This is a genomic window from Acinetobacter sp. YH12064 (assembly GCF_013419735.1).
Lineage (GTDB): Bacteria > Pseudomonadota > Gammaproteobacteria > Pseudomonadales > Moraxellaceae > Acinetobacter > Acinetobacter amyesii.
In genome coordinates, this window is record NZ_VOZP01000001.1 from 115,343 (window position 1) to 320,941 (window position 205,599).

At 40.3% G+C, this 205,599-nt stretch carries 215 protein-coding genes, 4 tRNA genes and 3 pseudogenes (1 of these 222 running past the window's edge); 100 read left to right on the top strand and 122 right to left on the bottom strand.

The window, feature by feature from the left end; translation table 11 throughout:
• The 34 genes from FTU13_RS00535 to FTU13_RS00695 all read right to left on the bottom strand — a co-directional run.
• On the bottom strand, positions 1-368 hold the 5' portion of the coding sequence (locus FTU13_RS00535; protein ID WP_180161056.1) for a hypothetical protein. It extends 295 nt beyond the left edge of the window; only the first 368 of its 663 coding nucleotides appear in the window; the start codon lies at positions 366-368; its stop codon lies off the left edge, out of view.
• Positions 369-428: 60 nt separating this feature from the next.
• Positions 429-608 carry a hypothetical protein gene (locus FTU13_RS00540; protein WP_218955865.1) on the bottom strand — a complete coding sequence of 60 codons (180 nt, stop codon included), beginning with the start codon at positions 606-608 and terminating at the stop codon, positions 429-431.
• 50 nt (positions 609-658) lie between these two features.
• Positions 659-1,096, bottom strand: coding sequence for a hypothetical protein (locus FTU13_RS00545; protein WP_180161057.1), 438 nt, complete (start codon positions 1,094-1,096; stop codon positions 659-661).
• The gene (locus FTU13_RS00550; protein ID WP_180161058.1) at positions 1,096-1,581 is read right to left on the bottom strand and encodes a phage tail tube protein; all 486 of its coding nucleotides are present in this window, start codon (positions 1,579-1,581) and stop codon (positions 1,096-1,098) included. The genes FTU13_RS00545 and FTU13_RS00550 overlap by 1 nt, the downstream gene beginning before the upstream one ends.
• A 75-nt stretch (positions 1,582-1,656) precedes the next feature.
• Positions 1,657-1,938 carry a hypothetical protein gene (locus tag FTU13_RS00555; protein ID WP_180161059.1) on the bottom strand — a complete coding sequence of 94 codons (282 nt, stop codon included), beginning with the start codon at positions 1,936-1,938 and terminating at the stop codon, positions 1,657-1,659.
• A 32-nt stretch (positions 1,939-1,970) separates the two neighbouring features.
• Positions 1,971-2,327 (bottom strand): DUF3168 domain-containing protein, encoded by a 357-nt coding sequence (locus FTU13_RS00560; protein ID WP_180161060.1) that lies wholly within the window; start codon positions 2,325-2,327, stop codon positions 1,971-1,973.
• A complete protein-coding gene (locus FTU13_RS00565; RefSeq protein ID WP_180161061.1) occupies positions 2,324-2,779 on the bottom strand; it encodes an HK97-gp10 family putative phage morphogenesis protein in 456 nt (151 codons plus the stop codon). Before FTU13_RS00565 ends, FTU13_RS00560 begins: the two co-directional genes overlap by 4 nt.
• A gap of 7 nt (positions 2,780-2,786) precedes the next feature.
• The gene (locus FTU13_RS00570; RefSeq protein ID WP_180161062.1) at positions 2,787-3,116 is read right to left on the bottom strand and encodes a phage head closure protein; all 330 of its coding nucleotides are present in this window, start codon (positions 3,114-3,116) and stop codon (positions 2,787-2,789) included.
• A gap of 148 nt (positions 3,117-3,264) precedes the next feature.
• Positions 3,265-3,555 (bottom strand): head-tail connector protein, encoded by a 291-nt coding sequence (locus FTU13_RS00575; RefSeq protein WP_180082657.1) that lies wholly within the window; start codon positions 3,553-3,555, stop codon positions 3,265-3,267.
• On the bottom strand, positions 3,552-4,988 hold the full coding sequence (locus FTU13_RS00580) for a phage portal protein (RefSeq protein ID WP_180161063.1): 1,437 nt from the start codon (positions 4,986-4,988) through the stop codon (positions 3,552-3,554). Before FTU13_RS00580 ends, FTU13_RS00575 begins: the two co-directional genes overlap by 4 nt.
• Before the next feature lie 10 nt (positions 4,989-4,998).
• Positions 4,999-5,166, bottom strand: a complete 168-nt coding sequence (locus FTU13_RS00585) for a hypothetical protein (protein WP_180161064.1) — start codon at positions 5,164-5,166, stop codon at positions 4,999-5,001.
• A 76-nt stretch (positions 5,167-5,242) separates the two neighbouring features.
• On the bottom strand, positions 5,243-6,571 hold the full coding sequence (locus FTU13_RS00590; RefSeq protein ID WP_180161065.1) for a phage major capsid protein: 1,329 nt from the start codon (positions 6,569-6,571) through the stop codon (positions 5,243-5,245).
• The gene (locus FTU13_RS00595) at positions 6,568-7,164 is read right to left on the bottom strand and encodes an HK97 family phage prohead protease (protein WP_180161066.1); all 597 of its coding nucleotides are present in this window, start codon (positions 7,162-7,164) and stop codon (positions 6,568-6,570) included. Before FTU13_RS00595 ends, FTU13_RS00590 begins: the two co-directional genes overlap by 4 nt.
• Positions 7,165-7,219: 55 nt before the next feature.
• Positions 7,220-8,185 carry a hypothetical protein gene (locus FTU13_RS00600; protein ID WP_180161067.1) on the bottom strand — a complete coding sequence of 322 codons (966 nt, stop codon included), beginning with the start codon at positions 8,183-8,185 and terminating at the stop codon, positions 7,220-7,222.
• Positions 8,186-8,350: 165 nt separating this feature from the next.
• Positions 8,351-10,024, bottom strand: coding sequence for a terminase large subunit (locus FTU13_RS00605; protein WP_180161068.1), 1,674 nt, complete (start codon positions 10,022-10,024; stop codon positions 8,351-8,353).
• Positions 10,025-10,244: 220 nt separating this feature from the next.
• Positions 10,245-10,727 (bottom strand): terminase small subunit, encoded by a 483-nt coding sequence (locus tag FTU13_RS00610; RefSeq protein WP_180161069.1) that lies wholly within the window; start codon positions 10,725-10,727, stop codon positions 10,245-10,247.
• 270 nt (positions 10,728-10,997) lie between these two features.
• The gene (locus FTU13_RS00615; RefSeq protein WP_180161070.1) at positions 10,998-11,291 is read right to left on the bottom strand and encodes an HNH endonuclease; all 294 of its coding nucleotides are present in this window, start codon (positions 11,289-11,291) and stop codon (positions 10,998-11,000) included.
• Complete coding sequence (locus FTU13_RS00620; protein ID WP_180161071.1) at positions 11,288-11,488, bottom strand: hypothetical protein; 201 nt, start codon at positions 11,486-11,488, stop codon at positions 11,288-11,290. Before FTU13_RS00620 ends, FTU13_RS00615 begins: the two co-directional genes overlap by 4 nt.
• A gap of 51 nt (positions 11,489-11,539) precedes the next feature.
• Complete coding sequence (locus FTU13_RS00625) at positions 11,540-12,079, bottom strand: hypothetical protein (protein ID WP_180161072.1); 540 nt, start codon at positions 12,077-12,079, stop codon at positions 11,540-11,542.
• The gene (locus FTU13_RS17385) at positions 12,063-12,338 is read right to left on the bottom strand and encodes a hypothetical protein (RefSeq protein WP_257227195.1); all 276 of its coding nucleotides are present in this window, start codon (positions 12,336-12,338) and stop codon (positions 12,063-12,065) included. Before FTU13_RS17385 ends, FTU13_RS00625 begins: the two co-directional genes overlap by 17 nt.
• Positions 12,313-12,504, bottom strand: coding sequence for a hypothetical protein (locus FTU13_RS00630; protein ID WP_180161073.1), 192 nt, complete (start codon positions 12,502-12,504; stop codon positions 12,313-12,315). The genes FTU13_RS17385 and FTU13_RS00630 overlap by 26 nt, the downstream gene beginning before the upstream one ends.
• 6 nt (positions 12,505-12,510) lie before the next feature.
• Positions 12,511-12,798 carry a hypothetical protein gene (locus FTU13_RS17390; protein WP_257226783.1) on the bottom strand — a complete coding sequence of 96 codons (288 nt, stop codon included), beginning with the start codon at positions 12,796-12,798 and terminating at the stop codon, positions 12,511-12,513.
• Between the two features lie 359 nt (positions 12,799-13,157).
• A complete protein-coding gene (locus FTU13_RS00640; protein ID WP_180128969.1) occupies positions 13,158-13,658 on the bottom strand; it encodes a hypothetical protein in 501 nt (166 codons plus the stop codon).
• A gap of 13 nt (positions 13,659-13,671) precedes the next feature.
• Positions 13,672-13,842, bottom strand: coding sequence for a DUF1653 domain-containing protein (locus FTU13_RS00645; RefSeq protein WP_180005156.1), 171 nt, complete (start codon positions 13,840-13,842; stop codon positions 13,672-13,674).
• Between the two features lie 10 nt (positions 13,843-13,852).
• On the bottom strand, positions 13,853-14,191 hold the full coding sequence (locus FTU13_RS00650) for a DUF1064 domain-containing protein (RefSeq protein WP_180128971.1): 339 nt from the start codon (positions 14,189-14,191) through the stop codon (positions 13,853-13,855).
• A gap of 94 nt (positions 14,192-14,285) precedes the next feature.
• Positions 14,286-14,561, bottom strand: coding sequence for a DUF6378 domain-containing protein (locus FTU13_RS00655; RefSeq protein ID WP_180128972.1), 276 nt, complete (start codon positions 14,559-14,561; stop codon positions 14,286-14,288).
• Positions 14,558-14,749: a hypothetical protein gene (locus FTU13_RS00660; RefSeq protein WP_180128974.1), complete on the bottom strand. Its 192-nt coding sequence runs from the start codon at positions 14,747-14,749 to the stop codon at positions 14,558-14,560. Before FTU13_RS00660 ends, FTU13_RS00655 begins: the two co-directional genes overlap by 4 nt.
• A complete protein-coding gene (locus tag FTU13_RS00665) occupies positions 14,746-15,336 on the bottom strand; it encodes a hypothetical protein (RefSeq protein WP_180128976.1) in 591 nt (196 codons plus the stop codon). The genes FTU13_RS00660 and FTU13_RS00665 overlap by 4 nt, the downstream gene beginning before the upstream one ends.
• A complete protein-coding gene (locus tag FTU13_RS00670; protein ID WP_373423924.1) occupies positions 15,333-15,623 on the bottom strand; it encodes a hypothetical protein in 291 nt (96 codons plus the stop codon). The genes FTU13_RS00665 and FTU13_RS00670 overlap by 4 nt, the downstream gene beginning before the upstream one ends.
• A complete protein-coding gene (locus tag FTU13_RS00675; protein ID WP_180128977.1) occupies positions 15,620-15,847 on the bottom strand; it encodes a hypothetical protein in 228 nt (75 codons plus the stop codon). The genes FTU13_RS00670 and FTU13_RS00675 overlap by 4 nt, the downstream gene beginning before the upstream one ends.
• Entirely contained in the window at positions 15,844-17,223 is a 1,380-nt protein-coding gene (locus FTU13_RS00680) for a replicative DNA helicase (protein ID WP_180161074.1), read from the bottom strand. The genes FTU13_RS00675 and FTU13_RS00680 overlap by 4 nt, the downstream gene beginning before the upstream one ends.
• Entirely contained in the window at positions 17,216-18,094 is an 879-nt protein-coding gene (locus tag FTU13_RS00685) for a DNA-binding protein (protein WP_180161075.1), read from the bottom strand. The genes FTU13_RS00680 and FTU13_RS00685 overlap by 8 nt, the downstream gene beginning before the upstream one ends.
• 172 nt (positions 18,095-18,266) lie before the next feature.
• Positions 18,267-18,566, bottom strand: coding sequence for a hypothetical protein (locus tag FTU13_RS00690; protein WP_180161090.1), 300 nt, complete (start codon positions 18,564-18,566; stop codon positions 18,267-18,269).
• Entirely contained in the window at positions 18,566-18,766 is a 201-nt protein-coding gene (locus tag FTU13_RS00695) for a hypothetical protein (protein ID WP_180161076.1), read from the bottom strand. Before FTU13_RS00695 ends, FTU13_RS00690 begins: the two co-directional genes overlap by 1 nt.
• Before the next feature lie 124 nt (positions 18,767-18,890).
• Between FTU13_RS00695 and FTU13_RS00700 the strand changes: the two genes are divergently transcribed.
• From FTU13_RS00700 to FTU13_RS00805, 22 genes are all read left to right on the top strand, one after another.
• On the top strand, positions 18,891-19,574 hold the full coding sequence (locus FTU13_RS00700) for a helix-turn-helix transcriptional regulator (RefSeq protein ID WP_180161077.1): 684 nt from the start codon (positions 18,891-18,893) through the stop codon (positions 19,572-19,574).
• Between the two features lie 202 nt (positions 19,575-19,776).
• Positions 19,777-20,133 carry a hypothetical protein gene (locus FTU13_RS00705; RefSeq protein WP_180161078.1) on the top strand — a complete coding sequence of 119 codons (357 nt, stop codon included), beginning with the start codon at positions 19,777-19,779 and terminating at the stop codon, positions 20,131-20,133.
• Positions 20,130-20,633 (top strand): hypothetical protein, encoded by a 504-nt coding sequence (locus FTU13_RS00710; protein WP_180161079.1) that lies wholly within the window; start codon positions 20,130-20,132, stop codon positions 20,631-20,633. The genes FTU13_RS00705 and FTU13_RS00710 overlap by 4 nt, the downstream gene beginning before the upstream one ends.
• Positions 20,630-21,064, top strand: a complete 435-nt coding sequence (locus tag FTU13_RS00715; RefSeq protein ID WP_180161080.1) for a hypothetical protein — start codon at positions 20,630-20,632, stop codon at positions 21,062-21,064. The genes FTU13_RS00710 and FTU13_RS00715 overlap by 4 nt, the downstream gene beginning before the upstream one ends.
• Positions 21,061-22,089, top strand: a complete 1,029-nt coding sequence (locus FTU13_RS00720; RefSeq protein ID WP_180129006.1) for a hypothetical protein — start codon at positions 21,061-21,063, stop codon at positions 22,087-22,089. Before FTU13_RS00715 ends, FTU13_RS00720 begins: the two co-directional genes overlap by 4 nt.
• Positions 22,090-22,145: 56 nt before the next feature.
• On the top strand, positions 22,146-22,958 hold the full coding sequence (gene bet / locus FTU13_RS00725) for a phage recombination protein Bet (RefSeq protein WP_257226786.1): 813 nt from the start codon (positions 22,146-22,148) through the stop codon (positions 22,956-22,958).
• A complete protein-coding gene (locus FTU13_RS00730) occupies positions 22,939-23,559 on the top strand; it encodes a lambda exonuclease family protein (RefSeq protein WP_180129009.1) in 621 nt (206 codons plus the stop codon). Before bet ends, FTU13_RS00730 begins: the two co-directional genes overlap by 20 nt.
• Complete coding sequence (locus FTU13_RS00735) at positions 23,556-23,840, top strand: hypothetical protein (protein WP_228144731.1); 285 nt, start codon at positions 23,556-23,558, stop codon at positions 23,838-23,840. The genes FTU13_RS00730 and FTU13_RS00735 overlap by 4 nt, the downstream gene beginning before the upstream one ends.
• Entirely contained in the window at positions 23,837-24,043 is a 207-nt protein-coding gene (locus FTU13_RS00740; RefSeq protein WP_373423927.1) for a hypothetical protein, read from the top strand. Before FTU13_RS00735 ends, FTU13_RS00740 begins: the two co-directional genes overlap by 4 nt.
• Entirely contained in the window at positions 24,043-24,612 is a 570-nt protein-coding gene (locus tag FTU13_RS00745) for a hypothetical protein (protein WP_180161081.1), read from the top strand. The genes FTU13_RS00740 and FTU13_RS00745 overlap by 1 nt, the downstream gene beginning before the upstream one ends.
• On the top strand, positions 24,609-25,019 hold the full coding sequence (locus FTU13_RS00750) for a hypothetical protein (protein ID WP_180161082.1): 411 nt from the start codon (positions 24,609-24,611) through the stop codon (positions 25,017-25,019). Before FTU13_RS00745 ends, FTU13_RS00750 begins: the two co-directional genes overlap by 4 nt.
• Positions 25,012-25,326: a hypothetical protein gene (locus FTU13_RS00755; protein WP_180128892.1), complete on the top strand. Its 315-nt coding sequence runs from the start codon at positions 25,012-25,014 to the stop codon at positions 25,324-25,326. Before FTU13_RS00750 ends, FTU13_RS00755 begins: the two co-directional genes overlap by 8 nt.
• Positions 25,326-25,595, top strand: coding sequence for a hypothetical protein (locus tag FTU13_RS00760; protein ID WP_078191966.1), 270 nt, complete (start codon positions 25,326-25,328; stop codon positions 25,593-25,595). Before FTU13_RS00755 ends, FTU13_RS00760 begins: the two co-directional genes overlap by 1 nt.
• A 119-nt stretch (positions 25,596-25,714) precedes the next feature.
• Positions 25,715-26,299: an aminodeoxychorismate/anthranilate synthase component II gene (locus tag FTU13_RS00765; RefSeq protein ID WP_218955164.1), complete on the top strand. Its 585-nt coding sequence runs from the start codon at positions 25,715-25,717 to the stop codon at positions 26,297-26,299.
• A gap of 18 nt (positions 26,300-26,317) precedes the next feature.
• Positions 26,318-27,364: an anthranilate phosphoribosyltransferase gene (gene trpD / locus FTU13_RS00770; protein ID WP_168379163.1), complete on the top strand. Its 1,047-nt coding sequence runs from the start codon at positions 26,318-26,320 to the stop codon at positions 27,362-27,364.
• A gap of 16 nt (positions 27,365-27,380) precedes the next feature.
• Complete coding sequence (gene trpC / locus FTU13_RS00775) at positions 27,381-28,187, top strand: indole-3-glycerol phosphate synthase TrpC (protein WP_180128894.1); 807 nt, start codon at positions 27,381-27,383, stop codon at positions 28,185-28,187.
• A gap of 106 nt (positions 28,188-28,293) precedes the next feature.
• Entirely contained in the window at positions 28,294-29,277 is a 984-nt protein-coding gene (locus FTU13_RS00780) for a hypothetical protein (RefSeq protein ID WP_180128895.1), read from the top strand.
• A gap of 111 nt (positions 29,278-29,388) precedes the next feature.
• Positions 29,389-30,078: a Smr/MutS family protein gene (locus FTU13_RS00785; protein WP_078191970.1), complete on the top strand. Its 690-nt coding sequence runs from the start codon at positions 29,389-29,391 to the stop codon at positions 30,076-30,078.
• 95 nt (positions 30,079-30,173) lie between these two features.
• Positions 30,174-30,722, top strand: coding sequence for a GTP cyclohydrolase I FolE (gene folE, locus FTU13_RS00790; protein ID WP_171262632.1), 549 nt, complete (start codon positions 30,174-30,176; stop codon positions 30,720-30,722).
• Between the two features lie 119 nt (positions 30,723-30,841).
• A complete protein-coding gene (locus FTU13_RS00795; protein WP_180035550.1) occupies positions 30,842-31,198 on the top strand; it encodes a cupin domain-containing protein in 357 nt (118 codons plus the stop codon).
• A gap of 249 nt (positions 31,199-31,447) precedes the next feature.
• Positions 31,448-31,897, top strand: a complete 450-nt coding sequence (locus FTU13_RS00800) for a hypothetical protein (RefSeq protein WP_180095037.1) — start codon at positions 31,448-31,450, stop codon at positions 31,895-31,897.
• A 70-nt stretch (positions 31,898-31,967) separates the two neighbouring features.
• Positions 31,968-32,519, top strand: a complete 552-nt coding sequence (locus FTU13_RS00805) for a DUF4385 domain-containing protein (protein WP_180023378.1) — start codon at positions 31,968-31,970, stop codon at positions 32,517-32,519.
• Between the two features lie 8 nt (positions 32,520-32,527).
• On the opposite strand, the gene FTU13_RS00810 is transcribed toward FTU13_RS00805, so the two are convergent.
• The 5 genes from FTU13_RS00810 to hemE all read right to left on the bottom strand — a co-directional run bounded on the left by FTU13_RS00810 (position 32,528) and on the right by hemE (position 38,533).
• A complete protein-coding gene (locus tag FTU13_RS00810) occupies positions 32,528-33,919 on the bottom strand; it encodes a diguanylate cyclase (RefSeq protein ID WP_180128897.1) in 1,392 nt (463 codons plus the stop codon).
• A gap of 106 nt (positions 33,920-34,025) precedes the next feature.
• Positions 34,026-35,930, bottom strand: coding sequence for a DUF4105 domain-containing protein (locus FTU13_RS00815; RefSeq protein WP_180128898.1), 1,905 nt, complete (start codon positions 35,928-35,930; stop codon positions 34,026-34,028).
• Positions 35,931-36,009: 79 nt separating this feature from the next.
• On the bottom strand, positions 36,010-36,480 hold the full coding sequence (locus tag FTU13_RS00820) for a DUF3015 family protein (RefSeq protein ID WP_078190276.1): 471 nt from the start codon (positions 36,478-36,480) through the stop codon (positions 36,010-36,012).
• 150 nt (positions 36,481-36,630) lie between these two features.
• Positions 36,631-37,422, bottom strand: a complete 792-nt coding sequence (locus FTU13_RS00825) for a DUF817 family protein (RefSeq protein ID WP_373423921.1) — start codon at positions 37,420-37,422, stop codon at positions 36,631-36,633.
• A 40-nt stretch (positions 37,423-37,462) separates the two neighbouring features.
• Positions 37,463-38,533 carry a uroporphyrinogen decarboxylase gene (gene hemE, locus FTU13_RS00830; RefSeq protein ID WP_078191978.1) on the bottom strand — a complete coding sequence of 357 codons (1,071 nt, stop codon included), beginning with the start codon at positions 38,531-38,533 and terminating at the stop codon, positions 37,463-37,465.
• Positions 38,534-38,737: 204 nt separating this feature from the next.
• On the opposite strand from hemE, the gene FTU13_RS00835 reads away from it, so the two are divergent.
• Both FTU13_RS00835 and FTU13_RS00840 read left to right on the top strand, forming a co-directional pair.
• Entirely contained in the window at positions 38,738-39,958 is a 1,221-nt protein-coding gene (locus FTU13_RS00835) for a L,D-transpeptidase (RefSeq protein WP_180128901.1), read from the top strand.
• A 191-nt stretch (positions 39,959-40,149) separates the two neighbouring features.
• Entirely contained in the window at positions 40,150-40,845 is a 696-nt protein-coding gene (locus tag FTU13_RS00840; RefSeq protein ID WP_180128902.1) for a pirin-like bicupin family protein, read from the top strand.
• Between the two features lie 29 nt (positions 40,846-40,874).
• Here the strand turns inward: FTU13_RS00840 and FTU13_RS00845 are convergent, their stop codons facing one another.
• The 6 genes and pseudogenes from FTU13_RS00845 to FTU13_RS00870 all read right to left on the bottom strand — a co-directional run bounded on the left by FTU13_RS00845 (position 40,875) and on the right by FTU13_RS00870 (position 48,773).
• Entirely contained in the window at positions 40,875-41,012 is a 138-nt protein-coding gene (locus tag FTU13_RS00845) for a hypothetical protein (RefSeq protein WP_171263716.1), read from the bottom strand.
• Between the two features lie 541 nt (positions 41,013-41,553).
• Positions 41,554-41,955, bottom strand: a pseudogene (locus tag FTU13_RS17395) (guanosine-3',5'-bis(diphosphate) 3'-pyrophosphohydrolase); the annotation flags it as partial.
• Positions 41,956-42,114: 159 nt separating this feature from the next.
• Complete coding sequence (locus tag FTU13_RS00855; RefSeq protein WP_180128904.1) at positions 42,115-42,804, bottom strand: GntR family transcriptional regulator; 690 nt, start codon at positions 42,802-42,804, stop codon at positions 42,115-42,117.
• 2 nt (positions 42,805-42,806) lie between these two features.
• Positions 42,807-46,406: an urea carboxylase gene (gene uca / locus FTU13_RS00860; RefSeq protein ID WP_180128905.1), complete on the bottom strand. Its 3,600-nt coding sequence runs from the start codon at positions 46,404-46,406 to the stop codon at positions 42,807-42,809.
• Between the two features lie 19 nt (positions 46,407-46,425).
• A complete protein-coding gene (gene atzF, locus FTU13_RS00865) occupies positions 46,426-48,240 on the bottom strand; it encodes an allophanate hydrolase (RefSeq protein WP_180161083.1) in 1,815 nt (604 codons plus the stop codon).
• Positions 48,241-48,697: 457 nt separating this feature from the next.
• Positions 48,698-48,773 (bottom strand) — tRNA-Arg (locus FTU13_RS00870).
• Positions 48,774-48,961: 188 nt separating this feature from the next.
• On the opposite strand from FTU13_RS00870, the gene FTU13_RS00875 reads away from it, so the two are divergent.
• The 7 genes from FTU13_RS00875 to FTU13_RS00905 all read left to right on the top strand — a co-directional run bounded on the left by FTU13_RS00875 (position 48,962) and on the right by FTU13_RS00905 (position 55,455).
• Positions 48,962-49,897: an ABC transporter ATP-binding protein gene (locus tag FTU13_RS00875; RefSeq protein ID WP_180003219.1), complete on the top strand. Its 936-nt coding sequence runs from the start codon at positions 48,962-48,964 to the stop codon at positions 49,895-49,897.
• Positions 49,894-50,667 carry an ABC transporter permease gene (locus FTU13_RS00880; RefSeq protein WP_180023368.1) on the top strand — a complete coding sequence of 258 codons (774 nt, stop codon included), beginning with the start codon at positions 49,894-49,896 and terminating at the stop codon, positions 50,665-50,667. The genes FTU13_RS00875 and FTU13_RS00880 overlap by 4 nt, the downstream gene beginning before the upstream one ends.
• Complete coding sequence (queF, locus tag FTU13_RS00885) at positions 50,667-51,485, top strand: NADPH-dependent 7-cyano-7-deazaguanine reductase QueF (protein ID WP_180126495.1); 819 nt, start codon at positions 50,667-50,669, stop codon at positions 51,483-51,485. Before FTU13_RS00880 ends, queF begins: the two co-directional genes overlap by 1 nt.
• Positions 51,486-51,502: 17 nt before the next feature.
• Complete coding sequence (locus tag FTU13_RS00890; RefSeq protein ID WP_180126493.1) at positions 51,503-52,153, top strand: hypothetical protein; 651 nt, start codon at positions 51,503-51,505, stop codon at positions 52,151-52,153.
• 791 nt (positions 52,154-52,944) lie between these two features.
• The gene (gene mltB / locus FTU13_RS00895) at positions 52,945-53,946 is read left to right on the top strand and encodes a lytic murein transglycosylase B (RefSeq protein ID WP_078191987.1); all 1,002 of its coding nucleotides are present in this window, start codon (positions 52,945-52,947) and stop codon (positions 53,944-53,946) included.
• A gap of 286 nt (positions 53,947-54,232) precedes the next feature.
• Positions 54,233-54,847, top strand: coding sequence for a septal ring lytic transglycosylase RlpA family protein (locus FTU13_RS00900; RefSeq protein WP_078190310.1), 615 nt, complete (start codon positions 54,233-54,235; stop codon positions 54,845-54,847).
• Between the two features lie 152 nt (positions 54,848-54,999).
• The gene (locus tag FTU13_RS00905) at positions 55,000-55,455 is read left to right on the top strand and encodes a DUF962 domain-containing protein (protein WP_180126491.1); all 456 of its coding nucleotides are present in this window, start codon (positions 55,000-55,002) and stop codon (positions 55,453-55,455) included.
• 253 nt (positions 55,456-55,708) lie between these two features.
• Here FTU13_RS00905 and FTU13_RS00910 read toward each other — a convergent pair whose 3' ends face one another.
• From FTU13_RS00910 to rpsB, 3 genes are all read right to left on the bottom strand, one after another.
• Positions 55,709-56,218 carry a DUF3465 domain-containing protein gene (locus tag FTU13_RS00910; protein WP_180065008.1) on the bottom strand — a complete coding sequence of 170 codons (510 nt, stop codon included), beginning with the start codon at positions 56,216-56,218 and terminating at the stop codon, positions 55,709-55,711.
• Between the two features lie 174 nt (positions 56,219-56,392).
• Entirely contained in the window at positions 56,393-57,268 is an 876-nt protein-coding gene (gene tsf, locus FTU13_RS00915) for a translation elongation factor Ts (RefSeq protein ID WP_180066391.1), read from the bottom strand.
• A 141-nt stretch (positions 57,269-57,409) separates the two neighbouring features.
• Positions 57,410-58,156, bottom strand: a complete 747-nt coding sequence (gene rpsB / locus FTU13_RS00920) for a 30S ribosomal protein S2 (RefSeq protein WP_078190314.1) — start codon at positions 58,154-58,156, stop codon at positions 57,410-57,412.
• 207 nt (positions 58,157-58,363) lie between these two features.
• Between rpsB and map the strand changes: the two genes are divergently transcribed.
• The 3 genes from map to FTU13_RS00935 all read left to right on the top strand — a co-directional run bounded on the left by map (position 58,364) and on the right by FTU13_RS00935 (position 61,450).
• Complete coding sequence (map, locus tag FTU13_RS00925) at positions 58,364-59,191, top strand: type I methionyl aminopeptidase (protein WP_078191991.1); 828 nt, start codon at positions 58,364-58,366, stop codon at positions 59,189-59,191.
• A 269-nt stretch (positions 59,192-59,460) separates the two neighbouring features.
• Positions 59,461-60,687, top strand: coding sequence for a pyridoxal phosphate-dependent aminotransferase (locus tag FTU13_RS00930; RefSeq protein WP_180126489.1), 1,227 nt, complete (start codon positions 59,461-59,463; stop codon positions 60,685-60,687).
• A gap of 328 nt (positions 60,688-61,015) precedes the next feature.
• Positions 61,016-61,450, top strand: a complete 435-nt coding sequence (locus FTU13_RS00935; RefSeq protein ID WP_111883987.1) for a PaaI family thioesterase — start codon at positions 61,016-61,018, stop codon at positions 61,448-61,450.
• 51 nt (positions 61,451-61,501) lie between these two features.
• On the opposite strand, the gene FTU13_RS00940 is transcribed toward FTU13_RS00935, so the two are convergent.
• Positions 61,502-61,960 carry a hypothetical protein gene (locus FTU13_RS00940; protein ID WP_111883986.1) on the bottom strand — a complete coding sequence of 153 codons (459 nt, stop codon included), beginning with the start codon at positions 61,958-61,960 and terminating at the stop codon, positions 61,502-61,504.
• A 251-nt stretch (positions 61,961-62,211) separates the two neighbouring features.
• Between FTU13_RS00940 and FTU13_RS00945 the strand changes: the two genes are divergently transcribed.
• Positions 62,212-62,287 (top strand) — tRNA-Asn (locus tag FTU13_RS00945).
• An 88-nt stretch (positions 62,288-62,375) separates the two neighbouring features.
• Positions 62,376-63,449, top strand: coding sequence for a hypothetical protein (locus FTU13_RS00950; protein ID WP_180126487.1), 1,074 nt, complete (start codon positions 62,376-62,378; stop codon positions 63,447-63,449).
• 56 nt (positions 63,450-63,505) lie between these two features.
• Here FTU13_RS00950 and FTU13_RS00955 read toward each other — a convergent pair whose 3' ends face one another.
• The 12 genes from FTU13_RS00955 to FTU13_RS01010 all read right to left on the bottom strand — a co-directional run bounded on the left by FTU13_RS00955 (position 63,506) and on the right by FTU13_RS01010 (position 73,728).
• Complete coding sequence (locus FTU13_RS00955) at positions 63,506-64,330, bottom strand: DUF4198 domain-containing protein (protein WP_180126485.1); 825 nt, start codon at positions 64,328-64,330, stop codon at positions 63,506-63,508.
• Between the two features lie 136 nt (positions 64,331-64,466).
• A complete protein-coding gene (locus tag FTU13_RS00960) occupies positions 64,467-65,120 on the bottom strand; it encodes a tRNA-(ms[2]io[6]A)-hydroxylase (protein WP_180114771.1) in 654 nt (217 codons plus the stop codon).
• 16 nt (positions 65,121-65,136) lie between these two features.
• A complete protein-coding gene (pdxJ, locus tag FTU13_RS00965; protein ID WP_111883982.1) occupies positions 65,137-65,862 on the bottom strand; it encodes a pyridoxine 5'-phosphate synthase in 726 nt (241 codons plus the stop codon).
• A 9-nt stretch (positions 65,863-65,871) separates the two neighbouring features.
• A complete protein-coding gene (gene recO, locus FTU13_RS00970) occupies positions 65,872-66,588 on the bottom strand; it encodes a DNA repair protein RecO (RefSeq protein WP_180126509.1) in 717 nt (238 codons plus the stop codon).
• Positions 66,589-66,596: 8 nt separating this feature from the next.
• Positions 66,597-66,791 (bottom strand): NF038104 family lipoprotein, encoded by a 195-nt coding sequence (locus FTU13_RS00975; protein WP_078192000.1) that lies wholly within the window; start codon positions 66,789-66,791, stop codon positions 66,597-66,599.
• Positions 66,792-66,824: 33 nt separating this feature from the next.
• Complete coding sequence (era, locus tag FTU13_RS00980; protein ID WP_180007638.1) at positions 66,825-67,853, bottom strand: GTPase Era; 1,029 nt, start codon at positions 67,851-67,853, stop codon at positions 66,825-66,827.
• On the bottom strand, positions 67,853-68,551 hold the full coding sequence (rnc, locus tag FTU13_RS00985; RefSeq protein ID WP_111883979.1) for a ribonuclease III: 699 nt from the start codon (positions 68,549-68,551) through the stop codon (positions 67,853-67,855). The genes era and rnc overlap by 1 nt, the downstream gene beginning before the upstream one ends.
• Positions 68,523-68,894 carry a DUF4845 domain-containing protein gene (locus FTU13_RS00990; RefSeq protein WP_180126484.1) on the bottom strand — a complete coding sequence of 124 codons (372 nt, stop codon included), beginning with the start codon at positions 68,892-68,894 and terminating at the stop codon, positions 68,523-68,525. Before FTU13_RS00990 ends, rnc begins: the two co-directional genes overlap by 29 nt.
• A gap of 20 nt (positions 68,895-68,914) precedes the next feature.
• Positions 68,915-69,742 (bottom strand): signal peptidase I, encoded by an 828-nt coding sequence (gene lepB, locus FTU13_RS00995; RefSeq protein WP_111883978.1) that lies wholly within the window; start codon positions 69,740-69,742, stop codon positions 68,915-68,917.
• 21 nt (positions 69,743-69,763) lie between these two features.
• Positions 69,764-71,581, bottom strand: coding sequence for a translation elongation factor 4 (gene lepA / locus FTU13_RS01000; protein ID WP_180126482.1), 1,818 nt, complete (start codon positions 71,579-71,581; stop codon positions 69,764-69,766).
• Between the two features lie 195 nt (positions 71,582-71,776).
• Positions 71,777-72,226, bottom strand: a complete 450-nt coding sequence (locus FTU13_RS01005; RefSeq protein WP_180003252.1) for a thioesterase family protein — start codon at positions 72,224-72,226, stop codon at positions 71,777-71,779.
• A gap of 119 nt (positions 72,227-72,345) precedes the next feature.
• Positions 72,346-73,728: a Do family serine endopeptidase gene (locus FTU13_RS01010; protein WP_180126480.1), complete on the bottom strand. Its 1,383-nt coding sequence runs from the start codon at positions 73,726-73,728 to the stop codon at positions 72,346-72,348.
• Positions 73,729-73,957: 229 nt separating this feature from the next.
• Here FTU13_RS01010 and nadB point away from each other — a divergent pair, with 229 nt between their 5' ends.
• A complete protein-coding gene (gene nadB / locus FTU13_RS01015) occupies positions 73,958-75,604 on the top strand; it encodes an L-aspartate oxidase (RefSeq protein WP_180126478.1) in 1,647 nt (548 codons plus the stop codon).
• A 54-nt stretch (positions 75,605-75,658) separates the two neighbouring features.
• On the opposite strand, the gene FTU13_RS01020 is transcribed toward nadB, so the two are convergent.
• The 6 genes from FTU13_RS01020 to pabC all read right to left on the bottom strand — a co-directional run bounded on the left by FTU13_RS01020 (position 75,659) and on the right by pabC (position 80,667).
• On the bottom strand, positions 75,659-76,525 hold the full coding sequence (locus tag FTU13_RS01020) for a histone deacetylase (protein ID WP_180126476.1): 867 nt from the start codon (positions 76,523-76,525) through the stop codon (positions 75,659-75,661).
• A gap of 11 nt (positions 76,526-76,536) precedes the next feature.
• On the bottom strand, positions 76,537-77,505 hold the full coding sequence (locus FTU13_RS01025) for a hypothetical protein (protein WP_078192010.1): 969 nt from the start codon (positions 77,503-77,505) through the stop codon (positions 76,537-76,539).
• 195 nt (positions 77,506-77,700) lie between these two features.
• Complete coding sequence (locus tag FTU13_RS01030) at positions 77,701-78,120, bottom strand: PaaI family thioesterase (protein WP_180115011.1); 420 nt, start codon at positions 78,118-78,120, stop codon at positions 77,701-77,703.
• Positions 78,121-78,188: 68 nt separating this feature from the next.
• On the bottom strand, positions 78,189-78,794 hold the full coding sequence (gene tmk, locus FTU13_RS01035; protein WP_180022487.1) for a dTMP kinase: 606 nt from the start codon (positions 78,792-78,794) through the stop codon (positions 78,189-78,191).
• Positions 78,795-78,803: 9 nt separating this feature from the next.
• On the bottom strand, positions 78,804-79,856 hold the full coding sequence (gene mltG / locus FTU13_RS01040; RefSeq protein WP_180126474.1) for an endolytic transglycosylase MltG: 1,053 nt from the start codon (positions 79,854-79,856) through the stop codon (positions 78,804-78,806).
• A 1-nt stretch (position 79,857) separates the two neighbouring features.
• Positions 79,858-80,667: an aminodeoxychorismate lyase gene (pabC, locus tag FTU13_RS01045; RefSeq protein ID WP_180126472.1), complete on the bottom strand. Its 810-nt coding sequence runs from the start codon at positions 80,665-80,667 to the stop codon at positions 79,858-79,860.
• Positions 80,668-80,828: 161 nt separating this feature from the next.
• Here pabC and FTU13_RS01050 point away from each other — a divergent pair, with 161 nt between their 5' ends.
• From FTU13_RS01050 to FTU13_RS01085, 8 genes are all read left to right on the top strand, one after another.
• Positions 80,829-81,836 (top strand): sulfate ABC transporter substrate-binding protein, encoded by a 1,008-nt coding sequence (locus FTU13_RS01050; protein ID WP_180126471.1) that lies wholly within the window; start codon positions 80,829-80,831, stop codon positions 81,834-81,836.
• A gap of 175 nt (positions 81,837-82,011) precedes the next feature.
• A complete protein-coding gene (locus tag FTU13_RS01055) occupies positions 82,012-83,025 on the top strand; it encodes a sulfate ABC transporter substrate-binding protein (protein WP_111883967.1) in 1,014 nt (337 codons plus the stop codon).
• Positions 83,026-83,058: 33 nt separating this feature from the next.
• Complete coding sequence (locus FTU13_RS01060; protein ID WP_180115007.1) at positions 83,059-83,664, top strand: alpha/beta hydrolase; 606 nt, start codon at positions 83,059-83,061, stop codon at positions 83,662-83,664.
• Between the two features lie 85 nt (positions 83,665-83,749).
• Positions 83,750-84,583, top strand: coding sequence for a sulfate ABC transporter permease subunit CysT (gene cysT / locus FTU13_RS01065; protein ID WP_078190342.1), 834 nt, complete (start codon positions 83,750-83,752; stop codon positions 84,581-84,583).
• Positions 84,580-85,467 (top strand): sulfate ABC transporter permease subunit CysW, encoded by an 888-nt coding sequence (cysW, locus tag FTU13_RS01070; protein ID WP_180126469.1) that lies wholly within the window; start codon positions 84,580-84,582, stop codon positions 85,465-85,467. The genes cysT and cysW overlap by 4 nt, the downstream gene beginning before the upstream one ends.
• 11 nt (positions 85,468-85,478) lie before the next feature.
• Positions 85,479-86,540 carry a sulfate/molybdate ABC transporter ATP-binding protein gene (locus FTU13_RS01075; protein ID WP_111883965.1) on the top strand — a complete coding sequence of 354 codons (1,062 nt, stop codon included), beginning with the start codon at positions 85,479-85,481 and terminating at the stop codon, positions 86,538-86,540.
• Positions 86,541-86,596: 56 nt separating this feature from the next.
• Positions 86,597-87,520 carry a CysB family HTH-type transcriptional regulator gene (locus tag FTU13_RS01080; protein WP_078192020.1) on the top strand — a complete coding sequence of 308 codons (924 nt, stop codon included), beginning with the start codon at positions 86,597-86,599 and terminating at the stop codon, positions 87,518-87,520.
• A gap of 162 nt (positions 87,521-87,682) precedes the next feature.
• On the top strand, positions 87,683-88,897 hold the full coding sequence (locus FTU13_RS01085; RefSeq protein ID WP_180126467.1) for an OmpP1/FadL family transporter: 1,215 nt from the start codon (positions 87,683-87,685) through the stop codon (positions 88,895-88,897).
• Between the two features lie 55 nt (positions 88,898-88,952).
• Here the strand turns inward: FTU13_RS01085 and carO are convergent, their stop codons facing one another.
• Positions 88,953-89,663 carry an ornithine uptake porin CarO gene (carO, locus tag FTU13_RS01090; RefSeq protein ID WP_180023341.1) on the bottom strand — a complete coding sequence of 237 codons (711 nt, stop codon included), beginning with the start codon at positions 89,661-89,663 and terminating at the stop codon, positions 88,953-88,955.
• Positions 89,664-90,037: 374 nt separating this feature from the next.
• Here carO and dapD point away from each other — a divergent pair, with 374 nt between their 5' ends.
• The 5 genes from dapD to FTU13_RS01115 all read left to right on the top strand — a co-directional run bounded on the left by dapD (position 90,038) and on the right by FTU13_RS01115 (position 93,397).
• Positions 90,038-90,859, top strand: coding sequence for a 2,3,4,5-tetrahydropyridine-2,6-dicarboxylate N-succinyltransferase (gene dapD, locus FTU13_RS01095; protein WP_078192022.1), 822 nt, complete (start codon positions 90,038-90,040; stop codon positions 90,857-90,859).
• Between the two features lie 113 nt (positions 90,860-90,972).
• The gene (gene queE / locus FTU13_RS01100) at positions 90,973-91,683 is read left to right on the top strand and encodes a 7-carboxy-7-deazaguanine synthase QueE (RefSeq protein WP_180111169.1); all 711 of its coding nucleotides are present in this window, start codon (positions 90,973-90,975) and stop codon (positions 91,681-91,683) included.
• A gap of 28 nt (positions 91,684-91,711) precedes the next feature.
• Positions 91,712-92,383 (top strand): 7-cyano-7-deazaguanine synthase QueC, encoded by a 672-nt coding sequence (queC, locus tag FTU13_RS01105; RefSeq protein WP_078190349.1) that lies wholly within the window; start codon positions 91,712-91,714, stop codon positions 92,381-92,383.
• 13 nt (positions 92,384-92,396) lie between these two features.
• Positions 92,397-92,804: a hypothetical protein gene (locus FTU13_RS01110; protein ID WP_078192024.1), complete on the top strand. Its 408-nt coding sequence runs from the start codon at positions 92,397-92,399 to the stop codon at positions 92,802-92,804.
• A 134-nt stretch (positions 92,805-92,938) separates the two neighbouring features.
• Complete coding sequence (locus FTU13_RS01115; protein WP_111883962.1) at positions 92,939-93,397, top strand: peroxiredoxin; 459 nt, start codon at positions 92,939-92,941, stop codon at positions 93,395-93,397.
• 59 nt (positions 93,398-93,456) lie between these two features.
• Here the strand turns inward: FTU13_RS01115 and FTU13_RS01120 are convergent, their stop codons facing one another.
• Positions 93,457-94,056 (bottom strand): LysE/ArgO family amino acid transporter, encoded by a 600-nt coding sequence (locus tag FTU13_RS01120; protein ID WP_180126463.1) that lies wholly within the window; start codon positions 94,054-94,056, stop codon positions 93,457-93,459.
• Positions 94,057-94,195: 139 nt separating this feature from the next.
• Between FTU13_RS01120 and FTU13_RS01125 the strand changes: the two genes are divergently transcribed.
• Positions 94,196-95,083, top strand: coding sequence for a LysR family transcriptional regulator ArgP (locus FTU13_RS01125; RefSeq protein WP_180126461.1), 888 nt, complete (start codon positions 94,196-94,198; stop codon positions 95,081-95,083).
• A gap of 17 nt (positions 95,084-95,100) precedes the next feature.
• Here the strand turns inward: FTU13_RS01125 and FTU13_RS01130 are convergent, their stop codons facing one another.
• Positions 95,101-95,667, bottom strand: a complete 567-nt coding sequence (locus FTU13_RS01130; RefSeq protein WP_180126459.1) for a YceI family protein — start codon at positions 95,665-95,667, stop codon at positions 95,101-95,103.
• A gap of 86 nt (positions 95,668-95,753) precedes the next feature.
• The gene (locus FTU13_RS01135) at positions 95,754-96,323 is read right to left on the bottom strand and encodes a nicotinate-nicotinamide nucleotide adenylyltransferase (protein ID WP_180126457.1); all 570 of its coding nucleotides are present in this window, start codon (positions 96,321-96,323) and stop codon (positions 95,754-95,756) included.
• A 106-nt stretch (positions 96,324-96,429) separates the two neighbouring features.
• On the opposite strand from FTU13_RS01135, the gene FTU13_RS01140 reads away from it, so the two are divergent.
• Positions 96,430-97,230, top strand: coding sequence for an enoyl-CoA hydratase-related protein (locus FTU13_RS01140; protein WP_078192396.1), 801 nt, complete (start codon positions 96,430-96,432; stop codon positions 97,228-97,230).
• 95 nt (positions 97,231-97,325) lie between these two features.
• Positions 97,326-98,099 (top strand): nitroreductase family protein, encoded by a 774-nt coding sequence (locus FTU13_RS01145; protein WP_078192029.1) that lies wholly within the window; start codon positions 97,326-97,328, stop codon positions 98,097-98,099.
• A 208-nt stretch (positions 98,100-98,307) separates the two neighbouring features.
• Here FTU13_RS01145 and FTU13_RS01150 read toward each other — a convergent pair whose 3' ends face one another.
• Positions 98,308-98,625 (bottom strand): NGG1p interacting factor NIF3, encoded by a 318-nt coding sequence (locus FTU13_RS01150; protein ID WP_180063429.1) that lies wholly within the window; start codon positions 98,623-98,625, stop codon positions 98,308-98,310.
• A gap of 15 nt (positions 98,626-98,640) precedes the next feature.
• Positions 98,641-99,522 carry a LysR family transcriptional regulator gene (locus tag FTU13_RS01155; protein WP_180054948.1) on the bottom strand — a complete coding sequence of 294 codons (882 nt, stop codon included), beginning with the start codon at positions 99,520-99,522 and terminating at the stop codon, positions 98,641-98,643.
• A gap of 156 nt (positions 99,523-99,678) precedes the next feature.
• Between FTU13_RS01155 and FTU13_RS01160 the strand changes: the two genes are divergently transcribed.
• Complete coding sequence (locus FTU13_RS01160) at positions 99,679-101,421, top strand: FAD-dependent monooxygenase (protein ID WP_180126455.1); 1,743 nt, start codon at positions 99,679-99,681, stop codon at positions 101,419-101,421.
• Positions 101,422-101,462: 41 nt separating this feature from the next.
• On the opposite strand, the gene FTU13_RS01165 is transcribed toward FTU13_RS01160, so the two are convergent.
• The 4 genes from FTU13_RS01165 to FTU13_RS01175 form a co-directional block, all read right to left on the bottom strand.
• Complete coding sequence (locus FTU13_RS01165) at positions 101,463-101,918, bottom strand: hypothetical protein (protein WP_180023331.1); 456 nt, start codon at positions 101,916-101,918, stop codon at positions 101,463-101,465.
• A 78-nt stretch (positions 101,919-101,996) separates the two neighbouring features.
• Positions 101,997-102,125, bottom strand: a complete 129-nt coding sequence (locus FTU13_RS17400; RefSeq protein WP_257223223.1) for a KGW motif small protein — start codon at positions 102,123-102,125, stop codon at positions 101,997-101,999.
• 328 nt (positions 102,126-102,453) lie between these two features.
• On the bottom strand, positions 102,454-106,290 hold the full coding sequence (gene purL / locus FTU13_RS01170) for a phosphoribosylformylglycinamidine synthase (RefSeq protein ID WP_180126453.1): 3,837 nt from the start codon (positions 106,288-106,290) through the stop codon (positions 102,454-102,456).
• Positions 106,291-106,677: 387 nt separating this feature from the next.
• Positions 106,678-107,712 carry a M20/M25/M40 family metallo-hydrolase gene (locus FTU13_RS01175; protein ID WP_373423832.1) on the bottom strand — a complete coding sequence of 345 codons (1,035 nt, stop codon included), beginning with the start codon at positions 107,710-107,712 and terminating at the stop codon, positions 106,678-106,680.
• Between the two features lie 212 nt (positions 107,713-107,924).
• Here FTU13_RS01175 and FTU13_RS01180 point away from each other — a divergent pair, with 212 nt between their 5' ends.
• The 11 genes from FTU13_RS01180 (at position 107,925) to pal (ending at position 117,521) form a co-directional block, all read left to right on the top strand.
• Positions 107,925-109,265, top strand: coding sequence for a deoxyguanosinetriphosphate triphosphohydrolase (locus tag FTU13_RS01180; RefSeq protein ID WP_180126451.1), 1,341 nt, complete (start codon positions 107,925-107,927; stop codon positions 109,263-109,265).
• A gap of 110 nt (positions 109,266-109,375) precedes the next feature.
• On the top strand, positions 109,376-109,978 hold the full coding sequence (gene ruvA, locus FTU13_RS01185; protein ID WP_168378057.1) for a Holliday junction branch migration protein RuvA: 603 nt from the start codon (positions 109,376-109,378) through the stop codon (positions 109,976-109,978).
• Between the two features lie 245 nt (positions 109,979-110,223).
• Complete coding sequence (gene ruvB, locus FTU13_RS01190; RefSeq protein WP_180093671.1) at positions 110,224-111,231, top strand: Holliday junction branch migration DNA helicase RuvB; 1,008 nt, start codon at positions 110,224-110,226, stop codon at positions 111,229-111,231.
• A 97-nt stretch (positions 111,232-111,328) separates the two neighbouring features.
• Positions 111,329-111,976: a hypothetical protein gene (locus FTU13_RS01195; RefSeq protein WP_111883948.1), complete on the top strand. Its 648-nt coding sequence runs from the start codon at positions 111,329-111,331 to the stop codon at positions 111,974-111,976.
• Between the two features lie 24 nt (positions 111,977-112,000).
• Positions 112,001-112,126, top strand: coding sequence for a hypothetical protein (locus tag FTU13_RS17405; protein WP_257223222.1), 126 nt, complete (start codon positions 112,001-112,003; stop codon positions 112,124-112,126).
• Positions 112,127-112,192: 66 nt separating this feature from the next.
• Positions 112,193-112,600, top strand: a complete 408-nt coding sequence (gene ybgC / locus FTU13_RS01200; protein ID WP_078190367.1) for a tol-pal system-associated acyl-CoA thioesterase — start codon at positions 112,193-112,195, stop codon at positions 112,598-112,600.
• A gap of 27 nt (positions 112,601-112,627) precedes the next feature.
• The gene (gene tolQ, locus FTU13_RS01205; RefSeq protein ID WP_180161084.1) at positions 112,628-113,326 is read left to right on the top strand and encodes a protein TolQ; all 699 of its coding nucleotides are present in this window, start codon (positions 112,628-112,630) and stop codon (positions 113,324-113,326) included.
• Entirely contained in the window at positions 113,326-113,775 is a 450-nt protein-coding gene (gene tolR / locus FTU13_RS01210) for a protein TolR (protein ID WP_180126446.1), read from the top strand. The genes tolQ and tolR overlap by 1 nt, the downstream gene beginning before the upstream one ends.
• A 3-nt stretch (positions 113,776-113,778) precedes the next feature.
• Positions 113,779-115,155: a cell envelope integrity protein TolA gene (gene tolA, locus FTU13_RS01215; RefSeq protein ID WP_180126445.1), complete on the top strand. Its 1,377-nt coding sequence runs from the start codon at positions 113,779-113,781 to the stop codon at positions 115,153-115,155.
• 444 nt (positions 115,156-115,599) lie between these two features.
• A complete protein-coding gene (tolB, locus tag FTU13_RS01220; protein ID WP_180126505.1) occupies positions 115,600-116,883 on the top strand; it encodes a Tol-Pal system beta propeller repeat protein TolB in 1,284 nt (427 codons plus the stop codon).
• Positions 116,884-116,951: 68 nt separating this feature from the next.
• Positions 116,952-117,521: a peptidoglycan-associated lipoprotein Pal gene (pal, locus tag FTU13_RS01225; protein WP_180034379.1), complete on the top strand. Its 570-nt coding sequence runs from the start codon at positions 116,952-116,954 to the stop codon at positions 117,519-117,521.
• Between the two features lie 266 nt (positions 117,522-117,787).
• On the opposite strand, the gene FTU13_RS01230 is transcribed toward pal, so the two are convergent.
• Complete coding sequence (locus tag FTU13_RS01230) at positions 117,788-117,985, bottom strand: NF038105 family protein (protein ID WP_078190373.1); 198 nt, start codon at positions 117,983-117,985, stop codon at positions 117,788-117,790.
• Positions 117,986-118,169: 184 nt separating this feature from the next.
• On the opposite strand from FTU13_RS01230, the gene FTU13_RS01235 reads away from it, so the two are divergent.
• The 5 genes from FTU13_RS01235 (at position 118,170) to FTU13_RS01255 (ending at position 121,459) form a co-directional block, all read left to right on the top strand.
• A complete protein-coding gene (locus FTU13_RS01235) occupies positions 118,170-119,144 on the top strand; it encodes a class 1 fructose-bisphosphatase (protein ID WP_078192041.1) in 975 nt (324 codons plus the stop codon).
• Between the two features lie 52 nt (positions 119,145-119,196).
• Positions 119,197-119,973: an RNA methyltransferase gene (locus FTU13_RS01240; RefSeq protein WP_180126443.1), complete on the top strand. Its 777-nt coding sequence runs from the start codon at positions 119,197-119,199 to the stop codon at positions 119,971-119,973.
• A gap of 160 nt (positions 119,974-120,133) precedes the next feature.
• Positions 120,134-120,748, top strand: a complete 615-nt coding sequence (locus tag FTU13_RS01245; RefSeq protein WP_111883945.1) for an RNA polymerase sigma factor — start codon at positions 120,134-120,136, stop codon at positions 120,746-120,748.
• Positions 120,745-121,065: a hypothetical protein gene (locus FTU13_RS01250; protein ID WP_078190377.1), complete on the top strand. Its 321-nt coding sequence runs from the start codon at positions 120,745-120,747 to the stop codon at positions 121,063-121,065. Before FTU13_RS01245 ends, FTU13_RS01250 begins: the two co-directional genes overlap by 4 nt.
• Complete coding sequence (locus FTU13_RS01255; RefSeq protein ID WP_078192044.1) at positions 121,055-121,459, top strand: DUF3106 domain-containing protein; 405 nt, start codon at positions 121,055-121,057, stop codon at positions 121,457-121,459. Before FTU13_RS01250 ends, FTU13_RS01255 begins: the two co-directional genes overlap by 11 nt.
• An 87-nt stretch (positions 121,460-121,546) precedes the next feature.
• Here FTU13_RS01255 and FTU13_RS01260 read toward each other — a convergent pair whose 3' ends face one another.
• The 4 genes from FTU13_RS01260 to cxpE form a co-directional block, all read right to left on the bottom strand.
• Positions 121,547-123,961 (bottom strand): CSLREA domain-containing protein, encoded by a 2,415-nt coding sequence (locus tag FTU13_RS01260; RefSeq protein ID WP_180126504.1) that lies wholly within the window; start codon positions 123,959-123,961, stop codon positions 121,547-121,549.
• 24 nt (positions 123,962-123,985) lie between these two features.
• On the bottom strand, positions 123,986-125,797 hold the full coding sequence (rbtA, locus tag FTU13_RS01265; protein WP_180161085.1) for a rhombotarget A: 1,812 nt from the start codon (positions 125,795-125,797) through the stop codon (positions 123,986-123,988).
• A 118-nt stretch (positions 125,798-125,915) separates the two neighbouring features.
• Positions 125,916-126,620 (bottom strand): DnaA regulatory inactivator Hda, encoded by a 705-nt coding sequence (gene hda, locus FTU13_RS01270; protein WP_078190380.1) that lies wholly within the window; start codon positions 126,618-126,620, stop codon positions 125,916-125,918.
• Between the two features lie 18 nt (positions 126,621-126,638).
• Complete coding sequence (gene cxpE, locus FTU13_RS01275) at positions 126,639-127,856, bottom strand: chloramphenicol efflux transporter CxpE (RefSeq protein WP_180021921.1); 1,218 nt, start codon at positions 127,854-127,856, stop codon at positions 126,639-126,641.
• Positions 127,857-127,990: 134 nt separating this feature from the next.
• On the opposite strand from cxpE, the gene purM reads away from it, so the two are divergent.
• The 3 genes from purM to FTU13_RS01290 all read left to right on the top strand — a co-directional run bounded on the left by purM (position 127,991) and on the right by FTU13_RS01290 (position 130,434).
• The gene (purM, locus tag FTU13_RS01280; RefSeq protein ID WP_180126439.1) at positions 127,991-129,061 is read left to right on the top strand and encodes a phosphoribosylformylglycinamidine cyclo-ligase; all 1,071 of its coding nucleotides are present in this window, start codon (positions 127,991-127,993) and stop codon (positions 129,059-129,061) included.
• 9 nt (positions 129,062-129,070) lie between these two features.
• Positions 129,071-129,700 (top strand): phosphoribosylglycinamide formyltransferase, encoded by a 630-nt coding sequence (gene purN / locus FTU13_RS01285; RefSeq protein ID WP_180126437.1) that lies wholly within the window; start codon positions 129,071-129,073, stop codon positions 129,698-129,700.
• Positions 129,701-129,996: 296 nt separating this feature from the next.
• Positions 129,997-130,434 carry an META domain-containing protein gene (locus FTU13_RS01290; RefSeq protein WP_180126435.1) on the top strand — a complete coding sequence of 146 codons (438 nt, stop codon included), beginning with the start codon at positions 129,997-129,999 and terminating at the stop codon, positions 130,432-130,434.
• Positions 130,435-130,517: 83 nt separating this feature from the next.
• On the opposite strand, the gene FTU13_RS01295 is transcribed toward FTU13_RS01290, so the two are convergent.
• Positions 130,518-131,327, bottom strand: a complete 810-nt coding sequence (locus FTU13_RS01295) for an alpha/beta fold hydrolase (RefSeq protein ID WP_180059246.1) — start codon at positions 131,325-131,327, stop codon at positions 130,518-130,520.
• Positions 131,324-132,349, bottom strand: coding sequence for a signal peptide peptidase SppA (sppA, locus tag FTU13_RS01300; protein ID WP_180126433.1), 1,026 nt, complete (start codon positions 132,347-132,349; stop codon positions 131,324-131,326). The genes FTU13_RS01295 and sppA overlap by 4 nt, the downstream gene beginning before the upstream one ends.
• Before the next feature lie 127 nt (positions 132,350-132,476).
• Between sppA and FTU13_RS01305 the strand changes: the two genes are divergently transcribed.
• Positions 132,477-133,445, top strand: a complete 969-nt coding sequence (locus FTU13_RS01305; RefSeq protein ID WP_180126431.1) for a lysophospholipid acyltransferase family protein — start codon at positions 132,477-132,479, stop codon at positions 133,443-133,445.
• Positions 133,446-133,477: 32 nt separating this feature from the next.
• Here the strand turns inward: FTU13_RS01305 and FTU13_RS01310 are convergent, their stop codons facing one another.
• From FTU13_RS01310 to FTU13_RS01320, 3 genes are all read right to left on the bottom strand, one after another.
• Positions 133,478-135,937 carry a DNA internalization-related competence protein ComEC/Rec2 gene (locus FTU13_RS01310; protein WP_180126429.1) on the bottom strand — a complete coding sequence of 820 codons (2,460 nt, stop codon included), beginning with the start codon at positions 135,935-135,937 and terminating at the stop codon, positions 133,478-133,480.
• A gap of 106 nt (positions 135,938-136,043) precedes the next feature.
• Positions 136,044-136,727 (bottom strand): lipoprotein-releasing ABC transporter ATP-binding protein LolD, encoded by a 684-nt coding sequence (gene lolD, locus FTU13_RS01315; RefSeq protein WP_180093690.1) that lies wholly within the window; start codon positions 136,725-136,727, stop codon positions 136,044-136,046.
• Positions 136,720-137,955: a lipoprotein-releasing ABC transporter permease subunit gene (locus FTU13_RS01320; RefSeq protein ID WP_078190389.1), complete on the bottom strand. Its 1,236-nt coding sequence runs from the start codon at positions 137,953-137,955 to the stop codon at positions 136,720-136,722. The genes lolD and FTU13_RS01320 overlap by 8 nt, the downstream gene beginning before the upstream one ends.
• Before the next feature lie 28 nt (positions 137,956-137,983).
• On the opposite strand from FTU13_RS01320, the gene FTU13_RS01325 reads away from it, so the two are divergent.
• Positions 137,984-138,553 carry a PilZ domain-containing protein gene (locus FTU13_RS01325; protein WP_078192054.1) on the top strand — a complete coding sequence of 190 codons (570 nt, stop codon included), beginning with the start codon at positions 137,984-137,986 and terminating at the stop codon, positions 138,551-138,553.
• Positions 138,554-138,560: 7 nt separating this feature from the next.
• Here the strand turns inward: FTU13_RS01325 and FTU13_RS01330 are convergent, their stop codons facing one another.
• Both FTU13_RS01330 and FTU13_RS01335 read right to left on the bottom strand, forming a co-directional pair.
• Positions 138,561-139,466 (bottom strand): DMT family transporter, encoded by a 906-nt coding sequence (locus FTU13_RS01330; protein ID WP_180126425.1) that lies wholly within the window; start codon positions 139,464-139,466, stop codon positions 138,561-138,563.
• 5 nt (positions 139,467-139,471) lie between these two features.
• Entirely contained in the window at positions 139,472-139,960 is a 489-nt protein-coding gene (locus FTU13_RS01335; RefSeq protein WP_372491130.1) for a YaiI/YqxD family protein, read from the bottom strand.
• A 266-nt stretch (positions 139,961-140,226) separates the two neighbouring features.
• On the opposite strand from FTU13_RS01335, the gene FTU13_RS01340 reads away from it, so the two are divergent.
• Positions 140,227-141,159 carry a hypothetical protein gene (locus FTU13_RS01340; RefSeq protein ID WP_180126423.1) on the top strand — a complete coding sequence of 311 codons (933 nt, stop codon included), beginning with the start codon at positions 140,227-140,229 and terminating at the stop codon, positions 141,157-141,159.
• A 604-nt stretch (positions 141,160-141,763) separates the two neighbouring features.
• On the opposite strand, the gene serC is transcribed toward FTU13_RS01340, so the two are convergent.
• On the bottom strand, positions 141,764-142,843 hold the full coding sequence (gene serC / locus FTU13_RS01345) for a 3-phosphoserine/phosphohydroxythreonine transaminase (protein WP_180126421.1): 1,080 nt from the start codon (positions 142,841-142,843) through the stop codon (positions 141,764-141,766).
• A gap of 348 nt (positions 142,844-143,191) precedes the next feature.
• Between serC and FTU13_RS01350 the strand changes: the two genes are divergently transcribed.
• From FTU13_RS01350 to FTU13_RS01365, 4 genes are read left to right on the top strand one after another with little or no spacing between them, the layout of a single operon-like run.
• The gene (locus FTU13_RS01350; protein ID WP_180126419.1) at positions 143,192-144,679 is read left to right on the top strand and encodes a TolC family protein; all 1,488 of its coding nucleotides are present in this window, start codon (positions 143,192-143,194) and stop codon (positions 144,677-144,679) included.
• Positions 144,680-144,700: 21 nt separating this feature from the next.
• Positions 144,701-145,864 carry an HlyD family secretion protein gene (locus FTU13_RS01355; protein ID WP_111883932.1) on the top strand — a complete coding sequence of 388 codons (1,164 nt, stop codon included), beginning with the start codon at positions 144,701-144,703 and terminating at the stop codon, positions 145,862-145,864.
• On the top strand, positions 145,864-146,994 hold the full coding sequence (locus FTU13_RS01360) for an ABC transporter permease (protein ID WP_180126417.1): 1,131 nt from the start codon (positions 145,864-145,866) through the stop codon (positions 146,992-146,994). The genes FTU13_RS01355 and FTU13_RS01360 overlap by 1 nt, the downstream gene beginning before the upstream one ends.
• Positions 146,991-148,109: an ABC transporter permease gene (locus FTU13_RS01365; RefSeq protein WP_180126415.1), complete on the top strand. Its 1,119-nt coding sequence runs from the start codon at positions 146,991-146,993 to the stop codon at positions 148,107-148,109. The genes FTU13_RS01360 and FTU13_RS01365 overlap by 4 nt, the downstream gene beginning before the upstream one ends.
• Before the next feature lie 118 nt (positions 148,110-148,227).
• On the opposite strand, the gene FTU13_RS01370 is transcribed toward FTU13_RS01365, so the two are convergent.
• Positions 148,228-148,776: a hypothetical protein gene (locus FTU13_RS01370; protein ID WP_180126413.1), complete on the bottom strand. Its 549-nt coding sequence runs from the start codon at positions 148,774-148,776 to the stop codon at positions 148,228-148,230.
• A gap of 459 nt (positions 148,777-149,235) precedes the next feature.
• Here FTU13_RS01370 and gltP point away from each other — a divergent pair, with 459 nt between their 5' ends.
• Positions 149,236-150,531, top strand: a complete 1,296-nt coding sequence (gene gltP / locus FTU13_RS01375) for a glutamate/aspartate:proton symporter GltP (RefSeq protein ID WP_180126411.1) — start codon at positions 149,236-149,238, stop codon at positions 150,529-150,531.
• A 67-nt stretch (positions 150,532-150,598) separates the two neighbouring features.
• Here gltP and FTU13_RS01380 read toward each other — a convergent pair whose 3' ends face one another.
• The 7 genes from FTU13_RS01380 to FTU13_RS01410 form a co-directional block, all read right to left on the bottom strand.
• Entirely contained in the window at positions 150,599-151,042 is a 444-nt protein-coding gene (locus FTU13_RS01380) for a DUF3887 domain-containing protein (RefSeq protein ID WP_111883927.1), read from the bottom strand.
• Positions 151,043-151,239: 197 nt separating this feature from the next.
• Complete coding sequence (locus FTU13_RS01385) at positions 151,240-151,710, bottom strand: hypothetical protein (protein ID WP_162689711.1); 471 nt, start codon at positions 151,708-151,710, stop codon at positions 151,240-151,242.
• A 91-nt stretch (positions 151,711-151,801) separates the two neighbouring features.
• Positions 151,802-154,786, bottom strand: coding sequence for a DNA gyrase subunit A (gene gyrA, locus FTU13_RS01390; RefSeq protein ID WP_180126409.1), 2,985 nt, complete (start codon positions 154,784-154,786; stop codon positions 151,802-151,804).
• Between the two features lie 290 nt (positions 154,787-155,076).
• Positions 155,077-155,709, bottom strand: coding sequence for a hypothetical protein (locus tag FTU13_RS01395; protein ID WP_180126407.1), 633 nt, complete (start codon positions 155,707-155,709; stop codon positions 155,077-155,079).
• A 451-nt stretch (positions 155,710-156,160) separates the two neighbouring features.
• Positions 156,161-157,093, bottom strand: a complete 933-nt coding sequence (locus tag FTU13_RS01400) for an FAD-binding protein (RefSeq protein WP_180126405.1) — start codon at positions 157,091-157,093, stop codon at positions 156,161-156,163.
• An 18-nt stretch (positions 157,094-157,111) separates the two neighbouring features.
• The gene (locus FTU13_RS01405) at positions 157,112-157,864 is read right to left on the bottom strand and encodes an electron transfer flavoprotein subunit beta/FixA family protein (RefSeq protein ID WP_180126403.1); all 753 of its coding nucleotides are present in this window, start codon (positions 157,862-157,864) and stop codon (positions 157,112-157,114) included.
• A gap of 526 nt (positions 157,865-158,390) precedes the next feature.
• Positions 158,391-158,996, bottom strand: coding sequence for a LysE family translocator (locus FTU13_RS01410; RefSeq protein ID WP_180126401.1), 606 nt, complete (start codon positions 158,994-158,996; stop codon positions 158,391-158,393).
• 113 nt (positions 158,997-159,109) lie between these two features.
• Here FTU13_RS01410 and FTU13_RS01415 point away from each other — a divergent pair, with 113 nt between their 5' ends.
• Positions 159,110-159,604: an Lrp/AsnC family transcriptional regulator gene (locus FTU13_RS01415; protein ID WP_078190405.1), complete on the top strand. Its 495-nt coding sequence runs from the start codon at positions 159,110-159,112 to the stop codon at positions 159,602-159,604.
• A 502-nt stretch (positions 159,605-160,106) separates the two neighbouring features.
• Here FTU13_RS01415 and FTU13_RS01420 read toward each other — a convergent pair.
• The 7 genes from FTU13_RS01420 to FTU13_RS01450 form a co-directional block, all read right to left on the bottom strand.
• Positions 160,107-160,478 carry a hypothetical protein gene (locus FTU13_RS01420; RefSeq protein ID WP_218948625.1) on the bottom strand — a complete coding sequence of 124 codons (372 nt, stop codon included), beginning with the start codon at positions 160,476-160,478 and terminating at the stop codon, positions 160,107-160,109.
• 279 nt (positions 160,479-160,757) lie between these two features.
• Positions 160,758-161,681: a tyrosine recombinase XerC gene (locus tag FTU13_RS01425; protein WP_180126399.1), complete on the bottom strand. Its 924-nt coding sequence runs from the start codon at positions 161,679-161,681 to the stop codon at positions 160,758-160,760.
• Between the two features lie 71 nt (positions 161,682-161,752).
• Positions 161,753-162,598, bottom strand: coding sequence for an enhanced serine sensitivity protein SseB C-terminal domain-containing protein (locus FTU13_RS01430; protein WP_180126397.1), 846 nt, complete (start codon positions 162,596-162,598; stop codon positions 161,753-161,755).
• Positions 162,599-162,683: 85 nt separating this feature from the next.
• Entirely contained in the window at positions 162,684-163,529 is an 846-nt protein-coding gene (gene dapF, locus FTU13_RS01435; protein ID WP_180126395.1) for a diaminopimelate epimerase, read from the bottom strand.
• 13 nt (positions 163,530-163,542) lie between these two features.
• Positions 163,543-164,787 carry a diaminopimelate decarboxylase gene (lysA, locus tag FTU13_RS01440; RefSeq protein ID WP_180126393.1) on the bottom strand — a complete coding sequence of 415 codons (1,245 nt, stop codon included), beginning with the start codon at positions 164,785-164,787 and terminating at the stop codon, positions 163,543-163,545.
• Positions 164,788-164,811: 24 nt separating this feature from the next.
• Positions 164,812-165,021 carry a lipoprotein gene (locus tag FTU13_RS01445; protein WP_373423566.1) on the bottom strand — a complete coding sequence of 70 codons (210 nt, stop codon included), beginning with the start codon at positions 165,019-165,021 and terminating at the stop codon, positions 164,812-164,814.
• Positions 165,022-165,365: 344 nt separating this feature from the next.
• The gene (locus tag FTU13_RS01450) at positions 165,366-166,769 is read right to left on the bottom strand and encodes an amino acid permease (protein ID WP_078192075.1); all 1,404 of its coding nucleotides are present in this window, start codon (positions 166,767-166,769) and stop codon (positions 165,366-165,368) included.
• 332 nt (positions 166,770-167,101) lie between these two features.
• On the opposite strand from FTU13_RS01450, the gene FTU13_RS01455 reads away from it, so the two are divergent.
• Positions 167,102-168,463 (top strand): sodium:alanine symporter family protein, encoded by a 1,362-nt coding sequence (locus tag FTU13_RS01455; RefSeq protein WP_180126391.1) that lies wholly within the window; start codon positions 167,102-167,104, stop codon positions 168,461-168,463.
• Positions 168,464-168,703: 240 nt separating this feature from the next.
• Here FTU13_RS01455 and FTU13_RS01460 read toward each other — a convergent pair.
• Positions 168,704-169,060: pseudogene (locus tag FTU13_RS01460) on the bottom strand (hypothetical protein); the annotation flags it as partial.
• Between the two features lie 185 nt (positions 169,061-169,245).
• On the opposite strand from FTU13_RS01460, the gene radA reads away from it, so the two are divergent.
• The 6 genes from radA (at position 169,246) to FTU13_RS01490 (ending at position 175,011) form a co-directional block, all read left to right on the top strand.
• Positions 169,246-170,634, top strand: coding sequence for a DNA repair protein RadA (gene radA, locus FTU13_RS01465; RefSeq protein WP_180126389.1), 1,389 nt, complete (start codon positions 169,246-169,248; stop codon positions 170,632-170,634).
• Between the two features lie 123 nt (positions 170,635-170,757).
• Positions 170,758-171,759, top strand: coding sequence for a Tim44 domain-containing protein (locus tag FTU13_RS01470; protein ID WP_078192078.1), 1,002 nt, complete (start codon positions 170,758-170,760; stop codon positions 171,757-171,759).
• A gap of 201 nt (positions 171,760-171,960) precedes the next feature.
• Positions 171,961-172,308, top strand: a complete 348-nt coding sequence (locus FTU13_RS01475) for a hypothetical protein (protein ID WP_180126387.1) — start codon at positions 171,961-171,963, stop codon at positions 172,306-172,308.
• Position 172,309: 1 nt separating this feature from the next.
• Positions 172,310-174,061 (top strand): PepSY domain-containing protein, encoded by a 1,752-nt coding sequence (locus tag FTU13_RS01480; protein ID WP_180126385.1) that lies wholly within the window; start codon positions 172,310-172,312, stop codon positions 174,059-174,061.
• A complete protein-coding gene (locus tag FTU13_RS01485; RefSeq protein ID WP_180126383.1) occupies positions 174,058-174,396 on the top strand; it encodes a DUF3325 domain-containing protein in 339 nt (112 codons plus the stop codon). The genes FTU13_RS01480 and FTU13_RS01485 overlap by 4 nt, the downstream gene beginning before the upstream one ends.
• 102 nt (positions 174,397-174,498) lie before the next feature.
• Entirely contained in the window at positions 174,499-175,011 is a 513-nt protein-coding gene (locus FTU13_RS01490; protein WP_180126381.1) for a tetratricopeptide repeat protein, read from the top strand.
• Between the two features lie 64 nt (positions 175,012-175,075).
• On the opposite strand, the gene FTU13_RS01495 is transcribed toward FTU13_RS01490, so the two are convergent.
• The 4 genes and pseudogenes from FTU13_RS01495 to FTU13_RS01510 form a co-directional block, all read right to left on the bottom strand.
• Positions 175,076-175,600: a cysteine peptidase family C39 domain-containing protein gene (locus FTU13_RS01495; protein ID WP_180074147.1), complete on the bottom strand. Its 525-nt coding sequence runs from the start codon at positions 175,598-175,600 to the stop codon at positions 175,076-175,078.
• A gap of 160 nt (positions 175,601-175,760) precedes the next feature.
• Positions 175,761-176,390: a hypothetical protein gene (locus FTU13_RS01500; RefSeq protein ID WP_180093716.1), complete on the bottom strand. Its 630-nt coding sequence runs from the start codon at positions 176,388-176,390 to the stop codon at positions 175,761-175,763.
• 152 nt (positions 176,391-176,542) lie between these two features.
• Positions 176,543-177,484, bottom strand: a pseudogene (locus FTU13_RS01505) (DUF4424 family protein).
• A 34-nt stretch (positions 177,485-177,518) separates the two neighbouring features.
• Entirely contained in the window at positions 177,519-177,821 is a 303-nt protein-coding gene (locus FTU13_RS01510; protein ID WP_111883908.1) for a hypothetical protein, read from the bottom strand.
• Positions 177,822-178,057: 236 nt separating this feature from the next.
• Here FTU13_RS01510 and ahcY point away from each other — a divergent pair, with 236 nt between their 5' ends.
• The 7 genes from ahcY (at position 178,058) to FTU13_RS01545 (ending at position 188,677) form a co-directional block, all read left to right on the top strand.
• Positions 178,058-179,440, top strand: coding sequence for an adenosylhomocysteinase (gene ahcY / locus FTU13_RS01515; protein ID WP_078192086.1), 1,383 nt, complete (start codon positions 178,058-178,060; stop codon positions 179,438-179,440).
• A gap of 216 nt (positions 179,441-179,656) precedes the next feature.
• Entirely contained in the window at positions 179,657-180,493 is an 837-nt protein-coding gene (gene metF / locus FTU13_RS01520) for a methylenetetrahydrofolate reductase [NAD(P)H] (RefSeq protein WP_168378282.1), read from the top strand.
• A 32-nt stretch (positions 180,494-180,525) separates the two neighbouring features.
• Positions 180,526-181,239, top strand: coding sequence for a 16S rRNA (uracil(1498)-N(3))-methyltransferase (locus FTU13_RS01525; protein WP_180126380.1), 714 nt, complete (start codon positions 180,526-180,528; stop codon positions 181,237-181,239).
• 183 nt (positions 181,240-181,422) lie between these two features.
• Entirely contained in the window at positions 181,423-184,299 is a 2,877-nt protein-coding gene (locus tag FTU13_RS01530) for an EAL domain-containing protein (protein ID WP_180126378.1), read from the top strand.
• 140 nt (positions 184,300-184,439) lie between these two features.
• Complete coding sequence (locus tag FTU13_RS01535; RefSeq protein ID WP_168378285.1) at positions 184,440-186,719, top strand: NADP-dependent malic enzyme; 2,280 nt, start codon at positions 184,440-184,442, stop codon at positions 186,717-186,719.
• 81 nt (positions 186,720-186,800) lie between these two features.
• Positions 186,801-188,042 carry a multifunctional CCA addition/repair protein gene (locus FTU13_RS01540; RefSeq protein ID WP_180101742.1) on the top strand — a complete coding sequence of 414 codons (1,242 nt, stop codon included), beginning with the start codon at positions 186,801-186,803 and terminating at the stop codon, positions 188,040-188,042.
• A 161-nt stretch (positions 188,043-188,203) separates the two neighbouring features.
• The gene (locus tag FTU13_RS01545; protein ID WP_180126376.1) at positions 188,204-188,677 is read left to right on the top strand and encodes a hypothetical protein; all 474 of its coding nucleotides are present in this window, start codon (positions 188,204-188,206) and stop codon (positions 188,675-188,677) included.
• A 135-nt stretch (positions 188,678-188,812) separates the two neighbouring features.
• On the opposite strand, the gene epmA is transcribed toward FTU13_RS01545, so the two are convergent.
• From epmA to greB, 6 genes are all read right to left on the bottom strand, one after another.
• A complete protein-coding gene (gene epmA / locus FTU13_RS01550) occupies positions 188,813-189,781 on the bottom strand; it encodes an EF-P lysine aminoacylase EpmA (protein ID WP_373423834.1) in 969 nt (322 codons plus the stop codon).
• A 5-nt stretch (positions 189,782-189,786) separates the two neighbouring features.
• Complete coding sequence (locus FTU13_RS01555; protein WP_180126374.1) at positions 189,787-190,854, bottom strand: 4-phosphoerythronate dehydrogenase; 1,068 nt, start codon at positions 190,852-190,854, stop codon at positions 189,787-189,789.
• Between the two features lie 115 nt (positions 190,855-190,969).
• Positions 190,970-191,722, bottom strand: coding sequence for a class II aldolase/adducin family protein (locus FTU13_RS01560; protein WP_180126372.1), 753 nt, complete (start codon positions 191,720-191,722; stop codon positions 190,970-190,972).
• Positions 191,723-191,887: 165 nt separating this feature from the next.
• Positions 191,888-191,977 (bottom strand) — tRNA-Ser (locus FTU13_RS01565).
• A gap of 229 nt (positions 191,978-192,206) precedes the next feature.
• Positions 192,207-192,296, bottom strand: a tRNA-Ser gene (locus tag FTU13_RS01570).
• Positions 192,297-192,379: 83 nt separating this feature from the next.
• Positions 192,380-192,877 (bottom strand): transcription elongation factor GreB, encoded by a 498-nt coding sequence (greB, locus tag FTU13_RS01575; RefSeq protein ID WP_180126370.1) that lies wholly within the window; start codon positions 192,875-192,877, stop codon positions 192,380-192,382.
• Positions 192,878-193,242: 365 nt separating this feature from the next.
• Here greB and FTU13_RS01580 point away from each other — a divergent pair, with 365 nt between their 5' ends.
• Entirely contained in the window at positions 193,243-194,355 is a 1,113-nt protein-coding gene (locus FTU13_RS01580; RefSeq protein WP_180126368.1) for a transglycosylase SLT domain-containing protein, read from the top strand.
• A 76-nt stretch (positions 194,356-194,431) separates the two neighbouring features.
• Here FTU13_RS01580 and FTU13_RS01585 read toward each other — a convergent pair whose 3' ends face one another.
• Positions 194,432-194,815 (bottom strand): SCP2 sterol-binding domain-containing protein, encoded by a 384-nt coding sequence (locus FTU13_RS01585; RefSeq protein WP_180008384.1) that lies wholly within the window; start codon positions 194,813-194,815, stop codon positions 194,432-194,434.
• Between the two features lie 222 nt (positions 194,816-195,037).
• Positions 195,038-195,967 (bottom strand): tRNA 2-thiocytidine(32) synthetase TtcA, encoded by a 930-nt coding sequence (gene ttcA / locus FTU13_RS01590; protein ID WP_078192144.1) that lies wholly within the window; start codon positions 195,965-195,967, stop codon positions 195,038-195,040.
• A gap of 497 nt (positions 195,968-196,464) precedes the next feature.
• Between ttcA and FTU13_RS01595 the strand changes: the two genes are divergently transcribed.
• Both FTU13_RS01595 and htpX read left to right on the top strand, forming a co-directional pair.
• The gene (locus FTU13_RS01595) at positions 196,465-197,328 is read left to right on the top strand and encodes a lytic transglycosylase domain-containing protein (RefSeq protein ID WP_180126366.1); all 864 of its coding nucleotides are present in this window, start codon (positions 196,465-196,467) and stop codon (positions 197,326-197,328) included.
• A 133-nt stretch (positions 197,329-197,461) separates the two neighbouring features.
• On the top strand, positions 197,462-198,367 hold the full coding sequence (htpX, locus tag FTU13_RS01600; protein WP_078192146.1) for a protease HtpX: 906 nt from the start codon (positions 197,462-197,464) through the stop codon (positions 198,365-198,367).
• Positions 198,368-198,531: 164 nt separating this feature from the next.
• On the opposite strand, the gene FTU13_RS01605 is transcribed toward htpX, so the two are convergent.
• The 3 genes from FTU13_RS01605 to FTU13_RS01615 all read right to left on the bottom strand — a co-directional run bounded on the left by FTU13_RS01605 (position 198,532) and on the right by FTU13_RS01615 (position 203,883).
• Complete coding sequence (locus tag FTU13_RS01605; protein ID WP_180126365.1) at positions 198,532-199,122, bottom strand: DUF4112 domain-containing protein; 591 nt, start codon at positions 199,120-199,122, stop codon at positions 198,532-198,534.
• An 80-nt stretch (positions 199,123-199,202) separates the two neighbouring features.
• Positions 199,203-200,543: a magnesium transporter gene (mgtE, locus tag FTU13_RS01610; protein ID WP_078192148.1), complete on the bottom strand. Its 1,341-nt coding sequence runs from the start codon at positions 200,541-200,543 to the stop codon at positions 199,203-199,205.
• A 229-nt stretch (positions 200,544-200,772) separates the two neighbouring features.
• Entirely contained in the window at positions 200,773-203,883 is a 3,111-nt protein-coding gene (locus FTU13_RS01615; RefSeq protein WP_180126363.1) for a multidrug efflux RND transporter permease subunit, read from the bottom strand.
• Positions 203,884-204,160: 277 nt separating this feature from the next.
• Here FTU13_RS01615 and FTU13_RS01620 point away from each other — a divergent pair, with 277 nt between their 5' ends.
• Complete coding sequence (locus FTU13_RS01620) at positions 204,161-205,348, top strand: glycerophosphodiester phosphodiesterase (protein ID WP_180126361.1); 1,188 nt, start codon at positions 204,161-204,163, stop codon at positions 205,346-205,348.
• Between the two features lie 56 nt (positions 205,349-205,404).
• Here FTU13_RS01620 and FTU13_RS17345 read toward each other — a convergent pair.
• Positions 205,405-205,599: hypothetical protein (locus FTU13_RS17345; RefSeq protein ID WP_218951547.1), on the bottom strand; the 195-nt coding region annotated here is incomplete at its 5' end.

Consider the following 205,599-nt stretch of genomic DNA (forward strand, 5'->3'; position numbering starts at 1 on the left):
AAAGTAATAACTAAATTTGAACCACCTTGATAAGGAAAGTCAAAGTTGACTGTATTCTGACTTACGTTTGATGCGAAAAGTGTAGTTGTGTTTCGCATTTCATCTTTTGTAGTTTCATAACTCCAATTCTTTGGTGTTGTAACCTCTTTGGAATTTTCATTATTAGATGAAAGTTTTGCTATTTCAGTTTGATTTTTTTTAGAACCTTCCGGCGCTAATGCTCCAATTACCCCTACAAGCACTATTACACCTAAAACAACCCAAGTTAAAACACTTGTCTTTTTAGGCTGTTTTGCTCCGCACTTCGGACAACTTTCAGCCTTGCTGCTTACCGGTCCGCCGCACTCTTTACATGGTTTTATAGTCATATGAACCCCCTTTATTATTAGGAGCTAAAATACTAATTATTTTAGAAAAAAGAAACCAAGTTAACCTGATTTCTTCTTAATTGCTTTCATTCGCTCTTCTTCAAATGAGGATTCAGGAATATCTTCATGAACCATGAATTGGCGAGGATCTTCAATTTGCTTGTCTTCGGGCAACTTCGTGTTTAAGTAACGTGCAAAAAGACGGCCAAATTCTTGCTCTAACCGCCTCCCTAGAAACAATGTTCCCCTTTTTTGACGAAAAGCTTTCCAGATGTGTAGCTCGGGATGGCTTAGATTATGTCTTGCTTCTGCAATGGTTCTTCCGCCGATCCCACAACTGACGAGTTCGCAGAAGAATTCAGACTCTTCATCGAGATCCAGTACTTTCCCGTGAAATTAATCACTTCATCTGCCGCCAAATACATGGCGATTTTAATTTCGTCAGAAACAGCGCCAGTGCTCTTCAAATCTGGAAAGAATGGTTTGTCATTAGCTTCATAAATTGATTGAATAAGCATTGCTGCACGATACTGTTCAATCGTATGCTTCTCACCTTCTTTAAGACCTAAAATATCAGTGATATTTGCAACTTCATCTGAAGTAAGCACTTTGACAAGAATTTCACCCTCAAATGTTTTACCACTCACATCTCGGAATTTAATTGTTTTTTCAACAAAAGTACCAATGCCCACTGCTTTTTTCGCTGTTTCTAAAGTGAGTTTAGCCATTATGGATTCACCTTAAATTCATCAATTACTTCTGATTGGCGTTTAAATGGAATCGTATGATTTACTAATGAATCCGGATCGAATACTGCTGAGTTCTTACGCAAAATAGCATGTGCATAAGACCAAGTACGAGTATCCGGAAGCGTAACCGCTCCATCTGTCAAAGTCGGCTCACCAACCCCATCAGACCATCCTGCATAAACACCTACCAGTTCTTTATTGGCAGCAAGAGACAGCATTATCAAATGCGTTGCGTTTTTTGGATCTGTATTTATTACAAAAGAGCCCTCACCTGGTGTGACTAAGCCATAATCATTGGTTTTTACGTTTTCTTCATCAAGACATGTATTGTCGATTTCAGTGGCAGAATCATCACCCCATGCAATTGATTTAATACACTGAATACGAGTTAGCACCGCAGGCGTGCCATGCAGAATCCAAACATGAGTACCTTGTGAGAGTACACCTTTCTTTTGTTGTGCCATGAGTAGCTACTCCTCAAATTTTTGGCATAAAAAAAGCGCCCTTTTGGACGCTATGTGGTTAAATTTTAAAATTACTTAAGTTTTTTCCAACACTAAATTCTCTACCGCTTGAATTGCTGCACTTGGCGTTTCACCCCATGCGTAATGTTCTGCATGCGCCATTACATAATCCAAAGCCTGACCAGCATCAGTATCTCCCGAATCTAGGTCGTAAAATTTCTCAGCTATAACTTCGGGGTCAACCCGACCGTCAGAGTAAATAGTGCATGCAATCCATGTTTTTTTACTACTGCCTGAGTAGCGGTACCAGCCAACATAAAATCTGTAGAGATCCAGTAAATTTAAACTATTAGACATTTGAAAAACCTATGATTGTTTATGCAATCCTATCATCGTTCAGACCACCAATTCATATCCCAACCGCGGCCATGCAATTTGGTTTCAGCATCAATACTGTCAGGATGCTTTCCATTGTAATAAAACCCTGCTTGCTCTAAAGCTATTCGGGCTTTTAAACGCAAATCTTCCGCTTCCTTGGGATTGGAATGCCAAATCACCATTTGATATGTGTCGTTTTCATTGATCGCACCACAATCAATTGTGTTTTCAGGTTCTGAGCCTACGCCTTGAAAAACCAAATATGGAACCGCTGTGCCAATGTCTGCTTGGCCTAAAAAGACTCGATCTTCGAATTTTGATGCTAAATAAGTATCAGTTTTAATCGTTTTAGCAATTGGAGCTGTCATTTTGCGAGTTCCTTATCTAATTCAACACTGAAAACCTGTGAGAATTTATCAGTCACTTTTTGGATATTGCTGCTCATTGCAGGGCGCATGAATGGAACCGCAACATTGTGTGCTGAACCAAACTCCACCCAACGCCAGTGCCTTGTATCCCCACCGCTTGTATTAGGTGGATTTGGATTGGAAAATGAAGCACCGCCACGCACACCAACACGCATTACGATTTGATTTGAATTGCGCGATTTACCGCCTGAAACAGCGATATTTTTCCAGATCTTTTCTGCTGTTTCAGGATCATCGATCGCTTTGGCGTTTGTTCGTGCTGCATCCCGAACAATATTCATTGCTTGGCGTGCTGCTTTACGTGCTATGCGCTTGGCTGCCTTACTGCTCGTCAATAACTTGAGCTTTCGATTTAGCTCATCAATGCCATGTATTTGCACATCAAGTGACATAAGCACCTCACATAGTTGAAAGCAAGAACGTCACCGACTCGTAACCTGTGTTTGTATCTTCAAGCGCTTGACTATCGATAGCGTAGGTTTTGCCTTTGTAAATCACGCGCATAGTCGTATCGATGTCTTCTCGGTAGCGAATCTTTACACGTGCAACGACTTTAGAATTACTAGCCTGTGCGGCAATTAGGTCCTTACCCGATAAATGGGTGACTTTAGCCCACAAAGGCATGTAATCAACCCATTGCTCAGGAAGTGGATAGCCATCTTCGTCACGACCTGACGTAAAGTGTTGCACCATGATTCGATGGCGGAGTTCGCCAGCTCGTTGTGTCATAGCATCTCCTACCGTTTTCGTGGTGGCGTTTTTAGCTCACCAGTTTTTTTCATGTTATGACAGGGTTGATAGCCTCCACCTAAGCGAACATTCTTACAAGCCCAACACTGGCATCCAATTAACTTTTTTAACCATTTCATAATGTCTCCTAAACCGCAGTTGGCTTGCGATATGGGTATAGCAAGGCTTGTACCGGCATAGGTAGATAATTACCGTTTAAAGGTGCATCTGATTCAGCATTTCGATATTTATCCCAATACCCACAAAGCATTAAAATTGCTTGGTGGATAGCCTTTGGATATTCAGACTCAAATTCATCTGTGATGTAATTTTTAACAGCACTATCAGCTGCATCCAAATATCCCTGTAACATCGTGTCGTTTGAATCATCGTCATAGCGCAAATGCTCTTTAAGAGTGTCTAAATCAACAATGCTCATTCATCACCCCATTTCTTTTGCGCTAATTTAAAGTTTTCATGGTTAAATTCACCCGAATGGTCTTTTTCACAGTGCCATAACGAGCCTTTATGTGTTACAAAACAGCCTTTTTTATACTGATTTTCTGACTTAAAAACGCCTTGATATTGGCCTTTTTGGTCTGAATTTTCGGTATTTTGAGGCGTATTTTGTGCAGATTTACCAAAAGGATCATCCAGCTGGTCACGTTTTGACAGCGCTTCAAGAGAATAGTTCTGCTGCTGCATGTAAACCGTGTCACCACCTACCAAAGGCTCTAAATTGAACTGTTGACGCGCTTCATTTGGAGTAAAGATTGAAGCCTTAACACCACGTTCCTGAATGCCCATTTTTGTTTCTTTATCCATGCGGAGCAGAGAATCAACATCAAGAAATATTTCAAGGCCACGCGCTTTTAAGTCAAATGCATCATCAAACAGGTTTTCAATAGCCTCTACCGGGCTTTGTAAACAGTCAGAGAAATAGATTTCATTCAAATCACCAACCTTCTGCCCTGCCGGAATTGTTCCATATCCAACTTTAAACGCTGGCACATGTAACACTGAGCAAATAATTTCATTCGACATTTTCAGTTGCTCAATCGTTTGAGTATCTGAAGCTGTCATGCTGATTGGCTGATATTTCAAATCATCACCGAGTACCGCAGTTTTACCGATGTTTTGGCCGGTATAGTTCGCATTCCATGCTGCACCGATGGCACGTGCTTTATCTTCTGAAATCGCACCAGGTGCAACCAGAATGCCGCTTGGTCGACTCATGTTTCCAAAAGAAGTTTTGGAATTTTTCAGAATGTTTAGGCCCAATCCTGCGGAAATCCCATAAGCAGTAATGGCCGGAATACCCACCAGTGGATGATAAAGACAGTTTTCACGATCATGGATAATTTCAGAGGCCGGAACAACAACAGACTCTGTGCTATTCAGCCGATCAATCCCAAGCTGGTAAAAGACTTGCCCATCATCACTAATCAGTGGTTTTGTTTGATCTGGATTTAAAATAACAATTTTAACTACCTGCCCAAATACATCACGCACCTTAAATCCGTATGCATTACCACGGAGCTTTCGACAGATCATCCAGAATTCTAAAAACTGCTGCCAGTTTTGGTAATGGTTTGGACGTTTAAGAACAACCAAGTCATCAGGAATGGGCGCATCAACTAAAATTTCGCCTTTCTGCCTTTTAAGCAAAACACCCATTTTTCCAATGTCTTGGGAGATTAAAGAAATACACGAGAAAACTGCTGGATGTGCCGCCAAATCTTCACGAGTCAGCTCATCGTTCTTTTGCCAAGCGCCAGAATAAGGCTCGTGCACAAACAAAGACGTCCATCCTTGGTTTGAATGGACACTTTGCAGTGATTTTTTTCGGAAAAGTCTGTCAAAAATGCCCATCTAAACCGCCTTATTTTTGCTCTGTGGTATCTGTTTTGGTCTTGCGAGTCGTCTTTTTTGGATCTTCGTAAGCTTTCGCCACACCCGTTTTAATCAAAATGTTTGCTTCAAATTCGGTAACTTCAAGCACATCGCCAGGATTCGCGTTATGCATAACCTTTAAATATTTAATCTTCATAGACTGTTCCTATAGCTAAACAATTGTGATGCTTAGATATAAAAACAGCCCCAGTTAAGGAGCTGTTTTAGGTCGATTAACCACCTGTTGCATAGTTAAGAAATGCTGCAGCAATCGGACGACGTTTCGCCCAAGTGATAAACTTCTCAACACGTACCGCAAATTTGTTTTCTTGCCATAAGTGGTGAGTCGTACCACCATCAACCAAGGTTGCTTGATCAGAGTAAGACACATCCACACCACCATCCTGAGCAAGCAGGATTTCAGAAGTTTTCACAAGAATGATCTTGTCGCCTACTGCCTGCGATGTGATGACCGGGATACCCATTAATGTACGGGTGCCGCGAAGCGCCATACCTGTGAAATAGCTATTGCCTAACGCATCACGCAACAAACTGATTTGTGCGGCGCGTGTTTCAGACATTAAGAAATATGAGCCATCCAATGAAAGGTTGGCTGTCACAAAGCTATTAATAAGAGCTAATAGGTCAGCTTCATATGCTGCCGCAGTTGTGCCCGTGTTAGGGGTTGCTACAACGCCATTTAAAACACCTGCTGGGCGCGTAGTTGATGCAGCCACCGCATCAAGGAAGGTATTATCAATAAGCGTTTTTGATGCTTCGATAAGATCATCACGCACCAAAACATCTACCGCTGGATCAGAACGTCGCATTAATTCTTGTGTGTAAACCGTGATTGCAGCAAGCTTGTGTTCTTTAATTTCAACTTCACCGTAGGTTGGGTTGGTTAATGGCTTGGCCGCACCTTCACCCACCCAAGCAGCAGTGCCGCCTGTTAATTGGCTTGGGATTTTTGAGTTGAACGGTACATTACGGAAGCCTGTAAGTTGGTCAAATACGGTTGCAGCACGGAGCATGTCAACAAATTCACCAACCAAGCGGTTTTCTTGCACTAATGCAGATGCAAAACCAACGTCTGTTGTAGTACCGAGTGTGGCTTTTGTCACTAAGTCCTGAACTTCATCACCAAAGCCCATTTGCTTAGCCATGTCTACTGGTGAAATGAAGTTGCCGTTTTTGGCTGCCAATTGTGAGCAAAGCTTTGCACGTGCATACTGTGCAAAACCAATACCTTTAGGCAGGTTTGATTCCACCTGAATGCGTGGCACTTCTTTTTTACTTTCAGCCGTGTCTTTTGCTTCCTGCTCAGACTCACCTTTTGCAGTTGTAGCAGATTTTGCAGCTTTTTCCGTTTCTTCAATTTGTTTACGGACACGAGCAATATTCTTTTCAATTGCTTCAATTTCTTTTTCAACTGTTTGAATAGACTTTTCAGCTTCTTCATCTGGTGTTTGTCCAGCATCTAAAGATTTGGTCATGTGGCCTTGAAGCTCTAAATTTTTAGCAGCAAGAGCATCAAGCAGCTGTTTTAAATATTTATTCATACTAATTTCACTCCACCCTTTGTTGGGCTATTAAGTTTTACGACAACGTGTTTTTGCTCAGATGAATCGCCATCTGTTGCGGTTTTCTGAGGTTTTTCGCCCAACGCGGCTTTGTATTCCTCAAATGCTTTTGAAAATTCTGTTTCTGATTCGCGGTTACAAGGGATAGTTACCAATGAAAGCTCATACCATTCCCATGAGTTAAACTGGATGCCACCACCCTTAATCATTTCCGCTTCATCCCAATTCGGAATAAATCCAACTGACAAGCCTTTAACCAGACCGTATTTCAGTGATTGATATGCCTTATCAACTTCGCGCTTTAGGTCGCCATCTTCTTCAATTTCAGGAATATGAATCTCGACCTCGATACCATTTGCGGTGACTTTTGCACTTGTCACATGACCAATGGCTGATCGTGGGTCATGGTGAAACAGCAAAGGCATAGGCAGATCGAACTCTGCGCCTTTTGGCACCATCACATCCTTGGCGCGATCTTGATTTGGTGTGCTTGCGATTCCCTTAAAGGTTCGCTTTTGCTCATCAAGGCTCTTAATTTCGACAGAGCCAAAGGTTTTATGTAGAGCAGACATAAGGCTCTCCCAATAAAAAAACCCGCCATATAGGCGGGTTGCGTTTAAGAATAGTTTAAGCAATTAAAGGAATCTGCTCAGACTCAGCGAGGCTTTGAAGCAGCTTTTGAAGCCCTTTAGGTATTTTAGAAAAGCACTCGGTGTGTCCATTAAATTTGTTTTTTGGTTTGTAAGATAAGCCCTTCACTAGACTTAATATCCTTTTCTCTAAATCCCATACATACCCAGCTTCAGCCTTTATCACTTTTATAGGCTTCACTTGGTATGGCATCTTGTGCTTGCGAAATCGAACTTTTATATCATGAACAGATATACCAACCTTATAAAACTCCTCAGAGTCATCAAATATTTTCACTAAATATAGGTGTGATAACCCGTCGTGCCGCTTTGTGCAGTTCTCAGTATATTCACCCCTTTTATGGGTTCCTGTTAGCTCCCTAGCGCAAGCATCACAACCATGACCCTTGATGTGGCTGACTGGCTCTTGCATGAAAGGGCCGTGCTTTGGGCAAATTATTATCCCTTTTCCCCACATGCCAGTATATTTAAACTTAGAGTAATCATACCTATCCTTGTGCGCCTCTGTGAATCGAGATACAACATCGCGAGTGGCGCTCCGGCGCAACAACACCATTCTTTCTCTTCCGCAATGGCTACAACCCTTGCCGCTGGTGTGCTGGTTGGCTGATTGCTTAAAATCTCCATGTTTTGGACATGTTATTACTATTTTTGTCTTAGCTGAAACGTAGATAGCCTTATCATAATTGTAGTAATTACCATGCACTTTTATCGCATCCGCCACAAATTGCTCAGTGGTTTTTAGTATGTTGCCTGCGCACTTCCTGCAACCCTTCTGCACCTTATGTGCGATCGGGGTTTGTTCAAAAACACCATGCGCGGGGCATATTATCTTAACCTTGCTGTGCGCACTGCGATAAACAACCAGTGAATAATCATACCTATTACCATGTATGGCGATAGCCTCAGTTATAAACTGCTCAGTGGTTTTCTTTTTAGCCATTCCTAACACTCCACAGACCATGAAGCGCAGAAATAATTTGAATACACAGTGAAGTGCATATATTATTGCGGTCAGTCATAGTCGTTCCAATATAACGATTGATGATTAGGCCTCGATTAGTGCTTCCAACACTTTCGGGGCCGCTTACTTATTATACCAAAATTACTATATAAAGAACACGTTATATTCTTTTTCTTCGTTCACCGGATTAAGACTCATAAGTGCTACAGCATTGAAGGTTGCAATTAGTGGATCGATTTTTCCAACCCCACTTTCTTGCTTGGAGATCATCATTCCATTGCCTTTAATTACCGCTCTTGCATTTCCTACGCACCACGTCATCAATCCTTGACCAGCGTGATACAGGTTACCCTCAGCAAGTTTTCGCTCGGTTGTTAAGATGTAAGACATGAGCTTAAACCCTTGTTGAACTGCAATGAGCTTTTCTTCAGGAATACCAGCATCAAGTAGGCCATCTAAAAGGCCACCCAAGCCAAGAGGATCCAGTCCAACCTTGTCGAGCTTGCCTGAATCAAAGCATTTCTTTGCAATGGCGGCTAGTTGGTCAATGTCATCACCGATACGCTCAACAATGGTCAGGCTGCCTTCTTTTTCATAATCGGCATACTTTGGCGCATTCTCTTTACGCCTTTCAACGGCAGTTTTATTGCACCAAGCATGATTCCAAAGCCACCATTTACGGCTTTTTGCGTGCCGACCTAGCACCGCAAAGCCAAGTAAATCATCCAAACCACCACCATCAATACCGCAGGTGATGACATCTGATTGCTCAATCAATTTATCCAATGTGAATTGTTTAGATTGTTGTAGCCAATATTCAGCGCCAGCCCAACGGTTGGCACGTAGGTTTAGACCAATTGGTACGTTTAAGTGTTTTGCTAAAAAGTCACGTAAAGATTCTTCGCCTGCATCTTTGACCTTTTCAAACTCATTAATCAGGTAATCAAGATCAACTGATGCGCCCAAGTTTGGATTTGTGACATAGAAGTTTTCGGGTTTTAAATGTTCATCCGCTTCAAGCATCCATTCTGGAAACTCGTAAATCAGCGGCAAGAACTGAGGATTGACTTTTACACCGTCCCGAATATCCCGGGCATAGTCCAGCAGCTGCTTAAATACACCGCATGGTGTTTCATCTGACATAGTAGACAGATAAATCACACAACCTTCGGGCCGTGATGCAAGGCCACCCTTTGCTTCACGAAACATAGATTCAGCACGCGGTCTTTTGCCAAATACCCAAATCTCATCGATCAGGATAATTGATGCCTTTTTACCAGCAGCCGCATCACTCTCAGCAGCAATCACTTTTAGAGTCGCATTGGTACCCAAGTGAGTGACTGTTTTGGTGTGCTCTGAAATATTGAACATCTCCTGAAGCTCAGGATCCGCTTTGATAAAGTCTCGGATTGGGTTGAATGAATTATCGGCAACTTCTTTTGTTGGTGCCAGAATGATGAGCTCAGCCGACATACGATCATTTAAGATCAAGGCCACCATCATTACGCCAGCCGCAATCGTCGACTTGGTGTTTTTCTTGGAGATCAGCAGGAAGAATTCGCGAATTAAACGCTTCTTCTGCACCGGATCGTAAGCGCCAAAGATTGCTCGGACGAATTCAATCACCCATGGCAATGTGACATCGCCCATTTTTGGGCTACCCATCACATCGACCAAAATTAATTCTTTAAAAATCCGTTCTGCTACGTCCGCCACTTCAGGAAAAAGTGGTGCACACGGCATCAGGGATTTTTTCGCGACAATACGCTCCTCCCAGTCTGGGCAAGCGGTTGTCCATTCTGGGAGCATTGCTGACATAAATTTAACTCATTAAAAAACCGCCTCAATGGGCGGCTATTTGATTGACTCTAATTCGTGTTCTTCTGGGAAGTGTTTTTTAAGCTCTATCCATTCTTTATAATGGGAACACCAGTAGCAAAGCTCTCCATAATTGTCATATCGGTAGTAATACCCATCGCGCTTCACATAAAATTCTGCACCTTGTGGAGCGTTATTTTTAATTTCATCCGATAACATTTCAACTTCTCAACTGTGAATCCAGTGTTCCAAATTTTCCGCCGCTTGTAGCGGTTTGTTTAGCACCATCTGCCTTAGATTCCTTCTTACCTTTTTCCGCAACTTTGCCATGTTTGTATGGGAGTGCTGCCTTGGCGGCATTGAATCGCAGAAACATATCATCACTGTTGTTCATGACATCAATTAAGAATTGCAGAGGATCGTCTTTTGCGTAGTCCTCATCGTCCAAAGGGTTGTCATTTTCATGCGTGTTTATTGGTTTAACTTTAGGCTTTTCAGGAGTTAACTTTTTCTTTTCAGAAGTTAACTTTTTGGCCGCTGAATATTGGTCAACATACGCAATAATTTCAGGATTTTTGGAAAGTTTTGAGCCCTGTTGCATCGCTGATTTTTCAGGGTATCCTGCTGAAATTGCTGCGTCTTTTTTACTCAAGCCATCGACAATAGCTTGAGCAAAAGCTTTCATTTTTGCTGTTAAAGCCATTGCGATTCCTTAACTCTAAAAGTTAACTTTTGCTGAAAAGGGAAATTTTTTTATAAATGAGATCGGGGGCGGTGTCCGCTGACAAAAGATTTTGAACTTTTTACCTCCCCCCTCTGTAGCTCTACCAATCAGACCAAGGGTTTAGGATCCGCGGTCGATTTTTATGAAACTTCCACGCTTTATAATCCTGATACCAATTCCAAAGAAAGAACAACACCAATAATATTGATGGAAAGAACACTGCCGCAATCATCAAAGATTCATTTAGATTCATAACCTGCTTTCCTTTTGAGTCTTCTCTTTATGACACGGCACACACAACGACTGAAGGTTGGCTTCATCATCTGTGCCACCTTGAGCCACATTCTTAATGTGGTCCAACTCAAGCTCCATAGTCACACGACCACAGCACTGGCATGTCCACTCATCACGAGTGTGGATCTTCTGCTTCAGTCTGCGCCATGGTCTACCACCTCGACCGCTGCCCCAATTCTTTTTAGGTGCAAGTCTTGGTTGTTGCGGTGTCATCGCCTGCAGTTTGGTTTGAAGTCTTGGGAGTTTCATGAATCAAGGTACTCATGTTGGCTTGGCTCATCCTCGTCGGGATTTAACTGAAGCAACAGCTCTTGTATCTGACTGCTCTGTGTCACCACCATCTGAATCAACTGACTGTTCTGCTGCAACACTTGATTGTTCTGCTTTACGATCTCGGTTAGTAAGTCGAGAAATTGCTTTTGTGATGGATTCTTTTGAGTTGTCATACATTGCCTTTAGTTTTAGTCTGCGTTGTTCACAACCTTCACATGCCATAGTTATTCTCTCAAATACATCAAATCATCAGGTACAGTTAAATACACGCCAAGCGTCACACTAGCGAATGCATGGACCTTATCGCAAAACTCAGTGAATTGTTTTTTATTAAGCTTGCTAGACTTCACATGATCTTGAATAAACATCTTAACCACGCGATTGTATTTAGCTGTGTGAGTAAGCTTCTCTTGCCCATCAAGCAATCGCAACACATCACGATACCCCATCACAGCCTCGTAAGCTTCCGCTGCCGCCTCACTATCTCTTACACACATACGAGCTAAGAATTTCTTCTTCATCTCATACTTAATGGTTTCAGGCTCATCACCAGTATGCTTAGCCAATTGACCAAACCACATATGCAATAAACGATTCTGCGCCTTACTTCGATCTTCTTGCTTTTGATCTATCTGAACAACTAAAGGCTTGCCATCACTTAACGCATTCGCATGATGTCTATGCATGTAGGCAATTGCTTTACCTACTTCTTCAAATGACTTAATGACGAATGTTGCAGGTTCGAGTTTAAAAGTATTCTTCATCCCTTTTACCCATCATCAACTCTGTCTTAACCAACCATTGCTCAAACAGCTTTTCACTTTCTTCCCGATCGCCTAACTTGAATTGATCAAATTGACTGTGGCAAGAGTGGCAGAGTGGTACCGTGAACTCATCACTCGCCTTAATCGATCTACCCTTACCATGCTTAGCGCTGTTTGAATGAGCCGCTTGGCTGTTTGGATTGCCGCACCTTACACACGGAAGCTTACGAATCTCAGCGAGTCGTTTTGGACTTCTCATGAAGTAATTCTTCTATGCTTGCGATCTGCTTACCAATCTTTCTTAACTCAGCACCGCAGTCTTGGCGAAATGCATAGCTTGAATACAAATGGTTGTAGTTCATCAAACGAGCTTGGTTTGCTTTAAGCAGCTCTAGATTTTTGGATGCCTCTACTCGATCAACCATGATCACCTACTTGCGCCCTTGACGCATATATAAACGGCGCTTCTTCTGACTTACACGATTAGGCTTTGATTTGTTTGATTGTGGTTCACCCCACAAGATTGAATCCCAATCACCACCACTTGAGCGTGAGTATTCCGCAAATGCCGTACCTAGCATTGCAGCAACAACCATTCGACCTAATCGCATATCTACCACCAATAAGAAAAGAAAAACCCCACTCAAATCTCCAGAATTGAGCAGGGCCTTATATGCCGTAATACGTTCGGCTAATGCCACCGAAGTGGCGAGGGTCAATTAATCTCTTTCAAACAACTACGACAAACCTTTATCTCATCACCATCGATCGTATGGTCAATTTCCACCGCACCATGAAAGCCGAATAAGCATTTTAAAAATTGGAGCATGTTTTCTCCTTATTTCATTGCAAATCGAAATAACTAAAAATAACTAAATCTGTCTGAAATAATGTCAGTAATAATGTCCGTAATCTGGGTGGCGGTAATCAATTTAAAAACCACTAGAAATTAATAGGAACCGCCAAAACGCAAAAAGCCCATCGTTTGATGAGCTTTCTATCAGTAGTGCGACTTACTTACACTTCGCACCACTATACCATGAATTTAGCAGATGCCTTGATCAAGGTCAAATGCTATTCACTTTTTGTATGCAATAAATCCATAGCGGCAGTGTAATGCTGCAAGTCCGCATTTCACATCAAATTTTGCGTCAACGCCTGTACGCTTTTCGCTACACATTTGCGCCCATGAGTTACCGTAGAAATAACGGCAAATGATTGCATCCATCCACTCGTCCATGATTTCACTTTGGCCTTGCATGTCCAGAATCAAACGCTGTACTGCTCGCGCTTCATTATCATCAATCAAACAAGTAATGTTGCTTCGTGTGAGCTTTGGCTTTTCGCTATCAAGAAAGTGAGCTGCAATAATTTCCTTCTTTTGCTGCTCGGTTAGCTTTGCAATCTTTTGCTTAACAACCGCCTGATCCATAGCAACAGCAATCGGATTGACGCTATTGCCACATACACCAGATACGCTATTCATCCATGCCCCAAATTGATAAAGCCATTCTTCCAGTGAGTATTTCGACCAGTCCACCGCCTGCATAATATTTTGAGCCTTAACCATTGCATTCATCCCTATTCCCCTTTTATGCCTTCTCAAACTTTTCTTTAAATTCTGTATACGGTCTTGCGTACACCACCCCATCTTTCAAACTTCGATATACAGCCATTTCAGGAAAATTGGGTTTAGCTGATTGTTTGTTTGCAACAAATATCAACTCATACTCATTGCCTGTCTTAACGTGCTTATAGTTCATCCCTATTCCCCTAAATTTCTCTAATCTCTAAACCGTGAACCGATTTCATTAAGTGCTTTTTCAAACGGTAAACTGGCAAGCTTCGTGTCATTTTGCTTTTGACATCTTCAACAACCAGTTGCCCCTTTTCCCGATAAACAAAATCTGCGACATACTTCACTGCTGGCTTGCGTCTTGGCTCACTTTCAAACTTGACCGACTCGGCCAAAATGAACGCCTTTTGCAGTTCTAAATCTTTAATCTCACCTGCACGCTCCAACAGTGATAAATCCCGATAACGCCTTGCTTCTTTTTGACTATCGAAAGTGATGCCGTTAAGCATCACCTTCTTGTTGTTGTATTTAGTCATTGGCATCCCACTATCGCCTGATTGATTGAGTCACCAAATTTCATCGAGACAAATGCAACTATCAAGAATAGAAAAAACCCAAAATCACCCAGCTTCATGATTCACCTCGCACCGCTTCACACGCCCTTTCTGCCAAAGTTGCATAACCTGCAATATCACGATAGTTGTCAAAATATTGCGGGTCGCCATTCACAGCTCTGGCAATCTTGTTGCAAATCATAAAAAGACTGGTTTTCTGCTCTGCGTTTAAATGCTCGTAGTTTACGCCACATTCAACGATAGCCATGAGCTGCTGAGTTGTACCCGCCACATCGGAATAATTGCCATAACGAGCACCACGTTCGTTTAGGGTGCTATCTATTTCACTCATCCCTCAATCACCTTCGTCGTTGGCGCAATATGATTGCGAATGTCTGATACATGGTCAGTGCGGTCGTGGTCAGCGATGGCAGCCCTCAACTCACCCAAATCAAATACATGTGTATCCGTCTCATAGGCATCGCAACCATCAGGCGCACCAGCCACAATTTCCCGCATTTGCTCTATTGTTAGGTTCATGCTGCCTGCTCCTGTAAACGATACTTTCTGCGCATTCCGCGACTCACACGCTCTGCTTTAAACTTGTTGTAAGACTGAAAGTCTTTAAATTTCACATCTGCTTTCATGTAGCACATGCACTTAAACAACTTGTAACCCTTATCTAAAAATGGCTTATGCACATCATCAGTTTCTTTCTCCAAGCCTTTCCATCTGCGTTTAAAACCGTGCTCATCCGGCACTTTTGCACCACTGCCACCAAGCTTGAATTGATCGTATGTCATGGAAGGAACATCAAACTGCACTGCTGACGTTTGAATGTCTGCTGGGTCGTCCTTGTGGTAGTAATACGAGTCCATACCCACAAAAAACGCAGTGTCGTCCACCATCAAATCCCACAAAATTGGCACAACAAGATCACCATCGAAATACTCATACATACCCTCGATAACTTGTTTTTTTGACACACCAGCAGCTTTCAGTCTGTCTGATGCTTCGGTTAATTCAACATCATCAAACGATGACCAAAGCTCATAAGTTTTAGCCAATTCATTTCGATACAGATTGACTAGCTTGTTCGGGTTATATTTCTTATTGCGCTTTTTCATGATGCACACCATTTCTCGTGATATGAACGAATTGCATTTTTAGGTCTTTGTAAGCGCTGAGGCTTATATCGAATGTAGTAGCAACTCTTGCATGCAGCTTCATAACAAGTGCTTTTAGTTCCATCTTTCTTCAGCTTCCCTGAGTATGTGAACCAAAATTCATGATCAAGCGGCCAATATTCACCACACTCAATACACAGTTTTTCTTTACCTAGATCGGTCTGAATATATTTAGGTCTTGGTTGCTCAAGCCAATCCACGGTTTTATTGTCATGTTGATCCTTCACACCCCACCTCCTAGCACCGCGCCAAATTCACCAATCAACCCAAGCTGTTCCTTACACCACATTTTTCGAAATTCTTTTTCTTCTTGACTTACTTGCGTCACAGCCAAGGTTTCAAACATCGCTCTACCCGTAGGCTTTGCCCGAAGCATGTTATTTGGATCGCAATTCAATTCAGGACTAAGCACCGCATTGCTGAACTGTGATAAGTATTCGAGTCTGTTCACGCTGCACCTCCTGCGCTTTGCCCTACAACCTGCAACTGCGTGTAATATTCTGGACTCAAATCACAGAAAGTCGCTCGACCTAAATCAGTTGCCAGGCGAACCGTTCCAGTTGATCCGTTACGCGCCTTGCCAATGATGATTTCCGCAGTACCCGCTTCTTTCGAATCCTTGTTGTAAACTTCGTCACGGTAGATAAACATGATGATGTCTGCATCTTGCTCAATAGCGCCTGACTCACGAATATCCGACATCACCGGGCGCTTATTTGGTCTGTTCTCTAAAGAGCGGTTTAGCTGAGACAAGGCAAATACAGGGCATCCAAAGTCCTTGGCAATCTTCTTAAGGCCATTCGATATATCCCCAATTTCCTGAACCTTGTTTCCTGACTTCTCAGGCGGTGTCATGATTTGCAAGTAATCAATAACTATCGCATCTAGTTTTCCAAGTGTGCTTTGCTTAACTTTTCGAGCTTCGCGTCTAATGTCTGCCAAACTTGGTTGTGACTTGTCGTTGATGTAGATCGAGCACTTATTCAGGATTTCGGTAGCTTTGTAGATACAGCCTGCACCATCAGAGTCAAAACGCGCCGAACGAACGGACTTCAAAGGAATTTGCCCAAGGCATGAAATTAAGCGTTCTGTGATTTGCTCAGATGACATTTCTCCACTCATGAACAAAACTGTTTTGCCTTGGTTTACCGATAAATTCAGGAAGATGTTTTGAGCAAAAGTAGTTTTACCCATTGATGGACGTGCCCCGATAATGATCAGGTCGGTTGGGTCAATGCGATCCAGCTTGTTATCCAGCTCAATAAATCCAGTCTTCAAAATATTTTCATCAGGATCAATTCCATCGTGTAGCTTTTGGTGACGATCAATCACATTCGATACAACACGTTTTGCCACATCAGCAATCTTGAACGTGCCTTGAGCCTGCACAGTGCTATCCAACCCAGATGCGAGGGATTGAACTCGCTCAATTGCCGATTCAGCCGTGTAGCCCGTTGTATCCCCAGCGATAACCAAAACCTGTTTGCCCAACTCCGCAATTTTTCTTCGTGAAGATAAATCCTTCAGTGTTTTGATATGCGTTGGAAGCAATCTAGGAAGCGCCATAGCGCTTGATAATTCCATGATGTAGGTTTCATCGATTTGTGATGATTCGTTGAAGTTTGAGCGGATTTTCTCCCAAATAACGATCGCATCGTGCCCTTCACCTTTCAAGTGCTGTGACTTGATGTGGTTGAAAATGATTTGATGGCGGGTTGCATGAAAATCAACAACATCCATCTGCTCAATGCTGTCACCCAATTCAGAGAAATCCATGAATGAACATAGAACTGCTTGTTCTGTAGGAATTGAAAATAACTCAGTCATTGTTCATCCCCTTGAATGTGCGTTTGACTCCTTTGAATACAGGTGGTGCTTGCTCTTGAGCTTGCCCCTTCACCTGTGGGTTCTCTAGCTGCTCCAGCTCGGCATTCGTTTCTGCCCAATTCCATGCAGCCTTGAAAGACTCCCAACCACGCAAAACAATGATCTGGAATACACGCTCATTGGTGAGTTGTGCTTCGGTCGCTTGGTTGAAAATGATTTTCAGAGAACGGTCAGTGATGGTTTTACGTTTCTTGTTTTTCAGATCAATAAACTCTTGAGCTGTTTTTTCAGATACACCGTTTTCGATTAAGAATTTTTTAGCAGAGAATTTTTTTGGTTGTTTAGGTGCGGATGCGCCTAATTTAATATCTGTAGTATTCTCTGTAGTATTCTCTGTATTACGTGCCCCTTTTGGCACATTCAATTGCTCCTTTTGGCACACGTGATTGTGCTGTTCGGCACATTCAATTGTTCCATTTGGCACATTCAATTGTTCCGTATGGCACAATTGGGTAGCGGTAGTTGTTTCAGAGTATTCGATCAGTGCCTTATATAGATTTTCACGCTCAACACGAAAGAAAACACGTGGTGGAACTCCGTGTTTTTTCTCAGAAATAAAACCTAGTGACTTGAGTGTTTTTCTAGCAGTGTGCTGCTCTTTGCGTGTTAAGCCTGTTTCTTGCGTCCACTCGTGATGGTCTTTGTAAACCCATCCATCATGGTCTTTTGTTCTTGAAGTCCAGTAGACCAATTGCGAAAGCATAAGCGCGCCATTGATGCCACAGCCCAAGAATACATAGTGCTTGTTAAACGCTATTGGTTGCTCGTTCATGGCTTCGATCAATTTAATTATTGGAATATGTTTAGACATTGCGGCCCCCTCATAACATAAGCGTGTAATTCAGCTTTTGCTCTTGCGAGGTCTGCAGCGTTCTTAAGCGTTGGGTATTTGGCAAAAGTCATAGCGATGCTCTGCACCAGCCATATCTTTCGATTTAGCTCATCATCTGTTAGTATTGGTTTGTTCATATTGACTAGACTCCTTATTGAACATCAGGCTCATCTGTTCCAGCAGATGGGCTTTCTTTTTGGTGTGCTAAAGTGTTCCAGTGTTTACTAGCTCGCTCTTTTGCTTTGCGTGTACGTTCATACTTAGCATCAGCAATAAGTAGAGCTTCAGCTATGGCATTACGCATCCAATCAACATCGCTAATACCTTCTGCTTCTGCATATACAGAAACAGCATCAAGCATCGCATCCATAAACTTGATGGTTTTAGGCGCGATTAATTTCCCGCCCAAGTACCCTTTTTCGATCGCTTCTTGCATGTCATCTACCCCCATCACGCAACATCCTTGTTACGAACTACACTTGAGATATTTGGATTTAAGAAGATATGCGGATACTGGAGTTTCACTTCCGCAGGTATCCCTCTTGTCATCCAATTTTGAACACGCTGTTTGCTTTTCAACCCAAGCATTTCAGCGACCTTTGTTGACCCACCAAGAGCAACAATGATGTCTTTATCAGTGTTGATAGACATTTCACTCTCCATTAAACATTTGTGTATTTGATGGTAAACGCTGTGTTTACTAATGTCAAATCATTTGTTTAACACAATTTGTTTACTGCTGAGATAATAAAACCAAGAACAAAAGGGGTTTGTTATGCACGATTCATTTAAAAGGCTGCTTGAGATAAGTAACGGCCTGAGCCAGGAAGAAATCGCAAGACGTATTGATGAATCACCGCAAACGCTGACCAATTGGAAAAAGCGTGGTGTATCAAAAGCTGGGTCTTTAAAAGCGGCTGCTGAGTTTGGCTGTTCTGCAAACTGGATTTTAAGTGGTGCTGGCGACAACTCTAGTAGTGATGTTTCTCGTGTTGCAGGGTGGGATAGCTCCACTCCACTAGATAGCGATGAGGTTGAAGTGCCGTTTTATAAAGATGTTTTGGTGTCTTGTGGCTCAGGATCGCTTGGTGAAATCATAAATACAGAAACAAGAAAATTGAGACTAAGCGCATCAACATTAAGGCGTTATGGTGTTGATCCAGCAAATGCGCTCGCATTGACAGCATTTGGCAACTCAATGACTCCAGTCATTAATGATGGTGCAACGGTTTATGTCGATATAGGCAGAAAAAATGTTATTGATGGCAAGGTATATGCGGTATGCCATGGTGGTCTTTTTAAGTTTAAGTACCTGTATAGAATGCCAATGGGCGGTATAAGGATTGTTAGCGCCAATAGTGACGAATACAAAGAAGAAGTTTTAACGCAGCAAGAAATTATCGACCAGGAGTTTGAAGTTATTGCTTATGCATTTAATGTGCAAAATTCGCTGCCATAAATAAGTAAACAAAATGAAATTTTAAGACTGCTTATGCGGTCTTTTTTTATGTCTATATAAAACAGTTGTTTATAAAATAAATACACATTTGTTTATTATAAGTGTTGACTACAGTACACATCATGTTTACTATGAACCTCGCAAACACAAAAAAGCCCCGAACAATCTTGGCGGATGCGGGGCGTGTACTACGGGGACCATTATGGATAGTAACAAGAAACAAATCAAGTTTGCTGGTTGTGCTCTTGCACTTGCAGCATTCATCGTTGGTGCATTTTCAATATCACCTGCCTCCACAACCGCACCGATTGACGACAATCAAGTTGTCGTTACAGGCGAAGTAAAACTCAAGCAAAAACTTAAATTTTGTGCTGAACAATGCCCTGCGCTAATCACTATCGGTGATTACGAAGTATTTGTTGAATATGGGCTTGATGGTGAGTCAATTCGCTATATGGAACCAATGAGCGTTTCCAAAGACGGTATCGAAGTAAATGCATACATCGATCAGGTGGATATTCAAAATATTAACGCTGCGATTGTTGGGGGTGTGAAGTGAAAATATTTTCTATTGAGGTTTTTAACCTTGACTGCAATGGCTTGATGCTTGGCTCATGCACGCCAAAAGGCAGTTTAGGTGTGACTGTAGATGATTACAAGTTTGAAGTTTACGAGCGCGTTGGTAATGCAATTTTCTCAAGGTTCGGTGAGTTGATTCATGTTTACGGTCACGCGCCAGGATCAAAAGGGGGTTTTGCAGATAGAGAAATTAAACTCCGCATAAAAGAACCATCAGTGATGTTCCCAAAAATACAAGCAACAAGGCTGCACAAATTTAAAGGTGATTTGTGGTGTAGCGGTAAAGCTGAGAGGCAAGTCGCTAAGCATTTGGGCACAGATTTATATGACATAGGTGTAAAAAGAATTGGGGACCGCATTTCATGTTACTCAGCCATCAAAGCAACTCGCCAATTTATGGAAGTTGTATCTAAGGTTGTGATTATTGGTGCTCCAGTTCAAGGCGACTTTAATGCAGCGATTTTGCGAGGCGATCAATGAACATCAAAACTAACACTTTAATCCTTGCTCCTGTCTTTCCTGATTTTGAAGTGGCAGAGGACATTGTTATTCAAGATGGCAAGGTCGAATTCACGCTTCAGTATCGCTTCGATTTTATCACTGATGCGTCTATCGAATGCAGCATGCCTTTACTTGAATGCACACAAGGTTTTGCAGTTGGTGATTCAGATCCACAGAACTGCCATGAAATCGATATCCCTGCTTTTAAAGCAATTGAAAACACACTGGTAACTGTAATAAAGACTGATGCTGTGGCAACCAAAGAAGGCAATGAATTTGTCTTACTTCCTGAGCAGTTACGTGCGTTGAATGTGTTGATTGTGGATTGGTGTGAAGAGCAGTTTTTAAAGGAATCTGAACAGCAAGCTAATTACGTTGCGGAAGATATTGCAGAGGAGATTTACGGATGAATGCGAAATTAGAATTAGAAATCGCGGATCAAAACATTGTTGTATCTGCATTTCGCACACCAGGCGGTACTGCTGAATTATTCGAGCGCATTGCTCAAGAAGCGCGTTCACATGTTCCTGATGTGACCACTAAAAAAGGACGAGATCAGATTGGCTCACTCGCTCTAAAAATTAGTAAATCCAAGACATTTATTGAGAAGTGTGGCAAGGAGTTGGTTGCCGAGCAAAAGGCTCAAATCAAGCTTATTGATGATGACCGCATTGCGACTGTTAAGAAGTTTGATGAACTGCGTAATGAAATCTTGGCACCGCGTGATGCTTGGGAGCAGGCTGAAAAGGATCGTGTGGCGAAGCATGAGCATCATATTGCAACTATTCGTATGGTTGCCTCTTTAGCTACTGCTGCTGATAGCGAGTGGACAGCTTTTACCGTCAAGGAAGCGATTCAAACGCTTGAAGATAAGGTAATTGATTCTTCTTTTGAGGAATACGAACAAGAAGCAAAACTTGCCAAACTTGAAACACTTGAATCTTTACGCACCGCCCTGACCATTCGTGAAAAATACGAAGCCGAACAGGCTGAATTAGAACGCCTTCGCCTTGCTGAACAGGCTCGATTACAGCGTGAACATGAAGAGCGTATTGCCCGTGAAGCTGCTGAAAAAGCAACACGTGAAGCAGAAGAAAAAGCACGCCTTGAAGCTGAGCGCGTTCAGCGTGAAAAGATTGAATCAGAGCAGCGTGAAGCTCGATTAAAAGCTGAAAAAGAGGCTGCTGAATTGCGTGCTGTGCAAGCTGCTGAGAATGAGCGTAAGCGCATTGAGGCTGAACAGTTTGCTCAGGCTGAGGCTGCACGTAAGGCAGAAGAAGCACGTTTGGCTGACAAAGAGCATCGTCGAGTAATTAATCGTGAAGCTTTTGAGGCAATTCAAGCCCTTTGCTTGGGTATCCCAGAGGCTCAAATCAAAGAATTAATAGGCGCGATTGTTGATAAGAAAATCCCGCATGTTTCAATCAAATACTGAGGGTGAAGAATATGAATGCACCAGCACAACATCAAGGTTTGGTTAATGCTCAAGTGATGCAGCTTGCTGAGGTTTTGGGATTACATAATGTTGATCCACAAGAGCTTAAACAAACGCTTATACAAACAGCTTTTAAGTCTGATAAAGAAATCACTGATGCACAAATGGGTGCGTTAATGATTGTTGCTAGTCAATACAAGCTCAATCCTTGGACTAAAGAAATTTATGCTTTTCCTGATAAAAAAGGGATTATTCCTGTGGTCGGTGTTGATGGTTGGTCGCGCATCATTAACAGTAATTCAAACCTAAATGGCATTGAATTTGCGTTCTCTGAAAACTTGGTTTTACCAAATAAAGCAAAGGTAAAATGCCCTGAGTGGGTTGATTGCATCATCCATCGCAAAGACCGTGACCACCCTACCGTGGTTCGAGAATATTTAGATGAAGTGTACAGAGAACCATTAGGTCAAAATGGATATGCTGGCCCGTGGCAATCACACCCTAAGCGTTTTTTGCGTCACAAAGCTTTAATCCAATGCGCTCGTTTAGCTTTTGGTTATGTCGGCATCTATGACCAAGATGAGGCGGAACGGATTCAGGAAAATAGTTCTGTTAAGACTGTTCAAGGTCACACTGAGAATGCTGTGCCTGATGGTTATATGGAATTTGAGACCGAGCATTTAGCACATTTCAAAAGTGAATCCCAGTATGGATCTGAGCGACTACAAGCTGCCTATATATCTTTACCTAAGGGTGACTGCAAAAAGCACTTTTGGACCACTCATTCAGTAGCCTTAAAACAGGTTGCTGAACTTGCTGACCAAGCATTAGCACGACAAGGGGAAACTTATGACCATTCTCCAGCGTAGTGAAGGTTGGTTTGCAGATCGCTGCGGCAAAGTGACTGCAAGCCGCATTAAAGATATCGGCGCAAAACCTATTAAAGGTAAGAAATACAACGCCCTAACATTAACAATTCTTTCTGAGCGCATTACTGGCGTTCAGGAGGAGACTCCAACCTCAAAAGCAATGCAATGGGGTATAGATCAGGAAGAAAATGCGATTGCCGCTTATGAAAATGAGACGGGTAATTTTGTTAAAGGCACAGGGTTGGTTGATCACCCGGTCATTAAATTAAGCGGTGCATCGCCTGATGGACTAATCAATTTAGATGGTCAAATTGAGGTTAAGTGCCCTGCTACAACAACTCATTTGAACACGTTGCTCACCAAAGAAGTGCCTGCTGAATACATCCCGCAGATTACTTGGCAATTGGCGTGTACTCGTCGCAAATGGTGTGACTTTATTAGCTTTGATCCTCGCCTTCCTGAGCATTTGCAACTTGTGGTTATTCGGGTATTTGCAAAAGATTTGGACATTGCAGGTGTTGAGCAAGCAGTTATTAATTTCAACATTGTCGTTGATAAAGCAATGGCTGAGCTCAGCGCAGAATATGAGGTGGCAGCATGATCTTCCGCATCAAAAATAAACATGCCGACGGCTTCAAAATTTGGTTAGAGAAGCTCGGTTATGTGAAGAAAGTCCTTGCAGATGGTAGCTGCACTTTTAGCGGCAAAGGCACCCGTAAGGCTTTGAGCTATGTGTTTGTAAAGAATGATTTAACTGGTAATTCGGCATGCCAAGCGTTATTTGATGAATATGAAATGCACTTGCGCAGCCCTGCTATATCAGATGAAACGAATGAAAATTTAGCGCGTGTCGTGGCTAATCAAATAATGAAGGTGGCGTGATGGGGCAAATCACAAATAAAGAAATTCGCGCACTGCTTATTGCTGTTGAAACCATTGCGGTTAGACCTGCGCAAGCGACACAAAAAGAGCTAATGATCGCACCTGCTCTTTTTAAAAAATTAATGGAAGATCGCACTCAAGGCGTGATTTCAATTCAGGTGCTTATTGATGGAAAGCATATAAATATTGAGGCGGTGGCGTGATGAATATTAAAAGAAAATGTTTTGAGGAATCAAACAATGTAAATCCAGATTGGTCTTTTAAGTTTGATGAAGAATTGCAGCAATATATTGCGCTAGATAGCGAAATGGAATTGCAAGTAGACGAGTTTAATGAGCATTGGGATACGTTTCGCGCTGGATGGGAAGCCAAAGCCCAAACAGATCAAAAAATTAAGTCGCTACTCTGTGATGAGCACTTAAAAAAATGCGAATCACCTACTGGTGTTTTTAATAGTCAGTATCCAGATGAAGAACCTTGTTTGATTTGCTTGGCGAAGCAAGCCAAAGCCCAAGCGGTGCCTGAAGAAAAAGGTCGATCAGATTTTGAAATTATCGCTCAAACAATTGAATTGGTTGATTTGATTGCTGGTTCAAATTGCTTCCAACGCGACAAATCCATGTCGTTTCCATTTGAGTCCAATAACCCTAGAAATATCGAATGGTGGAGATTGGCTTGTAAAATTCAGGAATTGTTGACTGATACGGATCCAGATAATTGTGACTTTGAGGAATACAAAGCCATGATCGAAGCACAGGAGCAAGGCCAATGAATGGTATCCAGGCGGTTATTGCCGTAAACGAAGGAAAAAGCGTTCAGTACTACGATCATGAGGATGATGCATGGTTAAGTTTCGATAAAAAAACAGGATTTCGGGTGGGTTGTTTGCTCGGCGAGCCCAATCACCATGGCCAAGTTGCAAAGTTTAGAATTAAACCATCGTTTATTTTGCTTAATGGTATAAGGGTTCCAGCACCATTACAGGAAGAACCCACCAGTCCAATTAACTATTGGTGGTTTAACCCCAAAAAACCAAATGGCATTGCTACGGGAAAATGGCTTGATGATGATGAAGATCATGCAATCTTTAATAATATTGGTATTTACCTAGAAGAAGATGATGTTGTTCAGGTTCGGGATGCTTATAGAGAGGTATTAAAGGAGCCAACCAATGACTGAAATTCAATTAACAAAACCCCAATTCGCTCAGCTCCAAATTGACAACTTAACTTCTAAAGACATGCCCTACTTTGAAAATTGGGATGCGCATGAAGTTGGACTGTTTAATGCGATTGTGAACGCAGTCGATTACGACAATGAGTTTACTTTCAATATGCGCGGTTGGTCACGTCAGCGTGTAGTGAATGGCACGGGCGGCATGATTGAAGTAAATGAAATGAATGCGGATGAGCTATACCACTTGTTTAGCTGTTATTTGAGCGGGTTGCCTAGAAATGTGATGGAAAGTTTGAAGGAGGTATCTTGATGAAATCTAATGCTGAACATGAATTGCTTCAAGCTATCTTTAATGAAATGCAAGAGCTAAAAAAAGCTATTCAAAAAAAGGATGAGCGTAGAGTAAATGTGAGAGAGTTTTCCCAAAGATTAAATATCTCAATTCCCTCTCTTTATTCTCGTATTAATGATGGTGTGATTCAAAAACCGAATAAGGATGGAAAACTAAGTTACTGGCTGAATAGCTATGTAAATGAAGTTGTCACACAGCCCTCAAACTCTGATAAAGTAGCCGCTTAAATTAGCGGCTTTTTTAATTGCGCTAAATTTAAGCAAAAATTCTAATGTGAGTAACATTGTGAGTAACAATTAGATAAATTAATTATTACCACAATAAAAATCAGAGGTTTACATCCAAAATGCTTCTAATGATCGACAATTATGACTCTTTTACCTACAACATCGTCCAATATTTTGGCGAGTTAAATCAGGAAGTAAAAGTTGTACGTAACGATGCCGTGACATTGGAAGATATCGAGCGATGGCAACCGAAGTATTTAGTCATTGGTCCTGGCCCTTGTTCGCCAAGTGAAGCAGGCATTTCAATTCCTGCGATTCAACACTTTGCGGGAAAAATTCCTTTACTGGGTGTGTGTTTAGGCCACCAAGCCATAGGACAAGCTTTTGGCGGCGATATTATTCGCGCTAAAAAAGTGATGCACGGTCGTTTATCTGACATGTATCACAGCGATCAAGGTATTTTCAGCAACCTCCCTTCTCCATTTTCCGCAACGCGTTATCACTCTTTGGTGATTGATCAAGCGACTTTGCCTGAATGTTTAGAAGTGACCTGCTGGACCAATGAAGAAGATGGCACGATGGAAGAAATCATGGGCGTTAAACATAAGACATTGCCTGTCGAAGGCGTGCAGTTTCACCCTGAATCAATTCTTAGTGAACATGGCCATCAAATCTTTAAAAACTTCTTAGAAATTTACGTTTAATCGAGTGCAAAAAATATTATGAATATTCAACAAGCTTTAAATAACATCACTAAAAATATTGAACTCACTCAACCTCAAATGGAAGAAGTGATGCGAACCATCATGCAAGGTGAAGCGACCGATGCTCAAATTGGCGCACTGATGATGGGCTTACGCCAAAAAGGTGAAAGTATTGATGAAATCACTGCCGCAGCACGTGTAATGCGTGAGTTTGCGATCAAAATTGATGTCAGTGATTTACCACATTTGGTGGATATCGTTGGTACAGGTGGTGATGGTCAAAACTTATTTAACGTCTCTACTGCGTCTAGTTTTGTTATTGCAGCAGCAGGTGCAACTATTGCTAAACATGGCGGTCGTGGTGTTTCATCAAAATCAGGCTCTTCTGATCTTTTAGAACAAGCTGGAATTAACCTTGACCTTAACATGCAGCAAACTGAACGTTGTATTCGTGAAATGGGCGTGGGTTTCCTCTTTGCACCTAATCATCATAAAGCCATGAAATATGCTGCTGGTCCACGTAAAGAATTGGGCTTCCGTAGTATTTTCAACCTACTTGGCCCGCTTACGAATCCGGCCGGCGTAAAACGTTTTGTGATTGGTGTTTTCTCTACAGAATTATGTCGTCCTATGGCTGAAGTTTTAAAACAGCTTGGTGCAGAACATGTCTTGGTGGTGCATTCTAAAGATGGTTTAGATGAAATTAGCCTTGCATCAAGTACTTATGTTGCAGAACTCAAAGATGGCGAAGTCACTGAATGGGAAATTCAACCGGAAGCTGTAGATATCGAATCGCAAACCTTAACAGGTCTATCTGTAGATAGTGCTGCGGAAAGTCTAAAATTAATTAAAGATGCTTTAGGTAAAAACAAATCTGCGCTCGGTGATAAAGCCGCGAATATGATTGCCCTAAATGCAGGCGCAGGCATTTATGTTTCAGGCTTAACCAAAAGCTATAAACAAGGTGTTGCATTAGCACATGACATTATCTATGGCGGTCAAGCCTTAGAAAAAATGGGCATTTTGTCTGAATTTACTAAAACTTTAAAAGAATACGAAGCTTAAGATTAGGACACAGATCATGGTAGATATCGCCAATACAATTTTGGGTAAAATTGTTGACCGTAAAAAAGAAGAATTTGCAGCCCGTCTTAAACAACGTAGCTATAAAGATGTCGAAGAGCTAGCTCAAGCAGCTACACCTGTTCGAGGTTTTGCACAAAACCTCGGCTCTAAACGTCCGGGGGTGATTGCTGAAATTAAAAAGGCATCACCATCGAAAGGCATCATTCGTGAAAACTTTAACCCTGCTGAAATTGCGCAGCAGTATCAAGATGCTGGTGCGGCATGTTTGTCTGTTCTCACCGATGTGGATTTTTTCCAAGGTGCCGATGAAAACATTCAGATTGCACGTACGAACTGTGACTTACCTGCGCTACGTAAAGATTTTTTAATTGACCCTTATGGTGTAATTGAAGCACGCGCTTTACATGCGGACTGTATTTTATTAATCGTGGCTTGTTTGTCTGATCAACAACTCGAAGAAATGTCGAAAACTGCTTTTGAGCACAATCTCGACGTGTTGGTTGAAGTACATGACGAAGAAGAACTTGAGCGTGCAATGCGTCTTTCTGACAACTGTCTACTAGGCGTCAATAACCGTAATTTAAAAACCTTTGATGTTGACCTCAATACATCATTACGTTTGAAGAAGTTACTTGAGCCTTCTCGCCTACTTGTGACAGAAAGCGGTATTGCAACACCTGCGGATGTTGCCATGATGCAAGAACATGACATTCATGCCTTCTTGGTCGGTGAAAGTTTTATGAAGCAGCCACGCCCTGATCAGGCGTTTAAGGAGCTGTTTGGTGTGCCTGATAAAATATAAATGAAATATGTAGGGTGAGTTCGCTCACCCTTTTTCTACTTTGCATCCATATTAAAAAAATTACACATCTTTTTTATAATTTTTATTCAATTGAGAATTAAAAATAATGAAGTCGATTATTTCTTCTACTCTTCTATTCATTTCATTAATCTTGGTTTCACTACACCAGATAAGTTGGGCAAAAAATATAACTCTTTATACTGGCTCACCGTATCATATTGACCAAAATCATATCCTCTACTTTAATATTTCCAATATGCCCGAAGGCATCATTGCTGCGCAGATTGACCTAAATCAAATTTTTCCAAATATAAATACTAACGTGCTAAAGGGCAAAAATTATGATTTCAATAATAATCAAATTGAAATCATTAGTTATCAAGGCTTACCAATAGTCATTAATTACTCAATCAATACTAAAAACAAGAATATTGAACATTCAACCTATTTTTCTATTTCTAAAGGACATAAAAATTCTTTATCAAAACCAATCAATATTAAATCTCACCCTATTTCCATGGGAAAATTAAATCATTTTGAACAGATTTTTTATAAAGATACCCCTCATTTATTGAAAAAGAATTTAGCTGATGAGCCATATTTAATAAATATATTCATGTTCCATGCAGCAATAAATGATTTTGATGATATGAATGATTTTTTCCAAAATGCGATAAAGAACCTGACACAGAAAAATGATATTGATAATTATGAAAAAGCCAAAAGTTTGTATCTTGAATATTTAAATTTTGGTGAAAACAATGAATTTTATGATACCACCTTAATTATGGCCGCTATCGAGCACACAGATATTTCTTTCATCAAAAAAATGAAGCTGAGAAAAATAAATGAACTTGTAGTAGATGAAGTTGAACCACAAACATATTATTTCACTAGATGCTCCCCATTAGGTAAAGCTATCCGCCTAAATCAATATCAGATAATTTCTTATTTACTTGAAAAAGACGCTTCAACCGAAATCGTGTGTATTTCTAAATTTAATGAAGAACAATCAGCATTAGCTCTTGCAGAACAATATAAAAATAAAAAAGTTATTAAATTAATTAATTCAACTTTGAAGCCCAAATAGGACTTGTAATGAATTAAGAGATCTTCTTTATATAAAGTCTTTCCAGTTCAAATCAGTGCCATTTAAGGCTATAATTGCACTAAATTTTTGTATATTTCCCGTTTTTTCATTATGAGCAAACACGATTCTTCGCTTTCAAAAGATCAGTACAACCTACTGAAATCTTTTAAAAAGCAAATTACGAATCCACATTCCTCAACGATTGCTAAACAGCCTGAGCCAACACCAAAGACTGTTGAACAAGAGCAGGAAGAAGACTTCGCGCTTTTCCAAAAGCAAATGCAAGGTGTTCAAAAAATGAATGCAGGAAATATTGCAAAAATGGAAAAAGTGGGTCGTAAAAAACCTGATGCGCAAACGTTGGCTAAACGTGCTGCTGCAATTGGTCCTATGGAAACAGATGATGCATTACTTTCTGATACGCAAGCGATGCTCAACCCTGTTGCCAGTCAAGCTGCTTTAAGCTATCGCATTGCAACCTTACAACATAAAGTTTTTGAAGATCTGAAAGCTGGTAATCTACGTTGGTTTGAAGCTGTCGACTTACACGGTTGCACTGTTGAAGAAGCCCGTTCTGCCGTGCTGCAAATTATTCAAATGGCGAAAGATGACAATCAAAACGTCATTAAAATTGTGCATGGCAAAGGTCCAGAAGCAATTTTAAAAACTTATGTAAATAGTTGGTTACGTCAACATCGTGATGTATTGGCATTTGTGAGCGCCCCAGAAAAACAAGGCGGCACAGGTGCTGTACTGGTTCTGCTTAAACGTGCAGAAAAAAACCCACAGTTTAAACAATAATCGGATTTAACTCCAAAAGAAGGCATTGTAATAGTTTTCTGCTACAATGCCGTCCTTGTTCAATCTCTCAGTGTAAGTGAACACGTCTTATGTCTATGCAGCAATCCTACGCAAATATCCTAACTGCCGTTGGTGAAGATCTGAATCGCCCGGGTCTTAAAGATACGCCTATGCGTGCTGCTAAAGCTTTTTCATATCTTACTTCTGGTTATAGCCAGACACTTGAAGAAGTGACCAACAATGCGGTTTTCCCATCCGATAACCGTGAAATGGTCTTAGTTAAGAATATTGAATTCTATTCATTGTGTGAGCACCATTTATTACCTTTTTATGGTCGTGTACATATTGCTTATCTCCCAGAAGGCAATGTTTTAGGTTTATCAAAATTCGCACGTATTACAGAAATGTTTGCCCGTCGCTTACAAATTCAGGAAAACCTCACTCAGCAGATCGCTGAAGCTGTGGCTGAAGTGACTGGTGCACGTGGTGTTGCTGTGGTGATTGATTCAGCTCACATGTGCATGATGATGCGTGGTGTAGGTAAACAAGAGTCTACAACACGTACCGTTTCTTTTGTCGGTGACTTTAAAACCAATAAAGAAGAACGCCGTGAATTCTTAAGTGCTGTGCCTGAAAGCTATTAATAGAACATTCAGCGTAAGCTCTTCAAAAAATGCCTCAAACTCTTGAGGCTTTTTTTATTTGTGTTTTAATGTCGAAAATCGTTTGCTTTGATAGCAAAGCACTATTTTCAGGATGAATCATGTCAGATGTATATATTGCCGGTCAGGGTTTAGCACAAGCCGAACACAGCATAGACTTCCCTCGCCCAGACCGTTTGGTTCAAGGCAATCCTAAACGTGAAACCGCAAGCCTGTATGTACACCCCAATATGGACTGCGGGATCTGGCAATGTGAAGTTGGTGCATGGAATATTGTCTTTGCACCGAACAAACAAGAGTTTTTTACAATCCTTGAAGGTTTAGTACGTATTCATGATCAACAAGGCGGATATATCGAAGTTTCTGCTGGCCATGCGGGCATTATTCCCCCATCGTTTCAGGGCAAGTTTGAAGTTGTCGAAGCCGTCAAAAAATACTATGTGGTTGTAGAAGTTTAATCGCCCAAAATATTTATTTTGAAAAAATATCTTTTAAAAATATTGTTTGTAACCGTGCTGTAAGACTTGTAACTCAAAACTACAGCATAAAATTGATATCAATTACTTAATGTATTTCTGTTCATAAATTAAACATTTCATAACATGATTTCACCCCCCATATTCAAGATTAGTCCGTACATTGAAAACAAGATGAATCCTTTAGATTCATTGCTATTTTCTTTTTTTTACTAACTAAGGGTGATCACTATGGTAGCCGCAAAAAAAACAACTGAAAAAGATGAGAAAAAGACAGCGAAAACTACGGCAAAAACTGCAAAAAAGAATGAGGATAAAGTAAAAAAATCAGCTAAAGCATCGAGTAAAGATTCAAACAAAGCAACAAAGAAAACTGCTGAAAAAAAATCTAAGGACAGCACTTCTAAAAAAGAAGCTGCAACTAAAGATGAAAAAGTAAAAGCTAAAAAATCTGCGTCAACTAAAAGTTCGCCGAAATCTAAAGCTGACAAAAAAGAGGCCCCTAAAAAAGCCAGCACATCAAAAACAAGCACTAAAGTTAAAGATGAAAAGCCAAAAGCTGAGAAGAAAGCAACAAAAAAATCTTCAACGGCAAAGAAAACGGATGCTAAGGCAAGCAAGTCTAAGGGAGAAAGAACCAAGACGACCAAAGCCAAATCCACCAGCAAAAAGACAAAATAAAAAGTAGCCCCAACTGGGGCTACTTTTTTAGCTTAAGCTTGAAATAGAGTAAGGTTATAATGGAGTGAATATGAATAATAAATCCATTCCCACACCTAAGCGTGTATCACGCGTTCATTCCAATAGTTTTGATTACAGTTTAGATTTTAAAAAGATAAATTTTCGCGAACACCCTGAACTTTATAGAATTGGACGTGGTGAACAAGGTGTATTACTCGTAGAGCCTTATAAATCTGAAATTTTGCCTTATTGGCGATTTGCTAATGAAGAAAAAGCCATCGAAAGCAGTACCAAAATTTGGCAACTTTTTGAAGAGTATTTAGACGCTGAAGATTTTGTCGGTGCAGATATGGCACGTAAATTTTTGCAGATGGGTTTTACACGTGCACGTCGCTATGCCAACCATAAAGGTGGTAAAAAATATGAGGGTCCAGTCCCTAATGATAAAAAGGGATTAAGTGGTGCACATGGACGCGAAGAGCTTCCAAGACAAAAAGAGGATCCCGTCAAAGCTGCTGCTGCACGAGTATTTAAACAAAAATGGGATGAAGCTAAAGTTCATCCCAAGTATGTAGAGCAAAAAGCAAAATTTTTAGATTTTCTACAAAGCAAAATTAAGTGAATATCCATTTAGGATGAAGATGATGTTGTTTGCTGATCAGTTTTAGCAACGTAAATACGGTTACGACCTGTATTCTTGGCAGCATAGAGTGCCATATCGGCAGCATCTAGTAAACGTTGATAGTCAGGATGACCGTTATACTGCACACAACCAACGCTAACAGTTAAACTAAATTGCTGACCTTGTACTGTTCGGATCACTCCATTTTCAATATATTGGCGAATATTTTCTGCAACTTTCATCGCACGGTTTACATTGGTGTCCACCAAGAGTAACAAGAACTCTTCGCCACCAATACGGAATGCATAATCGCTACCTTGGCTGTAACGCTGCAAAGCTTCGGCAATAAATTTCAGTGCAAGATCACCTGCCGCATGACCAAACTTATCATTGATCATTTTAAAGTAATCCGCGTCAAAGGCTAGCAAAGACAAAGGCGTTTCATTTTGACGTGCAAAAGTAATTTCACGTGAAATAATAGTACTAAGATAACGACGGTTTAGGAGTTGCGTCAAAGAATCATTGCCTGACTCAATATATTCAGCCACCTGAAATAATTGATCGACTAAATGCTGAATTTCACGATTTAAGTCTCGAATCTGTTGAATCAAATGTTGCAGTTGATCTTTATCCGTTATTTGTGTGGTTTGCTGCGTTAGCTCATCTACTTGATAAATTCGATCAATAATTAATTGAACCTGATCTGAACCCGAAAAAGCATATGCCGCTTTATGAATAAACCACAATCCAAATTCTGATTTTGAAAGTAAGGAATGATAAAAACTGACATTTCCCGAAAAGATTTTAAACATCAATTCATTTTCCCAATTGAGCAATGAACCACGTTGTTTATCTTTATGCACTGCAACATCTTGCATCGCTGAAAATAAGCGATAATTATGCTTGGTTTCTTGCTTTTTTTCCGTATTGATCTCATAAGATCGGCACATAATTTCAGTGCTAAATCCCATAATTTGCACAATATAACTACACATATGGAGAATATTTTGAGTTTGGTTTAGCTCTAAAATTTCAAATATTTTACGTTCTATTTCACGTACACCACGCATAATCAACCATGACGGAATGCCGACACGCGCATGCACCATTCCAACTTTTTGCTGCCTTTTAACCGAAATTTCAAAATCATTATTTAGTGCAACATTAAATGTTTCTAATAACCATTTTCTTAAGGTGTCGATGAGCCTTTTTTGAATAATATCGTCTTTAAAAAATTCAGCTGACGCTGGTTCTCGCGACATTTGTTCATAAAAAACAGTAACTAAATGCTCAACATGCTTCTGGATAAATTGCAAAGCTGCAAGATGTTCATTTTCAGTATATTGATCACAAATATCTTTCCAAGTCTGACTTAGACCTGTAATACATTCTTGATTCATTCGGTGACACAAACCACAGCTATTACAAAGCTAGCAATCATACCTTGCTTTACTTACATAAAAAAACAAATTTATTTGATATTTCACATTTTATCTATCTTAAAAATTAATAGAAAAATACATAACTCAATTTCAATTTATTCCAATCTTGATCATCTTGTTGCTGGTATTCGTATCCTAGTCTTAAAGCATTTTGTTGGTTGACGATATATTGTAATTCAGCATCGAGTTTCAGATTCCATTGATGTGTATCTTCCCAATACGGAAGCTCTGCCTGAACCAGACTGTTGAGTTTTTCTGACCAAATATTTTGGCAACCCAGTGTCGGCCCAAGGCCCACTCGCCATCCATCATCTAGAGACTTGCCGCCCTGCACCTGCATTTGAGACTGCACATAACACAAATGTGTACGTTCCTGATTGGCCCAGCTATAACCAGATTGTGCTTTGAATTCAGCAACGCCATGTTGTTTCGTTTCGCTAAATTGACCTGCATCTACAGACACTTGCTGCCAGCCAAAATTAAAACCCCAGCTTAGCGGTGTTTTAAATGGCGTAATGGGGTTGTAAGAATTGACCGATAAAAAATCAAAATGATTGAGTTTGAGTTGGTCGTCTCGATATTGGATCGAGCCATCCCAAAACATCAACTGCGTACCAATCCGAAAGCCACCTTGCGGATCGACCAAATCATGATATGCCTGACGATGCCCGAGTTCGATATATTTTTCACCTTGAACTTCGCCTACTGCGGCTGAAAAATTTCGCGCATGATGTCCATTGACTGGATCTAGACTTGGCTGCTTAGGTTCAGTCCGTTGTTTGGGTTGTGAAGATTGGCTACGTAAGGCCAAGATTTGACGCAATTTAGGCTGCGTTTCTTCCGCACTCACCTTTCTCCCAATCAGTAATAAATACAGATGGTCATACGCCATTTCTAATATTTTCGCTTGCTCTACTTCATTAAACTGAGCGAGTGCAGTCGACATGTTCTCAGGTTCAATTTCAGCGAGCTTATGCGCTTCGCGTGCTAAACGATATCCATGTTGCTGCGCTTGTGACAAAAGCTGCGTTTCTAATGCAGGACGATAAACCGCTGCTTGAATCAGTTGTTCATCATTAATTGCTTTGATCGTCTCAACGGGAATGGAAGCAACTTTAAATTTTTCGGTTAAATTCAGTGTCGGGCGAACCAAATCCATTAAGCCCAATAATCGATATGCACAGTTATCACTGGCGAAATAATAGGGAAAACTGACATTTTGCATTTCCCAAATATGTTTAACCAAATAACTGGTTTCTTGCTGGGTCAGTGCTAGCTCATATTCCCACAAATCACGACTTTCAAAATCACCATATTCTTTCACCTTCCGGTAGTACGGCATTAAGGAATATTCACCAGGATACTGCCCTGTTAAGCCTTTCCATGCATAAGACCAGTTATCTTCTCCAGCAACAGTAGCCGCATAGTTAATGGCATAGGACACCAAATTTAGTTCTTTTTGATCTTTCGGATCGAGACGCAATAAGGTATGTCCAAACATAGAACTTGGATTACCCATAAAGTCTGTGGCGTAGATTAATGTCGCTTTATAAGGCTTAATTTTTCCAAACCATTCATCAAACTCAGGGCAGCTCACCACTGGTAACTGCTCTGAACGGATGGATAACTCTTGCATCAGCCACTGACTACGCGCAGGGAAACGACAACGAAAGGCTTGATTAGGTTCGGCGGTTTGAAATAGTGCAGCGACATCTGCCTCTAATTCAGCTTGAGCACTTTGACGGCCATTTTCAGCTAAAAAATAACCTGTATAGGCAACTTCACTTTGTCCTTTATGATCTGTATATAAAAGTCGTTGCCAACTGATGTGTTCAGACAGTTTTTTTGATTGTGCAAGTTCAATATATCGCTGTAACTCTACGGTTTTAGAGGGAGTAGAATCTACAACTTGCTGAGCATATATGATGCTCGGAATCATAAAAGTACAAAATAAAGCAATTGATTTCATTCAGTTATATTCAAATCCATTTTTATATATTTTAGATAATAAAAAACCCTGCCGAGAGACAGGGTTTTGAAAGCATCGATTAAACGTATGCTTTAAGTACTTCGTCTTTTGCCATTACACTTTGTAATGAAGCAAGTACTTGTAGAGAAGACTGGTTTTCAGCTGAATAGATTTCAGCAAAATTTGCTTTAGATACTGCAAAGAAACGCGCTTTATCTGTCGATTGGATGTTTAAAAGCTCAGCCAAAACATTTAGGCTCTCACCTTGACCAACCGCCATATCACGAGCAAGTGATTCAGCATTTTCATTGGTAAATGTTACCGCTTGAGCAGTTACTGTACCTGTACCGCTACAACCTAAAGTACCAAAGGTAATACCAAGTAACTGGTTAGTAAAAATACCGTTGGTAGTCGCAGCTAAAATTTTAGGAATTTTACCTGATTGACCAGCCCAAACTTGAGAACCAACACCACAACCTACGTCACGGTCAGCAAAAGCAGCTGTAGAACCTAGTGCAACGACTGCAACTAAAGCTAATTTTTTTAACATAGCACTTCTCCAGGGAATTTTATTCCATTGTTTTTAATTATTAAAACATGTGTAATTTTGATTACACACCTGTAGATTAACTTGATCTTTCAGATAAGGCAAAACATTTTCATCTAAAACTTTTGGCTAAAAATAATACGTTCTTTTTCACTATTTTTTGAGCAACCAAGTACCATTTTCATCACGTTTTCCAAGAATTTTGAGCACTAAAACCAAACTGAGTAATAGCAACAAATACCAAGAACCGAGTTTCCCCCAACCGACCATATGCCATGCATCGACCTGACTTGGATATAACCAAATTTGATAGAAAGTACTGATATTTTCTGCGATCCAAATCAAAAATGCCAAAATCAACAGTACTGGTAACATCGGCAACTGAATCACATGATTTTGTAATTGAAAACTGAGCTTGGTTTTCCAAAAGATCACCACACTCCAAGCAAACAAAAATATACGAATATCTGGCACAAAAAATTTGGTCATAAAATTAAGATATGACAAAACGGCTAAGCACAGCATATTGCAAAAACGCGGTAAGTTACTGAACGACACTTGATATAGACGTAGTGAACGTGCAAAGAAACTCCCCACCGCCGAATACATAAAACCTGCAAATAATGGCACTGTCAGCAGTTTAAAAACCGCAGGCTGCGGATATTGCCATGAGGCAATATGTGGATGAGTCAGAAATATTTCCATCCCCATAGCCAGCAGATGAAACAGTGCTATGACTTTAGCTTCCGCCCAAGATTCGAGTTTTAAGTAAAGTAAACACACTTGAATGATCAGTGCATAAAACAATAAATAGTCATAACGGAAAAAGCCAAAATATTCCTGACTTCCCATTGCTGCAGTTAATGCAAAAGCGATCAGCAGTAATATCCCAAATAAGGCAGCCGAAGCTGCCTTATAAGAGAACTCAAAACATGATTTTATTATCTTGACCACGGTTGAATCCTAAACCTACTTCCCTGAAGCCTTATAAATACTTGGCACTATATTCATGTACCGTATCAATAAAGGCTTTCGGATTGGCTGGATCTACCCACTGAGTAATACCATGACCTAAGTTCGCCACATAACCAGTTTTTTCACCGTTGGCATATGCATCATCTAACATGGCACGCGTCGCTTTCGCGATTGCTTCAGGCGAACCATACAATGTTGCTGGGTCTAAGTTACCTTGCAAAGCTGCACGGCCTGCGACTGTTTGACGTGCTACATTTAATGGCGTAGTCCAATCTAAACCAAAAGCATCTGCACCCGTTGCAATCATTGGCTCTAACCATTGACCACCGCCTTTGGTAAACAAAATCACAGGGACTTTGCGTCCATCTTTTTCACGCTGTAAACCTGCAACGATTTTTTGCATGTAGTTTAGTGAAAATTCGATGTATTCACGGTGTGCTAATGCCCCACCCCAACTATCAAAGATTTGTACGGCTTGGGCACCTGCATCAATCTGCGCATTGAGATATTCAGTCACCGCCACAGCCAAACGGTCTAATAAGGCATGCAACACTTCAGGTTGTGCATACATCATTTGTTTCGTAAAACGGAAATCTTTGCTTGAACCGCCTTCCACCATATAGGTTGCCAGTGTCCAAGGACTGCCTGAGAAACCAATCAATGGGACTTGTCCGCCCAATGCTGAACGAATCGTAGTCACTGCATTCATGACATAATCTAAGTCAGATTTGGCATTAAACTTAGGTAAATTCAGTACATCTTGTTCGGTACGTACAGTTTTATGAAACTTCGGACCTTCACCTGCTTCAAAATACAATCCCAAACCCAACGCATCAGGTACAGTCAAAATGTCTGAAAATAAAATGGCTGCGTCTAAGTCATAACGACGCAAAGGTTGTAAAGTAACTTCACAAGCAAATTCTGTATTTTTGCAAAGGGATAGGAAATCACCCGCTTTTGCACGTGTTTCACGATACTCTGGTAAATAACGGCCAGCCTGACGCATCATCCAAACCGGAGTTGCATCTACCGGTTCACGTAATAAGGCACGCAAGAAACGATCATTTTTTAAGGTCGTCATTACTTTCCCAACTTAATTCGATATTGGCATCATCATATCAAAAAGGTTGTAAATATAATAACTTCTCAACCATTTAAAAACCAATCATGTTGAGTGCCAAAAATGATATTTACACAAAACAACTACTGCATCTCCACTTTTTTTCTGTAATACTTAGCCAGTTTTTAATACACAGTATATGAATAATTCTTAAGGTTGAATTACATGTTCGTTCGCACCATGCTCGCACTGAGCCTAAGTTGCATATTTGCTGGTACAGCTATTGCCGCATCTACTGCTGAACAACCATTAACGCCAAAAAAAGTGACTAATGTTGCAGTTCAGGATCCCATTGATCCGTTAGCGACTGAAGCTTCATCTACAACTAGCCAGATTAGCGCTCAAGAACAAGAAGATCTGAACCAAGCATCGCAAACTTTAGACAGCCTGCAACAATCAGAAGATGTTAAAGCCGACATCGGTGCTGCACCTGCTACAGCGACTGCTACAACTCCAACATCAACTTCGCCTGCTGCCAAAGTTGCTTGGGGTTTAAATGACCTAAATAATGCACAGTGGTATGACAACATTGGTAAAGGTCAATTCCCTGTTTATGCACGTGCGCATGTCATGCTCAATAATGCTCATGCTTCACCGGGTGCAATTGATGGGACCAGTGGTAAAAATACCCTAAAGGCGATCGCTTCATTCCAACAAATGAATGGGTTGAAACCTACAGGAACTTTAACCAAAGAAACTTGGGATGCATTGATTGCAAAACAAGGTTCTAAACCTGCATTCATTGAATACACGTTGACTGATGCAGACTTGAAAGGTCCTTATGCTGCATCAATTCCACACGACTATGCATTACAAGCAAAAATGAAAGGCTTGTACTACACACGTGTGACTGAAATGTTAGGTGAAAAATTCCACATGGACGAAGACTTTTTGAAAAAGTTGAATCCAAAAGCGACATTTAAAAAAGCTGGTGAAAAAATCTTAGTGGCGAATATTCGTAACGAAGTTCCTGAAGATATTCACTTAATCGTTGCACATAAAGGCGCGAAACAACTTTACTTGTTTAATAGCCGCAACCAAATGATCGGTTCATTCCCGGCAACGATTGGTAGTTCAGATACTCCATCGCCTACAGGTACATATAAAGTAACAGGTGTTGCACCAAACCCTTGGTACAGCTACTCGCCTTCTAACTTTGTTCAAGGCAACAACAGAAAACCATTGTCTTTACCACCTGGTCCAAATGGTCCTGTTGGTAATATCTGGATTGGCTTGAGCAAAAAATCATTCGGTATTCACGGTACACCGAACCCATCTGCTATTTCTAAAACTGCGTCACACGGTTGTATTCGTTTGACCAACTGGGATGCAAATGACTTAGGTAAGAAAGTGAAATCTGGTGTGACTGTTAAATTTTTAGAATAATTTTAGTCATATTTAAAAAGCCTGCTTCGTGCAGGCTTTTTTTATAGTTGCGCCTTTATGCATAACAAAAGACTCAATCTTGGCTGAGCGTTGCAAAAATAGGATGAATTGTCGCTAAAAAACTATATATCCCTATTTAGTTCAATCCTAAAATAGGCATATGTTCAATAATTAAGATAAGGATGAATGCCATGAATGCTTTTTTACATCCAAGTGAAAACCGTGGTCACGTAAAAATGGGCTGGCTTGAGTCTAAACACAGCTTTTCTTTTGGTAACTGGTATAACCCGAAATACATGGGCGTTAGTGCGCTTCGTGTAATTAATGATGACTTAATTGCAGCACATGAAGGTTTTGGTCAACACCCACATGACAACATGGAAATTTTAACGTGTGTGTTAAAAGGCACCATTACGCATAAAGACAGCATGGGCAACCATGGTGGCATTTCTGCGGGTGAATGGCAGCTCATGAGCGCAGGTACAGGTGTGCGCCATAGCGAAATGAACCAAGGTGATGAAGATGTGCATTTACTACAAATTTGGATCGTTCCAAATGAACGTGATGCTGAACCGACCTATCAACAAATTAAATGTGATCCACGTGATCAACCCAATCAATGGCATTTAATTGTCGGTCCAAATGACAATGCAGCTATGCATATTCGTCAGCAGGCGGAAGTTAAATCTGCATTTTTGACGAAAGGTCAATCTTTAGATATCCATGCAACGCAGCATATCAACTATATTCATGTTATTTCAGGTTCAGTGCAAATTGCTGAACATAAAGTTGAAGCTGGTGGTGCAATTGCGTTCTTAGAAGATAGCCAAATTGAAGCGCTTGAAGATGCTCAAGTGATTTGGTTTGATTTACCCGAAGTAAAATAATTAAAAGCCCTCAAATGTGAGGGCTTTTTTTATGCAGCTTGGCTAAGGCGTTCACTGCGTTTATATAACCATATCAACACTAAAGACGGAATAATAAATCCAGCAGCCACCATGATGCCATGTAGGATTGAGGCATAAGGTTCAGCAAGCATGGCCACATGTTTCATTGGAGATGTCAATGGATGGAATCACTTTAAACATCTCGAAATCAAGCATTTTGAGATGTTTTTAAATGACGCTCAGTAGCTCAACATTTAGATAAAATTCATCAATCAATGGTGACTTTATATTGTTGTATTGCCGATACAGTCTACAGTTTCTGTCTTAAGTTTCCACGCGATAAAAATGATTTCGCATAAAGACGCCAAATATAGAAGCAAATAATTGCCGATCTTGTTCAGCTTGAAAGATGCCCCTGAAATAGTCCCGATCTGTGGTTAAAATTAAATCTAAGAATGTTGCCTGCTTGGGAACGGCACCCTTTCTTTGGCAATATGCAAAATATGCGCTGACATCTTCAAATAAAATCCACCACTCATGTGGACTTCCAATCTGAACGCCACCTAATGAATGCTCTAGATCAAACATCGCATTAAGCAGATATTGAAAATTTTGCTTTGAACTTTGAAATTGAAATCTCGGATAATCTGTTGTTAGATTTAATTCGATCAGATGTAAATGGACGTTCCGAGCATGCTCTAATCGATGTTTAACTTTTACATATTGTTGATAACGACGTCGATCTTTTGCTGTGACCGTTGTTAGGCGGGATAAATCCATATTGTCATATAAATCACTGAGTTTTACTTCACAAGCAATTGCATTTTTAGCAGTACGCTGCGCAGCTTGAAATCGGTTCTCACCTGTTGTTTTAGTCAGTGCCAGTATCGCGTCAATAATATGCGCTTGAAAACCCTTAGCACGAAGCTCATCCGTCGTTGTCGCAGTATCTTCTAAAATGTCATGTAATACAGCTACGATTTTAGCATCGGGATGTTGCACATTTTGCATCACACGAAGTGGATGCTGAATATAAGCTTGACCCGCTTTATCGACTTGTCCGAAATGGCGTTCAGTCGCCAATGAAATCGCGTTTTCTAAAGTTGAAATAAAGAATCTCCCCTTCGTGGTCTTTTTTATTTTTCTCCATCATATTAATCAATGAATACATCTATTTATAGCTCTAAGCACGCCCCTAACGACACAGATTGACTCGTAAAATACATATCTACCGTGAATTATCGTGAGCTAGATCTTTTGCAAATAGTTCTATGCCATTCGCGCCAACATTTCCAAAGTAATTTTTTTCACCTCTTCTTTACTTTGCTGAATATGGCTGCGCATTTTCTCCAATGCCGCTATCACATTATGTCCAAAGATCAATTGTAAAATTTGTTGATGCTCTGCATAAGTGGCTTCAATTCGATAAGCTTTAGAGAAATCTAAACGTCGAATAATACGAATTTTTTCACTCACATCCCGATGCACTTTCGCCATTTCACTATTACCGATTGCCTCAACCAATTGACAGTGAAATGCTTCATCTTGCATCGATAAAGTTTTTAAATCATGCAAAAACTGTTCGGGCTGAATACACCACAAATTCACCAATGTCTGTAAAGCCTGTTTGAGTTGTTCTGTTTCCATTTTGCAGAGCTGCTCAATGGCATAGCATTCCAGCAAAATCCGCAAATCATACAATTCTTCGTAGGCTTTAAAATTGAGTGGTTTCACTTCCCAACCGCTACGAAAATGCACTCGGACATAGCCATCTTGCTGTAAACGGTATAAAGCCTGCCGTACGGGCGTACGGCTCACTTCATACAATTCGGCAATTTCAGATTCGGTAAAACGTGCGCCCGGTTTGAGCTGGAAATCAAAAATATCATTTTTTATTTTTTGGAAAACCAGCTCAGACAAGTTGTCTGAGCTTTTCCCAACAATGGTGGTTGTGGTCATGTTTATTCCATATAAACCAGCGGTTCACCGCTATGTACCGTTTGTCCTGCACGGCAAATAATCGCTTTCACGATACCATCATCATCGGCATAGACTGGAAGCTCCATTTTCATCGCTTCAATAATGGCTACAGTCTCACCTTTCTTCACAGACTGTCCAGCTTCGACAAAAATTTTCCAAATGTTGCCGGTCATCGACGCATTCAAGGCTGCATACTGGCTATAGTCGGTATCATCTTGCAGGATTTCCATTTCCGCAGGTGCATCAAACTCATCTTTCCAACGTTCAACTTCAGTTGTAAATGCCTGTTGCTGCTGCGCTTTAAATTCTGCAATACTGTCCTTTTCTATTTCCAAAAAGGCTTGATAGGCTGCAAAATCAAATTCAGTTTCTTCAATTTTGATTTCCGCCACACCATTGGCAAAGTCAGCACGGAATTGATCGAGTTCAGCTTCGGTTACTTCATAATATTTAATTTGGTCAAAGAAGCGTAAGAACCATTGCTGATCGCCAAACTGCTTGTTCTTTTTAAACTTATTCCAAATGGGCAAGGTACGGCCAATCAATTGATAACCGCCCGGTGAGTCCATGCCATAGATACACATGTACATACCGCCAATACCAACTGTACCTTCGGCAGTAAAGGTACGTGCAGGGTTATATTTCGAGCTGAGCAAACGATGACGTGGATCAATTGGTACAGCACAAGGTGCGGTTAAATACACATCGCCCAAACCTAAAATTAAGTAATTGGCATCAAAAATGATGTCTTTGACTTGCTCACGGCTGTCTAAGCCATTAATACGCTGAATGAAATCGACGTTATTTGGCAACCAAGGCGCTTTGGCACAAACACTTTCTTGATAACGCTCAACCGCGCCTAAAGTTGCCGAATCCTCAAATGCCATCGGCAAGTGAATAATACGAGATGGAATTTTAATTTGGCTCAAATCCCCCATCTCATTTTCGAGACCCAATAAAAACTGGATCAAATTCGTTTGGCTAAAACGCAATCCATCATATTTAATTTGCAGTGAACGCACACCCGGTGAAAGCTCTAAAATGCCATCAATATTCGCTTCACGAATCAGCTGCATCAGTCGATAAACACGTAAGCGCAATACAAGGTCGAGAACGTTTTCGCCATATTCCAGCAAGATATAACTGTCACCTGCCTGACGATAGACCGCTTTTGGCGCATGTGCATCTGCTTCACGAACCGCCAATATCCCTTCAGGCTTGCATTCAAAATTGACCAACGCTGACTTTTCAGGTGCTTGAGCAAAGTTTTGGATATCGGCAATTTGCTGAACTTCCAATGCATTGGCTTGTTCAACACTCATCGGATAGAAACTAATGCTGTCATCTGCCTTAAGTTGACCAATTTTCCAAAGTTCAGCTTTGGCAATCGTCACTGGGCAAACAAAGCCACCGAGGCTTGGGCCATCTTTAGCCAAAATCACGGGGAAATCACCAGTGAAGTTAATTGCCCCAATAGCATATTCACAGTCATGCACATTGGATGGATGCAAACCAGCTTCACCGCCATTTTCACGTGCCCAGCCTGGTGTCGGGCCAGTTAGGCGAATACCTAAACGGTTTGAGTTAAAGTGCACATTCCATGTTGAAGCAAAAAATTCTTCAATATATTCAGGTTTAAAGAAATCTGGTGCGCCATGCGGGCCATAGAGCACACCAATTTTCCATTCTTTGCCATAGCTTGGAATACGCTCTGCAGCTAAAGCTTGTGGTGCTGCTGTTGCAATTTCCAATCCATCTAAAGGCAGACTTGGATTGACCATTTTAATCATGTCACCTGCACGCAGAACTCGCCCTGCATGACCGCCAAAATTACCCAATGCAAAGGTTGAGCGGCTGCCTAGATATTCAGGTACATTTAGTCCGTTGCGGATTGCAAGATAAGTACGACAACCCGACTCAACTTGTCCAAGTACTAATGTTTGCCCTGCTTTGATGCTGATCGGTTGCCAAAAATCGACATTCACACCATCTAGAGTCGCGCTACATGGCGCACCTGCAATGGCTACAATGCTATCGGCATGAAATTTCAGGCTTGGTCCTTGTAAGGTAAACTCAAAACCTGCTGCCGATTTTGGATTACCGACAATTTGATTGGCCAACTGAAATGCATAATCATCCATCGGGCCTGATGGCGGTACGCCGATATCCCAATAGCCTACACGCCCCGGATAGTCTTGAATCGAACTTTGCGTGCCCGGTTGCAGCACTTCAATTACATTTGGCACGTATTTAAAGTCATCCAGCAGACGTGTCCAGATTTGCATATTTTCAAAGCGTGCATCAGACACTACGGTATGCGCATAATCTAAGTTGGTGCTGATGCCATTCAGACGGGTTTCAGCCAAGGCTGTTTTTAACTTAGCAACCGCACTGTCTCGGTCTGCAGCATGCACAATAATTTTGGCAATCATCGGGTCAAAATATTGTGAAATTTCTGTGCCTGTAGATACCCACGTATCCACACGAACGTCTTCAGGGAAATATACATCCGTGAGTACACCCGGACTTGGCTGGAAGTTTTTCACTGGATCTTCCGCATAGATTCGCACTTCAATGGCAGCGCCATTGGGCTGAATATTGCTGAGTTTTTCCCAATCTAAAGCATCACCTGCCGCCACTTTGAGCATGCATTCAATCAAATCTAAGCCAGTCACCATTTCAGTGACTGGATGTTCAACCTGCAAACGGGTATTCACTTCAAGGAAATACACTTCATCACGGGCAGCATCATAGATAAACTCAACTGTACCTGCACTGCGGTATTTCACCAATTGACCGAGCTCTACAGCAGCACGGTGCAATTTTTGACGGGTCGCTTCAGGTAAATGTGGTGCCGGTGTTTCCTCCACCACTTTTTGGTTACGGCGCTGCAATGAACAATCACGCTCACCAAAGGCAACGACTTGACCTAAACCATCACCAAAAATTTGTACTTCTACGTGACGGGCTTTATCGACAAAACGTTCGAGAAACACACCCGCATCTTTAAAGAACTGTTCGCCTAGACGCTTTACACTTTCATACGCATCTTTTAATGATTGTTCATCATCACAGCGGGTTAAACCAATACCGCCACCGCCAGCGGTGCTTTTCAACATGATTGGATAACCAATCTCTGCAGCAGATGTGAGTGCTTCATCCAAATTTGCCAATAAACCTGTACCCGGTGTCATGGGCACATTGGCTGCCGCAGCCAATTCACGTGCACGATGCTTCAAACCAAACTCTAAAATTTGTTCAGCCGTTGGCCCCATAAAGGCAATGTTATTTTCTTCACATGCACGGGCAAAGTCAGCACTCTCTGACAAAAAGCCATAACCAGGAAAAATAGCTTCCGCACCGGTTTGTTTGGCTGCTTGAATCAATTTTTCAATACTTAAATAAGTCTCTGCAGGTTTAACACCTTTAAGTGAAACTGACACATCTGCATCTAAGACATGCTGTGCATAACGGTCTGTCTCTGAATACACGGCAACTGATTGAACACCGAGTTTCTTTAATGTACGAATCGCACGAACAGCAATTTCACCACGGTTTGCAATTAAAACTGTTTTAAACATGATTATTTCCCCGAATTTTTTAATTTGATTTTGCTGTTGTTGCTTGCAGTGATTGGATATAAGCGCGCCAGCCGCCAAATTCACTGATATTTTTTGCACCGTTTAAGCCATAAGGTTCACAAATAAAGCCTTTCACCCAACGTCCATCGGCAAGCTCGATATTGCCCATACCCAGTGGTGTTGGAATTTCGGTGACAAATTCACCAAAGCGTGCTTTTGGAATATCCCAAAGCTCGACAATAATTTTTTGACCCGCTTCCTGACGCGCTAAACCTGGTTTCGGCGGTACAGTGCCCGGCAATGCATAGAGGGCGTAATCGGCAGAAGTGGTTGTGGTTTCGACATGCACGGCTTGACGTGTTGTCAGTTGGAAATTGAGTGGCATACCTGTGAGATGTGCGCCTACAACTGCAACTCGAAAATGCTGCGCGGATGGTGCAGAAATGACTGAAGCTGTTTCAGGCAATGTTTTCGCTACTGCACCGAGGGGTAGTTGCAGATGGTTTTGCCATTTTTCTGCAAATTCAGCTAAAGCCGTATCGTGCCAAGCCGGTGCAATGAATGTGATTCCAAAAGGCAGCCCGTCGGCACGAAAGCCTGCAGGTACAGCGATGGCACTGAGGTCTGCTAAATTGGTAAAGTTGGTATAGGTGCCAAAGTGGCTATTATTTTCAATTGGCGATTCAGCCATTTCTGCAAGTGTGTGAATGGTTGGCGAGCTTGGCACCACTAAGGCATCAAATTGCGCTAAGGTTTGCTGAATGTCTCGAGCCAATTCTTGCTTTAAATATTCGGCGTTATAGGCATCCACCGCAGTGTACTGCTGACCTTTTTGAATAATTTCTAAAACTGTTGGATCAAAGTCTTGTACCGATGTTTCTAATAAATCTGCAACTGCAGCAGTTCGCTCTGCGACCCATGCCCCTTGGTAAAGTTGGCTCGCCAATTGACTAAAAGCACTGAAATCAATTTCTGTCAGATCTGCGCCTAAGTTTTTTAATTCAGTTAATGCATATTGAAATGCATCCGCCGATTGAGCATCGCCAAAAAAATCTAATTGTTTTGGAATGGCTAACTTTAATTGTGCGCTGAACTTTGCAGGCGCTGTAGCAGGATTCACACGTGAATAACTGTCGGTTACATCAAAACCTTCCATAACTTCTGCCACTACAGTTGCATCAGCGACGGTTAAGGCAAAAATTGAAATGCAATCGAGGCTCTTACAGGCAGGCAATAAGCCTGTATTTGAAAAGCGACCTTTGGTTGGCTTTAAACCAACAATATTATTAAATGCTGCGGGTATACGCCCTGAGCCTGCTGTATCTGTACCGAGCGCAATCGGGACTAAACCGCGCGCCACCACACTGCCTGAACCTGAACTTGAACCACCGCTTACAAAGTCAGAATTAAAAGTATTCGGCACTGCACCAAATGGCGAACGTGTACCGACCAATCCTGTGGCAAATTGATCTAGATTAGTTTTGCCTACAATAATCGCACCCGCTTGTTTTAAGCGTTGCACCACATAGGCATCTTCAGTTTTTATGTCCGTAAATAATTTAAATGCAGCCGTCGACGCAAAACCTGCCACATCTATATTGTCTTTAACTGCAATAGGCACACCAAATAAAGGTAAGGCCGCAGCATTTTCGATTTGTTTTAAAGCGTCAATCTGCGCAGTTAATTGTTCTATCGATGCAATGGAAATCCATGCTGGATCTGCATAATCAAATTGCTCAACCAAGGCATATAAGTCTTCGAGTTGAATTGTGTTATTCGTGTAGCCCGCTTTCCATTCCGCTAAAGTCCAGCCTAAAGTTTTTATTGAGTTCATTGATGTGCTCATTCTTGTATCCAAGTTTGAATACTGTTTTGCACACACCATGCCAAAATTAATTTTTTGTTATTTTTTAGTATGTTAATACTAAAGCACCAATCGTTTTCCTATTTTATTTAGGCAATACAAAACGATAAGTGTTCTATTAAGTTTCCAAGCTCCACTATTTTGGTGCATGACTTTTATAATCGTGTTTTCAATAGATTCTTTTCATTTAGATGCAGATATAAATACAGTGAACTTGATATTGCCACTCTTAATAAGCTTTCAATTTAAATGTTTTGTATAACTTGGAATAAATAACCAGCGAAACATTTTAAATTTAATATTTTTGGAAACAGATACATCAATGATGGCGAAAGCAATAATAGTCTTAGAGATTGATAGAAGTGAATAGAAATATAAAAAAAGCAGTTGATTTTCAAAATTTAGTTGGAGAATAAAAACTAAAAAATGGTGCGCTCAGCGGGACTCGAACCCACGCCACAGGCTTCGGAGACCTGTACTCTATCCAGTTGAGCTATGAGCGCTTATTTTGGATTGCGCACATCATAACAAAAAAAACTGTAAGGTAAAGCAACTATATAGATGTTAGGCTTTTTTCTGCTTAAGCTTTATACAACGTTCTATTTATAAAATGCAGAATTCCATACGATTTACTTGGTTTATTTGCCCCGATATCGCACAATACTCACACTATTTATAGAGTGAATTATTTATGACTGATGCACTAACGTTAAAGCAGCTGTCAAAAACCTATAAAAATGGGTTTCAGGCGCTTAAAGGTATTGATTTAACAGTACCCGAAGGTGAATTTTATGCACTGTTAGGTCCCAATGGTGCAGGAAAATCTACCACGATTAGTATTATCAGTTCACTAACCCGTAAAACTTCAGGCACTGTCGAAATTTTTGGGCACAATTTAGATACCCATCCCTCGCATGCAAAGCAGTGTTTGGGCGTTGTACCTCAAGAATTTAACTTTGGTCAATTTGAAAAAACATTTGATATTTTGGTGACTCAAGCTGGTTATTACGGTATTTCCAAAAAGATAGCAGAGAAACGTGCAGAGGAATATTTAGAAAAGCTTGGCCTTTGGGAAAAACGTAGCACCCAAGCACGCATGCTATCGGGCGGTATGAAACGCCGTTTAATGATCGCTCGTGCCATGATGCATGAACCTAAACTGCTGATTTTAGATGAGCCGACTGCTGGTGTTGATATTGAACTACGCCGTTCGATGTGGGATTTCCTCACAGAAATGAACGAAAAAGGCACGTCTATTATTTTAACGACACACTATTTAGAAGAAGCAGAAATGTTGTGCCGTCGAATCGCAATTATTGATCGTGGTGTGATTAAAGAAGACACCAGCATGAAAGGTTTTCTCAGTCAGTTGAATGAAGAAACCTTTATTTTCGATCTAGCCGAACCCATTGAACCGATCCATATAGAAATTATTGGTGTCCGTTTCAACTTAGTAGATCCTATCACCTTAGAAGTCACTATGGATAAAGCCCATACCTTAAATGATTTATTCCAACTCATGGAATCACAAGGTATTCAGGTTCGAAGTATGCGTAATAAATCTAACCGACTAGAAGAACTGTTTGTCCGTATGGTCGAAAAAAATCTTGAAGGTGCAGCACAATGAATTTTAACCAACTGTGTATCGCCCTCTACACCTTAGTGTATAAAGAAATTCGCCGTTTCATGCGTATTTGGCCGCAAACCCTTCTCCCACCGGCAATCACCATGAGTTTGTACTTTGTGATTTTCGGTAATTTAGTCGGTTCACGCATTGGGCAAATGGGTGGTTTTAGCTATATGCAGTTCATCGTGCCCGGCTTAATTATGATGGCGGTCATTACCAACAGCTATGCCAATGTGTCATCAAGTTTCTTTAGTGCAAAATTTCAAAAAAGCATCGAAGAATTAATCATGAGCCCGGTGCCGTTACATATGGTGCTTTGGGGTTATGTGATCGGTGGTGTTTGCCGTGGTGTTTTAGTCGGCTTTATTGTCACTGTGATGAGCCTATTTTTTACTGAATTACACCTGACCAATATCTTCGTAACTATATATACAGTTCTCATTACTTCGCTGCTGTTTTCTCTTGGCGGATTTATTAATGCTGTTTATGCAAAATCTTTTGACGACATTTCGATTATCCCGACTTTCGTCCTGACTCCGCTGACTTATTTAGGCGGTGTTTTCTATGCCATCTCATCACTGAGTCCTTTTTGGCAAAATCTCTCTTTAATCAACCCTGTCGTGTATATGGTCAATGCATTCCGCTACGGTATTTTGGGCCATAGCGATGTGAATGTCGGCATTTCACTGACAGTTATTACTGCATGTTGCGTTGTTCTTTATGGCGTGGCGTATCATTTACTTTCTCGTGGTTCAGGAATGCGTGAATAATGAGTGTAGAACAATCCCTTTTAGGTAAAGACACCAACTACCCAACAGAATATCAACCCGATATTCTGTTTCCGATTGCACGTGCCACTGCACGTGAACAATATGCCCATGTGGAAGGCATCCGCCAAGGTACAGACTGGTGGCATGTTTTTGAAATTTCTTGGTTAAATGCTTCTGGTGTGCCTCAAGTCGCTATTGGCCGTTTAACTTTACCTGCAAGTTCAGACAACCTCATCGAATCGAAATCTTTAAAGCTCTACTTTAATAGTATGAACTTTACCAAATTTGATTCTCAGGCAGCGTTTAAAGCAACCGTTGAAAAAGACTTATCTGCTGCAGCCAATGCCGCTGTGACTGTTGATCTATTTCATGTTGATGAAGTTGAAATTTCAAAACCGCAAGGCATCTGTATTGATGACTTAGAACCCACCCAGTTAGAAAATCATCCAAATGCAGCTTTACTCTCTTTAGATGAAGATGCAGCGCAAGAAGAAGTTGAAATTCAACTTTATTCACATTTATTAAGAAGTAACTGCCCAGTCACGGGTCAACCTGATTGGGGAACGGTATTTATAAGGTATAAAGGTACTAAGCCTTGTTATCGTAGTATTCTGGCTTATATTATTTCTTACCGTCAGCATAATGGTTTCCACGAACAATGTGTGGAGCAAATGTTTGCCGACATTTGGCAACATTTAAAACCAAGTCAGCTGATGGTATATGCTGCCTATACACGCCGTGGTGGATTGGATATCAACCCTTGTCGTGTATCGGATTTAACATGGATGCCTCGCCCCATTCGATTGGCGCGACAATAAAAAAATTGAGGTTAGTGATGCCATTTTTTGGTTTTATTCCTTCTGAGGAACTTCTAAGCAGTATCCAAAATGGTCACGCGAAAAAAAATTCGAGTGAACCCCTTTATCCTTTACGTGATAAAACAGCTTTGCTGATTAATGAAGAAATCATTGGTGCAACTATATTAGCTCCTGTTCATCTGTTTCCTGCAAGCGATAAGCGCGACACAGCAGAAAAACTGGCTGGCTATGTCAAATCAACAGTCGCTGTATTGTTAAAGCAGCTATTGGGTAAATCTCCGAATGATGTGGTGAAACAATCCATTGAATTTTCAGAACGAAGTTTATTTCAAGACGCGACTGGCACTTATCGTGTAGGTCTGAGCTTAGATGCAGGATTGGTCACTAACCTTAAGAACAGTTATGCCGAAATTAAATCGGGTGTAGATATCAATAAAGCTGCTTTTGGTGAACTGTATAAACAGTTTGCTGAAGCTGCAGTGCGTCATTTTATGAATGACTTTAATAAAACACTCGATTTAGGCATGATTAAGCGTAAAGCAGCCGATATCGGTTCTTCTGCCGTGATTAAAGCTATTCATATTGCAATTGATAAGATTTTCCCAAATCTAACCAAAGAAGAGCTAGGTGCCCTTGCAGAAGCACATGATGCGATGTTTAACAAATAAATCGCATTACTCGTCAAAACCTAGCTTCCGCTAGGTTTTTTTTATGGCTAAACGCATAAAATCGAATCCCGATACAATGACTATATATAGTCATGCAAACACAGTTCTAGAATTGAACAGATTTTTATTAAAAGAAAGACAGTACATTGATATCCACAATTTTTAAAAATCTACAAAGAACAGGAAGAACCTGAATATAGATCATATTTTAATGTGAGCCGTCATTTTGGCTTAAATTTCAATGCGTCCATTTTAATATTCAATCTCTTTCTTTTTTATCATTCAGTCTATATTTCTACTATATATAGCGACGTTTTCAACAGCATTGAAGCGCTGGCGAACAAAAACTATGTAATGAATAAACCACTGCTTGCATATGGGTGTTTTAGACCGGTACCTTTTTAATCCTGTCCCTTTATTTTTAGATATAACATTGCAACTTTTGTAGCTTCTAAACAGTATTTCGCAACGCGATAAAGTTTACTCGTTCTGCGTTTTTATGACGCATGAGTTTTAGAGTCATCTTTATTTCAAATGATTTGTGAATATTTGCAAGTTATGTAAATGAATATGTCACTTTTCAATATGTTAACTGCGAAAAAACCCTTTGCTTTGTCTTTTTTTGTATATCTATTTATGAAAGCATGCGCTGTCAGTGGTATCTTAGTTGCTATTGGTAACGTTTACCTTTAATGAGCTATGAAACCAGAAGGTCATCACAATTTTCAGGATCTTTTCCCCTCGAAATTTTGTTCATACTCATCGCTAAAGCAACTGGAAATTTTTTATTTATGCTAAATCGAAATTTTTATAAAAAACTATCACATATTGCCATTATGGCCGGTTCAATTTCACTGACCAGTTTTTGTCAGGCTAACGACTTCCAATCTCATCCGGCATATGCAAGCTTTAAACAAAATGCAATGCAAACCTATGGTCTCAGTGAAAATCAAATTGATTGGGCAATGCAAGGCAGTAAAAACCTACCCAACATTATTAGCATTATGAATAGACCTGGTGAATCAAAGCCTTGGTACCAATACAAAACCAATTTTTTAGCTGAAAGTACAATTCAACGCGGCGTTCGCTTCAAAAATCAATATGCCGACACTTTAAATCGTGCAGAACAACAATTTGGTGTGCCTCAATCCGTGATTTTAGGCATTTTGGGTGTTGAAACAGGCTACGGCAGCAATAAAGGTAATTTTATTACCCGTGATGCTTTGGCGACCCTTGGTTTTGGCTATGAACGTCGTGCGCAATATTTCCAAGATGAACTCGCTGCACTGATTGCTTGGTCATATAAAGATGGTGTTCCAACCAACTCTGTCGTCGGTTCATATGCAGGTGCTGTGGGTTATCCTCAATTTATGCCAAGTAACATTCCAAAATTTGGTGTGGACTACGATGGCAATGGTCATGTTGACCTGCGTAATTCGGCTGTCGATGCCATTGGTTCAATTGCAAATTATTTAGCAAATTATGGTTGGCAGCGTAATCAACCGATTGCTTTTGCTGCTCGCTATAGCGGAAACAACCCAGATGCTATTATTGCAAAGGATTTAAACCAGCCAACACCCTATGGTGTACTCAAGGCTCAAGGTGTAACCCCTATGAATCCATTGGTAAAAATCGATGATCTCGATTTAGTCAATGTCATCCAATTGCAAGATAGTTATGGACCAATTTATTACATCACTTATCCAAATTTTCAGGTCATTACAACCTATAACAAAAGCCGTATGTATGCGACTGCACTATGGCTTTTAGGCACTGAAGTTACCAGTCGATAAGACTGGTTTTTTCTTATAGAGCAAAAAAGTCAACAAATATTTTCATCAAAATGAGCATTTATTCGACATTCTACACACCTTGTTACATTATTGATTATTTTTTAAACAACTATTGTTAATTTTTTAGACATTTTCAAAGTATTTTAATTAAACACTAGACAGCCTATTGATGGCATGAATATTATCCATCTCGTTAAATATAGTTGCAAAAGTGAAATATCAGACGTGTTTACATGGATATCAGCGACTTAGTTGAACCAGTAAATATGCCATTGGGAGATAAACAATGCAGTCATCAATTATTAAATATGCCTTAGCGGTTGCCACGGCAGTTGCGCTAAGTCAGTCACAAGCTGAGATGGTTCAGTCATCATCATTCAATCATGATAATGACAACTCTCGTCTTGCAGCTCGTGTATTGAATAAAGAAGCTCAAAGCTTCAATTCAAACTTTACGAATTTAAGTAGCCTTTCAATCACTGAGCGTTCTGGCGATAAAATTCGTCGTCAAACAATCGCTGCTAAAATCGAAATTCCTGAAGATGAGCCTTCAGTGATTGAAAAGTTAAATACTGTTGCATCGAATACTGTTCGTAAGTTCACTCAAACAGGTACTGCTTCTTGGTACGGTCGTCAATTCCACGGTCGTAAAACAGCAAGCGGTGAAACGTTTGACATGAACGCACTTACAGCAGCACATCGTAGCCTGCCACTTAATTGCTTTATTCGTGTTACGAATCGCAATAATGGTAAAAGCGTCGTGGTGAAAGTAAATGACCGTGGTCCATTCCATGGTAACCGTGTTCTTGATTTATCTTATGGTGCTGCTAAGCAATTGGGTATTACCAGTGCGGGTACTGCAAATGTGAGCATTGAACGCGTAGACGGTCCAAATTCTTAATTCTCCAATGAAGTGACTGCATTTAACAGACCACGCCTAGCGTGGTTTTTTATTTGTAGCCTCTTAGCCTTTCAAATCATCAGTAATCCTGATTTTGACCCTTCCTCCATTCTTGTTTATATTTGAGTCCTTCCCCATGATTAAGGACTATCATGAAAACAATCAACGAATGGTTTGATGAATACGGCGAAAGTCATCAAAATAAAACCAATAAAATGATTCACTGGATTTGCGTACCCACGATTTATTTTTCAATCGTTGGCATATTGGCGCATTTTAGCGCGCTACTTACTGCTGTCTTACTTGCTTTAGCATTTATCTTTTACGCACGTTTAGACATTGTCCTTGCTGTTGCAATGGCCGCGTTAACATTAATCATGGCATGGCTAATTTGGGTGTTACCAGTTAGATATGGCTTTTATATCGCGCTCTTTATATTCGCATGGATTGGTCAATTTTATGGCCATAAAATTGAAGGTAAAAAGCCCTCTTTTTTCAAAGATCTCCAATTCCTCCTCATTGGCCCTATTTGGTGTTTAGATACATTTGCAGGAAAAGTACTTAGTAATTGGAAAACACGCCATAAATCGCAAATAAAGAGCATTTAGAGCACGATTAATTTCATAGATCTCTTTTTCACTTATTCCACATCGGTTTTCTTCATATTCGATGCTTAAAACCCTATTGTTTATAGGTGTATTTATCTCTGGTATTTCCAATCATTTTTTCTATTTATACGACCAAAAAGCCAGTGTTTAAACACTGGCTTTTACTCAATATGATTAATCCAATTTTATGTTGATAGCTTCATCTGAATCATGATCATTTAAATGACTAAAGTTAAAAATGACTACGTGATTTTTATTGATAGGTTTTACCTTGATGCTTTAACCAACCATCCTGATGACGCCCATTCGGATCGTGATGTGTCCAGTGCATCACACCACCCTGATCTGAATATTCATATTCACCGTAAAATTGAACTGTATCGCCTTTTTGCAAGTTATCAATTCGTGGGGCTAGATCGATATTATGTGCAACTAAAAGGGTTTGACCATTATTTAAGGTCAAAATGAACTTTTGATGGCGACTACCTTCATTATCATCTCGAAGTACCGCTTTCACTCGACCTGTACCCTCAACCTGAACATTACTGAGTTTATTTTTAAATGCATGCGCAATAACATCTTCAGCACTCTGCCCTTTTTGTTGAGCATCTACAGGTTGTACTGATTCTATTTGTGGCTGTGCGTTTTGTTCCGCTGTCGTCTGAACTGGTGCAGATTTTTGTTGTTGTAAATCGATTCCGAAATAAGCGGCTGTAAGCGCAACAATAATTCCGCCGATGGTTAAATTTGTTTTGTTTGCCATAAGATAGTTTAAATCTAAATTTTCAACTCATTATAGTCATTAATATGGATAAAAATAGAATCTATGCACAAGAATGCACACAATATAAAGTTTAAATAGCTTTGAAATCAGTAAAGCTACAGCCATAAAAAAAGCCCTCTAAAACGAGGGCTTTTTTCTACAAATAATCAGAGATTATTTTGCAGCAGCTTGAGCAGCAGCAACTTCTTCAGCGAAAGAAAGTTCAGCTTTTTTCTCAATACCTTCACCAACTTCGAAACGTACGAAGTTAGCAACAGTAGTACCAGTTGCTTTAAGAACTTCTGCAACTTTCTTATCGTTGTCGATAACGTACATTTGGTTCTCAAGAACAACTTCGTTCAAGTATTTCTGAACTGAACCAGTTACCATTTTTTCAACGATGTTTGCTGGTTTACCAGATTCAATTGCTTTCGCTTCAGCAATTTCTTTTTCTTTAGCGATAAGTTCAGCAGAAACGCCAGCTTCGTTTACAGCAACTGGGTTGAATGCAGCGATGTGCATAGCCAAACCTTTACCAGTTTCAGCATCACCAGCATATGCAACTACAACACCGATTTTTAAACCATGTTTGTAAACTGCAAGGTTGTCGCCTTCAACGATTTGAGCACGACGTACTTGGATGTTTTCACCGATTTTTTGAACAAGCGCGATACGAGCTTCTTCAACAGTAGCACCATCTTCAAGTTTCAATTCAGCAATTTGAGCAACATCAGTTACACCAGCAGCAAGCGCAGCAGCAGCAACTTTAGCAGAGAAACCAGCAAAGTTTTCGTCTTTAGCAACGAAGTCAGTTTGACAGTTCACTTCTAAAAGGATTGCTTTATTACCTTCTTGAGCGATAGTGATCGCGCCGTCAGCAGCAATGTTACCTGCTTTTTTAGCAGCTTTAGCTTGACCAGATTTACGAAGGTTGTCGATCGCTAATTCGATGTCACCGCCCGCTTCTGTTAATGCTTTTTTACATTCCATCATTGCAAGACCAGTACGATCGCGCAATTCTTTAACCATGCTTGCTGTAACTGCAGTCATGTTAATCTCCTAAATACGGTAGAAAATGAATTCTTTTTAGAACAGAAACGGCCCAGAGCTGTCTCTTGGGCCGTCTGCATACATGACGCTTACTTTGCCACCATCACGTGTCGCAAAAATGACAAGCTTACGTCAAACGCATTAAGCCTCAGAAGCAGGAGCTTCTTCGCCTTTAGCTTGTGCATTTGCTTGTGATTGAGCATATTCTTTACCAGCAAGAATCGCATCAGCCATAGCAGAAGCGTAAAGAGTAACTGCACGGATCGCATCGTCGTTACCAGGAATAACGTAGTCTACGTTGTCTGGGTTAGAGTTTGTATCAACGATACCGATAACAGGAATACCAAGGTTTTTAGCTTCTTTAATTGCAATTGCTTCGTGATCAACATCGATTACGAATAATGCGTCAGGTAAACCACCCATGTTTTTAACGCCGCCAAGAGCGCGTTCAAGTTTTTCCATCTCACGAGTACGTTCTAAAGCTTCACGTTTAGTAAGTTTAGCGAAAGTACCGTCAGTAGATTGAGTTTGAAGGTCTTTTAGACGGTTGATTGACTGGCGAAGAGTTTTCCAGTTAGTCAACATACCACCCAACCAGCGGTGATCAACATATGGTTGACCTGCACGTTGAGCTTGTTCACGGATGATTGCAGAAGCTGCACGTTTTGTACCAACGAACAAAACTTTGTTCTTTTTGCTAGCCAAGTTGTTAGCAAAGTTCAAAGCATCATTTAACGCAGGAACAGTGTGCTCAAGGTTGATGATGTGAATTTTGTTGCGCGCGCCGAAGATGTATTCGCGCATTTTTGGATTCCAAAAACGTGTTTGGTGACCGAAGTGTGCGCCTGCTTGAAGAAGGTCGCGCATGCTTACGTTGTAATCTGCCATTTTCTTTACCTTAAAGTTTGGGTTAGGCCTCCATATACCCGCATTCTCCACCTAAAAAGGCACCCAGAGAAATGTGTCGATATATGTGCGGATTTTATTGCCCCATCGCACAAAGCTCGTGAAAGATATTCACGAAAAAGCATTTGATAAAATGGGCGGCTATTTATACCATAGTCACATACAAATTTCCAAAAGTTTTTAGAGATCATGAACAGTACTTACGAAGCTCCACGTCGATTAATTAAAACGCCTGACGAAATTGAAAAAATGCGCGTCGCGGGTCGACTGGCGGCAGAAGTTTTGGATATGATCAAACCGCATATTGTTCCAGGTGTGACTACCCTAGAACTTGATACGATTTGTCATGACTATATTGTCAATAAACAAGAAGCTATTCCTGCATGTTTAGGTTATGGCGCTGCGCCGGGTCGTCCAGCATTTCAGCACGTTATCTGCACTTCAGTGAACCATGTGGTGTGTCACGGTATTCCATCTGAAAGCAAAAAATTAAAAAAAGGTGACATCTTAAACATCGATGTCACTGTGATCAAAGATGGTTACCATGGTGATACCAACATGATGTATATCGTGGGTGGTGAAACATCTATTTTAGCGAACCGTTTATGCAAAGTTGCCCAAGAAGCCATGTACCGTGGTATGGCGGTGGTAAAACCAGGCGCAACCATGGGTGATATCGGCCATGCGATTCAACAATATGTTGAATCAGAACGTTTTGGTGTTGTACGTGAATATTGTGGTCATGGTATTGGTACCGTTTTCCATGACGAACCACAAGTTTTACACTACGGTCAACCAAATACAGGCATGATCTTAGAAGAAGGCATGACATTCACGATTGAACCAATGGTGAATGGTGGCGACTGGAAAACCAAACTTCTTGGCGATAAATGGACTGTCGTGACTAAAGATCATAGCTTGTCTGCACAGTACGAACACACGCTACTTGTAACAAAAAATGGTGTAGAAGTGCTAACTGCTCGCCCTGAAGAAGATTTATCGCGTTTTGTTCAATAAGCAAAGTATTTGAAGTATAAAATTTAATTAAAAAGGTCACACATATTGTGGCCTTTTTTATGCCTTTTTTTTATCCGTGACTTTAAGATTTTTCCATAAAATTTGATTAAAAATTTAAGTAACTCAATGTAAATTTTCTCAATTATAGGGTTAGGATGGAATATCACACTTTTTTGCACATTGTTGATTTTGCCACTCCCCATTACTGCGCATTTAAGCTAAGATAGTGTGCTTTTTATTTTTTAATCCCTATAAGAAGGAATACTGCCGTGGACGTACGTCTGTCTGATCGTGTAAATAGCATCAAACCGTCCCCTACACTTGCTGTTACTAACAAAGCTGCTGAATTGAAAGCTGCTGGTAAAAACGTAATTGGTTTAGGCGCAGGTGAACCGGATTTCGATACCCCACAACACATCAAAGATGCTGCAATTGCTGCTATCAACAATGGCTTCACTAAATATACAGCTGTTGACGGTACTCCAGGTCTTAAAAAAGCAATTATTGCTAAATTAAAACGCGACAATAACCTTGATTACGCTGCAAACCAAATCTTGGTTTCTTGTGGTGGTAAACAATCTTTCTTTAACTTGACACTTGCTTTGTTAAACAAAGGTGACGAAGTAATTATCCCTGCTCCTTACTGGGTAAGCTACCCAGACATGGTGATCATTGCTGAAGGTACTCCTGTAATCGTGAAATGTGGTGAAGACCAACGTTTCAAAATTACGCCTGCTCAATTAGAAGCTGCAATCACTGACAAAACTCGTTTAGTGGTTCTAAACAGCCCTTCTAACCCAACAGGTATGATCTACACTAAAGAAGAATTGCTTGCTTTAGCTGACGTACTACGTAAATACCCAGAAGTTTTAGTTGCTTCTGATGATATGTACGAACCAATCCGTTGGGACGACGAATTCTACAACATCGCAACAGTTGCACCAGACCTTTACGACCGTGTAATCGTTCTTAACGGTGTATCTAAAGCGTATGCAATGACTGGCTGGCGTATTGGCTACGCAGCGGGCCCTGCTAAACTGATCGGTGCGATGAAAAAAATCCAATCTCAATCAACTTCAAACCCAACTTCTATTTCACAAGTTGCTGCTGAAGCTGCATTAAATGGCCCTCAAGACGTTCTTGAGCCAATGATTGAAGCATTCAAACGCCGTCACGACCTAGTTGTGAAAGGCTTGAACGACATCAACGGTATTACTTGCCTTCCTGCTGACGGTGCATTCTATGCATACGCAAACATCCGTCCTTTAATTCGTGCCAAAGGTTTAAAATCTTGCACAGAATTTTCTGCATGGTTGTTGGAAGAAACTGGTGTTGCAGTAGTTCCTGGCGATGCGTTCGGTCTTGGTGGCTACATGCGTATTTCTTATGCAACTGCAGACGAAGTACTTGTAGATGCGCTTGCACGTATTAAGAAAGCTGCTGATTCAATCGAAGGCGTAGATGCTGCGATTGCTTCAATTGCTGCTGAAAAATAATCTGCTTTTAAAAAGCTAGATTTAAAAAACCCGCGAATATCGCGGGTTTTTTATACTCATCAAAAAAATAAATTAATACGCTTCACTTCTACACGCTTTTGATCAATTTTTTTCGCGGTTCAAACTAAATAACAAAGCTCATCCAGCCCATTTGACTTCCTTCAAATCAACTTAAATATTAAAAAAACCAAACGATAAAACCTAAAACTAACCTTCATATTCAAATCTTTGGTTTGCATTCTTTTTACGTTTTCAGCTATGTTATTTAAATAAGTTCCTTTTTAGAACCCAAAACAACCACAAAACTAACCTATCCAGAGATATACCAATGAACATCAAAGAAATGACTGGACTAGAAATTTTAAAGGCAATGATGCAAGGCCAAATTCCACCTGCAAGCATTAGTGAAATTATTCCAATGCAACCCAAAAAGATTGAGCAAGGTAATGTAGAGTTTGTTGTAAAAGCCGATCAGCGCCATTTAAATCCCCTTGGTGGTGTGCATGGTGGCTTTGCAGCAACAGTCTTAGATACAGTTACAGGGTGTGTCGTACACTCGGCATTAGAAGCTGGTATAGGCTATGGCACCATTGATCTCAATATAAAAATGTGTCGACCTATCCCTAAAAATCAAGATTTAACCGCAATAGGCCATTTAATTAATATCAGCAAAAATTTAGCAATTTCAGAAGGCAGAATTATGGATAACAATGGAAAGATATATGCTCATGCAACAGCGACATGCATGATTATACGTCCTTAATATTTTTATTTTTCTGCTCGCAATTCAATGCGAGCAGATGATGATTCAAACTTAAATTGCTGAATGTAAGGCGCGAATTAATTGGCCTTCGCTTAGATCAATGCGATTACTGCCCTTTTGAAAGCAGTAATATTTTAAAGCACTATCTAACTCAACACGAAGTTCCCGTTGTTCTGAAATAGACCATACTTTAGAACGATTTGAGCCTGATAACGCATTACCTGCCAATTGGTATAAATACAAATCTTGCTTGCGTTGCAAAGGCACACGACGACCATCATCTTGATGTTCAAAACGTAAATGACATGGCGCGTTGATCAACCATTTTTCACTAAACCACAGTTGCAATAGATCTCCCAATGCCAAGTCACGTTTACCCAAAGGCCAAACGTCAACGTACGCACCTTCGACAGGTGTTTGATATCGCTCTTGGTTACTAATAATGGAAAGATAGTTTTCTTGATAAAAAGAAAAGTTTGAAAAAATCTGAGAAATAGTCAGCGTATTCATTCGCTTTCTCCTGTTTAGCCATTTTAGTGCTGGCAAGTTGGGTTTAAATCCACACTGTTTAAACATATGTTTAAACGCTCTGTTGTTGCATTCAGACTATCAATTGAATTTTTTCTTTGCAAGCCTAAGATTCATTTTTTCTAAAAAATCCTTCTTTTTGTTCAAATAAAAAACATCTATCACGCATTTCTCCTCATATTGGTATTTTTAGCTTGACCCTCTTCAAAATCTGCTTATAATCGCATTCAGATTCTCCAATAGCTCAGTCGGTAGAGCGACGGACTGTTAATCCGCAGGTCCCTGGTTCGAGCCCAGGTTGGAGAGCCAAATTCTAAAGCCCATTTATTTAAATGGGCTTTTTTAATGCCTATGATTTACATATAATCTATAAGTCATTGTCATTAAAATAAAAAAAATGTTCATTCAAGTTGATGCTGAATCAAATGAAACTGCCTTAAAACACTACCTCACTGCATTCATTTTTCTTTTAATTATTATCAGCCCATTTGCAATTTATTTGGTGAGCTGCACACCCGAAAGTGAAATTGAGCAACATTTCAAAACACCACCCAATTTATATAATAGTGAATCTAACACCCTTCTTGACAGCAAGCTACAATGGTTGATTCCACCTCAGCAGATTCAAAATCACAATACTATTCCGGAAATATCTGAATCTGTATTGAACGAGATGACAGAAGGACAATATTGGTCAAGCACACCGATTACGCTGCAAAACCAATCAGATCAACTGTATGTCCATATTGATTTTGCAGGTCAGCAACAAACACGAAAAGATCTTGAAATTTCGGTACTGCCGTTATGTATTGTTCACGAAAAAGAAACACCATGTATGAAAGCTGGGTTAAATGCAAGTGGACAACTCTTTAACATCTCAACTCAAAAAAATACGCAATATCACACATTGGAAACCAATAAGTCTTGGATGTTTTATGGCCATGAATTCCAAGAAAATTATATTATCCCACCACAAGCCACTCTCAAATTTTTAGTTAAAGCCAACACCCCTGAACACTTAACCCTTCAATGGCTTAGGCTAAGCATCAGTACTAGCCCCATTGTTGAGAAACAGCAAAATTTTATGCTCATGACGCAAAACAGTATGAAAATAAAATATGCACTTGCTCTATTACCACTCTTCATTTTAGCTTTGATGCACATTTTTCAAGGGTTTGAAAGCCTGCGTAATTTATCTATCGGCGCACTTGCAGCACTTTTATTTACTATCAACACCATCATTTGGGATATCCACTATATGGTCATTGGTTGCCTGATTTTATGTTTTGCAAGTATCTGTTATTGTTTTGAGAGCCGATATTATCGATTGCTTTATTTAACGGGTTATTTACTAATTGCAGGCTATTCGCAGCAATATTATGGTGGTTTTAATAAACACTTCTTCACCCAAACCAGTTTAATTTTATTGATAGGTTTATCGATGTTTTATCTTGAACCTAAAGATAGCTAAATCATTTTCATAAAAAAGCTCTGCAAATCCCAGAGCTTTTTCTCATTTAACTACCCTTAGATTACATTAAAGCTCAAAGTATATTTATATCGTTTTAATGCGTCTCCCTTCATTTCAAAAGGCTGCTGATAGTCAATTTTCAGTAAATACTGACCACGATCTGCTAGGTTTAAATTCAAGTTTCCTTCTTGATCAGTTTTAAGCGTTTTATAAACCTTTCCTTCACGGCTGTAATCCGTCGTTTGCTGCAAAATTTCAATCTGCAAACCCGCAACCGCTTTTTTCTGATCTAGCACTTTCAGTTGTACTGGCTCATTTTGCATAATGGCATTCGGATGGGTTCTAAATTGCACATCAAAACCATCATATAAATGATTCACCACTTGTGTAGACGTTACACGACGTGATACAAAAGTTTCAATGATTTCCTGCGTTTGAATGCTTTTGATTTGCGACTTTTTAGTCAACTCGGCTGTATAAATGACATTTGCATTCGCAGTTTTTTGAGGATCACGCACACCATTGATTAACGCTTTCCACTGCTTTTGATCGTAAGCATAACGCGCTGTACTTCCCTGCTTTTCACCACGAATACGATACGTGCCATCTTGCTTATTCTCTAAACTATAACTGCTGACTGTTTGAGTTTTTGCCCAATCGGCATCCGCTAAATGTAGTTTGTCACCTGATGGTGTATGTACATGGAAATTAAAATTTTTAATTGCAATTTCAGAGACAAACGGATTGTCATAAAAACCAGAAAGTATGGCACTGTGATTATTAAATGTTTGATAGTTTAATGGCGCCACATAAGGATAATGCGCTTGAGCCTGACCAACCGTACACAAAGCCAAACAGAGTAAAGTGAATTGTAATTTCATATAAAATAGGTGAACTTAAATTGCTTTATTCATAGAGATCGTTTCATTTTAGATTCACCCAAGACAATTGTAAATAATTCTTATTATCATTTATTTTAAGTGCATAAAAAATCCCCCATTCTGGAGGATTATTTTATCAAGCTGCTTTGACTGGCACACCGCTATGAAAGCGGAATAACTCATCTGGACTACTAATCAGATTTTTTTCAACTGCGCGAATATGCTCAATACGCATCTGAATATCTTCTTTTGGGTTCTTCAGCTTATTGGTCGTCGCTACGTCCATGGCCAATGCTAAATAGTCCTCATAATGGCGTGATTCAGACTTTAGCAAATAGCGGTAGTAACGCCCCAACTCTTCATCCACATGTGGTGCAAGCGCATAGAAACGCTCGCATGACCGTGCTTCAACGAATGCGCCGATCACTAAGATATCAATTAACGCTTCTGGCTCATAAGTCCGCACTTCTTTGCGTAGACCACCTGCATACCGACCAGCACTGATCGCAGTCCATTCCTGACCACGTTTTGCCATCAGTTCCAGCACTTGCTCATAGTGCAGCATTTCTTCACGTACTAGCTGTGCCAGTTTGATTTGTAAATCCGAGAAAAAACTATAACGAAACATCAAATTCATTGCTGTACTTGCTGCTTTCTTTTCACAATTGGCATGATCCTGCATCAGGATATCCAAATTATTTAAAGCTTCATCTAGCCATGCTTTTGGTGTTTCACACCCCAAGAAGCCAATGACTGGCTTCATTAGGGCATCATAATCAATATTTGACATATACTTTACTTAAAAATTAACGTGCAGATTTAATCGCAGCTTTCATTTGTTTTACAGACTGTGCCAATCCAATAAATACAGCATCAGCAATAATCGAGTGACCAATATTCAATTCATGAATTTGAGCAATGCGCGCAATCGGAGTGACATTGTCAATATTTAAGCCATGACCAGCATTCACAATCAATCCTTTAGATGCCGCATATTCAGCACCTCGAATAATACGTTCCAGCTCTGCTTTCTGCGCTTCAGGTGTTTCAGCATCTGCATATGCACCTGTATGCAACTCAATCGTAGGCGCACCACAGGCAATCGCTGCATCAATTTGAGCAAAGTCAGCATCAATAAATAATGAAACTTCGCAACCAATCGCCGCGAGTGCTTGAGTCGCGTTTTTTACATCTTCAAAATGCCCAACCACATCTAGACCGCCCTCAGTCGTGACTTCTTCACGCTTTTCAGGAACAAAGCATACATGATGCGGCTGAATCTCTTTGGCAAATTCAACCATTTCATTGGTCACTGCCATTTCAAGGTTCATATGGGTTTTTAATACAGAACGCATACGACGTACATCATCATCTTTAATATGGCGACGATCTTCACGTAAATGCAGCGTAATCCCTTCCGCCCCCGCTTGCTCACAAATAATTGCGGCATTCACAGGATCTGGATAAGTTGTCCCACGTGCATTTCGTAGTGTTGCCACATGGTCAATATTTACACCAAGCAAAGCTGCCATAATTCTTTCCTAATGACGTTGAGTTTGATAATTCTGTATCCACAATTGACGACTTTTTAATGGACGATCGCCAAGCAAGGAAGTAATCATTTGTCGGTACAACTTAGACAGTAATTGTAACTGTTCAGAATTAAATTCCCCACCTTTTTCATAATCACACATACTTAAAATATGTTGACCTGACAATGTTGCGCGTGAGGCTTTAATGACAGGTTGAAAACCTTCGTTTAAATGAAATTGATAATTTTCATGAGGCTGAATTTGCTGTTGATTTGCATCAGTTGAAAAATCCAATGCAAAACCCAACTCTTCAAGCAGCACATGCTCAAATTGTCTAAGGATTTGCCGTAAGAATAGATCAGGGTTGGCCTGGACAGACATGCATTGAAGTTGTTCCAAGGTGTGTGCATATTGAGCAAATGTCTCATGCATCTCAACCTCTAACGGACATAGCCTCAATAAGACTTCATTTAGATAAAATCCTGAAAAAAAAGCATCCCCAAAAAAGAAAATCGGTTGATTTACAATTTCGAGTTTACTAAAGTTTTTAAGTTCGGACTTACCAGATGCTTGCAAGCAAATTGGTTGATACTGGGGAGGTGGCGTTTGCCTGAGAATACCATCAATTCGACCATGCTCCTGAGTAAACAAGTGCACAATATGACTTTTTTCACGATATTTACGATGGTGAATTAAATAACCATGCAGTATCTCATTACGCATGATTTGAAATATTAATCCTTGTCTTTCTTTTTCTTGTCGTCTTCATCTTCATCCCCATCTGGAATGACTGCACCCACAACTGCAGCAGTACCTTTAACCACGCCTTTTGTGGTTTTATAAGCCACTTTGACAGGAACAGTAACGATTTTATGAATACACCCTTGTAGAAACAAAACACATGCCACTACAGCTAATACTTTCATCATTACTCTTCCCTCAAAGTTTTAAATCTCTAGCAATTAAATATCGCTATAACCCAAGCTTTTCAATGCACGCTCATCATCAGACCAACCACCTTTAACTTTCACCCAAAGTGTTAGCATGATTTTTTGCTCGAACATTTTTTCCATATCCACACGTGCATCCATACCGATTTTCTTCAGTTTGGCACCTTTCTCACCAATCACAATGGCTTTTTGGCCAGAGCGATCGACAAAAATCGTCGCATCAATATAGGTACACGCCGCTTTAGGACGACCTGTTTTTGGATTAATTGTTGCTTCTTCTGTTTTAAACGACTCAATTTGAACCGTTAAATCATAAGGCAGCTCTTCACCCAATTGACGCATGATTTTTTCACGGATAATTTCAGATGCAAGGAAACGCTCTGAACGATCAGTCAATTGCTCAAGTGAATACAGTGGTGGTTGGAATGGTAAATATTTCTCAATCGTGCTGCGCAAATGATCTAAATTTGCACCACGTAACGCTGATACAGGAACAATTTCTGCAAAATTCATTAATTTTGCACGCTCTTGTATCAATGGTAATGCATGGTTTTTATTCTCTAGTGTATCAATTTTATTGATCACAAGAATCACTGGCATATCGGCATTTTTTAGCTTTTCTAACACTAAATCATCATTCTGTGTCCATTTGTCTGCATCAATCACAAACAAAACTAAGTTCACATCACGAAGTGCAGAATGTGCCGCACGGTTCATCATTTTATTGATGGCACGGACTTCTTTTTTGTGCATCCCCGGGGTATCTACAAATACCGCTTGAGATTTTTCGCGTGAGTCAATACCCACAATTTTATGACGTGTGGTCTGTGGTTTACGAGAGGTAATAGAAAGTTTTTGACCCAAAATATGGTTCATCAATGTTGATTTACCCACGTTTGGACGACCAACAATCGCCACAAACCCACTTTTAAAATCGGCTGGAATTTCAGTGCCTTGTGCACTAAAAAACTGACTAATTAAATCGTTACTGTCGCCTTGCGACTCGTGATCAGCATCTACGTGATCGGAATGAGTAGTCATTAAGACTTTTTCTCCAAAATTTCTAAGATTTCTGCCGCTACTGCCTGTTCAGCAAAGCGACGGCTTGAACCTTCACCGTATTTAACAGGGAGCCCTTCAACTGTACATTCAACTTTAAAATGTTGGTTCGGAGCATCACCCTGAATATCTACAACCTCGTAAACCGGGAGAGGTTTTTTACGTGCTTGTAAATACTCTTGCAAACGTGATTTAGGGTCTTTCAGTTGATCGGTCGGTTCAATATGATCTAAATATGGCACATACCATTTAAGAACAATCGGTTCCAGAATTTTTAAATCCTGACAATCGACATAGATTGCACCAATGATCGATTCAACGGTATCCGCAAGTATAGACTCACGATGATGACCGCCAGATTTCAACTCACCTGTACTCAAGATTAATTCTTGACTGAGTTTTAAGTCATTGGCAATTTTTCCTAGCGCTTCCTGACGAACCAGTGTCGCACGCATACGCGTTAGACGCCCTTCATTTTCATGCGGGTAGGCATGGTACAGATAATTGGCAATTATCATACCCAATAATGAATCGCCCAGATATTCTAGGCGTTCATAATTGTATTTATGGCTCACCGATCGGTGGGTCAAGGCCAGTTGTAACAATTCAGGTTGTTTAAACTGATAACCGATACGACTTGCTAAACGAGCTTCATTTAGCTTGGACTGAGCTTTGATCAAAACTTTTCTCGAACTTCAACACAATATCAATATTCAATAAGAAAGGTTTTCTTATTTCATAATCTGTTTTCACTTGTAGACCATCTACATTAGTGACTTGAGCAATATCTTTAAAATTTAAATCACGTACACCATTCATATCTAAACGCTGTGACATTTGTGACTCAAACTTACTCGGAGCAATATTTTTAGGACTGCTCTTCATCAATTCTTCAATTTCATTGTTGACGAGACGATCGTCAACATACGGTCCCCAAACCGCAATAACAACTTTAGCTAAAAAAGCAAAACCAATCACAGCAATTAAAATTGCAATATAAGACGTTCCCCGTTGATGTCTCATTTTATTTTCCTGATGTAAGACTAATCAATACTGCCATTACGACTAAATGAAGGCAGTTTTAAACCAGGTTCCTTATGCATCCACTTGTAAAAAGCACGTCCAGTGAGGTTTTCTTCAGGCACAAAGCCCCAAAAACGACTGTCCGCACTTTGATCGCGATTATCCCCCATCGCGAAATAGTGACCTTCAGGAACCTTAACTTCCCAATATAAACCATTTTCTGTTGAATATTTACCATTTTCAACATAGTTGATAAATGGTGCTTGGCGCGCAACATTGACGCCTTCAAGCTCACGCATGGTAAACGTATGCTTACCCATGGTTTCTTTATGATAAATCGATGTAGGTGTATCAAGTTGATCTTTTTCACGGCTAAATTCTACAGGAACTTTTGCCACCTTTTGACCATTCACACTCAGTTGACCATGATCGTAAATAATATGATCACCTGGTAAACCGACCACTCGTTTAATATAGCTGATGGTTGGTTGTGGTGGATAACGGAATACAATGACATCACCACGCTCAGGTTCACCGACATCAAGAATTTTTTTATTGACGATAGGTAAACGTACGCCATACTGATATTTATTCACCACAATAAAATCACCTGTTTCTAAGGTTGGAACCATAGAGTCAGATGGAATATTAAATGGCTCATATAAGAATGAACGCATCACCAAAACTATCGCTAGAATCGGCCAGAAATCATAAGCCCATGCGATAACGACATTTTCATTCCCTTTACCTTTGGTCTGCCGTTGCTTCCAGACAAACTTATCCAACAACCAAATTAAGAAAAAAATGACTGTGGCAGGAACAAGGATCAAATTAAAGTCAAAATCCATGAGCTCATAAACCTCTATTTATTATCTTTCTACTTTCAATACCGCAAGGAACGCTTCTTGTGGGATTTCAACACTGCCCACTTGCTTCATACGTTTCTTACCTTCTTTTTGTTTCGCAAGAAGTTTCTTCTTACGTGACACGTCACCACCATAACATTTTGCCAATACGTTTTTACGCATCGCTTTTACAGTTGAACGTGCAATGATTTGTGCACCAATCGCTGCTTGAATAGCCACATCGAACATTTGACGTGGAATTAAATCTTTCATTTTTTCCACAAGTGCAATACCACGATGGCGAGCATCTTGTCGGTGGCAAATCATGGCCAAGGCATCGACCTTTTCACCGTTGATTAACACATCAACCTTAACGAGAGATGAACTCTCAAAACGGACAAAGCTATAGTCAAGCGATGCAAAGCCACGTGAACATGATTTCAATTTATCAAAGAAATCCATAACTACTTCAGCCATTGGGATTTCAAACGTAATGGCCACTTGGTTCGCCATAAACTTCATATTCTTTTGAACGCCGCGACGTTCAACACATAAAGTCATCACATTACCCAAGTATTCTTGCGGTACTAAAATGTGACATTCAGCAATTGGCTCACGTAAATCTTCAACTGTTGAACCATCCGGCATTTTAGAAGGACTATCGATGTAAATAGTTTGACCATTTTTCATCACCGCTTCATAAATTACGGTTGGTGCTGAAGAAATCAGGTCAAGATCATACTCACGCTCTAAACGCTCTTGTACGATTTCCATGTGCAGCATACCCAAGAAGCCACAACGGAAACCAAAACCGAGTGCATCCGAACTTTCAGGTTCAAAGAACAACGCTGAGTCATTAATTTGCAGTTTGTGCAGCGCTTCACGGAAGGGTTCAAATTCACTTGAATCGATTGGGAATAAACCTGCATAGACCTGTGGTTTCACTTTTTTGAAACCCGGTAAGCTTTCAACTTCTGGTGTAGTTGCCAAGGTAATCGTATCACCAACTGGAGCACCAAAAATATCTTTAATACCCGCAATCACGAAACCAACTTCACCTGCTTCGAGCATGTCAGTTTCTGTATGTTTAGGATTAAAAATACCTACTGAGGTGATAATGTGCGTTTGACCAGTTGATTTCATCAACATTTTATCGCCTTTACGCACACAACCTTCTTTAATACGAACTAAAGAAACCACGCCCAAATAGTTGTCGAACCAAGAGTCAACAATTAAGGCTTGTAATGGTGCATTACGATCGCCTTCGGGTGCAGGAATGACATTGACTAGTGTTTCAAGCACCCCTTCAATGCCTAGACCGGTTTTAGCTGAACATGTAGGTGCTTCAGTCGCTTCGATACCAATAATGTCTTCAATTTCTTGAATAACACGCTCTGGCTCTGCTTGCGGCAAATCAATTTTATTTAAAACAGGTAGGACTTCTAAACCTTGTTCAATTGCTGTATAGCAGTTAGCAACAGACTGGGCTTCGACACCTTGTGCAGCATCGACAACCAACAGTGCACCTTCACACGCAGCCAATGAACGTGAAACTTCATAAGAAAAGTCAACGTGCCCAGGTGTGTCAATGAAGTTGAGTTGGTATTCTTCACCGTTAGGATGAGTGTAATACAAAGTCACAGACGTAGCTTTAATCGTGATACCACGCTCACGTTCTAATTCCATAGAATCTAGAACCTGTGCCTGCATTTCACGATCTTGCAGGCCACCACAAGTTTGAATAAATCGGTCGGCAAGCGTCGACTTACCATGGTCGATATGCGCAATGATCGAGAAGTTACGAATGTTTTTTATATCAACAGATTTTTTAGCTTGCGCCATGGGCTACCTTGGAAAAATAAAAGCGCTATGCATGCAATTCTTTATGCATAGCAAAAGCCGAATAGAAATTGCCGAGGATTATAGCAGATGGATTTTTCAAAGTATCGAAAATAATGCATTGCTTTTATGCTAACCACTTATCCTGGCTGTAGAACTTAACTAGTCTTCGCTTTAATATGAGGTTTCAATTAAAAATCAGAAATCATAAGCACTAAAATCAAGCGGATTTATGCTATCTGCGATGGGTTGATAAGCTTGGGTAAATGTTGGCGACATGCGCTTTGGACGGCCTGTAGCAATTTCTATGCATGCCCACTGTGTATTGCCTGTAAATAATATCGCTTTGTCTTTAGGGCGATAAAATACGTACTGCCGAAACGAATACAATGCATTGATATCATTTAGCCAAGTTCGTAAAATAATCTCCTCACCTTCGAGCGCTGCTTTACGATATTGCACATGATGCTCAACAGCGACCATGGCATGCTTCAATTCAATATATTCTTTTAAGCCTAAACCCAAAGCTTCAATATGTGCTGTCGCGACATCTTGCATCCAACTGACGTACACCACGTTATTCACATGATTTAATGTGTCGATATGTTCAGCTTGAACTGTAATTTTTAAATCAAAGATATCGCTCATAGCGTCCTGCAAATTTTAAATTGTGGCCCACAGTCTACCCATTTTTATCTAAGGGTGAATTGCAAAAACGCTAAAGTTAAAAAACCACTCGCTTGGAGTGGTTTTCATTTAGTAACTCATTACTGAATACGCATGCCCACAATCGCACGCTGTCCCTGACGAATCAAAGAAACACGTGCAATGCTACCATTTTTCAACTCAGAAATAACTTTCACAAAATCTTCAGCATTGTTTACGACTTTATTATTAACTTGGGTGACAACATCCCCCGGCTGAATTCGTGCCTGTGAAGCTATACCTCCTGCACGTACATCTTGAATTAAGACACCGCCTTTTAGACTCAGTTGTTTTAATTCATCTGCGTTTAAGTTGCGAATTGACACCCCAATCACTGGACCTTTTTTCACAGATGTCTTTTCAGCTTTTGCAGGCGTATCATCTGGTGCTGTGATCAAGGTTGCTGAAATATTTTGGCGTTTATCATCACGCAGCACTTCAAGCTGAATACTTTGATTTGGACCTGTACGATTAAGATAATTCAGCAGTTCGCCTGTACGTGAAATTGGTGTGCCATTAAATTTCAAAATGACATCACCCACTTTAAAGCCAGCTTTTGCAGCAGGTGAATTTGGTGCAACTTGAGTAATCAAAGAGCCTTCTGGTTTTGAAAGGTTATAAGACTCTGCAAGATTACGATCGATATCTTGTAGCATGACGCCTAAATAAGCACGTGTTACCTTGCCGTTTTTCTTTAATTGGTCTGCAACATCCATTGCAACATCAATGGGAATCGAGAACGATAACCCCATATAACCGCCTGTACCACTAAAGATACGAGAATTTACCCCGACCACTTCACCAGACTGATTAAATAATGGACCACCAGAATTACCCGGGTTCAATGCCACGTCGGTTTGAATGAATGGAACCGAGGTTTCTCCCATCATATTACGCATTTTAGCACTAACGATTCCTGCTGAAGCTGAATAGTCAAAGCCAAATGGTGAACCAATGGCCAACACTGGCTCACCTACACGTAAACGGTCAACATTGCCTGTGCGTAGCTCAGGAAAATTTGAACCTTTGACCTTTAACAAAGCCACGTCAGTCCGCTCATCACTACCCACAACTGTGGCATCAATTTCACGGCGGTCATTCAGTACAATGGTGACTTTCGAGGCATCTTCTACCACATGGTGATTTGTCAATAAATAACCATCTTTACTAATAAAGAATGCGCTTCCATAACCGGTCTTTTCTTGCGGCATTTTTTGCTGCGGAATAACCACCTGATTACCGAAAAAGCGTCGTAATATTTCTGGGACTTGTTGCTGCAAAAGCTCTTCTTGACTAAGCTTTTTAACCACATTCACGCTTACGACAGCTGGGCTGACTTGTTCAACCAAATTGGAAAAATCAACAGGACCCGCTGCCTGAGTCTGCACGCTAGCAACCGTAAACACAGCTGCATAGAGTCCCTTTTGTAAATACGATTTATTCATTGTTAGCATTCACTCAATTGTGCTTATCATTTGAAATACGTTAGTTTTTATCACAATGCAAGTCTAAGCTTCGTAATAAAATGTTTGATGATTATTTATGATAAACAATCTTAAACATTCCTTAAATATTACAGATCTATGAATATTTTTCATTATTTAGTTAATTTATAGTCATTGCGTTTATAAGAAAAAACAGTTGTGATGATCGGACATTTTTTAAAATTAGCTGATGGACATGTCTAATTTAAACACGACACATCAATTTGATGTGATTATTGTGGGAAGTGGCGGTGCAGGCCTAAGTTTAGCCCTATCGCTACCAGATCATTTTAATATTGCTGTTTTAGCTAAATCGACGCTGACGGATGCCAGTACATATTATGCCCAAGGTGGTGTTGCTGCCGTCCTCGATAAAACAGATTCTATTGAACAACATATCAATGACACCATGATTGCCGGTGCACATTTATGTGAAATGGCGGCGGTAAAACAAACCGTTGAAGGTGGTAAATCTTCTGTCGATTTTCTACTGAATCAGGGTGTGCAATTTACCTTAGATGAACAAGCACAATTACACCTTACCCGTGAAGGTGGTCACTCTCAGCGACGCATTATTCATGCAGCAGATGCCACAGGTCGTGCTATTTCCACAACATTGGTTGAACGTGCGCAAGAAAAAGCCAATATTCATATTTTTGAAAATTTTATTGCAATCGATTTAATCACCGCACAAAAATTAAATCCTGAAACTGAAAACCGTGCTCTCGGTCTGTATGCTTTAGATGAAAAAACCGAAAAAGTACATACCTTTTTAGCACCCTTCACTGCCCTTGCCTGTGGTGGTGCCATGAAAGCATATTTATATACATCAAATCCCGACATTGCGACGGGTGATGGTATTGCCATGGCGTATCGTGCAGGCTGCCGTGTTGCCAATATGGAGTTTAACCAATTCCATCCAACCTGTTTATATCATCCTCAAGCTCGCTCTTTCTTAATTACCGAGGCGATGCGTGGCGAAGGTGCCTATTTACGTCTTCCAGATGATGAACGCTTTATGCTGCGCTTTGATGAGCGTGCCGAATTAGCACCACGCGATATCGTAGCGCGCGCGATTGATTATGAAATCAAACGTCTAGGAATCCGTCATGTTTGGCTTGATATCACCCATAAACCTGCAGAATTTGTCAAAGAACATTTCCCAACATTGTATGCACGCTTAATGGAACTCGGTATTGATATTACCAAAGAAATGATTCCGGTGGTTCCGGCAGCACACTACACCTGTGGTGGCGTTGTGGTTGATGAAAACAGTCAGACCGATATTCCAGGCCTATATGCCATTGGGGAAACCTCTTATACCGGCCTACATGGTGCAAACCGTATGGCGAGTAACTCCTTACTGGAATGTTTTGTCTATGGTATGAGTGCTTCAGCACATATCACAGCACAGCATCAAGGAACTTATCAGGCGCCGCATGTCCCAGAATGGGATGACTCGCAAGTGACCAACCCTGATGAAGACGTGGTGATTTTGCAAAATTGGGACGAGCTTCGCCAAACCATGTGGAACTACGTGGGTATTGTCAGAACAACCAAGCGCCTCCAACGTGCCCTACACCGCATTGAAATGCTTAAGCGTGAAATCACCGAGTATTACCAAGATTACCAAGTCAGTAAAAATCTGATTGAACTCCGTAACTTAGTATTGGTATCAGAAATGATTGTGCGCTGTGCAATGGAACGTAAAGAGTCTCGTGGTCTGCATTTCACTTTAGACTATCCTGAACAAGCAGACGAACTACGTAAAACGGTGTTAAGTCCACCCGATTTCACGGTTGATTGCCCTGTAGTTAATACTGAGTTAGTCTCTTAAAACTTTTAAATTAAAAAAGAAGCCGCACATGATGTCGGCTTTTTTTTGATTTTACTACCCATAAATATGTAATGCCGCTTTGAAAGTTTCTAAGTGCAGATTTACAAGATCATTCATATTTTGATAGCCCCCAGCCAATACAAACATCAATGGTATATCTGCACGTTTAGCCAAATTGAAGACCATTTCTTCGCGTTTCTGTATCAAAGCGGTGCTAAACCATGATGAACCAAAAGGGTCAGCTTGATGACAATCCATCCCTGCTTGATAAATAATTAAATCTGCACCCCATGCTTTAGCTTGCTGTATTCCTTCATGTATAGCCAAAGTATATTGTGCAAAATTTCCACGATCTTTATGTACATGCCGAGTTAAAGAACGTTCATAAGTAGGACAACCAAAACGTAGCCCATAAATACTAAAGTTAAAAAGGTTATCTAACCGTCTAGTAAACTCAGCTGTACCATTCCCCCCATGTTGATCGCAATCGAGTACAAAGATTTTCTTATTCGGATTCTGCTGTGCCACCAAAGCCAAACCATTGAAAGTGCAAAATGATCCACCATATTCATACACTGCATGGTGAAAACCTTGTGCAACATTCGCTGCGATACCTTTTTGCAAAGCCAAATCTGCAGCCATCAACTGCCCTGCATTGATTCTCAGCACGGCATCTCTAAGCTGAGTATTCCAAGGCTTAAAACCTGAAAAGGTCGCAAGCTTAGCGGGCTGCCCTGTCATAAAAGCATCCACATAAACAGGATCATGTACTTGGCTTAAAATTTCAGCGTCGATACACTCAGGCTCATGTATTCTGATGTTCTGCCATTGTTCTAAAGCTGTTCCAACCGCCAATAATTTTTCCATACTATTGGTATGAGTATGAGCAAAATATTTTGGCGAAAAGCATACATCTAACATGATGGAAACACTCAAAGTTGCGCTATTGCCACATCAATTAATTGCTGAAGCTCAGTCGTACCTGGGCTATACAGACCATTATCCACTTGCTGCTGAAAATGTGTACTGAAGGCACGCTTTCGATTTTGAGGCGACACTGACAAAGTCGTTAAGCGTAAAAACCACCACCCAGAAATGGCCTGATAAGGAATCACAAAACCTTTAAACTCACGATTTTGTCGTTTTTCAACTAATTGTTCAGCATCATAACTCACGGAAAAAAGTGAACCCGCTGGAATACGAACACCATTCATGAGTACAGGTTTCAAGCTGATACAAGAATGGTTATCCCCCATATTTAATTTTTCCATAAATAAGGGCTGACCGTATTCATCTACAAAAATATTAATTTCACCGCTACGAAATACACGTCGATGTGCAATTTTTAAAAAGAAATTTTCAGCCATTGGACAAGAGCCAACTTTTGGCTTTTTAGCCAGTGCTTGTACTTCAACGATTTGGTTTTCAGTTGACGATTTTGGCAAAATCAGATCTTCAATCAAGGTACAAATAAGCTGACTTTCTTCCAAATTTGCATGTTGCTGAATTTGACGCAAACTTTTTTGAAGATGTAATTCTTTCTGTAAAACCTCGTAAAAGTCTGTAAATTGTTTCAATTGCTGAATGTTTTGATTTAAATTTTGATTTAAATCTAGATGACGCCAACCTGACAAATCTAAATGATAAGCACGACTTTGATCTAAAATTTTGCGTAAACCATGCGTGTCATATTGATCAAAGAGTTTGAGATCTTGAAATTCATGTGATGCACGCGGCAAATTAATATATTCAGCTAATACTCGTGTGGCTTGAGTATATCCACAGCCACGTCGTTCTGTTTGATGTGAGTAATGCTCATTCAGCATTTCTGTCAATTTTTCTGACAAAGGATATGCATGCTCCTGAAAGAGCCGAACAACTTCATGTGCAGTAGCAGTCATGTATTTAACCAATCAAATCTGTGATTCAATTATAGATTTAAAATAACACTTATGAGTTAATTGATTTCTACTAAGCTATTGAAATTATGCAAATAAAAATACACTACGCAGAAAATTCACCAACCAATGCACAATTTATTTAGACAGACTGCTGCATTTTAATCCAATCTAATGGATCAACTGCATATTTTCAGTTCAATGTCGCTGCGGAGGAATCGAATAACTCCCTGTTATATGTGCAACGGGCTCATCCACACCTACTGAATACACCAACACTTCACCATAAATTATACTTTTACCGACTTTAAGTAATCGACATTCTCCCCGCAAATCTTTATTCGCCTCAGGCTTCCTTAAAAAGTTAATATTCATACTTGTGGTGACTGCAAGTCCGACAATTCCAATCTCTGCAAGTATTGCCACATACAATGCAAAGTCCGCCAAAGTCATCATAGTCGGGCCTGAAACAGTATTGCCAGGCCGCAAATCTTTTTCAGTCACATGCCAAATTAAAGTGGCAGCCTTTTCACCAACTTCAACGATAGTGCAATGCTTTAAGCTTGGCGCAAATTCAGTCTTAAGGAAATTGATAATCTCCTGTTTTGTAGCATGCATAAAAAATCATCCATAACTTTTGCTATGAATGATTTTTAAATCAATTACCTAACAAATACTATGGCATTTTAGATCTGCTGTAGTTGCGATAATGCCTGTTGGAATACATGCTCAGGTGTTTGGGTTGCGTCAAGGCGTTTCATTCGTTCAGGGTGCGTTTGATGAATCTCAGCAAAACCTGATCTTACTTTCTCAAAGAAAGTTGCTTTCTCTTGTTCAAAACGGTCTAAAGCACCACGCTCTCTTGCTCTTAACATTCCTGTTTCAATCGGTGCATCAAGCCAAAAAGTAATATCCGGTATACGCGCAACAAAACTTGCATTTAAGACATTGAGCTTGTCACGATCTAAACCACGTCCTGCACATTGATAAGCAAAACTCGAATCAGCAAAACGATCACATAAAACGATTTTACCTTCTGCCAATGCAGGTAAAATCACGCGCGCCAAATGCTGTGCGCGTGCAGCATACATAAGTAACAACTCTGTATCATCACTCATTGCTTCATCATGATTGACGGCTAAAAGTAATGCACGAATTTGTTCAGCCATAGGTGTACCACCCGGCTCACGTGTAAGTACGACATTTTTACCCAAATTTTGGAAATGATCATGTAATTTACGAATGAGTGTAGTTTTACCCACACCTTCCGTGCCTTCAAAGCTAATAAACATGCTCACTCCTTAGTTTTTCGCACGAATTACAGATAAATATTCTTGTACCGCGCGGTTATGGTCTTGCAAATTACTGCTAAATTTATGGCCGCCATTTCCTGTTGCAACAAAATATACATTGTTAGATGAATCAGGATGCATTGCAGCTTCAATGGCTTTTTGACTCGGCAAAGCAATCGGTGTTGGTGGTAAACCATTAATCGTGTAAGTGTTATAGGCTGTTGGTGTACGTAAATCTTGGCGAGTGATATTGCCTTGGTATTTATCGCCCATGCCATAAATCACAGTTGGATCTGTTTGCAAACGCATCCCTTGTTTGAGACGACGCACAAATACACCAGACACTTGTTCAAGCTCACTATCAATACTGGTTTCTTTTTCAATAATCGACGCCATAATTAAGGCTTCATATTTATCTTTATACGGTAAATTTTGAGCTCGATTGTTCCAAGCCTGATCTAAGGCTTTGATTTGTCTGTTATACAAATCTTTTAAAATTTTACGATCAGACTCGCCTTTTGCAAAGAAATAAGTATTCGGAGCAAATAAACCTTCTGGGTGTGAATAAGGAATACCCAGTTCCTGCAAAATCTTTGAATAAGGCAGATTGCTAATGTCATGCGTTACCAATGGGTCATTTTTTAAAGCATCAATGAGTTGCTTAAATGTCGTCCCTTCAATCACTAAAATACGATTCATTTGTGCATTTTCAGAGTTCGAAATCAACTCCATAACTTCTCGCACACTCATGCCTTCATGGATTTCATACACACCTGCTTTTAAGGTGTCATTAATCATGAACTTTTGGTACAACTTCAAAATAATAGGAAAATGAACTTGTTTCTCTTTGGCCAGTCGGTCAATAAAACCTGAATAGGTATCCCCTGCACCAATCGCCAACATTTGCTTTTTGCCTTCCACGGGATAGGCTTTAAATAAACTCGACCACAGTAAAATCGCCACAAGTACAACGATACCAAGTAGCACAACCAAACATGCTTTAAATGGAAAACCTGCTTTGGCAGATTTTTTCTTATTTGTTTTTTTAGACGCGGTGGACATATTAACGAATCTGACTTAATTGAAGTGTTCGGAAAAGTTCAATACAAGCTTGAACATCTAACTCAACCCCATTCAGAGTTGATGCAATTTTCATGGGACTTAAAGCATTGCAGAAAAAAACACTCTGAAAATGCGTAATTTCATCCATATTGACGTGACGTTGATTACATGGAATCTGATGCTGCTGCATCCGTTTTAAAATTTCTGCACGCATGACACCATGCACGCCATTATAACGAAGTTCGGGCGTAATCCATCCTTCATTTGTGCGAATAAAACAATTACTGCTCACACCTTCAACAACTGTACCTTGCACATCCGTCACCAAAGCTTCGCCCCATGGGGTTTGATCCAACTCTGCTTTGAGCATGACTTGTTCTAATCGATTTAAGGACTTTAAGCCCACCAAACTTGGCATGGTTAACCCAATAGCTTGATGTAATACACCACTTTCGACAATTTCGTACTCAAAATCTGCAACGGTTTTGGGGTAATAAAACACCCAAACATCTGCTGGGTGCTCAGGTAAACTATAGCCACGCTGACCAATACCACGACTCAACACAATTTTTAAAGTGCCATTGACGACATCTTGTTTACGTAACAATTTTAAAGTGTCTTCAATAAGGTTTAAATCTGCATTTAGCTTTAATCGCTCATTGCTCAATTTTAATCGTGCAATATGCAAAGCTAAAAGTTCTATTTGTCCTTGGCGAATACGTGCCGTGCTAAAACAGCCATCGCCATAGTGAAAGGCTCGATCAAGTAAATTAACTTGTTCTATTTGCTGCGCATTTTTAAAACACTGCATACGTCGTCATCCCAATTACATCACTTTATTTTAAAAAATAATCGCTCAGCATATATTTCTTTTTTGTTCATATTAAATTCTTTTTTAATTATTTTTTCTGCATTAAAACTACAGATATTCTTGCCTCATCCAACAAAACATGTATAAAAATTGAGGACAACATGAATCTATCGAAATTAAAACTTGGGGTTTTGGCTGCATTCATTTCTGCCACAGCATTTAGTGCATCTGCCAAAGATTTCTTAAATGTGTCATATGATCCAACCCGTGAATTGTATGACAACTTCAATAAAGACTTTAGTGTTTACTGGAAAAAAACCACAGGCCAAGACATTAACTTTAAACAATCTCATGGTGGCTCAGGCAAACAGGCTCGTGCAGTTATTGATGGTCTAGATGCCGATGTTGTTACGTTGGCTTTGGCTGCTGATATTGATGAAATTGCTGCACGTGGTTTAGTTGCAAAAGACTGGCAAAAAAAATTCCCGCAAAACTCAACGCCATATACATCGACCATTGTGTTCTTAGTGCATAAAGGCAACCCGAAAGGCATTAAAGACTGGGGCGATTTAATTAAACCGGGTGTCGACATTATTACCCCGAACCCAAAAACATCGGGTGGTGCGCGCTGGAACTATCTAGCAGCGTGGGCTTGGGCAAAACATCAAGCAGGTGGTAATGATGCAAAAGCCCAAGAATTTGTCCGTCAAATTTATAAGCAAACCAAAGTCCTCGACTCAGGTGCTCGTGGTGCAACAACTACATTCGCTGAACGTGGTATTGGTGACGTGTTATTGGCTTGGGAAAATGAAGCACATTTGGCAGTTCGTGAACAGCCGGGTAAGTTTGAGATTGTGACCCCTTCATTTTCTATCTTGGCCGAGCCGCCTGTTGCGATTGTAGAAAAAAATGCCAAGAAAGATGGCAATGAAAATTTAGCCAAAGCGTATTTAAATTATCTGTACTCACCTGCAGGTCAAACCATTGCTGCACAGAACTATTATCGTCCACGTAATGCGGCAGTTTTAGCAAAATATAAAAATGTTTTTAAACCTTTAAAACTCGTCACGATTGATAAAGAGTTTGGTGGTTGGAGCAAAGTGCAGAAAAAACATTTTGAAAATGGTGGTGTCTTTGATCAAATCGTGAAGATCAATAATTCAAAATAATGCTTTAAATACTGAAATGCATCTTCCTTTCGCATAAGGTCGATGCTTTTTTTCATAGACATGCCTTTTATCTTTTTTATTCATATAAAATTCGTTTTTAATTATTTTTTATGCATAAAGATTGGCGCTATTCTTCACCCATGTTACAGATAAAGTAAAAATTATTGAGGTTCACATGAGTATTTCCGCAAAATTAAAATTGGGTGTTCTTGCTGCCGTCATCTCGACAGTTTCTTTTGGCGCAGCTGCAAAAGACTTTTTAAACGTATCTTACGACCCAACGCGTGAACTCTATGAAAGTGTGAATAAAGACTTCAGTAAATATTGGGAAAGCCGTACAGGTCAAAAAATTAATTTTAAACAATCTCACGGCGGTTCAGGTAAACAAGCGCGTGCCGTCATTGATGGCTTAGATGCCGATGTGGTGACTTTAGCACTGGCAGCAGATATTGATGTGATTGCAGAAAAAGCCAAACTTTTACCTGCAGATTGGCAAAAGAAACTTCCGCAAAACTCAACGCCATATACCTCAACGATTGTATTCTTAGTACGTAAAGGCAACCCAAAAGCGATTAAAGATTGGGGCGATCTAGTTAAACCAGGCGTGGGTATTATCACCCCAAACCCGAAAACCTCAGGCGGTGCACGTTGGAACTATTTAGCTGCATGGGCTTGGGCAAAACATCAAGCGGGTGGGAATGATACAACGGCTCAAGAATTTGTCCGAAAAATTTATAAAAACACCAAAGTGCTCGATTCAGGCGCACGTGGTTCGACTACGACCTTTGCTGAACGTGGTATTGGTGATGTATTGCTGGCTTGGGAAAATGAAGCACATTTAGCGATTCGTGAACAACCGGGTAAATTTGAAATTGTGACCCCTTCACTTTCAATTTTAGCTGAGCCCCCTGTTGCTGTTTTAGAAAAAAACGCAGAGAAAAAAGGTAATCTTTATTTAGCCAAAGGTTATTTAAACTTCCTTTATTCACCACGTGGTCAGCAAATCGCGGCTCAGAACTTTTACCGTCCACGTAACGCTACAACGCTTGCACAATACGCATCAGTCTTTAAGCCACTTAAACTCGTAACCATTGATAAAGAATTTGGTGGTTGGGATAAAGTCCAAAAAGCACACTTTGAAAATGGCGGCGTGTTTGACCAAATCGTCAAAGCCAACAATGGAAAATAAGACCATTCATTGACTGAATCAGGAGAACTTGACATGACACATACAGTAATTGTCCCGGGTGTAGGCGGTAGTGAACACGCACATTGGCAATCTTGGTTACAACGTCAGCTCATGTCTAGCTCTCGTGTTCAGCAAAAAGACTGGAATCATCCTGTACTCAAAGACTGGATTAAACAATTCGTTCAAACCGTACGACCTTTACAGGGTGAAATTCAAATTGTGGCGCATAGCTTTGGTTGTTTAACCACGGTGGCAGCATTGGCCTTGTATCCAGAACTTAATAAAAAAATCAAAAATTTAGTTTTGGTTGCGCCAGCCAATCCAGCACGCTTTGGAGAAAACGGCTTTGCACGCGACAGTACGACGGATTACAAAGCATTTTTTCATCAGTTAAGTATTCGTGTGCCGACAACGATGTTGATTAGTGAAAATGATCCTTGGCTAGCATTTGACGATGCAAAACAACTTGCTGATGCTTGGAAGCTCTACCCTGTAAATATGGGCGCTGTGGGTCACATTAATGTTGCATCAGGTTTTGGACCATTTCCTGAAATTTTCAATTACTTAATTTCAGAAAACCACATGAAACATATCAGCTTTACTGATGAAAACAAGTATTTATTTCAATTTGCTTTTTAAGTACTGAGCATTAAGCTTGTCGCAAAATCATTTATTCAATTTTGCTGACCTTTTAAGTCAGCTTTTCTCATTTTGAGGAGTCATCATGTCGCAGCGATCCCGAGTGCTGCCAGGATTTGGTCTTTCTCTAGGCTTTACCCTAGCGTATTTATCCTTAATTGTGCTCATTCCCCTTTCAGCCGTATTTATTAAGTCTTTAGGTATCGGTTGGGATGGACTATGGGAGATTTTAAGCTCAGAACGTATTTTAAAATCGTTACAACTGAGTTTTAGTGCCGCCATTATTGCTGCGTTAGTTAATGTGGTTTTTGGTTTACTCTTAGCATGGTGCTTGGTTCGTTATACCTTCCCGGGTAAACGTATTGTCGATGCATTGGTTGATTTACCTTTTGCATTGCCAACTGCCGTTGCGGGTATTGCATTAACTTCGTTATATGCACCGACTGGTTGGATCGGTCAGTACCTTGAACCCATTGGCATTAAAGTCGCATATACCCCGATCGGTATTACCTTGGCTCTCATCTTTATTGGTATTCCTTTTGTGGTTCGTACTGTACAGCCTGTACTGAGCGACCTAGAAACTGAACTTGAAGAAGCAGCTTCTGCACTGGGTGCAAATCGCTTTCAGATTGTGACCAAAGTGATCTTACCTATTCTATTTCCTGCGCTGTTAACAGGTTTTGCTTTGGCCTTTGCTCGTGGTGTGGGTGAATATGGATCGGTGATTTTTATCGCAGGTAACCAACCCTTCAAGACTGAAATTGCCCCATTGATGATTATCTCTCGCCTTGAAGAATATGATTATGCAGGTGCGACCACGATTGCTGTTGTGATGCTGGTGATTTCTTTTGCCATTTTATTCTTAATTAACTTGGTTCAAGCATGGGCAAGTCGCCGTACAGGGAGAACTGCACGATGAATACGAACAGTAATGCGCTTGCGGAAAAATTACAGTCGCGTGATGCAACGCGTGAACCGACATGGGTTCGTTATACCCTGATCATCATTGCTTTAATTTTCTTCTTAAGCTGCCTGATTCTGCCATTGGTTTTGGTTTTCGTTGAAGCCTTTAAACAAGGTGTTGGCGTTTACTTCCAAGCACTGGTACATCCAGATACATTATCAGCAGTAAAACTTACGCTACTGACAGCTGTGATTGCCGTACCGTTGAACGTCGTCTTTGGTGTAGCTGCGGCATGGTCTGTTGCCAAGTTTAATTTCCGTGGTAAATCTATTTTAACCACGATTATTGATATGCCATTTTCAGTCTCTCCAGTTATTGCTGGCTTAATGTTGGTATTGATTTTTGGTACTCAAGGTTGGTTAGGCGGCTGGCTGATGGATAACGACATCAAAATTTTATATGCCGTTCCAGCCATTGTCCTTGCTACTGTGTTTATTACCGTTCCTTTTGTGGCACGTGAGTTGATTCCATTAATGGAAGCTCAAGGGACAGAGGAAGAAGAAGCAGCTATCGTATTGGGTGCTTCAGGCTGGCAGACTTTCTGGAAAGTGACACTTCCAAATATCAAATGGGGCTTAATCTACGGCGTGATTCTATGTAATGCACGTGCAATGGGTGAGTTTGGTGCTGTTTCTGTAGTTTCAGGTCACATTCGTGGCGAAACCAACACCTTACCGCTACACGTAGAAATCCTTTATAACGAATATACCTTTAGTGCTGCTTTTGCTGTGTCTTCACTATTAGCGCTCTTGGCGATTGTGACCCTGATTTTAAAAACATGGGTTGAACTAAGTCAGGAACGACAAGACAAGCGTAAAGAAGATTCACAAGTTTCTTAAGGAATGACCTCATGAGTATTCAAGTAAAAAATATTGAAAAACACTTTGGTGCATTCCATGCACTTAAAAATATCTCTTTAGATTTCCCTGATGGCCAGCTCGTTGCGCTGCTTGGCCCATCAGGCTGTGGCAAAACCACCCTGCTCCGTATCATTGCAGGACTTGAATCTGCCGATAGCGGTCAAGTCATTCTAGAAGGTGAAGATGCCACTAAAGTTCATGTCCGTGAACGTGAAGTTGGTTTTGTATTCCAACATTATGCACTGTTCCGTCATATGACCGTATTTGACAACATTGCTTTTGGTTTACGTGTACGCCCACGTGCAACACGCCCATCTGAAGCCGAGATCAAAAAGCGGGTTACTCGTTTGCTTGATCTTGTTCAGCTTGGTTTCTTGGCTGACCGTTACCCTGCTCAACTTTCAGGTGGTCAACGTCAACGTATTGCACTAGCACGTGCTTTAGCGGTTGAACCGCGTGTGTTATTACTGGATGAACCTTTTGGTGCATTGGATGCCAAAGTTCGTAAAGAATTACGCCGCTGGTTACGTACCTTACATGACGAACTCCACATCACCTCTATTTTCGTGACCCATGACCAAGAAGAAGCGCTTGAAGTGGCCGATCAAATCATTGTGATGAACAAAGGCAACGTAGAACAGATTGGCTCGCCACGTGAAGTTTATGAAAAACCTGCAACACCGTTTGTATTTGACTTTTTAGGTCAAGCCAACCGTTTTGAAGGTCAAAATAGCAATGGCCTCATTCAAATTGGTGAAGACCGAATTTTGTTGCCACAAAACGCCAATGCGCCGCAAGGAAATGTCATTGCCTTCGCTCGCCCTGATGAACTGCGTATTCATGCACAGCCGCAAGAAAATGCCATCCAAGCGACTTTTGTACGTGAGCTTTGGATTGCAGGTAAAGTCATTGCTGAACTGCATGACCGTCAAGGCAATCTTATTGAAATTTCATTAACGGCAGATGAAGCGAAAGCGCATCAATTCCGCCCAAATCAAACGGTATGGTTAAGTGCAACGAACTTGCATTTATTTGAAAACCAAGTTGCATAAAACAAAAAAGTTGGGGCCTTCACAAGCCCCACTTGCTTTTAAGGTAAAATAAAATTATGAATTTCCAACAATTAAGAATTATTCGAGAAACAGTACGTCAGAATTTTAATTTAACAGAAGCGTCTGCTGCACTTTACACCTCGCAGTCTGGCGTAAGTAAACACATCAAAGATCTAGAAGATGAACTTGGTGTACAGCTATTTATTCGTAAAGGTAAACGTCTACTCGGTTTAACCGAACCAGGCCAGTCATTATTGGGTATCGTTGAACGCATGCTCGTAGATGCAGATAATATTAAACGTCTGGCAGATGACTTCAACAAAGTAGATGAAGGGACTTTGACGATTGCGACCACACATACGCAAGCGCGTTATGTCTTGCCGCCGATTGTGAACCAATTTAAAAAAGAATTTCCAAAAGTTCATCTAATTTTGCAACAAGCAAGCCCTATTGAAATTACAGAAATGCTCCTTCAAGGTGAAGCGGATATCGGGATCGCAACCGAATCATTAACCAATGAAGATAACTTGGCAAGCGTGCCTTACTACAACTGGCAACACAGCATCATTACGCCTAAAGAGCACCCACTGACCCAAAAATCAAATATCACCATTGAAGATTTATCGAACTATCCAATTATTACCTATCATGGTGGTTTTACAGGTCGTTCAAAAATTGATAAAGCCTTTGAAGATTCAGGCTTTGATGTTGATATCGTGATGTCCGCACTTGATGCAGACGTTATTAAAACCTATGTTGAACTTAATATGGGAGTGGGTATTGTCAACGATGTGGCATATGACCCAGAACGAGATTACCGTTTAAAACAAATTCCTACCGATATTTTTGGTGTTAATACCACTTGGATTGCTGTTCGCAAAGGACATTTACTACGCGGTTATGGCTATGAGTTTATTTCTTTATGTTCACCAGATGCTGACATCAAAGCGTTGAAAAAAGTCGCTTACCCAGAAGACTGATAGGCCAATTAACGAATTAAAGAGGACACCTGCTGTCCTCTTTTTTTGGTAAACACATATTTTATCTAGGTTTTCTTGGCTTTATTTTTAATTGTGATTAAAATACATCCAACACAATAAAAATTAAAACCTCATTACTTCCGACCCATAAGCCAGGACATTATGAAAAATCAATTCGTCGCAGTGGCAGTCGGTATCGTCTGCCCCATACAAATCATGTATGCAGCAGGGATAGAAAACTCGGATCAATCGATCTCGGCCTTTCTTGAACCCGGAAATTATACTGAAGCCAGTTTCGCTTATGTTGATGCTCAAATTGACGGGAAAGTACAGAACCAAGCTTCAATTAGTGAACTAGGCGTAACTGATTTTTCTACAGGGAATCTCGCCCATCAACAATTTTCTGGGAAATTGGCACTCAAAATTCAAGCACATGAAAATATTTCTGCGGGAGTAATTTATGAGCAACCTTTTCATACTGATATCAGTTATCAATATAGTCCTCGCTTACCAGATAGCTCAAATATCGATATTGAAAGCGCCGATATTAACTTTAGAACGCATAACCTAACTGGACTGGTAGGCTATCAACCCAATAATAATTGGAACATTTATAGCGGTTTAAGCCTACAAACATTTAAAGGTGATTTAAAAATTTCTGGACAACAATATGCTGCTCTCAATGGCTACCATGCCGATTTTAAACAAGATGAAGCGCTTGGTTGGCTGCTCGGATTCAGTTATCAAATCCCTGAATATGCTATTAAAACTAGCCTAACCTATCGTTCAAAAATCAAACATGAAAATAAGACCTCTGAATCAACTTTATATTCAAATGGTCCTTTTCAATTAGTACCAGACACCCATACCTCCATTCAAACGCCACAAAGCGTCAATTTTGAATTTCAAACAGCCATTAGCCCATACAATGTTGTATATGGCACAGTTCGGTGGATTAATTGGAAAGATTTCAACATTCAGCCACCGCAGTTTAATGCCGTGCTTCAATACGCAGCACTCGATCCACAATACCGTGATTTAGCTGATATCCAATTGGTGGAATATCAGAAAGATCAATGGTCAGGAAAGTTGGGCATTGCACATCAATTGAATCCGAGTTGGCTCGCTGCTGCAGAATTTATTTGGGACAACGGGACAGGAAATGCGGCGTCTACCTTAAACCCAAGTGATGGCTATCGAGGTTTAGGTTTAGGTATGATGCATAAATTTAACCCGAACAATTTTCTAGCAACTGGCTTGTATTATCTGAAACTCTCAAAACCATCAAATACTGAAACATCTCATATTTCAGGTCTTGCAAGTGTCTCAGACAATGATGCCATGATCTATGGTCTGAAATTTGGTCACAGATTTTAAACGCTTTCAAAAAAAAAAAACGAGCCGAAGCTCGTTTTTTTGTTTCAGTAAGAACTTACCAATGGTAGCTCACACCTACTTTACCTACTGGAAGCCATTCATATTTGTCATCTTGTTCGATGCTACGTTCATGGTCAGCAAGTAATTCGCGGTCAGCAGCAGTACCACCAACAGCCGTTAATTTTGCAGTTGGATTACCAGTGTAATAAGCACCTACTTCACCGAATACGCCCCAGTTTTTATTTAATTTTGGTGCAAAACCAAAACCTAGGTATGGTGCGATATCGTTATCGTAAGACACTTTACCGTTTAGGCGTTCGAAAGAAGTTTCTTTACCATCAATTTCGATTTCACCGCTTTTCGCTGTAGATTTCAAACCATATTCAGTGTCGATATAACCTACACCCGCAGCAACATAAAGGCCTTGAGCCCATGGATTAGCACTTGCACCCCAAGGACGAACTTCTGCATTTAAATAACCAACTTTGTTATCCATATCCATGTCGTATTTTACGCCATCGACAGATAAGTCATCAGACCATGAAATATCACCACCGTTATAACCTAATGCAAGGCCGACGTATGGGTTCGCAGTCCAAAGTAACGCACCACCATAACCAGTCGTACCCACTTCTAGACGAGCGCCAGTTGGGATAAGTTGGTTTTGATCAAATGCATAGCCATCATGAACTACAGAGGTATCTGCCATTGCAGTACCTGCAGCAGTAAGTAGAGCAGCTACTGTTAATAAACGTAATGATTTCATGTGTTTCTCCTCAAAATAAACTCTTATTCAGATTTTACAGACTTGTTATATGGCACATGTTAAAAGGAAACACAGCTCAACATTTATGCAAATTTACTGATTTTTTGTTAACTTTTGATACATTTAGATTTTAATATTGATTAATAAAGAGTTTTTGTTTCATTTTTTTAAATATAATAATGATGTTAAGGAACAATTCTGTATATTTTGCGTATTTTTTATACAAACCTTATGAAAATGCTAAATTCATCACTCTTAATTTCTTGGATTTAGTGCTTGCTTAATAATTAATTCCGATCCTAGGCCGATTTACCATCTATTTTTAACTCGATTTAGTGTAAAATCTTGGAAAATTTTTTTCTGGATGGAAGAACATGTCTCAGCTTTCAACAATCATTGAACAAGCGTTTGAAGACCGTGCTAATTTCACTGCAGCTGACTGTCCTGCTGAAGTACGTACAGCAGTAGAAGAAGTGATCGCTGGCCTAGATAACGGTACATTACGTGTTGCTGAAAAAATTGATGGTGAATGGATTGTTCATCAATGGGTGAAAAAAGCCGTTTTGCTTTCATTCAAATTGAACGACAACAAACCAATGGAAGCTTGTGACTTACGCTTCTATGACAAAGTTGATACTAAGTTCTCTGACTGGACTGAAGAACAATTTAAAGCTGCTGGTGTACGTGTAGTACCACCTGCTGTAGCACGTAAAGGTTCTTTCCAAGCAAAAAATGTTGTATTGATGCCTTCATATGTCAATATTGGTGCATATGTTGACGAAGGTACAATGGTTGATACATGGGCAACCGTTGGTTCATGTGCTCAAATTGGTAAAAATGTTCACTTATCTGGTGGCGTTGGTATTGGTGGCGTTCTTGAACCACTTCAAGCGAATCCAACAATTATTGAAGACAATTGCTTTATCGGCGCGCGTTCTGAGATCGTTGAAGGTGTGATCGTAGAAGAAGGTTCTGTGATTTCAATGGGCGTATTCATTGGTCAGTCGACTAAGATTTATGACCGTGAAACTGGAGAAATCCATTACGGCCGTGTTCCTGCTGGTTCTGTTGTGGTTTCTGGTAGCTTGCCGTCTAAATGCGGTAAATACAGCCTCTACGCTGCAGTAATCGTGAAAAAAGTTGACGCGAAAACTCGTGCGAAAACAAGCTTGAACGAATTATTACGCGAAGACTAAGTCTTTATTTCAGCGGAGCATTCATGTTCCGTGGAGCCTCTATCGCTCCTCGTCTCTACGGTTAGCAATAATCGTAGAGATTTTTTGTTTTTTTATATCTGGTTAATTTTGTTATGAGTACCCTTCGATCTTCCGCTATTCCTGTTTCTGATCCGTCTGCGGGTTTACGTATTACGGAGATTTTTTATTCATTGCAAGGTGAAGCCAATACCGCAGGTTTGCCTACGGTCTTTATCCGCTTAACGGGCTGTCCGTTACGTTGCACTTATTGTGATACAACCTATTCGTTTGAAGGCGGTGAACGCCAATCATTAGAAGAAATTATTCAAACTACTTTAGATTTTAAAACCCCTTATATTTGCGTGACGGGTGGTGAGCCGCTTGCTCAACCGAACGCCCTTCCCCTCATGACTCGTCTGGCCGATTTAGGCTGCGAAGTTTCTTTAGAAACAAGTGGAGCTTTAGACGTGTCTAAAGTTGACCCACGTGTTTCAAAGGTTATGGATTTAAAAACCCCGACATCGGGTGAAGTTGCACGAAACTTGCTTAGCAACTTCGACCATTTAACAGCGCATGATCAGATCAAATTTGTGATTTGTAATCGTGAAGACTATGAATGGTCAAAACAGCAAGTTGAGCGCTATAAGCTAAACGAAAAAGTTAGCACCATTTGGTTCTCTCCGGCCTTTGCCGTTGAAAAAGGTGCTGTTCGTTTGCCTCAGCTTGCACGTGATTTAGCACAATGGATTTTAGAAGACCATCTCCCTGTTCGCTTCCAATTGCAATTACATAAATTGCTTTGGAACGATGAAACTGGTCGTTAAGTTTTAAAGAATTATTGGAGTAATGCATATGCGCCCTCGTGCCATAGTTTTATTGTCTGGCGGCTTAGACTCAACCACTTGTTTAGCTTGGGCTCAAGCACGTTATGAATGTATTGCCTTAAGTTTTATGTATGGTCAACGTTCTACGACAGAACTGGATGCTGCTCGTGAGTTAACTAAGCAGGCTGGTGTAGAACATCGTGTCATTAATATCGATTTAGGTAACTTAGGTGGCTCTGCGTTAACTGACCATAGCATTGAAGTTCCTGATCATGAACAAGCCGGTATTCCTGTAACTTATGTACCAGCGCGTAACACGATTTTCTTGTCATATGCTTTAGCTGCGGCGGAAGTTTTTGGTGCAGAAGCAATTGTCATTGGTATTAATGCAGTTGATTACTCAGGCTATCCAGACTGTCGTCCAGAGTTTATCGAAGCATTTGCCAACATGGCTCGCCTTGCAACAAAGGTTGGCGTTGAAGGAAAACCACTTAAATTTGAAACACCTCTGTTACATTTATCCAAAGCAAATATCATTCGCTTAGGTATAGAACATGGCGTAGACTACAGTCAAACGGTGTCTTGCTATCAAGCAGATGACCAAGGTCGTGCTTGCGGTAAATGCGATAGCTGCCGTCTTCGTAAACAAGGTTTCGTTGACGCAGGTGTTGAAGATCCGACACGTTACATACCGAAATAACAAGGTAGGGTTTATGAAAAATTTAAAATCAAACATTATTCTTTCTGCTGCTTTCTCTGCAGCTGCATTGTTTGCTTCAGTTGCACACGCTGACAACGACAAGCTTCAACAAGCATATAAGAGCACTAACGTAAAATCTTCGTTAATTAATGTTTGTAAAGAAGAAACCGGCAAAGGTAAAAAACTAACTGCCGCTGAAGTTAGCAAATACTGTACTTGTGCTGTTGAAGCAGATGGTCGTTTAACCAATGCTCAAAAATGGGAAATCCAAAGCACAATCAACCAGAAGAAAAGCCCTGCAACACTCGCTTTTGTTCAAAAACAAAATAAAGACCTTCAAGCATGTTTCGGTCCTCAGTTAACAGGTAAATTAAAAAATTTAACTGAAGAAGCAATGAAATCTGCTCAAGCGAAAAAATAATTTTCGTCTTAAAAAAGCCTGCAAATGCAGGCTTTTTTATTGCTTTAAGTTCAAAGTAAATTCTGTATGATGGTCATATTTCACATACTTTGTTTAAGCCCCTTTAGGGATAAGACACGAAAAAGGAAATCTTCATGACTGAAATTAGCTTACCAAATCAAACCTTTCCAACTACCTCAGGTGAAGTCAACCTTGCGGAACTTAACAATGACTGGCTGATTGTTTACTTCTACCCTAAAGATTCAACACCGGGATGTACGACGCAAGCCATTGGGTTTTCATGCTTAAAAGATCAGTTTGATGCGCTTAATACACCAATCTACGGCATTTCTCGTGACTCGGTTAAAGCCCATCAAAACTTCACTGAAAAGCAAAATCTAAGCATTGATTTAATCAGTGATAAAGAAGAAGTGCTATGTCAGCATTTTGATGTAATTAAAGAAAAAAATATGTATGGCAAAAAGGTTATGGGCATCGAACGCTCAACCTTTATTTTCCATCATGGCAAACTGGTAAAAGAATATCGTAAAGTCAAAGCCGCAGGCCATGCAGAACAAGTCCTAGAAGATTTAAAAGCATTACAAGCAGCATAACAGTAATGATTTGAGCCTGCTCCTATAGGATTGGGCTCAAATTTAATGAGGACATCTAACTAGAGCAATAATGAAATTGCAATTCCCCACATTACAACGCCAATAATAAAGTCTAAAACCTTCCATGCCTTTGCACTTTGGAAGAGCGGTAATAAATAGCGCGCACCAAATCCAAGGACAAAGAAGAATACCCATGAAGCTGTAATTGCCCCAGTCGCAAAATATACAGCAGTCGACTCAAACTTCGTTGAAATAGACCCAATCAGCACAACCGTATCGAGATATACATGCGGATTTAACCACGTTAAAGCCAAGCAAATCAGCACCAACTTCAATAATTTGGTTTCATTCTTCTCACTGGGCGCTAAACTGCTCGAAGTTTTAAAGGCTTGCAGAAAATGCTGTGCCCCATAAACTGTTAAAAACGTTGCACCTAAATATTTCGCTCCACTCACAATTTCCGGATGACTTTCAACCAATTGGGAGAATCCGAGCACTCCCAATAAGATGAGTATCGAATCAGAAGCTGCGCAAATAGCACAAAGCCAAAAGACATACTGCTTTTTTAACCCTTGCTTAAGAATAAACGCATTTTGCGCACCAATCGCGATAATTAGGCTAAATCCAATTGCGAGCCCTTGCATATAACTGTGCAACATTTTTTAACTACACTTTCAAAGCATTAAATGAATGTTGCTATTATCCAAGCTTATTGTTAAAAATAAGTATTTATAAACAAATATCATTATAACTAAGTTTTTCTTAGTTTATGGAATCTCTAATGCTCATAGGTGACTCATGTTACAAAGCAAACATAGTGAAGCATTTCTTGCAGTTGCTGAAACAGGAAGCTTTGAACAAGCTGCACTACGTTTAAATATTACGGCATCTGCGGTCACGCTCAGGCTGCAAACTTTAGAAAAGAAATTAGGTCATGTACTTATTGTGCGTGAACGTCCGTGCCGCCCAACACTCGCAGGCCAATCTTTATTGCATTATTTACAACACAGCAAATTACTAGAACATAATTTTCTGCAAAATCTAACAGGACAAACGGCGAATGCTTTCTATCAAGTCAATATTGCAACCAATGCTGACTCACTTGCGACATGGTTGCTTCCGCTAATCAAAGATCTCTTAATTGAAGAAAAAATCGTGATTCATTTTCAGGTCGATGATCAGTCACAAACACATCATTTATTAGAAGCAGGACTAGTCAATGCCTGTGTCACAACAGAATCGGAAGCCATGAAGGGCTGCGTTGCAGAATATCTGGGTGAAATGCATTATCGATTTGTAGCAACCCCTGATTTTATCCAAAGATGGTTCGGTCAAGGCGTGACGCGAAATGCCTTAAGGGCTGCGCCTGCACTGATTTTTAATGAGAAAGATGACCTACATACGCAATCGATTCAGAAGAATTTCGGGCTCAATCCTTCACAATATCCGCATCATTTCATTCCCTCTTCAACTGCATTTTTTGATGCCATTACGATGGGATTGGGCTATGGATGGTTACCCGACTATCAAAGCAAAGACTTATTAGCATCGGGAAAATTGATAGAGCTTTCAACAGAACTCAGTATTGATTTAGCCTTGTATTGGCATCACTGGAACCAACAATCTGTTCAATTACAAAAATTGACTGCTGTTGTGCTGCAACATGCCAAAGATCATATGTGTTAAACCCAGTAAGACTGCGGTTATTCAATCCGCCATTGGCCTTTGAGTTGTATTAATACTTGCTCCCCTACACCACCAAGTGCTTTACGCATACCAAAATCACTACGTTTAATGGTTGCTAAAGATTGAACATCCAACACTTTTGGATTTTGTGGACTAGGGGCAAGTGTGGTATCAAAGATCACAGGTTTAGTGATGCCACGAATGGTGAGATCCCCTCGAATCATATACTTGGCATAAGCGACTGGTTCGATTTGTTTACTGACAAACTTCACTTGCTTAAATTCAGCGGCATCAAAATATTCACTGCCCAAGATTAATCCTTTCAAGCTTGGGTTACTAAAACTGATGCTATCCACATCTAACACTAAATGCGCTGAACCTTTATGCGGAATTTCAGGATCAAATTTTAGGTTCGATTGAACCTTATTAAAGCGGCCTTCTACAATAGACAGCCCCACAGATTTAATACCAAAAGTGACCTGACTATTAGGCGTTAGCGTCCATTCAGCAGCATGTAGGGGAAATACGCAACATAAAGCGAAGGCTCCCATATATTTTGCAAACGTTCCCTGACGCAAACTCATGTTTTTCTCCTGAATAAAACACAGCCTAAAATCACTACAATGTTTATTTTTTTACTCCATTGTGGTGCTAGAAATTTAGCGTTTTTTTATAGCAGATTTGTTTTATCCTGAGTCATAAATTTGTGTTGAAGTTGTTTATAAATGTCTGTCTGTTGAAATTTTTGCAAAAAATCAATGGTACCTTGAGGAAAGGCATCTCGTTCAATTTCACCACGAAAATACGCTTCACGTACTGGTGTCGCAGAAATCGCCCCTTCTAGACTATCCAGCTCAACCATTTCCCACTCGGGGAAGAATTTTAAATAATAAGAAGAATCATCTTTAAAATGTCCAATCAAACCGACTTTTGCATTCGTTTCAACCACGTCACTTACTAAAGATTTGACCAACTTTTGCCATTTTTCATCGTTATATACATCTATCACATGCACAAACTTGATTCGCTTCTGATCTTGCTCTGAAAAATTCGATAAGATCATTCGCTCACGTTCTGTCGCTAAAAATGGATTTTTGATATTACGTTCATTTTGCGCCGAACCCAGTGCTAAAAGCACATATTGACTTTGTTGTAAGGCAATTTTAATGGTTTGCAAATGCGCTAAATGGAACGGCTGAAAACGCCCAATGAAAACCAAATAATCAAATGTATATTTCATATCAAATCAAACTTTTTATGAACTGAGCAGTTGTGCCACAGGCTGAAATATGCGACATAATGTCGAGCATAAAATCAAAACGAAACTTTTACGCAAGGATAGTACGATGACACTGAGCTGTATTCAACAACCCCATGAACATTTGAATGCGAATTTGGACAATGGCGTACTGACCTTAGCCATTAACCGACCTCAGGCGAAGAACGCGCTGTATACAGAATTATATCTGTGGATTGCAAAAGCATTAGATGAAGCTGATCAAGATACTTCAGTGCGTGTAGTAGTACTCCGTGGTCAAGATGCGGACTTCAGTGCGGGCAATGACATGCAAGATTTTATGAAATCTGCTGCTCAAAAAGGGCAAGCTCCAGCTTCTGAAGGCGCACCGTTCATTTTATTAAAATCTGCTGCTCAATTTTCTAAGCCGCTGATTGCTGCGGTTCGCGGTGTTGCCATTGGGATTGGTGTTACGATTCTGCTTCATTGCGATCTTGTCTACAGCGACAATACTGCCCTATTCCAAATTCCGTTTGTGAGCCTTGGTCTATCGCCTGAAGGTGCATCGAGCAAGCTATTGGTTCAACAAGCCGGCTACCATAAAGCGGCGGAATTACTGTTAACTGCTCAGAAGTTTGATAGTGCGACAGCGCTTTCAGCAAATTTGGTCAATAGCATTGAAGAAGATGCTTATGCGACAGCTGCGAAAAAAGCAGCACAGTTATCTGCACTTCCACTAGCATCTTTGGTTCAATCAAAAGCATTAATGAAACATAATGTAGATGAAATCGTGGCATGGATTGACCATGAAGCTGAAATTTTCATGGATCGAGTTGGCTCTCCAGAAATGATGGAAGCTGTTGCCGCCTTTATGCAAAAACGCAAACCTGACTTCTCTCAGTTCAATTAATGTTTTAATGGAACTAAAAAACCACTCATATTTGGGTGGTTTTTTTCATCTCAGCCCCAATCTATTTTCTAAATTAAAAAACTGGATGTTTCCACATGACTGCAGTATCACAAACTGAAACTAAACCTGAAAAGAAACGATACTACGAGCCTGCGCCTGAAGGCATCGATATCGAGAATTTTAAAAAAGTTGTACAAAGCCGTCGTTCTGTACGTAAGTTTACCGACAAGGCCATTCCAAACGACGTTTTAGATGAATGCTTAGACCTCGCCTTGCTTGCACCGAATTCATCGAATTTACAACCGTGGACATTCTATGTCGTTCAGAACCCTGCAAAGAAAAAACAATTGGTGAAAGCTTGCTTAGGGCAACTAGCTGCAAAAACTGCTGCTGAATTGATTGTCTGTGTCGCGCGTACCGACCGTGTAGATGAAATGGCAAAACGGAATATTTCGGAATTTCCATTTCCTGAAGCACCTGCAGCGGTACAGAAGTATTACAAGTTTATTCCTTATAACTATAAAACTGGTTACTTCAACGCCCTAGGTAACTTTAAGAAAGTTGCTTTCAAAGTTGCACGTACACTGGATAAACAATTGCCTGTAACAGCTTTTAATGAAGCAGATGCAAAACTTTGGGCGAGCAAAACCACAGCATTGGCTTGTGAAAACTTAGTTTTGGCTTTACGTGCCTATGGTTTTGACAGTTGTATGATGGAAGGTTTTGATGAACCTTTGGTGAAGAAGATTTTAGGATTAAATGCTCAGCAATACCCAGTGATGGTGATTGGTGCAGGTGAACGGGCTAAAGATGGTGTATTCTTCCCGCAGTATCGTTTTGACCGTGATTTATTTATTCAGAAGGTTTAACTTGCTTTCAATTGAATACTCACAACCACAATTAGCTACGTGACTTTAGTTTATAACGCGTAGGTATTACGTTACTTTGAAGGATCAAAGTAACCAAAATCCCTTGTTAGACAGAAGATTCATCCTTGAATCTCTGTCTAACGGGTGACATCCATGTCACCCTTCGTGTATCTACTTTTTTCTATAACTTAAAAATTTAAAAGCATCATTAAAATTGAATATCCACCATTTGAATAAACTCAAATGCCGGCTCTTCATAAGGATGACTTGCTTTTAAAGCCCTCGCTACCGCACTTGCCTTTTCTTCAGGCACGATGGTTTCCACGCGCCATTCAGGGATAGACTCTAGCTGCTCCAACTCACCAATAAATGGATTTGCACCTTTTACAGGTTTAAATTGCCCCTTCCCTAAAACTTGCCAAGCACAGTGTTCATAGTTTCCTATACCACCTGCTCCTGCTTCAAATACGGCCAGTTTAGTCGACTCTAGGTGAGACTCAGGTACATAATAAATCAGTTTTAACATTGGTTATTCCAGACGCTATTGTGCAGTTACATTATTTAAAGCACTGTAAATCATTTTCAATGCAACATTATTCGATGCATTCGGATAGGTTGCATATAAACCTAGTTTCGGTAATTCCACATCTGTTTGAATGACTTTGACCGAATCATTTAAAAATTTGAGTAAATATTCGGGCACAAAACTCAGGCCCATGCCCATATTAATCAAATTTAAATGCTGCATGACATTTGTTACCCACAGCATATGATCATGTTGATGCTGATCAAAAGGAATCAAGGCATTTAAGGTATCGTAAAACACAGGAGAAGCATTTTGCTCACACATAATAATGGTGTGATTTTTTAATTCTTGAAGTTTTAAGATTCGATCTGATGGATGCAGATGCGCTGCACCGACTAGATAGATCTGCTCACTTAAAACCTGAATATTGGTAAAGTCGTCATGACTTAAGTGATAACGAGTAAAGCTAATATCCAATTCAGTATTTTTGAGTTTTTGAATCTGCTCTGTACACGTCAAGCTATGTAAATGAATTTTCAAATCAGGGATATGTTGTTTTAATTGCGCCAAAATACTCGGCATAATTTTCAATTCTGCGACATTTAAAAAGCCAATATGTATTTGATTATTTTTGGCTTGCGCCACGTGGCGAGCTGCAGCTACAGCTTGTTTGGCATTTTCAAGCGCTTGCTCTGCATATTTCAGAAAAGCCTGCCCCTCATCGGTCAGCAAGACTTTTCGGGCAGAACGTTCAAATAATTGCACCCCAACCTCTTGCTCTAAGTCTTTAATTTGCTGACTGAGCGATGGTTGTGCTGTAAATAGTTTTTCCGCTGCCTTAGTGAAACTCTGTTCTTTCGCCACCGTCACAAAATAACGTAAATGTCGTAATTCCATTCGCTTCACTCCACACACTCACTACATCACCTGTGTCATGCAGTCAAAATACCAATAGATCTATAGTTTATATGAATATCCATTCTACTCGGAAAATCATTTGCCTAGACTGCGGACTATTCCAAGTTTGCGCTTCACATACACATGGAGTTTTGTATGACACAGCAATACGATACCGATGTTCTGATTATTGGCACAGGGCCTGCAGGTTCTACTTTAGGTTTAGCCTTGGCAAATTACGGTATTCAGGTTCAGCTTTTTACCCAATTTAATTGGTTAGCCAATAGTCCTCGTGCCCATATTACCAACCAACGTGCGATGGAAGTGTTACGTGACTTAGGTATCGAAGAACAGGTCAAAAAAATTGCAACGCCTTGGGAACAGATGGGTGAAAGCCTCATTACCACCAGTCTTGTCGGTGAAGAAATTGCCCGCATGAGTGCTTGGGGAACCGGTGATGAACGTCATGGCGATTATATTAAAGGCAGTCCTTGTCCATTGGTCGATCTCATTCAGCCGAAAATGGAAGCTTTGTTGGTAAAAAATGCGGCTGAACGTGGTGCAATTTATAATTTTAATACTGAATATTTGTCCCATGTGCAAGATGAGCATGGTGTAACAGCAACCTTTTTAAATCGTATTACAAATACTGAATTCAGCTTACGTGCCAAATATTTGGTCGGTATGGATGGGGCAAAATCCAGAGTCCTTGAACAGCTTGATTTACCCCTTGAAGGGGTGATGTCTCGTGCAGGTACAGTCTATGTAACCTTTAAAGCTGATCTTTCCAAATACGTGAAACACCGCCCTGCTATTTTGCAATGGATTGTTAACCCTGAAGCCAACTTTGGTGATCTGGGTATGGGCTTACTCCGTGCCATTACACCTTGGAATGAATGGATCATGGGTTGGGGTTTTGATATTTCCAAAGGCGAACCACAAGTCACCGAAGAACAAGTTCGTGCTCGACTTAATACCTTTGTCGGTGCTGAAATTGAAAATGTCGAGATTCAAAAATTGTCTTATTGGTATGTGAACCAAACATGGGCAACCGAATATTCAAAAGGTCGTGTATTCTGCGGCGGTGATGCGGTACATCGTCATCCACCATCAAGTGGCTTAGGTTCAAATACCTGTATGCAAGATGCTTTTAACCTCGGTTGGAAATTGGCATATGCCATTAAAGGTTGGGCTGCTCCTACTCTACTTGATTCTTATACATTAGAGCGTGCGCCTGTTGGCAAGCAAATCGTGGCGCGTGCCAATCAATCTCGCTTTGACTATAAGCATCTCAAAGAGGTATTTGGTTTTGACCAAGGCATCACAACTCAAGCTCGAATGATGCAACGTATTTTTGCAGAAGATGAACAAGCTGCAGAAATACGTCAAAAGCTTTATCAAGCCTTAGAAATTAAAAACTTTGAGTTTAATGCCCAAGGTGTAGAGCTGAATCAGCGTTATACATCCAATGCCATGATTGCTGAATCTGAAGCGGAAGTCTTTGAGAAAGATCAACAGCTTTACTTGCAAGCGACCACACGTCCGGGAGCAAAAGTTCCGCATACATGGTTGATTAATACCAAAGGCCAAAAAATTTCAACCTTAGACATCACAGGCAAAGGGCGTTTTACCTTAATTACTGGCTTGTCTGGCAAAGGCTGGAAGCAAGCTACAGAAGCTTTGGATTTGCCTTATTTGGATGTTATTCAAGTTGGTTCTCGTGAATACCGTGACGTTTATGGTACATGGAATGCGAAATCTGAAATTCATGAATCAGGCGCTGTCTTAGTTCGTCCAGATGGTTATGTCGCTTGGCGATACCAAGACAGTACTAATGCTGCTTTTGATTATGAAAATACGTTGAAGGCGGTGTTAAAACAGATTCAATTGGCTGTTTAATCAAAAAAACCACCTTCGGGTGGTTTTATTAATTCAATATTTTAGGATTTTTCTTTCCAACAATGTTGTTTTTTTTCTACACCTATTTCAGCTTTATCTAACAACAATACTAAATTTTGTGTTCGATTATTTGAACTTTTTGGCACAAAACTATTTTGACTATATCCATTTTTATAAACGCAAATCGACCAACTATATTTTGCTGGAAATATATGAATAAATTGCAAACTTTTCTCTGCAGAAAATGTAGCAATTCCGTCCTGTGTTTTTTTTAATGTAGATTCAGTAAAAGACTTGCCTTGCCATGTTGTAAGATTTAAAAATACTTCTGCATCGTCCAACTTTTCATTTTGATCATTGATAACAGTTATATTAATTTTCGGATGCTTCGTTTTTAAAATAGGAAAGCACCCACTTAACAATGTTGACGGAAACATAAAGCCTAAAAGTAAAAATATTTTTATATCTTTTAATAATACAAATTGTTTAAAGCTCATTATTAATTTTTGCAGTTTTTTAATTATGCATTAGTTTACATAAAAAACCGCCTCACGGCGGTTTCAATTGTTCAAATATTACATCTGCAAAGCATAACCCAAAACTAAAAACACCAACTGCAAACACACGACTGCACTAAAAAGCTTCCAGCCCTTTTTACGCAGCGCAGACTTATCCACTGCCGAATATTCTACTATTTTAATCATGTCATCACCTCATCATGAGTGTTGATACTGAACTCGTTTACTTATCCATCTTTCTTTTATCTTGCTAGTCTTTAATCTTACATAGTTATTGTGCATAAATTACACACTAGCATGTTTCCACAAATATAAAAGCAAAATCTAAACCAAGTTCAGTGGGAGAAATAAAAATTTAAAACCAACAAAAAACCACCCGCAGGTGGTTAAAAATCGAAAGCGATTATATGTGTAAAAATAAGCATTCACAATAATTAATATATCTTTTGGTAAATTTTAAACATAAAAAAAGCCACCCGAAGGCGGCTCTTTTCTATTATTCATCTATCTAAGATTAACCAATAAATTTACGTGCATTACGGAACATACGTAACCAAGCACCGTCTTGATCCCAATCTTCTGGTTTCCAAGAATGCTGAATCGCACGGAAGTTACGTTCAGGGTGCGGCATCATAATCGTTGCACGACCGTCTTTAGACGTTACACCTGAAATCGCTTCTGGCGAACCATTCGGGTTCATTGGGTAATGCTGCGTTGGGTTGCCTTGGCTGTCTACATAACGCAAGATCACTTGATCGCCTGCATTCAATGCTGCAATGTTTTCCGCGCTAGCAACTACACGGCCTTCACCATGTGCTACAGCGATAGGAAGAATCGAACCTTCCATACCTTCTAACAATACAGAGTTCGATTTTTCAACGCGTACGTTGACAGCACGTGCTTCAAACATCTCTGAAGTATTGCGGTGGAAACGAGGCCAAGCTTCTGCACCCGGAATTAATGGTGCAAGCTGAGACAGCATTTGACAGCCGTTACAAATACCTAGAGAGAAAGTTTCATCACGGTTGAAGAATTTCTCAAATTGGTCACGAAGTTTCGGGTTAAACAATACAGATTTAGCCCAACCGCCGCCTGCACCCAATACGTCACCGTAAGAGAAACCGCCACATGCAACTAAACCTTCAAAGTCATCAAGACTGATACGGCCAGCAAGCAAGTCGCTCATGTGTACGTCTACAGTGTTGAAGCCGACTTTATCGAATGCAGCAGCCATTTCTACATGACCGTTTACACCCTGTTCACGCAGAATCACCATGTTTGGACGGCGTTCATTGATGTACGGTGCTTCGATAGGCTCGTTCAAATCAAATGTTGGTTTTGCAATTAAACCTGCATGTGATTTGTCAGCAATCAGCGCATATTCTTGATCCGCAGTTTCTACGTTGTCACGTAAACGTTGGATTTGATGTGACACTTCTGTCCATGCTTGCTGTAATTCAGCACGGTCTAAGCACAAACCATTTACAGTTAAAATATCTGTATCATTTACAGTACCTACAACCGCAATTGCATCTTTAAGGCTAGACGCTGCAACTTCAGCTTCTAAGGCAGCCCAATCCGCTTTGCTGATTTGAAGTACTGCACCAATTTCTTCTGCAAACAAGCTTGCAGTAGATTGATCTTCAAGTGCTACACCTAGGCGTGAAGCAAACATCATTTCTGCAACAGTTGCCAGCAGACCGCCATCACCGATGTCATGGTAAGCCTTGATTAGACCACGGTTGTTCCAGTCTTGAACCAATGCAAAGAATGCTTTGAAGTCATCGAAGCTGTCTACGTCAGGTGTTACAGAACCAATTGCTTTATAAACCTGAGCAAGGATCGAACCGCCAAGACGGAATTGACCTTTAGACAAATCAATACGTACCAGTACAGACTCGATATTTTTCAATTCAGGTGTCAATGTTTTGCGAACATCAGTCACAGGTGCAAATGCAGTGATCACGCCTGACATTGGAGAAGTTACAGATTTATCGATGCCTTCGTCATTCCACGTTGTACGCATAGACAATGAGTCTTTACCTACTGGAATTGCAATACCTAGTGCAGGACACATTTCCATACCGATGGCTTTAACACCTTCGAATAATGCTTGGTCTTCACCTTGTTGACCTGCAGCAGCCATCCAGTTTGCAGACAATTTAATGTCGCTGATCTGGTCGATTTTTGCAGACATGATGTTTGAAATGGATTCTGCTACTGATAAACGTGCAGACGCAGCAGGATTTAACAATGCAACTGGCGGACGTTCACCCATTGCCATTGCTTCACCTGTATAACCTACAAGGCTAGTCGTTGTTACTGCAGCATCCGCTACAGGCACTTGCCACTTACCGACGAACTGATCACGTGCAACCATACCTGTAATCGAACGGTCACCAATCGTGATCAAGAACGATTTAGATGCAACAGTTGGATTTTTAAGAACGCGGTAAATCGCATCTTTCAAATCTGTTACTGTTTCAGCAGTGAAGTCATCGCCTTTACGTTCAATGGTTTCGTATGAACGGCTCATGCGCGGTGTACCGCCAAGCATCACTTGCATTGGCATATCCACAGCTTTGTTGCCGAATAATGGATCTTCAACAGTCAAATGACGCGCTTCAGTCGCTTCACCTAGTACGGCGAATGGACAGCGTTCACGTGCACATAGTGATTCAAAGAGTTCTAAAGATGATGGACGGATTGCCAATACATAGCGTTCTTGCGCTTCATTGGACCAGATCTCCATCGGAGACATGCCTTTTTCAAGCGATGGAATTTTACGCAGATCAAGTACCGCACCTAACTCGTGATCGTTCACAAGTTCAGGCATTGCATTTGAGATACCGCCCGCGCCTACGTCATGTACAGACACGATTGGGTTATGATCTTCCATGCGCCAGCAAGCATCAATCACTTCTTGGCAACGGCGTTCCATTTCTGGGTTTTCACGCTGTACAGATGCGAAGTCTAGGTTTTCACCCAACTTACCGCTGTCTACAGAAGACGCTGCACCGCCACCTAGACCGATCAGCATGGCAGGACCACCTAGTACGATGAGTAAATCGCCTGGTTGAATCGCATCTTTTTCTACATGATCAGGACGGATGTTACCGTAACCACCGGCAATCATAATTGGCTTATGGAAGCCTTTTACATCACCATTGACATTTTGTTCAAATGTACGGAAGTAACCGTTTAACGCAGGACGACCAAATTCGTTGTTAAAGGCTGCACCGCCCAATGGGCCTTCAATCATAATTTGAAGTGGAGATGCCATACGAGATGGTTTGCCGTAGTTTTCTTCCCAAGGCTGTTCAAAGCCCGGAATGTTCAAGTTAGATACGGTAAAACCTGTTAAACCAGCTTTTGGCTTACCACCACGACCTGTTGCGCCTTCGTCACGGATTTCACCGCCCGAACCTGTTGCTGCACCAGCAAATGGTGCAATCGCTGTCGGATGGTTATGGGTTTCCACTTTCATCAAGATGTGAGCGGCTTGACTCTTGTATTTATAAACATGGTGACCTGTTTCAGCATCTTGCTTTGGATAGAAGCGTTGTGTGTCAAAACCAACAATTACAGAAGCGTTGTCTTTATATGCCGACAATACATCTGTAGGTGATTCTTTATAGGTGTTTTTAATCATTTGGAACAATGACAATGGTTGAACTTCACCATCAATTGTCCATTCAGAACCGAAGATTTTGTGACGGCAATGCTCTGAGTTCGCTTGAGCAAACATCATCAATTCGATGTCATGCGGGTTGCGACCCATTTTTGTGAATGCATCGGTTAAATAATCGATTTCTTCATCAGAAAGCGCAAAACCAAATTCAGAGTTAGCTTTCACCAACGCTTCTTTACCTTGACCCAAAATATCAATTGAGTTTAAAGGCTTTGGTTCAGTTTCAGAGAAAAGTGCCGCAGCATCCTCAATAGCATTGAAAACGCTTTCTGTCATGCGATCATGTAATGCTAGTTTTACTTCATCAGAAACAGCATTTACACCCTTCAAAGTAAATAAAACACCGCGTTCAAGGCGATGAACCGGTGTATTACAGTTGGCAAAAATGTCTGTTGCCTTAGACGACCACGGAGAGATGGTTCCAACACGTGGCGTCACTAAAATTTGGACTTCGTCACTTGCTGCTTGGTGCAATTCAAAAGATTGACCATCGTTGAGAAGCTGTAAAGCGGATTGCTGTTGTTGCTCGTTGAGCGCTTGGTCAAAAAGGTAAACCCATTGACTTTCAATTGATTGAACAGAACTAATTGACGTTAAACGTGATAATAGTTGAGTTTTCTTAAATGAAGAATGTGCAGGTGCACCGGCAACGATAAACATGCTGATTTTGGCTCCACGGGATGATCGAAAAGACCATGCCACAATGTGACTTGAGAGAGCGCATATTCTACTGTGTATTAGTTAAATCAGCTAGATGTGAAAGTGAAATTGTAGTGCTTATATCGGGAAGTTTAGGCAATAATGCTTTTATTTTTAAATAATAAAATTGAATTTAGTCGCACAGATTAACACAAAATTATCTGATTTTTTCATTTCACCCTAAGAATAATATTCAAACTATAAAAATGTTTTATTTTTCAACAACAACTCACTTTTTAATCAAGCGTTCAAACCATATTTGAAAATGAATTTCAGGTCTAAATGTGTGAGATTTAAACCTGAAATTCATAAAGACTAAAATCAATTCACATTTGAAATTGAAACATTTTATTTATTCAAATCTGACAATAGATGTTGAATAACATTAAGGGCTAAGTTCAGTGAGTTTACATCTACACCATCAATCGTATCGCAAGCCTTGTGGTAGCACGGTGCAAATTCGAGTTCATCACCTTTCATTTGCTCATTAAATAAAATTAGTGAAGTAACGGGAACTTTCCCTAAAAATGGCAAAGTATCGCTTGCTGTTAAAGTCGTTACATCATCTTTAATCTGAATATTATTGGTTTTAAAATATTGACGCATGCTTTGTTCTAATGCAGCATCCTGCGGGTGCTTAGGTAATTGGCTCATGCTGTCTAAGATTGGCTGATAATCACTTTGTGCAAGTCCATTGGCTTTAAACTGTGCCGCCATTTCTGCAATTGATGAATGGTCTCCATCGGCAATCATGATATTCGGATTCTTTGTTCCCACCATATCAACATTGATATAGGCTTGAATGCCTTGAAGCTGTTTCTCACTGAGTGATTTCACAAAAGCTTGTGAACCTGCAATACCAACCTCTTCCGAATCCCAAAAGGCAAGATATAGTGTGTGTTTAGGTTTTACCTTTTGCTTCGCATAGTCTTGTAATAATGCTAACAATACTGCAACGCCTGAAGCATTATCATTAATCCCAGGCCCCATTTTCACCGAATCATAGTGTGCGCCGACAATCACAGCAGTATCTTTGGACTGCCCTTCAATCTCAATCACAATATTTTGCCCAACGGTCTTTTCTCGATTTTCAAATGGCAACATTTGCGCGTGCAAGCCTGCTTTCTTGGCTTGTTCAAGAATATATTGTGCAGAAGCCAATCCACCTGCTGTACCTACTGCACGATTGCCACCATTTTGTTCCGCAATTTCTTCAAATGTTTGTAAATGATGCATCATGCTATTTTCTGATGCAGCAACATTTTGGTTTGGCTGCACTTTCGTTATATTTTTTTCTGTGTTGAAACTTGTACAACCTGACAAAAAAAATGTCACGCCCAAACTTAGTGCAGTCAACGTAGGAAGAAATTGTTTTCTATACATTTAAATTATTCTCATTAAAAATTAAAAAATGGGATAAAAGGTAAAATTTGCCCATCTATACTAACAGCCCATTTTTAAATTTCTGTTTTGTTTTACATTTCATTAAGGCAAATCACTCATACATCTTTTAAGACAAGTTGTGTCGTCCCACACTAGTGCTTTTCTGCTAAGTTTGGCATTATTCAATTCAAGTAATAATTGAATAATGATAAATGACTCAAATGCGTTGGCTTGAACTTCTTTCTACAGTTCGTATTGGTAGCAATAAACACAGTTCTGAACAGGCACGTAGCCCCTTCCACAAAGACTATGACCGCATTATATTTTCGCAGAGTTTTCGACAGCTTAATCGCAAGACCCAAGTCCATCCATTAACCCAACATGATGGCATTCATACTCGCCTGACGCACTCTTTAGAAGTGTCTTGTATTGGACGTTCATTGGGGATGTTGGCTGCGGAAAAAATTAAAGATGAACTCCCGATGTGGATTTCGCCTGCCGATGTTGGCGCGATTATTCAAGCCGCTTGTTTAGCACATGATATTGGCAACCCGCCTTTTGGGCATGCTGGTGAATATGCCATTCGCGAATGGTTTGATGATGCATCACATACAGACTTTTTACAGGACTTAAGCCCTGAAGAAGAAGCCGATGTTCGTCAGTTTGAAGGTAATGCACAAGGCTTACGTTTACTGACTAAAATTGACTATCACCCGAATGATGGTGGTATGCGCCTAACTTACGCAACCTTAGGGGCTTACTTAAAGTACCCATGGCTATCCAAAACCATTGCATCACAAGGAAATACGCCTGCCAGTCAGCGTGCCAAGTTTGGCTGTTACCAAGCCGAAAAAGACATCTTGCAGCAAATTGCAGAACAACTCGGCTTAATTCAACTCGGTGAATATCATTATTGCCGTCATCCTCTGACTTATTTATTAGAAGCAGCGGATGATATGTGCTATGCCCTGATTGATTTGGAAGATGGCATTATTCTCAATATATTGAGTTATAACGAAGTTGAGCCAATTTTCCTTGACCTGATTGGTGATTATGGTATTCCTGCCGAACTTGCAATGACCGATACCACATGGCAGCAGAAAATTGCCGCTTTGCGTGGCCGTGTGATGAAGCGTTTGGTTGAAGAAGTAACTACAGCTTTTGCACGTCATCATAATGAAATTTTGACTGGCCAACTAAAAGGCAGTTTATTGCAATATTGCAGTGAAGATATTGAAATCGGGATTAACCGTGCCAAAGAACTGGCTCGTGATAAAATCTTTGAACATCCACATAAAGCAGGTTTGGAAATTATTGCACACCAAAGTTTGCAAAATATTTTGGATGCCTTTATTCCACTGACCACGCCAAATAAAACTTTGAGCTTTAAAGAGCAACGATTGATGTCTATTTTACATCGTTCAGGAGCACATTTTGGTATGTCGCATTATGAAAACATCATGCAAGTACTCGATATCATCTCTAAGTTTTCAGATCATCAGGCTTATAACCTTGCACAAGAACTTCAAGGTAATAAAGTTGGTTTCTTTTAAAGCTGAAAAAATGTGAAGGCTAGTAATTCGCTGGCCTTCACGCTAATCTGACAACAAATTGAAATTGAGCAAATAGCTCAGACTAAACTGAAATAAAGTGAATAAATGACATGATCGGATGCTTAATTGGCGAAGTGCTAGCATTGGAAGCACCAACAGTATTACTTAATGTAAATGGCGTAGGCTACGAAATTGACACTCCGCTTTCTACATTTTGCCAACTACAAAAAGGTCAAAAAATTACCCTGTGGACACATCTGGCTGTTCGTGAAGATGCACAACTGCTGTATGGATTTAGCAATGCTCAAGAAAAACTGATTTTTCGCACACTATTAAAAGTCAACGGCGTAGGCCCTAAAATGGCACTGGGCATTTTATCAACATTAAGTGTTGAAATGCTGATTCATACGGTTGAACATGAAGATGTAAACACTTTAGTCAAAGTTCCGGGTGTAGGCAAAAAGACCGCTGAACGCCTCATGATTGAGTTACGTGATCGCTTTAAAGCCATGGCTTCAGGGACTGCACCAACCAATTCAACTGTTGAACAAATTCAATTTACAGGCAACTCTGCTGTGGCTGAAGCTGAAGCGGCATTGCAATCATTAGGTTACAAACCAATTGAAGCACAAAAATTAGTGAATGCTGCCAAAGGTGACTTTACTGAAGCCAGCGACATTATCCGTGCAGCACTTAAGTCGATGAATAAATAATTTTTAGTTTCTAATGAGCACTGCATCCTTTGCCTTTTAGGGTTATAGACAGTATGTGAATCACGCAGGCGACAAGGATGTCGCCGTTAAACTGTGCTACAAGGACGTAGCATCAGTTTAACAAATGGGTTTTGTCACTTTTGCCCAGTCAAAAGTGAGAATCGCCTATACAATGGCATTTAAAGTTCAATCGCTTTTTGAGGCTGTGATTCTTCCACAACGATATAGAGATTAGTTAAATAATTATGCAAGACCGTCTTATCAGTGGTTCAGAAAAACCCGAAGACCACTTCGACCGTGCCATCCGTCCAACATCCCTCGATGACTACATCGGGCAGCCTGTCGTCCGTGAACAAATGGAAATCTTTATTGGTGCTGCACGTGGCCGTGAAGAAGCGCTGGATCACACCTTAATTTTTGGCCCTCCGGGTTTAGGTAAAACCACACTAGCCAATATTATTGCCCGTGAAATGGGTGGCAACTTAAAATCGACATCAGGCCCAGTCCTTGAGCGTGCAGGCGATTTGGCCGCAATGCTGACCAACCTTGAAGAAGGTGATGTTTTATTTATTGATGAGATCCATCGTCTTTCACCTGTCATCGAGGAAATTCTCTATCCAGCGATGGAGGATTACCAACTGGATATCATGATTGGTGAAGGCCCTGCTGCCCGTTCGATCAAACTGGATTTACCACCTTTTACCCTTGTGGCAGCGACGACTCGTGCAGGCCTACTGACCTCTCCTTTACGTGACCGTTTCGGTATCGTACAACGTTTAGAGTTTTATTCTGTCAAAGACTTAACGCATATTGTGACTCGTTCAGCCAACTTAATGGATGTACCGATTACTGAAGATGGCGCACTGGAAGTTGCACGTCGTGCACGTGGTACGCCACGTATTGCCAACCGTTTATTACGCCGTGTTCGAGATTATGCCCAAGTCAAAGGTACAGGCGAAGTGACCCAAGAAATGGCGCAACGTGCTTTAGATATGTTGAATGTGGATAAAGATGGTTTAGACACTTTAGACCGTCGTTATCTTTCAATGTTATTAGAACGTTTTGACGGCGGCCCTGCAGGTGTTGAAGCTTTGGCTGCAGCTATGGCAGAAGACTCAGGGACGCTAGAAGATGTGATCGAGCCTTACCTCATTCAGCAAGGTTATGTCATGCGTACTGCACGTGGACGTATTGCCACCAATATGGCTTATTTACAGTTTGGGATGACACCACCAGAGCCGAAAGATAAATAGACGATTATTCACTGAACGACTTCAGGGAGTTAAATTCTCCCTGAATGTTTATTTAAATTTTAAAATAAATTCAATCCACTACAAACAGCAAACTAAAATGATAAATCTTGAGAATAGAATAATTAACAAAATTAATAGCGAATACATTCAAAACCTTCCATTAGACAGTGCCATTGAAAACATTCCCAGAGAACAACCCATCAGTTCATTTAGCCCTAAACAAATGAGTGATTTTGAAAGCTTATTCCACACCGAATACAATTATTTTATCACTGTCGAATGTGAAAACATTCTTAGCAAAGAAACCATAGAAGTAAGTGAAGATAATATCTTAACTATTAAACAATCGCCTTCTGCATATCGTATAAAAAACCTGAGCTTCAACTATACTTCTGCCCTCATTTTTATTGGGACGTACTATCACGACGACGTACAAGTTTTGGTCAAGGAAAACTTTAAGCCAGCAAAAATTAATACATTTTATTTCAGCCTCTCATTCTTTGCTTTAGTCATACTCGTTTATGTGTTTTTCTGGATAGATCTAGCTAATAAACTTTTACTTATGTTAGTTATTGGCCTTGGCTTTTGCTGCTTAACGTATATGTATGAATCTTTAAAGGCATTACTTCCAAAGCAACAGAAAAAGAAAATGGAAGAAACTCACTTTCATATTGCGGGATATTTAGCAGCTCATCTACAGGATTTTGTCGATGCAAAATTTAAATTAGATGAACAAACAAATTAAAAGTAGTCTCTTTTTTAACCAATAATGACAACTACGAAAGTTAAAGATTTACGTGAGTTGAAACCTTGTGCCATTGGACTGATGACTCACGGTGCTAAACTGCCCGTCATTGAAGCACTTGACGAATCATTGAATTATCGCCATTTTTAAATGCTCTAATTCTATGCTGAAGTGCAGAACAATATTTTTCAGATTTTATAAAGACGGAACACTCTCATGGCGAATAAATTCGAATTCAACATTCGTGTATATATTGAAGATACAGATGCAGGTGGCATTGTTTACCACGCAAATCATATTCGCTTTATGGAACGTACCCGCACAGAATGGCTGCGCGCTTCAGGTGTAGACCATTATTGGCATCAAAAAGATTACAACTTTGTCGTTCATAAAATTAATGTGAAATATTCACGTCCTATATTAATGGATGACCTGATTACTGTTACAGCAAGTGTAGTTTCGTGTAAGGCTACGTCATTTGTGTTGCAACAAAATATTTATCGTGGTGATATTATGCTGGCATCAGGTGAGGTAGAATTGGCATGTATCAGTGCAGAGATGAAACCCCGTCGCCTTCCTGATGAAATACGTGAACTGATTCTGAAAGAATTGGAACAAGATTAAAAAAATTATTTGGCACATGTAGTAACTATGGCAACTCAACTAGAATCAACACTCAAAGTTTCAGACCTCATCTTACAAGCAAGTCCTGTCGTACAACTGGTAATGCTCCTGCTGCTCTTAGCTTCGTTATTCAGTTGGTATCTGATTGCCAAGTTACACATGAGTTATAAAAAAGCGCAGGCCGATGATGAACATTTCCAAAAAATCTTTTGGTCTGGCGCCGAATTCAACACTTTATACAACAATGCTCAACTCAACTCGAAACGTGTTGGCCTTGAAGATGTTTTCTATCAAGGTTTAGGCGAGTTTTTCAAACTTAAAAAGCGTAATGCCAGCGCAGAACAATCCATTGAAGGTACAGAACGTATTCTTCGTGTGGGTTTAAGCCGTGACCAAGGACATTTAGAAAATGGTTTAGGCGCGCTTGCGAGTATTGGATCGGTTGCACCCTATGTTGGTTTATTCGGTACCGTTTGGGGCATTATGAACGCTTTTATTGGTTTGGCAGATGTTGACCAAGTCACCCTTGCTACGGTTGCTCCGGGTATTGCAGAAGCATTGATTGCAACGGCCATTGGTCTTTTTGCAGCGATTCCTGCTGTACTTGCATTTAACCATTTCACAGCCAAAGGTGAAGCCATTTATAACGATCGTGCGCTTTTTGCCGAAGAAATGGTTGCGTTATTACAACGCCAGTCTGTAGGTTCAACTCAGGACAATGACTAGTGGCTATTCAACGTTATGGACGCTTTGAGCGCATCAAAAAACCATTAAAAAGTGACATGAACGTCGTACCTTATATTGATGTCATGTTGGTTTTATTGGTGATTTTCATGGTCACTGCACCTATGATCACCACAGGTGTCAAAGTCGACTTACCACAGGCGAATGGCACGCCTATGCAAGCGGAAGATCGCCCTGCGATTGTTACACTTGAGTCGGATGGTACGATCAAACTCGAAGATAAAAATCATCAGAATGATGTACTCACACTTGATGAACTAAAATCTGTTTTAACTGCTTCACAAAATGAAGCGAACGAACAGAAAAAGCAAATGAGTGTCCTGATTAACGGCAGTGAATCTCGTCCTTATGGTGAAGTCATGAAACTCATGTCTGCCCTTCAAGATGCAGGTTTAACACAAGTAGGTTTACTGACTGAGCCATTAAAATAATTTATGAAAGATTTCAACAAGCCGCCTTTTAAACAAAAAGCCGTTGCGATTGGTTTCACACTAGGTGTGCATATCGTCGCTGTGGTTGGCTTACTTTATCTTGGCATGAGTAAACCACCTGAGCCCCCTAAAAAAATAACCACTGTTTTGGTAAAACCGGAAGATTTAAAACCTGTAACACGTGAAGTCACTGAGTTTGATGAAACCGCGCATGAAAATGTAGCTGAACAAATCACGCAAACAGCAGAACCTAGCGTTGAACCAGCACCCGAGATTCCAACGGCTGCACCACCTAAACCAGCAGAACCACCTAAGGCAGATCCACAGGTTGCTGCTCAACAGGCACTCGCTGCGGCAAAAGCACAGCAGCTTGCTGAACAAAAAGCTGCGGACAATGCAAAGCGTGCTCAAGAACAAGCTAAAGCGGCTGAAGCTGCAAAACTAAAAGCACAACAAGAAGCCAAAGCGGATGCGGCTAAGGCAAAAGCAGATGCTACGGCGAAAGCCAATGCTGAAGCAGCAAAACGTAAAGCAGATGCTGATGCCAAAACCAAGGCTGAAAAAATCCGTGCCGATGCTTTAAGAAAAGCAGAAGCTGACAAAGCCAAAGCTGCAGCAACGGCAAAAGCCAAGGCCAATGCGGATGCTGCAAAACGTAAAGCAGATGCAGACGCGAAAGCTAAAGCCAATGCGGAAGCTGCAAAACGTAAAGCAGATGCTGATGCGAAAGCCAAGGCCAATGCAGAAGCTGCAAAACGTAAAGCAGATGCTGATGCAAAAGCTAAGGCCAATGCAGAAGCTGCAAAACGTAAAGCAGACGCCGATGCAAAAGCTAAAGCCAATGCGGAAGCTGCAAAACGTAAAGCAGATGCTGATGCCAAAGCTAAGGCCAATGCGGAAGCTGCAAAACGTAAAGCAGATGCTGATGCGAAAGCCAAGGCCAATGCAGAAGCTGCAAAACGTAAAGCAGATGCCGATGCAAAAGCCAAGGCAGATGCAAAGGCTAAAGCCGATGCCGAAGCACGCGAACGTGCAGCCGAAGAAGCCAAAGCTTCATCAGCTAAAAAAGCAGCTGAAGAAGCCGCACAGAAAAAGGCTGAAGCGAAGAAGATTGCATCTACTGCAAAGAAAGATTTTGAAAATAAAATCCGTCGTGCATGGGACACACCTTCTGACTCTGCGGGTAAATCGGCAACTGCTCGGGTGACATTATCAGAAAGTGGTTCAGTCCGATCAGTTATTGTGAACTCTAGTGACCCTGATATGAAAGCCAGTATTGAAGCCGCGGTTCGTGCTGCAGCACCGTACCCAATGCCAAGCGACCCTGATGCTAGACGTGAAGCACAAAGCTTTACCTCTACATTTAGATCTTCAAATTAAGTTTGATAAATCCCTGCATTGATTGCGGGGATTTTTTTATATTTCTTCTGAATATGGCAAACTTTGGAAAATTTATTGATTAGATGGGTTCATTCACTGATTTTTTGAATGAAACAAATTCTATTTGGTCGACACTTTTCATAAAATGACATATATATAAGTTTTACTAACTCAGCCTAATCAAGAGCTACTTATTTCTTCTAAACATTTGATTCAAAAATTAAATTTCAACTATATAGAATTATCATTTCCAATTCAAAATGTGATGTTGTCTGCACCAATTTTAAGATAAACTTCAGTGAACTCGAATAAAATCTCTGCATTTTTCACAGTGTTATAACAGTTCAGTCATATTTTCATGCTTTTAATAATCCAAAATCATGCCATTATGTGACACAACCTAATACAGACAATAACTCACATTTTTAGAGTAGTTAGCGAATGATGGAAATGACGCGTAAACATCTTCTTTGCTTAGCAATTATGACCGCTTTGAGTCCAGTTTTAATCACTCAAACACATGCACAGCTTCATCTTGAAATCACCAAGGCGCCTGAAGAGGCACCTAAAATTGCGATCGTGCCTTTTAGTAATGACTCAAATATTTATCCAGTGGTTGAAAATGACTTGAACCGCTCAGGTAAATTTACCAGTGCCTCTAAAAACTTACCTGCAACTGCAACAATAAATTCACCTAATGCAGAAGCATGGAAAGCTGCGGGCGTACCCTATGTCGTGACAGGCACATCAAAAACAACAGCAGATGGCTCTTATGAAATTCACTACCAACTGTATGATGTTGAAAAAAAACAATACCTGTTAAATGAACTACTCACTGTACCTGCTTCACGTTACCGTCAAGCAGCGCATATGATCAGTGATGCAATCTATCAAGCTTTAACTGGCATTCCAGGTGACTTCAGCGGCCGTATTGCCTATGTATTGCGTAATGCAGCAACACCAGATCAGCGCTATACCCTACAAATTGCAGATACGGATGGTGAACAACCCCGTACCATTTTGACTTCACGTGATCCAATCTTGTCCCCTGCTTGGACACCTGATGCTAAAAAGCTAGCTTATGTTTCTTTTGAAACCAAACGCCCTGCAATTTACATCCAAGACTTAGCAAGTGGTAACCGTGAAAAAGTTGCAAGTTTCCGTGGTTTAAATGGTGCTCCAAGCTTCTCACCTGACGGTAAATCTATGTTGTTTACCGCTTCAATGCATGGCAATCCTGAAATCTATCAAATGGATTTACAGACTCGCCAATTAAAACGCATGACCAATGACACAGCGATTGATACAGAAGCACGTTATGCCCCTGACGGTAAATCATTTATTTTTACCTCTGACCGTGGTGGCTCTCCACAAATTTATACCTACAACTTAAGTACTGAAAGCGTAAAACGTTTGACTTTCCGTGGCGCTTTCAATGCCCGTGGCACTTTAAGTGCTGATGGTAAAAAATTAGCTTTGGTGCATCGTCCTAGCGGTAGTAACTATAAAGTTGCGGTTCAAGACATTGGTTCTGGTGTAACCAATATTTTAACACCAACAAGTTTAGATGAATCCCCAAGCTTCTCTCCAAATGGTCAAATGGTGGTGTATGCAACACGTGAAGCAAACCGTGGTTTGCTCTCGATCATGTCTTTAGATGGTCGTTTCCGCATGAACTTACCAAGTGAACAAGGTGAAGTTCGTGAACCAGCTTGGGCACCGAAATAAACACTGCATGATTTATTCAACAATAACTTTTTAATGAAACATCATAAATAACCGTCATGGAGATCAATATGAAAGCAATGAAACTGATTGCGCTACCTGTTTTAGCTACAGCACTAGTAATGACTGGTTGTGCCAGCCGTAAACCTGCAGCAGACGTACAAGCAGGACAAAACCCAAATAGCTCAACCACTGTAAACACTTCTGGTTTAAGTGAAGATGCAGCACTCAATGCACAAAACTTAGCGGGTGCATCATCGAAAGGTGTAACTGAAGCGAATAAAGCATTTTTAGCGAAGCGCGTAGTACACTTTGACTACGACAGTACAGAGCTTAGCAATGAAGACTTACAAACCCTTCAAGCTCATGCACAGTTTCTTGTTGCTAATGCAAACTCACGCGTGGCTTTAACAGGTCATACCGATGAACGTGGTACTCGTGAATACAACATGGCGCTTGGTGAGCGTCGTGCCAAAGCTGTTGAAAGCTTTCTGATTACAACAGGCGTAAGTCCAAATCAGCTTGAAGCAGTTAGTTATGGTAAAGAAATGCCAATCAATGCGGGTCATGATGAAAATGCATGGAAAGAAAACCGCCGTGTAGAAATTAACTACGAAGCGGTTCCTCCACTACTTAAATAAGACTTGAATAAGTCTGAGCTAAAAAAAGCACTCATTAATGAGTGCTTTTTTGATTTAACCTATATCATTTAATTTATATCATTTCATTTGCACCGTTCTATTGCAATGTTCTTTGCTTTAACTCAATTTAGCCCTTTAACTCAGGATAAATTCGATTAGCGGCTTTAGAACTTAAAAAAATATCCAATTAAAAATGCAAATGAACGACTTTTAAAACGATATCCTTAGCTTTACCAACTAGAAAATTAGCTTAACAATCCAAATCATTATGCTTCTGCTTCCGGATGTTCAGCATTTTCTTTTTCTGTTTGCATCGACTCAATGAGGTCATGTTTATTGAACTTTTTATACTCTGCTTTTGCTTCGTAACTGCTCCATGCAGCTTTAACGGTATCCGCAGAAATATCGTCTAAATTCAATCCCTCAGTTGCAGTCGGAGTCGCATCAAATTTTTGTGTGGTCATTGTTGTGCTCCCTGTCTTTCGATTTATACATTAGATTCAACATAGCATGTTATTCAGGACATGCAAGGGTAAAATCACGACAAATAGTCTAGTTTAATTTTTCTTTTCCTTCGTTCTCATCTAAAATGTTGCACAATCACATTTTTATCATTTTTGATAAATTAATATTTGGAGTTTTCCGGTTATGTCAAATCTCACCCTTTCCCAATTTCTACAACAACAAAGTGGTAATCTTACTCCTGCATTAGCACAAGTTATTGAAACAATTGGTAATACATGCAAAGACATCGACCTTCTTTTACAAAAAGGTGCTTTGGCTGGTGTATTGGGTAGCGCGCAACACGAAAACGTTCAAGGTGAAGAACAAAAGAAACTTGATGTCATTTCAAATGATTACCTCATTGATGCATTAAAAGTTCATCCACATGTTGGTGGCTTGGCTTCTGAAGAATTAGATGAATTCACACCAGCTCAAGAAAATGGCGATTATCTTGTCTTGTTCGACCCATTAGATGGTTCAAGCAACATCGATATCAACATGTGTGTTGGCACAATTTTCTCAATTCTTCCTGCAAAAAATGCGGTAACGCAAGCTGAAGATTTCATGCAAGCGGGTGTTAACCAAGCGGCTGCAGGTTATGTACTGTATGGCCCATCAACAATGATGGCTCTAACTGTCGGTGCTGGCGTAGTCTTCTTTACTTTTGATCCAGAAAGCAAAGAATTCTTATTAACCAAAGATGCGATTGCGGTTGCAGCAGATACTAAAGAATATGCAATTAATGCATCAAACCAGCGTCACTGGGAAGAGCCTGTAAAACGTTATATCGACGAACTTCTTGCAGGTAAAACTGGCCCGCGTGAAAAAGACTTCAATATGCGTTGGGTTGCATGCATGGTGGGTGATATTCATCGTATTCTTTGCCGTAGCGGTATCTTCATGTATCCATACGACTTCAAAGATCCGAAAAAAGCAGGCCGTCTACGTTTAATGTACGAAGCAAACCCAATGAGTATGTTGATGGAACAAGCTGGCGGTGCTTCTACAACAGGCCGTGTCCGCATTCTAGACATCCAACCAACAGAACTTCATCAACGTGTACCTGTGATTATTGGTTCTAAAAACGAAGTTGACCTAGTTACGTCATACCATAATTAATTTCTTATAACGAAAGTCAGAATTTTTGCTGACTTTCGTGGATATCTCCCTCATGGCTCTGATTTATCTCGAATCAAAAGACAACCCGAAAATTAAGCACCTCCGTGGCTTAATCGAACAAAATGCCTACCGTAAAAAACAAGGTCAAACTGTTTTGGAAGGCACACACTTGGTGTTGTCATGGTTAGACTCAAAACGTCCAATCAAATCGATTTTCACCACTGAACAAGCAATTAATCATGCCGACTTCGACCGCATTGCGGAACAATATCAAGGTGCTGTGTTCATTCTAAGTGAATCTTTATACAAAGATATCAGTACACTTGGAACATCTATTGCTTGCTTAGCGATTGTGGATTTACCAAGTTCAAGTGAAGCACTTAACTACAGTGAAGACACCTTAATTTTAGACAATATTCAAGACCCCGGTAATGTAGGCACCCTACTCCGTTCTGCTGCCGCAGCAGGTATTGAACAAGTTGTTTGTACCAAAGGCTCTGCATCGCTCTGGTCACCGCGTGTATTACGCGCAGGTATGGGCGCACATTTTTCATTAAATACCTTTGAAAATATTGCCCTTGAAGATATTTTGACGAAATTCAAAATTCCAGTGTATGCAACAAGCTCACATCAGTCTGAAAACCTATATAGCAAAAATTTACGCAAACAATGTGTGTGGATTTTAGGCAATGAAGGTCAAGGTGTTTCTGAATATGCATTACAACATGCAGAAGCCGTTGCGATTCCTCAACCGGGTGGTCAAGAATCATTAAACGTAGCCATTGCTGGCTCGATCTGTTTTTTTGAAATGGTACGTCAGCGTCAGTAAAATCGTTATTTTATTGTATTTAGCGCTTAAGCCTGAAAAAAATAGACTACACTAGAAAAAATAATAATTCTTTTTGTCAACCTAACCGTTATTTCCATCGTTATTTGTATATGAATATGGAAATAATGGTGGGTATCCGATGACAGGATTTTCCATCTCTATGGATTTAGCACCCAAAAAGTCCGAGACGCAAGACAGCAGTGTTTTAAAAAGCACGGCTGAGTCTCGCCTGAAAAACTTCATGAATGAAGTGACGGGGCGTGCTTTAGTAATGATGGAAAGTGCAACGCACGGTCAACATGGCATTGCCATGGACTTGGTGCAAGAAGCCTTTATTTCCTTACATAAAGCTTATGCTGAAAAGTCCACAGAGGAATGGTATCCCCTGTTTTACACCATTTTAAATAACAAGCTGCAAGACTGGCGTCGAAAAGAAGCACGTCGTTCGCAGCCGTTTTCCTTATTTAGAAAAGTTAGCCTAGATGACGACGATGTCGAGATACAGGATGTGGTAGATGAATCTACACCAAACCCTTTCGACTTTCTGGATCAGGCTGTCACTGCAGAGGAAATACAAGATGCTATCGCAGAACTTCCAGTCCGCCAGCAACAAGCATTTATGTTGCGAGCTTGGGAAGGCTTTGATACGCATACAACTGCAGAAATTATGAATTGTTCCGAAGGCAGTGTGAAAACACATTACCACCGTGCCATTCAAGGTTTACGTACCGCTTTGGCACATTTGAATCCACATATGGGAGGATCATCCGAATGAAACAAGATGATTTCTTAAAGCAAGTAACTTCCAAACTTGATGGACTCGCACAGCACCATAAAGACAAAGCAACTGTCATGAATAACGTGCTTGAAGATATTCATCAGCGCGAAACTTCTCGTTATGGTTTCTGGAAAATGTCTGGCTTTGCACTTGCAGCAGCAATTGCAGGTTTCGTCATTTTACCGAATGCGACTGTACTGGATGACAAACCACAAAATCAGGTGATTTCAACCCCTAAGCTCTCCCCTCAAATGGTAGAAGATCTTGAAATGTTGATGGTTCTGGGTGAGGACAAAGTTCCACATGGCAGCTAAAAAATTAGCAATTGCATTCTGTGCTTTTAGTTTTTTGCAAACCAGTTTTGCTGGCTTTGATCGCTTTTGGATATTTTCAAAAGATGCAGATACTCAAGTCAATGAAACTTGGGATTCGCTATCTGAAGCAGAACAACAGGCTTTAATTAAAAAGTATCAGGCACTCAAAGAGATTCCTGCAGATCAACGTGTCAGCTTGCAACAGCGCATGGATTGGTTCACTCAACTTCCAGATAGTGAAAAGCAACGTATGCGCGAAACTTGGCAAAAAATGAGTACTTTAGAACGTAAAGAACTCGCGACACGTATGCAAAAAGCTAGTCCTGATGAACGACCTGCTATTCGCGATGAGTATATCAACAAATATTTACAGCCTATCGCTGTCGCTCACTAATCTAAAACAGCAGCATGTTGCGAAAATCAAATCAATTACATTAGTTAAGCCATAAAAAAAGCCTCTTATCGAGGCTTTTTTATTGTATTACTTGCTCAACCGACGTTGACGATACACACCTAAACCAATTAATGCCAACAGTCCAAATACTCCCATTGAGCCACCGCCGCTAGAAGAAGAGTTGGTGTTTTTCGCGGTATTCTTAAGAGTCAGAATTGCATTGCTTGATGCAATGCCATCACTATCGACAACGCTATATTCAACAGGATAGTCAAACTGACTAAAGCCATTTTTTACTGAGAAGGTAATCTTGCCACCGTAGCAAGTTTCCTTTAAATAACTTGCTGGGCAACTGCCACTATACTCAGCTTCAAAGTTTAAACCTGCTGGGATTTTCGTAAAACGAATTGGGATAATTTGACCTTCTTCATTTTTATGCCATACCGATTTACCCGTTGGCATAGATGTAACTGGACCATCACCATCATCATTAGCATTTTCTAATAAATTATTGACGGTAACAGACAAATTATTTGACGGACTAATTGTGTATTGAGCAGCTTTGGCCACTGGGGTCATATTTTTAAATGCCACACGTACTATACCAGAGGATTCCGCCTGACTCCCTGTCTTTTGTTTTAGCGTATATTTACAAAAACCGTATTCGGTAGGCGCTGTTGTTGCCCCACTGGTGCGATATATAACGATTTGTTTTATTCCAGCATCCCAATCACAGTGCAGGTCATGTGGTGGATTACCCACAATACTTGCTTCGCCTGTACTAGACACCGTAATTTCACTACCAATGCCGATTGGTGAAGTCGTCACGGTATAGTTGTCAGCATTTAAGGCAATTTGTCGTGTTTCAGCACTTCCGTTCACAGACTCTTCCTGAGGTAATGATGCTGGGAATGGATCAAAATAAACCGCACGATATTTGAGGTTATTTTTTAATGCACTTAATACCGCTTCGTATTTTGTTAAATCATCCTGATTGGCAACTTTGTATTCTGCATAATCTGGATCGTCGATATCCTTTTTCAAAGCATCAATTGTATTTTGATACTTATCTTGCAGAGCTGTTAAAGACTCATTGGTAATATCTGCCATATCTGCTGCGGTTAAATTCATTAACTCAACCGAACCAATATCACATGTGTTTCTTTGCGTAGGTGATAACTGTAAAGTACCATCTGTGATCCGCAAAATGCCCCGTTGATCCGCATCACTACAGCCGTCTAAGCCAAGATTGATTAAGTCAAAACCACTGCCGATCGCTTTCGGATAATACAACGGTAAATACAAATTATAAGCAGATTTTGTTTGTAGGGCGCTTAACAAAGTCCCCATAGCATAGCTACTTACATCATAGTTTTGCAGAAAGCTTTCCGTACTATTCAGCACACTTTCTGGTAAATCACACTGTGCGGCTGCCAGTTCAAATGCATTATTACTTGCCACAAATTTTTGACCATTATCAGGTACTGCATTATTCAGATAACGACAAGATTTTCCACCAGTATTGTAGGCCAATACATTGAAATACCAAGCCTTTGTACCATTGTTATCATAATAATAGGTACTCGCCGCATTGTTCTCGACTATTGTATTACTGGTTAAAACGAAGCTAGAAAAAGCACTTAAACGATCCGTTCCCTGAGAAATGGCACGGATAATACTACCCGTACTTGGATTTGCTTGGTTTTTTGCAATCGTATTTGCTGTCAGTTCAACCTTGGCATTTCCACAGAAGTCCATCACACTATTGCTCGTCGATGAACCATTTTGAATAATACTGCTTTGCTGGAACACAATTTCAGGCTGGGTATCCCCCAAGTTCCCGATACAGTCCATAGCGATAACACTACCTTTAGGTGCGACGTTACCCTGAACTAAACTGCTCACCAATAATGTTTTTTTCGACATATTATGCGCAACGGAGTAGATAGCACCGCCAGCAACTTTGGCTTGAGAGTTTTCAATTGCACCATTATTTAAGGTAAATGCTCCCCCTAAATACAAGGCACCACCACGGTCTTCTGCCATCCCGCCAGTAAGGCGTACATTATTGACGATAAAGTTGGCTTCTGAGCGTGAAGTATTAAAAATACGCGATTTGCCTTGGGCATTAATCGTCGTTCTAATATCCTCATAGGCAGGAAATTTCTGCGTCAGTAAATTTTTTGAATCATAGTTAAAGCGGCTTTTCCCCTCAATCACGATCTGATTTAGAGGAACTAACTCACCTTTAGTCAGAAGATATTCACCTGCTTCAAGTTGAATATAATCGGTCTGCCCATTATTTGGATTACCGACATTACATCCACCAAAAGATTTGTTTTTACGTGCAGTTTCAATCGCTTCACGTAAAGAACATTGATTGAGATTTTCACCATTTTCATCCTCAAAGGTCGTAACTTTGATGATATTACTTGTCGCTGCCATAGATGACATAGCCGCAAGGACCATGACCGCCAGCAATCCTTTTTTATAATTTTTCATGTGCTGTCCTTAATTCTATCCAGACTATTTTTTAAAGCGACGAAATCCAACTAAGCCAAGCAGCGCAAAAATACTCGCCCAGCCTAGAGCACCACCCGAAGTTTTAACGGTTTTACTTTCCATTTCATTGTTTGGTTCTTGGAAAATACGCACTTCTGCAGCTAAATAATTTTTTGCCGAAGTATTAAAACGGGTTGAAGACGTCACCACACGCAATTCAAAAATATCTGCGCCATGCCAATTTCCATTTGGCGTGTATTCAAAATCACCATTCAAATTCAGTGTAAATTTACCTTTTGATTCGGTGCTTTGTACAACTATTGGACAACCATCTTGCCATGGCTCACCTGTTGGATTTGCTATACCCATCACTTTTGTACATTCTTCTTTTGGAATTAAATCACTGTCACCTAAAGCATCTAAGATATTAAACTTCGCCACTTCACCTGTACGTATGTCTTTACCTAAGCGAGGCATGCTCACAGGAACCACAATTTCGATAGCCCCACGATCACACCAAACATCATCCAAATTACGATTTTTTCCACGCTGATCAGAAGACTCACAATACACATGATGCTCATTGCCATCTGCTGTGGTCTTCCCCTTATTTAATATCGGGCTAGAGAAAATCGTTTCGTAATCTAATAAAATACGAGGACGTAAATAACCAATAAATGCGTTGTTTGCTGTGGTAAATGGACAGAAAAGTGCATTACGATCTTCTGTTAAGGTTTTACAGCTACCTTCATCTTCACCCGCGATTAAACTTGTCCCATACCACACATCATTTAAATTTGCAACAGGCCCAACAGGACAACTCGCAGCCACTAAGTTGTTATAAAAAACAGATTTGTCTGTTCCTGAGTTCACAACTTTACAATCTTGAGCGGTGCCACTGAGCGCATTACCAATCACCACACTATTGGCTAAATAAGCATGCTCAGAGGTACTATTTAGTTCAATACCACCACTGTTCTTCAGTACTGTAATATTATTGAGTGCTAAACCATCACGTAAATTGACAGCAAAACCTTTGTTTTTGAAAAAGGTACTATTGGCAATGATATTTTGAGGGTTACTGAACACCAACTTGCTGATGTCTGCGAGCCCATTTTGATTATAAACAATCGCTCGACCAGAAGTGCTTACATTATTTTTGAACAAAGATGTATAGATTTCATAAGCCGGTGCTTCTGAGTAAATTGCACCCCCATCTACCGCTTTGTTGTTTTGAAAAATCGTGGTTCGTATATATAGACGGCTTGCTACAGCTGCGCCATCTTCTGAAAATCCAACATTGTAGATTGCACCACCAAGTCGTGCATAGCCATCTTCAAACTTTACATTTTCAAGTGTGAGTTTTTCATTATTAAAAATGATGCCGCCTTTATCAGCACATTGATCTTGCTTACATCCTTTAAATGAAATTTCTTTAAAATTGATCGCAAGTAGTTCTTTTTCGCCATCATTAATATTAAAAATTTGATCCTTACCCGTCATTTCAATGACGGCATTATTAAGACCGAGTACGACATCTTCATTGACGTTACTGTCATATGCCGTTTTCAGATTCAGTTCTGCTTTAATATCAATTTTTTTAGTGAGTTTATAAACTTCATTTTTTTTCAGAGAAATTGAGGCATAGGCGTCTTTACCCCCGCAACCATTATATCCGGCTTCTGGCATACCATTATTGATATATTCTATGGCTTCACGAAGTGAACATTCCTTGTCATCCTTTACAACATCTTCAGTGGTTGTAACGGTAATTTCTGCGCTAAATGCATGACCTGCCATGAGAAGCATGCCAATGCCTATGCTCTGTTTGAGCATATCCATCTCCTTAAATATTTTTTATCTTTTTATTCTTAAGTTGCACAATCCTTGCAACATTAAAATATTTTTATGTACTTTGTCACAGCTTGAGTAATTACTCAAGAATTTTTATTGCTTACCGATATTCATCAATTAGGGCAAAAATTTGTCTTAAATTGGCATGACTCAATTTGACTTTTTCACCTTTTAACATCTGAATCAGTTGTTCTAAAGAACGAAGTAAAATGGATGCCTGATGTGGCCCATGTGCCAACAAATAATCTACAATTTGTTGATCCATATGGATGCCACGTCGCGCCAAAACAGAGTTTACGAGTGCTTGTCGGTCTGCGTATAAACTACCATTTGGTACTTTTACACTGACAGCCTGAGTTAATCGAGACTGTAAATCTGGCAGTTCAAGTTTGAGTTCAATGGGCGCCAGCCGAGATGAAAAGACCAATTGACCACCTTCTTCGTTATTATAATTAATCAGGTGAAAAACAGCTTTTTGCCAATGTGGAACTCCGCTAATCGCTTCAATATCGTCTAAAGCCACCAAGTCATAGCGATCGAGCGAAGTAATCGCTTCAGTGGGAGCATCTAGCAATTCAAGCAATGAAACTTGAATTGCTGATTTGCCAATTTCTAAATAGGAGTCACATATTGCAGACAGTAAATGGCTTTTTCCTGTGCCAGCTCCACCATAGATATAAAAACGATTCATTAAACCAGCATGTAACTGACGAACACCATCGATTACATGCCCCCAACTCGGCCCAGAAAAATCACTAATTCGGGCATCGAGTTGTGGTTCTATATCTAGCTGCAATTGACGCATATCTATATTTTGGCCTTATCAATCTTTATGTTCTGATCTTTCAATGTTACTCGAAATTTCAGGATCTTGCAGCGAATTTGCAGACTGATTTTTGAGCTCAATATCAACAGCAACTTGATTGGTTTCTACGTTTAAAGTGCCACTTGCAGCATCATTTACGACAAGTACATCATTTCGGTATAAATTACTTTTCTCGTAATTTTCGCGTGCATGACGTAATAAGACCACAATAATCGCTGCAACGGGTAATGCAATGAGCATTCCGAGGAGTCCTGCCAATTGCGCGCCTGCAAGGACTGCAAATACCACTGCCACAGGAGACAAACCAATTTTGTCGCCTAATAAGAAAGGCTGTAAAATATAACCTTCTATTGCCTGCCCTACCATGAATACCACCAGTACTAAGGCCAAATGCACCCAATCCAAACCGAATTGGAACAGGCAAGCCACAATTGCCGAAATAATACCAACCGCAAAACCCAAATACGGAATAATACTGGCTAGACCCGCAATCATCCCGATAATGATGCCGACCTCAATACCCACCAATTGAAGTCCAACCGCATATACAACGCCCAATAAGAACATTACCAAGAACTGGCCTTTTACAAACGCGCCTAGAACTTCATGACATTCGCCTACGATGGTTAATGTGCTTTTTTCGTATTTGCGTGGAATAAGGCGACGCATGTTTTCTAACATTCGTTCCCAATCTAATAAGAAATAGAAAGCTATGATTGGAATTAAGACAATCGTGCCACCAATCTGTATGAAATTCAGACCCGATTGTGCCACTTTTAACAACATGGCTTGGATACTGTCTGCACTATAGTTGGTTTGAATATACTCCATGATCGCTGCTGACATTTGCTCTGTATCAATTTCCATCGGTACAAGATTAAATGTCTCTGATAACCACGGCAGGAATGTATAGTTGACCCAATGAATATTGCTTGGAATATTGTTTTTCGCATACATCAACTGTTCCCATACCAGTGGTACGAGGAACCACATTGAAAGGAATATAGCGACACCAATTCCAATAAAGACCAAACTGATAGATAACCAGCGCGGCAAGCCAATATTATGTAATTTATCGACTAAAGGGCTAAATAAATATGCAATTAGAAATGCGCCGATAAAAGGAACAACTACAGGCTTTAATAAGTATAAAACCCATATGATCAATGCTATCCCAGCAAGAATAAATATTCGGCGCAAGGTGCGATCACCCATATAAAGTCACCTTTTTTCAATGTAATCGTTATAGAAAGGAAAATATTTTAATAAAGATAACATTTTAGTGCGAAATAGCATAAGAGTTTTGCATATTCAGGTTATAATCCCCGCGCGAATGCGGAGACTTCATTATGAGCAACTCAACTTCTACCCCAAACACTGGTTTAAGCTACAAAGATGCAGGTGTCGACATTGAAGCGGGCGACGCGTTAGTCGATCGTATCAAATCTGTCGCGAAACGTACTGCACGTCCTGAAGTAATGGGCGGCCTAGGCGGCTTCGGCGCTCTTTGTAAAATTCCTAAAGGTTATGAAGAACCTGTTCTCGTATCTGGCACAGATGGTGTTGGTACAAAATTGCGTTTAGCATTGAATTTGAACCGTCATGACACAATTGGTCAAGACTTGGTTGCAATGTGCGTAAACGATCTTCTTGTATGTGGTGCTGAACCACTGTTCTTCCTTGACTACTATGCAACTGGCCACCTCAACGTCGACGTTGCAGCAAATGTTGTGAGTGGTATCGGTGCGGGTTGTGAACTTGCAGGTTGTGCATTGGTTGGCGGTGAAACTGCTGAAATGCCAGGTATGTATGAAGGCGAAGACTATGACCTTGCAGGTTTCTGCGTAGGTGTAGTTGAGCAAAGTAAAATTATTGATGGCTCTAAAGTTAAAGCGGGTGACGTTTTAGTTGGTGTTGCATCTTCTGGAGCACACTCAAACGGTTACTCACTTCTTCGTAAAATTTTAGATGTGAAAAACGTTGACCTTACTCAAATCGTTGATGGTCGTCCACTTGCAGATACAGCAATGGAACCAACACGTATTTATGTAAAACCAATTCTTCAGTTATTGAAAGAAGTGGATGTACACGCTATGGCGCACATCACAGGCGGCGGTTTACCGGGTAACTTACCTCGTGTACTTCCAAATGGTGCTCAAGCGGTAGTCAATGAAGCATCTTGGGAATGGCCAGAATTATTCAAACTACTTCAAAAAGAAGGTGGTGTTGAACAATTTGAAATGTACCGCACATTTAACTGTGGCGTAGGTATGGTTCTCGTGGTTGATGCAGCCGATGCTGACAAAACTGTTGAATTACTCAATAGCCTTGGCGAAAAAGCATTCACAATGGGTCACATTGCAGATAATGCTGAATCTGTTGAAGGCGCTGACGAAAAAATCCGTGTAGTTTTCGCATAAGCAACGTTCATGATTAAAATTGCTGTACTTGTTTCAGGCAGTGGATCTAACCTGCAAGCCCTGATCGATGCCAATCTATCAGGTCAAATCGTTGGGGTGATTTCCAATAGACCTGACGCTTTTGCACTGCAACGTGCAAGAAAAGCAAATATTGCAAATGCAGTCATTGAACATAAGCAATATCCAAGTCGTGAAGCTTTTGATGATGTGATGCATCAACAACTGCTCGACTGGGATGTTGATTTGGTCATTTTGGCAGGCTTTATGCGCATTTTAAGCGCAAAATTTGTCAAAGCATGGGAAGGAAAAATGATTAACATCCACCCTTCTCTGCTGCCAAATTATAAAGGAATGCATACTCATCAACGTGTTTTAAACACCGGTGATGTCTTCCATGGCTGTACAGTTCACTATGTAACTGCAGAGCTGGATGCTGGTCAAGCGCTTGCTCAAGGCGTACTTAAAGTCAATGTGCATGATCATGCTGAAAGTCTGGCAGATCGGGTTCACGTGCTTGAGCATGTGATTTACCCTCAAGTGGCAGAATGGATTTGTAATGGCACCATTCAACACACTGAAAACGGTGTTTTATATCGTGGCGAGCCTTTGCAACAACCTGTTCAATTCTGTAAGTTCTAAGCAACTGTATAACTTAACAATCAACGCATCTTAGGGTGCGTTTTGTTTTTTCAGTGCCAAATAAAACTCTATTTATTACTAAAATCTAAAATCTAAAATCTAAAATCTAAAATCTAAAATCTAAAATCTAAAATCTAAAATCCATTTTTGCAGAATGTTCAACTTTATGATCAATATGTAGTTTTTAGTTAAATTAAAGCTTTTAGCATCATTAAAATAATAAGCTTATATTGCAATTAGTAAACCTTATAAATCTAGAAATATTACATCCTTCAAAAAAAAGTGGAGAAAATCACATGTTAAAATCCATCACACTGGCGACTTGTGCATGTATAACACTGGGTATGATTGGTTGTGCTACGACATCAAATCCGGCTACTGATCGTAATTTAGATAAATTACAAAACAAAAATTGGGTTGTGAGTGAAATTCAAGGCGTTAAGCTTGAAGCTGACCCTAACAATTCGAACGTACCCACCATCACTTTCGACGATACTCGTGTAAGTGGTTCTGATGGTTGTAATCGATTCATGGGTGGTTACGCTGTGCAAAACACAAAAATCCAATTTTCAAACCTTGCTACAACGCAAAGAGCTTGTTTGACTGCGACAAATATTCCTCAACATTTTTCGCAGGCATTGAGCCAAGTTACTCATTATGATGCCTCTAAAGATCATTTGAAATTTTTAGATGCCAACAACAAAGTTGTTTTACAATTTGAAAATGCGAAATAAATCTCAAAAGTAGAAAGTAGAATGTTTCATTCATAAAAAAAGCACTCTATAGAGTGCTTTTTTTGTGTTGTCGTTTTTAAGGTTCAATGATGACGCTTAGACGATTTAAGTAAATCTTTGATCAATTCCACAGTTTCTACAGGATGTTCTAAGGGGAACATATGACTCCCCGCAGCAACTTTAAATGGAATCGCAAATTTTTTCTCTACCATTTGTGGAAAGTGCCGAGCTAAAAATGGTCCCTGCTCTGCAATTAACTGCTGTACAGGTACTTGCGGTTGAGCATGAGGTAACCACCACAGTGAAGGATTGGTTCGAAAAATATGAACTTCATCATCACGTGAAATCGTCAATTCCACCCCACCACGCAGTTTATCGTCCATCAAGGCATGATCAATATAAGCTTGATAACAGTCTGGATCGAAATCTTTGTAAAAACCTTTCGGCCTTAAAAGCTCTGCTGCTTGTTCACGGCTGTCCCAATGATCACGACGACGCTTCGACAATCCTGCTGGGGACATTTTATCGAGGACTTTAAGTTTGAGGAGTTTTGCGATGTGCAAAGCAAAAGACTCTTTCCCCATGATCATAGGCGGATCAATCATTAACACTTGTTCAAACAATTCTGGGCGTTGTAAAGCAGCCTGAAATGTTAAAACCGAACCTAATGAGTGACCTAATCCAATCACCTTACGACCATTGGCCTGACGTACAATACTGTCAATGACTTGCTGTGTTAAGCTTTTCCAATGGTTATCGATTGGGTAACGCTTATCTGGCCCAAGTAACGGCACATAGATCACATCATATTCATCACTCAGTAAATCAAACAATTTTTGATAAACCCGTGATGGCACGCCATTGGCGTGCGCAAAGTGAATTAATGGCTTCATTGTAACTTCGTGGTATTTTCAGATTGGACTTGCTGAGAAATTGACGTTGCAAAACCTTGACCAAATGAACTTCCCATACGACCTAGTACAGAATCAAACGGACTATTTTCAATGGTGTAGTTCACGGCTTTTTCAGTTTTCAATTCACGTTTCAGGCTATTTAAACTACCTGTACGGTCAGCAATACCTAGCTTCACAGCCTGATCACCCGTCCAAAATAAACCTGAGAAAATAGCTGGATCATTTGATTTTAATTTCTTACCGCGACCTTCCTTCACTGCATTAATGAAATGCGCATGAACATTATCAAGTACACCTTGAACATGTGCTTTTTGTGCTACATCTACAGGTTGAGTCATGGATAAAATGGCTTTGTTCTCACCCGAAGTCATGGTGCGATCTTCTACACCGAATTTTTGCATCAAACCACTAACACCATAATTCGGCATGATCACGCCAATCGAACCCACTAAACTTGAAGGATTGACAATAATTTCATCTGCCGCAGACGCAATATAGTACGCACCTGAAGCGCCTGTATCACCAATAATGGCATACAGTTTTTTATCGGTATGGGCTTTTTTCAAGTACTGAATTTCTTGCCAAATTTCATCAGACTGAACAGGTGAACCACCTGGTGAATTAATATTTAAAACAATCGCTTTGCTTTGTTTGTTTTCATATGCTTTTTTCAAAGCTTTGATGGTATTTGCGCTGTTTACACTTTGCTTGTCCGCTGCAATGGTCCCAATGATATCAACCACGGCAATATGTGAACCCGCTGTCGCTGCTTGATCAGATGACGACATGCTGCAACTTTTTGCCATCGCAATGATAATAAATAACAAATAAGCAAAGGTTAAAAATTTAAAAAATATACCCCATCTACGTGCTCTACGTTGTTCTTCAACGGAAGAAAGCACGGCTTTTTCTAATATTTTCCATTCATTTCCAGTTGGCTGCTGAATATTGTTTGAAGAACTTTGCTGTTTTTCTTCAGGTTTTGGTGGCCATTCGGACATAAAAAAACCCATTTGATCGTTAATTTGTAGTCATTATATACACGCTAATCGCTATAACTGTCTAATCAATTCATTTTCCCCTATAATTATTTTAAATTTTCTTTCATTTCTTTCAGACTTAAATAAGATGACCGACCAAAATTCACAGGACACCACATATCACCTGTTAAAATTTATCAGCCGTCAACCTATTCAAATTTCAAGATTAATTGCAAAAGGTTTGGCTGGGTTAGTCAATGTTTTAAAAATCTCTAAAACCTACTCTACAATTCAACGCAATCTTAAAATTGCATTGCCTGAATTATCAGAGTCAGCTCGCATTCAACTCACTAAACAGGCGATTCGAAACGAACTTTGTTCTTATTTTGAATTTTTTAACATTTGGGGTGCAAGTACAGAAAAAAATATTCAACGAATTCATCACGTACATGGCGCTGAATATTTACATGAAGCGCTCGCCCTACAAAAAGGCGTTGTACTCGTAGTACCACATTTTGGTACTTGGGAAATCATGAATGCATGGGTTGCGCAGTACACTCAAATGACCATCATGTACAAGCCGGTAAAAAGCGAATCTGCCAACAATTTTGTCCGTGCTGCTCGAAGCCGTGAGCAAGCAATATTGGTTCCTACGGATGAATCAGGTGTACGTCAGATTTTCAAAGCCTTAAAACAAGGTGGGACGACTGTGATCTTGCCAGACCATACCCCCAATGCCGGCGGCGAAATGATTCCATACTTTGGTATTCCACTAAAAACCAGCAACTTAAGTGCAAAACTAATTCAAAAAACCAAAGCACGTGCGCTCTTACTATATGCCATTCGTAACGATAATCATGGTTTTGATATGCATATCGAACCTATCGATGAGAACATTTATCAAGGCAATGCAGATGATGGCTCAATAGTTATCTTTAAAGCAGTGGAAGATTTAATTCATCGTTATCCAGAGCATTATCACTGGAGCTATAAACGCTTTAAAGCCAATCCAAAATTGAGAAATCTATACAATATTAGTGATGAAGAAGCCGCTCAACGCATTCGTGATATTCGTGAGGAATATCAACAGCAGCAAACAATGACAGTGGCTGAATAACATCTTCACGCCTTGCCCTTGAGCGAGTTTCTTTATTCGGCTTCTTTAGATAGCCTGCGATATAGATCGAGCCATTTATACTTTGTCCGCTCTTCAATTAGTTCAATTTGCTGTTTATTTTGCTTGAAATGGATACTTCCACTTTGTGCAGTTTGCAAAAGTGGAATGTCTAATTGTTTGAGACGTGTTTGGGTCATCTTTGCAGGATGTCCATAACGATTAAATCGCCCCGCAGAAGCAATCGCCAACTTGGGCTTAAAATGGTTTAAAAACGCATAGGATGAACTGTGCCGACTACCATGGTGTCCGAGCACCAAGACATCGACTTTTAGGTCTGGATAATCACTTAATATTTGATATTCAGTCTCCCAACCCGCATCCCCCATCAATAGAAAATGTCGTGGGCCATTGACGTCTTTGACCGTGACATATAGAACACAAGAACGTTCATTGGCATTCCATTTGGCATCTGTCAGATCTTCAGGCTTTGGCGAGAGTATTTCAAAATAGACTTGCTGATCCCAATTCCACTGCTGACCACGCTGACATAAGCGCTGTGGAGCTTGGTTTATGGTTTGTACCCGCTCATTACTTGAAAGCTGCCCAATATCAAGCTGTTGCTCCAATGAGAAAAAGCCACCACTATGGTCTTGATCTAAATGAGTCAATAACACCCGATCTAGTCGATGGACACCATTCACACTCAAAAATGGCCGGATGATATTTTGCCCGACACTAAATTGACTTTCATCATAGTTTCCACCGAAGTCTACCATCATATGATGATCTACAGAACGGATATAGATCGCCTGCCCTTGCCCCACATCTAAAATTGAAAGTTGAAAATTTGCTGAATTTTTCCATGGAATAAACAGAGCAAAAAAGGCAATGACCGACCAATATTTTGGCAAGATACCTTCAGGTAAAAATAAGATTACTATAACGAGTATCAACAGTATGATTTGAGTTGACGTCAATGCGACATCGTGCATTTTTGGTGCAAAGAGTCGATCTAAGCCATAGAGAAACACATGCAATATTTCCAAACACAGATCATTGAATAAAAAAACCAAATGCGCCAAAGGTGTAGAAATATAAGAAAGTGCCCCTCCGATGATATCTAAAGGAACCACCACAGCCCCTAACCACGGGATGGCGAATAAATTACTTAATGGGCTAATCCAAGTCACTTGCTTGAAAAAAATCACCATCAATGGAAATAAGGCGACAAAGATTTTCCATTGTGATTCCACCATCAACCACATTGAATGCTTTAACTTTTGCCAAAAACTGGCGTCCGTTTGAGCCAGTAAATGCTTCCTTAAGGTTTGATAAATCCGCAGTAAAATAAAGCAGGCGCCATAAGACAACCAAAATGCCGCGGATAAAATACTAAAGGGATCCACGAGCAATAAAATAGCTGCACTAAAAACCAGCAGTTGAAAAGGCTGAATGGTTTGCCGTAACAAAAGCATGCTACTGGCAACTAGGCAGATCGTCAGCGTTCTCAGTGCAGGTATTTCAAAGCCAGTAAATGCGCAATATAGAAGGACACAGAAGATAAAGGGCACGACCAATACATATTGTTTAGGCCATTTGAGATAAATTTTGGGACAATATTTACGGATACCCAACTGCATCGCCCAACAGAACATACTGGCAAAAACCAGTACATGCGGTCCAGAAATCGCCAGTAAATGACTCATGCCAAAACGTTGAAATAATTCACTGGTTCCATCAGTCAGTAAACTTTTATCACCTGTAAGCAATGCTAGCAGTAAGCCATGATTCCGCAGCGGCTGTTGGTATATAAATGCTCTTAAATATAAACGCTGCTGTTCGACTTTTATTTTGAACTGATGCAACACACCTTGATGTCGTTGATACTGCTGTCCATAGCCCATCGCAGTCATATGTTGAGGTGGTATCAATTCAACCGACTTCACCTTTAAACTGGCATGTATATTTTGCTTTATGCTCCACCTTTCTTGGTCAAATGCACCTTCGGTAACATAGCTTTGGGTAGGTCGTAACTCACCATACATACGATAGTATTGTCCAGGGACCAACTGAATCGTCTGTTCATTATTTTGTAAAATTGAATTGGGTAAATACGCCATAAAATATTGAATCTGCTGATTCATATTTAGCACTTCAATTTTTTGCTGAATTGCTTGGTCTTTGAGTTGGCTGATCTGTGGAATATACGCAATAAATTCGCCTTGTCTGCTCTGATGTTCAACCAATGCCAAACGCTGATCGAGTTGAGTATTGGCAAAACTAAAGCCGAGAATTGCGCCCATGCATAAATTTGTACTGAGCTGTAAGATCTTCGAAAAGATACTTTTTAGTTTTGGTGAAATACCAAGCTGTAAACCTAGCCAAATCAGGACAATAAAAAGCAACTGAGCTGTCGAGAGTTGTGGATTCCAAAACATGAAACCCATAAAAGAAATACCTAAAATCCAGCCAATACAAAAACTTTGTAACATGAGTCGTCATTATTTTTATTATGTGCTGGCAATAATAAAGCCCACCGAGGTGAGCTTCAATCAAACAATCTTAATCCACTAATTTTTTACAAAATCAATTTAGCGCTTAGTCATCTACCCATAAACCATCTTGCATATGCAAAATCGCATCAGCAGATTGAGCTAAATATTCATCATGGGTCACAATTAGCATTGCCATGTTAAATTCTTTACGTAACTCAGACAGCAACTCAAAAATCTTTACTGCGGTTTTGCGGTCTAAGTTCCCTGTTGGCTCATCAGCCATCATCAACTTAGGTTTTGCTACCAATGCACGAGCCAAAGCCACACGTTGACGTTCACCGCCTGAAAGCTCACCAGGTTTGTGCGTCATGCGGTGGGAAAGTCCAACGCGTTCCAAAAGATATTCAGCTTGCTGCTTCACTTCTTTGAAGTTACTCGACTTACGTAACATCAATGGCATTGCCACATTTTCAAAGGCGGTAAATTCAGGCAACAAGTGATGGAATTGATACACAAAACCTAAATGCTCATTACGGATATAGCCACGCTCTGCTTCACCTAAAGTGTCAAAGCGTTGACCATTAATCATAACTTGACCCGATGTTGGACGATCTAAGCCACCCAATACATGCAACAACGTACTTTTACCAGAACCACTTGAACCCACAATCGAAACAAACTCACCTGCTTTGACTTGTAATGAAAGTCCACGAATCACATCGACTGTAGACTTCCCATCGGTAAAAGATTTGGTAATGTTTTGGGCATCTAAAACTAAATTACTCATAGCGTAGAGCCTCTGCAGGTTGAACTTTAGCTGCACGTAATGCCGGATAAATAGTCGCGATAAAGCTAAGACCCAATGATAAAGATACAATCACCACAACATCTTGCCATCTTAAATAAGACGGTAAATAGTTAATGAAGTAAGCATCAAACATATTTAAGCCGAGTGTAGTATTCAACCAGCCAACTAAATTACTAATACTAGAAGCAGCGATAATCCCTAAAATCGCCCCTGACACCGTACCAATCACCCCAATCACTGTACCTTGCACCATGAAGATCCGTGTGATTGTAGCCGGTGAAGCGCCTAGTGTACGCAAAATGGCAATATCGGATTTTTTATCAGTGACCACCATCACCAATGAAGACACGATATTAAATGCTGCAACCAATACAATCAGGAACAGCAATAAACTTACCATTGCCTTTTCCATTTGAATTGCACTGAACAGGTTGCCGTGTGTATAAGTCCAATCTGAAGCATAGAAGTTTGCTGGTAGATCACGCACAATTTCTTGAGAGACTTGTGGTGCTGCAAAAATATCATCCAACTTCATACGGATGCCTTGTGCACCATCTGGCAGTCTTAATAAAGTTGACGCATCGTTCAGGGCCACATAGCCCATCATCGAATCAACCTCTGCACCAATACTGAAAATACCCACAATTTTAAATCGTTTAAAACGCGGAACGACCCCAGCCGGCGAAGGAGTTGCTTCAGGAAGCACTAAGGTCACACTGTCATTTAAACCTAAGCCCAAGGCATCTGTCATTTGCTTGCCAAGCACAATACCAAACTCACCTTTTTTCAGGTTATCGATACTGCCTTCCACCATATGGTCTTGGATAATTGATACTTTTTTTTCATACTGCGGTTCAATCCCACTGACCATAATGCCAGACACTTGACCTTGTGCCGTCAACATTCCCTGTAATTGGGTGAATGGTGCGACCCCTTGAACATGCTCATGTTGCTCAATTTTTTTTGCAAGTTCAGGCCAATTTGTTAAAATTTGTGTTGAAGAAACAGTGGCTTGAGGTATCATTCCTAAGACACGAGTTTTCAGCTCACGATCGAAACCATTCATCACAGATAAAACTGTAATAAGGACTGCCACACCAAGCGTGAGGCCGATCATGGATACCAGAGCAATAAAAGAAATAAAGTGGTTACTGCGCCGAGCGCGAGTGTATCTCAACCCTATATACAGCGAGATTGGTTTAAACATAACCATCTAGTCCGAGGTAATATATATTATGGAAAACTTACAGCATCAAAGCGTTCAAACTGAACGCCGTGTAATGTCGCGTATCGATGCTGCTTTGCGCATCAACTATCAGATTATCTCTGATGATGTTGCACTGAATGATCCTTACGATCCTAATTTTGTATTGCCGCGCTATTTTCTACTACTTGCTGAATTAGATCAATTTGATCATGCACTCAACTACGAATTAGAACAATTAGCTGAGAAAGATCAACAAATTGCTCGAATCTTATCCTTATTTAACCAAAAGTTAAACCTTATTACGGGTTCTTTATACGACGCAATTGTACAAAGCATGTTACCAGTGCCTGAGCATGTGAATTTTTCAGAGACTGGTTTGAGCTTTTTTAGCGAACGCGCGATTAAAGAAGGTACTTATATCCATGTGACCTTAAGCCACCCTGAAAATTTCTTCCATATTGCGGCAACTGCGCAAGTGGTTTATAGCCGTGAAGAAGAAAGCAACTTATACCGTACGGGTGCCTATTTTATCACACTGCTCCCTCAAGACCGCGTCAAACTTGCAGAGTGTATTGCACTGACCCAAAACAAAGAGTGATTTTTAATCAATGTTTTAATTTGTGGGCGAGCTCTCTGTTCGCCCGAAAATCTTTATAAAAATAAACAAACAAGCCTGATAATAGAATCACAGCACCAAGTAAAACCATCAATGATAATTTTTCATCATTCAGTAAAGCACCAAAGAGCATAGCAAGCATGGGTGTGAGTACCGTTGTTAAAGACAAAGTTGTCGCCTTGATGTTTTGTACCAGTTTGAAATAACAAAACATGGCAATCAATGAAGCCATAATCACTGCATAAAATAAGCCGATGAGCGCTTTAGTTGAAGGCATCTGTGTAGGTGCATACTGCCAAATAAAAGGTAGCATTGCAGCAGAAAATAGGGCTGAGATAAGAATCGAACCTGTGGCTTGAGACATGGGCTGCAATGGCGCATTGACTTTTTTCACCCAAAAAATCGACATACAGTAGACGAATACGCTCATTAACATTAAGACGATGCCAACAGGCTGTACGTGCTGATCACTGCCGCCTAAGCAAATAATGGCTAAACCACAGACGGCAATCAACATCCCAATCCATTGCAAGCGATGCAGATAGGTATGAAAGAAGAAACGACCAATCAGCCCCGTCATAACTGGCGCTAAACCAAACATCAGGGCAATAATACCTGAGCTGAGATAGGCCGTTGCCATATAGGTAAAAATCTGAGAACCAATAAAACTAAATGCCCCCGCCAAATAACTGTGCAGGGAGGTTTTATCCATCGGAAGTTTATGTTTAAAAATAAACAATAATGCGACAGCCAAGGGTAATGCGATAAAAAAGCGTAATGTCAGTGCCCAAAACGCATTGATATCACTGACACTCCAAACGATGGCAAGTGGCGTGGTCGACCAAATGAACACCAACAACGCATAGGTCGTCGCTAGATTTGTTTTAGATGGCATGGTTTTTACTTCTGCGCCGTTTTACGTTTTTGCTTTTGAATAGTTTGATCTAAGCTACTAGAAAATTCGCGCTTATCACGTTCTGAAATCGGGGCTGGACCACCGGTTTGCACACCTGCGCCCCGTAAAGTATCCATAAAGTCGCGTAAGTGTAGACGTGCTTTGACATTTGCTGTGGTATAAATCTCACCCCGAGGATGTATCGCTATACCGCCCCGCTCAATCACTTCAGCAGCAAGTGGAATATCCTGTGTCATCACGATGTCGTGCTCTTTCATGCGCTGAATAATTTCTTTATCCGCTGCATCTGCCCCACTCATGACTTGAATCGAGTTAATTCGCACCGAAGGCGTTATCCCAACATTTTGATTGGCGACAAAAGTGACTTCTAACTGGTAACGATCAGAAGCACGAATAATTACATCACGTAAAATGCGTGGTAACGCATCTGCATCCACCCATAATTTAAATGGTAGCACTGATTTTCCATTCACTTTTAAACATAACTCATAGTAACAAATCTACATGACAATTTGGGGATCTGCATCCGCTGAATGGATCTACATTTCTCTAATCATGAGAATCGAAAAGCTGCAAAATGAGCCAAAGTTGAGCCTATTTTCCAATGCTTTAACGTTTAAATCCTACTGAAAACATTTTTTATGCATGATTTCATGATAAATATGACGTCGGTGACTTGAAAATTTCAAATAACCCTCGATTTATTAATTATGAAACCAACCCAATATCAATTGTGCATATGAAAAAACAAAATAGCCCTGAAATTATCACTATTGAAGATCAAACTTTTGGTAGTCATGTTGAACATTGGAATTTGCTTACAGGCAACCCGACAACGGATGTACCAGTTTGGCTGGGTCAGGCATTGGATGCACCCATTATGCCGATGGGCTTATGTGTACAAGAATCTGATATGGATCAAAGTACATGGCTGATTCAAGGTCCATCTCAAGCGTCTATTCAACTTTGCCAAGTGATTGCTGTAGAAAATAATAAACCTAAAGCCGTTAAAACTGCATTTCCAAGTTTTGATAGCCCATATAAAACCAAAGCCACCATTGAACGTATTATTACCTGTAAATCCAATACGCAAGCTGTGCTTTGCCTCGACTTAGGCGCAAATACCAGTGTGTATGCTTTTGATAGTTTATATAGCGTCAATCACAACCAATATGAAAAAGATGTAACCTACAGTGTGCAACTCAATGCTTGGGCCTATGAACTCGAAGCTGTCGCAGAACATGAACAGCTTGTTGTTGATGATCCTGCATCGATTAAACATCATCGTGCTTTAAACGATATATTGGCAGCAAATAATGGTGTTGCCCCTGCAGACTTACACGAACAGATTAAAGCGTGGCAACCGAAGTCTGAAGATGACAAAGCACCAGTCACAGTCGATTTTTCTAAAATGGTTGCATACCTATATGGTGAAAATCTTGGACAAGAAGATGAAGCATGGTTCCAAGGGCATATAGTTGGCAAAACCGCCATGCAATTTAAAGAGCAAGACTATACGCTGTATGATGTGACTTTAATCCACGAAGAAAACCAAGAAGCGGTGATTGTTCGTGTTGCAACACGAAATCCGGCGCATAAAAATTTCAATGTTGGGCAATATATTCGTGGCAACCTGTGGATACAAGCCAATATTTACGCAAAATCAGCCTAATTTAAATTGAAAAAACCAATTTCACATAAAAAAAGCCGCCTCAGTGCGGTTTTTTTATTTCTCGCTAATCATGTGTATTCGCTGAATATTTAAATGATTGAATATTTCTTATCCATAAACCAGTCAATATATTCTATTTTTAAATTCAAATTAAAATAACTTATCCACATATTAAATTCAAAATAATGCTGCTAAATAAATCCATCTGCAAAGGATAAAATATAAAAATCTAATATAAATAAATAAGATAGGAAATTTATGAAACTTAATTTATCAATTCAGTTACTTATTTTTAAATAAACTAAATAGTTTAGTAAGTTTACGGCAGATAGTACTTTATTTAATCAAATAATTATGTTAAAAATGCGTTTAAGAAATAGTAATTAACGATAAATAGATCGGAAAGAATATCTATGAAAGTCGTGCAAGAAGAAAACTTATCGCAAGTTGACCATCACATGGAATCTCGATATCAAATCGAGCCAATGTCCTGCTTATTTTTTATGTTAGGTATGCTGATTTGTGCATACGTTTTACATACGTTTATTTTTTAATCTATTCAATAAAAAAACCGGCATTTGCCGGTTTTTTTATGTCTTTAGGATTATGCGTTGCGTTTTGCAAAGTCATCCATAAAGTTAACCAGTGCTTGAACGCCTTCTAGCGGAACAGCATTATAAATACTTGCACGCATACCACCCACTGAACGGTGACCGGCTAAATTCAGCAAGTGGTTTTCTTCAGCTTCTTTTAAGAATTGTTTTTCCAATTCTGGATTTGCCAAAGTAAATGGTACGTTCATGATTGAACGGAATTCTTTTGCAATTGGATTTGCATAAAAATCGCTTGAATCGATATAACCATAAAGCAATTCAGCTTTTGCCATATTCGCTTTATAAATTGCGTCTACACCGCCCTGCTCAAGTAACCATTCAAAAACCAGGCCAGATAAGTACCATGCGTAAGTTGATGGTGTATTCACCATTGAACCATTTTTCGCTTGAGCTGAATATTTCAAGATACTTGGAATCTCTGCTTTCGCTTGATCCAATAAATCATCACGAATAATCACTAAAGTTAAACCAGCCGGACCAATATTTTTCTGAGCGCCTGCATAGATTAAACCGAACTTAGAGACGTCTAATGGTGCAGATAAAATGCTTGATGAAAAATCGGCAACCAATGGCTTGTCTGTTTCAGGAATGTTGGCAAACTGAAGACCTCCAATGGTTTCATTATCTGCATAATGCACATAAGCCGCATCATCAGATAAGTTCCAAGTGCTTTGATCAGTAATCGCAAGTTTACCGTCAATGGTGGTACCCGCTTCAACGACATTAATGTCGCCATAACGCTGTGCTTCTTTCAACGCTTTTTCAGACCAAATACCAGTGTGGATATAGTCTGCTTTGCTGTTTTTACCCAATAGGTTTAATGGGATCGCAGAGAATTGCAGTGATGCGCCACCTTGAAGGAATAACACTTTATAGTTGTCTGGAATATTCATCAGCTTACGAAGATCAGCTTCTGCTTTCTCTGCCACAGCAACATAGTCTTTACTACGGTGGCTCATTTCCATGATCGAAAGGCCTTTGCCTTGCCAGTCAAGCATTTCAGCTTGAGCTTTTTCTAAAACGGCAGTAGGTAATGCAGCAGGACCAGCACAGAAGTTGTACGCGCGCATGAGTTTTCCTTTCAAAGTGAAACACAATAAAATGATGGCATTTAACCATATCTGACGCGTGCTTGCAGTAGTTAAAGCTGAAAATATTCCAATGCTGTCTGACATTTGAAGTCAAAATTTCAATAAAGATCAAAATTAATTCTTCTTAATTCAAATTATTAGATTTACTGATATTTTTTATCCCTTGAATTGATACTAATTTAAGGTCTTGATGTGCGAAAAATGATATGCGCTGCAAAGATAAAATTTATTTACATATGTATATGAAACAATACAACAACTTAGTGAATTTACCCAACTTCATCACAATGACTATAATGAACCCATCCTAGCTGTGAGTGTGTTTTTATGCCTTTACCTCGAACAGATTATTCTATAAAAATTAAACATACATTTCGTTCAGGTTTACTGCTTGGCCTTGGTTGTTTCAGTGGCTTTTTTAGCCCCACCGTACTTGCGCAAAGTATCAGTTATAGCCAAGCAGAACAAAGTCTACTCACTAGTTCGTATAGTACTCAGGCCAACCAAGCGCTACAACAATCTGCCGAACTTCAAGCTCAGGCCATTAAAGGCCTTGGTTTACCTCGTGTGGATTTAAACGTCCGTGCCTATGCCTTTCATAATGAACTCGATATTCCTCTCGGCGCCTTAAAAAACAACTTAGAACAAACGCTGAGTAATGGCATTAATAATAAAATTGATGAAAGCTTACCGAGTGATTTGGCAGACCCATTAAAAGACAGTCTGCAACAGCCAATCCGTGATGGTGTCGGATTAATTCCAGATTCTTCCCAAGTGGTCTTAGATGATCAAGTGATCCGCCCTACCGTTTCCGTAATGATGCCGCTGTATACCGGTGGGTTAACGTCTAGCGCCAAGGAAATTGCCAATATCCAAGCCAAACGCAGCGCGATTAGCAGTGAACAACAACAAGATGTGCAACGTTTTGAATTAATCCAAGCCTATTTTAATGCTCAATTACAAAAAAAATTAGTCGAAAGCAGCCGCTTCAATTTAAATGCAATGCAACAACACTATGCCAATGCGCTCAAAATGGAACAACAGGGTTTCATTAGCAAAGGCCAGCGTATGCAATTTGAAGTGGCGAAGAATAATGCGCTCAGAACTTTTCAAAATACTGAAGCAAATTTTCGCTCTAGCTTATTTAAATTAAACAACTTAATGCAAAGCAGCCAAATTACTGATCTTACAACGCCATTATTTATTAATCAGCAACACAATCAAAATATAACCGCCTTACTAAAAAGTTATCAGGATCAGTCTAGTTTGGTGCGTAAAATGCAATTGGACAGTCAATTGGCCGGTGCCAATGTGAAAGCCCAAAGCGCAGCAAAAAAACCCAACGTCTTTGCATTTGGTGAATATAGTCTCGACGATAAACAAAACTGGATCGTTGGTGTTGCCGCTCGCTACAACTTATTTTCAGGTATTGATAAAAACAAATCCGTACAAGCTGCTGAACTTCAACGCTATGCATCTGAGTTAATGACTGAGCGTACGAAACAAGAAATTGAAAGCCTGATTTATAGCTCATTTAATGAAGTCACCAGCGCTCAACAAAGTCACCTGTTGTTACAGCAAAATCTAAAAGCCGCACAAGAAAATTTAAGAATCCAACAGCTTTCATTTAAGGAAGATATGGGAACGGCCACACAAGTCATTGATGCACAAAATGCACTGAGTGGGCTACAAAGTGAAATGGCGCTCAATGCTTATAAATACGTGATGTCACTCGCAACACTGCTACAAAGTCACGGGAGCATTGACCAGTTCCAAAGCTATATCAATCAATCACACACCGACTATATTCGCTAAGTTTAGCCGAGGGGAAACAATATGAATCAGGAACCAACTGATCACCAAGAAGATGCCTCTGCGAATGCTGAAACATCCCAATCCAATGTCTCGAGTTCAAACGTTTCGTCTACAGCAAATACTGCTGAGGATACTCCAAAGAAAGTGAATACCAATACTGATGCAGAGACGAAAAAAAGCTCAGTGCAAAGTCGCAATAAATCTGCTTTGATCAAGCTCGTGATTGGCATTGTCTTAGTTCTGCTTTTGGCATTGATTGCATTTGGCTTATGGAAAAGTTATCAGCCCAAGCAGGTTGAATTACAAGGTCGAGTTGAGGCTGAAACCATCCACATTAGTACCAAAGTACCCAGTCGTATCGAAGAAATATATGTGCATGACGGTGAAAAAGTACAAGCAGGTCAAGCACTGGTTCGTTTAACCAGCCCCGAAGTCGATGCAAAGAAACAACAGGCTTTAGCTGCACTCCAATCTGCGCAAGCACTGCAATCCACAGCTGAACGTGGCTCTCAACAAGAAAATATTGATAGTTTATATGCCAATTGGCAAAGTCTAAAAGCACAGCAACAATTGGCGCAAACCACCTACCAACGTGGTCAAAACCTTTATAAAGAAGGTGTCATTTCACGACAACGCCGTGATGAAATGCAAGCTGCCGCAGTGTCTGCTGCACAAATGACAGAAGCGTCTTATCAACAATATGCGCGTGCAAAACGTGGCAGTACACCACAACAACAAAGCTCGGCAGATGCCCAAGTCAAGATTGCGCAAGCCGCGTTGGCTGAAGCCAATGCACTTGAGGCTGAAACCAAGTTATTTGCACCGTCCAATGGCACTATTTCAAAAACCTATGGCAAAGTTTCAGAATTAGTTGCAATGGGTGTGCCCGTTGTAAGCCTGATTCAAGATGATAGCTTATGGATTAGCTTAAATGTACGTGAAGACCAGTATGCTCAAGTGTATCAACTCAAGACCATGCAAGGATTTATACCGGCGCTAAACAAATCTGCCGAGTTTAAAATTGATCACATAGAAGCCGAAGGTGAATTTGCAACGATTAAAACCACGCGGCAAACGGGCGGCTATGACATTCGTAGTTTTAAAGTCCAACTGAAACCCGCTCAGCCGATTGCTGACTTAAAAGTGGGTATGAGCGTGTTGTTTAAAATTGAAGAGCGTAAATAATGTTTAGGGGCATTCTGCGTGAGTTTCGCTATTTAATGCAGCACAAATGGGACTTGTGTATGGTCACACTTGCCCCCGCCCTTGTGATTTTGCTCTTTACTAATATGTTTGCTCAAGGCAAACCAGATCATTTACCTATCGCGATCATAGACCAAGATCAAAGCAGTTTAAGCCGTAACATTACTCATTTTGCGCAGCTCAACCATACTTTAAAAGTAGCCACCATTACACCCAGTATGGATGATGCTGAAAAGCTTTTAAATCAGACTCAAATTTGGGGCTATATTCATATTCCTGCTGGCGCAGAGCAACGACTGGTTCAAGCAAAAGATGCAGAAATCAGCATTGCCTATAACCAAAGCTATTTTAGTGTTGGCAATAGTATTTCATCAGCCATGTTACTGAGTACACTGCAAGCCATGGCCGATTTTAGTGGTCATCAGTATTTAGAAAATACCATCCCCTACCTCGATGCACCGACGCCCAATGTCAAAATTTCACCCTTATATAATCCAGGTTTAAATTATGAGTTCTATTTAGAGCCCTACATGATTCCTGCGATTCTACATTTACTACTGTGTTGCTGTGTCGCATTTTCGGTTGGTCAAGAAATCAAATATGGCACTGTATATCAATGGGTGAAACCGACTTCTGTCTTTCAAGCTTTAATCGCTAAAAATCTCAGTTATGTTTTCATTTTTACCGCTTGGACATGGGCGTGGATGTTTTGGCTAATCGTGTTTCGAGGTTGGTTTGTTCAGGGTTCATTATTGCTAATTTTGCTCGGGCAATTGTTTTTTTATACAGCCTATGCCTTTATCAGCTCTACCGTAGTTTTAGCAACGCGTGATCTCACCAAGTCTTTTGGTTTTATTGCGGTATATGGTGGCTCATCACTGAGTTTTGCAGGGGTAACATTGCCGCTGAATAATGCGCCAATGTTTACAAAGTTTTGGGCCAATATTATTCCCTATACGCCTTATGCCAAATTACAGACAGAACAATGGGTCATTGGTAGCCCAATCTCCATTTCAATCACACCGCTTGTCACCCTGATCATTTACTGTCTGTTCTATTTTGTTCTTGCCAGCTTCTTTCTACGTAAAGTACTAAAGGAGCAAGTCATATGAATGTAATCGTGTCATTTCTATCAAATTTGTTCAGACACTATATTCAAACCTTTAAAGATATTGTGAAGCACAGTTCGATTTTTACCACCTTAGTGCTTTCTGTTTTTCTTTACAGTTTTTTTTATCCCATTGCTTATCAAGCGGAACACGCAGAATCGCTCCCCATCATTGTGGTAGATGAGGAACAAAGCATACTCACCAATACGATTATTGGTGCTGTAGCCAATAGTCCCAATGTAGAAATTCGAGCTGTGACTGGTAATTTTGCTGAGGCTGAAAATATGCTCAGTAGTCAGCAAGCTGATGGGATTTTACTGTTGCCGAGTAATCTTTCAAATAGCATTCGCCGTGGTGAAACCGGTGGAATTGGTTTATATCTCAGTGCTGCAAACTTTCTAAAGACACAAAAAATTGGCTTAGGTTTAGCCAGTTCGATGGAAAATGCCCTCGTCGAATATGCAGAAAAATTCCAGAATATATCCGATTTTAGCCCAGCTTTATCTATCCATAAGATTCCATTATTTAATCCACTTTCAGGCTACGGCAGCTATATTTTCCCAGCGGTTGCACCCTTAATTATTCATCAGACGATTTTATTGGGTCTGTGCATGCTGATTGCGACCTATCGACAAAACACCACTTGGCGTCCGAGCTATACACAATTGGCTGGCATCTTCTTGTGTATTTTGACCATAGGAACGTTGGGATGCTTCTATTTATTTGGTTTTACCTTTTGGCTGAACGACTATCCACGGGGTGGAAATTTTGGTGGCATGTTCATTGCTGTACCCATCTTCCTCAGTTGTATTATTGCGATGACGCTCTATCTAGCCACCTTTCTTGACCTGCCAGAACGTGCAGGACATGTCATCGTTTTTAGTTCTATTCCGCTATTTCTACTTTCGGGAACGGCATGGCCACATGCAGCTATGCCTGAATGGATGCAAATACTCGCTCAAGCATTACCTTCGACCCAAGGCATTCAAATGTTCCTTCAACTCAATCAGATGGGTGTGCCTACAGTAATCGTCATCCCAAAACTGCTTTATCTCACAAGTATTGGACTGATTTTTTTATGTCTTGCTGTCTGGCGTTTAAAGCTTTCCAAACGATAATGCTGTTTGCGCTGTTAAACATGTCTAGATCAAGCGAAATGCGTTCAAACCTATTCATCATGGACTCGAACGCTTTGCTTCTTAGCATGTCTCAAATTTTAATGCTTTCTGTCACCTATTAACTGTATGCTGTTGGCGTCACAGTCGATGCTTCATCCACTTGAATATCAAAATCATCTACATCTGAGGTGATCTCAGTAACCAAATCATCTGATTCTTTTTCTGCAGCGTTTTCAAGCCAGAATCCTTTCACTTTATCGTCTCCATCATGACCAGCAAAGACCACACTCATATACAGTTCTTTTTGCGGATAATCATATTTATACACAATTGTTGTGGTCTTACCTTCTCCCAGCCGAGTATTTGCCATTCGCTGAATCACTTCCGCCTCAGCGCTAGGTTGACCTGCAGGAATCAGCTTTTTCATACGTGAAAACAGCTCTGGATCTGCCAGCATCGCATCACGAACATTTTCTTCAACCAATGCCAAAAAGCTGTCTTGATGGGGTTGGTGTAGTGCTGCGAATAATTTTTCTGACTTCGCACGCTGTGAACTTGTCTCACTTGGTAGGCTTGATTCGAATTTTGCAATCAAGAAATCGCCGATTTTTTCACAAGCCGTTATAGGTAAGATTAAAGTGATGATGACGACTAATTTTTTCAACACCGTACAAGCCCTCTGGTTATTATTAAAATATATAAAGTTAAAATTTATTTCGGATAATCTGTGTGATTTATAGAATTTTCACTGATTTATCTGCCTCACAAGTATAAAGCAAACTTCTATATAAAAATGAAAAATACAGGCTCACATTTAGTTTTTCGATCTTTCTAGGCAAATCAGAAATTTTGTGAAGTGTTTATTAATAACTCAATTTTATTCGTTTTATAAATTAAACTTAACAATCGAATCGCTTATACAACTTAAAATGATAATTTATCGATCAAACAGTTTGGTTTTGATCAAAATCGTTGGCTGTATTCTCATATAAACTGCAAAATATTGTCGTATTTATCTCCCAAATTATTCATAACTTTTTGTCATGGCGGACTCAGTCTGTCTGCAACATTTGTTCGTGGATGACTGTGGGCTTTTTTCTCCCAAATCTGACATAAGAGCTGATGTATGAAAAAGATTAAGGTGAGCCTTGCCTGGCAAATCCTGATTGCTCTCATTCTAGGTATACTTGTTGGTGCTTTCCTACACTATTCTCCTGAATATCGTGATGCTTTAGTTAATAACTTTTTGACGCCTTTGGGTTCAATTTTTATTAACCTTATTAAGATGATCGTTATTCCGCTTGTTGTGTCGATGCTTATTTTAGGTATTGCCAATACAAGTCACGGTAGTAACTTAGGTAAACTTGGTTTCAAAACAATTATTTATTTTGAAATCATTACTACCGTTGCTATTTTAGTCGGTTTAGTTGCAGCCAACGTATTCCAACCTGGTGCCGGCATTGATATGTCTGCATTGACGCAAGTCGATATTTCAAAGTATCAAGAAACAACACATGAAGTCAGTGAACATTCTCATGGTTTGATTCAAACAATACTTTCACTTATTCCATCTAACTTTTTTGCAGCTTTGACGAGTGGTCAAATGCTCCCAATCATCTTTTTCTCTGTGATGTTTGGTGTAGGTTTAGGTGCGCTTGATCAAGAAGTAAAACAACCTTTAATTAAAGTGTTGACCGCTGTTTCTGAAACGATGTTTAAAGTTACGCACATGATCATGATGTTTGCACCTATTGGTGTATTCGGCTTGATTGCTGCAACTGTTGCGAATTTCGGCTTCAGCTCACTTGTGCCACTGCTTAAACTCGCAGTTTTAGTTTATGGTGCAATCTTCTTCTTTATTTTCATTGTATTAGGTGCAGTTGCTAAATTTTGTGGCTTCAGTGTTTGGGCCATTATCAAGATCTTAAAAGATGAATTGATTCTCGCATATTCAACTGCAAGTTCTGAAACCGTCCTCCCCCGTATTATGGAAAAAATGGAAGCTTACGGTGCTCCGAAACCGATTACCAGTTTCGTGATTCCAATTGGCTATTCATTTAACCTCGATGGTTCGACCCTATATCAAAGTATTGCGGCTATCTTTATTGCTCAGCTTTACGGGATCGATCTGACAATCACTCAACAAGTGATTCTAGTACTGACCTTGATGATTACCTCTAAAGGGATTGCAGGTGTACCTGGCGTTTCTTTCGTGGTCTTGCTGGCGACTCTTGGTAGTGTCGGTATTCCTCTTGAAGGTCTGGCATTTATTGCTGGTATTGACCGTATTTTAGATATGGCACGTACTGTACTGAATGTAATTGGTAACGCGCTTGCTGTACTGGTGATCAGTAAATGGGAAGGCCAATTTGATACTGAAAAACAAAAAAATTATGCCTCTAATTTAAAAGATGTAGCTTAATTTTATGACATAAAAAAGGACGCTTAGGCGTCCTTTTTTACAGCTTTGTTTTATTTTTTACCTAATTTTATTTATTTTTTTCGCCAAAAACTGAAATATTAAAATCTCGAATTTTGTTACTTCCTGCGGGTTTATCAAAACTTACATCGTACTGTACAAGGTTTTTATTGGTATAACCGTACTCATAAGTAACTGTATATAAAGACGGCTTTTCAGTCGATTTTTCAATGTGCTTAGCCACTATATTTTTACGTGAGTAATCTTGTTTCGGAATACCTCGTGCAAATTTACGCAGCTCTTTTTCATTCTGTTCAAACTTCGCTTTGAGTTCTGGTTCAAAGTAAGTGTACAGCTTATCAAAATTGCCTTCACGTAATTGATCATAGGCAGCTTGGGCTACTTCAGTCTGTTCAACACTTGGGTCTGGTATTGCATTTAATGCTTTTTGGCCAATTTGGTCACAACCTGACAACGCTATGACACAACCTAGTAACAAAAAATTTGCCTTCATAACCACACTTATTCCTAATTTAAGCTTTTGAGTATATATAAAACTTCAAAGTTGATATTAAAATTAAGATATCTCTTTAACTTTTCTCTTTCCAACTTGTTGACAGTACATTAAATTAAACTCTGTTCACTTACGCAAGGTAAATGAGCTTCACTTTTAATGTATTTAAATAAAGTACCACTGAAAATTCTAAGGGTTTATTTAAGTACCAACTTTAGATGACTACCGATAATTTTAGCCAAAGGATCATCTTGTTTAAATAATACGGTGTAAAATACAGTTTGCTGCTCGTATTCATACTTAAGGTTTGCTTCAATTAGTTCACCATGCACACTATTTTTAATACTTTTATATTCCAACATTTTATAATCTAAAACTTTTTCAAAATATGGAATATATGAAGATATTTCTGGTAATAATGTTGGATCTTCTAACAAAGCTTGATAAAACTTCTCATCTGTTATTTTCTGGATTTGATCTAAATCTTTATCACGTATAGCAACATACAATTGCTCAATGTGTTTAAGTTGCAAAGGTGTCAGCTTATAAGGAATAGATGATTCTTTTTTTATACCTTCATTAAACTCTACAGACGTCGGCTCACTACATCCCATTAATGCAAAACAAATGACTATTCCTTTGGTTCTAATTAATTTTTTGAAATACATTTAAGTCACTATTCTTGTTTATATAAATTTTTGTTAATACTATTCATCTATCAAAAAGGACGCCGTAGCGCCCTCTTTTCTCAATCTTCAATTAGTCTTCTTCAGGCTCATTGAGATCTGATTCATTGTCATTTTGATCAATAATCGTTGAGTCATCTACAAGCTGCTCAGTTTCGATTGCTTCCACTTCTTCAAAAGTTTCGTCTTCTTCAACTGCTTCGATCGCCACAACACCGACTAAGATTTCGCTTTCACCTAAACGGATCAAACGAACACCTTGAGCATTACGACCTGTTTGTGCCACTTCAGACGCACGTGTACGAACCAACGTACCGCCATCTGAAATTAACATTAGCTCTTTAGACGCATCAATCGCTACCGCACCAACAAGTTCACCGTTACGTTCAGATGTTTTAATTGCAATAACACCTTTACCGCCACGTTTCTTGGTTGGGAAGTCATCTACTGGTGTACGTTTACCATAACCATTAGCTGAAGCACAAAGTACTTCACCAGTTTCCGGAACAACTACCAATGACACTATACGGCTAATGAGAGCTGAATCAGAGGTATCGTCATCATCCGACTCGACATCCGCATCCTCAGCGTCTTCAGCTTGAGCTGCCGCACCAATGGTCACGCGCATACCACGGACACCTTTGGCAGAACGGCCCATTGAACGCACGTCAGTTTCTGCAAAACGAATGGCTTTACCTTCGTTTGAGAACAACATGATTTGTTGTTCGCCATCAGTAATAGCAACACCAATTAAGGTGTCATCACCATTGAGTTCAATCGCACGTAGACCGTTAGAACGAACATTCGAGAATTGTTCTAACTCAACACGTTTAATCGTACCGTATTCTGTTGCCATAAATACGTAGAAGTTTTTACGAACGGCTTCTGCTTGCTGTGCAAAGTCATTGATGATTTCATCATCAAGATCAGTCGTAGATAACTCTAGACCCAATTGTTTCAACTGAATACGAAGTGCGTCAGATAAATCATCTGCACCGTCTTCAGTCTCAGCAAGTGCAGCTTCTAAGCCTGCAAAATGACTGTTAATCACTTCATTGGTTTGTAGCTGTGCACTATTGGCTTTTACAAATGCTTTAAAGTCAGCCAAGCGTTCTTTAAATTTCTTCGGCGCATCAACCACAGGTAAAATAGCGGTGATGGTTTCGTTTTCATCTAATGGCAATAAGTTCACCATCGGACGACCTTTCGCACCACGAGAAGCTTGAGGTACTTCATACACTTTCAAACGATAAACTTTACCCACATTGGTAAAGCAAAGCACTGTTGCGTGGTTTGAAGTCACGATCAAATGTTGGATGTAATCGTCTTCTTTCATTGAAGTTGCAGACTTACCACGTCCACCACGACGCTGTGCAGCGTAGTCTGACAATGGTTGAGTTTTTGCATAGCCTGATTTAGAAACAGTTAGTACCATTTGCTCTTCAGGGATTAAATCTTCACGAGAGAAGTCGATACGTGATTCCACGATATCGGTACGACGTGCATCGCCATATTGTTGAAGGATTAAAGCCAATTCCTCTTTAATCACGTTCATCAACAAGTTGAAATCGTTCAAAATTGCCGTGTATTCAGCAATTTGACCAAGAATTTCTGTATATTCAGCTTGTAACTTGTCTTGTTCTAGACCAGTTAAGCGATGTAAACGAAGTTCTAAGATCGCACCTACTTGGGTTGGAGACAGACGATAAATATCACCTGTTAAACCAAATGGACGTGATGGATCTTCGCCTTCAATTTCATCTGGACGGACAGATACCGCACCCGCTTTTTCAAGCAATGCAACGACACCACCGCCTGCCCACTCGCCCGCTTGTAAACGTTCGCGCGCTTCGCTTGGATTTGCAGATGTTTTGATGGTTTCAATGATCGCATCGATATTTGCCAGAGCAACCGTCAAACCTTCTAAGATATGTCCACGTTCACGTGCTTTACGCAATTCGAACATGGTACGGCGTGTAACCACTTCCTGACGGTGACGGATAAACGCTGCAATAATATCTTTCAAGTTCATTAACTTAGGCTGACCATTATCGAGGCAGACCATGTTAATGCTGAATGAATTTTCTAATTGGGTATTTTGGAATAAGTTATTTACAATCACTTCAGCGTTTTCACCACGCTTCAAGTCAATTGCAATACGCATCCCTTCTTTATCTGATTCATCACGAAGTTCAGAAATACCTTCAAGTTTTTTCTCTTTGACCAACTCAGCAATACGTTCAATGGTTTTTGCTTTGTTAACTTGATAAGGAATTTCAGTGAAGACAATCGTGCTACGGCCCGATTTTTGGTCTTCTTCAATGTGATATTTACCACGGATGTGCAAACGGCCTTTACCAGTACGGTACGCATCGACAATGCCTGATTTACCGTAAATGATACCGCCTGTAGGGAAGTCTGGACCAGAAATATGTTCCATTAACCCTTCAATGCTGATGTGCGGATCGTTGGCATAAGCAAGACATGCATTAATGACTTCTGTCATGTTATGCGGAGCCATATTGGTTGCCATACCTACAGCAATACCAGCTACACCGTTAATCAACAAGTTAGGCACACGTGTTGGCATGACTTGTGGAATACGCTCAGAACCGTCGTAGTTGTCTTCCCACTCTACGGTATCTTTCTCAAGATCCGCTAAAAGTTCGTGGGTCAATTTACGCATACGAACTTCGGTATAACGCATTGCTGCTGCACTGTCACCATCGACAGAACCGAAGTTACCCTGACCATCAACCAATTGGTAGCGTAAGCTGAAATCTTGAGCCATACGAACAATAGTTTCGTATACAGCTAAGTCACCATGTGGGTGATATTTACCGATGACGTCACCGACTACACGGGCAGACTTTTTGTAAGCTTTGTTGTAGTCATTGCCCAATTCGTGCATTGCAAAAAGCACACGACGGTGAACAGGTTTGAGACCATCTCGGACATCTGGCAACGCACGTGACACAATCACGCTCATTGCATAATCGAGATATGAGCTCTTCAGTTCATCCTCAATGGCAATCGGTCTAATTTCCGATACGCTCATGCATACTCCTTGTTATACAAGCAGAATTCTGCCCGCATTTATATATCGTAAATCTGTAAAAATTAGTTCAAAAAACACTGAACCAATATCAAAAATCAAGTCGGACAGTATAGCATAAAAACCCTAATTTTTGTGCCAATCATCTTGCACTAGAACCATGATTTTTTGTATTTATTTTAAGCATTTTGATTTTATTTGCTGTGAAAAAAACCTCTAAGAATAGAGGTTGTTTAATGTTCAAAATATTTCTTCTCGAAGCTTCAAATTTAGACCCATAAATGTGATAAAAATCACTCTTTATGATATTGCATGACCTCTAATTCTTGAGGTACATGATCCTGCTGCATCCATGGGTATGCTGTTAAAAACAAACCTAAAATAAGCGGAAATTCATAAACTTCTTCGATGAAATCTTTACAAGCCAAATCATACAAAAATAAAAAACTAAGACTTCGACTATGCTCAACTGCATCAGAAATCAGTAAGCCCAATATCACCAAGCCGAATGGCCAAATTGGCAAAGCCAAGGTTTTTAGTTTATGTACAATTTCTTGACGCAAATAAGGCGAAAACAGCATAAAGACGACTGGTGCAATCATGAATACCGAAATTAAACGAAAATACGGTTTAGGCACATCAGGAAAATAGTCACGTCCCCAACTAATACTGCGACCAAATAGCAACAACCACCATGCGACAGCCCACAACCAAAATTGTTTCTTTCCATCTTGCATTTCAAGTGGTCGAATATAGAAAAAAGTATAAATCGCAAAAAACAGCAATAACAATGCTTGGACCGATTCAACTGCTGTAACAGTCATTCCATCAAATAAAGGAAAAGAGATACTTTGTAAAACAGGAAAAAGTAAACAGCAGATCATCAGCACCAATACACTGACTGGTAACTGAAAATCAAATTTCAAAGGGAGACTCCGCCTAAAGGGCAAGTTCAATAAAACAGCAATGTTAACACAAAATATACAATCCTTTAAGCTTGCTTTAAGTTTAAGATTCAAACTTGAAGGATAAATTTTTATTATTTTATTTTAAATCTTTGTATTTTTATAATTTATTTATCTCCATCCTATTACCAAGCGATTGCGCCTGCTTACTTACCATTTAAGTTTCAACATACGTTTAGCTTACGCTACAGTAGTGTCTAATACCAATAATAAGAAACACTATATGAATTTTGAACTACTAAACTAAGAATCCACTACCCTCATAAGCATGAAACATCTAACTGCAATTTATATATTTACATTTACGTATAATTAATCGATTAAACATAACCAAGAAGACCTACTAATTCTTCAAACAATAAAAACGCCCCTAAACCATAAGCTTAGGAGCGTCTTGAACTGTGTTCAGAAATTAGATTTTAGATACTAATTCTGGAACTACAGTGTTCAAGTCACCTACTAACCAGTAATCAGCTACTGAGTTAATTGGCGCTTCTTCATCTTTGTTGATCGCAACGATCACTTTAGATTCTTTCATACCTGCCAAGTGCTGAATCGCACCAGAGATACCTACAGCGATGTACAAGTCAGGAGCAACGATTTTACCTGTTTGACCCACTTGCATATCGTTTGGTACGAAACCAGCATCAACTGCTGCACGAGATGCGCCTTGCGCAGCACCAAGCTTGTCCGCTAATGGATCAAGAACAGTGTGATAGTTTTCACCTGAACCAACACCACGACCGCCTGAAACAACAATACGCGCAGCTGTTAATTCTGGACGTTCAGATTTCACGATTTCTTCAGAAACGAACTTAGAAATACCAGCATCACCAGTAGATGCAATAGCTTCAACTGCAGCAGAGCCGCCTTCGCTTGCAACAGCATCAAATGCAGTACCACGAACAGTCGCAACTACAACAGACTCGCCAGACTCTACAGTTGCAATCGCGTTGCCTGCATAGATTGGACGTTTGAAAGTTTTAGGACCTTCAACAGCAATGATGTCAGTGATCATGCTTACGTCAAGTAGCGCAGCAGCACGTGGAAGTACGTTTTTGCCCGTTGTCGTAGAAGCAGCAAGGATGTGAGTGTAACCCGCACCGATAGAAGCAACTAATTTAGCAACGTTTTCAGCCAATTGATTAGCATAAGCAGCGTCGTCAGCAAGTAATACTTTGCTTACACCCGCAACTTTAGCTGCTTGGTCTGCAACTGCTTGAGCGCCTGAACCAGCTACTAATACAGTGATATCACCACCGATTTTTTGCGCTGCAGCAACAACGTTAAGAGTTGCACCATTTAGTGCTTTGTTGTCGTGCTCAGCGATAACTAAAATACTCATGATTTTTATCCTTCTGTATTAGATCACTTTCGCTTCGTTTTTCAATTTATCTACAAGCTCGTCTACAGACTTCACTTGTACGCCCGCTTTACGTTCTGCAGGAGCTTCAACTTTAACAGTTTTAAGCTTAGTCGCAGGTGAAACGCCATAATCAGCAGGTGACTTAGTATCAAGCGGTTTTTTACGCGCTTTCATGATGTTTGGAAGAGCAGCATAACGTGGCTCATTCAAACGCAAGTCAGTAGTGATAATTGCAGGAAGTGCAAGTTCAACAGTTTGTAAACCACCGTCAATTTCACGAGTCACTTGTACTTTGTCGCCTTCAACTTTAACTTCTGAAGCGAAAGTACCTTGGCCAGCACCTAAAAGCGCGCCAAGCATCTGACCAACTTGGTTAGAGTCGTCATCAATTGCTTGTTTACCAAGAAGGATCAATTGAGGCTGTTCAGCTTCAACGACACCTTTTAGGATTTTTGCAACTTCAAGTGCACCTAACTGGCTGTCGTCAGCTTCAACAAGGATACCGCGGTCTGCACCAAGCGCCATAGAAGAACGGATTTGTTCTTGAGCTTCTTTAGGACCAATAGAAACAACAACGATTTCTGAAACAGTTCCTTTTTCTTTTAAACGAACCGCTTCTTCCACTGCGATTTCACAGAATGGGTTAATTGACATTTTAACGTTCGTTAAGTCAACACCACTGTTGTCCGGCTTAACGCGAACTTTAACGTTGGCATCAACCACACGTTTTACAGCAACAAGAGCCTTCATGTAATCCTCGGCTGTTTTAGCAAATGTAAATGTTGAGAAAAGTTATATTAACTCTTCACTTTAAATTTTTTAGGTGCCCTATCTTGCAATGTGTACGGCATTTCGGTCAAGTCACAATTATCGAAAGACCTGTAAAAAAGCGTAATTTCCTTGAACTTATCGTTCACATTTTTTAGAGAATGGTTCAGTTATCCAAAAAAACGCATTATTCAGTTATTTTTTAAGCATTGATTTTTATTATTTTTTACTTGATTTAGCTCATCAAAAGATCTGATTTAATATCAATTTTCGATCAATCTTTCTGAAATAGAGCTTTCCCTCTACACATTCGGCAACATATCTAAACTTGTCATTTAAGATAGAAGCATAATGAATTTAGCGTTCATTTCACTTTTCTGAAGCTAATTGGCGTGTTTTTCTCCTGTTCTTATTCTTAATATCTGCCGATATTCAGCACATATAAAAAAACCTCCGCTTCCACGAAGGTTTTAGTTAAGGCATTTATTTCTATTTACATTTACTGTTTTTAATTGGCAATTAACCATGTCGCAGCAAAAGCCAATAAACCGCCTGATGTACCATCGATCCACTTTTGTTTGCGTTCATCAATTTGAGTTTTTTGTGTAATACGTGCAAAGACCACACTTAAACTACAATACACCACAAAAATCAGCCCAATAAAAATGAAGGACAAAATCAAACCTTGACTCACGGTACTCGCTGATTTATTGATAAATTGCGGCAAAATTGCAAAATATATCAACATTCCTTTCGGGTTCAGTAAAGCCGTAAAAAAGCCTTTTTTAATCGGGTTGGACGCTGACTTTTTCTCAATACTTAATTTTTTACTGCTAAATACTGAACGCAGTAAATGCGTTGCCAAATATAAAAGATAAGCAATCCCCAACCAGCGGATTGTTTCAAACAGTAGTGGAAATGACACGATAATCGCAGCAATACCCAATGCCACCAAAATCGAGTGAACCAAGTAACCTGAGCATACCCCCACTGTTGCCATCATGCCTGCTTTTGCATCCTTACCCATCACTTGTGACAGGATAAAAAGCATATCGGGTCCTGGTGTGAAAATAAGGGGAATTACCGTTAAGGCAAACAAAGCAAATACAGACATTTCAATTTTCCCTTTCTATGTCCTGAAAGTGAAATTAGTATGTTTGAATCGCTTTAAAATAGGATATCAAATATTCTATAATAGATATTATTTTTAGAATTATATTCTATTTTATGAAGACATCTTCTAAGTCAATTCTAGTTAAACTAGATCGTATTGATAAGAATATCATTCGCGCACTTCAAAATAATGGCCGCATGCAAAATAATGACTTAGCCAAGGAAATTGGACTCTCGCCTTCTTCTTGTTTACGTCGGGTCAAATTACTCGAAGAAGCAGGTGTGATTCAGAATTACACCACCGTGGTCGATCCACAAAAGATTGGCTTTCAATTGATTTTATTCTCTCGTATTTGGCTGACTGGGCAAGATGCTGAAACAATCGATACTTTTATCGAAGCGATGAAAGAACTTCCTCAAGTCATGGAGTGCTACATTATTTTGGGTGAGTGCGATGCAATGCTCAAAGTAGTGGTGCCTGACCTAGAAAGTTACCGTAAATTTCAGTCTACTCACTTAACCAAGAAAAATGGCATCACCAGTGTAAAGACTGATTTACCTAGCCAAATCATTAAACAAAGCTTCCAGTTACCGTTAGAAGATTTATAACCACACAATCAATCTGCCAAGGAACAACTCAAGCATCAGAAACGACGAGGCTGATACTACAAGCTTGGCAATGTAGTGACGGACTACCTTCACAGCCTCGAATGCAAATACCTAGCTATGCGGTATTTCATTATATTTTAAGCAAAGAAAAATAATAATTTGCGGCAAATGAACGAACACAATCTAAGGAACCTTTGAGGTTAATTTCTTAAACAAGAATACAACTGATTGGATTTACAGGCTCTCGCTATTAAAACTAAGCGAATTGATTACTGAACAGCAAAATGGGTTTACATTTAGAGATTTTGTTTAGCATCATAAGTTTTGCAAAGACGTCCACTAGCTTATCTCAAATGTTTATTTGAAAGCTTAAAACCAAACGAGGTAGACACTTTAACGCTCTGCTCATAAGCATCACAACATGTCATGGTGCGGGTGATATAAGGGCTAAACATCCAAAACCAATGAAGATAGCCCATGAGTTGTTTATTTGACCAATGGTTTAAGCTGGCTGATTTTCCAAAAAGTCACGATGGATATGGCTTAGGTCAATAAGTTCATACTTTGCCAAATTAAAAATACGCCAAATGGTGAGGGCATCTTCTTTACTGTCAAATTTCGCAGTTGCTTTATTGGTAAGCTGCCATTGTTTATCCGAAATCCAAATAAAGTATTGGCCCGTCTTCGCATTAAACGCCTGAACTTTACCATCGGCATTAATCCCTTGTAGCTGCGCACCTTCAGGCAATACAGCTTCTACTTCAGGCAAACTGATTTCAACAAAGTGTTTGATCTGGCGTAAGCCGTATCCTGCAAAAATTTCTTTTTGCTGACCATTTAACTGGTCATATTTTTCTTGAATATCTGAAATCATGGTATGGCCTATATATTTTTAACGGTACAGCAATTTAGTAAATGGCGAATTTCACTTCAGCACTTACGTCAATTCAATAATGGACAATTTTTATACCCGATAATTTGAATTTTTATAATGCGACAATAGTTCAAAATGTCGGTCAATTTTACCAATATTTTTTCACATCCTTATTTAATTTTCATGAAGTAGACCACTTTAGGATACAAAATGTGAAATCTAGCCTGTAAATTTAAGCAAAATTTAGACCACTGAGTACCAAAGTCGTTTTTGCAATTGTTACGAATCTTTATGCTGTGCCCTTGGATGGGCCTGATCATAAACTTGTGCCAATCGATCAAAATCCACATGGGTATAAATTTGTGTAGTGGTTAAATTACTATGCCCCAACATTTCTTGTACAGCACGCAAGTCACCGCTATTGGACAACATATGGCTAGCGAAGCAATGTCGTAATAAATGCGGATGTAAATCGACATTTACACCTGCACGTCGAGCTTGAAATTTAACTCGATTTTCTATTTGTCTTACCCCCAGTGGATTACCTTTTTGAGTGATAAAAACTTGGGCTTCTGGGACAAAATCACCATGCCATGCAGGATATAATTGCAACCAATGCATCACAGCCTCTTTGGCTTTAAAACCAAAAGGTACAATGCGCGTTTTATTCCCTTTACCCGTAATACGTAACAGTTGGCGATTAAAATCAATATCTCGAATGGTTAAGCCCTGCACTTCAGCCAAACGTAAACCACTTGAATATAGCAGCTCCAAAATCGCTTTATCACGTATCCAAAGCTGCCGTTGAGTTTCACTTTCTGGCTCAGGCTGTTCCATGATTTGTTTAATGGTTTCAATATCGACCAATCCAGGTAAAGGACGTGATTGGCGTTTGAGCTGAAAATCATCTGCAGGATTAAAATTGAGATAATTTCCTTGTTCTGCCCATTTCATAAATTGGCGTATCGAAGATAAGATGCGCTGCAAACTACTTGGACTGAGCTGAAACTGTTCCACTTTATGAGCAACAAATTCACGCAGATCTGACTTTTCAACATCATGCAGTGGCAAGTTGCGTATTGTACAAAATTGGAGAAAATCACTGACATCACGCTCATAGGCTTGCAAGGTATGTTTAGACTGATTTTGAATTTCACGTTCCTTCAACCACATAGCCAGTAGTTGACTCTGATCCATCGTCATCTGTCTTCTCCCATTTCAACATGTGCTTTAGCGTTGTGGTACGTTCTCTAAAGCGATCTTACATATCTGTTTTATGAAAAGAGTCTAGCAAAGAACCCCTTAGGCTTACCATCAACACGTTGGTAAAAAGCTTGCGTTTCATTAAGCAAATACCCTTCTACACCATCCACACTGTGCGGATCGACATGGATTAAATCCACTGGGCATTGCTCTTTTAAACTGTCCTGTGTGATACGACCAATTTTACTGTGTAAATCTTGAATTTGTTGTTCAGATAATCCTGCTTCTAAATCTAGTCCGATCAGCAAAGTTGGTGAATCATCTCGAACTTTATTCAGCATTTGCGCCAAATAAGCAGCTTTTACCACGCGCTCTGTGCCGAAAAAAATACTTAATTGATCAATCATAAACTGCGGATATTCTGCCGGCTGACCAATTAAAACTTCCGTATCTTCCGTAACTTCATAGTTTTCTGAGGGCTGAATATACTGCCCGTTCAGCAAATGTTGAATTTCTTCTGGTACAAAGTCCTTCGTCGCATCAGGTGTTTGTGGATTCAATACAAGCCTTGCCCCCATGTTCATTTCAAATAATGCCTTGGTTAGTAGCCGGATATGCGACTCCTCTTCAGATATTGCCAACCGCATTTTTTCCAAAGAAGTAAAGAACGGGATGAAGCAATCATAAGTTTCATCTTCCCATGATTTCAATTGAACACTGTCGCCTTCATCCAAGATCAAAGCTTCGGCAATACGTGAATCACGTCCCCCTGTTTTTCCCACACAATACACATTGGCCGCTAATAATTGAGCTAAAAATTCGGGTCGATACGCGGGTTCATGTAAGGCTTTATGAAAAAGTTGTTCTAAGATTTCTTCTTTTATTTCTTCGTTTATTTGTTCGTTTATTTGTTCCATGTTGACTACAATCCCATTGAATTATAATTTTTTATTCACTTTTTATTTTATGAAAAAAAGCCCTGAATGAATCAGGGCTTTGATTTTAACCTTGGAAGTAGCTTAAATCTAAGCGTCCTTCGTAAACTGTTGCAGTTGGTCCAGTCATCCAGACTACACCACCTTCTTGCCACTCAATTTGCAGCTTACCACCTGCCAACTCTATTTCGACCGAATTGGCTAATAAACCACGACGCATACCTGATACTGCCGCTGCACAAGCACCTGTACCACAGGCCATCGTTTCACCGACACCACGTTCAAATACACGTAAGCGTGCATGTTTCTCATCCACGATTTGCATAAAGCCAGCATTTACTCGCTGTGGAAAACGCTCATGCGATTCGACTTGTGGACCAATTTTAGCGACGTCTGCAGTAATAACGTTAGGAACGATCGTTACTGCATGCGGATTACCCATACTCACTACATCAATGGTGAGCTGTTCATTATTCGCCAATGCAATGTCGTATAAGTTATCAGGCTCTTCCGCAATAAATGGAATTTCATGCGGCAAAAAGCGAGGATAACCCATGTTAACGCGCACCCAACCATTTGCACCTAATTCAGGCTCTACGATACCTGACTTGGTTTGTACTTTGATTTTGGTTTTGCTGGTCAACTTACGTTCATGCACAAAGCGCGCAAAACAACGTACGCCATTACCGCATTGTTCAACTTCAGAACCATCTGCATTAAAAATACGATATTTAAAATCGACGTTGGGTAAATCAGGTGGCTCTACAATCAAAAGCTGATCAAAACCAATACCAAAATGACGGTCGGCCAAACGCTGAATCGTCACTGTATCTAAATAAGCCCGTTGGCTAATTAGATCGACCACCATAAAATCATTGCCAAGGCCATGCATTTTGGTAAATTCTAATAACATCTCGAATTTCTCCTTAAGGCAATAAACGTTCACGTTCCCATAATGATTCGATGGTTTCACGCTCACGAATCAAATGAGACTGATCACCGTCAACCATTACTTCAGCAGCACGTCCGCGGCTGTTGTAGTTTGAACTCATGACAAAACCATAAGCACCCGCACCCAATACTGCAAGCACGTCATTTTCTTGAATCGCCAACTGACGTTGCTTACCGAGGAAATCACCGGTTTCGCAAATCGCGCCAACAACATCCCAGTCTTTCTTTTCTGTATCAGTACGAGGCGTTACTTCCTGAATATCCATCCATGCTTCATATAAAGCGGGACGGATTAAGTCGTTCATTGCGGCATCAATAATGGCAAAATTACGATGATTGGTCGGTTTGAGCAAATCAACTTTAGTTAACAACACCCCTGCATTTGCAGAAATACTACGCCCCGGTTCCATATACACCTTAAGGCCTAATTTTTCTAATGCCGGACGCATTGCCTGAGCATATTCTTCAACGGTTGGCGGAACTTCGTCTTTGTACGTTACGCCTAAACCACCACCAATATCGATGTGTTTTAGATGAATACCCATCTCTTTCAGTTGATTGATCATCACAATGACACGATCAAGTGCATCAACAAAAGGCTGAGTTTCAGTCAACTGTGAGCCGATATGACAATCAATCCCGATAATCTCAAGATTTGGCAATGATGCCGCATAAGCATAAGTTTCAAAAACACTGTCTGAAGGAATGCCGAATTTATTTTCTTTTAAACCCGTAGAGATATAAGGATGGGTTTTAGCATCCACATCTGGATTTACACGCAATGAAATCGGTGCTTTCTTACCCATTGCCGCAGCAACTTTTTGGATTCGATCCAACTCTGCATGTGATTCAACGTTAAAACATGCAATACCCACGTCCAACGCTTTTTGGATATCGGCTTCAGTTTTACCCAAACCAGAGAATACAATTTTAGAAGCTTCACCACCGGCTTTTAATACACGTGCGAGTTCACCACCCGTCACGATATCAAAACCAGCGCCCTGCTTGGCAAGTACGTTTAACACCGCAAGATTAGAGTTTGACTTTACCGCAAAACAAATTTGATGGTCGATAAAGCTAAATGCACGATCCATATCTGAATAATGCTTTTCAAAAGTAGCTTTTGAATAAACATAAAGCGGTGTGCCATATTGCTGTGCAAGCTGTTGTAAAGAACATTGCTCTGCATGCAATACCCCATTCGTACGGGTGAAACTCATGAAAGTATCCTTTCTATAAAAGCATTAAGGTGTAGGGTTAGAATTTGAAGATTCCGATTCAGTTGGAACAGAATCCGCTTGTTTTTCCTGCTTTTGCTGTGCAGGCGTATCTGGATAAATCAGATATTTTGCGCGCTTATCTGCATTTGCATCTGAAGGTAAATGCAATGCACCAGACTGACCACAAGCGGTCAGCAGCACAGCACTTGCTAATACAATAATTTTATAATTCATAAAACGATACATAAACGTACCTAATGAAAAGATTTTTCCGAGTATAACGTGATCAACCCGCGGATAAAAGAAAAGCCCTGTAAATCCAAGTGAGCTTTTTGCCATTCTGCACTAAATTTAAGCAAAATTTGATGGTGCTGTTTTCAATCCTTATTTGTCTATATTTCTAGCTCGATCAGGCTATTGATTTCACTGAAATAGCTTATCAATTTGAATGCTGTTTAATACAAATCGAAACGCTAATAAACAGTCTGTTTTAACTTAAAATAAGTCCATATCCAAATAAAAAAGCTGCCCCCTCAGGAGCAACTTTTTATGTTTTTACATCAGATCAAAAATGTAAATTAATGGTGCTTTTTCTTATAAAAACCAAAATAACCAATAATCAAAATGATGAACCAAATTGGGCTCACCATGAGCGCTTTCATGGTATCTGCTTCTAGCGACAAGACATAAATCATGCCGATGAAGAAGATAATCACAAGCCAGCAAGTATATAAGCCACCTGGTAATTTAAAGGTTGATTTCGCATGCAGCTCAGGACGAGTTTTATAGTAAACGATATAGCTCCAGATAATCATGAGCCATACGCAAATAAATAAAATCGTAGAAAGTGTGGTTGCTAATGTAAAGGCTTCAACAGTGTTCGGTACGAAATACTGTAATGCAGCACCTAACAACAAACAAACTGCCGAGAAATATAACGCATTTGCCGGAACTGCACGTGAGTTTAGACGGCCAAACGCTTTTGGACCTTGCTCTTCACGAGATAAACCAAACAACATACGTGAAGTCGAGAACACACCACTATTCATCGATGACATAACTGATGACAACACAACCAAGTTCATAATAATCGCAGCAGCAGCAATACCGGCTTGGCTAAACAAGTTCACGAATGGTGAAATGCTTGGGTCAATGGCATTCCATGGCGTAACGGACATCACAATCACAAGTGCCAGCACATAGAAAATAATGATACGAATCGGAATCGAGTTCACAGCTTTAGGCAAGTTGTGTTCTGGATCTTTGGTTTCTGCTGCCGTAGTACCCACGAGTTCTACGCCGACAAAGGCAAAAATGGCGATCTGGAAACCTGCCAAGAAGCCAGTTACTCCTGTTGGGAATAGACCACCATGTGACCATAAATGTGTGAATGATGCGATTTCACCTGTCGATGAGGTAAAACCGGTAAAGATCATCCAAAGACCGACACCAATGAGCACCACGATTGCAATAATTTTAATCAGTGCAAACCAAAACTCTAATTCACCAAAAAGTTTAACCGTAACAAGGTTTAAACCCATGATAAAAACAATGGCGGCAACACTGATCATCACCCCTTCTTCGGGCGAGAACGGGTTACCTCCATTAAAGAATTGCAGGTAATAAATAATGGCCGATAAATCTGCAATCCCTATAGTGATCCAGCACAGCCAATAGGTCCAACCCACAAAATAACCTGCCCACGGGCCGATTAAGTCGGTTGCAAAATCGATAAAAGATTTATATTCAAGATTTGATAGTAATAACTCGCCTAATGCACGCATGACGAGGAAAACCATAAAACCAATAATCATATAGATAATAAGGATGGACGGACCAGCTAAACTGATGGTCTTTCCTGACCCCATAAATAAACCTGTACCAATCGCACCACCAATCGCAATCAATTGCAGGTGTCGGTTGGACAAGCTTCGTTTCAAATCGCCGCTATCAGCGTGCGATCCATGAATTTCATTTGACATTATTTAATTCAACTTCGCGTTCCAATTGCGACAAATTAACGTAAAAATTTCAGAAAATACAAAATTATTTCTCATCATCTATATTTTCGGATTAAGTGACAAAGTTAATTTATTTTTCTTATATATAAAAATCTTAGCGCCAGTTCACATTTTAAAGCGACCAATAAAACAACAATTTACTTGTAATAACTTAAATTTTATGCAAAAAATATTTTACCAACGATAAAAATTTATGCCAAAAATCATGGAAGTTTCTAACAATGGCATATCAATTGCTACAGATATCAAAAATGTAGCATTCACTCACTCAGGGCCGATAAGAAGAAGATACTATGCAAGAAATTCAAAATATCATGGAAACACTCAGTGGATGGGTCTGGGGTCCATACATGTTGGTCCTCATTGTTGGAACAGGTGTATTCCTCACCTTCCGACTGCTTTTCTGGCAATTTCGCATGTTGCCTTTCGCATTCAAACAAGTCTTTGGCAAGCATCCTAAAGCCGATCATCATGATGGCGATATTTCTCATTTCGCCTCACTTATGACCGCACTTTCTGCCACCATTGGTACAGGTAATATTGCCGGTGTAGCCACCGCTTGTGTGCTCGGTGGTCCGGGCGCAGTGTTTTGGATGTGGATAACCGCGCTTTTTGGTATGGCAACCAAATATGGTGAAGGTGTACTCGCTGTAAAGTTTCGTCATAAAAATGAAAATGGCGAAATGAACGGTGGTCCGATGTATTACATCGAACGTGGACTTGGGCCTAAGTGGAAATGGTTGGCAGTGGTATTTGCCCTATTTGGTACTTTGGCATCCTTTGGTATTGGGAGCTCAGTACAGTCCAATACTGTCGCGCTTGCTGTGCAAAACAGCTTAGGGATCAGCACACTCACCACTGCAATCGTCATCACCATATTCTCTGCCCTCGTTATTTTAGGCGGCATCAAATCCATTTCTAAAGCCTCTTCATTTATTGTTCCAATTATGGCGGTAGGTTATGTATTGGGTGGCTTAATCATTATTTTCACCAACCTTGAATTGGTGATCCCTGCACTAAAAATGATCTTTAGCTATGCATTTACGGGCGAAGCTGCTGCGGGTGGTGCGATTGGTGCTGCGATTCGTTATGGTGTGGCACGTGGTGTATTCTCTAATGAAGCAGGTATGGGCTCAGCACCTATTGCCGCTGCGGCTGCAAAAACTGACCACCCAGCACGTCAAGGTCTTGTCTCTATGACAGGTACGTTCTTAGACACCATCATTGTTTGCTCAATTACAGGTATCGTACTGGTGATGGGCTTCATCATGGCAGGACAAAGCTTTGGTGATCAAACGGGTGCCGTACTGACGATTAGTGTTTTTGACAAACTACTTCCGGGCTTCGGTGGTTGGGTCGTGACTTTCGGTATTATTTTCTTCGCTTATTCAACCATTCTGGGTTGGAGCTATTATGGTGAAAAATGCTGTACATACCTCTTAGGTGAAAAGTCAGTACTGATTTATCGCTTAATTTATATCGCATCAGTCTTTGTCGGCTGTGTCGTAACACTCGATCTCGTTTGGTTATTTGCCGATACCTTTAATGGTTTGATGGCTGCACCAAACTGTATTGCACTGTTATTGCTCTCAGGCATCATTGTGAAAGAATCAAAAGATTTTATTGAACGTCGTAAATCAGGTGAATTGTACTAATCCCCTGCTAAACAAAAAGCCACGTGAATTCACGTGGCTTTTTTATTCGGACTGAAAATTGATATTTACTTATTGAATCGTGCCAATTTGACCATCATCAAATTTGTCGTTTTTCGTCTTGCTTTCATTAGCCGCTTCATCTTTTGGATCTAATTCAGCATCTTCAATAAAGCCTTCACCAAATTGGTCACCAAACTCATTTTCAGCATATTCAGAATCTACAGCACTGGCTTCCATCAGATCAGCTTCGATTTCTAGAGCAATTTCCAAAGATAAAGAAAAGAACAATACCCCCTGAATTTTCATGTTCCCTTGTTCATCTTCAAGATATTCACTGAGGGTTTTATATGCAGGGCTGCTTTCATCAAAAGGTACGTCAAGGTATAAATCACCTGTATAGCTATCGATTAAAGACTCACCTTCTAGCCCCATACAAGGGAAATAGTCGATATTTTGCAGATCAAACCAGTGCATAACATCATTACGCACTGTATTTTTTTCAGGATGTTGATGATCATATTCTTCAAAATGCACAAATAACACATCACGATTTTTTTCACGTGCGATGGCATCGATATGTCGTAATAGTTCAGTCATGTGGTGACCCATTTCAAAAAATATAATGCGCTATTATAAAGTGCTTACTATGTAAAAGTGCAGCTCTTGAAAATAAAACGACATCAATTGACCTTCATCAGTCATTTCATGCGATAAAAACTTGGTTTTTCGATGTATTCACCGCTATGCTGTGACTCAATTTGAGTTTGTGCACAGTAAATATTATGGCGAAAGCAAAAAGTGTCTATCGATGTGAACAATGTGGTGCTGATCATCCCAAATGGGCCGGTCAATGTACCGAATGTGGTGAATGGAATTCATTAGTCGAAGTCAGTATTGCACCCGCTGTTACACACCGTGCACAGCCTAAAATGGGCGGTGGCTATGCAGGTCAAGCCGCTGCTGTGACTACCTTAAATCAAGTTTCCGTTTCGCATGAAACTCGAATGGCAACAGGTATTGGTGAATTTGACCGTGTGCTCGGTGGTGGACTGGTCACAGGTTCAGTTGTGCTGATTGGTGGTGACCCCGGCATTGGTAAATCCACTATTTTGCTACAAACTGCAACCTATATGGCGGCGAGTAAAAGTTCTGCCTTATATGTCACAGGTGAGGAATCTTTGTCTCAGGTAGCTCTTCGTGCCCAGCGCCTAGATTTGCCGAACGATCAGCTCAAAGTCATGGCAGAAACCTGTGTCGAGCGTATTTGTGAAGTATTGGCACATGAACGCCCTGCCGTTGCCATTTTAGATTCGATCCAAACCCTATACACCGAGACACTCCAGTCTGCGCCGGGCGGTGTTTCCCAAATTCGTGAATCGGCTGCACTCCTGACCCGCTTTGCCAAAAATAGTGGTACTGCACTGTTTATTGTCGGTCACGTAACGAAAGAAGGTTCTTTGGCAGGCCCTCGCGTGCTTGAGCATATGGTCGATTGTGTTTTGTATTTTGAAGGTCAGTCTGACTCGCGCTTCCGTATGATTCGTGCGGTGAAAAACCGTTTTGGTGCGGTCAACGAGCTTGGTGTATTTGGCATGACCGATAAAGGTCTGCGCGAGGTATCAAACCCATCCGCTATTTTCCTTAGTCGTTATGATGAAGCCATTCCGGGCTCTATCGTCATGATTAGCCGTGAAGGCACACGTCCACTTTTAGTTGAAGTTCAGGCTTTGGTAGATGATGCGCACGGACAACCTCGACGCGTGGCCTTAGGTTTAGAACAAAACCGTTTAAACATGCTTTTAGCCGTTATGCACCGTCATGGTGGCGTACAAACCGCAGGACAAGATGTCTATGTCAATGTCGTCGGTGGTTTAAAAATCACAGAAACAGGTTCTGACCTTGCGGTACTTTTAGCCTGCGCCTCTAGCTTAAGAGCTAAAGCCCTGCCACAGCATTTGGCAGTATTTGGTGAAGTCGGCCTTTCAGGCGAAATCCGCCCTGTACCCAATGGACAAGAACGACTCAAAGAAGCCATTAAGCATGGTTTTAAAACCATTATTTTACCGCGTGGGAATGCACCGCAAAAACCGATTTCAGGTGTAGAAATTATTTCTGTCGCACGTTTACATGAGGCGTTGAGTCAGGCAATTACACTTACCGATGAGTCTTAGTCACGTTGAATCGTTTATTTTGAATGAATTTTCAATTTTTTACCGATATTCTATTGAAATTCAGTACAAATGGCGGCATAACTAGATGGCTATTTTAAATTTATATAGATATAGGAAAATTTGATGGAAGTTCGACAGCGTGGTTTGATGACTGCTCTTTTAACAGCAGCCCTTTTGGTAGCGCCGATTGCAGAAGCGAAACGTGCCGGTGGTGGTAAAAGCCATGGTATGAGCCGTCAAGCTGCTCCAACTCAGTCTTATCAGCAACCTCGTCAATCTGCTCCTGTTCAACAGCCTGCAACTGCTGGCGCTCCAGCAAAATCTGGCTCGAATGTGGGCGGAATGGTTGCTGCTGGTGTGGCTGGTGCTGCTATTGGTGCAGTCGCTGCAAATGCGATGGCCGATGACAATAACGGTCAAGCAGCTTCTGAAGCGCAAGCTCAACAACAGGAAGAGAAAGGTGGTATTCCAGGATGGATCTGGATTTTACTTGCCGCTGCTGTTGCCTTCTTCATTTTCCGTAAGATGGGCGCAAAAAAAAAACTAGCCGCTAACAATCCGTATGCGCCAAACAGTGGTGCAAACAATGCACCGTTTGGCCAGCAAAATGCTGCACCTCGTGCAGGCAATGACAATACGAATATTTTTGGTAATTCTGTAGGCGGTAATTCAGCAGCTTCAAATGCTCCATTTGGTGCAGCTGCTGCAACGAACGCGCCTTTTGGTGCCGCTTATACTAATAGCGGTAATCAATTGCCTGATGGTACAGAACCAGCAACATTCTTACGTGTTGCACGTCAGCGTTTTAACCACATTCAATCGATGAATACGGCAAGCAACATTTCTGAAATTCAGCGTTACTTAACGCCTGATCTTTACCAGTCTATGTATAACGACATTATGGCGAATAAAGATGAAGATGTTGCTGAGTTTTCTAACTTAAATGCTATGGTGGTCGATTCTGCTAACGAAAATGGTCAATACGTTGTAAGTGTGCGTTTTACAGGTACGGTAAGTGAAGACTTAAATAGTTTGCCACAGCCATTTGCTGAAGTATGGCATTTTGTTAAACCTGCGGGTTCTGATCAAGACTGGTTAGTTGCAGGCATTCAACAAGAGCAATAATGTAGACACATAAGCATTCTTGCATTGTAAAATAGCGACTTCGGTCGCTATTTTTTTGCCTTTATTTCCCCTCTTTTAAATCAATTTCTACTCAGCATGCTGAAATATCAATAATTTTGTGAATACATTATTCTAATTATTAATAATAATTGTTATCATTTAGATTAACTTTAATACAATTTCCAAGCGCTTAAGTATTTTATGAATAGCTCACCACCTGAGGCACTTGTGACACCCCTCACATCTGCGCTGCCTAAAACGCGTAAAGATACTCCTTCTCTATTGACCTATCGCTTGATGATTTTCTATCGCTTTGCCCTCGCTTTAGTGGGCGGATATGTTGTCGCGATGCTATCTGCCATCGTAATCGCAGATGTATTTAGCGAAGACCGTGGAAGTGCAGCCATGAGTGCAACTTTAATTGCATTTATCCTGTGGAGCTGTGCATTCATTTGGGTCTTTATGGTGAATAAAACCCTCAAAGCAACTTTAGGCATTGTGATCCCTGCGTTGTGTTTGTATGCCATTTACATGATGATGGGAAGCTAAAATGCGTGTTGATGCAAAAGTAGAGGGACCTCGCCAGTCCATGTCTTGGCTGCATACATGGGCTAGCCTAATCTTAGGTTGGTTGCTGTATGCTATTTTCCTGACCGGAACCCTGAGCTTCTTTAAAAATGAAATCAATGTTTGGATGACACCTGAGCTGCATCAATCTGTTCCAGCCAGTTCACAAGTCCAACAAACTCAAGTCGCACTGAATTATTTACAGCAAAATCATCCGAATGCAGGTGCTTGGAATATTTTGCTGCCGAATACACGTCAAAATACCACCTTAATTACCGTTCGTGAACAAGGTGAAGACCCTCGTGCACGCCGTGGTGGTAAACAAATTTACATTGATAGTGCTACAGGTGAAGTGCTTGAGCCGCGCGATACACGTGGTGGTAATTTTCTTTATCGTTTCCATTTCGAACTATATGGCATGCCACGTATGTGGACGCGATGGTTTATCGGGATAGCGACATTGTTGATGTTAGTCGCCATCATTAGTGGTGTGATTACTCATAAAAAAATCTTTAAAGATTTCTTTACCTTCCGTTCAGGCAAAGGACAACGTTCTTGGCTCGATGCACATAATGCAACCGCAGTATTTGCGCTCCCATTCCACATCATGATTACCTTTAGTGGCCTGTTGCTGCTGTTATTTACGATCATGCCTTGGGGGATTGAACGTATTTATGAAAACCGGGGACAATTTTTACAAGAACAAAATCGTGCTTTGGTTCAAGAAAATAAACCTGAAGGACGTGAATCTGCTCAAGGACGCGAAGAACGTGGCGAACGCCCACAGCAAGCCCGTGCCAATTCTGCACAAAACCCAGGTGAAAATCGTGCTGAGGGCCGTGGTGAAGGTCGAGGAGATCGTCGCTCTAAACGTCAAGAACAACCTATCGTTGCTGCGCCGTTGACCAACTTAGCACCAATCGTGACTGCGGTTCAGGCTGAATGGAAAACTAATCCTATTAGTACCGTTAGCATCATTGCACCGAATACAGACCAAGCTAAAATTGAACTACGTGCCTTACATGGTGAAAGTGTTGCATATCGAAATGTCTATGCAAGTAAACAATTTGATGGCGTAACTGGCAAAGACTTAACTGACGAAAGTGCCAAGTTAAAGCACCCTTCTGTACCGATGGGTATTTACAATGTAGTGACCACGCTACATGAAGCACGCGGTGTAGACGTAGCTCTACGTTGGCTGCTGTTTATTTCAGGGATTGTAGGCACCCTGATGGTCGCTACAGGTCTCATTCTGTGGTGTGTAAAACGTGCGCCGCAACAGCAAAAACAAGGCTTTAAATCATTTGGCTACCGCACGGTTGAAGTGACCAATATTGCAGCGATTATTGGTTTACCTATTGCCTGTGCAGCATTTTTCTATGCCAACCGTTTTATTCCCGCACAGCTTGAAAACCGTTCGGAATTAGAAATTCGTAGTTTCTTTATTGTTTGGCTACTGACGCTCGTTTATGCGATTTTCCGTACGCACCGTCAAGCGTGGCTAGAACTTTTAGCTTTTGCCACAGCAATTTTTGCCTTACTGCCGATTGTAAACTTCATGACTGGTGGTCAAGCGCTTTGGAATACCATGGCAAATGGCCAATGGATGATTGCATCCTTTGATCTTGCAATGTGGCTATTAGCTGTTTTTTTTGCCTATTCATTTTACAAAGTGAAAAAGCATAAAGGGCTGCCTGTTAAAAAAGCACTTGCCACGAAGGAGGTTGAAGCATGATGTTCTTTCTCCTGATTTGGGCACTGAGTAGCTTAGGTTTTTTTGCCTTGGCAAGCAGCATGTCTAAACATCAAAAGCAGTTCTACAGCAAAGAACTAAGTGTGGGCCAAACACGGATAGCCACGCTAGTCGGCTGGGCGCTATTGATTATTGCCTTGATAATTTGCCTCTCTCTTGGAACGCCGAGCAATGACATCAGTTATTGGTTTGGCGCTCTGACTATTGCGGCTTTATTTGTCGGGCTATGTATTAGTTATATCGCTGAATACTTTTGGAAAATTATTGGTGCATTGGTTGTCGTATTTGTATTGTCAGCAGTGTTTCTTAAATTTTAATTCATTAGACAACCATCTCTAAACATTGAAAGCCAATCTTCGGATTGGCTTTTTTCATGCCAACCGATTAGGCTATGCCTATTCTGCTCTTTTGGATTACACATGTCTGAACTTTCGATCTCTCCTGCTTTATATAACCGTGCCATGGCAGGCAATAAAGATGCTCAATTTGAACTGGCTGAAATTTATATGCAAAGTGAAAATGATGAGCATGTTGAACTTGCTGAAGAATGGGCACTCAAAGCAGCTCAATTAGGTCATGTAGAAGCCATGTATTGGCTGGGTGAAGGCTATGCAGTCTATGCCAAAGACATGCTCGAAGAAGATCCTGAAGAATCTAAAACCTATTTTGAGCATGCGCACCGCTGGTTAGAACAAGCGTCAAAACATGACCATCCTGCTGCAATTTTAGAATTGGCCAATTTTTACCGTCGCGGCGATGTGGTGGAAAAAGATATCGCTAAATCCATTGAACTAGTTGAACAATCTGCAAAATTAGGTGAAGTTCAGGCCATGCGTGACTTAGCCTTTATTTATGCCAATGGCTTAGGCATCGACGCTGATGAAAAAAAAGCAGATTTTTGGAATGAAAAAGCCGATGTGGCTGAGCAGTAATCCAATTTTTTTCTAAAAAATAAAGCCCATCTCATGATGGGCTTTTTGCTTTTAACAAAATGGCTCAGCTCGCCACATAGTCATTTACATCTACAGTAATCACTTGTCGGCAAATGCCCTCTGCCCCACGCTGCTGTTCAAATACGTCTGCTGGCATGACATCAAAACTGTCAAAGAAACTAATTTCAGTTTCGTCAATGTCATATACCAAAGAATGGTTCCCCACGCCCTCTAGAGTATCGTAATACACAATCACAAACTGATTTTGTTCAAAAGCCTGCTGAATTTGTGCATAGCCAATTGCAGGCAATATAGACAGTTCCAATTGGTCTGCTTCTGCATAACTGCGTTTTTCACTGTCCTGCAGCTCAGGATCATGCTCTGTGTAAAACTTGACTTGAAAGCCAAACTTTCTCAGTCCTACAGCTAAACCAATGGTGGTTGTGCCATGCTCTGCCTCATAGCCGCAGACTTCGACCAACTGTTGAACATCCGCATCAATGCCTAAATGCTGCAACAGCATCCATACTGCAAAAATGCCGCCATTGGCTTCAAGATTGGCTAATTCTTCAGGCATTTCCAAAGACATAATAAGAACTCACAACTTAAATCTGCAGTGATAATAAACAAATCAGCGCGATTTGTACGGCAATTTTTATAAACATAGTTATGCCGCATCAAAAAAAATTTATCCCTAGTGCAGAAGTTTTTTAGGACGAAGATGTTTACTCCATATCAGGTTTAGCTTTTTACACCTTTGCCTTAGGCTTAGTCTTACTTTTTTTAGCGGTCTTAGATTCTTTCGAATCAGAAAAGGCATCCCACAGCAAAATGACAACGATAAGAACTAAAACCAAGGACAGCATTTGAAGGCCGTAAATCAGCCATGCAAACCCTGAATTACGAAGTTCAAAATAGTCTTGGTTAAGAAAAAATCGTGATTGATTCGGATTTTGAGTATTTACATACACTGAATACTGCTGCTGATGTATTGCATGCTCAGTTTTGAGTGCTGCTCTGACTTTTAAATCCTGCGACGTTTCAAGAAACCAAAGCATATATTGCGGGTCAAGTTTATCTGCAACACCTGTACTTATTTGCTCATTCAGCATGTATTGGTATTGCGCTCGCGTATACGCATATTGCAGTGAACGCCTGTGCCTATAATCATCAATTTCAACTTGATTAATCTGAACCTGATCTGCCAAAATCCAGTTGGGATGAGTCAGTTGAAATTCTTTAATTTGTAAAAAACTTGAACTAAAAAATATGGCTAAAACAGTGCTATACAAAACAATAAAACTGAGGCCATGACACAACCAGCTCCATGATTTTTTGCTGATAAATCTAAATACTGCATACAGCAAGCCGTACAACATTATTGAAAACAGCAACAAATGCCATTTGTCATTTTCATAGAAAAAAGTATAACAACCATATAAACAGGCACACATTCCCAAGAAATATGCAGCATATGATTTAAATTTTTCTAGGCTCATTACTTTGGTTATATATCTTGCTGGATTGTGTCTTATGACGGACGTTTACTCACAAAAATAATGTCCAAATCTTGTTTCGGTACAAAATTCTTTTCAACCATTTGAAACTGCGTAGCGCTGATTTTCTTCACTTTACCTGCCCAGCAAAAAGAAACCAGCTCTCCTGCATCACGCTCGATAGTCAGTTTAAAATCTTGAATAGGCTTTGCCCAATTGGCGCCAGTTTTTAAGATATAGCCCAGTGCTTGAAATGGTGCATGCTGTGATTTGGCCTTTCTGAGTCCTGCCTTAAACTTTTGATCCATACAATAACTTTAATTATATTCATCCGGATATAAAGCCACAGACCCGCCCACCAGCGGTGCATATTGATGCTGTACACGTGTGAGCGCATTGGCTTTAAAAGTTTGCTTCCAGCTGTAAATTACCTGAGATGACCATGAAATGACTTCACTCGGATCTTTGGGCAAAACTTTTTGCAGCGCTGCATTTTTACAGTTTCTAAGCTTTCTCTCAAAAGTTTCATATTCAACATCTTGCCTGCTCCACGGATTCAGCATGTCTTTTTCCGTAAACCCGCATTGCTTAAAACTCTCCGTCATATCAATCAGGGCTGTTTTTTCATCTTTTTGAATAAAAGTGCGCACATGCATTTCAGGCTGAATCATTTTTCCATTCACCTGAACTTTAAAACTTTTTAGCAATTTTTCAGTATTGGCAAAATCAGATTCAAAGAAGTTTTCAACTTTTGGCAGTGGAAAGAGTATGGTTTCAGTCACGTCTTTATTGCTCAGATTTTTAAACTGATAATCGACCTTGATCATTTTTTTACTAATAAATAGGTCTTCACTGAACATTTGAATGTCTTTATTTTTAAGGTACTGCACCCCTCCCGTTGCCACATAGCCTGTTGAATCATTGGCATATGTTAGTGCTGAAAAACACAAGCATATGAATGCAGTTAATTTTTTCATTATTAGCTTCCAATTTTTTATATTTAAAATTGCACTAGAATATCATCGACCATTTTTCAGGAATATACTCAGAAATTAGCCCTATCCCGATAATTATAAGGGCAATGATGCCAATCAAAATAATAAAACTCACTGCTTTTATGACTACTCTAAGGGTTAAATTTAAGCCTTTCGTATAATTTTCAATAAAGCCTGAAAATTTAAATAAGGATAAAACCCCAATCAAAATTAAAGGCAGAAAAAAAATATCTTGTGGTGAAAAGTCGCCTCGCCTTGCTGAGACAGCTTGTGAAGATACGAGTAAAACTAGGAAAATATTAAATTTTAATATATTCATGATATGTACGTTATTATCTTTTTATTATCAGATTATTCATCTACATATTAACCAATTTTTGATTGGAACTCACTCTATTTCCAAGTACAATACTGCCCTAGTCGAGGGATGCTGCGACTTTCTTATAGGCACTAAATATAAGATCGCTAGGCTCGACGATTCGGTTGGACACTCGTTCCAATCAACAACGGCATCCGCGAACATAATGATCAATTGTTTTTATTAAGGAGATCGTGATGAACGCGGTTAATGCTTCATTTACAGATTATAAAGTTGCCGACATTTCACTAGCTGACTACGGCCGTAAAGAAATCAAACTTGCAGAAGCAGAAATGCCAGCCCTAATGGGTCTTCGCAAACGCTATGCAGCGGCTAAACCGCTTGCTGGCGCGAAAATCCTAGGCTGTATCCACATGACTATTCAAACTGCAGTTTTAATTGAAACTCTAGTTGAATTGGGCGCAGAAGTACGCTGGACTTCATGCAACATCTTCTCTACTCAAGACCACGCTGCTGCTGCAATCGCTGCTGCAGGTATTCCTGTATTTGCTTGGAAAGGCGAAACTGAAGAAGAATACATGTGGTGTCTTGAACAGCAAATCAATGTGAACGGTACACCTTGGGATGCCAACATGATTCTGGACGATGGCGGTGACTTAACTGCGCTTGTTCACGAAAAATATCCTGAAGTGATTGCTAAAATCCACGGTATTACAGAAGAAACCACTACAGGTGTTCAACGTCTTTACGAAATGCACCGCGACGGTACTTTAAAAGTTCCAGCGATTAACGTAAATGACTCTGTCACTAAGTCTAAAAACGACAACAAATACGGCTGCCGTCACTCACTTAACGATGCAATCAAACGTGGTACAGATATGCTTTTATCTGGTCGTCGTGCGCTTGTAATCGGTTATGGTGACGTAGGTAAAGGTTCTGCTCAATCACTTCGTCAAGAAGGCATGATTGTACGTGTCACTGAAGTTGACCCTATCTGTGCAATGCAAGCATGCATGGACGGTTTCGAAGTTGTTGCTCCGTATAAAAATGGCATTCAAACGGGTAAGAAAGAAGACATTAACCTTGATCTTCTTCAAAATACTGACTTGATCGTAACAACAACTGGTAACTACCACGTATGTGACGCTGCAATGCTTGATTCATTAAAAGCTGGCGCTGTAGTTTGTAACATCGGTCATTTCGATACTGAAATCGACACAAACTACTTACGTGGTTATAAGTGGGTTGAAGTTAAGCCACAAGTTCACCAAGTGTATCGTTCAGAAAATGAAAATGATTACCTTATTCTTCTTTCAGAAGGCCGTTTGGTGAACCTTGGTAATGCAACCGGTCACCCTTCACGTATTATGGACGGTTCTTTTGCCAACCAAGTATTGGGTCAAATGCACCTATTCGCTGAAAAATTTGCTGATCTTCCTGAAGATCAAAAACAAGCTGCAATCCGTGTAGAACTTATTCCTAAGAAATTAGACGAAGAAGTTGCTGCTGCAATGGTTGCAGGTTTCGGCGGCGTATTGACGACTTTGACTCAAGAACAAGCGGACTACCTCGGTGTTCAAGTTGAAGGCCCGTTCAAAGCTGAGGCTTATAAATACTAAGTTTTATAAATACCTCTCCCTAACCCTCTCCTGAGCGTGCTTCAAGCACTGCTTTGAAGCTCAGCGCAAGAGAGGGAACTCTTCATTGTGAAAGCAAATTTGATGTTAACTCCAAATCACTATTACTTTCATAATGGAAGTCGCTTCTCCCTCTGGGAGAAGGTTAGGATGAGGGGATTTTTTTAAATAAAAGTATTTATAAAAAAGGATTTGAACATGTCAAAACAGATTCCTATTTCCTTTGAGTTCTTCCCGACCAAAACTGATGCGGGCGCGGAAAAACTTAAAGTTGTACACCAAGAACTTCAATTATTAAATCCTGAATTTTTCTCTGTAACATACGGTGCAGGCGGTTCTACCCGTGAACGCACTTTGTCTACATTGAATGATTTCAACGGTAAAGGCACACCGGTTGCCCCTCACCTGTCTTGTATTGGTGACAGCAAAGAACGTATTGCTGAATTGCTAGATTTGTATAAATCGCAAGGCATTGACCGTATTGTTGCGCTGCGCGGCGACTTGCCGTCTGGTCAAGTGGGCTTGGGCGAATTGCCTTATGCAACAGATCTTGTGCGTTTCATCCGTGAGCACACTGGTGATCATTTCAAAATTGAAGTTGCAGCATACCCAGAAATGCACCCGCAAGCAGACAGCTTTGATCTCGACATCAAACGTTTCTGCGACAAAGCCAATGCAGGCGCAAACGCAGCTTTGACACAGTTCTTCTTTAACCCAGATGCATACTTCTACTTTGTAGAGCGCATTCAAAAAGAAGGCGTGAACATTCCTGTCGCTCCAGGCATCATGCCTATTACCAATGCAAGCAATTTAATCCGCTTTGCTGATGGTACAGGTGCAGAAATTCCTCGCTGGATTCGTAAACAGCTTGCGACTTATGGCGACGATACAGCGTCAATCAAAGCCTTTGGTCATGAAGTGATTGTAAAACTTTGCGAACGCCTGATTGCTGGTGGTGCGCCAAGCTTGCACTTCTATACCATGAACACCACTGACCCTACACGTCAACTTGTGAAAGACCTCGGTCTTGCATAAGACATTTCGACCTTTTTGAGAGTAAAACTTTAATGCCACGTTTTTATATTGAAGCTGATTTAACTGTTGATACGACTGTTGAATTAACGGAAACAGTGTTTCATCACTGGGTAAAAGTTTTACGTGCTCAAGTAGGCGAAACAGCCACTTTGTTCAATGGGCAAGGTGGCGAATACCATGTTGAATTGGTTGAAGTCGCTAAAAAGTCGGCTACCGTCCAAGTTTTGCAATTCAATCCAAGTAATCGCACACCACATTTTACGGCGCTCTTGGGTCAAGTGATGAGCAAAGGTGACCGCATGGATTATGCGATTCAAAAAGCGGTTGAACTCGGTGTTTCTGAAATTCAACTACTCACTTCAGAACGTTGTGAGATGCGTTTGAAGTACGATCGTGATCAAAAGAAACTTGACCATTGGCAAGGCATTGCTATTGCTGCTTGCGAACAGTGTGGACTCAACATTGTTCCTAAAGTACTTCCGCCTCTTTCACTTGAAAAATGGTTGGAAAGTGACCTACCGACAACAAAATTGGTACTCGCACCCAATAAAGATGAAATTGATGTATTAGCTGATGCTGACCCACAATTTGCCTTACTGATTGGCCCTGAAGGTGGCTTGAGCGAAGCCGAGATCAGCGCAGCAAATGAGAAAGGTTTCGTGAACTGGTGTATCGGTGAACGTGTCCTTCGCACAGAAACTGCACCTGTAGTTGCACTTTCAATTTTAAATTATAAATTTATTTAATTTTTACTCGATAGTTCATCTGAAAGCATCAATGATGGCATCCTTGATATTGCTTTTTATTTGTAACGCAATTACCCTAGAGTCAATAAAAACAAATGATTTGTTACCAAGAATAAACAAATACTCTCAGGAACAATACAAATACAACGATCTAGATTTAGTTAAGGCAGGGTTTTTATATTCATGACGTATAAACAAGATGAATATATCAAGCAGTACAATCATACTGCTCAAATTGCGAACACGATTCGCCATAGCCGCTATTTTTTAGTCAGTATCCTGATTATTTGCTTATATATTTTTTCGATATATCAAATTTTTTATAAATCGCCATCTTTGTATTTCAATATTTGGTTTATTTTTACCGAAGTTTTTGTCAGTTTATGCTGGCTGATGAGCACCGTTTATTTTAAACCCGAACAATATTCACTGATGATTGCGCATCGTTGGCTACAATTTCAGTGTTTTTCTGTCGGCACACTGATTGCGAGCGGTATTTTTTTAATTTTTTATTATTTGCCTGCGACCAATCAAAGCTTTGAACCAATTCAAGCCCTGACGCTCTCTGCCCTACTCTTGATCGTGACACAAACCTTTGGTTTGACCTATTTAACGCAAAAACTCAATTATTTTTGTTTGGCATTTATTCCATCTATTGTGCCCTATCTGATTGCACAGTTTTTTTTCTTAGATGGTTCAAATCACTTATTTAGCCTGAGTATTAATTTTGGGCTTATTGTGATTCTAATGTGCGCCATGACGTCATATCGCATTCATCGTCGTGTATCGACTTTACATGCTAAAAACAACCTATTGGTCGATAGTGCCAAGCAACAAGTCAAATGGACTGATGAACTATGTCAGCAGCTCCAAGAAGAAGTCAACAAATCAAGAGACATCGAATTACAACTACAGCTAGGTAACCAAATCCTTGAACAGAAAGTTAAAGAGCGGACCTTCGACATTGAGCAAATGAACAAGGATTTAGAAAACCAACAAGCCAATTTAGTCCTTGCGCATGAAATCGCCGGTTTACGTCCTTGGGATTGGAATATCAAAGACCGTAAAATCGTTGTCACCAACTATAAGCAAGAAAAAACCCTTAGACATTCGAAAGAGCATCAGCAACAGTTACAACATGTGATCCATCCTGATGATATTCCACATTTTAAATCAGCGATGATTCAACATCTACGTGGATTTAAAGACCGTTATGAGGCCACCTATCGGATTCAAAACAGTCAAGGAAAATGGAGTTGGGTACATGATATTGGACGGGTCATTCAACGCGATCCAGATAATCGTAAGCCATTGCGCATGGTCGGTATTCGTCGTGACATTCATCAGGAACGGACGTCTCAGGAACGTTTAAAACTTGCAGCCAGTGTACTCGAACAAGCTGCTGAAGGGATTTTCATTTTAAATGAAGAGCTGTGCTATATCGAAGTCAATCCGTTTTACGAACAATTAACCGGCTTTAACTACGACCAAATTATTGGTAAACATCTTTTTGATATCACTGCAAATTACAAATCAATTCAACGTAGTATGCACTATTCGATCATTAAGCAAGTGCTGAAAATTGGTGAGTATGATGGTGAATTGCACGAAAAATTTCTTTCAGGTAAAGAACTGACACTATGGATGCATATTAATGCGATTACGGATGATCAAAATCGCGTCACCCATTACATTGGAATTGTCTCAGATTTAACAGAACGTAAATTGCAAGAACAACGCTTATCATATTTAGAAAACTATGACACCTTAACGGATTTACCGAACCGTTTTTATTACAACTATCAACTGCATCAATATTTAGTTTCACAGCAAGATTCGATTAAACAGTTGGCTGTCATTCGTTTAAACATCGACCGTTTCCGTCCATTAAATGAATATCTCAGCAACAATGGTGGTGACGAGCTGTTACGCCAAGTCGCACAGCGTTTACGTCTAACCAATGCCGAAGCTCTGTTTGTCGCACACTTAAATGGCGATGATTTTGCGATTGTGTATGAAATTTCACACATCCGCCCTTCTGTGCAAGAGCATTGTGAACGCATCAATAAAGCCTTTAGCATTCCATTTAATATTTTTGGCCAAGATCATGTCATCACCTTATCGATGGGTGTAGCGTTCTACCCTGAGCATGGCCGTCAGCTAGATTATCTAAATAACTGTGCGGAACAAGCGCTGAGTGAAGCCAAAAATTTGGGAGGCAATACTACACGTTATTATTCCAATGAAAATACTGCATTATTAGAACAAGGTATCTTTTTGGAACGCGACTTGCGTAAAGCCATTCAAAATAATGAGCTGGTGGTGTATTACCAACCGAAGATTAATTTCCGTGATAAAAATATTTACGGTTTTGAAGCCTTGGTGCGTTGGAATCATCCTGAAAAAGGCTTAATACCACCGGGCTTATTTATTTCTTTAGCAGAACAAACCAGTTTAATTTCCGATATCGGGCGTTTTGTCCTGCAAAAAACCGCGCAGCAAATTCGCTTTTGGAATAATTTGGGTTATCAAAATATTTGTGTATCCGTCAATATTGTTGCACAGCAACTGCGCCGTGGACAATTATTAAATGATCTCGATGAAGCGATAGATGCCAATCAGATTGATGGTGCCAGTCTGGAACTGGAAATTACAGAATCTTCTTTGGTCGAAAATCTAGATTCAGTACGTGAACTGTTAAATGAAATAAAAAAACGTAAGATCAATATTTCACTTGATGACTTTGGTACGGGCTATTCTTCTCTATCCTATCTAGCTGATTTTCCAATTGATATCTTGAAAATAGACCGCAGTTTTATCTCTAAAATTGGTGAAAATAAACAATTGGCCATCGTTAGTGCCATGATTGCCATGGGTAAAGCGATGGGCATGACGGTAGTCGCTGAAGGGATTGAAACTGAACAGCAGTTACAGTATCTACAAGACTTAGAATGTGACATTGCTCAAGGCTATTTTTTCTCTAAGCCATTACCACAAGAAGAGGCGACTGTGTTCCTTGAAAATAATATCTCTTCGCCTGCTTATACTTACTTAATATAAGTCACTATGCCTGAGCTATAAGATTGTCTGAAAAAGACGCGACTTCGACTGTCCCAACTGTGCAACTAATGTTATATTCAAGCGGATAAAGCAAGCATTGCAGCTTTATATTGGATAAACAAAACACAATCGAGATACAGATGGACGATCAATCTTTAAAACAGCAGGCTTTGTATTATCACGAATTTCCAACTCCGGGGAAAATCAGCGTTACACCAAGCAAACAATTGGTCAACCAACACGATTTAGCCCTCGCATACTCGCCAGGTGTCGCTGCACCTTGTTTAGAAATTGAACGCGACCCATCTACTGCTGCACTTTACACAGCGCGCGGTAATCTTGTTGCTGTAGTCAGTAATGGTACAGCCGTACTGGGCTTAGGTAACATTGGTCCTTTAGCGTCAAAACCTGTTATGGAAGGTAAAGGCGTTCTATTCAAAAAATTCGCTGGTGTTGATGTTTTTGACATTGAAATTGCTGAAAACGATCCAGACAAAATCGTAGATATCGTTGCAGCATTAGAACCAACTTTTGGTGGTATCAACCTTGAAGACATCAAGGCCCCAGAGTGTTTCTACATCGAGCAAAAACTTCGTGAACGCATGAATATTCCTGTGTTCCATGATGACCAACACGGTACATCGATCATTGTGGGTTCTGCATTACTGAATGCACTTCAACTCAATGGCAAAAAAATTGAAGAAATCAAAATTGTCGCTTCTGGCGCAGGTGCTGCTGCCCTTTCATGTTTGAACTTACTTTGCGCACTTGGCGCGAAAAAAGAAAACATCGTTGTGGCAGATTCACGCGGTTTATTGACGACTAAACGTGAAGGCTTGGATGAGTCGAAAAAGGCATACGTTCAAGACATCGAAGGCTCTCAGCTTGCTGATGTAATGGAAGGTGCGGACATGTTCCTCGGTCTTTCAGCAGCAGGTATTTTGACTAAAGAAATGGTTAAAGTCATGGCGAAAGATCCGATTATCTTTGCCCTTGCTAACCCAGACCCTGAAATTCTTCCTGAACATGCACATGAAGCACGTCCAGACGTGATTATGGCAACTGGTCGTTCAGACTATCCAAACCAAGTGAACAATGCGCTTTGCTTCCCTTATATCTTCCGTGGCGCACTCGATGTTGGTGCAACCACAATTAATGAAGAGATGAAGATTGCTTGTGTACATGCGATTGCTCGCATGGCACATGTCGAAGCTGATGCTGCATCATATGGTGAAAAATCTGCTTCATTTGGTCGTGATTACCTCATTCCGCGCCCATTAGATCAACGTTTGATTCTTGAAATTGCACCTGCTATTGCGCAAGCAGCGATGGATTCAGGTGTTGCAACTCGTCCAATTCAAGACTTCTCTGCGTATCGTCAACGTTTGTCTGAGTTTGTTTATAACTCTGCATTCATGATGAAACCAATTTTTGCGCAAGCAAAAACTGATCCAAAACGCATTGCCTATGCTGAAGGTGAAGATTTACGTGTACTTCGCGCAGTACAAATTGCAGTTGATGAAGGTTTAGCAAAACCAATTCTTGTAGGCCGTCCTGCAGTCATTGAAGCAAACATCAAAAAATTAGGTCTACGTCTTGAAGATGGCGTGAACATCACTATCGTCGATCAAGAGAAAAACCCTGATTACGATAAGTTTGCTGACGATTACTACAGCATCATGCAACGTAAAGGTGTAACGCCTGAATACGCTCAGCGTGAAGCACGTCGTCGCTCAACACTTATCGCGGCAATGCTAGTTCGTCATGGTGTAGCTGACGGTATGTTATGTGGTACTTATTCTAGCTATGACATTCACTTAGACTTTGTCAGCAATGTGATTGGACTAAAAGAAGGCCGCAATAACTTCTTCACGCTGAATGCATTGATGCTTGAAGATCGTAACTTGTTTATTGCTGATACTTACATTAACCGTAATCCAACAGCTGAACAACTTGCTGAAATGACTATTTTAGCGGCTGAAGAAGTACGCCGTTTTGGTATTACACCGCGTGTAGCATTGCTTTCTCACTCAAGTTTCGGTTCTGACCAAAATGATCCTAGCGCACAAAAAATGCGTAAGGTTTATGATATTTTGTCAGAAATTGCACCTGAACTTGAAGTTGAAGGTGAAATGCATGGTGATGCTGCATTGGATGAAAATATTCGTCATTTCGCATACCCGAACTCACGTTTTAAAGGTTCTGCGAACTTGCTGATTATGCCTAATCTAGATGCAGCGAACATTTCGTTCAACTTGTTGAAATCAACTTCAGGTAGTAACGTGACAATTGGCCCAATTCTTTTAGGTGCTGCAAAACCTGTTCATATTTTAACGCCAACTGCGACAACTCGCCGTTTAGTGAATATGACTGCATTAACTGTTGCAGAGATTCAAGAAAACGAAAAATTAGCACTCTAATTTAGTTGACCTGAACACACTTTGTGACTTGAGAAAACCTCTGTTCTGTAGCATGATTGCTCTAAGAATAGAGGTTTTTTCATGCAAGTTTATTTAGTAGGCGGTGCAGTTCGAGATCACTTGCTCGGGCACCCCTATCACGAAAAAGATTATGTCGTTGTCGGTGCAACGCCGGAACAATTACTTGCTCAAGGTTATCAACCTGTGGGTAAAGATTTCCCTGTTTTTCTTCATCCAGAGACCAAAGACGAATATGCCTTAGCCCGTACAGAACGTAAGTCTGGACATGGGTATCATGGCTTTGAATTTTATACCGACGTCAATGTCACACTCGAGCAAGATCTCATTCGACGCGACCTCACGATCAATGCGATAGCGATGGATGATGCAGGTAATGTCTATGACCCCTATGGCGGTCAACGTGATCTAGAACAGCGTGTCCTTCGCCACGTGTCTGATGCCTTCGTCGAAGATCCATTAAGGGTTTTGCGTATTGCACGTTTTGCGGCACGTTATAAAGCTTTAGGTTTTAAAGTGGCTGATGAAACATTGGAACTGATGCAAGAGCTTGCCAAATCTGGCGAGCTTGAAGCCCTTACACCTGAACGTGTATGGAAGGAAACGTCTCGTGCATTAATGGAAGACCACGCAGATGAATATTTTGAGGTATTAAGAGCCTGTGGCGCTTTAAAAGTCTTGTTCCCTGAAATTGATGCGTTATACGGTATTCCACAACGTCCTGAATATCATCCTGAAATTGATTGTGGTATTCATACCATGATGTCGCTACAACAAGCGTGTCGTGCAAATTATTCTTTGGATGTTCGTTTTGCTGTACTGGTACACGACTTGGGTAAAGCACTCACTCCAGTAGATGAGTTACCGCGCCATATCATGCATGAAGAGCGTGGGGTAAAACCTGTTACCGAAATCTGTGACCGTATGCGAGTTCCCACCAATACCAAACAATTGGCCATCTCAGTGTGTAAAGAGCATTTAAAATGCCATCAAGCTCTGAGTTTAAAACCGGGAACATTATGGCGTCTGTTACAACGTATGGATGTATTACGCCGTCCTGAACGCGTAGAGGCCTTTGTACAAGCCTGTGAATGTGATTCACGTGGTCGCTTAGGTTTAGAGGATCGTGCCTATCCGCAAGCTCAATACGTTTTAGATGCCATGCAGGTGGTTCGTAATATTAAGGCTTCTGACTTACCTTCAGATGTGAAAGGCCCTGATATTGGTGAAATGTTGATTCAGAAACGAATTGAAGCTATCGGACAATTCAAGCATGAACTCGGCCATAACACGCCTACAGCTTAAAATAAATCCTCTCAGAAATGAGAGGATTGACTTTCATCATTGCTGTTAAGCCTGCCGAAGTATTTTGAAATAAATGAAAAATTGAAATAATCTAGTGTCATCTCTGAAAATTAAATACTGATACTCAACCCAATTTAAGACTGGTAAAAAGAATAAAAATAATGAAGAAACAACTTTCCAATATATTGATTGCTATTGTCTTTTGCGGACTCCTAGTAGGGATGGGCTTTACCCAAACCCTTTTAAAAAGTTTGCCACAGCTCATCATGATATTTTTTGGAATGTTAGCCTTAGGCTCCTTAATAATTAAGCGTTCATTTATAAGCTCTATTCCTTTTTATATAGTTTTGGGAGTTATGTTTTATATTAATATTTTTCTATTGGCGAGCGCTGTTGTGGATTTTATTCATCCACATCAAGACTGGACTACACAGAATGACGGGAGTATTGATAGAAGCCCAAATTTAAACTGGCTGTGGGCGATAATTGTCTCCTTTTTTCTTTCCCCACTCAGCATTGTTTTCTATCATAAAAAAATTCAAAGAAATAAAGGTCTTGAAATAGCCTTTATTACTCTTTTTATTATTGTGACATTGATAATTTATATAAAATTTGAGCTACTCTGCTGTAATTAAATTGCATCTTTTATACATATTTAGACATATTATCGCTAAATCACAATCTATACGTTGATAGGCCTTTTTAAATTTGAAAGCTATGCTGCTGTCTAAAATGTATAAGCATTTATAGACAGCAGCTATTCAGTTCACTTATGACACAGCTGCTGGAAAACTAATGACTTTTTCAAGCTTTAGCTGATTCATAGCCACCATTAGCAATCGATCAATGCCTAAGGCTATACCTGCACACTCACTCATATGCGGTAATGCAGCAAGCAAATATTCATCAATCGGCATCACATGCAACCCAAGTTTTGCGCGCTCTGCATTATCTGCCTCAAAACGACTTCGTAAAACGTCTGCGTCAATCAGTTCGTCATAAGCATTCGCTAACTCCAAACCTTCGATATAGAGCTCAAATCGTGCTGCAACCAATTCACCATCTTCGTCCACACGGGTTTTCGCCAAAGAAGCCATTTCCGGTGGAAAATCTGTCAGGAACACTGGCGTATCAAAACCGAGACTCGGCTCAACATAATGTGAGAACAATAAATCCATATAGCCTAAACGGTCTTCACCCAAATCTAAGCTTAGCCCCACACGACGACAGCAATCTTTTAGATCTTGTAAAGAAGCTTGTAACGGGTTCAAATCCAAACGATCCATAAAGGCATGCTTATAGCTCAAAATAGTCGGACGAATTTCACCAAAGCGTTGTTTCAAGGTTTCATTCAATAAATCCGTCACTTCAAACATCAAGTCTTTTAAGCTAAAACCCGGACGGTACCATTCCAACATGGTGAATTCACTGTTGTGTTTACGTCCATGTTCATCATCACGGAAAACTTTACAGATTTGGTAGATAGGCCCACTGCCACTTGCCAACAGACGCTTCATGGCAAATTCAGGTGAAGTTTGCAAATAATGCGTTTGCTTTTGACCATTCACATGACGCTGAGCTTGTACCGATGCTAAATGCACATCGGTGACACCGGCTTGAGAAAGCACAGGTGTTTCCACTTCAAGCACATCACGTGCAGCAAAAAACTGGCGAATTTGAGCATACATCGTGGCACGTGCACGAAGTGCAGTGAGTTCACAACTCGGTTGAAAGTTCATTTGACTCATGCTGCTGGGCCTCCATGTGCAGCCCATTCACGGCGTAAAGGATAGGTTTTACGTAAATAATCAAAAGCTTTTTGATCCACTTTACCGTCTTTTAGGCAAGCACGTAAGTTTGCATCATCACGAGCAATGTCATAAATATCTTTTAAATAACGCTGTAATACCGTCTTAAAGTCAGCACTAGTAAAATACTGCTCACAAACGGGTAACTGACTTTCAAAAGCTTTATTTATCGGTTGATTGAAAGTTTGACAGAATGCTTCATAGATCATCTGTGTGCCACGTGCTTTACCTTCCAAGCTGTAGCCTGCAATATGGGGTGTCACCACGTAAATTAAATCCAACAACGCTGCTGAAATCTCTGGCTCATGTTCAAAAACGTCTAAGACCACTTTACGCTGAGTCTGTTGAATATCGGCAATTAAGGCAGCTTCTTCGACCACTGGTCCACGCGCGGAATTAATCAAAATCGCTGAAGGCTTCATAGCAGCAAGCGCAGTAGCATTGATTAAATGATAGGTTGGATATTCACCCTCTTTGGTCAGTGGCACATGGGTACTAATCGCATCTGCATTTTTTAACAGTTCTGCAAATTCAACTTGTTTCACCTGATCAGATTGCACAAATGGATCATAGCCAATGACATTCCAACCTAATAATTCTGCCATGACAGCCAAACGTGAACCGACATTACCTAAACCAACGATACCCAAGGTAAATTGTTCATTTGCATTCAATAATTCAGGTTTAACGAAGAGCAATGCAGTAATCACATATTCAGCAACCGCTTGTGCATTACAACCTGTGGCATTTGACCAAGCAATGCCCTGCTTTTCTAGAGCATTAATATCTAAATGATCTGTTCCAATCGTAGCACTACCGACAAATTTGAGTGCGGTCTGTTGAATTAATTCTGCATTTACCTGAGTCACTGATCGTACCAATAATGCATCGGCTTCTTTGACATCCTCATGGGTCAATGTTCGACCTGCCGCTTGCTTTATTTCACCAAATTCGGTAAAAAAATACTCAGTAAATGCCAGATTTTCATCTGCAACGATTTTCATAGTTCATCTCATAATTCCACTACGAACATGATAACGCGTTGCTCATGCCATGACTATTCTTCTGCACATAAAGCATAGCGCCATTTTTTTATAAGCTAAATGATAGAAAATTATATTAACGACAATAATCTGACTGCTGATCTTCAATTAAAGACAAGGCCGCCTGCCAAGCCGCTTGAATAATGGGCTCGGCCATCGGATTTTCAAACTGCTGCAACGTATGTTCACAAACCTTCGGACTCGGATAATGCAATGTAGCACTCGACAACGCTTTTACTTGAATTTGACAAGCCCGTTCTAAAAAGTAAATTTCATGAAATGCCCGTGCTACACTCTCTCCAGTCGCAAGCAAGCCGTGATTGCGTAAAATCATGCAGCGAAAATTGCCCATATCTTGTACCAATCTTTCACGCTCTTCAGTTGAAAAGGCTATGCCCTCATATTCATGATAAGCAATGTTCTGATAGAACTTTAACGCATGTTGTGAGATTGGCAATAATCCATGTTCCTGTGCAGAAACCGCCACGCCATCGGCAGTATGCGTATGAATCACGCAATTAATATTTGCACGTGCATGATGTAAGGCAGAATGAATCACAAATCCTGCGACATTCACCATCTTCCCTGCATCATAAGTTTCAATAATTTTTCCTTCATGATCAATTTTGACCAAATCAGAAGCTGTCATTTTGTCAAAGGTCACACCATAACGATTAATCAGAAAATGCTCAGGTTCATGACTTAAACGCAGGCTGATATGGGTATCAATTAAGTCGGTCATTTTATAATAAGCCACCAAGCGATACAGTGCCGCCAATTGACAACGCGCTTGCCATTCCAGTTCATGAATAAGCTCTGGTTTTTGCATGGATGAATTCCTTGTCTAAATCGATTGATCTTGTTTTCTGTTTATTGTGAATAATTAATAGCATGTCATATTCATGCTGTATATCAACTTCGCCTGTAGAAAAAAACTATTCAAAAATTTAGGCAATAAAAAAACCCCAATGTAAAACATTGGGGTTTTTGAATATGGCGGAAGCGGTGAGATTCGAACTCACGGAGGACTCGCGCCCTCGTCGGTTTTCAAGACCGGTGCATTAAACCGCTCTGCCACGCTTCCATGGCCGCTATCATATAAATAAAAATTCAGATTGGCAAATTATTTTGCCTTATTTTGAACACTTGGCGAATCGTTCATACAAAATTTAGGCGATTGTAAAATTTTGGCTTCGAGCTGAAAAATAGAAGCTCAATCAAAATTTATTGAATTGAGGTCAAGGCTAATTGCATTACCTCAATTTACACACATAAAAAAACCCTGATGCTAAAAACATCAGGGTTTTTGAATTTGGCGGAAGCGGTGAGATTCGAACTCACGGAGGACTCGCGCCCTCGTCGGTTTTCAAGACCGGTGCATTAAACCGCTCTGCCACGCTTCCATGGCCGCCATCATATAAATAAAATTCAGCAATGGCAAATTATTTTGTAAAAAACACATCCAATTGAACAAAATAAGAGCAGTTTACTGTCTTTCAGTGCTTTCGCCCATTTCATAACGAATTGAATTGATATACCAACATTTTTTTCCTAGCGGGGTTAGGACTTCGACTTCATCATCCACTTGCTTGGATAAGAGTGCCCGAGCCATAGGTGAATCAATTGAGATATGCTGCGGATGATGATCATAGATTTCATCCACCCCCACGATTCTTAGCGTTTTTTGTTCGCCGTCTTCATTTTCAATATCAACCCATGCCCCAAAATAGACTTTCCCTTTTTGTTCGGGTGAGTAATCGATAATACGAAGCTCTTCCAAACGTTTTCCCAAGTAGCGTACACGTCGGTCAATTTTGCGTAACAATTGCTTATTATATTGATAATCCGCGTTTTCCGAACGATCTCCAAGACTAGCCGCCCAGTTCACTTTTTTGGTAATTTCAGGTCGCTCTTCATGCCATAAATGTTGAAGTTCAGCGACCAATAAATCGTGTCCACCACGGGTAATTAAGTTAGATTTCATGATGATTTTTAGGCCTTGAGCAAGTGCTGATTTTTACAAAACATGCCTATTTTATCCTCCATTTCTACACAGGCAAAGTATATAAAATTTATTCCCAAACAAAATCAATTGTTTATGTTACATATTTTAATATTTTTTCGTACAAAATTTGACAAGTATTTTTTTGCTCATTATTATGCGCACATCTTTTAGGCTTGTTTAATTTTTATCCAGTGTAGATTTTCTACATATTTCCCGAAACCCCCTAGTCATTTTTGAATGACGTCATGACTGCCCAACCCTTATTGAATTTATCAAACTTGAAAAAGTCTGAGGCCTGTTTGCCTTTGCTTTTTAGGGCATAAATTACTTGTAGCGGAGACAACATGCACAGTAGTTCAACTTCTGGGTCGAGGCTTTGCCTTAACTCTTTTAACTCTCTCCCATTTAAAGCGCTTGCACTTAGTACTATCTTAATTCCTTTTCACAGTATTAATGCCAGCAAAACAGCACATCAATATGATGCTGTCGTCAACAGTAATAAACTCACTGTTGTTGCAGTTGCCAATCCTGCCATTGTTTTTCAGGATGGTAAACATCGACATGGTTTTGGTTACGACCTTGCACGTAACTATGCAGAAAGTTTAAATGTCCAATTAGATTTTAAAACAGTGAATGACAATGCCACTGCTTTAAAAATGGTTGCCAAAGGTCAAGCCAATTTTGCTATGACCACTGCCGAAATGAGTACCATTGAAGCCAAGCATTTGACGTCATTTTCAGCCAGTTGTGGTGATACCGTTTCTTTAAAAAAGAATGGTTTAAACAGCAACTTAAACTGGGTATTTAAAAATGCAGATGATCCACTAAGCCAAACCGCGAGTGGTTTTATTTGCCGTGCCAAACAAAATGGCGCAATTGGACAGTTGGCATCATTCTACAACCGTAATGTGGTCAAACAAGATTCTTGGAATGTGATTCAACGTGATTTAAGTAAACGTATGCCGATCTATAAGGCAAGTTTTAAAAACACGGCCAAGCAATACGATCTAGACTGGCATTTATTGGCAGCGATTGGTTATCAAGAGTCTTACCTCAAACCTGACTCGGTATCCCCAACGGGTGTTCGTGGCATTATGATGCTGACCAACAGTACAGCAAAAGCCATGGGTGTGAGCAACCGTACAGATGCGACTCAAAGCATTCAAGGTGGTGCAAAGTACTATGACCAAATGCTAAACCGTTATAGTAACATTTCATACCCAGATCGTAATTGGTATGCCTTAGTGGCTTATAACATGGGTCCTGGTGCTGTAAGTCAGATTCAAAAGCGCATCCAATCTCAGGGTAAAAACCCAAATAAGTGGGTGAATTTATATGCTTATCTAGACCGTAACAAGGCCAGCAATGGTCGTTATCGTCAAGCTGTGCAATATGTCACGCGTATTCGTGCGTATTTGGAACATATTAAAACCACACCTCAACTTGTGAATATCTAATATACATCCACCTAACATTTACATGTGAGCGCACAAAAAAAAGCTTACCTTCGGGTAAGCTTTTTTCGTTTTAGACTTAAGCAGTTTGCTCAAGTACTTTTTTGAACAAATCTTTTTGCTCAGCACTTGGTTTTGCTGTTTGTAATGCCATCAATTGTGACATATCACCTTGTACTTTTATTTTGCCCGTCATAAACGCTTGCATCGCTGCAGCCATATCAAACTCAAGGAATACTTTACGTAAAGTTTCAGCATCCATGTTCAAAGTTGTTTTCGCGTTTGAAGATAAACCTTTTTTAATTGCACCACCGTCTAATGACAATTCAGTATTGCCTGCAGCGTCAGCAACCACAAGGTTAATTGCAAGATTAGCCAATGCAGGTGGTAAGTTTAAATCACCAGCTTGAGCTGTCAGAGTTTCTACAGTTGAAAACCAATCATCAGTTAAAAAAGCAGGCATGATCTTTCCTCAATTTATTTTGTTCGTGTGTGTTGCCGTTCCGGACAACATCAGTGCAAGCATATTTTGCTTGAGGTTTGTTATAGCATGATCATTTGTGAAAAGGCTAAAGTTTTTTGTACGCACCGTTCAATATTTAACTGTTTAATAACAAAATGAGAAAAATCATAAGCATAAAAAAGGCATTCCGTAGAATGCCTTTTGCGTGATGAGGTTTTCGGCTTAATCTGCCATAAACCCTAAGTTCACCATATTAATGCGTTTGCTTTCTGACTCACCTTCTTCAGTTGAACAACTTTCGCTATTTTTAAAGTCAAATTCGCGTTGTTCATCTAGGGCTTCAAAGTCGAATAACTCACGGTCAGCCAGTTGTGAAGGTGATACATTTTGCAACGCACCAAAAATACTGTGTAAACGTTTTGGAAATTCTTTATCCCAAGTACGCAGCATGTCATTTAGCATCGCACGTTGTAAGTTTTCTTGAGAACCACACAAATTACACGGGATAATTGGGAACTTACGCATTTCTGCATATTTGATAATGTCTTTTTCTTCCACATAAGCCAGTGGACGAATCAAAATGTTCTTTTTGTCAGACGACAATAATTTTGGTGGCATAGCTTTTAAGCTGCCGCCATGGAACAAGTTCAAAAAGAACGTCGCCAAAATATCATCACGGTGATGACCTAAAGCCACTTTCGTCGCCCCAATTTCTTGAGCAAAGCCGTATAACGAACCACGACGTAGACGTGAGCATACTGCACAATACGTTTTACCTTCTGGCGTTAAACGTTTGGTAATGCTGTAGGTATCTTTTTCTAAGATGTAATACGGAATTTTGTTTTCTTCTAAATAACGTGGCAATACGTCTTCAGGGAAACCCGGTTGTTTTTGGTCAAGGTTGACCGCAACCACATCAAAATTAATCGGTGCAATACGCTTAAACTGCAACAAAATGTCGAGCAAGGTATAACTGTCTTTACCGCCTGAAATACAGACCATCACCTTGTCGCCCTCTTCGATCATTTTAAAATCACGAATGGCATGACCGACCTGACGGCGTAGCTTTTTCAATAAACGATAATACGCAGAGCTAGTTGGTAGTTCTGGTTTGAAATTAAATCCTTGTTCGGACTCAACTGGCGAGAACATAGACGAGTTAAACCTAAAAAAAAATACCGCGCAATTTTATCCGATTCGTAGACTTCTCGCATCAAAAGAATGTAATTTCCGAAAAAAGTAAAAATACTGTCATGATCACGTAATCCTCAGCGCTTTATTTTATACGATCGAGTTCATTTTTTAACCCAAATGCTTATCTTTTGGACTTTTCCACAGTTGTCCACAAAAGCTGTGGATAACTTTGTGGATTCTAAATGACTTGACAAGGTGAGCCGCCCTTATTTTAAGGCTTTTATTTAAATTGATCATTTTTTGACCAATTTATAAAAATTTAATTATCAATGACTTAAGTGTGTCAAGTTAAGCTCATTAAAAAAAAATAAATATTTTTTTTGATTATTGAATCATCAAAATGACTTGATTTTTACAAAGTAAAGAAGAAATCAGTCCTTGAAGCCTTTTCATCTAATTATTTTTTGATAAACTCTCTTTAACTGTTTGGGGACAGAATTTTTCTTCACAATAAAATGAAAAACATTACTTGGACTTTGGGGCTGTTATTAAGTGGAAGTGTGGCTATCAGTTTAGCTGCACCAAGCATTTTTGCCGGCCAAACGATTTATCAATTGCGTGAAAGTAATGGCACAACGTTACTGACCAATAAACAAGGCCGCTATAGCAATCTAAAAGTTGAAAAAAAAACCTACTATCCGGACAGTAATATCCATAGTTATAGTAACTGGGGCTCAAATGAAGCGTCTGTCTTACCTAGTTATAGTCGGAATAAAAATGCCTTTGACAATATTATTAAACAAGCAGCGGCCCAACATGGTGTTTCCGAAGGTCTAATCAAAGCGGTGATGCATACCGAATCAGGCTTTAACACTAATGCTCGTTCACCTGTTGGGGCTCAAGGTTTAATGCAGCTCATGCCTGCCACAGCACGTCGCTTCAATGTAACAAATGCTTATGATCCTCATCAGAACATTATGGCTGGTGCTCGATATTTATCTTGGCTACTGAAACGTTTTAATGGCAATACGTCTCTTGCTTTAGCAGGTTATAACGCAGGTGAAGGCAATGTCGCAAAATATGGTGGTATCCCACCTTTTCGCGAAACACAAGATTATGTCCGCCGTGTCACTAGCCGCTACAACAACCTATATGCTGGTAGTTTAAGTGTATCAGGTTCGAGTAATTCCAATATCGCTTCAAATAGTGGTCGGATTATTGCCAGTTCGGATAATTATCATGCTGCTGCCCCTACGGTTGCTAAATCATCAGCACGTCAAATTATTCAAACAGACAATGGTAGTTTTACCGACGCACCTTCAGGTTCATTTGCCACAGCAAATGCGTCTGCTTCAGCGCGTATTTATTTCAATGAATAAATTCACTGATTTTGTAAAATTGCATCTGTTTTACTAATTTTTCCTTGAAATTTTAAGACTTTCACCTCATATTGAGTTTAATGATTTTTATTTGTAAATCAGATCATTTTTCTATAATAAGAGGATTTACCCAATGATGCGGATTGGTTTGTTCTTGCTAACCAACCTCGCGGTACTGGTTGTAGCTGGCATAATCTTGTCACTCTTCGGTGTCGGTAGTTACCACGGTGCAGGCGGCTTAAATTTAGGCAACTTGCTCGTAATCTGTTTTGTGTTCGGTATGGTGGGTTCAATGATCTCACTATTCATGTCAAAATGGATGGCGAAGAAAACCACGGGTACAGAGCTGATTGACCCTAATGCACCACGTAACCAAGCTGAAGCATGGTTACTTAACGAAGTTGCGCAACTGGCACAACGTTCTGGTATCAAAATGCCAGAAGTGGGTATTTTCCCATCGTACCAGTCAAATGCCTTTGCAACAGGCTGGAATAAAAATGATGCTTTAGTAGCAGTTTCTACCGGTCTACTTGAGCGTATGAACAAAGACGAGCTCCGTGCCGTACTCGCTCACGAAATTGGTCACGTAGCCAATGGTGATATGGTAACCCTTGCATTGGTGCAAGGTGTAGTCAACGCCTTTGTGATGTTCTTTGCGCGTGTAGCAGGTGACTTCATTGACCGTAATGTTTTTGGTCGTGAAGATGGTGAAGCACCGGGTATCGCATATTTTGTCATTACGATTGTATTAGATATTGTTTTTGGTATCGCAGCGTCTGCCATTGTGATGTGGTTCTCTCGCTACCGTGAATACCGTGCCGATGAAGCTGGTGCGCGTTTAGCAGGTAAACAAGCGATGATTTCTGCCCTGTTACGTTTACAAGCAGAATCTGAAATGCCAGATCAAATGCCAAAAGAAATGAAAGCCTTTGCAATTTCCGCGGGTCAAGAACAAGGTTTCAGTCTAGCTGCTTTGTTCCAAACACACCCAACGATTGAACAACGTGTTGCGGCATTACAACAATTAGATTGCCCATAATCGAGCATCTAATGTATGTCGTAAAAAAGCCTCCCTATGGAGGCTTTTTTAATTCTAATTTTTTTCTCCGAACATTTACTGTCTTATCAATAATCTTTCAGCTGAACGATCTTTCAATTGAATAGCCTCTCAGTGATCGCGTTCAAGCAACAAGGCATTTCTATCTACAATACTCCATTAGCCTTTAACCATTGCCAAAGCAATGAACCACCCATATAAATTGCAAAGATAAAGAGTAATAAGAAAATCATCCCGAGTATATCTGGGATATGGATCCATATCCATGCAACCACAGGGTTGCGCCAAAAAGCAGATTGCTGTTGTTTCTGTTCTAATTTTTCATGTAAAAACGGATGTACCACATGTTGATCTGTACTGATTTGATATTCTTCACGAATGTGCGTATGTACAACATCTAAAGCTTTACGGCTCGGTCGAATAAACACATCAAAGATCGTCCCTGCAACAGGAATAAACCCCACGACAGCATCTATAACTGCGAGTTTCATCACACCATTTAATTTGGCTTGTGGTACGCCAATCTGTTTGGCTTTATAGACGGCATAACAGGTCAAGACAAATCCTGCGATATCACCAGCTACGGGAATGGTACTCAACGCTGCGTCCGCACCTACCCCTTGTCGAGTAAATGGAATCCGAACCACGGAGTCCATCATATTGGCAAACTTTGCGAGATCGCGTTCAAGACGAATGACTTCTTGCTTGGACATTTTTTGTTTTAATGGTTCAGTCATGTTTTATCCAATAAAAACCGTGTAAATCACTGAGATTAAAACATATTAGAAGTCTTCAATCTGTAGCAAAATGCTAATCTCTATAAATTGAGCAATTGTGAAGCAATCATCAAATACACCACCACGCCTGTCGCATCACAAATCGAGGTTACCAAGGGTGCAGAAGCACTTGCAGGATCGAACTTTAACTTATTGAGTATGAAAGGCAAACTCATGCCAATTAAACAACCGAGCAATACGATACCCATCATACTCAGTGCCAAGACCAAGGCCACGGTTGCATCACCACGGTAGTAGCCTAAAATAGATACAGCAATGGCCATGGTTCCGCCCAGACACAGGGCAACCAAACTTTCACGTCCCAGCAAGTAAAACCAGTCCCTAAAATGTACATCGCCCGTTGCCAATGCACGCACCATCAGCGTTGCAGATTGAGAGCCGGCATTTCCACCACTGCCGACCAATAAGGGCAAAAAGAAAACCAATACAATATTTGCGGCAATAACGTCTTCAAAATGTGCAATGCCAATCCCAGATAACAAACTGCCAAAAACAAGAAATACCAGCCAATACACCCGTTTTTGATAGAGTTGCAATATCGGGGCAGATTTAAGACTCAATTTAGATGATGCATCGACAGCACCAGATTTTAAAAAATCTTCTGTTGCCTCTTCACTGGCCACATCCATTGCATCATCATATGTCACAATACCCACCATCACACCGGCATGATCTATAATGGGTAATGCCAGTAAGTCATAACGAGCAATGGTTTTGGCTACTTCATTCTGATCGCTGTCAAAATATGCAAAAATAATATCGGTCGCCATTAAATCACTGATATTGCTTTGTTCTTCGGCAAGTATTAATTGTTTGAGCGATAAAACACCCAGCAGCTTTCTTGCTTCATCAAGTACATAGGCCAAATAAATGGTTTCCGAATCGGGTGCCTCATAACGCAACATTTTAATGGCATCTTTTACCGACATATTCGGTTTTAGGGTGGCATATTCGGAGCTCATGATGGCCCCTGCCGTACCTTCTACATAAGAAGAGAGCTGCCGAATATCTTCACGCTCGGCCTGTGCCAATGCAGGCAATAAAGTATTTTGCTGCTCGTGATCTAAACATTTAAATAAATCGACACGCTTGTCTGAAGGCATTTCGCCCATAATTTCAGCCAAGTCTGTTCGCGTTAAACCGCGTGCAAATTTTACTTGTTCTTCGGGTTTGAGATATGAAAATACATAGGCGCGTGCAGGAAGATGCAGTAGCAGCTTTTGACTATTCTCTAAAGGTAATTGTGCCAAAATATCAGCCAAATCTGCGGCTTTAAACGTTTTAACAGAGTCTAATGCCAATGCAATATCTTGCTTGCTTAATGCATCATTTAAAAGATATAAAAAGTTGTTGTAGCTCATGCTCGCCCCCTATTACCCAACCTATGTAATAGGGCCGCAACGGCTCTTATTTTATTTGCCGAATGAACCCACATAATAATGTTGGTAAATATATATTTTTGAAATTTGGTGTATCTGACAACTGTGCCTGTCCATTTAGGGATTTAATCCTCATCAAACCGCTTATACGCGCAGCAATACTACGAAAAACTGTTACATTTCTCAACCTTTACAACGAAACCTAAACAATTTAATCACTTATGTTTCTTTTAACAGACTTGGGCTTAAATAGAGTCCGTATCAATACATACATAAACGGAATAAAGATCAGCACCAAAACCGTACCGAATATTACCCCACCGAGTACGCTCACCCCAATCTCTTGGCGACTGGCTGCACCTGCACCAAAAGCAAGAACTAAAGGAACCACTCCCGCACCAAAAGCCAAAGAGGTCATCAAAATAGGACGTAAACGAAGTGCTGCGCCTTCCATTGCAGCTTCGATTACATGTTTGCCTTTTTCTTGTGCCATCGCTGCAAACTCTACAATCAAGATCGCGTTTTTACAGGACAAACCAATTGTTGTCAGTAGAGCAATTTGGAAATAGATGTCATTTGGAAAACCGGCCATGTAGCTAAACAAAATATTACCACCTATCCCAAGTGGAATCGCACTCATGACTGCAGTTGGAATACTCCAACTTTCATATAGGGCAGCAAGACAAAGGAAAATAAATCCTATCGAGACCAAATATAGCCAAATCGCTTGATGACTTGATTTTTGCTCTTCAAAGGATAACCCACTCCATGCCACGTCCACACCCGGCACTTGGTCAACTAAAGCTTTAACATCCTGCATGGCTTGTCCACTTGAGACATTTTTGGCTGTATCCGCTTCCATTTGTAATGCGGTATAGCCCATGAAACGATTAACAACTTCTGGACCACCACTCCAACCAATGGTTGAAAAATTACTAAATGGAATCATTTCATTTTGGTCATTACGTACATGCCAATAAGCTAAATCTTCTGGTTTAGAACGGAATTCGGCATCTGCCTGCATCATGACGCGTTTAATGCGCCCACGGTCGATAAAATCGTTGATATAGCTACCGCTCCATGCGTTACTCATAGTGCTATTAATCGCATTTTGAGTTAACCCCAAGGCCATTGCTTGTTTTTGATCAATATCCACTTTTAGTTCGGCTTTATCGGGGTTTGAGCGTTTGTCTAAATTTTCGAAACTGCTGAATTGTGAAGATTTTTCTTGCAAGCTTTTAAATTGCGCATCGAGATAAGCACGGCCTTCACCATTCATATCTCGCAGCCAAAATTCCAGACCATCGGTTTGCCCAAGGCCACTAACAGAGGAAGGCATGCTGACATTGATTTGTGCATTGTTAAATTTTTTAAAATGTTTCATAGCACGTTCACGAATCGCTTGCGCTGAATTGTGTTGTCCTGAACGTTCATCCCAATGCTTCAGTGCAATAAAGCCTTGCCCTAAGTTTTGACCCGTACCAGAAAAATTTCGTCCATAACGAATCATCACCAAATCAACATTTTGCTTTTCTTCAGTTAAAAAGTACTGCCGAATTTGTTCACCGACCTCACGACTTTTCGACATCGGTGCACCTTCTTGTAATTTAAGTTGCACACTCAAAATACCCTGGTCTTCACTAGGAATAAAACTGGTCGGCAAAGCACGATAAAACAAAGCAAATACCGTAATGAGCCCCGCAAACAAAACCACCGTCCATAAGCGATAACGAACCGTGGCTTGTGCAAGTGCTAGATATTTGGTTTTTAAAGTCTCTAATTTGGTGTTAAACCAAATCGCCCAGCGCTGTGGTTTCGGATTGGGTTTTAAAATTAAGGCACATAATGCAGGGGTTAAAATCAGCGCAACCATCAGTGACAAGCCCATGGCAGCCACAAGTGTGATGGAAAATTGTCTATAGATCACGCCCGTTGAGCCACCAAAGAACGCCATGGGAATAAATACAGCGGTCAATACCAAAGTAATCCCGATTAATGCCCCACTAATTTCATGCATCGACTCTATAGCCGCTTGTTTTGCTGTTAACTGTTGTTCATGCATTAAACGTTCGACGTTTTCCACCACAACAATCGCATCATCGACCAACAGACCGATGGCCAATACCAATGCAAACAATGTGAGTGTGTTAATGGTCATGCCCAAAGCATATAAAATCGCTAAAGTCCCTAGAATCACCACAGGCACGGTAATCGCAGGTATCAGCGTTGCTCGCCAATTTTGTAAGAAGATAAACATCACCAAAACCACCAATAAAACGGCTTCGAATAACGTTTTCACCACTTCTTTAATCGATTCTTGTACAAATGGCGTGTTATCCCGTGGATAAACAATTTTATAACCGACTGGTAATTGCTTCGCTAACTGTTCAATTTCTTGCTTAATTAAGGCTGAGGTTTCAAGTGCATTCGCCCCAGAAGCCAATGAGATCCCCATCCCTGAAGATGGATACCCATTAATGGTATTCACCCCTGAATAATTTTCCGCACCCAATTCAACACGTGCAACGTCTTTTAAATAGACAAAACTGCCGTCTCGTGCAGATTTGACAATAATATTTTCAAATTCTTCAACTGACTTTAAACGTGAACCTGAAGTGACTTTTGCATTGAGATATTGATCCGATACACTCGGCAATTCACCAACTGCGCCGGCTGCAACCTGCGTATTTTGTGATTCAACAGCCGCACGGATATCACTGGGCATAAGGCTATATTGCTTTAACTTCAGTGGGTTGAGCCAAATGCGCATGGCAAATTGCGAACCAAAAACATCGACTTCACCAATACCCTCAATTCGAGCAATGTCCTGTTCTAGATGAGTCATCATATAGTCACCAAGTTCGATATTCGAACTCTTGCCAGTCTCATCATAGAGGCCGATAACCATATGGGTATCACCCAAAGATTTATAGACATTTACCCCTTGGCGCTGCACATCTTCAGGCAGCCGATTGATTACTCCATTTATGGCATTTTGTACTTGTACTTGAGCGGTATCTGGGTCAGTGCCATTTTCAAAACTGATGCTGATCCGGCTTCGACCTGAAGAGTCGCTGCTTGAACTAAAATATAAAAGATGATCAATTCCTTTAATTTGTTGCTCAAGAACTTGTGTGACACTTTCCTCGACTGTTTCTGCTGACGCACCGCTATAACTTGCACTGACCGTAATTCGTGGTGGTGCAATATCTGGATAGCGCTCTACCGGTAAATTGAGCACAGCAAATAACCCGAGCGCCATGACGATGATCGCCAAGACACCTGCAAAAATCGGTCGATAAATAAAAAACTTAGACAGCATCAGTCCATGTCACTTTTCAATTGAAGAAATAAAAAATATAGATTGAATTTTTTCAAAAAATCTTATTGATAATCAATCACAATGAGCTTGATTACAAGCCTAGACTACATAAAAACCTTGCTTGAAGCGAAATATGTAGAAAATATGGAGAGCCTCCATTTCAGCTATTTTAGTAAATTTATGTGACAAAACCGCCTCTGTCATGAAGTCTTAGCCACTGCCCTGCAATGTATGCCTGCAACATCATTCATTTATATAAAAAGATGCGGAGGCAGCCATGCAAAAACAATTAACAAAGCAGTTGAATATAGCGACAACAAGTAAAGTAAAATCCTCATGGGGCGTGTCTTCACTGCTCCTTTTTAGCGTTTTTGGTTTATCTGCATGTAATTCGGATGACGATAAAACCCATGCCACCAAGCCCCCTGTTTTGCCTGATACAGGTTTTGTCATTGTTGGGCATCGTGGTGCCAGTGCTTTGCGACCTGAGCATACCCTTGCCGCATATCAAAAAGCGATTGACGATGGTGCGGATTTTATCGAACCCGATTTAGTGCCAACCAAGGATGGCTATCTGGTTGCGCGCCATGAAAGTGAAATTTCAGGGACAACCAATATCAGTACGCTGCCACAATTTGCGGATCGAAAAACCACCAAAAAAATCGATGGTATCGACTATACAGGATGGTTTACGGAAGACTTTAATTTGAATGAACTGACTCAAAATGTAAAAGCACGTGAGCGTATTGCTCAATATCGCCCTAATAACACTCAATATAATGATCAATACAGCATCCCAACGCTCGAACAAATCATTGAACTTGCCGACGCTCACTATAAAAAAACTGGGAAAATTGTTGGTTTATATATTGAAACCAAGCACCCAACATTTTTCCAACAGCAAAATCTAGCCATGGAAGATCGTTTACTCTCCACGCTTGCTAAATACAGTTATACACGTGATATCGCGCCTGTATATTTACAGTCCTTTGAAACCACCAATCTAAAATACTTACGTGATCAACTCACGCAAAAGAAAACCCTCAAACATGGCAAAATTATTCAATTATTAGATAGCCCAACTGCAATACCGGGTGACTTACAGCAACAAAGCTCACCTCAAAATTATGCAAGCTTAGCAACAACAGAAGGCCTAAAATCAGTGGCAAAATATGCAGATGGTGTGGGTCCTAGTAAAACGTATATCTTTTCAAACACTGAGTTTAAACAAACCAGTTTTGTCAAAGATGCCCATGCTGCTGGTTTGAAAGTCCATCCTTATACGCTCAGACCTGAAAATGGTTTTTTACCTGACTATTTAAAATGTAGCTCAGTGGCAACCGAACGTTGTGATACCGGTGCGGCTAAAGAATTTGAAAACTTCTATAAAGCTGGTGTAGATGGTGTATTTGCAGATGATCCGGGACTGGCACGCAAAACCTTAACACAACTGCAAAAGCCCTAGTTTTCCTAAATTTAAAAAAGACGCCGAGGCGTCTTTTTTATTGTTCAATGGAAACCTTAAAGCGGGTTTGCCAAATATTCTGCGGCTGACTGCGTTGCCACTGGCTGAGGTGCTGGAGCTGTCGGAGCTGTCGGAGCTGTCGGAGCTGTCGGAGCTGTCGGAGCTGTCGGAGCTGTCGGAGCTGTCGGAGCTGTCGGAGCTGTCGGAGCTGTCGGAGCTGTCGGAGCTGTCGGAGCTGTCGGAGCTGTCGG

Bases quoted from the DNA above. Each gene is read 5' to 3' on its own strand.
- FTU13_RS01485 (WP_180126383.1), top strand. From the start codon at position 174,058: ATGATGTTCTTTCTCCTGATTTGGGCACTGAGTAGCTTAGGTTTTTTT.
- FTU13_RS00855 (WP_180128904.1), bottom strand. From the start codon at position 42,804: ATGACCACAACCACCATTGTTGGGAAAAGCTCAGACAACTTGTCTGAG.
- FTU13_RS01085 (WP_180126467.1), top strand. From the start codon at position 87,683: ATGAAAAATCAATTCGTCGCAGTGGCAGTCGGTATCGTCTGCCCCATA.
- FTU13_RS01155 (WP_180054948.1), bottom strand. From the start codon at position 99,522: ATGGAATTACGACATTTACGTTATTTTGTGACGGTGGCGAAAGAACAG.
- FTU13_RS01260 (WP_180126504.1), bottom strand. From the start codon at position 123,961: ATGAAAAATTATAAAAAAGGATTGCTGGCGGTCATGGTCCTTGCGGCT.
- FTU13_RS01295 (WP_180059246.1), bottom strand. From the start codon at position 131,327: ATGAAGCCATTAATTCACTTTGCGCACGCCAATGGCGTGCCATCACGG.
- mltB (WP_078191987.1), top strand. From the start codon at position 52,945: ATGCTAAATCGAAATTTTTATAAAAAACTATCACATATTGCCATTATG.
- FTU13_RS00755 (WP_180128892.1), top strand. From the start codon at position 25,012: ATGACTGAAATTCAATTAACAAAACCCCAATTCGCTCAGCTCCAAATT.
- FTU13_RS00760 (WP_078191966.1), top strand. From the start codon at position 25,326: ATGAAATCTAATGCTGAACATGAATTGCTTCAAGCTATCTTTAATGAA.
- FTU13_RS01585 (WP_180008384.1), bottom strand. From the start codon at position 194,815: ATGCCTGCTTTTTTAACTGATGATTGGTTTTCAACTGTAGAAACTCTG.
- FTU13_RS00950 (WP_180126487.1), top strand. From the start codon at position 62,376: ATGTTCATTCAAGTTGATGCTGAATCAAATGAAACTGCCTTAAAACAC.
- FTU13_RS01145 (WP_078192029.1), top strand. From the start codon at position 97,326: ATGACTGCAGTATCACAAACTGAAACTAAACCTGAAAAGAAACGATAC.
- ruvA (WP_168378057.1), top strand. From the start codon at position 109,376: ATGATCGGATGCTTAATTGGCGAAGTGCTAGCATTGGAAGCACCAACA.
- FTU13_RS00745 (WP_180161081.1), top strand. From the start codon at position 24,043: ATGAATATTAAAAGAAAATGTTTTGAGGAATCAAACAATGTAAATCCA.
- FTU13_RS01410 (WP_180126401.1), bottom strand. From the start codon at position 158,996: ATGTCTGTATTTGCTTTGTTTGCCTTAACGGTAATTCCCCTTATTTTC.
- FTU13_RS01020 (WP_180126476.1), bottom strand. From the start codon at position 76,525: ATGTTAGATGTATGCTTTTCGCCAAAATATTTTGCTCATACTCATACC.
- FTU13_RS01535 (WP_168378285.1), top strand. From the start codon at position 184,440: ATGGACGATCAATCTTTAAAACAGCAGGCTTTGTATTATCACGAATTT.
- FTU13_RS01500 (WP_180093716.1), bottom strand. From the start codon at position 176,390: ATGTTGTACGGCTTGCTGTATGCAGTATTTAGATTTATCAGCAAAAAA.
- carO (WP_180023341.1), bottom strand. From the start codon at position 89,663: ATGAAATCATTACGTTTATTAACAGTAGCTGCTCTACTTACTGCTGCA.
- FTU13_RS00705 (WP_180161078.1), top strand. From the start codon at position 19,777: ATGGATAGTAACAAGAAACAAATCAAGTTTGCTGGTTGTGCTCTTGCA.
- FTU13_RS01245 (WP_111883945.1), top strand. From the start codon at position 120,134: ATGGATTTAGCACCCAAAAAGTCCGAGACGCAAGACAGCAGTGTTTTA.
- FTU13_RS01490 (WP_180126381.1), top strand. From the start codon at position 174,499: ATGTCTGAACTTTCGATCTCTCCTGCTTTATATAACCGTGCCATGGCA.
- FTU13_RS00750 (WP_180161082.1), top strand. From the start codon at position 24,609: ATGAATGGTATCCAGGCGGTTATTGCCGTAAACGAAGGAAAAAGCGTT.
- FTU13_RS00680 (WP_180161074.1), bottom strand. From the start codon at position 17,223: ATGACTGAGTTATTTTCAATTCCTACAGAACAAGCAGTTCTATGTTCA.
- FTU13_RS17400 (WP_257223223.1), bottom strand. From the start codon at position 102,125: ATGATTAAAATAGTAGAATATTCGGCAGTGGATAAGTCTGCGCTGCGT.
- FTU13_RS01400 (WP_180126405.1), bottom strand. From the start codon at position 157,093: ATGAGTATTTTAGTTATCGCTGAGCACGACAACAAAGCACTAAATGGT.
- FTU13_RS00645 (WP_180005156.1), bottom strand. From the start codon at position 13,842: ATGAACTATAAGCACGTTAAGACAGGCAATGAGTATGAGTTGATATTT.
- trpD (WP_168379163.1), top strand. From the start codon at position 26,318: ATGAATATTCAACAAGCTTTAAATAACATCACTAAAAATATTGAACTC.
- ybgC (WP_078190367.1), top strand. From the start codon at position 112,193: ATGGCGAATAAATTCGAATTCAACATTCGTGTATATATTGAAGATACA.
- uca (WP_180128905.1), bottom strand. From the start codon at position 46,406: ATGTTTAAAACAGTTTTAATTGCAAACCGTGGTGAAATTGCTGTTCGT.
- FTU13_RS01235 (WP_078192041.1), top strand. From the start codon at position 118,170: ATGTCAAATCTCACCCTTTCCCAATTTCTACAACAACAAAGTGGTAAT.
- FTU13_RS01555 (WP_180126374.1), bottom strand. From the start codon at position 190,854: ATGAAAATCGTTGCAGATGAAAATCTGGCATTTACTGAGTATTTTTTT.
- FTU13_RS01445 (WP_373423566.1), bottom strand. From the start codon at position 165,021: ATGAATTATAAAATTATTGTATTAGCAAGTGCTGTGCTGCTGACCGCT.
- FTU13_RS00935 (WP_111883987.1), top strand. From the start codon at position 61,016: ATGAACATCAAAGAAATGACTGGACTAGAAATTTTAAAGGCAATGATG.
- FTU13_RS01115 (WP_111883962.1), top strand. From the start codon at position 92,939: ATGACTGAAATTAGCTTACCAAATCAAACCTTTCCAACTACCTCAGGT.
- FTU13_RS00700 (WP_180161077.1), top strand. From the start codon at position 18,891: ATGCACGATTCATTTAAAAGGCTGCTTGAGATAAGTAACGGCCTGAGC.
- FTU13_RS01230 (WP_078190373.1), bottom strand. From the start codon at position 117,985: ATGACCACACAAAAATTTGATGCGACTCCGACTGCAACTGAGGGATTG.
- FTU13_RS00815 (WP_180128898.1), bottom strand. From the start codon at position 35,930: ATGAAATCAATTGCTTTATTTTGTACTTTTATGATTCCGAGCATCATA.
- FTU13_RS01320 (WP_078190389.1), bottom strand. From the start codon at position 137,955: ATGTTTAAACCAATCTCGCTGTATATAGGGTTGAGATACACTCGCGCT.
- FTU13_RS01310 (WP_180126429.1), bottom strand. From the start codon at position 135,937: ATGTTACAAAGTTTTTGTATTGGCTGGATTTTAGGTATTTCTTTTATG.
- FTU13_RS01120 (WP_180126463.1), bottom strand. From the start codon at position 94,056: ATGTTGCACAGTTATATGCAAGGGCTCGCAATTGGATTTAGCCTAATT.
- FTU13_RS01025 (WP_078192010.1), bottom strand. From the start codon at position 77,505: ATGACTGCTACTGCACATGAAGTTGTTCGGCTCTTTCAGGAGCATGCA.
- FTU13_RS00820 (WP_078190276.1), bottom strand. From the start codon at position 36,480: ATGTTAAAAAAATTAGCTTTAGTTGCAGTCGTTGCACTAGGTTCTACA.
- FTU13_RS00810 (WP_180128897.1), bottom strand. From the start codon at position 33,919: ATGAATCAAGAATGTATTACAGGTCTAAGTCAGACTTGGAAAGATATT.
- FTU13_RS01545 (WP_180126376.1), top strand. From the start codon at position 188,204: ATGAAGAAACAACTTTCCAATATATTGATTGCTATTGTCTTTTGCGGA.
- FTU13_RS01360 (WP_180126417.1), top strand. From the start codon at position 145,864: ATGTTTAGGGGCATTCTGCGTGAGTTTCGCTATTTAATGCAGCACAAA.
- FTU13_RS01110 (WP_078192024.1), top strand. From the start codon at position 92,397: ATGAAAAATTTAAAATCAAACATTATTCTTTCTGCTGCTTTCTCTGCA.
- FTU13_RS01195 (WP_111883948.1), top strand. From the start codon at position 111,329: ATGATAAATCTTGAGAATAGAATAATTAACAAAATTAATAGCGAATAC.
- FTU13_RS01605 (WP_180126365.1), bottom strand. From the start codon at position 199,122: ATGACTGAACCATTAAAACAAAAAATGTCCAAGCAAGAAGTCATTCGT.
- FTU13_RS01450 (WP_078192075.1), bottom strand. From the start codon at position 166,769: ATGTCAAATGAAATTCATGGATCGCACGCTGATAGCGGCGATTTGAAA.
- tolQ (WP_180161084.1), top strand. From the start codon at position 112,628: ATGGCAACTCAACTAGAATCAACACTCAAAGTTTCAGACCTCATCTTA.
- dapD (WP_078192022.1), top strand. From the start codon at position 90,038: ATGTCTCAGCTTTCAACAATCATTGAACAAGCGTTTGAAGACCGTGCT.
- FTU13_RS00595 (WP_180161066.1), bottom strand. From the start codon at position 7,164: ATGTCTGCTCTACATAAAACCTTTGGCTCTGTCGAAATTAAGAGCCTT.
- sppA (WP_180126433.1), bottom strand. From the start codon at position 132,349: ATGTCCGAATGGCCACCAAAACCTGAAGAAAAACAGCAAAGTTCTTCA.
- FTU13_RS00975 (WP_078192000.1), bottom strand. From the start codon at position 66,791: ATGATGAAAGTATTAGCTGTAGTGGCATGTGTTTTGTTTCTACAAGGG.
- FTU13_RS01495 (WP_180074147.1), bottom strand. From the start codon at position 175,600: ATGTCTTTGGAAATGCCTGAAGAATTAGCCAATCTTGAAGCCAATGGC.
- ahcY (WP_078192086.1), top strand. From the start codon at position 178,058: ATGAACGCGGTTAATGCTTCATTTACAGATTATAAAGTTGCCGACATT.
- FTU13_RS00570 (WP_180161062.1), bottom strand. From the start codon at position 3,116: ATGACACAACGAGCTGGCGAACTCCGCCATCGAATCATGGTGCAACAC.
- pal (WP_180034379.1), top strand. From the start codon at position 116,952: ATGAAAGCAATGAAACTGATTGCGCTACCTGTTTTAGCTACAGCACTA.
- ttcA (WP_078192144.1), bottom strand. From the start codon at position 195,967: ATGTTCTCGCCAGTTGAGTCCGAACAAGGATTTAATTTCAAACCAGAA.
- pabC (WP_180126472.1), bottom strand. From the start codon at position 80,667: ATGCAGTGTTTTAAAAATGCGCAGCAAATAGAACAAGTTAATTTACTT.
- FTU13_RS00845 (WP_171263716.1), bottom strand. From the start codon at position 41,012: ATGAAACATGTGGCCATGCTTGCTGAACCTTATGCCTCAATCCTACAT.
- mgtE (WP_078192148.1), bottom strand. From the start codon at position 200,543: ATGAGCTACAACAACTTTTTATATCTTTTAAATGATGCATTAAGCAAG.
- FTU13_RS01355 (WP_111883932.1), top strand. From the start codon at position 144,701: ATGAATCAGGAACCAACTGATCACCAAGAAGATGCCTCTGCGAATGCT.
- FTU13_RS00580 (WP_180161063.1), bottom strand. From the start codon at position 4,988: ATGGGCATTTTTGACAGACTTTTCCGAAAAAAATCACTGCAAAGTGTC.
- FTU13_RS00875 (WP_180003219.1), top strand. From the start codon at position 48,962: ATGACTGATGCACTAACGTTAAAGCAGCTGTCAAAAACCTATAAAAAT.
- purM (WP_180126439.1), top strand. From the start codon at position 127,991: ATGAGCAACTCAACTTCTACCCCAAACACTGGTTTAAGCTACAAAGAT.
- FTU13_RS01415 (WP_078190405.1), top strand. From the start codon at position 159,110: ATGAAGACATCTTCTAAGTCAATTCTAGTTAAACTAGATCGTATTGAT.
- FTU13_RS00735 (WP_228144731.1), top strand. From the start codon at position 23,556: ATGATCTTCCGCATCAAAAATAAACATGCCGACGGCTTCAAAATTTGG.
- FTU13_RS00960 (WP_180114771.1), bottom strand. From the start codon at position 65,120: ATGTCAAATATTGATTATGATGCCCTAATGAAGCCAGTCATTGGCTTC.
- FTU13_RS01010 (WP_180126480.1), bottom strand. From the start codon at position 73,728: ATGAATAAATCGTATTTACAAAAGGGACTCTATGCAGCTGTGTTTACG.
- FTU13_RS00940 (WP_111883986.1), bottom strand. From the start codon at position 61,960: ATGAATACGCTGACTATTTCTCAGATTTTTTCAAACTTTTCTTTTTAT.
- FTU13_RS00835 (WP_180128901.1), top strand. From the start codon at position 38,738: ATGTTCGTTCGCACCATGCTCGCACTGAGCCTAAGTTGCATATTTGCT.
- bet (WP_257226786.1), top strand. From the start codon at position 22,146: ATGCAGCTTGCTGAGGTTTTGGGATTACATAATGTTGATCCACAAGAG.
- FTU13_RS00640 (WP_180128969.1), bottom strand. From the start codon at position 13,658: ATGAATGCAATGGTTAAGGCTCAAAATATTATGCAGGCGGTGGACTGG.
- FTU13_RS01470 (WP_078192078.1), top strand. From the start codon at position 170,758: ATGGAAGTTCGACAGCGTGGTTTGATGACTGCTCTTTTAACAGCAGCC.
- FTU13_RS00575 (WP_180082657.1), bottom strand. From the start codon at position 3,555: ATGAGCATTGTTGATTTAGACACTCTTAAAGAGCATTTGCGCTATGAC.
- FTU13_RS01055 (WP_111883967.1), top strand. From the start codon at position 82,012: ATGAGTATTTCCGCAAAATTAAAATTGGGTGTTCTTGCTGCCGTCATC.
- rpsB (WP_078190314.1), bottom strand. From the start codon at position 58,156: ATGGCAGATTACAACGTAAGCATGCGCGACCTTCTTCAAGCAGGCGCA.
- lysA (WP_180126393.1), bottom strand. From the start codon at position 164,787: ATGAGTTTCACCCGTACGAATGGGGTATTGCATGCAGAGCAATGTTCT.
- FTU13_RS01130 (WP_180126459.1), bottom strand. From the start codon at position 95,667: ATGAGTTTGCGTCAGGGAACGTTTGCAAAATATATGGGAGCCTTCGCT.
- gltP (WP_180126411.1), top strand. From the start codon at position 149,236: ATGAAAAAGATTAAGGTGAGCCTTGCCTGGCAAATCCTGATTGCTCTC.
- FTU13_RS01135 (WP_180126457.1), bottom strand. From the start codon at position 96,323: ATGAAATATACATTTGATTATTTGGTTTTCATTGGGCGTTTTCAGCCG.
- tmk (WP_180022487.1), bottom strand. From the start codon at position 78,794: ATGTTTATTAGCTTTGAAGGCACGGAAGGTGTGGGTAAAACTACACTC.
- FTU13_RS01525 (WP_180126380.1), top strand. From the start codon at position 180,526: ATGCCACGTTTTTATATTGAAGCTGATTTAACTGTTGATACGACTGTT.
- tolB (WP_180126505.1), top strand. From the start codon at position 115,600: ATGGAAATGACGCGTAAACATCTTCTTTGCTTAGCAATTATGACCGCT.
- tsf (WP_180066391.1), bottom strand. From the start codon at position 57,268: ATGACTGCAGTTACAGCAAGCATGGTTAAAGAATTGCGCGATCGTACT.
- FTU13_RS00715 (WP_180161080.1), top strand. From the start codon at position 20,630: ATGAACATCAAAACTAACACTTTAATCCTTGCTCCTGTCTTTCCTGAT.
- greB (WP_180126370.1), bottom strand. From the start codon at position 192,877: ATGAAATCTAACTTAATTACCCGTGGTGGACACGATTTATTGGTCGCT.
- cxpE (WP_180021921.1), bottom strand. From the start codon at position 127,856: ATGGGTGATCGCACCTTGCGCCGAATATTTATTCTTGCTGGGATAGCA.
- radA (WP_180126389.1), top strand. From the start codon at position 169,246: ATGGCGAAAGCAAAAAGTGTCTATCGATGTGAACAATGTGGTGCTGAT.
- folE (WP_171262632.1), top strand. From the start codon at position 30,174: ATGCAGCAATCCTACGCAAATATCCTAACTGCCGTTGGTGAAGATCTG.
- FTU13_RS01050 (WP_180126471.1), top strand. From the start codon at position 80,829: ATGAATCTATCGAAATTAAAACTTGGGGTTTTGGCTGCATTCATTTCT.
- lepB (WP_111883978.1), bottom strand. From the start codon at position 69,742: ATGGATTTTGACTTTAATTTGATCCTTGTTCCTGCCACAGTCATTTTT.
- mltG (WP_180126474.1), bottom strand. From the start codon at position 79,856: ATGTCCACCGCGTCTAAAAAAACAAATAAGAAAAAATCTGCCAAAGCA.
- FTU13_RS00585 (WP_180161064.1), bottom strand. From the start codon at position 5,166: ATGAAGATTAAATATTTAAAGGTTATGCATAACGCGAATCCTGGCGAT.
- ruvB (WP_180093671.1), top strand. From the start codon at position 110,224: ATGCAAGACCGTCTTATCAGTGGTTCAGAAAAACCCGAAGACCACTTC.
- FTU13_RS01510 (WP_111883908.1), bottom strand. From the start codon at position 177,821: ATGAATATATTAAAATTTAATATTTTCCTAGTTTTACTCGTATCTTCA.
- queE (WP_180111169.1), top strand. From the start codon at position 90,973: ATGAGTACCCTTCGATCTTCCGCTATTCCTGTTTCTGATCCGTCTGCG.
- FTU13_RS01615 (WP_180126363.1), bottom strand. From the start codon at position 203,883: ATGCTGTCTAAGTTTTTTATTTATCGACCGATTTTTGCAGGTGTCTTG.
- FTU13_RS00720 (WP_180129006.1), top strand. From the start codon at position 21,061: ATGAATGCGAAATTAGAATTAGAAATCGCGGATCAAAACATTGTTGTA.
- dapF (WP_180126395.1), bottom strand. From the start codon at position 163,529: ATGTTATTAGAATTTACCAAAATGCATGGCCTTGGCAATGATTTTATG.
- htpX (WP_078192146.1), top strand. From the start codon at position 197,462: ATGATGCGGATTGGTTTGTTCTTGCTAACCAACCTCGCGGTACTGGTT.
- FTU13_RS00890 (WP_180126493.1), top strand. From the start codon at position 51,503: ATGCCATTTTTTGGTTTTATTCCTTCTGAGGAACTTCTAAGCAGTATC.
- FTU13_RS00660 (WP_180128974.1), bottom strand. From the start codon at position 14,749: ATGAACCTAACAATAGAGCAAATGCGGGAAATTGTGGCTGGTGCGCCT.
- FTU13_RS00545 (WP_180161057.1), bottom strand. From the start codon at position 1,096: ATGGCTAAACTCACTTTAGAAACAGCGAAAAAAGCAGTGGGCATTGGT.
- pdxJ (WP_111883982.1), bottom strand. From the start codon at position 65,862: ATGGCAGCTTTGCTTGGTGTAAATATTGACCATGTGGCAACACTACGA.
- FTU13_RS00630 (WP_180161073.1), bottom strand. From the start codon at position 12,504: ATGGTTGATCGAGTAGAGGCATCCAAAAATCTAGAGCTGCTTAAAGCA.
- FTU13_RS00655 (WP_180128972.1), bottom strand. From the start codon at position 14,561: ATGAGTGAAATAGATAGCACCCTAAACGAACGTGGTGCTCGTTATGGC.
- FTU13_RS00605 (WP_180161068.1), bottom strand. From the start codon at position 10,024: ATGTCAGCAATGCTCCCAGAATGGACAACCGCTTGCCCAGACTGGGAG.
- FTU13_RS00560 (WP_180161060.1), bottom strand. From the start codon at position 2,327: ATGACAGCTCCAATTGCTAAAACGATTAAAACTGATACTTATTTAGCA.
- metF (WP_168378282.1), top strand. From the start codon at position 179,657: ATGTCAAAACAGATTCCTATTTCCTTTGAGTTCTTCCCGACCAAAACT.
- FTU13_RS00565 (WP_180161061.1), bottom strand. From the start codon at position 2,779: ATGTCACTTGATGTGCAAATACATGGCATTGATGAGCTAAATCGAAAG.
- FTU13_RS01160 (WP_180126455.1), top strand. From the start codon at position 99,679: ATGACACAGCAATACGATACCGATGTTCTGATTATTGGCACAGGGCCT.
- FTU13_RS01165 (WP_180023331.1), bottom strand. From the start codon at position 101,918: ATGAGCTTTAAACAATTTGTATTATTAAAAGATATAAAAATATTTTTA.
- map (WP_078191991.1), top strand. From the start codon at position 58,364: ATGAACAGTACTTACGAAGCTCCACGTCGATTAATTAAAACGCCTGAC.
- FTU13_RS01325 (WP_078192054.1), top strand. From the start codon at position 137,984: ATGGAAAACTTACAGCATCAAAGCGTTCAAACTGAACGCCGTGTAATG.
- FTU13_RS00795 (WP_180035550.1), top strand. From the start codon at position 30,842: ATGTCAGATGTATATATTGCCGGTCAGGGTTTAGCACAAGCCGAACAC.
- FTU13_RS00800 (WP_180095037.1), top strand. From the start codon at position 31,448: ATGGTAGCCGCAAAAAAAACAACTGAAAAAGATGAGAAAAAGACAGCG.
- FTU13_RS00785 (WP_078191970.1), top strand. From the start codon at position 29,389: ATGAGCAAACACGATTCTTCGCTTTCAAAAGATCAGTACAACCTACTG.
- FTU13_RS01060 (WP_180115007.1), top strand. From the start codon at position 83,059: ATGACACATACAGTAATTGTCCCGGGTGTAGGCGGTAGTGAACACGCA.
- purL (WP_180126453.1), bottom strand. From the start codon at position 106,290: ATGTTTATCGTTGCCGGTGCACCTGCACATTCTTCATTTAAGAAAACT.
- FTU13_RS01580 (WP_180126368.1), top strand. From the start codon at position 193,243: ATGCACAGTAGTTCAACTTCTGGGTCGAGGCTTTGCCTTAACTCTTTT.
- cysW (WP_180126469.1), top strand. From the start codon at position 84,580: ATGAATACGAACAGTAATGCGCTTGCGGAAAAATTACAGTCGCGTGAT.
- FTU13_RS00610 (WP_180161069.1), bottom strand. From the start codon at position 10,727: ATGGCTTTAACAGCAAAAATGAAAGCTTTTGCTCAAGCTATTGTCGAT.
- FTU13_RS00600 (WP_180161067.1), bottom strand. From the start codon at position 8,185: ATGGCTAAAAAGAAAACCACTGAGCAGTTTATAACTGAGGCTATCGCC.
- FTU13_RS01290 (WP_180126435.1), top strand. From the start codon at position 129,997: ATGTTAAAATCCATCACACTGGCGACTTGTGCATGTATAACACTGGGT.
- lepA (WP_180126482.1), bottom strand. From the start codon at position 71,581: ATGGCGCAAGCTAAAAAATCTGTTGATATAAAAAACATTCGTAACTTC.
- FTU13_RS01240 (WP_180126443.1), top strand. From the start codon at position 119,197: ATGGCTCTGATTTATCTCGAATCAAAAGACAACCCGAAAATTAAGCAC.
- FTU13_RS01250 (WP_078190377.1), top strand. From the start codon at position 120,745: ATGAAACAAGATGATTTCTTAAAGCAAGTAACTTCCAAACTTGATGGA.
- FTU13_RS00685 (WP_180161075.1), bottom strand. From the start codon at position 18,094: ATGTCTAAACATATTCCAATAATTAAATTGATCGAAGCCATGAACGAG.
- FTU13_RS01475 (WP_180126387.1), top strand. From the start codon at position 171,961: ATGAATAGCTCACCACCTGAGGCACTTGTGACACCCCTCACATCTGCG.
- FTU13_RS00625 (WP_180161072.1), bottom strand. From the start codon at position 12,079: ATGAAGAATACTTTTAAACTCGAACCTGCAACATTCGTCATTAAGTCA.
- FTU13_RS01005 (WP_180003252.1), bottom strand. From the start codon at position 72,226: ATGAGCGATATCTTTGATTTAAAAATTACAGTTCAAGCTGAACATATC.
- FTU13_RS01480 (WP_180126385.1), top strand. From the start codon at position 172,310: ATGCGTGTTGATGCAAAAGTAGAGGGACCTCGCCAGTCCATGTCTTGG.
- gyrA (WP_180126409.1), bottom strand. From the start codon at position 154,786: ATGAGCGTATCGGAAATTAGACCGATTGCCATTGAGGATGAACTGAAG.
- FTU13_RS00880 (WP_180023368.1), top strand. From the start codon at position 49,894: ATGAATTTTAACCAACTGTGTATCGCCCTCTACACCTTAGTGTATAAA.
- era (WP_180007638.1), bottom strand. From the start codon at position 67,853: ATGACTACTCATTCCGATCACGTAGATGCTGATCACGAGTCGCAAGGC.
- FTU13_RS00690 (WP_180161090.1), bottom strand. From the start codon at position 18,566: ATGGGGGTAGATGACATGCAAGAAGCGATCGAAAAAGGGTACTTGGGC.
- queF (WP_180126495.1), top strand. From the start codon at position 50,667: ATGAGTGTAGAACAATCCCTTTTAGGTAAAGACACCAACTACCCAACA.
- FTU13_RS00900 (WP_078190310.1), top strand. From the start codon at position 54,233: ATGCAGTCATCAATTATTAAATATGCCTTAGCGGTTGCCACGGCAGTT.
- FTU13_RS01595 (WP_180126366.1), top strand. From the start codon at position 196,465: ATGAAAAACATTACTTGGACTTTGGGGCTGTTATTAAGTGGAAGTGTG.
- FTU13_RS01175 (WP_373423832.1), bottom strand. From the start codon at position 107,712: ATGTATAGAAAACAATTTCTTCCTACGTTGACTGCACTAAGTTTGGGC.
- FTU13_RS01030 (WP_180115011.1), bottom strand. From the start codon at position 78,120: ATGCATGCTACAAAACAGGAGATTATCAATTTCCTTAAGACTGAATTT.
- FTU13_RS00620 (WP_180161071.1), bottom strand. From the start codon at position 11,488: ATGACAACTCAAAAGAATCCATCACAAAAGCAATTTCTCGACTTACTA.
- FTU13_RS00555 (WP_180161059.1), bottom strand. From the start codon at position 1,938: ATGTCTAATAGTTTAAATTTACTGGATCTCTACAGATTTTATGTTGGC.
- FTU13_RS00695 (WP_180161076.1), bottom strand. From the start codon at position 18,766: ATGTCTATCAACACTGATAAAGACATCATTGTTGCTCTTGGTGGGTCA.
- FTU13_RS01365 (WP_180126415.1), top strand. From the start codon at position 146,991: ATGAATGTAATCGTGTCATTTCTATCAAATTTGTTCAGACACTATATT.
- FTU13_RS00840 (WP_180128902.1), top strand. From the start codon at position 40,150: ATGAATGCTTTTTTACATCCAAGTGAAAACCGTGGTCACGTAAAAATG.
- FTU13_RS00765 (WP_218955164.1), top strand. From the start codon at position 25,715: ATGCTTCTAATGATCGACAATTATGACTCTTTTACCTACAACATCGTC.
- tolA (WP_180126445.1), top strand. From the start codon at position 113,779: ATGAAAGATTTCAACAAGCCGCCTTTTAAACAAAAAGCCGTTGCGATT.
- FTU13_RS01150 (WP_180063429.1), bottom strand. From the start codon at position 98,625: ATGTTAAAACTGATTTATTATGTACCTGAGTCTCACCTAGAGTCGACT.
- hemE (WP_078191978.1), bottom strand. From the start codon at position 38,533: ATGACGACCTTAAAAAATGATCGTTTCTTGCGTGCCTTATTACGTGAA.
- FTU13_RS01080 (WP_078192020.1), top strand. From the start codon at position 86,597: ATGAATTTCCAACAATTAAGAATTATTCGAGAAACAGTACGTCAGAAT.
- FTU13_RS00665 (WP_180128976.1), bottom strand. From the start codon at position 15,336: ATGAAAAAGCGCAATAAGAAATATAACCCGAACAAGCTAGTCAATCTG.
- FTU13_RS00990 (WP_180126484.1), bottom strand. From the start codon at position 68,894: ATGAGACATCAACGGGGAACGTCTTATATTGCAATTTTAATTGCTGTG.
- FTU13_RS01430 (WP_180126397.1), bottom strand. From the start codon at position 162,598: ATGGAACAAATAAACGAACAAATAAACGAAGAAATAAAAGAAGAAATC.
- nadB (WP_180126478.1), top strand. From the start codon at position 73,958: ATGGACATGTCTAATTTAAACACGACACATCAATTTGATGTGATTATT.
- FTU13_RS17385 (WP_257227195.1), bottom strand. From the start codon at position 12,338: ATGAGAAGTCCAAAACGACTCGCTGAGATTCGTAAGCTTCCGTGTGTA.
- trpC (WP_180128894.1), top strand. From the start codon at position 27,381: ATGGTAGATATCGCCAATACAATTTTGGGTAAAATTGTTGACCGTAAA.
- FTU13_RS01075 (WP_111883965.1), top strand. From the start codon at position 85,479: ATGAGTATTCAAGTAAAAAATATTGAAAAACACTTTGGTGCATTCCAT.
- atzF (WP_180161083.1), bottom strand. From the start codon at position 48,240: ATGAACTCAATAAAAACTTTAGGCTGGACTTTAGCGGAATGGAAAGCG.
- FTU13_RS00590 (WP_180161065.1), bottom strand. From the start codon at position 6,571: ATGAATAAATATTTAAAACAGCTGCTTGATGCTCTTGCTGCTAAAAAT.
- FTU13_RS00550 (WP_180161058.1), bottom strand. From the start codon at position 1,581: ATGGCACAACAAAAGAAAGGTGTACTCTCACAAGGTACTCATGTTTGG.
- FTU13_RS01425 (WP_180126399.1), bottom strand. From the start codon at position 161,681: ATGACGATGGATCAGAGTCAACTACTGGCTATGTGGTTGAAGGAACGT.
- FTU13_RS01455 (WP_180126391.1), top strand. From the start codon at position 167,102: ATGCAAGAAATTCAAAATATCATGGAAACACTCAGTGGATGGGTCTGG.
- FTU13_RS01125 (WP_180126461.1), top strand. From the start codon at position 94,196: ATGTTACAAAGCAAACATAGTGAAGCATTTCTTGCAGTTGCTGAAACA.
- FTU13_RS01530 (WP_180126378.1), top strand. From the start codon at position 181,423: ATGACGTATAAACAAGATGAATATATCAAGCAGTACAATCATACTGCT.
- lolD (WP_180093690.1), bottom strand. From the start codon at position 136,727: ATGAGTAATTTAGTTTTAGATGCCCAAAACATTACCAAATCTTTTACC.
- FTU13_RS01420 (WP_218948625.1), bottom strand. From the start codon at position 160,478: ATGATTTCAGATATTCAAGAAAAATATGACCAGTTAAATGGTCAGCAA.
- FTU13_RS01620 (WP_180126361.1), top strand. From the start codon at position 204,161: ATGCAAAAACAATTAACAAAGCAGTTGAATATAGCGACAACAAGTAAA.
- FTU13_RS01385 (WP_162689711.1), bottom strand. From the start codon at position 151,710: ATGTATTTCAAAAAATTAATTAGAACCAAAGGAATAGTCATTTGTTTT.
- FTU13_RS00955 (WP_180126485.1), bottom strand. From the start codon at position 64,330: ATGAAATTACAATTCACTTTACTCTGTTTGGCTTTGTGTACGGTTGGT.
- FTU13_RS01560 (WP_180126372.1), bottom strand. From the start codon at position 191,722: ATGCAAAAACCAGAGCTTATTCATGAACTGGAATGGCAAGCGCGTTGT.
- FTU13_RS01180 (WP_180126451.1), top strand. From the start codon at position 107,925: ATGACTCAAATGCGTTGGCTTGAACTTCTTTCTACAGTTCGTATTGGT.
- FTU13_RS00650 (WP_180128971.1), bottom strand. From the start codon at position 14,191: ATGACTAAATACAACAACAAGAAGGTGATGCTTAACGGCATCACTTTC.
- FTU13_RS01540 (WP_180101742.1), top strand. From the start codon at position 186,801: ATGCAAGTTTATTTAGTAGGCGGTGCAGTTCGAGATCACTTGCTCGGG.
- queC (WP_078190349.1), top strand. From the start codon at position 91,712: ATGCGCCCTCGTGCCATAGTTTTATTGTCTGGCGGCTTAGACTCAACC.
- FTU13_RS01305 (WP_180126431.1), top strand. From the start codon at position 132,477: ATGACCGACCAAAATTCACAGGACACCACATATCACCTGTTAAAATTT.
- FTU13_RS01255 (WP_078192044.1), top strand. From the start codon at position 121,055: ATGGCAGCTAAAAAATTAGCAATTGCATTCTGTGCTTTTAGTTTTTTG.
- FTU13_RS01340 (WP_180126423.1), top strand. From the start codon at position 140,227: ATGAAAAAACAAAATAGCCCTGAAATTATCACTATTGAAGATCAAACT.
- cysT (WP_078190342.1), top strand. From the start codon at position 83,750: ATGTCGCAGCGATCCCGAGTGCTGCCAGGATTTGGTCTTTCTCTAGGC.
- FTU13_RS01350 (WP_180126419.1), top strand. From the start codon at position 143,192: ATGCCTTTACCTCGAACAGATTATTCTATAAAAATTAAACATACATTT.
- purN (WP_180126437.1), top strand. From the start codon at position 129,071: ATGATTAAAATTGCTGTACTTGTTTCAGGCAGTGGATCTAACCTGCAA.
- rbtA (WP_180161085.1), bottom strand. From the start codon at position 125,797: ATGCTCAAACAGAGCATAGGCATTGGCATGCTTCTCATGGCAGGTCAT.
- serC (WP_180126421.1), bottom strand. From the start codon at position 142,843: ATGCGCGCGTACAACTTCTGTGCTGGTCCTGCTGCATTACCTACTGCC.
- FTU13_RS01330 (WP_180126425.1), bottom strand. From the start codon at position 139,466: ATGCCATCTAAAACAAATCTAGCGACGACCTATGCGTTGTTGGTGTTC.
- FTU13_RS17405 (WP_257223222.1), top strand. From the start codon at position 112,001: ATGACAACTACGAAAGTTAAAGATTTACGTGAGTTGAAACCTTGTGCC.
- FTU13_RS01380 (WP_111883927.1), bottom strand. From the start codon at position 151,042: ATGAAGGCAAATTTTTTGTTACTAGGTTGTGTCATAGCGTTGTCAGGT.
- FTU13_RS00615 (WP_180161070.1), bottom strand. From the start codon at position 11,291: ATGAAACTCCCAAGACTTCAAACCAAACTGCAGGCGATGACACCGCAA.
- FTU13_RS00905 (WP_180126491.1), top strand. From the start codon at position 55,000: ATGAAAACAATCAACGAATGGTTTGATGAATACGGCGAAAGTCATCAA.
- FTU13_RS00730 (WP_180129009.1), top strand. From the start codon at position 22,939: ATGACCATTCTCCAGCGTAGTGAAGGTTGGTTTGCAGATCGCTGCGGC.
- hda (WP_078190380.1), bottom strand. From the start codon at position 126,620: ATGCGTCAATTGCAGCTAGATATAGAACCACAACTCGATGCCCGAATT.
- epmA (WP_373423834.1), bottom strand. From the start codon at position 189,781: ATGAACTTTCAACCGAGTTGTGAACTCACTGCACTTCGTGCACGTGCC.
- FTU13_RS01405 (WP_180126403.1), bottom strand. From the start codon at position 157,864: ATGAAGGCTCTTGTTGCTGTAAAACGTGTGGTTGATGCCAACGTTAAA.
- FTU13_RS00805 (WP_180023378.1), top strand. From the start codon at position 31,968: ATGAATAATAAATCCATTCCCACACCTAAGCGTGTATCACGCGTTCAT.
- FTU13_RS00910 (WP_180065008.1), bottom strand. From the start codon at position 56,218: ATGGCAAACAAAACAAATTTAACCATCGGCGGAATTATTGTTGCGCTT.
- FTU13_RS00780 (WP_180128895.1), top strand. From the start codon at position 28,294: ATGAAGTCGATTATTTCTTCTACTCTTCTATTCATTTCATTAATCTTG.
- FTU13_RS01140 (WP_078192396.1), top strand. From the start codon at position 96,430: ATGACACTGAGCTGTATTCAACAACCCCATGAACATTTGAATGCGAAT.